Genomic DNA, 227,116 nt, shown 5'->3' on the forward strand with positions numbered 1-227,116 from the left:
CTCGTCCGTCTCGGCGTCTCCGGCGCCGTCGTCCGTGGCCGGCCGCGCGGCGTCCTCGGGGATCGCGACGACCGTGGCGTCCGCGGTCGAGACGCCGTAGACCGTGCCGTCCGTGCCCACCGCGAGGTGGGCGCCGGCGCCGAGGGAGGCCAGCGCCGGGCCCTCCTCGAGGGCGCCGACGGCGGTGGTGGGGGCGGCGCGCAGGGTGCCCGTGCCGACGTCGAGCAGGGCGACCACGCCCCCGCCCAGGGCGACCTGCCGCTGCGCGGGGAGCGGCACGCCCCCGGTGACCGAGACGGTGGCGGGGTCGAGGCGCTGGAGCAGGCCCGCGCCGTGGTCGACGACGAAGACGTCCGCGCCCTCCTGGAGGACGTCGAGGTCGGCGCTCGTGGCGGTGACCGACCCGTCGAGCTGCTGCACGGGGTAGTTGACCCGGCCCACGCGCAGCTCGGTGGAGCTGGTGACCCACACGCCGCCGTCGTTGAGGTCGACGTCCGCCGCGGCGACGCCGTCGTAGAGGAGACCGGCGACGGCGACCGCGGCGGTCACCAGGGAGAGGACGACGGCGCTGAGGGTGCGGCGACGGCGGTCGGCGCCGCGGGCCGTGCGGGCAGCGCGCGACGACGCGGCCGGCTCCCCGCGCCGGCGCCCACGCGCCCCCCGACCTGGCACTCCTCGCTCCCCACGGAACTTCGCGGCCGCCGGTGGGCGGCCTCGCTGAGGCCCGCAGGGGCCACGGCGATGCTAGCGCACGGTCCCCGTCCGATTCGGGCCGGCTCAGTCCTCCGCGACCTCCCGGGCGGCGGCCAGCAGCGGGAGCTGCTCGGGGACGACGAGCCGCGAGGCGACCGCGTGCTCCACCAGCCGGGCGCGGCGGTTGACGGCGAGCTTGCCCGGTCCGCCGCGCAGCCCGCGCACGCCGTAGCGGTGCAGCTTGTCGCAGACGTTGTCGAGCTTGCGGTTGAAGCGGGTGAGCGTCCAGCCGAGCCGCTCGGCGGCCACCGCGGACGTCGGGATGGTGGCGGTGCTCCCCCGGCCGCTGAGCACCGGCTCCGCCAGCGCGAGCACGAGCAGGAGCTGCGCCTCGGTCAGCGACACCGGCCCGATGGTCGTCTCGCCCGCCTCCGGCTCGTCGGCCGGCCGGGTGGGCAGGTACGCCGGCTCGTCGTTGACCAGGGTCAGCTCGTACGTCGTCGGCCCGGCGGTGAACAGCACCGTGGTGCGCGCGTACACGACCGGCAGGCGGGCGCCGGGGGCCAGCCAGGCCTGCGTGTTGCCCTCCGGGTCGGCGACGGTGGCGGACAGCCGCGTGCCGACGTTCTCCAGCCACCACAGGTCGTCGTGCCTGCTGACTTCGAGGAACCGCCGGTGCAGGTACGGGTTGTCGTCGATCTCCAGGACGCCCTCGCGACCGATCACGAACGGCTCCTCGCCGGAGAGGGGGAACCACTCGCCGCAGAACTCCAGCTGCATCCCCATGTCCGCCTCCTCTCCTCGCAGAAGTTCTTGCTAGGGACTACCACGACCGGCTCCCCCCGCGCCGTCACCCGCCCGGCGTGTCCGGCGGGGTGGGGCGTGTGCCACCCTCGACGCAGGCCGTGGCCGGCTCGGTCGAGGTCGTGCCGTCGGGCATCAGGACCTTCACGGCGAGGCAGACCTGGCCCGGCGCGTCGACGGTCACCGAGTGCTCGTCCGCGGAGTGCACCTGCGGATCGGCGCCCGGCTCGGTGCGCTGCCAGACGTAGGCGACTTTCCCCAGCCCTGGCGGCGGCGCCCACGTGAAGGTCACCTGCGCGCCGGTGCGGGTGCCGGTCAGCGCCTGCGGCGCCGCCACCCGCTCGGGGATGGGGATCCCGGTGCCGGCCGACGGCGTCGCCCCCGCGGGCGGCTCGCCGCGCAGCACCCCGGCGCCCAGCGCCACGGCGGCCCCCGCGACGAGCACGGCCGCCGCGCCCAGCGCCGTCGCGGCGCGGCGCGCGGTGCGCCGGGGCGCCAGGTGGGAGCCGCGGGACGCGTTCCCGGCCGGGCCATCGGCCAGGCCCTCGCCCGCCGCGGCGGCGCCGCCGGCGCCGGGCACGCCCGCGGGTGCCACGTCCGACGCCGGGACCTCGACGAGCCCGCGCACGGCCGTGCGGGTGCGGCCCTCGGCGTCGACGGGGGCGTGCGCCCCGCCCATCCACGACGTGTCGGGCACGTCGACGTCGGTCACCGGCAGGTGGAGCTCCTGCTCCACCACCTGCAGCGCGCGCCCCAGGTCCAGCGCGGTCGCGTGACGCCGGGCCGGGTTCTTGGCCATGCCGCGCGCCAGCACGGCCTCCAGCGAGGGCGGCACGTCCGCGCGGTCGAGCGGCGGGACGGGGTCGCGCCGGATGCGGGTGATGTGGTCCAGGCGCGAGCTCGGCCCGCCCGGGAGCGTGAACGGCGCGCGGCCGGCGAGGAGCGTGTAGACGGTCGCGGCGAGGGAGTAGACGTCACCCGCGACGCCCTCCGCCGGCCGGCCGTCGACCGCCTCGGGCGGCGCCCACGGCACGGACACGCCCGCCGTCTCCTCGCGCGTGGCGCCGATGAGCCCGGCGATGCCGAAGTCCGCCAGGGCGGGCCGGCCGTACTCGTTGGTGAGGATGTTGGACGGCTTGATGTCGCGGTGCGCGATGCCCGCGCGGTGGGCCGTCTCGACGGCGCCGGCGAGCCGCACGCCGATGCTCAGCGCCTCCGGGACGCCGAGCGGCCGGGTGCGGATGCGCTCGGCGAGGTTGGGGAGCGGGCAGTACTGCATCACCAGGTACGGGCGGCCGTCCGGGGCCCGGCCCGCCTGGTACACCGCCACGATCGAGGCGTGCGAGGAGAGCCGGGCCATGAGGTCGGCCTCCCCGACGAGCTGCTCCCCGGCCTGCTCACGGATGGCGTCGACGGTGAGCACCTTCACCGCGACCTGCCGGCGCGGCATGTGCTGGGTGTAGAGGTAGACGTCGGCGAAACCGCCCGAGCCGAGCAGGCGCTCGTAGGTGTAGCCGTCGAGCTCCGGGGGCCGGGACGGCGCCCTGCGGGGGCTCATGCCTCCTCGCCGGCGACGGTGATCCGGACGCCCGCGCCCAGCTCGATGACCCCGCCCGGCGGCACGGGCACCCCGGTGCCCGGGCGGAGCCGCACGGGTTGCTGGCCGGGCAGGTGCAGCAGGGTGCCGTTCGTCGAGCTCATGTCCGTCACCACCACGTGCCGCCCCGCGGGCCGCACCTCGGCGTGGGTGCCGGAGACGTCCTTACCGGGGCTGGGCACGCGCACGAGGCGCGGGACGGCGTCGCCGCCGAAGCGGCCCGCCTCGGGTGCCCGGCCCAGGAGCACCGGACCGGTCACGGGGACGCGCTCGCCGCCCGGCAGCACCAGCACCGGCACGGGCTCGGCGGCGGCCGGCCGCGGCTCGTACCGGGGTCCCGCGACCCGCGGCTCCCCGGCGGTGGTGGTTCCCGCCCTCGGCACCGCGGAGATCACGGCCGGCGCGGGGGCCGTGTGCCGCCCCGGCGGACGGGCGGGTGCCGGGACCGGCCCTTCGGCGCCCGTCGCGGGCTGGTCGTCCTCGTCGGGGTCGTAGGTGTCCTCCAGCCCCGCCCGCGCGGGCCCCTGGCCGCGCCCGAGCGCCGCGGCCAGGGCGGGCGAGCGGAGCAGCGTGAGCTCGACGTCGTCGTCCGCCGCCGGTCCGGCGAGGCGCAGCCCCGCGTGCCGCCCGTCACCGGCGCGGCCCCGCAGCGCCGCCGCGCCGACGACGCCGCCGACGAGCGGGAGCCACTCCCCCTCCGTGCCCGGCGCCCCGCGGAGGCGGAAACCGTCCTCGCCGGGCAGCACCTCCTCGCGCCACGTGGCGTAGCCGGTGCCGCTGATCTCCCGCGTGCCGACGACGGCGGCGGCGTCCCCGCGCACCAGCACGCTCAGGCCCTCCGGGTGCGCCTCGACCATCGCGAAGGCGGGCAGGGAGCGGATGCCACCGCGGGCGAGGTGCTCGACCCACCCGGCCAGGCGCCCGCCGGCGCGGGCGATCTCCCAGAGCTCGCGGGCCACCCGGGCGCCGATCGCGGGGTGCAGCAGCGCCACGGAGCCGTCGCTGACCAGGGCGACCCAGGCGCCGGGCCGGTACTCGTGCATCACGCCCCCGCCGGCGCCGTCCCGCCGCCGGACGGCGCCGTCGTCTCGGCCGCCTCCTGCCCGTCGGAGTCGACGACGACGACCGTGACGTTGTCGTTCGCGCCGCCGTCCGTGGCGCGGCGGACCAGCGCCTGGGCCGCCTCGGCCGGGTCGCCCACGGTGCCGAGGACCTCGGCGATCTGCTCGTCGTCGAGCTCACCCACGAGCCCGTCGGTGCACAGCAGCAGCCGCTCCTCCGGCAGCACCCGCAGCATCCAGAAGTCGACCTCGACGTCCGTGCCGGTGCCGATCGCGCGGGTGATGACGTTGCGGCGGGGGTGGGTGCGGGCCGCGGCGCGGGAGAGCGTGCCGGCGTCGACCATCTCCTGGACCAGCGAGTGGTCGACGCTCACCTGGCGCAGCTCGCCGTCCGCGTAGCGGTACACGCGCGAGTCGCCCACGTTGAGGACCAGCCAGTAGGCCTCGCCGTGCTGGACGGTCCGGACCACGCCCGCGACCGTCGTGCCGGCGACCGCCTCGGGGTCGCCCAGCCCCCGGGAGGCCGCCTCGGCGGCCATGGTCTCGCGGATCCGGGTGCCGGCGGCGGAGAGCGCGGCCTCGACGTCGGCCGCGTCGATCTCGCCGCCCCGCTCGGCCAGCTCGCGCAAGGCCTCCACGACGGTGGCGCTGGCCATCTCGCCCCGGGCGTGCCCGCCCATGCCGTCGGCGACGACGAACACCGGGGGCTGCGCGAGCGCGGCGTCCTCGTTCGCGCTGCGCCGGCCGCCCGTGTCGGTGGCCAGGCCCCACTGGGTCACCATCTGATTCCTTCCGCCTCTGCTGCCCCTAGCGTGCCACGTGCGTGCCCTGCGGGCGCGATCCGTCCGTAGCGCCGTCCCCGCTAGAGGACGGCCGGGTAGACGCCCCAGTACGCGGCGTTGACGAGCAGGATGACGCTTCCCGCGACGACGCACCCGAGCGTCGCCCAGCCCATCCGGCCCATCGGCGCGCTCCCGCGCTGCGCCCGGTGCTGGCGCCACCCCGCGGTCACCGTCACGACCAGCATCCCGGCCGCCAGCACCCCGCCCAGCTGCACGACGATCCAGCCGCCGTTCACGAGCAGGTCGTTGGTGCGGTAGTTCAGCGCGAGGTCGGCGACGCCGACGATGTAGGCGAGGTAGAACACCCACACGGCGAGCGTCGACAGCCCGAGCCCGGCCGCGTACCGGCCCAGCGGCGGCACCAGCGTGCTGGGTGCCCGGCCCCGCAGCCGGGGCACCTGGCCGGCGGCCCACAGCACGGGGGCGAGCACGAGCAGCCCGACGCCGACGAGGAAGGCGATGACGATCATGTCACCGGTGGCGTACCAGCGCGGGTTGTCGACGGGGTCGGCGCGGAAGACCTGGACCGGCTCGTCGCCGGCGACGCGCGGCGGCGCCGTCGCCGTCTCGGGCAGGCCGGAGGTCCAGCGGGCGACGTCGTCGGTGAAGTTCCCGGCCAGCTCGCCGTCGATCCGGATGCCGTGGTTGGCGCCCTCGTAGTAGCGGAGCGTGTACTGGTCGTTGCCCGCCTCCTCCAGGTCGGCGAGGAGCTGCTCCGCGCCCTGCACGACCGGCATGGAGTAGTCGCCGGTGCCGTAGACCATGAGGACCGGCTGGGTCATCCGCTGCTGGTACGGCGAGACGTCGAAGTCGAAGTACTCGAACCCGCCGCCCGGGAACTGCCCGCCCACCAGGCGCGGGATGGCGCGCAGCACCCGCTCCGGCACACCGACCTCCCGCAGGTAGGAGTCCGCGGCGAAGGCACCCTGCTCGCGGATGGGCACCACCGGCGCCGAGACGAGGACGACGAAGGCGACCTCCTCCTCCGTCGCGGCGGCGACCGGCGCGGACATCGCGCCCTCGCTCTCGCCGTACACGCCGACCCGGCCGGGATCGACGCCCGGCCAGCCCTGGAGCACCTCGAAGGAGTCGAGGTAGTCCTCGGCCATGCCGACGTAGTCGCGGTCCCGGGTGGTGTAGGTGTCGGCGCGCTTGTCCGGCACCATCGTCACGACCCCGGCGCTGGCTAGGTCGGTAGTGATGTCGGCGAAGTTCTCGTGGGTCGCCGTGCCGGCTCCGTGCATGAAGAGCATGCCGGGACGGTCGCCGCCCGCCCCGACCGGGGAGGCGATGGTGGCCCTGATCGTGACGTCGTCGTCGACCTGGACGTCCACGACCTCGTGGGCGACCTCGAAGGTGCCGACGGGCGGGGTGACGGCGTCCGAGCCGATCGTGGTGTCCGGCGTCTGCGGCACGATGGTGTGCCCCAGCGGCTGCGGGTTCCAGCCCGGCCCGGCCACGGACCCGACGAGGCCCAGGAGCAGCACGACCACGATCGTGGCGGCCAGCCTCCTGTATCTCACCCGGACAGGTTAGTTGGTGGCCTGCTCCGCCCTCCGGCGCCCCACGGTGGCGCCGCCCACACGCCGGCCGCCTGCCCCTCCTCTCGCCGCGAGATGTCAGGTTCTCCGCGAGAGCTCACGGACGGCCCCGTCCGTCCGTGAGAGCTTACGGGCGGGCCCTGGTCGCTGACATCTCGAGGAAAGATGACATCTCGCCGCTTGGGGGGCGGCGGGAGCGGCGTCAGAAGCCGAGGCGCTGGAGGAGCTTGGGGTCGCGCTGCCAGTCCTTGGCCACCCGCACGTGGAGGTCGAGGTAGACCCGCGCGCCGAGCAGCGCCTCGATGCTCCTGCGGGCCTGGGTGCCGACCTCGCGCAGCCGGGCGCCGCCCTTGCCGATGACGATCGCCTTCTGCGAGGGCCGCTCGACGTAGAGGTTCACGTGCACGTCGAGCATGGGCGGGCGCTGGTCGCCCTTCTCCCGCGGGCGCTCCAGGATCTCCTCGACGACGACCGCCAGGGAGTGCGGGAGCTCGTCGCGGACGCCCTCCAGCGCCGCCTCGCGCACGAGCTCGGCGATCATGACGTTCTCCGGCTCGTCGGTGAGCTCGCCGGTGGGGTACAGCGGTGGGGACACCGGCATGCGGGCCATCAGCAGGCCGGTCAGGACGTCGACCTGCTCGTCCCGGACGGCGGAGACCGGCACGATCTCGGCCCACTCCCCCAGCTCCTGGACGGCGAGGAGCTGGGCGGCCAGCTGCTCGCGGCCCACCTTGTCCGCCTTGGTGACGGCGACGATCACCGGGGTGCGCTGCTGGACCAGCTCGCGGGCGATGAACCGGTCACCCGGCCCGGCCTTCTCGTCGGCCGGCACGCAGAACACGATGACGTCGACCTCGGCGAGGGTCTCGCGGACGAGGTCGTTGAGGCGCTGGCCGAGCAGCGTGCGCGGGCGGTGCAGGCCGGGGGTGTCGACGAGCACGAGCTGCCCGTCGGGGCGGTGGACGACGCCGCGGACGGTGTGCCGGGTCGTCTGGGGCCGGCCGGACGTGATCGCGACCTTCTGCCCCACCAGGGCGTTGGTCAGGGTCGACTTGCCGGCGTTGGGCCGGCCGACCAGGCATGCGAACCCGGCGCGGAAGTCCGCGGGCCACTCCTCCGCCCTGATCAGCTCGGGTTCCAGCGCGTTGGGGCCGGCCATCAGCTCGTCGTCGGAGGGAAAGCTCACCGGTGCACCTGCGCTTCGTCGTCATCCAGCTCGGACTGTTCCTCGTCCTCCACGGCGGGCTCGCGGGAGGCAAGGATGGTGGACAGGCGCCGGCGGCGGCCCTCGGCCCGCTCGGCCACCAGGTGCAGGCCGAGCACGTCGACCTCGGCGCCGGGCAGCGGCACCTTGCCCAGCGCCTTGGCCAGCAGGCCGCCCGCGGAGTCGACGTCGTCGTCGTCGATCTCCAGCCCGAACAGCTCGCCGAGCTCGTCGATGGGCATCCGGGCGGGCACCCGCACCGTGCCGTCGCCGAGGTCCTCGACCTCCGGCACGGCGCGGTCGTGCTCGTCCCCGATCTCGCCGACGAGCTCCTCGAGCAGGTCCTCGATGGTGACCAGGCCGGCGATGCCGCCGTACTCGTCCACGACCATCGCGATGTGCACGCTGTCGGCCTGCATCTCGCGGAGCAGGTCGTCCACGAGCTTGGTCTCGGGCACGAAGGTGGGCTCGCGCATGACGTCCGCGACGGTCAGCCCGCCGGCGTCGTTGCGGCGGTGGACCCGGCGCATGACGTCCTTGAGGTACAGCACGCCGCGCAGGTCGTCGGTGGACTCCCCGACCACCGGGACGCGGGAGTACCCGGACCGGGTGAAGAGGGTGATGGCACGGCCGAGCGGCTCGTCGGCGTCGATGGTGACCATGTCGGTGCGCGGCACCATCACCTCGCGCACCAGCGTCCGGCCCAGCTCGAAGACGGACTGGAGCAGCTCGCGCTCCTCCTCCTCGATCTGGTCGGACTCGCTGACGCGGTCGACCATGTCGCGCAGGTCCTCCTCGCGCGCCTGGAGCGTCTCGGCGTCGGTGCGGGCCGAGCGCGGGACGACGGCGTGGACCACCCGGTCCACGGCGGCGCCGACCACGGTCAGCAGCTTCATCAGCGGCGCGAGCCGCAGCAGCACCTGGGTGGGCCGGCGCCGGCCCAGGCGGCGCGGGCTCACCTGCACGACGACGGCGAGCAGCAGCGCGGTGGCGGCGACGGCGACCAGCAGCACCTGCCACCAGCGCGGCAGCAGGTCGGCCGCGAGCAGCGTGACCCCGACGGCGGCCGTCATCTCGGCGAGGACGCGCACGAAGGCGGCGGCGCCCAGGGCGGTGCGGCGACGGTCCACGAGGTACGCGACCGCGTCGGCGTGCTTCCGGCCGGCGCCCTGCAGGTCGCCCACGGCGGCGCGGGTCACCCGCGCCAGCGCCGTCTCGCCCGCGCTGAGCACGGCGCCGAGGGCGACGCCGAGCACCGCGAGCAGCGCCATCCAGACCTCGGGGACCTGGTCGATCATCCCGTCCATGCGGGGTCCCTCAGCGCCCGGCCAGGAAGGTGAGGAGGAGGCGGCGCTGCAGGCCGAACATCTCCTTCTCCTCCTCCGGCTCGGCGTGGTCGTAGCCGAGCAGGTGCAGGATGCCGTGCGTCGTCAGCAGGAGCAGCTCCTCGACGGTGGAGTGGCCGGCGTCGCGGGCCTGCTGGGCCGCGACCTCCGGGCACAGCACGATGTCCCCGAGGGTGCCGGGCTGGGGCTCCTCGTCGGCCCGGCCGGGGCGCAGCTCGTCCATCGGGAACGACAGCACGTCGGTCGGCCCCGGCTCGTCCATCCACCGCTCGTGCAGCTCCGACATGACGTCGGAGGTGACGAACAGGATGGACAGCTCGGCCTGCGGGTGGACCCGCATCTCCTCGAGCACGTACCGGGCCAGCGCGGCGAACTCCTCGCCGTCGACCTCGTACCCGGACTCGTTGTTGATCTCGGTGCTCATCGCACCCCTCCCCGGCGCTCGCGCCGCTCGCCCGCGCGCCGCAGCTCGGCGTCACGCACGCCGACCGTGGCGTCCCAACGCTCGTACGCGTCGATGATCTCCCCCACCAGACGGTGGCGGACGACATCGGCGCTGGTGAGGCGGCAGAACGTGACGTCGTCGATGTCGGCGAGGATCTCCTGGACCACCCGCAGCCCCGAGCGGGTGCCGGTGGGCAGGTCGACCTGGGTGACGTCACCGGTGACGACCACGTGGGAGTTGAACCCGAGCCGGGTGAGGAACATCTTCATCTGCTCGGGCGAGGTGTTCTGCGCCTCGTCGAGGATGATGAAGGCGTCGTTGAGCGTGCGGCCGCGCATGTACGCCAGCGGCGCGACCTCGATCGTGCCGGCGGCCATCAGCTTGGGGATGGACTCCGGGTCGAGCATGTCGTACAGCGCGTCGTACAGCGGGCGCAGGTACGGATCGATCTTGTCGCTGAGCGTGCCCGGCAGGTAGCCCAGCCGCTCGCCGGCCTCGACGGCGGGGCGGGTGAGCACGATGCGGTTCACCTGCTTGGCCTGCAGGGCCCCGACCGCCTTGGCCATCGCCAGGTAGGTCTTGCCGGTGCCCGCGGGCCCGATGCCGAAGACGACGGTCGAGGAGTCGATGGCGTCGACGTAGCGCTTCTGGCCGACGGTCTTGGGACGGATGGTCCGCCCCCGGGTCGACAGGATGTTGGTGGTCAGGACCTCGGCGGGCCGCTCGGCCGTCTGGGCGGTCAGCATCCCGATCGCGCGCTGGACGGCGTCGGCGCTCAGCGGCTGCCCCGAGGTGGCCACGAGGGCCAGCTCGTCGACGAGGCGCTCCGCGAGCGAGACGTCCCCGCCGGGACCGGTCAGCGTGAGGACGTTGCCACGGACGTGGATGTCCACGTTGGGGAAGCCACCCTCGATGGCCCGCAGCACCTCGTCCCGCTGGCCGAGGAGGGCGACCATCGGCACGTCCTCGGGGACGGAGACCTGGTGCTGGACGTGGCCGGGGTGGACGCCGCCGGCCGATGGGGGGTTCTGCGACATAGGGACGGGCTCGGAGCCCTCGTCTCTCCTCCAAGTCGGGTCGCGCGGCTGCTGCCACGCCACGTTCAGGATAAACGCCCGGGCCGTCGGGCCCCACCCGAGGGGACGGACGACCGGGACACATCTCGCTCGGGCGGTGAGGTGCCCGCGCGACGAGCCGGGCGGCTCACCCCCAGCGGCCGAGCCGCTGCGCCAGGACGGCGATGGCGGCGGGGCCCGCCGTCGACGTCCGCAGCACGTGCGGGCCGACCAGCACCGTCTGCGCGCCCGCCTCCTCGAGCGCGGCGACCTCCGCGTCCGTGATGCCGCCCTCGGGGCCGACGACGATCGCGACCCCGACCGGGAAGGAGGCGTCGCCGTCGTGGCGGGCATCGCCCGCCGGCGCCACCTCTCCTGGGAGCCTTGCGGCGGAGAGCGGCACGCTCGACCGCTCGTGCAGGACCAGCACCGCGCCGCCGCCGGCGACGATCCGCTCCGCCAGGGCGGCCAGCTGGCCGGAGCTCACGAGCTCGCGGACCTCCGGCACCCACGCCCGCCGGGACTGCTTGGCGGCGGCGAGGGCGACCGCCGCCCACCGCTCGCGCCCGCGCCCGACCTTGGCCCCGCTCCACACGGAGACGGACCGGTTGGCCTGCCACGGCACGACGGCGTCGACGCCCAGCTCGGTGGCCGTCTCCACGGCCTGCTCGTCGCGCCCGCCCTTGGCGAGCGCCTGGACGAGCACGAGGCGCACCGGCGGCGCCGGCTCGCGCATCACCGACCCGACCTGGACGCTGAGCGCCTCCTTGGCCGCACCGGTGATCGTGCCCTGCACGCGCAGCCCCGCGCCGTCGACGAGCTCGACCTCCTCGCCCACCCGCATGCGGCGCACCGTGGCGGCGTGCCGGGCCTCGTTGCCGGTCAGCGTCACGACGGCGCCGGGGCGGGCGGCGCCCAGCAGACCGGGGGCGTGGAAGACCGCCGTGGTCATCTGCCGGCGAGCTTGTCGCGCAGCTTGGAGAACATGCCCGACCCGCTGGCGGCCAGGCGCGGCTCGGGCTGCTCCTCGCCGCGCAGCGCGGCGAGCTCGGCCAGGAGCTCGCGCTGACGCTCGTCGAGCCGGGTGGGCACCTGGACGTCGAGGTGGACGTGGAGGTCGCCGCGCCCGCCGCGGTTGAGGTGGCCCACGCCGAGGTCGCGCAGGGTGACGACCTGCTCGGGCTGCGTGCCGGGCTCGACGTCGATCTCGCGGACGCCGTCGAGGGTCTCCAGCTGGAGCACGGTGCCCAGGGCCGCCGCCGTCATCGGGATGGACATCGTGCAGTGCAGGTCGTCGCCGCGACGGACGAACGCGGGGTGCGGCTTCTCGCGGATCTCGATGTACAGGTCGCCCGCGGGGCCGCCGCCGGGGCCGACCTCGCCCTGGCCGGACATGCGGATCCGGGTGCCGGAGTCCACCCCGGCGGGCACCTCGACCCGGATGGTGCGGCGGGTGCGCACTCGGCCCTCGCCGGCGCAGTCGGTGCAGGGCTCGGGGATGATCGTGCCGTGGCCGCCGCAGGCGCTGCAGGCGGTCGTGGACATGACCTGCCCCAGGAAGGAGCGGGTCACGCGCTGGACGGAGCCGCGGCCGTGGCAGACCTCGCAGGTGCGGGGGCTGGTGCCGGGCCGGCAGCAGGTGCCGTTGCAGGTGGGGCAGATGACGGCGGTGTCGACCTGGAGCTCGCGGGTGGCGCCGAACACGGCCTCGCCGAGGTCGATGTCCAGGCGCACGAGGGCGTCCTGGCCGCGGCGGCCGCGGGGCACCGGGCCGCGCGGCGCGCCGGCGGCGGCGCCGAAGAACGTCTCGAAGATGTCCTGGAAGCCGAAACCGGCGCCCGCGCCGGCGCCGGTGAAGGCCTGCTCGCCGCCCATGTCGTACATCTGGCGCTTCTCCGGGTTGGAGAGCACCTCGTAGGCTCGCGTGACGTCCTTGAACTTCTCCTCGGCGTCGGGGCCGGCGACGTCCGGGTGCAGCTTGCGCGCGAGCTTGCGGTAGGCCTTCTTGATCTCCTCCTGGCTCGCCTGGCGGGAGACACCCAGGACCTCGTAGTAGTCGTTCACCACGTCACTCTCTGCTGGGGGACTGTCTGTGAATAGTGCCCGGACGTCGGCGCGACGCCAGGCCGTGCGGCACGGGGGTGGTCACCCGGGTGGAGGCCGGCGCTCATCCGGCGAGGATCCGGGAGAGATAGCGGGCCACGGCGCGCACCGCCGCCATGGTCCCCGGGTAGTCCATGCGCGTCGGGCCGAGGATGCCCAGGCGGGCGACGCCCTCGGACGCGTCCTCACCACCGTAGGCGCTCGCCACGATCGACGCCTCCACGAGGCCCTCGTGGTGGTTCTCGGCGCCGATGCGCACCGCCACGGTGTCCTCCTCCATCTCGGAGAACAGCCGCAGGAGCACCACCTGCTCCTCCAGCGCCTCCAGGACGGGGCCGATGGTGCGGGTGAAGTCGACGTCGGAGCGCGCCAGGTTGGCCGTGCCGGCCATGACGATGCGCTCCTCGGACTCCATCCGGAGCGTGTCGAGGACCTGGTCGCTCACCGCCTCGACCAGCGCGCGCTGCTCGGGAGCGAACTGCTCTGGCAGCGCGGCCAGCGGGCCCTTGATCGCCTCGAGCCGGCGGCCGACGCAGGCGACGTTGAGCCGCGCGCGCAGCTCGGCCACCACGCCGGGGTCGACCTCCTGCGCCGTCTCCACGACGCGCTGCTCGACGCGGCCGGCGTCGGTGATGATGACGACGAGCAGGCGCTGGGGGCTCAGCGGGACGAGCTCGAGGTGGCGCAGCGCGGACCGGGTCAGGGACGGGTACTGCACGACCGCGACCTGGTGGGTGAGGTGGGCGAGGAGCCGGACGGTGCGCTCCACGACGTCGTCGAGGTCGACGGCCTCGTCCAGCAGGTTCTGGATCGCGCGGCGCTCGGCAACGGACAGCGGCTTGAGCGTGGAGATCTGGTCGACGAACGCCCGGTAGCCCTTGTCCGTGGGCACCCGGCCGGCGGAGGTGTGGGGCTGGGCGATGTAGCCGAGCTCCTCCAGGGCCGCCATGTCGTTGCGGATGGTTGCGGGCGAGACGCCCAGGGAGTGGCGCTCGACGAGCATGCGGGACCCCACCGGCTCTCGCGTGCCGACGTAGTCCTGCACGATCGCGCGCAGCACTTCCAGTCGCCGTTCCTCGCTCATCGCTCCTCCTCCCTTGTACGCGCGCCGGGTGCCGCCGTCCGTGGCGGGCGCCCGCCGCGCGGCGCCGTCACCCGGCGCCGTCACCGGGCGAGGGCCCGGCGTGTCAGCACTCGGACACCCTGAGTGCTAATCCTACGCGCCACGCCCGCCCGATGACCCGTGGTGGTGACCACAGGCGCCTAACCTGCCCGGGTGAGCGACCGCTACGGATCCGACGTCCTTGCCTCCGACCCGCACCGCGCGGGCGCCTACGCGCACCGCCCGACCACGACCGACGCCCCCGCCGAGAAGGGGCTCGTGGTCGAGGAGGTCGACACCGGCTGGGTCGGCGCGGTGGTGCGGGTGGAGAAGTCGGGCGGCATGCACGTCGTGGTGCTGGAGGACCGCAAGGGCCGCACGCGGACCTTTCCGCTCGGCGCCGGGTTCTGGGTGGACGGCAAGCCGGTGCGGCTCGTGCCGCCCGCCGCGGCGCCGGCCGCGCCGCGGGGCCCGGTGACGGCGGGTGGGCGGCGGCTGACGGCGTCGGGCTCGATCGCCGTGGAGCAGCAGCGCGCCCGCGTGGCGCGCGCCTCCCGCATCTACGTGGAGGGTCGCCACGACGCCGAGCTCGTGGAGAAGGTCTGGGGCGACGACCTGCGCGTCGAGGGCGTCGTCGTCGAGCTGCTCGACGGCGTGGACAACCTCGAGGCCGTCCTGCGGGACTTCCGGCCGGGGCCGCGGCGGCGCGCCGGCGTGCTCGTGGACCACCTCGTGCCCGGGTCGAAGGAGTCCCGCATCGCCGCGAAGGTGACGTCCGGTGCCGCCGGCCGGCACGTGCTGGTGCTCGGGCACCCGTACGTCGACGTCTGGCAGGCGGTGCGGCCGGAGCGCGTGGGGCTGAAGGCCTGGCCCGAGGTGCCCCGCGGGACCGACATCAAGCACGGCACCCTGGCGGCGCTGGGCTGGCCGCACGCCGACCAGGCGGACGTCGCCCAGGGCTGGAAGCGCATCCTGGGCACCGTCCGGTCCTACAAGGACCTCTCCCCCGCCCTGCTCGGGCGCATGGAGGAGCTCATCGACTTCGTCACGGCGGTGCCCGAGTAGGGGAAGGGGCCGCACCGGGCGCGTCTGCCCGGCGGCGGGCCCGCGCGGGCGGTGCTCAGGCCGTCAGTGCGCGCACGACCGCGTCGGCGAGCAGCCTGCCCTTCAGCGTCAGCACGATGCGGCCGTGGCGGGCGGCCGCGAAGTCGATCAGGCCCTGGCCGATGAGGTCGGCGACGGCGGAGCGGTACCGCGCCGGCACCGCGCCGGTGCCGGGCGCCAGATCGAGTCCCTCGGCGAGCCGCACCCCGAGCATGATCCGCTCGAGCTCGCGGGTGCCGTCGTCGAGCACCTCTCGGCCGACGGCCGGGCTGTGCCCCTGCTCCAGGCGCAGCGCGTAGGCCCGCGGGTGCTTGACGTTCCACCAGCGCACCCCCCCGACGTGGCTGTGCGCGCCGGGCCCGACGCCCCACCAGTCCTGCTCGCGCCAGTAGGACAGGTTGTGCCGGCTGGCGTGGCGGGGCGTCCCCCCGGCGGGTGCGCTGGCGGGCGCCTCGTCGTCGTCGAGGCGGGCGAAGTTGCTCACCTCGTACCAGCGCAGCCCGGCCGCGGTGAGGACCTCGTCGGCGAGCTCGTACTTGGCCGCCGCGTCGTCGTCGTCCGGCATCGGCAGCATGCCGCGGCGCACCTGGGCTCCCATCTTCGTGCCGGGCTCGACGACGAGCGCGTAGGCGGAGACGTGGTCCGGCTCGAGCGCCACCGCGGCGTCCAGGCTCGTGCGCCAGTCGTCCAGGGACTCCCCCGGCGTGCCGTAGATGAGGTCCACCGAGACGTCCAGCCCGGCCTGGCGGGCCCAGGCGACGACGTCGGGCAGGCGGGCCGGGTCGTGCGTCCGGTCCAGCGTGGCCAGGACCGACGGGACCGCCGACTGCATCCCGAAGGAGACGCGGGTGAACCCGGCCTCCGCCAGCTCTGCCAGCGACGCGGCGTCCACGGAGTCCGGGTTCGCCTCCGTGGTGACCTCGGCGCCCGGCGCGAGCCCCCAGGCGCGCCGGACGCCGTCGAGCATCCGCGCGAGGTCGGCGACCGGCAGCATCGTGGGGGTGCCGCCCCCGACGAACACCGTGGAGACCTGCCGCTGGGGCATGCCGGCCGCCGCGAGGGCCGGGTCCGCGAGCACCCCTGCCGCGAGGTCGATCTCCCGCAGCGCGGTGTCCGCGTACGCGGCGGCGCTGGCGCCGCCGCCCAGCTCGGCGTTCGTGTAGGTGTTGAAGTCGCAGTAGCCGCACCGCACGCGGCAGAAGGGGACGTGCAGGTACACCCCGAGGGCGCGCGCCGCGGCGCCGGCGGCGACGGACTCGGGCAGTGCGCCGCTGTCGGGCGGCGTCTCGCCGTCGGGGAGCGCGGGCATGCCCCTATCCTCTCCCAACGTGAGCGCCCCACACGACGCCCCCGGGGCGCACGAGCGCGTCGCCGCCGTGAGGCTGGACACCCCGGAGACCTCCGGCACGTCGGTGCACCCCCTCGACGGCACCGATGCCCGAACGCTCTCGCGCCGTGCGGCCGTGGTCGCCGTCCGCCCGCTGCCGGAGCAGGAGCGGTACTCCTCGCGGGCCGAGCTGACCCTGCCGGCCGCCGACTCGGACCCGCACCGCACCCCGTTCGCCGTGGAGCACGACGGCGTGCCGGTCGGCTTCGGGGTCATCGACGCCGTCGGTTACCTCGCCGACCTCACGGACGAGCCGCGTGGCGCGGCGCTCCTACGTGCCTTCTACATCGGCGCAGCCCACCAGTCGCGCGGGCTCGGGCGCGCAGCGGTGCGCGTCCTGCCACCCCTGGTGCGCGAGGTGGTGCCGGCGGCACGTCGGCTGTTCCTCACGGTCAACGAGGCGAACCCGGCGGCGATCCGCGCATACGGGGCGGGAGGCTTCACGGACGTCGGGCGGTACCTCGGAGGGAGCGCCGGGCCCCAGCGGGTCATGGTCGTCGAGATCTGAGATCCGAACCACGCGGATGGTGACGGTGATGCGGCCCCGCAGCCGCCGTCTCTCCCGCCTTTTGACCGGTGGGCACTGCCAGCAGTCGCCGGCCGTGCCCACCGGTCAGAAGGGTGGGGGGTCGTCGGGGTGGTCGAGGTTGGTGATGGTGCCGCCCGGGTTGCGGCGGTAGCGGTGGCCGGAGGGGGTGGTGAAGTCGAAGACGCCGGGGCGGGGCTGGGTGACCTTGAGGGCGCCGAGGGTCTTGAGGAGGTGGTCGCGGGCGCAGAGGTGGCCGAGGTTGTGGTGGGCGGTGGTGCCGCCGTGGGCCCAGGGCGTGGTGTGGTCGAGCTGGCAGGCGTGGGCGGGCACGGAGCAGGTGGGGTTGACGCAGGTGCGGTCGTGGGCCTGGAGGTGGCGGACGAGGTCGGCGGGTGGGCGGTAGGTGGTGCGGCCGACGTCCAGGACGGCGCCGGTGAGCGGGTCGGTGACCAGGCGGCGCCAGGTGCCGCCGGCGGCCAGGGCGCGGGCGACGTCGGGGGTGATGGGGCCGTAGCCGGCGAGCTCGGCGACGTCGTCGTCGGGCTGGTCGAAGAGGTCGGCGGGGTCGCCCGGCGGTGAGGCGCCCGGCGGGGCGGCGCCGGGCGGGGCGGCGCCGGGGACGCTGTCGCCGGATCCGGAGACGGTCGGCGGGTCGGGTGGTGGCATGGCGACCGAGAGCGGGACGGTGACCCGGATCTGGGCGTGCGTGGCGGACAGGCGCATGGCGGGCGGGAGGGGGATGCCGGCCGGGGTTTCCGGGGGGCCGGCGGGGCACGGCGCCGTCCGGCGTGCCTGCCGGCGCAAGAGCGCGGCCCGCCGGGCGGCGCGCCCGCGGTGCCCCGGCTCGGGTGACCGGGCCCGGTGCCCGCGGCGGCGGGCCGGGTGCCCGCGGCGGGCCGGGTGCCCGGGGCGTGGGGCCCGGGCGGCGGGGCCGGGGCCGGGGGGACCCGCCGGGGTCGTGGCGGGCGGGGTGCCGGCCCAGCCGGTGGTCAGGGCGTGGGCGGCGAGGGTGGCCAGGGTGTCGAAGCGCAGCTGGTCCAGGGTGCGGGGGTCGCCGTCGGCCTTCGCGGCGCGGGCGCCGGCCTCGGCGGCCAGGTCCAGGGCGATGAGGTCGGGGGCGGGGCCGACCAGGCGCATGGCGGCCTGCCCGTCGGGCAGCGGGCGCAGGCGCTCGGCGCGGCGGGCGGCGCGGGCGGCACCGACGCGGGCGGCGCCGGCGTGGGCGTCGGCCGCGAGCAGGGCCCGGGTCAGGTCCCGCACCAGCTGGGGTTGGGTGCGCAGGGCCGCGCCGGGCAGGACCGCGGCCTGCACCGCCCAGGCGGTCGGGCCGGCGTGGCCGTGCAGGGTGGTCACGATGGTGTGGGCCTTGCGCGCGTCGATCCACCCGCTCTCCAGCGCCTCGGCGGTGGGGGCGAGCGCCCCGCCGAAGGCCCGGCCCAGCGCGATGGTGCGCCGGGCCTCGGCGCAGGTGACGCCCAGGCGCAGGGCGATCTCCTCCGCGGCGGCGCTGACCGTGCGGGCCCGCCCGGTGGGCAGCACCTGGGTGGCGGTCATCGCCGGGCGGGCGGCCACCGCGGCGGCGGTGCGGGCGGTGCGGGCCGCGGCCCAGGACTCCAGGCGCTTGTAGCCGGCCAGGACCTCCACCGCGACGTAGTCGTCCACCGCGCCCAGGTCGACGCCCTCCAGGACCCGGGCCAGCTCCGGGCCCGGGGCCAGCTCGCGCAGCGCCGCCACCGCGGCCCGGTCCGCCCCGGGTGGGCCGTCGACGTGGAAGAACACCGCCACGTCCCGCGCCAGCGGCGCGACGTCCCGCTCGACCAGCTCGCTGCTGCGGGCATTGCCCGGATGCACCCGGCAGCACCCCAGCGTGCAGTGCAGGCACGCCCCCGCGGCGTCCGCGTCCCCGCCCCGGGCCTCGCCGTCCGCCTCCCTCGACATGCGTAGAACATATGTTCGACCACCGACATTCGAGGGGTGGTGTGCACGGGCACGGCGGGCGGGCCTGGCGAGGCGCACAAGCCTCCACTGGAGCCGCACGAATTCTGCTCGGGCGTGTCTCTAGCCTTGACCCAGATGGCGATGGAGCTCGTAGCCGGGAGCCGGCACGAGCGCCGGCCCTCAGGCCGCGGCCACCTGCGGCTCGCGCCACCCAATCCGCTCGAGGCAGCTGCGGACGTAGGCGTCGGAGCTGCGCAGCTGGGAGGTCACCTTCTCCAGCGACCAGCCGTGGGTGCCGTGGCACTTCAGGCTCGCGGCCCCCTCGTACCCCACCCGCTGGAGCGTGCCGAGCGGGACCGCGTGGTCCAGGGTGCCGTCGGGGCGCGGGAGCTGGTTCTCGCCCGGGCCGAAGTTCAGCCCGTCGACGCCGCGGCGGTACGCGCGGTCGACGTCCCAGATGTAGTAGTAGAAGAGCCGCTTGCGCTCGGCGAGAAACGTGATGGCCTCGCTGATCGTCTCGTTCATCACCCACAGGTGGGGCGGCGCCAGGCACACGCCGAGGTTGGGGTGGTCGATGTCGGTCACCAGCCGCTTGATCTGGGCCAGGGTGTCGACCCCCTCGGCCCACCGGCGTTCCTCGTTCGCGCCGGACTCGAAGTCCTCGCTGAAGGGCACGGTCAGGTGGTTCTCGACGGCGATGCGCACCCCCAGCCGCTCACCCGCCTCCACGAGCGGCGGGAGGAAGGTGGAGACGAAGTCGGTGTAGTTGGCCTCGCAGTCGAAGATGACGGTGTCGATGCCGAGATCGTGCGCAAGCTGGATGCGCTCTAGCATCTCCTGCTGGTTCTTGCCGTACATTGTCAGCCCGCACGGCTTCATGCCGTGTCCGTCGAGGACCTGGAGCATCTTGTGCGGGTCGTCCCCGGGGTTGACGTGCCGGGCGAGCGGCGCGGCGGAGGTCCACAGGTTCACCTCCTTGAACCCGAGACCGGCGAGCTCGGCGACGGCCGTCTCAAAGGGGTAGTCGTGGTACGGCAGGATCTCGGCGGTGTAGCGGAACATCGGGCGCCTCCTGGTGGATTCGTGGGGATGGGTGGGGCGCGGCCCGCCGCGCACGGCGTCGCTGCGGGTCATCAGGCGCCGTCCGGCCAGACGAAGACGGCCTTCTCCGTCTCGCGCCGGTCGAACATGGCGAAGGCGTTCTCGGCGTCGTCCAGGGGGAACGTGTGCGTCACGAGCTGTTCCACGGGCACGCGCCGGGAGAGGACGAACCGCGTGATCTCGTTCCACTCGTACAGCGGGAAGTACCAGCCGCCGACGACGGTGAGCAGCTTGCGGATGATCTGGTCGCTCGGATTGATCTGGGTGGCGCGGGACTCGCCCACGAAGGCCACGGCGCCGCGCTTGGCCGCCGAGTCGAGCGCGGCGTTCTGCGCGGGCGGGGCGCCGGTGCAGTCGACCGCAACGTCGGCGCCGCGGCCGCCGGTGGCGTCGCGGACGGCGGCCACGGGGTCGGTCTCGGCGGGGTTCACGGTGGTGTCGGCGCCCAGGCGCCGCGCCAGCTCCAGGCGCTCGGGCAGGATGTCCACCGCGATGACGTCGGCGCCAAACCCCTTGGCCACGAGCACCGCGGCCGCCCCCATCGGTCCGAGGCCGAAGACGGCGATGGTGCGCCCGCCCCGGACGCCTAGGACCTTCTGGGTGTGGTACTGCGATCCCACCATGTCGGTCATGACGGCGCCGGCCACGAAAGACATCTCATCCGGCAGCGGCAGGGCATTGGCCGCCGGTACGACGAAGTAGTCCGCGTCACCGCCATCGACGTCGAAGCCCAGGCAGCGCCACGTAGTGCACAGCATCATGTACCCGGCCCGACAGTACTCGCACCGCCCACAGCCGATGGGCAGGTAGGCCGCCACACGGTCACCGATGGCCATGCCCTCCACTGCAGGACCGACGTCGGCGATCATGCCCGCCGGTTCGTGGCCCGGCACGATGAGTCCCTTGCCGGCCGCCTCTCCGCCGACGATCGCTGACGTACCGGTGTACAGGCCCATGTCGCTGCGGCAGATCGCGGACGCCCGGGTCTTGACGAGTACCTCGTCCTCGCCCGGTACGGGTACATCGCGCTCAACGATGTCGACCCGGCGCTCCCCAGGCAGCAGTACGGCTTTCATGGCACCTACTCCTCGCGCGGATCAGGCTTCTCTGTTTCTCTGTGGCGGATGACGGATGACTACGGGGTCGACGGTGGCCGCGGCACCCCGCGGCGACGCCAGGAGACGAAGGTTGATCGCTAGCTCCATCAGCTGATCCAGACGCGTACGTTGGCGGCCAGCCCGACCAGGATCGCCGCCAGCGGCCCGATCGCCACGCGCATCACCCGCGTCCCTGACACCTCGTTGAGCAACCAGAAGCCGCCAACGACGAACAGTCCGACGCCCGGCCACATGGCGTTTGCGGTGATGAAACCTCCGACCAAGAGCGCGATCTCCGATACGAGCAGCAACCCGTCTCGGATCGCCGCGCCCGCGCCGTGGAGGCCCGGGTAGCGGGACATCAGTCGCTCGAAGCGGCCGACGCCCCACAGCTCCGCCCACATGCCCGCGGCGCCGGCGACGGCCGCTGCGGGTGCGAAGGGAATCAGGAGACCGAGGGCGAGCACGCCATCGGGCATCCCGGCGGACGTGTACGCGCGGCTGGCGAGCGCTGTGTACGTCACAAGCGGAACGAAACCAATCCAGGAGTAGAGACCGATCAGCGCCGCCTCGAGCGGATGGCCCAGACCGACCAGCATCACCGACGCCGGCTCGCCGGCCAGCCAGAAGAGCGATGTGCCCACCGCGAGCAGCGCACCGATGACCATCAGGGGCAGCGTCCCGCGCCGGACCTCCTGTCTGCCGGCCGCGAGTGGTTCTGGCAGCGGCGGCGGCTCGTCCACCCGCTGGCGGGTGGCGAGGATGATGTGGACGACGGCGCCGATCCCGAACGCCACTGCCGGGGCCGCCTCGAGGTCGGTCACGGCGGCGGCCACGTATGCAGCCGTGGTGACGGCGCCGACGACCAGCCCGCCGCGACGAACTCCGAACTGCGAGGCTGCGGCGACGACGGGAATCAGCGGCATCATCGCAAGCAGCGGCCGCCCGATCTCGATGAGTTCCGAGTCGATCGGCCGTGGCAGGTTGCCAAAGATCCAATGTGCACCGGAGACCGCACACGAGGCTGCAGCGCCCCACAGCAGGCCGGCTCCCACCACGAGGGGAGCCTTGCGCAGTCTGATACCGATCCAGTCGGCGGGGAGGCCGAGGAGGTGCTTCCCCATGACGCCGGTCGCCAGGCTTGTGGGGATGGCGTAGTGATAGACGAAGCCGGCCGACATGTCCCACGTCGTCCGAGCCGCCTCTGGCCGCTCCTGCCGCCCCTCGGCGACGTCGCGGACGAACGGCCTCACACCGTCGTGGAAGGCTGAGTAGCCCCGGTGCGTCGCCAGCGCGGCGAGCGCCGTGATGCCGCCGAAGAGGAGCGGCCGCCAGGGGATTTTCATCAGGGCACCATCTTCGCCGGCGCCTGGGTCACTGCCTGTCTGGGGACGCCGACAGCGCTTGGACCAACGTCGGGATCGCGGTGTCGACGTGGCTGAGCGCGAGCCCGAAGACCTTCTTGCCGGACGCGACTGCTTCGCGGATCTCCTCGCCCGTCGGTTGTTTGCTGGGCGTCGAGAGCTGCGCGCACGAGCCAGCGCCCAGCAAGGCCATGGGGATGGCAAGGGCGCCCCCTGCACCGCTCTGGCAGACGCCGATTGCGACGTCCGCCTGGCCGGCACGGACGTCGTTCGCGGCTTGGAAGTCGGACAGCGCCTCCACAACGCTGCCGGGAGGGGCAACGGAACGAATCAGACCCACGACCCGCTCACGGCCCATCCCGTAGGTAACGAAACGCATGGCTAGCCCTTCCGTTGTTGTAACCGTCCCCCCGCCACCTCGTCCAGACCGAGGTCGGCGTTCAGTTTGAGCAGCTTGCCCGTCCCCCTGCCCGCGACCTCGACGAGCGTCTCCGTCGCGTAGCGGAGGCCGAACCGGTAGTAGTGACGCGGGTCGCACCCGGCGATGTACGCCAGCAGGGGCTGGATGGTCCACGTGTGCGAGACGATCGCGATCGTCTCGCCGAGGTGCTCCTGGACGATCCTGTGGAATGCGCGGAGCACGCGTTCATGCACGCCGAGGATGCTCTCGCCACCCGGAAAGACCAGGTCCGCCGGATGGTGGAACCCCTCGTGCGGGAACTCCTCCTTGAACGTCACCTCCAGCCAGGGCAGGTACCGGACGTCACCGCGCTCGTGAACAGCGGCGAGCGTCATGCCCTCGAAGTCGCCCAGCGCGATCTCCTGCAGCGCCTCATCCACAACCGGCTCCAGGCGGTGCGGCTCCGCCACGTGGGCCGCGGTCTCAACCGCCCTCGTCAGTCCCGACGTGTACACGGCGGCGAGCGCGACATCTCGGAGCCTCTCCGCCGCCCGTTTCGCCTGTTCGTGACCGCGCGCTGTCAGACCGATTGGATGGTGGCTCCAGACCTGGCCACCGTCCTCGACGACCATCGACTGTCCGTGACGGATGAGGTAGACGCGGCAGGCATCCTCAGGCGCCGGTTCGACGGGGCAGTCGCCCCAGTTCAGCAGGTGCAGCACGCCGCGCCAGTCCTCCCCGACCTCGGCCAGGCTGAACGAGCCCGGCATGAGCACCAAGCACTCCGGGTCAGCGCCGGTGACATGGCCGATCAGCGCCCGGAGGGTCTGACGTGGCCCGGTCAAGGCAACCGTCCTGTCTCGGAGCATGACGGCCAGATCGCCGACGGCCTCGGCCGCGTCGACCGGGTTCGGCGGTACGGCGATGACCGCGTCGGGAGGGGTGTCGGCGAGCGGTGCCGGCAGCCCCCCGTCGCCGTCGGGCACGAACAGGATCCGGCAGGGCCGGGCGCCGGTGGGCTGGGGCTCGACGGTCATCGCTACACCGGCGCCCGCTCGGCCCGGCCGAGTCGCTGCTGCTCGTAGATCGACGCGATGACCGCCTGGGTACGACGCGCCGAGCGCCCGTCGCAGGCGGGTGGTCGGCCCTCGCGCACCGCCGCGGCGAAGTCGGCCAGGACCGCGATGTGGCCACGCCCGTACGGGGCCTTCGTCGGGAAAGCCGGATCATCCAGCAGGCCCTCGAACTCGTGCGTCTCCCGCCGCCCGTCGATTCGTCGCACCTCCAGCCGGGAGCTGTCCGTGAGCCACGCGGTCGCCTCGGTCCCGGCGATGCAGAGCCGGGACTCGAAGTCGACGGAGGACGCCAGCGTGGCGGCGATGGTCCCGAGGGCGCCGCTCTCGAACTTCAGCACTGCCGCGCCGGTGTCCTCGACCTCCGTGCCCATCGTCAGCGTCGCGACATACCCACGTGCGTCCGAGACCGCGCCCATCAGCCAGAGCAGGAGGTCGATCGTGTGGACGCCGAAGTTCGCCAGCGTCCCGCCGCCTGCGCCCTGGACCGATCCTCGCCAGGCGAAGTAGGCGGCATCCGAGGGTGCCTTGTGGTATTGGAAGATCGCCGTCCCGAGTACGAGGTCACCGAGCTCACCCGCCTCGATCAACCGCCGGAGGATGACGGAGTTGTCGTTGAAGCGGTGCTGGAAGACGACGCCGAGCTGGACACCGGCCGCGTCACATGCCTCGATCATGCGGTCGGCGTCCTGCAGCGTCGTCGCGAGCGGCTTCTCGCACAGCACGTGCACCCCCCGCTGCGCAAGATCGACGCACACGTCCGCATGCATCGAGTGGGGCAGGCACAGCGAGACCGCCTCGGCCCCTGCGTCGACGAGCTCCTGGTAGTCGGTGAAGCCGGGCAGGCCCCACTGCTCCACGGCTGCCCGGAGATGTTCCTTGTCGATGTCGGCGAAGCCGACGAGCTCCACGCCCTCGACGAGGCGCGCCGCCTGGACGTGGTTCCGGTAAATCCGGCCGCACCCGACGATTCCGAGCTTCATCGCTCTACGCCCCGCACGACTCGGTGATCGCCTGCTTGGTGATCCTGATCATCTCATCGACCTCGTCCTCCGTCGCAATGAAGGACGGGAACAGGGTGATGATGTCGCCGATCTCGAAGCCTCCGGACTGTGCGACGACGTCGCGGGCGGAGCGGAGCATGAACTTTTCCTTCATCGCCGCCGCGACAACGCCCCGGCCGATGCCGGCTTCGGCGGGGAACGGCTTCCGCGTCGCCTTGTCCTCCACGAGCTCGATGCCGATGAGGAAGCCCTTCCCACGGACGTCGCCGACATGGGGATGCTCCGCCCCGAACTCGCGGAAGGCGCTGAGCATCTTGTCGCCCAGCCGCGCCACGTTCTCGACGAGCCGGTCCCGGGCAAGGATGTCCAGAACGGCGAGGCCGGCGGCGCACGCGCCCGCATGACCGGAGTAGGTGTGCCCGTGGACCTTGGCCTGGCCGGCCGCACCGTCGTCGACCAGGACCTCCATCAGGCTCTGGGAGACGATCGCGGCGCCGAGCGGCACGTAGCCGCCCGTGATGCCCTTCGAGGCGGTGACGATGTCCGGCACGACGTCGTAGTGCTCGCAGCCGAAGTAACGGCCGGTGCGGCCGAAGCCGATAAACACCTCGTCGTCGAGCCACACGATGTCGTACTGGTCGCAGATCTCGCGGAGCCTCTTGAGGTAGCTGGCGGGCGGCGGCAGGATCAGGCCGGCCGGGATCGACTCGGCGAAGATCGCCCCGACGGTCTCCGGTCCCTGACGCAGGATCTCGTCCTCGATCGCCTGCGCGCAAGAGGCCGCGTACTCCTCGACGCTCTGCCCCTCCGGCCGGCGGTAGGTGTAGCAGGTCGGAACCTCCACGAAGCCAGGGACGAGCGGCTGGAACCAGTCGCGGTAGTCCGGGCTGGCGGAAGCGCTGGCGGCGATGAGCGAGACACCGTGGAAGCCAGTCGTCCGATAGATGACCTTGCTCTTCTCCGGCTGGCCCTTCTTCTTGTGGTAGGCCTTGATGATCTGCGCCGCCGTCTCGACAGCCTCGCTGCCGGACGATGTGAAGAACGAGGTCGCCAGGTCACCGGGAGCAACCTCGGCGATCCGACGCGCCAGCTCGATCGCCGGCTCGTTGAGGTACGTCCGCACGGACGCGTAATGGAGCTTGGAAAGCTGCTGTGCAACGGCGTCCGCGACCTCCTGCTGCCCGTAGCCGATCGTCGCGGCCGCCGAGCCGCCCCCGAGCCCGTCGAGGTACGTGTTGCCATCGATGTCAGTGATGCGGATCCCGCTGCCGCTGACCGCGATCGGGCCCTGCGCCTTTCGCGTCGCCGTGATCGGAGTGCCGTGCCTCCACAGGTACCTCACGGCGTCGTCGACGAGGTCTTCCTTGCTGCGTCCTTGCATGGCCGAGAGCGTCATGTTGCCCCTCCGTCAGGTCCCATGTCATCATAACGTTACTACAACTGGCGGGACGGGGGTACCCGTGGTGGTTGGCACCGCACCTGAGACCCATCCCCTGCGCGCACCGACGCTCGGCGAGGCGCGGGAGACCCAGTTCCGCCTCATGGAGTGCGTGTGCGCGCACTTCGACGGGGCCCAGCTCCTCCAGGCGGACTACGGCAACGTCCCCGGCCTGGGCCGGCCGCGGACCACCGCGCGCGTCGAGGCGGTACTCGCGGACTTCTTCGGCGCCTCTGCCTGCGTGCTGGTGCAGGGCTCGGGAACGGGCGCGATCCGCTCCATGCTCGCCGCGGCACTGAGGCCGACCGAGAAGCTGGTCGTCCATGCGGGCGCCCCGTACGCGACGACGCGCACGTCCTTCTCCGCGATGAGTCTCGACCTCGTCGAGGTCGACTACAACGAGCCCTCCGACCTCGACGCCCTGCTCGACGGCTTGCGCGGAGTCGGCTGGGCGTACGTCCAACATCCGCGGCACGACATCGAGGACTCCTACGACCCCGGAGCGGTGATCCGACGGCTGCGCGCGGCCGGCCTGCGCGTGCTGACCGACGACAACTACACCGTCTTCAAGGTGCCGCGGACCGGCGTGGAGCTGGGCGCCGACGCGACCGCCTTCTCGCTGTTCAAGATGCTCGGCCCGGAGGGCGTCGGCTGCGTCGTCGGCGCGGAAGACATCGTCGACCGCATCCACGAGGACAACTACTCCGGCGGCGGGCAGGTGCAAGGACCACAGGCCCTGGACGGGTTGCGCTCCCTCGTGCTGGCACCGGTGCTGTGGGCCGTCCAAGCCGAAGTGGTCGACGAGGTGGCCAACCGCCTGAGCTCCGGAGAGGTGCCGGGCATCGCGACGGCGAAGGTGGTCAACGCACAGGACCGAATGATCCTCGTCCTGACCGAGGAGCCGATCGCGCAGCGTGTGGTTGAGCTGAGCCGGCAGTTCGGCGGCCAGAACTACCCCGTGGGCGCGAACTCGCGCTACGAGATCGCGCCGTTCATCTACCGGCTCTCGGGCGCCAACCTCGAGTCCCGGCCCGAGCTCGCCGACTACGCGGTCCGCGTCAACCCGGTCCGCGCCGGCAGCGACCTCGTGATCTCGATCCTGCGGCGCAGCATCGAGGCGGCAAAGAAATGACCGCGCCGAATCCGCCGGCAGAGTACGCGGCCGCGATCGAGCGGACAGCCGTCCGTGAGCACATCACGGTGGCGCAGGCAGCCGCCGAGCAGCACCGCCTGGTGGATGCCATCCAGCAGATACTCGGCTCCGACGAGATCTTCACCGAGGACTACGGCCAGGAGCGCTCCCTCGCGACCGGTGCGTTCGGCAGCGGTGGGCGACCAGTCGCGACGGCGAAGGTGGAGTCGGCGCTGGCGCGTTACTTCGGCACAGGCGACGCCGTCCTGGTGCCGGGCGCCGGCACCGGCGCGATCCGGGGGGTGCTCAGCTCCGTACCGCCGCGCGGGCGCGTCGTTGTGCACAGTGCGCTCCCGTACAAAACGACCGCGGCGGCGCTCGAGCGAATGGCGCTCGAGACGGTGCCGGTCGACTTCAACGACCTCGGCGCTGTGCGCTCGGCAGTTCAGCACGGCCTGGTGGACGCGCTCTACGTCCAGCACGTTCCGCACCAGCTCGGCGACGTCTACGAGCTCGCCGACGTCATCGCGGTCGGGCGCGAGAGTGGCGGTGACGGCTTGCTCGTGCTCGTCGACGACAACTACGCGGCCATGCGCTCGCCGAGAATCGGTGTGCAGTGCGGCGCGGACGGTTCCGCTCTGTCGCTGTTCAAGCTGCTGGCGCGCAGCAACATCGGCTGCGTCCTGGGAAGCGGGCGTGTGACGTCCGCCGTCCGGCGGGACCTGTCCTCCGCCGGCTCACAGGTGCAGGGCGCGGACGCGATGGACGCGCTTCGCTCGCTCGTCTACGCGCCCGTGGCGCTGGCGCTGCAGAACGCCGTGGTCGTCGAGGCAGCGGCCGAGATCAATCGGCTGGCGGGCGCGGGCCAGCTGCCGTACGTGCGGTGCGCGATCCCGTCACAGCTGGCCATGCGGGCCATCGGCCTCGTCTTCGACGCGCCGATCGCGGAACCGTTCCTCCGCTCTGCTTGGCGGAACGGGTCACCGAGTCGGTCCGTCGGCGAGGAGGCTCGCTACGATGTGGTGCCGCTCTTCACCTACCTCGCGGGCACGTTCCTCAAGAGCGCACCGGGGATCGAGCGCTACGTCGTGCGAATCAACCCCTTGCGCGGAGGCACGGAGACGATCGTCCGGGTGCTCGAGGCGGCCCTGGAGGACGCGAAGCTGCGGGCAGATGCGGCGGCGGCGTCGGTCTAGCCCCACGCCGTCACTTCGCTCGCCCGCCGCCGCGCTGGCGCATCTTCAGCGCACACAGGTGCAATGCCAGGTAGGCGATCTCGCTGTCCGGCACCGCGCGCCCCAGGCGCTCGCCGCAGCGCCCGAGGACCCGGTGAGCGAACTCGTTCTCGCGTGGGCACCCGGCGAGCTCATCGGTCACGACGGACACCGTTGTCGTCACGGGCTCGCCACGGTCGAGGCGGCCGAGTGCCATCGCCAGGTGGGTCACCAGCTGAGCGCCGTGCTCCTCGTCCAGCTCAAGCTCGAACTCGCGCTCGATGTCATCCACGACGTCCTCGGTCAGCCGCCGGGCGGGAGACGTGATCTGCCCGGCCCCTTCGAGCAGGTCCAGCCTGGCGGTGAAGGCGGCTGCAGCGCTCATGGGCCCTCCGCACGCAGTTCTGGGCGGACAGCCGGGGTGGACTTGACGCGGCGCCCGGCGCCATACTTCGTGACATTATGACAATTCATCCGCCACTCCAGGCAGTCCGACGCGATTCCCCGGTGCCGTACTACGAGCAGCTCAAGCGGCTCATCGCCGGGCAGATCGAAAGTGGGATGTACGGACCCGGCGACATGCTGCCCGCCGAGTGGGAGCTGTGCAACACCTACCAGGTCTCCCGCACGGTGGTGCGCCAGGCCCTCGGCGAACTGGTCAACGAGGGCCAGCTCTACCGGCAGCGCGGCAAGGGCACGTTCGTCGCCGCCCGACCCTCGCGCGAACAATTCATCGAGAGCACCGTCGGCTACTTCGAGGACCTGCCGAGCGGCGGAGACACCGTCCATCGCAAGGTGCTCGCCATCCGGCTCGCGGAGCCACCACAGAAGGTGGCCGACGCACTGAGCCTGGCGCCGGGCACGCAATGCGTCGAGGTCGAGCGGCTGCGCTACGTCGACGGCGACATCCACTCGTACACGAAGCACTACCTGCCGACAGCGCTGCATCCCGATCTGCTAGCGGCACTCCGCGACTTCGACCTGGAGTCCCAGTCGCTCTACACCTTCCTCGAGGAGGTCTGCGGGATCCGTATCCGTTCCGGCCATCGGACGCTCGAAGCGGCCGCGACCTCGCCACGAGTAGCGAGACTGCTCGAAACGTCCCCCGGCGCCCCCGTGCTCCACATCCGCGGGCTCGGCCGCGACGTCACCGAACAGCCGGTAGAGCTGTTCGACGCGTGGCACCGCAGCGATCGAACGCAAGTAGACATCGAGGTCGCCGGCCCGACGCGCTCCGCCAGCGTGGTCAGCCCCTGACCGCGATGTGTGCCCCCGGCCGGCTTCCACGTCACCGGGGTCGACCTCAAGGCGGGCCCGTGGTGGAGTCGCCGGCATGTTGCCGCCATCGCGGAGCAACTCCGGGTCTGAGTCCGCCCGCTGTCCTTGCAGGCTGCAGCGCGCACCGTAGGTAGCTGGTTCGTGCGCCCACAGCGGCGCGTGAGGTCTCGGCGCCGGGCGTCGATCGGCGGGGGTGCGGTTCCACGTCGCTCGTCACGCCGATCCGTTGCTCGATGTCGGCTGCGGCCACCGATGCCACCCGGAGACTGCACCACCGAGGTCGTCACCAAATCGCTGCCTACTTGACGGCGCCGAACGTCAGGCCGGAGACGATCCGGCGCCGCATGACGAAGGTGAGGACGAGTATGGGCGCCGTGATGACCGTTGCTGCAGCGGTGAGGTTCCCCCACTGGGTCCCGAACATTCCGGTGAACTCCTGCACACCCACGGGCGCCGTTCTGGCTGCCGCCCGCGTCAGCGAGAGGGCGAACAGGAACTCATTCCAGGAAAGGATCGCCGAGAGGATGGCGACCGTGGCCACGGCCGGCGCGAGAAGCGGCAACAGAACGCTGCGCAGGATGCGCCAGCGGGAGGCGCCGTCCACCAGCGCCGCCTCTTGGAGCTCGAACGGTATCTGGAGGATCGAACTGCGCAAGATCCACACGGCGATCGGGAGGTTGAAGGCGGCGTACGGAACGATGAGCACCGGGTACTTGTCGATCACGCCGAGCTTCCCGGCGTAAACGAAGATGGGGATCACCGCCACGATTGGCGGAAACATGTAGGTGGAGAGAATCCACGACGACAGACGCTTGCGTGGCCGGAAATGCCGCATCGACAACGCGTAGGCCGCGGGAACGGCGAGCGCGATGGTCAACAAAGTAGAACCGGTCGTCACCGCCAGACTGTTGAAGAGCAGCCGATCATAGCCGATGGAGGTGCCGCCACCTCCCCAGATGATCTGTTGGTAGTGCTCGAACGTCGGCGTGAAAATCCACGTGGGCGGGAGGCTCTTGACGATGCCTTCCGGCTTGAGGGACGTGGCCACCATGAATACCAGCGGCACGAGTGCGCAGAGAATCCACAGCCACACCATTCCACGGCCGATGGTGCGCGTGACAATACCGCCATTCCGGCCTTTGGTCAGCGACATTATGCCTCCTCAGGTTCGGCGTTGCGGCCGACCGCCCGCATGAGCGCAGGAGTGAGCAGGAGCAACACGATCAGGAGGAGAACGGCCATCGCGGAGGCAGCCCCGATCTGGAAGCTTTGCAGCGCAATTCGGTAGATGCCGAGGTTGATGATCTCGGTGGACGTACCCGGGCCCCCATTGGTCAGCACCTTGAACGAGTCGAACGTCTTGAACGCCTGGATGGTCCGCAAGACGACGGCGATGGCGATGAACGGCGTCAGTTGCGGCAATACGACGTTCCAGAACGTCTGCCACCGGTTCGCCCCGTCGATCGCCGCCGCCTCGAGGGGCTCTGGCGGAATGGTCTGCAGCCCGGCGATGAGGATGAGAGCGACGAACGGAGTCCACTGCCAGACATCCAGGCCGATGAGGGCCACCCAGGCTGTTCTGGAATGACTGAGCCACTCGATGTTTCCTGGCAGCCCGATGCTGCCGAAGTAATAATTGATCCATCCGTAGTTGGGATTGAGCAGCTCCTTGAATATCAATGCGGACACGACAGGCGTCACGGCGAACGGAAGGAGAAGCAAGGTGGTGCCGACCGTGCTGGCTCGGGTGCGTGCCGAGAGCGCTAGGGCGAACACCAGCCCGAGTACCAGTTCCAGCGCCACCACTATCCCGACGAACACGAGGGTGACCAGGATGCTGTGGCGTATCCCGGGGGCGCTCAGCACGTCGCGGTAGTTGTCGAGACCGACCCAGCCGCCACCGGTACCCAGGAGCACCTCGTTACGGAAGCTGGCCCTCAGGATGTAGATGGCCGGGACGACGGTCATGATGAGAAGCACGACCATCAAGGGGGCCATGAGGACCCAAGCGCTCAGTTGGCTGGGGCCCTTGCGTCGTGCCGCCTGGGGGGCTGCCGGCGGTCCGTCGCGAACCGGCCGCACGCCCGTGCGCGTGGGCTGGCCAAGCTGAGGACGCACCCGACCGGGGACACCAACATTCATTTCTGCCCTCCCAACAGGGTGCGGACGTCACGGCTGATCAGGGCGTGGGCACCTCATAACCGGCCTGCTCGAGCAACCGGCTCACCTCCGCCGCGGCCTCGTCCAGCGCGACGCGAGGCGTGGCCGCTTCCGTCGCGGCGCGGTTGACTCCAACTGCGATGGCGTGGCTGATCTCGGTGTAGTTGGTCAGCCGCGGGCGGCCCACTCCCACCTCGAGAGATTCGCCCAGGGCGGCGTAGAAGTTGTCCTCACCGCCTTCTTGGCTGAGTGAGTCGTACACAGAGGTACGGGTGGGGTGGAGCTGGTTCTCGGTCATGGCGAGCTGTTGCTCGCTCGCGGTGAGCCACTTGATCGCGCTGTACGCGCATTCCTTGTGCTCAGAGTTCTTGTTGATCGACAGCATCCAGGTGCCGAAGTGTGGCCCTCGGTCGACACCCTCCGGGGCGATCGCGTACGCGATCTCGCCCTCGACGTCGGGGTTGAGCGCGAGAGAGTGGTAGTTGAAGCTCATCGCCGTGAGGCCGCTGTCGAAGGTGGATGCGGCCTCGTCCCATGACGCGGCCGTGGTCCCTGGCGGAACGACCTTCTTCTCCGCGATCAGGTCGACGTAGTAGCTGAGCGCCTGCTCGCCCTCGGGCCCGGCAAAGTCGATCGAGAAGTCCTCCCCGATCAGCCGGCCGTTACCTCCGAAGGCGGCCAGCAGGGTTTTGAAGTCGTCGGTGGCCCAGTCGCCGACACCCGCCATCATCGTGGTGCCGTAGAGGTTCTCGCCCGGACGCGTGAAGAACTCCGCGACCTCCGTGAACTCGTCCCAGGTCTGTGGCACCGTGAGTTCGCGGCCATACCTTGCCTGGAAGTCCGCCTGCTCCTGGGGATCGTCGAACATGTCCTTGCGATATGCCATGACGAAGGCATTCGCCTGGATCGGCAGCCCGTAGACGTCGAACCCCTCGCCGGTGATCGCGTCGATGGCGGGCTCGGCCGTCAGGTCGGGGTACTGAGCGACCGTATCTTCGGGATCGTAGACGGCGGTGTCGTAGAGGACCTTGGGGATGAAGTCACCAAGCTCCGCCGACTCCTCATTGAGATCTGGGTTCGTCAGGTACTGCGACAGCGGCTCGAGCGAGTCGACCAACGGCGGCGCATAGGAGACGTCGACGATGAAGATGTCGTAGTAGGGGCTTTGGGAGGCAGCTTCGGAGAACACCTTCGGTTGCAGCGACTCGAAGGGCTGCGTCTCCATCTCCAGCTCCACCCCGAACTCCTCGCGGAACTGGGGCAGCAATTCCTGGACCGCGGCGGCATTGGCCTCCGCCGTGGCGTAGAGCATCCGCACGGGCTGCTGACACTGCGCACCCCCGGTTGCTTCTGTCTCGGCGTTGTCCTCCTCGACCCCGGGGGTGCAGGCGGCGAGACCGACACCGAGCGCGCTGAGGGTGACGGTGACCGCGAGGGAGAGCCGGCGGGATCTGCGATCGATGAGCATCTTTACTCCTAGGGGCCGGTTGGGCGGTGGGACGCGACAGGGCAGTTCAGGAGACGATGAGGGGGCGAAGGGTGCGGTGGGCGATCTGGAGCCCGGTGCGTACGCGGTCCTCGTCGCCGCCCCAGACGGGGTCCTCGTGCTCGACCGAGAGCACCCCGTCGAACCCGCCCTCGTAGAGAGTGTCGATCAGGCGCCGCCAGTCGACCTCGCCGAGGCCCGGCACGCGGTAGCGCCACCAGCCGACGTCCCACGGGTCCTCGCGGACGACCGCCTTGCCGGGATAGCCGTACCGGTTGCGCCGGTCGGGGAAGGTCTCGATGTCCTTGGCCTGGGCGTGGGCGACGTGGTCGACGTAGGGGCGCAGCGCCTCGATCGGATCGATGCCCATCCACACCAGGTGGGAGGGGTCGAAGTTGAGGTACAGGCCCAGTGAGAACATCCACTCCCACAGCTCCGGGGAGTAGGCGAGGTTGCCGGGGTAACCGTCCGGATGCCAGCCTTCCATCACGCAGTTCTCGATGATGATCTTCACCCCGAGCTCGCCGGCGCGCTCCACGAGCGGGGCGAACACCGTCTCGGCGGCGCACAGATTTTCGGCCACGGTCTGGCCGGGGTGCCGTCCGACGAAGGTGCCGACCGTGGGGCATTCCAGGGCGGCGGCCGCCTCCAGACAGGCCAGCACGTGGTCGTTGATGGCCTGCCGCTCCTCGGGGTCGGGATGGAGGTTGTTGTCGTAGAAGCTCAGGCTCGATGCTGTCAGCCCGTGCCTGTCCATCAGCGCCCGCACACTCTCAGCACCGGCTCGGTTGAAGCTCTCGGCCTTCAGGTGCGTGGCGGTGAACGGACGGTCCCCGAGATCAGGCCACGCGGCGATCTCGAGCGCCTCGAAGCCGTTCTGGCCTGCCCAGGTGGCGATCTCCTCCAGGCTGCGCCCGGGGAGGCACGCCGTCAGGAATCCCAGCTTCATCGCGGTACCTTCACCCAGGTGCGGTTGGCGGCGGAATCCAGCACGGCGTGCGTGAGGACGGCGGCGCGCAGGCCGTCGGCGAAGGTCGGCAGCCCGTCGGCTGCCTCGCCACGGACCGCGGCGTAGACGTCCCGCACAAAGCTGTTGAAGGCGTCCTGGTAGCCCTGCGGGTGTCCAGCCGGGAGGGAAGTGTGCCGCGCGGCGTCGGGCGACGCGGCGTCAGTGCCCCGAGTGACCAGGGCAGTCGACGTCCTGGAGCCGAGCCATAGCGATTCCGGCAATTCCTGGTCGAATGCCATGGAGCTGTTCGCTCCGTCGATGGAGAACCAGAGGCGGTTCTTGCGCCCGGGTGTCACCTGACTCGCCACGAGGCAGCCCAGGGCCCCCCGGTCGGTCTCGAACAAGAGCGTCACGGCGTCCTCGGTGCCGACGGCGGCCCGGCCGCCCCGCTCCGGAACGGCGATGAGCGTCCGGGCGGTCAGTGCGACGATCCGCTCGCCGGTGACGAACTCGACGAGGTCGCACCAGTGGACGCCGATGTCGGCGAAGGCGCGGCTGGCGCCGCCGAGGCGGGTGTCGACCCGCCAGTTGTCGTCGCTGGCGGTGGACAGCCAGTCCTGCAGGTACGAACCGTGGATGAGGTGCACCGGACCGGCCTCGCCGGCGCGCACCCGGCTCCGCGCCTCACGAACGGTCGGGTAGAACCGGTAGACGAAGGGGATGGCGGTCACCAGGCCGTCGGTCTGCTCGGCCAGCGCCCGGGCGTCATCAACCGTGGTCGCCAAGGGTTTCTCGCAGACGACGTGCTTGCCGGCAGCGAGGGCCCGCTCGGCGATCTCCGCGTGGAGGTGGTTCGGCGTGCACACATGTACGACGTCGACGTCCTCAGCCGTGACGAGCTCGGCTACGTTCGTGACGCCCCGGCCCGCGCCCAGCTCGGCCGCGGCCGTGGCCGCCCTTTCCGGCGCGGACGCGGTCACGGCGGTCAAGACACCGCCGGCGGCCCGGACCGCCTGGGCGTGCACCCTGCCCATGAACCCCGCTCCTACGAGGCCGGACCGCACCGGCGGCGCGGCCGTGCGACCGCCCGCCGTGGGCCTCCAAGGCGTCCCGGGCGTGACACCTTCGTCGTGCATGAAGCGAACTTAAGCACGCGCCATGCACAAGTCAACATCTGTAGTGTAGAACGATGACGAGCAGCGGCAGAGTGCGGCACTATGGCACCGTGCCTGGCAGTAACGGCAGGTGGACGGAGGACCAGCTCGACTCGATGGTGCGGGTCCTCGAGCTCGTGCGCGCCGGGACGGCCCGGACGCGCCCGGAGATCGCACGGGTCTCGGGGCTGGGGCGGACTGTCGTCACCCAGCGCGTCGAGCAGCTGATCCGCGCCGGCCTCCTGCGGGACGGCTCGCTGGCACCCTCAACCGGGGGGCGTGCCGCCCGCCGGCTGGAGCTCAACGCAGAGGTGGGCTACGTCCTTGTGGGGGAGCTCGGCGCGACCAGCATCGACGTAGGCCTCTCCGATCTGGCCGGGAACCTGCTCGCCCAGGAGCAGGAGACGGCCGACGTGGCGGATGGGCCCGAGCCGGTGCTCTCCCGGGTGCACGAGTTGTTCTCGGAGCTGCTGGAACGCACAAGGATCGCTCGGGACGCCGTGTGGGGTGTGGGGCTGGGGCTTCCCGGGCCGGTCGAGTTCGCGTCGGGCCGGCCGGTCTCCCCGCCCATCATGCCCGGCTGGGACGGGTTCGACGTGCGCGGGTTCTTCGCGGGACTGGGATACGCCGCCCCGGTCTGGGTCGACAACGACGTCAACGTGATGGCCCTCGGCGAACTGCGTGGCGGGCTTGCCATGGGCGAGAGGGACGTCGTGTACGTCAAGATCGGCAGCGGCATCGGGGCCGGTCTGGTCTCGCAGGGCCGCCTGCACCGTGGCGCCCAGGGCGGCGCGGGGGACATCGGCCACACCGCGGTAGTCTCCGACGCCCATATCGTCTGCCGCTGCGGGAAGGTCGGCTGCCTCGAGGCGGTAGCCGGCGGGCAGGCCATCGCTCGCGACGGCCGGTCGGCCGCCGAGGACGGTAGCAGCCCGCGCCTGGCCAAGTCACTCGCGGAGCGCGGAAAGATCCGCTCGGAGGACGTCGCCGAGGCCGCCGCGTTCGGTGACCGGGTGGCGATCGAGCTGCTGGCGCGGTCGGCGGTCACGGTTGGTGAGGTGCTGGCGCGCATCGTCAACTTCTTCAATCCGTCGCTGATCCTTCTCGGCGGGGGGGTGACATCCGTGGGCGACGGGTACCTGGCCCAGATCCGGCAGACCGTGCTGAGCCGGTCGCTCCCGCTGGCGACGCGGGAACTCCACATCATGCGTTCCCTCGCCGGCGATCAGGCGGGACTGCGAGGGGCCGCCTACATGGTCGTCGACGAGCTTCTCTCGCCGGAGCGTCTGCTGTCCTGGATCAATGAGGGCTCCCCTGCCGGGCGGCCCGAGCTGGTGGAGGGCCCACTGGGGCGTGTCTCCTGAACTGGCCGCGGTCGCCCTGAAATGCTCGAGCGTGTCGCGATCTGCAGTGCTGACCGATGCTCAGTGGGAGTTGATCGAGCCGATGGTGCCGCCCTCGCTGGGCCGGCGGGGCCGGCCCTTCCGCGACCACCGCCCGGTCGTGGAGGGCATCCTCTACCGGTACAGGGCCGGGATCCCCTGGCGAGACCTGCCCGAGCGGTTCAGGCCGTGGCAGACGGTGTGGAAGCGGCACCGCTTCAGCGCGGACGGCACCGGGACAAGATCCACACGACTCTGCCGGCCGCGGACGACGCCGGTGCGGGCGCTGGCCGACAAGGCCTACTCCTCCCGGGTCAACCGGGAGCTGCTGCGCCGGCGCGGCATCCAGGCCGTCATCCCCGAACGCTGCGACCGTGTCGCCGACCGCAAGCGCCGCGCCTCCACGGGCGGCCGGCCGGTCACCTGCGACACCGAGGCCTTCGAGACCTGGCGGTCCGCACCTTCCCGACACAGGGATCGCGTCCGGGGTGCTACACAGACGGCCTCGCGGCCGCGCGATCGACGTGATCGCGGAGGTACTCGGCCATGCCCCACTCCGAGGCGTCCTCGTGCGACGTGAGCGCGCGGGCGTCGTCAGGGTCGTTCGCGCTGAACCACCGGCTCACGGTCACGCCGTGCCCGGGCCGGTGCACGACCGTGATCTCGCTCCCCGGGGCGACGAACCCGCCGACGAGCACGCGCAGGTAGGCGCCCGTGCGGCCGTGGGCCGTGAACCGCTTGACCCAGCGGTCCTGCTTGAGCCAGCGCCCGAAGGTCGAGCAGGGCGTCCGGGGCCCGGTGACCTCGACCTCGAGCTCGTCGCCGATGCGCCAGCGCTCCCCGATCTCGGCGTCGTCGACAGCTATGCCGCTGCTGCGCAGATTCTCGCCGAAGCGACCCGGAGGCACCGGCTCGCGCAGCTCCGCCGCCCAGTACTCGGCCTCGGCCTCGTCGAAGACGTAGAGCGCCTTCTCCGGGCCGCCGTGATGCTTGCGATCGGCCTGGACGTCGCCCCGGAGGCCGTAGGGCCCCACGCGCACCGGCCCGCTCACCGGCCGCTTGTCGATGGCGGTGACGCCGACCGCTCCCGAGTCACCGTGCAGCTCGGCCACCCGGCACACGTGCGTCACCACCGCCACGCCCTACCTCCACCTTCGAACGTACCCGAGCAGCTGGTCCCGCCCGGCTGAGCAAGGTCGTGCCTGGCGCTGAAGGCACTGCGGCCCTTCACGAGACCCTGGTCCCCGCGGTGCGCCGCGCCGACCGGACTGCCAGAACGGGAGCGCGCGTCCCGCAGCTCCCTGCTCGGCCGAGCCTAGAGGCACGGTGCGCTCCGCCGCCGTCACTTCTTGCCGGTCGGCGCGTCGGAGGTCAGCGCGGCGATGAACGCCTCCTGCGGGACCTCCACGCGCCCGATGTTCTTCATGCGCTTCTTGCCCTCCTTCTGCTTCTCGAGCAGCTTGCGCTTGCGGGTGATGTCACCGCCGTAGCACTTGGCGAGCATGTCCTTGCGCAGCGCGCGGATGGTCTCGCGGGCGATGACACGCGAGCCGATCGCGGCCTGGATCGGCACCTCGAACTGCTGGCGCGGGATGAGCTCCTTGAGCTTGCCCGCCATCGTCACGCCGTAGCTGTACGCCTTGTCCTTGTGCACGATGGCGGAGAAGGCGTCCACCTGCTCGTGGTTGAGCAGGATGTCGACCTTCACGAGGTCGGCCTCCTGGTCGCCGTCCGGCTCGTAGTCGAGCGACGCGTACCCACGCGTGCGGGACTTGAGCTGGTCGAAGTAGTCGCCGACGATCTCGGCCAGCGGCAGCGTGTAGCGGATCTCGACGCGCTCCTCGGAGAGGTAGTCCATGCCGCGAAGCGCGCCCCGCCTGCCCTGGCTGAGCTCCATGATCGCGCCGATGAACTCCGAGGGCGCGAGGATCGTCGCGCGCACGACGGGCTCGCGGATGGTGGAGATCTTCCCCTCGGGGAACTCGCTCGGGTTGGTCACCTTGACGGTGGCGCCGTCCTCGGTGGTGACGTCGTAGGAGACGTTCGGCGCCGTCGCGATGAGGTCGAGGTTGAACTCGCGCTCGAGCCGCTCGCGCACGATCTCCAGGTGGAGCAGGCCGAGGAACCCGCACCGGAAGCCGAAGCCGAGGGCCACGGACGTCTCCGGCTCGTAGACGAGCGCGGCGTCGTTGAGCTTGAGCTTGTCCAGCGCGTCGCGCAGCACCGGGTAGTCCGAGCCGTCGATCGGGTACAGGCCCGAGAACACCATGGGCTTGGGGTCGCGGTACCCGCCGAGGGCCTCGGCCGCCGGCTTCGACATGTTCGTGACCGTGTCGCCGACGCGCGACTGGCGCACGTCCTTCACGCCCGTGATGAGGTAGCCCACCTCGCCGACGCCCAGGCCCTCCGACGGCAGGGGCTCGGGCGAGATGACACCGATCTCGAGCAGCTCGTGGGTGGCGCGCGTGCTCATCATCTGGATGCGCTCGCGCGGGGAGAGCTTGCCGTCGATGACGCGGACGTAGGTGACGACGCCGCGGTAGGTGTCGTAGACCGAGTCGAAGATCATGGCCCGGGACGGCGCGTCGGCGTTCCCGACCGGGGCCGGGATGTCGGCGACGATGCGGTCGAGGAGCTCGGTGACGCCCTCACCCGTCTTGCCGGAGACCTTCATGCAGTCCGCCGGGTCCCCGCCGATGAGCCCCGCGAGCTCCTCGGCGTACTTCTCCGGCTGGGCGGCGGGCAGGTCGATCTTGTTCAGCACCGGGATGATCGTGAGGTCGTTCTCCAGGGCCATGTACAGGTTGGCCAGCGTCTGTGCCTCGATGCCCTGCGCGGCGTCCACCAGCAGGATGGCGCCCTCGCACGCCGCCAGGGAGCGGTTGACCTCGTAGGAGAAGTCGACGTGCCCCGGCGTGTCGATCATGTTCAGCGCGAACGCCTGCTCCCCCACCTGCCAGGGCATGCGCACGGCCTGGGACTTGATGGTGATGCCCCGCTCGCGCTCGATGTCCATCCGGTCGAGGTACTGGGCCCGCATGTCCCGGGCCTGGACGACGCCCGTGAGCTGCAGCATCCGGTCGGCCAGCGTGGACTTGCCGTGGTCGATGTGGGCGATGATGCAGAAGTTGCGCAGCAGCCCCGGCGGAGTCGCCGCCGGGCTGATCTGCGCGGCCAGGGCCGGGCTCGGGATGGGTGACACAGCTACCTCTACGCGCGGTGCGCGCCGGGCGCGCACGGTCGGACAGAACTCCGCCCCATCGTCCCACGTCGACGCCGGCGCGCGGACCCGGGCCAGCTCACGGCGACGGCGGGGCAGCCGATCGCGTCCCACGGCGTCGCGCGTGTTCGCCCGTGGCGAGGCCGCCGCCCGCTGCCCCTCGCGCCGTGCGAGCCTGGTGGGCATGACGGCGGCCGGCGATGTGCTCAACCAGGTGGTGCCCGTCCTCGTGCGGCTCGCGCGGCGTCCCGGGGGCCTGCTCCTGACCGCCGCCGCCCTCGGCGTCGGCGTCCTGGCGCTCCTCGGTGCCGTCTACACCCTCGCCGGCGACGGCGGCTCCTGGTTCCCGCTCGTGCTGGCGGGTGTGCTCGCCGTGCCCGTGCTCGTGCTGGCGGTCCGGCGCGAGCGGCTGCAGGCGCGCACGCAAGGCCTCGCACTGCGGCCCACGGTGGTGGGCACCCGCGACGTCGTGGTCGCCGGCGCCGCACCGAACCCGGTGCAGGAGGAGCTCGAGGCCATCAACGGCGCACTGGTGGAGAGCTCCATCCGGACCGCGCGGTTCCTGCCGCGCGTAGAGGCCGCACAGCGTGCCGCGGTGCGCGCCGCCGGGGGCACCGTCAACGCGCCCTACCTCAAGGACGACCTCCGGGTCACGCTCGTGGCGCTGGTGGGCACCGTGGCGGCGGTGCCGGTCTCCGCCGTGGCGTCCGTCGTCACGGCGGTGCTGCTGCTCGTCGGCTGACTCCCGCCCCGTCAGGGCCGAAGGCCCGTCCCGTACATCTCCCGAGGCGCGCCTCATGCCCTCCAACCAGCTCCCCACGCGCGCGACGGCGCGCGCCTCAGCCGACGATCGTGATGAGCACCTCCACCCGCTGGCTCGCGGCCCCGCCGCCGGAGTAGACCCCGCGCAGCGGCGTGACGTCGCCGTACTCCCGCCCGCGCGCCACCACCACATGGTTCGGGCCCACCTCGATGCCGTTGGTCGGGTCGTAGCCAAACCACTCCCCGGACCAGAACTCCACCCAGGCGTGCGACTGGCCCACCGCCGGCCGCCCGGGCTCGGCGCCCGCCAGGGGGTGCAGGTACCCCGAGACGTACCTGGCGGGGATGCCCAGGCTCCGCAGCGCGCCGACGGCGAGGTGGGCGATGTCCTGGCACACCCCCTTGCGGGTCTGCCAGGCCTCGGCCGCGCGCGTGTGCACGCCGGTCACCCCGTGCACGTACCCCATCTGGTCGCGCAGGCCGTCGCACACCGCGGTCGCCGCCTGGTGCACGTCCAGCCCGCGCGCCTGCTCGTGGGCGAGCTCCACCAGCGTCGGGTCCGGCGCGGTCGTCGCGGTGGGCATGAGGAGCTCGCTCATCCGGTCCTCCAGCGCCGGCGCCCGCAGCGCCGACCAGTCGCACCCGACCACCCGCTGCGGGGCGTCGTCGCGCTCCACCCGCGCGTCCGCGACGACGGTGAGGGACTCGTGCGGCGTGATGACCTCGAGCATGTCGACACGGGTGCCCCAGTAGTCGCGGTACTCCCCGTGCCAGCTCAGCGGGGTGACCTCGAGGCTGGACTCCAGGACCCGCTGACCGGCCAGCGCGGCGGGGCGGAGCCGGGTCTCGTTGTAGGAGGCGTGCACGGGCCGCGAGTAGGCGAAGGAGGTGCTGTGGCGCACGTGCAGGGTCGTCACGGCCGCTCCCCCACCCAGTCGGTCGGCTCGCCGAGGAAGTACCGGGCGCGGACGGCGTCGGAGGCGCGCGAGCAGGCCACCTTGACCGTCTCCATCTCGCCGAGCAGGTTCGTCTGCAGCTGGGCCATCGGCAGGTACTCCAGGTGCGAGCGGGCCCGTCCGAGGATGCGCGCGGCGTCCTCCTGGACCCCGGGCGTGGCCTGCGGGCCCTCGATCGCGGCCAGGCACCGCTCCGCCCGGTCGAGCGCGTGGACCACCGAGCGCGGCAGGTGGCGGTCGACCAGCAGGAACTGGGCCGCCTGCGCGTCGCCGATGCGCCCGCGGTAGGTGTGGAGGAAGGCCTCGTACGCGCCGCACGAGCGCAGCAGCGTCCCCCACGTGGGCCCCCCTGCGACGGCGCGGGAGGCCACCAGCCGCGCCGTCATGTCGGCGCGCTCGACGGAGCGGCCCAGCACGAGGAACTGCCAGGTGTGGTCCCGGCCGGTGGCGGAGTCGACGACGCCGGCCACGACGGCGGCCCGCTCCCGCACCCAGTGGAGGTAGTCGTGGGCGCGGCGCCCGCGCGTCATCGCGGGGAGCGTGTTCCAGGTGGTGCTGAGGCACTCCCACAGCTCGGTGGAGATCACCTCGCGCGCCCGGCCGGCGGCCTCGCGGGCGGCGCCGAGCGCGCCGGCGACCGAGGCCGGCGCCGCCCGGTCGTAGGCGAGCCGGTCGAGCACGTACCGCCGGCCGACCGTCCCGTCCGCGGGCCCGGGCAGGTCCATGATCGCCAGCAGCGACCGGCAGGCCGTCTCCTCCTCCACCCGGGGGTCCTCCAGCAGCAGCTGCAGGTGCACGTCGAGGAGGCGGGCGGTGCCGTCGGCGCGCTCGACGTACCGGCCGATCGAGAACAGCGACTCGGCGATGCGGCTGAGCATCACGCCACCCCCTTCGCCGCGCGGCGCGCCCCGACCTGCTGCTCGCGCGGCGCTGCCGCCGTCGTCGTGGCCGTCCCTCGGCACGCCCGCGACGACGGGCCGCTCCGCGGCCGGCGTCGCGGCGGCGTCGGGCGCGCCCCGGTGGCCCGGGGCCCGCCGCTCGCCGAGCACCCAGGTGTCCTTCGACCCGCCGCCCCGCGATGAGCTGACGACGAGCTGGCCCTCCCGCAGCGCCACCCGGGTCAGCCCGCCTGGGAGCACCCAGACCTTCTCGCCGTCGTTCACGGCGAAGGCGCGCAGGTCCACGTGCCGCGGCCGGACCTTGTCCCCGGCCAGCGTCGGCAGGGTGGACAGCTGGACCACCGGCTGGGCGATCCAGCCGCGCGGGTCGCGGCGCAGGCGCCGCCGGACGGCGTCGAGCTCGTCGCGGCTCGCGGCCGGGCCGATGACGATGCCCGTGCCGCCCGAGCCGTCCACCGGCTTGACCACCAGCTCCTCGAGCCGGTCGCACACCTCCTCCAGTGCCGCCGGCTCCCCGAGGCGCCAGGTGTCGACGTTCTCCAGGATCGGCTCCTCGCCCAGGTAGTACCGGATGAGGTCGGGCACGTACGTGTAGACCAGCTTGTCGTCCGCGACGCCGTTGCCCACGGCGTTGGCGAGGGTGACGTTGCCGGCGCGCGCCACCCCGAGCAGTCCCGGACAGCCGAGCAGGGAGTCGGGCCGGAGCACCACCGGGTCGATGAAGTCGTCGTCGACGCGGCGGTAGACGACGTCGACGCGCCGGCGGCCCGCGGTGGTGCGCATGTAGACGCGGCCGCCGGCCACGAAGAGGTCGCGCCCCTCGACGAGCTCGACGCCCATGAGCCGCGCGAGCAGCGAGTGCTCGTGGTAGGCCGAGCTGTGCACGCCGGGCGTCAGGACGACGACGACGGGGTCGTCCACGCCCTCCGGCGCGCTCGCCCTCAGGGCGTGCAGCAGCCGCTGCGGGTGGTCCGCGACGGGGCGCACCGCCAGGCTCGCGATGAGCTCGGGGAAGGACTGCGCCAGGGCGCGGCGGTTGGACAGCACGTGGCTCACCCCGGAGGGCACGCGCACGTTGTCGTCGAGCACCCGCCAGCGGTCCGCGCCGTCCCGGACGACGTCGATGCCGGCGACGTGCACGCGCACCCCGTTCGGCGGGAGGATGCCGCGGGCGGCCCGGGTGAAGCGGGCGGAGGAGACGACGACGGCGCGCGGCAGCACTCCGTCGGCCACCACCCGCTGGCGACCGTAGACGTCGTCGAGCAGGGCCTCCAGCGCCCGCACCCGCTGCGCCACGCCGGGCGCCAGGGCGCCCCACTCCCTTGCGGTGATGACCCGCGGGACGATGTCGAGCGGGAAGGGCCGCACCTCGCCCGCGACGTCGACGCCCTGCGCCAGGGAGGACCGTCTCAGGGACTCCGCGCGGGAGCGCAGCTCGCCGGTGGTCAGGGCGTCGAGCTCCGCGTGCACGTGGTTGTAGGGCGGCCGGATGCCGTCCGGACCCACGACCTCGTCCCACGCCGCCCCGGTGGGGTACCTCTCGAAGAGGTCGCTCATGCACCGGACACTACCGCCGGGCATGTTGCGCGCTCGTGCCGAGCGGCGGGAGCGGCCGGGCGGTTAGGTTGCCGCCATGAACCCCACCCTCCGCCGTGCCCTCCGTCTCGCCGGCCGTGCCGCGTCGACGGTCCTCACCCGCGCCGCTGCCGAGCGACGCGCCGGGGGCCGCCGAGGCCGCGACGACGGCGCGCGCCTGCCCGCCCCCGACGCCGGCACGCGGCACCGGCCGGCGCAGGACGCGGGCCCGCGTGGGGCGACCTACCCCACCGCCAGCCGGGGCGTGCGGCAGGTCGAGGCCGCTTCCCGGGACACCGTCGAGTACGACGTCGCCCGGCTCGGGCTGCCGGAGCTGAGCTACGCCCCGCAAGGCGACGACCAGCCGGACCCGGGCGAGGTCGTGTGGACCTGGGTGCCCTACGAGGACGATCCAGACCAGGGCAAGGACCGTCCGGTCCTGGTGCTCGCGCGCGAGGGCGCCGGGCTCGTCGTCGCCCAGATGACGTCCAAGGACCACGACCGGGACGCCACCGACGAGGCGCGGTGGGGACGGCGGTGGGTCGACGTCGGTTCGGGCGGGTGGGACGCCCGCGGCCGGGAGAGCGAGGTCCGCGTCGACCGGCTGCTCTGGGTGGACCCCGAGGCCGTCCGGCGGCAGGGCGCGGCCCTCGACGCCCGCCGCTTCGACGAGGTCGCCGCGGCGCTGCGCGAGCTCTACCGCTGAGCCGTCCGGCGGACGACGCGACGGGTGCTCCGCGGCCGGTGCCGCAGGCCTGCGAGCGGATCACGGGCGCCAATGGGACGCCGGTCACCCGCGGCGGCCTCGCCCGGCCGCCGACCGGCTGGTATCGTGCCTGCTTGGGTTGCCGCCCGGTCGGCGGCGGCCCGGCCACCGACCAACCACGAGGTACCCCCACGCCCCAGTCCCGGTCGCGGCACATCCCTCAACGACCGTAGACAGATCGCTTCGGCGAACGCAGAGAGAGTCCATACGTGGCGAACATCAAGTCCCAGATCAAGCGCATCCGCACCAACGAGCGCGCGCGCCTGCGCAACAAGGCCGTGAAGTCCGAGCTCAAGACGCACGTGCGTCGGGTTCGCGAGGCCGTCGTGGCCGGTGACAAGGACGCGGCGACGGAGGCCCTGAAGGTCGCCGGCCGCAAGCTCGACAAGGCCGCGAGCAAGGGCGTCATCCACGCCAACCAGGCCGCGAACCGCAAGTCCAAGCTGGCCAAGCAGGTCGGCGGCCTCTGAGCCTGACCGGCCGCGCGGCCGCCGGGCCGTGAGCCAGCACCGATGGCGCCGCACCCTCCGGGGTGCGGCGCCATCGTCGTTCCACCGGACGGCGGCCCTCGCCGCGCGTCCGGCACGCGCGGCACCACCGCCCCGTCACGGGACGGCGCTCCGGGCCGCGGCGATCGCCTCGTCGTAGTGACCGAGCAGCGCGTCCCCCAGCGCGGTCCACGACCGCGGCAGCACCCGCCGTCGCCCGGCCTCGCCCATGCGCGCACGCATCGCCGGGTCCGCGACGAGTGCCCTGACGGCGCCGGCCATGGCGGCGTCGTCCTCCGGGGCGTACAGGTACCCGGTCTCGCCGGAGGCGACCACGTCCAGCGGTCCGCCGGCCGCGGGGGCCACGACCGGCAGGCCGCTGGCCATGGCCTCCTGCAGCGTCTGGCCGAAGGTCTCCGTGGTGCCGGTGTGGACGAAGACGTCCAGAGCGGCGTACGCGCGGGCGAGCGCCTCGCCGTCGAGCCTGCCGAGCATCCGCGCGCCCGTGCCCGCGAGGGCCCGCTCCAGCCCGGGCCGGGAGGGCCCGTCGCCAACCACGACGAGCCGGACCCGCTGCAGCCGCGCCAGGGCGGCCAGGCGCTCCACCCGCTTCTCCTGGGCGACCCGGCCCACGTACCCCACCAGCACCGTGCCCGCCGGCGCTCCCTCCAGCAGCCGCGCGCGCAGGGCGGCTCCCTCGGCCGACGCGCGGTGCCGGGGGTGGAAGGTCCGCGCGTCGACGCCCCGGCCCCACCAGCGGGCGCGCTCGATGCCGTGGGCGTCGAGGTCTGCGAGCGTCGCCGTCGACGGCGCGAGCGTGATGTCGGCGCACGAGTGGACGTACCGCAGCCACCGCCAGATCCCCGGTGCGGTGGCGGTGAGGCCGTGGCGCCGGGCGAAGCCGGCCACGTCGGTCTGGAAGACGGCCACCGTGGGGAGCGCGCGCCGCCGGGCGAGGATGAGGGCCTGGGCGCCGAGGCCGAACGGCGACGCGGCGTGCACGACGTCGGGGCGGAAGCCGTCGAGGGCGCGCGACACCGCGGCGGCGGGGATGCCGGCGCGGAAGCCGCGGTAGGTGACGGCGGGCACCGCGACCACCGGGAACCCCGCGTAGGCGCGGGGCGCCGGGGCGGGGCACACGATCACCGCCGCGTGCCCGCCCTCCCCGAGATGGTCGAGGACCCGCAGGACGGAGGTGGTCACACCGTTGGCGGAGGGCAGGAAGGACTCGGTCACGACCGCGACGCGCACAGGGCCACCGTGGCTGCCACCGGTGACCGTCCGGTTACCGGTCCGGGTGGGTCACGCGGCGGCGAGATGAACGGTCGGCGCACGCCTGCGGCTGGGCCCGCCCGGCCGCTGTCACTGCTGCAGCGCGAGGCCCTTCCGCTCCTTCAGCAGCAGCGCCGCGCCCGCGGCGATGACGAAGGCGCCGGCGAAGACGGTGAAGATCAGCCAGATGTCGCCCGCGCGGGCCAGCACCGGGACCGCGAGGGGCGCGAGGATCGAGGCGATGCGCCCGAAGCCGGCGGCCCAGCCGGCGCCGGTGCCGCGCACCGCCGTCGGGTACATCTCCGGGGTCACGGCGTAGAGGGCGCCCCAGGCGCCCAGGCAGAAGAAGGACAGCAGGCAGCCGGCCGTGATCACCCCGGCCGGGGTGCTCGCGACGGCGAAGAGCAGCGCCGCCACGGCCGAGCCCACGAGGAAGGTCGCGAGCGTGGGCCGGCGTCCCCACCGCTCGATGAGGTAGGCGGCCGCGGCGTAGCCCGGCAGCTGCGCCGTGGTGATGATGACGGTGTAGCCGAAGGACCTGACCATGCTCATCCCGTCGGCCACGAGCAGGGTGGGCAGCCACGTGAAGGCGCCGTAGTAGGCGAAGTTCACGAAGAACCACACCAGCCACAGGCCCAGGGTCCGCGTGCGCAGCGCCGGCGCCCACAGCGTCCGGAAGCCGCGCAGCCCGGACGGCGCGGCCGCGGCGGTCCCCAGCGGCGCCGCCTCGGGGGTGACGACGGGGACGCCCGCCGGCGTGGCGGGCACCTCCGTCATGGTCGCGGCCCGGCCGGTCTGCGCGGCGACCGCGGGTTCCACGGCGCCCGGGGTGACGGGCCGGCCCGCGTCCTGGCGGAACAGCGGCGCCGAGCGCTCGAAGGCGCTCACCGCCCGCTCCGCCTCGTCGTGCCGGCCGCGGGACTCCAGGAACCGCACGGACTCGGGGATGGAACGGCGCACGTACAGCGCGTAGAGCGCCGGCACGGCGCCCAGCGCCAGGGCCCAGCGCCACCCGTCGTCGCTGCCGGCGACGACGAAGTACCCGATGAGCGCCGCCAGCAGCCAGCCCACCGCCCAGAACGCCTCGAGGATGACGACGAGGCGCCCGCGCACCTTTGTCGGCGCGTACTCGCTGACCAGCGTCGACGCCACGGGCAGCTCGGAGCCGAGCCCGAGCCCGACGACGAAGCGCAGCACCAGCAGCGCCGCGACCGACGTGGCCAGGGCGGAGGCGCCGGTCGCGAGGCCGTAGACGAGCAGCGTGACGGCGAAGACGTTGCGGCGGCCGATCCGGTCGGCGAGCAGGCCACCGAGGCTGGCACCCACCGCCATGCCGACGAAGCCGATGGACCCGATCAGGCTCAGCGTGGTGCTGTCCAGCCCCCACTGCACCGCCAGGGCGGCCATGACGAAGGAGATGAGGCCGACGTCCATCGCGTCCAGCGCCCAGCCGACGCCGGAGCCGACCAGCAGGCGGCCGTGCTCGCGCGTGAGCGGCAGCCGGTCCAACCGTGCGGTGCGGCCGGGGGCGGGCGCCTGCGCGCCGGGACGTGTCTCCTCGGGCACCTGGCCCACCTCTTTCATCAGAAACCGTAGGCCGCGGGGACCACCCGGAACCGTTCGATCACGCCGCCGAGGGTAGCGCCGTGACACTTGCCGACGTCGCGCCCGCCCACGCCGACACCCGACGAATGGCCAGGTGTGACGCTTCTCGCACTCGCCCCCGCGGGGAATGGGCGGGCGGATGCATGCATTGTCATCGACGTCCGGCGGCCCTGACCGTCGGTGAAGAGCAGTCACGACCAAGGAGAACCATGACCAAGATCGCCATCGTCACCGGCAGCGTGCGACCCGGCCGTCAGAGCCTGAACGTCGCCAACTGGGTGAGGTCCATCGCCGACCAGCGCACCGACGCCGAGTTCGAGGTCGTCGACATCGCCGACTTCAACCTCCCGGTGTGGCAGGAGGCCACCCCGCCGGCGTGGGGTCCCGCCGCGTCCGCCGAGGGCCAGGCCTGGTCGGCGAAGATGGCCGAGTTCGACGGCTTCGTCTTCGTCGTCTCCGAGTACAACCACTCCATCACCGGCGCCCTGAAGAACGCGCTGGACTACCTCGCCACGGAGGTGAACAACAAGGCCGCCGGGTTCGTCTCCTACGGCTCCGCCGGCGGCGCCCGCGCCGTCGAGCACCTGCGCGGCATCCTCTCCGAGATGCAGGTCGCCCACGTGCGCAACGCCGTGCTGCTGTCGCTGTTCACCGACTTCGAGAACTTCTCGGTCTTCACCCCCACGGAGCCCTCCACCGGCTCGGTGCAGCCGATGCTCGACCAGCTCGTCACCTGGACCAAGGCCATGGAGGCCGTGCGCGCGGGCCAGTTCGCGCCCGCGTCCGTCACCGCCTGATCCCGGCGCGACCCGGGGCGGGCCGGCGGCACTCACGGGTGCCGCCGGCCCGCTTCTGCATACGCGTGCGGCCGTCTGCTCCGCCGGGTGCGGCGGCGTCAGTGCCGGTGTGCGGCCGCCACACGCAGCACAGCGCGCTCGACGGCGAACACGGGGTCGCGGCCGGCGCCCTTGACCTCGGCGTCGGCAGCCGCGACGGCCGTGATCGCCTGCGCCAGCCCCTCCGGCGTCCAGCCCGCCAGGTCACGCCTCGCCCGGTCCACCTGCCACGGCGCCAGCCCCAGGTCGCCCACGGACACGCCCGCCCGGCCGCGCGTCGCGGCGACCTTGGCGAGCGTCCGCAGCTTGGCCGCCAGCGCCGCGACGACCGGCACCGGGCCCGTTCCGGTGGCGACGGCGTGGCGCAGCAGCGCCACCGCCTCGCCCGCGTGGCCGGCGATGGCGGCGTCGGCCACCCGGAAGCCGGTCGCCTCGACCCGGCCGCCGTAGTAGCGGAGCACCACCTCCGCGGTGACCGCACCGGTCGTGTCCGCGAGGAGCTGGCTGGTGGCGGCGCCCAGCTCGCGCAGGTCCGCGCCGACCGCCTCGACGAGCGCCTGCACGGCGTCGGCGTCGACCTTGCGGCGCGCGCGCCGGAAGTCCGCCCGCACGAAGTCCGCCTTGTCGCCGTCGCGCTTGATGGTCTCGCACGCGACGACGGGGAACCCCGCCGCGCCGATCGCGTCGAGCAGCTTCTTGCCGCGCTGCCCGCCGTTGTGCCGGACGACCAGCCAGACGTCGTCGGGGGCGGATCTCAGGTAGGCCAGGGCGTCGTCGAGGAACGCGTCCGTCATTGCCTCGGCGCCCTCGACCACCAGGCACCGCTGCTCGCCGAACAAAGAGGGGCTCGCCACCGACTCCAGCACGCCGCGCTCGTACGCGGCGGCCTCCAGCCGGGTGATCTCGACGTTCGCGTCCCGCTCCCGCGCCTGCTCCAGCAGCCGGTCGACCGCCCGGTCGGCGAGCAGCGACTCCGGGCCCCTCACCAGCACCACAGGCGCCAGCTCCACCTGGTCCCACGAGAGTCCGGGGGCGGCGGGCTGCTTGCGGCGGGAGGGAGGCACAGCCCTAGGGTGCCACGTGGCGCCGACACGCTGTGCGAGCCGGTGACCGGGTACGTCGTCCGGCGGCTACGGCGGGCAGCCCGAGACCGCCGCCAGGCCGTCGCCGTCGGGCACCACCGCGATGGCGCCGCACAGGTCCGTGCGCAGCACCACCGCCCCGGTGCTCTCGTAGAGGTGCAGGGCGCTCGGCGCCGGGTGCCCGTAGTCGTTGTCCGACCCCACGCTCACCACGGCCAGGCGCGGGCGGAGCCAGGCCGCGAGGGCCGGATCCTGCCGCGCGGACCCGTGGTGCGCGACGGCCACCACGTCGGCCGGGTCGGGGGCCCGGGCGCGCAGGCGAGCGAGCAGGCCCGCCTGGCCGGCGTGCTCGAGGTCGCCGGGCACGAGGACGTCCAGCCCCGGCGCCCGCAGCCGGAGGGCCAGGGAGAGGTCGTTGACGCCGTCGGGTCCCGGGAGCGCACGCACGCCGGCGGCCGGCGGCCACAGCACCTCCCACGCGATCGTGCCGGCGGTGCCCGCGGCCGTGCCGCCGTCGGCCACGGGCCTCGCGGTGGGCACGCCCTCGAGCTGCCGCAGCACGGCGGCCACGGTCTGCGCCGGCTCCGGGCCGGGGCCCAGCAGCACGCGGTCCACCGCCACGGCGGCGAGGACGTCGCCGAGACCGCCGACGTGGTCGGCGTGGGCGTGGGTGAGCACGAGGAGCTCGAGGCGCTCCACCCCGGCGGCGCGCAGGCAGCCCGCGGCCGCACCGCCCGCCGGGCCGACGTCGACCATCACCGCGGCGCCCTCGCCGGAGCGGACGAGGAACGCGCCGCCCTGCCCGACGTCGCACTGCAGGGCGAGCCACCCGCGCGGCGGCCAGCCGTCGGGCAGCCAGGAGGTCACCCACCGGGGGCCCGGCAGCAGGAGGACGGCCGCGACGGCGGCCAGGGGCACCACCGCCCGCCACCCGAGCCGGCGCGGGCCGGCCCGGGCCAGGAGCGCCACCACGACCGCCGAGACGACGACCAGGGCGAGGGCACCGGTCGCGCCGGGCGGCCAGGGCAGCTGCGCGCCGGGCAGCCGTGCCAGCGTGCGGGCGACCGTCGCGATCCACCACGTGCAGCCCGACGCCAGCACGGCAAGGGCGTGCGCCCCGCCTGGCCAGGCCGGCGCGAGCAGCGTCGCGGCCACGCCCAGCACCGTCGCGGGCGGCACGGCCGGCGCGGCGAGCAGGTTCGCGGGCACGGCGTACGGGCTCAGTGCCGGGCTGAGCAGCACGACCACCGGCCCGCACATCGCCTGCGCGGCCGCCGGTATCGCCACGGCGGTGGCGAGCCACCGCGGCAGCAGGTGAGAGAGCCACCGTGCCCAGGGCCGCGCGAGCAGCACCAGCCCCGCCGTCGCCAGCACCGACAGCGCGAACCCGTACGACCGCGCGAGCCACGGGTCGGCCACCACGAGCGCCACGACGGCGGCGCACAGCCCCGGCAGGGCGCGGGCGGGCCGGCCGAGCAGGAGCGCGGCCAGCACGACGGCGCCCATCGCGGCGGCGCGGAGCACGCTCGCCTCGGGGCGCACCAGGGTCACGAACGCCACGAGTGCCAGCGCCGCGCCCGCGGAGCGCCACCGCCGGGGCGCCCACGCCAGCGCCCCGAGCACGGCACCGAGCACGATGGCGACGTGGGCGCCGGAGACGGCGGTGAGGTGGGTCAGGGACGTCGCCCGCATGTCCGCGGCGAGGTCCGGGGGCAGGGCGCGGTCGTCGCCGACGGCGATGCCGGGCACGAGCCCGCGCGCCTGGGGCGAGAGGTCGGCGGTGACCGCGCCGAGGGCGCCACGGAGCCGGTTCACCGCCGTCAGGGGCCAGCGGGCGCCGCCGGCCGGGCGGGGCGGGTCCGCGGTGACGGCGAGGGCCGCCGCGGCGTCGCCCGGCTCTGTGGCCACGAGCGTGGCTCTCAGGCGCACGCGCTCCCCCAGCCGGACCCCGGACCACCCGTCCGGGCCGACCACCACCACGGACGTCCGGGCACGCGCCACCTGACCGCGCCCGCGGACCTCCTCGACCGTCAGCTCCAGGCGCTGGCGGGGCGCCGCCTCCCACTCCCGCGGCGCGACCGGCCGCGGCTCGGTGGCCACCCGGCCGGTCAGGACCGCGCTGGCGCCCAGCTCCGTCAGCTCGGCCAGCAGCCCGCTCTCGCGCTCGTGCACCCGGGGGGCCGCGCTCAGCAGCACGGCGAGGAGCACGGCCGCCGCCAGCAGGACCGTGGCCGGGCCGGCGGGGGCACCGCGGTGGCGGGGCGCGAGCGGGCCCTGCCGCGGCCCGCGCCGCCAGGTTCCGGCGCCGCCGCGCCGCAGGAGCCCCGCGGCGAGGGCGGCGATCCCCGCCGTCGCGAGCCCCGCCGCAAGCAGCAGCTCCGCAGCGGGGCGCGTGACCGCGAGGGAGGCGCCGGACCACGCGGTCAGCGCCGCGGGCACCAGCCTCAGGTCCAGGGGCGGCGGCCGCGGCGCCCGGGACCTGCTCGCCCCGTCGCCGCTCACACCGCCACCAGGGGGCGCAGCCGCTCCATCGTGGCGGGGCCGATCCCCGGCACGGCGTCGAGGTCGTCCACCGTCGTGAAGGGGCCGTTGAGCTCGCGCCACTGGAGGATCCGCTCGGCGATGGCCGGTCCGACGCCGGGAAGGCCGTCGAGGTCCGCGGCGGTGGCCGTGTTGAGGTTCACCGGCGCGCCGCCGGCCGGTGCGCCGGAACCGCCACCGGTCCCGCCGTCGCTCGCCGCTGCGCCGGGACCTCCGCCCGCGGGGCCGGCCGGGCCCGCCCCGGCCTGCGAGCCGGGCAGCTGCTCGCCCACCCGCGGCAGGTACACCTGCTCGCCGTCCACGAGCAGCCGGGCCAGGTTGACGGCGGCGAGCTCCGCCTCGGGCGTGGCGCCGCCGGCGGCGTCCACCGCCTCGCCCACCCGGGCGCCCGCGGCCAGCTCGACGACGCCCGGCCTGGCGACGGCGCCGGCCACGTGCACGACGACGACGCCGGGCGTGGCCGACCCTGCCCCCGCCGACGGGGCCGTGCCTGCCGCGGGCGCCGGCTCCGCCGGTCCCTGCTCGCCGGGCCCGGCCGGCTGGGCCCTGCCCTCGTCCCCGGCCTCCGACACGGTCGTGTCCGGGCCGGGCAGGGGCTGCGCCGGCGGCGGCGCGCCGACCAAGGCCCACACGCCGAGCCCCGCGCCCAGGGCGACCACGCCCGCGCCGGCGGCCAGGGCGGCCCGGGCGCTCGGCGCCCAGCGTCGGCGCACCGGTCCGGGGCCGTCGTCCTCCGGGGAGATCTCCAGGTGCCCCGCCGTCGCCGTGTAGGCGGCGCGCGTCAGCGCCCGCAGCCGATCATTCCGCCGGGACTCCACCCGCCGGAACGTACGGCGCGGCACGGACCCGGAGGGGGCGCCGTCGCCGCCGGGTGTGGACGCGGGCGCGTCACCCGCTGCGCTGTGGACCCTCCGCGGGCGCGACCACCACGCCGAGCACGCCGGGTCCGACGTGCGCGCCGACGACCGCCGTCAGCTCGCTGCGCAGCGTCTCGGCCACGATCGCGCCGGTGCCGGCCAGCTCCGCCGCGAGCTGCTCCTGCAGCTCCACCGCCGCCTCGGCGGCGCCGAAGTGGTGCACGGCCAGGCGCACCCGCACGGCAGGCGGGTGGGGCACGCGGGCGCCCGGCCCGCCGGCTGCCTGCGCGGCCCTGGCGACCACCCGGCGGCGGGCCCGGGCCAGCCCGCGCACCGTCTCCACCACGACGATGCGGCCGTCCGCCATGCCCAGGACCGGGCGGATGCCGAGCGCGGTGCCGATCTTCGCGGTCCCCGCGCCGACGCGGCCGCCGCGCTGGAGGAACGTGAGGTCGGGGACGACGAAGAGGACGGTGGTCTTCGCCGCGGTCTCCCGGGCCACCGCCACCACCTGCTCGGCGCGGCGCCCCGCCGCGGCGGCCTCCGCGGCCGCGACCGCCGCCAGCCCGGTCCCGCCCGCCACCGTGCGCGAGTCGATGACGTGGACGCGCACGCCCTCGGTCGCGAGGCGGGCCGCCGCCTGCCGGGCGCCGGAGACGGTGCCGGACAGGTCCCCGGACAGGTGGATGCTCACGACCTCGCGACGGCCCCGCGCGGCGGCGCGCATGGCGTCGGCGAGCTCCGCGGCGGAGGGCTGGGAGGTGCTGACCTCCGCACCGGCCGCCATCCGCTCGGCGAGGGCCGCGCTGCCGGCGGCGTCGTCCCCGCGCTGGACGCCGTCGACGACGACGTGCAGCGGCACCACCGTGATGCCGTAGGCCCGGGCCACGTCGTCGGGCAGGCTCGCGGTCGAGTCGGTGACGACGGCGACGTCCGGATCCATGTCCTCACCCTAGGTCCCTGCCCGTGGGGCCCCGCACCGGGGCGGCGAGGTAGCGCCGAAATAGCCTGCGTGGTCGTCTGGTTGCAGTCTTCGATGCCCGCCCTCGACGTGCCGCTCTCGCTGCTCGACCGCTCCCGCACCCGTGCCGGCGAGCCCGACGCCCTCGCGGTGCGGGCGACGGTGGAGCGCGCCCGGCGCGCCGAGGAGCTCGGCTACCACCGCTTCTGGGTCGCGGAGCACCACGCCGTGCCGGGCATCGCCAGCGGCAGCCCCGCCGTCCTGGCCGCGGCCGTGGCCGCCCGGACGGAGCGCATCCGGGTCGGGTCCGGCGGGGTGATGCTGCCCAACCACGCCCCGCTCGTCGTCGCCGAGCAGTTCGCGGTGCTGGAGAGCCTCCATCCGGGTCGCATCGACCTCGGGCTCGGCCGTTCGCTCGGGTTCAGCGCCCCGGTGCGCGAGGCGCTCGGCGTGACGGAGTCGGACCCGGAGGACTTCCTGGGCGACGTGGCCGCGGTGCGCGCGTTCCTCGGGGGCCGCGGGCCGGTCACCGCGCGACCCGCCGTCGCCTCTCCCCCGCCGGTGTTCGTCCTCGCCAGCGGCAAGGGGCTGCGCCTGGCGGCCCGGGCCGGCCTGCCCGTGGTGGTGGGTGGGCCCGTCCTGGCGTTCCCCGCGGCGCTGGAGCGCTACCGGGCGGAGTTCACGGCCGGCGACGGCGCCCGCCCGTACGTCATCGCGAGCGTCAACGTCATGGTCGCCGGGTCCCGGGCGCGTGCGGCGGAGCTGCTGCTCCCCGACGCCTGGGCGATGGCCGCCTCGCGCGCCACCGGGGCCTTCCCGCCGCTGGAGCCGGCCGCGGCGGTGCGGGAGCGCGCCCTGACCGCCAAGCAGCGCGAGAGCGTGGCGGCGTTCTACGACCAGGCGGTGCACGGCACACCGGTGGAGGTGGCCGAGGAGCTCGCGGCGCTGGTCCGGCGCACGAGTGCCGACGAGGTCATGGTGACCACCTCGACGTTCGACCGCGGCGAGCTGGAGCGGGCCGACGCGGCCGTCGCCCAGCTGTTCGGGAGTTGAGCCCTCAGGCCTGGCCCTCCGGGCGGCGGTAGACGATGTCGCTGACGAGCTGGCGCGCCTGGCCCGGCGCGAGCACCACGGCGTCGGCGGAGTCGGGGCGGTTGAAGGCGTCGGCCATGGTCTGGCACGGCTCGACGGCGACGGACGCGCGGGCTCCGCGGACGAGCGCGTCGCCGGTGAACACGTGCACGACCGTGGCCTGCACAGGCTCCTGCTCCACGGTCAGGCTCTCGCCGGTGCGCGTCGAGCGCAGCACCGTCGCGACGACGCCGCCGTCGTCGGGCACCAGGTGGGTGAAGGCGTCGTCAAGCCGCGTCCCGCCCAGCGGCGCGTAGCGCACGGGCGCCGCGACGCCCGCGTAGGCCTGCTCGCCGGGCAGCGGGATGAGCGAGAAGTCGGTGAGCACGCGGGAGCGGGCCGGGATCTCGAGCACGAGGTCGTCGATGGTCTCGTGGCCGGGCAGGCGCAGGTACGGGTGCCAGCCCAGGGCCACGGGCGCCGGCGCTTCACCGGTGTTGACGGCGACGAGCTCGAGCCCGAGGCGCGACTCGCCCTCCGAGCCGAGGCCCAGGGAGTACGTCGCGGTGACCTCGAGCGAGAACGGGTAGCCCGGGTACGTGTCCGGGTCGATGGTGGCCGTCAGCCGCAGCATGCGGTCGCTGTCGGAGAAGGTGGCCGCCGCCCGCCTCCACCGCGCCTGCGTCAGCAGCCCGTGCAGGGCCTCGTCCCGCCCGGTGGCCGCGGGCTCGAGGCGGTGCTCCGCCCCGTCGAAGGAGTAGCTGGCACCCCGGACCCGGTTCGTCCACGGCGCCAGCACGGCGCCGCGGTAGCCGTCCTGGGCGCTCAGCTCGGCGGCGGAGAGGTAGCCGTCCACGAGGTCGACCGGCGTGCCGTCGGCGCCGGGCGCCTGCCACGACAGCAGCGTGGCGCCGCGCTCCGCGACCTCCAGCCGGGCCCCGTCGGGATGGGTCAGCACCCATGTCGGCTCGCCGTCGAGGTCGCCGCGCTGGACGCTCGCGCGCTTCTGGTCGGAGGCAGTCTCCATCGGGTCGCTCCTGGGTCGCCGGTCGGTACTGCCCCTACTGTCCCCCATCGCGCGCGCTCCGGCTTGCGCGTCCACCCGGCGGTCGGGCGGGCTCTCGCGGCCCGGAAGGGGGCGCAGGCGCCCCGCCGCCGTGCGGACGGCGGGGCGCCCGGGCGCCGCTACCTCGCGGGCACGATGTTGACCAGCTTCGGCACCCGCACGATCACCGTGCGCACGCCCTTGTCCCCCAGCGTCCGCAGGACGGCGGCGGAGTCCAGGGCCAGCGCCTTGAGGTCGTCCTCGCCGATGGAGGCGGGCACCTCGAGACGGTCGCGGACCTTGCCCGCCACCTGGACCACGCAGGTCACGGTGTCCTCCACCAGCAGGGCGGGGTCCGCCGTCGGGAACGGCTCGTGCGCGAGGGACTCGGGGTGCCCCAGGCGCGACCACAGCTCCTCGGCGATGTGCGGGGCGACGGGCGCCAGCATCAGCACCAGCGGCTCGACCGCCTCGCGCGGCACGGCGTCGAGCGAGGTGAGGTGGTTGTTGAGCACGATCATCTTGGCGATGGCGGTGTTGACACGCATCGCGGACATCTCGGTCTCGACGTCGGCGATCGTGCGGGCCACCAGGCGGCGGGTCGCCTCGTCGGCCGGGGCGTCGACCACGGTGGTGGCGCCGGTGCGCTCGTCGACGACGTTGCGCCACAGCCGCTGCAGGAACCGCTGCGAGCCGACGACGGCGCGGGTGTCCCACGGCCGGGAGACGTCGAGCGGGCCCATGGACATCTCGTAGACGCGGAAGGTGTCGGCCCCGTAGCTCTCGTACATCTCGTCCGGGGTGACGATGTTCTTCAGCGACTTGCCCATCTTCCCGTACTCGCGGAAGACCTCCTCGCCGTTCCAGGTGTAGGTGGGCTCCCCTGAAGCACTGCCCGCGCCGTCCGTGACTTCCTCGACCTCCTCGGCGGGCACGTACTGCCCGCGGCCGTCCGCGTAGGCGTAGGCCTGGATGTAGCCCTGGTTGAACAGCTTGTGGAACGGCTCGGAGCTGGAGATGTACCCCAGGTCGAACAGCACCTTGTGCCAGAACCGCGCGTAGAGCAGGTGCAGCACGGCGTGCTCGACGCCGCCGACGTACAGGTCGGCGCCGCCGGAGACGTTGGCGGGCACCTCGGTGCCGTCAGACGCCGTCGTGGCCGGGCGCGGGCCCATCCAGTACTGCTCGTTCTCGGGGTCGACCACGGCCCGGTCGTTGTGCGGGTCGAGGTAGCGCAGCTCGTACCAGGACGACCCGGCCCAGTTGGGCATGGTGTTGGTGTCGCGGAAGTAGGTCTGCACGCCGTCGCCCAGGTCCAGCTCGACCCTCACCCACTCGGGCACCCGGCCCAGCGGCGGCTCCGGGGAGGACTCGGCGTCGTCGGCGTCGAAGGTGCGCGGCGAGTAGTCCGGCACCTCGGGCAGGTCCACCGGCAGCATGGACTCCGGCAGGGCGTGCACGCGGCCCTCGGCGTCGTAGACGACGGGGAACGGCTCGCCCCAGTACCGCTGGCGGGAGAACAACCAGTCCCGCAGCCGGTAGGTGGTCGCGCCGCGGCCGATGCCCTCGGCCTCCAGCCAGGCGATCATCCTCGCCTTGGCCTCGGCGACGCCCAGGCCGTTCAGCGACAGCCCCTCGCTCGCCGAGTTGATCACGACGCCGTCGCCGGTGTACGCGCCGCCGGCGAAGCCCTCGGGCGCCTGGACGGTGTGGATCACCGGCAGCTCGTACTTGGTGGCGAACTCGAAGTCACGCTCGTCGCCGCCGGGGACGGCCATGATGGCGCCGGTGCCGTAGCCCATGAGCACGTAGTCGGCGACGAACAGCGGCACGGCGGTCCCGTTGACCGGGTTGGTGGCGTAGATGCCGGTGAACACGCCCGTCTTGGTGCGCTCGGCGTCCTGGCGCTCCGCGTCGGTCTTGGCGGCGGCGGCCCGCTGGTAGGCGTGGACGGCCTCGGCCGGGGTGGATGCCCCGCCGGTCCACGCGTCCTTGGTGCCCTCGGGCCACGCGGCGGGGATCGCGCCGTCCGCCAGCAGCGGGTGCTCCGGCGAGACCACCATGAACGTCGCCCCGAAGAGCGTGTCGGGCCGGGTGGTGAAGACCGTGAGCGGCTCCGCCACCCCGGGCACGCGGAAGTCGACGTGCGCGCCGGTGGAGCGGCCGATCCAGTTGCGCTGCATCGAACGGACCTTCTCGGGCCAGTCGATGGTGTCCAGGTCGTCGACCAGGCGGTCGGCGTAGGCGGTGATCCGCAGCATCCACTGGCGCAGGTTGCGCTTGAAGACGGGGAAGTTGCCGCGCTCGGACCGGCCGTCCGCGGTGACCTCCTCGTTCGCCAGCACCGTACCCAGGCCCGGGCACCAGTTCACCGGTGCCTCGGAGATGTAGGCCAGGCGGTGGTCGTCGATGACCCGGCGCCGGTCGTCGGCGCCGAGCTCGGCCCACGGGCGCCCGTCCGGGGTGGGGCGGGTGCCCGCGGCGAGCTCGGCCTCCAGCTCGGCGATGGGCCGGGCCCTGCCGCGCCCGCCGTCGGCGCGGACGGCGTCGGCGTCGTAGAAGGAGTTGAAGATCCGCAGGAAGATCCACTGCGTCCACTTCACGAACTCCGGGTCCGTGGTGGCGAAGGTGCGGCGGGAGTCGTGCGCCAGGCCCAGGCGGCGCAGCTGGGCGCGCATGTTGGCGATGTTCTCCTCGGTGGTGACCCGAGGGTGCTGGCCGGTCTGGACGGCGTACTGCTCGGCGGGCAGGCCGAAGGCGTCGTAGCCGAGGGCGTGCAGGACGTTCTTGCCCTTCATCCGTTGGTACCGGCCGACGACGTCGGTGGCGATGTAGCCCAGCGGGTGCCCGACGTGCAGGCCCTTGCCCGAGGGGTAGGGGAACATGTCGAGCAGGTAGAACTTCTCGGCCGGGACGTCCTCCCCGGCCAGGTCGCCGGTGGGGTTGGGCGCGAAGAACGTGCCCCGCTCCTCCCAGCGCTGCTGCCAGGCGCTCTCGATCTCGTTGGCCAGGGCCGCCGTGTACCGGTAGCCGGTCGCCTCGCCGGCGGTCGCCGGCTCCGCGGTGGTGGTGGCGTCGTCGTGCGTGCTCATTGGTTCCTCGCCTAAGGGGGTGCTGGGGGGCTCCTGACATGAGAAAACCTCCCGCGCAGGGAGGTGAGCCGCGCTGGTGCGGCGCCCGGTCAACAGGGGCGCCCGCTGGGGTCAGCGCGGCTGGGTAAGGAGCACCGCGGCCGTCATGCGGTACAGGCTATCGCAGCGGCCGGTGGCCCCGGCCCGCCGCCGGGCGGACGGCGGGCACACCCGCCGTCCGCCCGGCGCACCGGCCGTACCGCTCCGCCGTCAGCGCCGCGACGCGCGGACCCGCGGCCGCCGGTGCGCCTCGTCCCCGCGCAGCCGGACGCGCGCCCGCAGCCGCAGCGTCACGCCGCCGAGGAGCGCGGAGAGGACCGAGCCGATGATGACCGCGAACTTCGCGGCATCCCCCTCCGCCGACGCGCCGAACGACAGGTCGGCGATGAGCAGGGAGACCGTGAAACCGATGCCCGCCAGCATCGCGACGCCCAGCAGGTCCGCCAGGTCCACCCCGTTGCCGAGCCGTAGCCGCGTGGTCTTCACGAGGATCGCGACGCCGCCCCAGATCCCGAGCGGCTTGCCCAGCACGAGGCCCGCCATCACGCCGACCGCGATGGGGTCACCGAGCACCTCGCCGAAGCCGCCGGAGTCGACGACCGACACGCCTGCGGCGAAGAGTGCGAAGACCGGCAGCACGAGACCTGCCGACAGCGGCTGGACCCGCTCGACGAACCGGTGCGTCATGGCCTCGCGCTCGCCGCGCACCACGCGCGCCGGGACGGTCATGCCCATGAGGACACCTGCGACCGTCGCATGAACGCCCGACGCGTGCATGAGCACCCACGCCACGACGCCCAGGGGGACCAGGATCCACCACCGGGCCACGCGGCGCTGAACCAGCAGCCCGAAGACGGCGATGACGGCGAGCGCCCCGACCAGCGGGAGCAGGCGGATCTCCTCGGTGTAGAACAGCGCGATCACGGTGATCGCCAGGAGGTCGTCGACGACGGCCAGGGTCATCAGGAACACGCGCAGCGCGGGCGGGAGGCCCCGGCCGAAGATGCCGAGCAGGGCCAGGGCGAAGGCGATGTCGGTGGCCGTCGGTATTGCCCAGCCCCGGGTGGCGCCGGAGTCGGTGGCCAGCTGGACGGCGGTGTAGAGCACCGCTGGCCCCACCATGCCGAGAACGGCGGCGATCATCGGCAGCAGCGCCTCGTTGAGCTTGCGCAGCGAGCCGGTGACGAACTCCGTCTTCAGCTCCAGCCCCACGACGAAGAAGAAGATCGCCAGGAGGCCGTCCGCCGCCCACGCCGAGACCGGCAGGTCGAGGTGGAGCGCGGAAGGGCCTATCACGGTCCCCGCGAGGGCGTGGTAGCTGTCGCGCCACGGGGAGTTGGCCCACACCAGCGCTACGACGGCCGCCACGAGCAGCAGCAGCCCGGAGAACCGCTCGTCCTGCAGCCGGATGGCCAGCCGGCGGCGGGGATGCGTGGTGGGGACGTGGTGGTGCTCGCGAGACGGGGTCACGGGAGGCCCTTCCGGGGTCGGCGACATTGTTGCCGACCAGACTTCCCGGCGCACCGGGGCACGACGGTACGGGATGAGACGTCCGCCCGGCGCCTGGCGTCCGGAGTACGGACGGCCACTCGCTCGTGATGCCGAGCCCGTTCAGGGGCGGTAGGTGCGCAGCTTCGTCGTCAGCGCCATGAGGGTGCGGAGCTCGTCCTCGTCCAGGGCTCCCCCGACGTACCTCCCGATGCTGCGCACGTGCTGGCGCCCCACCTGCCGCTGCAGCTCCAGCCCCTCGCCGGTGAGGGTGACGACGACGCCGCGCGCGTCGTCGGGCGCGGGCTCCCGGCTGACCAGGCCGCGCTGCTCGAGGCGGTCCACCATCCGGCTCAGGCTCGGCTGGCTCATGAAGACCTGCTCGTTGAGCTCGCGCAGGCGCAGCCGGCGGCCCTCGGCGAGGCTCAGGGTGAAGAGGACGTCGTACTCGCGCGGACGCAGCGGCGCGAAGTCGCCGTCGCGCTCGAACCGGCGCATCAGGCTCACCTGGGCGCGGAACAGCGACTCCCACGCCTCGGCCGCCAGGCGCGTGCTGGGCTGCCGCGCGGTCTCCTGGGTCACGTCGCCTCCCGGCTCCTATGCGTTCGCATCATCGTAGGGCCGCGCACCGGCGGGCCTGCGTGGCCGCCGGCGGCGCGGCGCGGTCGCCCGAGCCCGGTTCGGGGAACCTGCGCGCCGCTCCCGAGGTGCGCGGATGGGATGGCGGAGCTGACATCTCCCCCGAATCCGCCACATCTCGGGGAGGAGATGACATCTCGCCGGAGGGGTGGGGGCGGGACGACGACGCCGGGCCCGGTGCCGCGGGTGCGGCACCGGGCCCGGCGCTTCCGATCGCCTACGGCGCGATCAGACCCATCTGGGTGGGCAGCCACAGGGACACCTGCGGCACGAAGACCACCACGAACAGGCCGATCACCAGGGCGACGAGGAACGGCAGCAGCTTGGAGATCACGGGCTCGATCCTCAGTCCAGCCACCCGGGCGCCGACGAAGAGCACGTTGCCCACCGGCGGCGTGATGACGCCCACGCACAGGTTGTACACGATCATCGTGCCGAAGTGGATCGGGCTGATCCCGAACTCTGCGGCGATCGGCAGGAAGATCGGCGTGAAGATCAGGATGGCAGGGGTCGGGTCCATGAAGGTGCCCACCACCAGCAGGATGATCATCATCAGGATGAGGATGATCGTCGGGTTGTCCGTGATACCCAGCATCAGGTCGGAGATGATGTCGGGGATCCGCGCGAACGACATGACCCACGACAGGATCGACGACACGCCGACGAGGAGCATGACGATCGCCGTCGTGCGCGCCGCGTCGAGCAGGATGCCCGGCAGGTCCCGCACCTTGATGTTCCGGTACAGGAACCCGAGGACCAGGCAGTAGACGACGGCGATGGCGGCCGACTCGGTAGCGGTGAAGACCCCCGTGAGGATGCCCCCGATGACGATGACGATCATGAGGAGCGACGGCACCGCGAGCCACAGCACCTTCAGGGTCTGGACGAGGGTCGGACGCTCCCTGGACTTCAGCTCCGGGTGCCGGCGCGAGTAGGCGAACACGATCACCATGCACGCCAGCGCCCAGACCAGGCCCGGCCCCAACCCGGCCATGAACAGGGCCGCGATCGACGTGCTCGACACGAGCGAGTACACGATGAACGTGTTGCTCGGCGGGATGAGCATGCCGGCCGGGGCCGAGGCGACGTTGACGGCGGCGGAGAACTTCGGGTCGTAGCCGTCCTGCTTCATGCGTGGCGTCATCACGGTGCCGACCGCGGCCGCCGCGGCGACGGCCGCACCGGACACGGCGCCGAACATGGCGTTCGCGACCACGTTCGTCTGCGCCAGCGAGGCCGGCATCCGACCGACGAGCACCTTGGCGGCGTCGATGAGACGCCCGGCGATGCCGCCGTTGTTCATGAGGACGCCGGCGAGGACGAAGAACGGGATCGCCAGCAGGGTGAACGAGTTGATGCCGGTGAACATGCGCTGCGAGCTCGTGAGCACGGCTCCCTCGAACCCGAGCAGCGCGACGGCCGCGAAGGCGGAGGAGAGCCCGATCGCGACGGCGATCGGCACGCTCAGCACGATCATGACGGCGATGCCGACGAGCAGGATGAGCCCTGCGAGGCTTGCGGGATCCATCTCTGCTCCTAGATCGCTTCGTCAATCTCGGCGTCGGCCTCTACCACGTCTTCCTCGCGGCGCAGGACGGCAAAGATGTGGTAGATCGCGTAGAACGCGATGAGCACACCGGTGATCGGCATGACCATGTACATCGGGCCGATCGTGGTGGGGAGCGCCGTGAGGTTCTGGCCCCACGCGCCCATCGCGGCCCGCCAGCCGCCCCAGACCAGCACGATCACGGCGAAGGCGATGATCAGGAGCTGGACCAGGACGGACATCGCACGCTGGACCCCGCCCGGCAGCTTGCGGACCACGAAGTCCACCGCGATGTGCCCGCGCTCGGAGAAGACCAACGCGGCGGCGAAGAACCCGAGCCACACGAAGGTGTAGCGCGCGAGCTCCTCGGACCACGTGCTGGGGTCACGCAGAACCTGGCGGCTGAAGACCTGCCAGACCACGTCGATCACCAGCACCGCGAAGAGGAGCACCGAGGCCCCGGCGAGGAGCTTGTCGAGAACCTTCTTCACTGCGTGCACGGGTCACCTCCTTTCCTGGGACGGCTGGCGGACGGCATCACTTGGCGGCTGCGGCGCGTGCGGCGTCGTAGAGCGCCTGCTGCGACTCGTTGGAGATGAACTGGTCGGCGAGGGGCTCGAGGACCGCGTCGAAGGCCTCCTCGTCGACCTCGGTGAACGTCGCACCGCCGGCCTCGGCCTGGGCGATGGCATCCTCGGTCGCCGTGGTCCAGAGCTCCGTGTGCTCCTCGTGCGCCGCCGTCCACTCCTCGTCGAAGACGGCGCGGTCCTCCTCGGACATGCCCGAGAGCAGGTCCGAGTTGATGATCAGGTAGTCCAGGCCGACCAGGTGGTTGGTGTAGGACCAGTGCGGGGCGACCTCGTAGTGCTTCTGCGTCCAGTACGAGACCTCGTTGTTCTCCGCCGCGTCGACGACGCCGGACTGCAGGCCCGTGTACAGCTCGCCGAAAGCCATCGGGGTGGCGGAGGCGCCCATCGCCTCGGCCATCGCGATGTGCAGGTCGGACTCCTGCACCCGCAGCTTCTTGCCCGCCAGGTCGTCGGGGCTCTCCACCGGCCCGAAGGTGGTGTAGACGCTGCGTGCCCCCTGGGTGAAGCCACCGAGGACCGTGAGGTTGTTGCTCTCCTCGAGGGAGGAGTACAGGTCGCCGACGATCTCCTCGTCGTGGATGACGCTCATCTGGTGCTCGACGTCGTCGAAGACCTTCGGGAGGTTGAAGACCAGGAAGTCCTCGTTGAGGTTCTCGAGCTGGGTGCCGGAGACGATCGCCATGTCGACGGTGCCGTCCGAGACGAGCTGCAGGGCCTCCTGCTGGGCGCCCAGGGTCTCGTTCGGGTAGACGTCGATGCTCCACCGGCCCTCGGTGGCCTGCTCGAGGCGCTGGCCGAAGTTGTCCAGGGCGATGAACGAGGGGTGCTCCTCGGTCTGGTTGAGGGCCAGCCGCAGGGCCTGGCCGCCCTCGGCGGGCGCCGCGGCGTCGCCGTCGCCGCTGTCGCCCTCGGCGTTGCCGCCACCACCGCAGGCGGCGAGGGTCAGCGCCGTCGCCGTGGCGAGCGCCAGCATGGAGAGGGACTTGGTGCGCTTCATGGGAATTCCTGTTCTGCTCATCGGTGAGCTTGTCATCACTCGCGGGTGGTCGTTCATCCCGTGAGGGTCCGGGCTTCGTGGCCGCCGCCGGCCCGCGCACTGCGGCTGACCGTCGTCGTTCACGCGGGGGGGTCGGACGCCGGCCGGCAAACAGGCCGGACGGCGTCGTGAAGTAGGACACCCCGATTCATCCACACCCGGATATGACGCGGCAAACAGTTGCCACTCGTTGCTTCCGTACGTATGTACCGGTTCGGTAACGGCCCGATCGGCCCGAGGACGCCCGCGTCCCCGGCACGTACGACGAGGACCGGGGCGCCGGCGATCCGGCGCCCCGGTCCTCGGGGTCGTGCGTGACAGCGGGCCCAGGCGGGCCGTGGCGTCAGGCCTTCTCGGCAGCGCCCTCCAGCGCGAGGATCTCCTCCGCCTTGGCGGCGACGGCGGCCACCAGCTCGTCGTCGGGCAGCAGGTCGCCGGCGAGCGTCTCGAGGAGCCTGCGGGTCGCCTCCTCCACGGAGCCCTGCGCGGCGGCGACGACGTCGCCCTGACGGGCGTCCTTCACCGGCGCGCCGTGGCCCTGCAGGTGCAGCACCCACGCGGCCAGCGCCCGGACGGGGCCGTCGGGCAGGCGGCCGGCCTCCCGCTCCAGGCGCAGCGCCGGGAGGATCCGCACCGGGATCTTCTGGGACCCGTCCGCCGCGATCTGCGCGAGGAGGTGGCGTACCCGCGGGTTGGAGAACCGGTCGACAAGCGCGGTCCGGTAGGCCGCCACGTCCTCGGCGGGCACCTGGAGGTGCGCACCGGCGACGTCCCACCAGTCCTCGACCCAGCCGCGCACCGTCGGGTCGGCGATGGCGTCGGCCACCGTCTCGTGACCCACGATCGTGGCGGCGTAGGCCATGAGGGAGTGCGAGCCGTTGAGCATCCACAGCTTGCGCTGCTCGAACGGGGAGACGTCGTCGACGATGGTGACGCCGGCCTCTTCCCAGGCGGGTCGCCCGGCCGGGAACTCGCCCGAGACGACCCACTCGCTGAACGGCTCGGTCGGCACCGGGGAGGCGTCCTCGTAGCCCTCGGCCTCGGCGACCGCCGCGCGTTCGGCGTCGGTGGTGGCCGGGGTGATCCGGTCGACCATCGAGGTGGCCCAGGAGACGTTCTCGTCCATCCAGGACCGCAGGGTCGGGTCGACCTGGTCGGCCATCTCCTCGACGACGGCCCGGAAGGTCGGGCCGTTGTCGGGCAGGTTGTCGCAGGGCAGCACCGTCAGGCCACCGGCGCCGGCCTCGCGGCGGGCGAGGAAGCCGCCGACGAGCCTGCCGGGCGTGGTCCGCGCCGCGGACGTCGGGTCGGCCTTGAGGTCCTCGATGTCGGCGGCGACGTCGGGGTGACCGACGGCCAGGTGGCCGTCGGGGCCGCGCATGTACCCGGCCTCGGTGACCGTCGAGGTGATGATCGCCGTCTGGGAGGAGCGCAGGTAGCCCAGGAACGCCTCGGTGTCGCCGGCCGCGTGGACGGCGGAGAGCGAGCTGATCACCTCGAAGGCGTCGCTCTCGGCGTTGCGGGTGATCAGCGTGTACAGGCCGTCCTGCGGGGCGAGGGCCTCCGCGGTGTCGGGTCGGCGCCCCGTGAAGGCGGCGATCCCCCACTCGGCCGCGTCGGGCGCGTGCTCGGTGTACCAGGCCTGGTGCGCCCGGGTGAAGTTGCCGACGCCGAGGTGCACGATGCGCACCGGCGCAGCGGGGCGCCCGCGGTCGGCCCGGGAGAGGCGGGGCAGGGTCGTGGTGGTCACAGCTTGAAGGCCTTCCTGGGCTGGGTGACGACGAAGTCGTGCGCGGCGTCGAGCGCCTCGTCCATGGTCAGCCGGTTCTCGCCGACGAGCTCGGCGAGGTACCCGGCGTCGAGCCGGCGGCTCATGTCGTGGCGCGCGGGGATCGACAGGAAGGCGCGGGTGTCGTCGATGAACCCGGAGGTGCGGCCGAAGCCGGCGCCGGAGCCGGTGATGGCGCGGCGGTAGCGCCGGATGGCGTCCGGCTCGTCGATGAACCACCACGGGGCGCCGACGTAGACCGACGGGTAGAAGCCGGCCAGGGGCGCCAGCTCGCGGGAGTACACCGTCTCGTCGATGGTGAAGAGCACCAGCTGGAAGTTGGGGTGCGTCCCGAAGGCGGACAGCATCGGCTGGAGCGCGCGGGTGAACTCCACGCTCATCGGGATGTCGCCGCCGACGTCGGCGCCGTACTTCTCGAAGCTCTCGGTGTGGTGGTTGCGGTACACGGCCGGGTGCAGGGTCATGACGAGGCCGTCCTCGGACGCCATGCGCGCCTGCTGGAACATGAAGTCCCGGCGCAGCGTGTCGCCCTCCTCCGGCGTGATCTCGCCGTTGCGGGCCTTGGCGTAGAGGCGCTCGGCCTCGGCGTCGTCGAGCTTCTCGGCCCGGGCGTCGCGGTGGGAGTGGTCGGAGGAGACCGCGCCGTGCTCCTTGAAGAACGCGCGGCGGTTCTCCATGGCCGCGACCCAGCCGGCATAGGTGCCGGTGTCGACGCCGGAGACCTCGCCCAGCCTGTCCACGAGCCCGTTCCAGGCCGCCGTGGCGGGCTCGAGGTACTTGTCCGGGCGGAACGTGGGGGCCACCTTGCCCTCCCACGTGCTGTCGGCGACGAGCTTCTCGTGGAAGCGCAGGTCGTCCGCCGGGTCGTCCGTGGTCGCGATGAACTCGATGCCGAACTGCTTGTACAGGGCGCGGGGCCGGAACTCGGGCCTGGCGATCGCCTCGGCGATCTGGTCGTAGATGGCGTCGGCGGTGTGCGCCGAGGGCGCCTGGGTGATGCCGAAGATGTCGGCGAGCTCGGACTCGAACCAGAACTTCACCGGGGTGCCCCGGTACGCCTTCCAGTTGGCGCAGAGCAGGCGGAAGGCGTTGCGCTTCTGCTCGTCGCCGAACTCCTTCTGCCCGACGCCCAGGTCGGCGAGCGAGACGCCGTTGGCGTGCAGCAGGCGGTTCACGTAGTGGTCCGGCGTGATCAGCAGCGACGTCGGGTCCTCGAAGGGGACGTCGTCGGCGAGCCACTGGGCCGGCACGTGACCGTGCGGGGAGATGATCGGCAGGTCCTTGACCGAGTCGTAGATCTCGCGCGCCACCTTGCGCAGGCCGGGCTCGGCGGGGAGCAGGCGATCGGGATGGACGGACAGCGCGTCCTGGGTAGTCGTGGGCATGCGTCCATCGTCGGCGCGGGCGGAGGCGTGCGCCAATCTGTTGCAGGCAGTTGCCGACGGCCCGCCGCGGCGTCGGCTCAGCGCGCGGGCAGGCCGGAGTCGGCCGGGCGCACCCGGCTCGTCAGGTGGTCGGGGGCCGGACCGGTGCTGAGGCGCTCGACCAGCTTCACCGGGACGACGACGGGCGGCCCGCCACGGGGGTGCGCGCCCTTGATCTGGGCGACGACGTTACGCACAGCGGCGGCGCCGAGCGCCCGGCGCGGGGTCGCCACGGTGGTGAGCGGCGGCGTGATGAGGTCGGCGGCGAAGATGTTGTCGTAGCCGACCACCGAGACGTCCTCCGGCACCTGCACCCCGTGCGAGGTGAGGTAGCGGATGAAGCCGATGGCGACGAGGTCGTTGTAGGCGATGACACCGGTGGTGGGGGCCTGCAGCCACGCCTTCGCGCCGGTGACGCCGCCGGCCACGGTCGGCGAGAGCGGGCCCAGCCGGCGGACGTGGACGGCCAGCTCCAGCGAGGCCTCCCGCAGCCCGCGCCAGCGCATGCCGTCCGCCCACGAGGCCTCGGGCCCCGCCAGGTAGGTCACCGGGTCGTGGCCCAGCTCCCCGAGGTGCTCCAGGGCCCGGCGCACACCGCGCGCGTTGTCGGGGACCACCGACGGGATCTCCCGGACCGCCCGGTTGAGCGCCACCATGGGCTTCTGCTTGGCGACCATCCGGATCGCCGCGTCCGACATCCGCGAGGTGCCCAGCACGATGCCGTCGACGATGGGCAGCGCGCGTTCGAGGGCCTCGCGCTCGCGCTTGTCGGACTCGCGCGAGTCGACCAGCAGGACGGTGTAGCCGGCCTCCGCGGCCTCGTCCTGCACGCCGTTGATGATCTCGAAGTACACCGGGTTGGTGATGTCCGGGACCACGAGCGCGAGCAGGCTGCTGTGGGTGGTGGCCAGCGCCCGCGCCATCGGGTTGGTCCGGTATCCGAGGTCGGCCGCCACCTGCCGGATGCGCGCCGCGGTCTCGGAGTTGACCCGGCCGGGCCGGGAGAACGTCCGCGACACCGTGGAGGGGGCGACCCCGGCCGCCTGGGCGACGTCGTAGATGGTCGGCGAGCCGCGTCGCCGGCGGAGGTCTCCGGCATCGGCGTCGGGCACGTCTCCAACGCCGGCCACGGGGCCGTCTGCGTCGCCCACCGGCGCGCACCTCCTCGGATCTGCCCGCCGGGCGGCGGTGGCAAGAAGTGGCATCCGCTTGCCAGACGCCGAGGTCCAGAGTAACCGCTCGCTCCCCCGCGACCGGCACGGGCAACCGGCGGCAACCGGTCTGCAACACATGGCAACGGTTTTGCCGCCGTCCTCGGCCGGTGACTCAATGGACTCACCATTTCGTCCATTGGTGGCTGCGTCCACCACCCGCCGCGTCGTGGGCCCCCAGGTTGTCCGCCGGCGCTGAGGAGCCAGACATGACAACCATGAGCACCACCGCCGCGCCGTCGGCGGCCTCTCAGCCCTCCGGGCCGCACCTGTCGAGGAAGACCATCATCGGCTACGGCGCCGGGGACCTCGGGTGCAACATCGCCTTCCAGATGACCGGGCTCTTCCTCCTGGTCTTCTACACGGACGTGGCCGGCATCGACCCGGCCCACGCCGGCAGCATCTTCCTCTTCGTCAAGATCTGGGACGCCTTCGCCGACCTCTTCGCCGGCCGGATGGTCGACCGCACCATGACCCGGTGGGGCAAGTTCCGCCCCTTCCTGCTCTGGTACTCCGTGCCGCTCCTGGCCTCGAACCTGCTGTGCTTCTGGATCCCGGTCGACGACTACACGCTCAAGATCGTGTGGGCCGTGAGCTCCTACGCCCTCATGGGGCTGCTCTACTCGATGGTCAACATCCCCTACGGCTCCCTCGCCGGCGCGATGAGCCAGGACCCGGTCGACCGCTCCCGCCTCGCCTCGGCCCGCATGGTCGGCTCCGGCACCGCCATCCTGCTGCTCTCGGTCCTCCTCGCCCCGCAGATCAAGGCGGCCGAGGACCTCGCCACCACGTTCCTCGTCGTCGCGATCATCTTCCTGGTCATCGGCACCGCGATGTTCGCCTTCACCTTCCTCACCGCGAAGGAGACCGTCTACCGCGAGGTGGAGAAGGTCTCCCTCAAGGACACCATCGCCACGGTGCGGCAGAACAAGCCACTGATGCGCCTGTGCGCCTCGTCCTTCTTCTACCTCACCGCGCAGAACGTTGTCGGCGCCCTGGCCATCTACATCGCCAACGACGCCCTCGCCCGGTACGCCGGCGCCGGCAACTGGCTCGCCTCTGTCGTGACGATCATCACCACCGGCGCGGTCCTCTACGTCGGCCCGTTCGGTCCGACCGTGACCCGCAAGCTCGGCAAGAAGCACGGCTTCATGACCGCCTGCGTGGTGGCCATCGCGGGCGGCATCATCTTCGGCCTGGCCAACAGCCTGCTCCTCAGCCTCTTCGGCCTGTTCCTCGTCGGCCTCGGCATGGCTCTCCTGAACACCATGACCTGGGCGCTGGAGGCCGACACCGTCGAGTACGGCGAGTACAAGACCGGCATCCGCACCGAGGGCGCCACGTACTCCGCGTTCTCCTTCGTCCGCAAGGTCGGCCAGGCCGTCGGCGCGGCCCTCGGTTCCTACGCCCTGGCGTTCATCGGCTACAACGGTGCCGAGGATGTCCAGCCGCAGTCCGTGCTGGACGGCATGGAGACCGCCGTCGCCGTCCTGCCCACCGTGCTCTTCGCCATCGCCTTCCTGATCATGTGGCGCTACCCGCTCACCGAGGCGCGCTTCCGCGAGATCATGGCCGGCATCCAGGCCAACCGCGCCAAGCGGCACCTGGAGCTCCACCCCGAGCTCGCCGCCACCGCCGGCACGGCGCCCGAGACGGACGAGAACCTTCCTGACCAGCGCTGAGCCGGCCTGACGCCCCCGCCCTGGTGACCGGGGCGGGGGCGCCTCGCGTCGGCCGCCCGCGCGCGCCGCCCACCCCCGGTCCTTCCCGCACGAGACCCAGCACACCGCACGAAAGGGACACGCATGCTCCGCCCCCAGGACTCCCCCACCCGCGAACGACGCTCGCTGGCCGGTCTGTGGCGCTTCCGCGCCGACGCCGACGGCACCGGCCGCCAGGCGCGCTGGTTCGCCGCGCCGCTGGCGGAGGCGATCGACATGCCCGTCCCGGCCAGCTACAACGACATCGTCCCGGGCCGCGAGCTGCACGACCACGTGGGTGACGTCTGGTACCAGACCACGGCGCGGGTGCCCCGCGGCTGGGCGGACCAGCGGGTGGTCCTGCGGTTCGACGCCGCCACCCACCACGCCACCGTCTGGGCGAACGACACCGAGGTCATGAGCCACTCCGGCGGCTACACGCCGTTCGAGGCGGACGTCACCGGGCTGGTCTCGCCAGGCGAGGAGGTGCGCGTCACCGCGGTCGTGGACAACACGCTGACGTGGGAGACCATCCCGCCGGGCATCGTGGAGGACACCCCCCACGGCAAGCGCCAGAAGTACATGCACGACTTCTTCAACTACGCCGGCCTGCACCGCCCGGTCTGGCTCTACGCCACCCCCGCCACGTACGTCGAGGACATCACCGTCGTCACCGGCGTCGACGGCGACCCCACGACGCCGGGCGTCACCGGCACCGTGCGCTACGACGTGGTGGTCGGCGGGGCCGACGCCGGCGCGCAGGTCCGGGTGCGCCTGCTGGACGCCGACGGCGGCGAGGTGGCGAGCGGCACCGGCGCCTCGGGCGAGCTGCGGGTGCCCGACGCGCACCTGTGGCAGCCGGGCGAGGGCTACCAGTACGACCTCGTCGTCGAGGTGCTCGACGGCGACGCGGTGGTGGACAGCTACCTGCAGAAGGTCGGCGTGCGCACCGTCGAGGTGCGCGGCACCGACTTCCTCATCAACGGCGTGCCGTTCTACTTCCGCGGCTTCGGCATGCACGAGGACCACAACACGCGCGGCAAGGGCCACGACGACGCCGAGATGGTCCACGACTTCGAGCTGCTGCGCTGGATCGGGGCCAACTCCTTCCGCACCTCGCACTACCCGTACTCCGAAGAGTTCATGGACTACGCCGACGCGCACGGCGTCGTCGTGATCGACGAGACGGCCGCCGTGGGCATGAACGCCGCGGTGGCGCAGGTGCTCGGCACGCGGATCGACAAGGTGTTCTCGCCCGAGGCGGTCAGCCACAAGACGCGCGAGGCGCACGCCGCGGCGATCCGGGAGCTGATCCAGCGGGACAAGAACCGCCCCGCCGTCGTGCTGTGGTCCATCTCGAACGAGCCGGAGTCGCACACCCCGGAGTCCGAGGAGTACTTCCAGCCGCTGTTCGAGCTCGCCCGCGAGCTCGACCCGCACCGCCCCGTCGGCTTCGTGAACGTCATGTACTCCAAGGCCGACGTCGACCTGCTGGTCAAGTACAGCGACGTCATCATGATCAACCGCTACTACGGCTGGTACGCCAGCTCCGGCGACCTCGCCGCGGCCGAGGCGGCGCTCGAGGACGAGCTGGCGCAGTGGGAGGCCCACGGCAAGCCGATCCTCATGACCGAGTACGGCGCGGACACCGTCGCGGGCCTGCACGACCTCACCGGGGCCATGTGGTCCGAAGAGTACCAGGGCGAGCTGCTCGACATGTACCACCGGGTCTTCGAACGCCACGCGGCGATGTCCGGCGAGCACGTGTGGAACTTCGCCGACTTCGCCACCTCGCGCGGCATCGTGCGCGTGGACGGCAACAAGAAGGGTGCCTTCACCCGCGACCGCCGGCCCAAGGCCGCGGCGCACCTGCTGCGCCGCCGCTGGACCGCCGCCGGCTGACGCGCGCGCCACGCGGGTCGGCCGGTGCGGGACCTCCCGTGCCGGCCGGCCCGCGCTACGCGGACCGTGCGGCCCATCCGCCGCCGGCCGCACGACGTAGGGTGACCGAGACAGAGAGGACGAGACGTGTCAGCACGGTTCGACAAGCTCAGCGGCGAGACGCTCAGGCTCGCCGACGCCGTCGGCACGGAGCTGGCCGGAGCGGCCCCGCTCGGGGTCGCCTACTCCGGCGGCGTCGACTCGGCGCTGCTGCTGGCGCTGGCGGTGCGCACGCTGGGCGCGCAGGACGTCGTCGCGCTGCTGGGCGTCTCCCCCTCCCTGGCCCGCTCCGAGCGCGCCCTGGCGCACTCCACCGCGGAGTTCATCGGGGCACGTGTGGTGGAGATCGAGACCCACGAGGGCGAGAACCCCGACTACGTCCGCAACGGCGTGGACCGCTGCTTCTTCTGCAAGGACGAGCTCTTCACCCGCATCTCCGACGACCTGGTCGCCGCGCACGGCCTGGCCGCCGTCGCGTACGGCGAGAACGCCGACGACGCCCGCCGCCCCGACCGGCCCGGCTCCCAGGCGGCCACCAACCACCGGGTGCTGAGGCCGCTGTCCGTGGCCGGCCTGACGAAGAAGCAGGTCCGCGAGGTCGCGCGGGCCATCGAGCTGCCGGTCGCCGACAAGCCCGCCGCGCCCTGCCTGGCCTCCCGCATCCCGCACGGCCAGGAGGTCACCGCCGAGAAGCTGCGGCAGATCGAGCGCGCCGAGGAGGTGCTGCGCGAGCTCGGGTTCTCCGACGGCCGTGTGCGCCATCACGGCGACATCGCCCGGATCGAGCTGCCCAGGGCCGAGATCCCCCGCGCGGCCGAGGAGGACGTCCGCACCGCCCTCGAGGAGGGCATCGGCGCCGCCGGCTTCCGGTACGTCGTCGTGGACCTGCGCGGCATCCAGTCCGGGGCCTTCACCCTGCCCCTGCTGCAGGTGGCCAGCCGTGGCTGAGTACCGCACCGACCCGGTCGTCGCCACGGCGGACGGCGCGGTCGGCGGCGACGCCGAGACCACCGTCGACGGCGTCGCCACGCTCGACCACGACCGCGTGCGCCGGCGCGGCTACCCCGAGGCCGTCTTCTGCGAGGGCAAGTCCCCCGCCCAGCTGCGCGCGATCGCCACGGCCCTCCTCGAGCGGGGTGACGGCGCCGCCACCCTGTTCACGCGGGCCGACCACGAGCGCGCCACTGCGATCCTGCGGGTGCTCACCGACGCGCGCCACGAGCCGGAGGCGCGGCTCCTCGCCTGGCCGGCGGAGCCGCCCGAGCCCACGGGCGGCCTGGTGGTGGTGGCCTGCGCGGGCACCTCGGACCTGCCCGTGGCCCGCGAGGCGGAGCTCACCGCCCGCTACCTGGGACGGCCCACCGAGCTCGTCGTCGACGTCGGCATCGCCGGGCTCCACCGGATCCTCGCGCGCGTGGACACGCTGCGCCGGGCCGCGGCCATCGTCGTCGTCGCGGGGATGGACGGCGCGCTGCCGGGCGTGGTGGCCGGCCTGGTGTCCGCCCCCGTCGTGGCGGTGCCCACCTCCGTGGGTTACGGCGCCAGCTTCCAGGGCCTCTCCGCGCTGCTGACGATGCTGAACTCCTGCGCCCCCGGCGTCGGCGTGGTCAACATCGACAACGGGTACGGCGGCGGCCACCTGGCGGCGCAGATCGCGGCGCCCCGGCGCTGACCCGCACCGGCCGGCGCGGGAGAAGTGCCAGGATGAGCCGCATGAGCACCGTGTTCACCAGGATCATCGACGGCGAGCTGCCGGGCCGGTTCGTGTGGGCGGACGACACCTGCGTCGTCTTCTCCACGATCGCCCCCATCACCGACGGGCACATGCTCGTGGTCCCGCGCGAGGAGCTCGTGCAGTACACGGAGGCGCCCGACGACGTCCTGTCGCACCTCGCGCTCGTGGCGAAGGAGGTGGGCCGCGCCCAGCAGGCGGCCTACGGTTCCCCCCGCGCGGCGGTGCTGGTCGCGGGCTTCGAGGTCGACCACCTGCACCTGCACGTGCTGCCGGCGTGGGACGAGGCCTCCCTGCGGTTCGACAACGCGCGGCACGACCTGCCCGCCGAGGAGCTGGACGCCGCGGCGGAGAAGGTGCGCCAGGCGCTGCGCGACGCCGGGCACGGCGACCGCGTCCCCGCCGAGCTGGGCTCCCCGGCGCTCGCCTGAGACGGCCTCGCCTGAGACGGCACTGAGCCGGCTCAGCCGCCGGACGGCGCTGCGTCCTGACCCAGAGGTCCGCCGTCCGCCTCCGCGCCGTCGGGCCCCACGCCGTCGGGCGCTCCACCGTCCGTCCCGTTGGGCACCGCGCCGTCCGGCACGCCTGCCGCGCCGTCCGGCACCGGCATCGGCACCCACGGGCCGAGCTTCACCGACGCGTCGGTCCCCACCCGGATGCGGCGCAGGTCCATCGGCCTCCCCGTGGTGCGGTCCACCCGGACGACGGTGAGCTCGGCGTCCGCCGACAGCGGACCCACGGTGGCCCGGCCCTCCGCGCCGCCGCCGGTGGAGCTGCTGACGTACCGCACGCCCTGCCCGAGCACCTCGGGGCCCTCCGTGCGGTGCCAGTGGCCGGAGAGCTGCAGCCGGGCGCAGCCGGCGTCGAGCGCGGGCTGCCCCACGCGGGGGTTGTGCACCAGGAGCAGGTCGACCCCGTCGTCGGTGGCGCACGCGACCTCGGCCATGCGCCGCGCCAGCTCGGGGATGGTCTCGCCCCGTTCCGGGCGCGTGCCGCCCGCCCCCACCGCGGTCAGGGTCGGGTCGGTCTCCCCGAGGATCCGCACCCCGGCGACCTCGACGACCTCGCCAGCGAGCACCGTCCAGCCCGCCTCGCGCTCCTGCCCGGCCGTCGTCTCGGAGTCGTGGTTGCCGGTGGCCACGACCACCGGGACGTCGTCCGGCACCGCGTTCGCGAACGCGTTGACGCAGTAGGACTCCACCGAGGTCCCGCTCATGACCGTGTCGCCGGCGTCGAGCAGCGCCGCCGCGCCGGACTGCTCCAGAGCCGCCGCCACCACGCGGGCCATGCCGACGTTGCAGTGCAGGTCCGAGACGAGAAGGAGGGTCACCGGGTCGGGCGCGGTCTCCCCGTCGCCGTCGCCGGCCTCGGTGGCGGACGGGGCCGCCGCCACCCCGTCGCCCGCCGCCACGCCGGGCTGCTCGGCCTCGTCGTGCGTGTCGCCGTCGGTGCTCTCGCCGGCGCCGTCCGTGGCCCCTCCCGCCTCCTCGGCCGGTGCGGGCCCGCGCGGCTGGGGGTCGGCCTCGAACGCCGCGACCACGTTGTCCGCCGCCCGGTCGTAGAACCTCTCGTTGCTGAGGTACGCCTCCTTCACCACCGGACCGTACGCGGCCACCACGTCCGCCAGCCGGCCGGTGATCCGGGCGCCCTCGAGCGGGGTGCCCTCCAGCACGGCGGGGCTGCTGCCGGCGGGGCTGTGCTGGCGCGCGGCGGGCACGACGACGGCGGCGATGACGCTGACCGCCACCGCCCCGCACAGCGCGGCCACGCCCGGCCGGGCGAGGGCCGCCTTGACCTCGTCGCGCAGCCGCCCGCGGGAGGCGAGCCGCGCGGCGGCCAGCAGCACGAGCATCGCGGACCAGGCCACCGCGGTGCGGCCGAGTGCGTCGCCCACCAGGCCACGGACGGCGTCGGCGACGGCGGCCTCCGGGGCGCTGAGGAGGTGGCCGTAGGACTGCACGTCGGCCATGAGCCCCGGCAGGGGGCTCGAGCCGCCCGCAAGGTCGCTGGGGATCTCCTCCACCACCACGGCCACGCCCAGCGGCCACGGCAGCGGGGAGTCGATGATGACCGCGCCGAGCGGGCCGAGCTGGACGCTCACCTGGCGGTCGAGGGTGACGTGGTAGTCGGCCTTGTGCGGGCCCAGCGAGGAGTGGGTCGAGGCGGTCGAGACGCCGAGCGATGCCGCGAGCAGGCCGGTGACGAGCAGCGTCGCGGCGGTGCGCAGGGCACGCCGGGTGGCCGTCGTCTGCCGGTGCCACCACTCCCAGCGCCGTCGGCCGCTCCGCTTCCCGTCCATCCCCGCCATTGTGGCCGCTCCCCCGGCCCGTCCGCCGCCCGGCGCGGCGCTGACGGCCAGCGCGGCCTGCCCGGCGTGCACGTGAAGTCCGTGGCCTTCATCCTTGAGCCGGGCGCCCCGCCGGGCGCCCGTGCCGGCAGGAGGTGACCATTGGGCCAGGACGTCCGAGCGAGGAGCTACACCCGCGCCGACCACACCCAGTACCGCCGGGCGGTGCAGCGGTGCCTCGACGCGCTGGAACGGATGCTCTCCGAGGGGTTGTTCGTCGAGGACGAGTGGCGCACCGGCCTGGAGATCGAGCTCAACCTCGTCGACCCGGAGCTGCGGCCCGCCATGAACAACGCCGAGGTGCTCGCGCACATCGACGACTGGCGCTACCAGACCGAGCTCGGCCGGTTCAACATCGAGCTGAACGTCGAGCCGCGCCGCATCGACGGACAGTCGCTGCTCCAGCTCGAGAGCGCGCTGCGCAAGAACCTCAACCGGGCACGCGACCGCGCCGGCGACGTCGGCTCCGACATCGTGATGATCGGGATGCTGCCCACGCTGCCCCCGCCGAGCCCGGGGCGCTCGTGGTTCTCGGACAACGCCCGCTACCGCATGCTCGACGAGGCGGTGCTCACCGCGAGGCGCGAGGACGTCACCCTGGACATCCCGGGGCCCGAGCGGCTCCGGCTGTCCACCGACACCATCGCGGTGGAGGCGGCGTGCACCTCCGTGCAGCTGCACCTGCAGGTCCGGCCCACGAGCTTCGCCCGGTACTGGAACGCCGCCCAGGTGCTCGCCGGGCCGCAGCTGGCGCTGGGCGCGAACTCGCCCTACCTCTTCGGCCACCGGCTCATGGCCGAGACCCGCACCGAGCTGTTCCTGCAGGCCACCGACACCCGCCCGCCGGAGCTGCGCAACCAGGGTGTGCGGCCGCTGGTGCCGTTCGGCGACCGGTGGATCAACTCCATCTTCGACCTCTTCGAGGAGAACGTCCGCTACTACCCGGCCCTGCTGCCGGAGGTCGGCGAGGAGGACCCGCTCGCCGTCCTCGACGCCGGCGGCACGCCCGAGCTCGCCGAGCTGCGCCTGCACAACGGCACCATCTACCGGTGGAACCGCCCGATCTACGACGTCTCGGACGGGCGGCCGCACCTGCGGGTGGAGAACCGCGTGCTGCCCTCCGGCCCGACCGTCGTCGACATCCTCGCCAACGCCGCCTTCTTCTACGGCGCGGCGGTGGAGATGGTGAGCGACCCGAGGCCCGTCTGGTCGCGGATGAGCTTCGAGGCGGCGCGCGAGAACTTCCGGGCCGGCGCCCGCCACGGGGCGCAGGCGCGCCTGTACTGGCCCGGCGCGGGCCAGGTGGACTGGGACGAGCTCGTGCTGCGGGTCCTCCTGCCACTGGCGCAGCAGGGCCTGGAGCGCCTGGGGGTGTCGGCCGAGGCCGTCGACCGGTACCTCGGGATCGTCGAGGCGCGCGCGAAGCAGCGGGTCAACGGCGCGAGCTGGCAGGTGGCCGCCACCGAGGCCTTCGAGGCGCGGGGCATGGACCGCACCGCGGCGCTGACGGAGATGCTGCGCGAGTACATGCGCGGGATGAACGCCAACGAGCCGGTGCACACCTGGCCGGTGCCCTAGCCGCCGGCGCCGCCACCCGCCTGCGGGAGCAGCCCAAGCTGGCCGAGCATCTCCAGCTGGTCGAAGTACATGCGGTGCGTCGTGATCACGCCGCCCTCGACGGTGGCCACGTCGCACTCCCGCACCCGGACGCTGCGGCCGGTCGGCTCGGCGGTCTCGCCGCCGGGCAGGGGCAGCGGCCCCGTGTGAGTGCCGGTGATGTATCCCTCGTCGATCGCGACGTCACCGGCCTCGTGCTTGGCCAGGTACTCGTAGTCGGCGTCCGACAACGGCCCCGCCAGACTCCTGAGGTACTCCGCGATGGCGCGGCGGCCCCGGACCTCCCCCTGGTCGGGCGTCACGAGGACCGCGTCCTCCGCGTAGCACGCCGCGACCGCGTCCTCGTCCTCGCGCAGCGCCGCCTGGGTCATCCGGTCCATGACCTCGCGTGCCTGTCCCATCGTCCGCTCCTCGCATGTCGATGCGCCGTCGTCCCATTGAACCGCCGGCGTGCGCGCGGGGTCGAGCCCCTCGAACCGGCCACGTGGGCGTGCAGGGCCGTGCCGCGGGAGCGAAGGCAGCAGTATGGGCGCATGACAAAAGACGACGCAGTCCCTCCACCTCCCCGCCGCGGTGGGAGCATCGCCGTCGTCGGCGGCCGCGTGCTGCCCATCGCGGGCGAGCCGCTCGGCCGCGGCACCGTGCTGGTGCTGGACGGCGTCATCGAGGCCGTGGGCGCCGACGTCCGCGTGCCCGACGGCGTGCCGGTGCTCGACGCCTCCGGCCGGTGGGTGCTGCCCGGCTTCGTCGAGGCGCACGCCCACCTCGGCGTGCTGGAGGAGGGCGAGGGCTGGGCGGGGGACGACGTCAACGAGATGACCGGCCCCAACGCCGCGGCGGTGCGCGCCCTCGACGCCATCAACATCGAGGACGAGGGCTTTCGCGACGCGCTGGAGGGCGGGGTGACCTCCGCCGTCGTCAAGCCCGGGTCCGGCAACCCCATCGGCGGGCAGACGGTGGCCCTCAAGACCTGGGGCGGGCGCACCGTGGACGAGCAGGTCATCAGGGCCGCGGTCTCCGTGAAGTCCGCGCTCGGTGAGAACCCCAAGCGGGTCTACGGCGACCGCAAGGAGCTGCCTTCCACGCGCCTGGGGGTGGCGCGGGTGCTCCGGGAGGCGTTCGTGCAGGCCCGCAACTACGCCGAGGCACGGGCGCACGCGGCCGCGGAGGGCAAGCCGTTCGAGCGCGACCTCGCCCGGGAGACCCTCGCACGGGTCCTCGACGGCGAGCTGATCTGGGACCAGCACACCCACCGCCACGACGACATCGCCACCGCGATCCGGCTCGCCGAGGAGTTCGGGTACCGGCTCGTGGTCAACCACGGCACCGACGGCGCGCGGATCGCCGACGTGCTGGCCGAGAAGCGGGTGCCGGTGATCTTCGGGCCGATGATCAGCAACCGCTCCAAGGTCGAGCTCCGCGACCGCGCCATCGCCAACCTCGCCCGCCTGGCGCGGGCGGGCGTGGAGGTGGCCATCACGACCGACCACCCGGTGGTGCCGGTGAACTTCCTGGTCCACCAGGCGTCCTTCGCCGTGAAGGAGGGCCTCGACCGGGACGTCGCGCTGCGGGCGCTGACCGTCAACCCGGCCCGCATCCTCGGGCTCGACGACCGCGTGGGCGCGCTCGCGCCCGGGCTCGACGGGGACGTCGTCGTCTGGTCGGGCGACCCGCTCGACGTCTACTCCCGTGCGGAGCACGTCATCATCGACGGCCGCGAGGTCTACTCCTACGCCGGCGGGGTGCGCGAGCGCATGGAGCGGTTCGAGGACTGACCGCCGCCACGGTGCCCCGGGGGGCGGCACAGCGGCGCGGCCGTCGCGGCACGCGCTTGCCGGAAGTTGCCGGGAACGGCCCCACGGGCTTGCCCCCGGGGTGCGCCCGGGGGCAGTGTCGTGCTCATGACCGAAACCACGACCGTTCCCCCCGGGCTGGCCGAGCAGGCCGCGACGATCGGCGGCCCCGAAGTGGTGCTTACCGACCAGCAGGTGCACGACCACATCGTCGCCGCGCTCGCCGGGATGGACCTCGACGGCAAGAGCATCGCCCTCGTCGTCCCCGACGGCACCCGCTCCGTGCCGATGCCCGGCCTGCTGCGCCCGGTGCACGAGGCGCTCCGGGGCCGTGCCACCAAGGTGACGGTCGTCGTCGCGCTCGGCACCCACGCCGCCATGAGCGAGGAGGCGATGGGCCGCTTCCTCGGCTTCGAGCCGGGCCGGAGCGAGGAGACCTACCCCGGCTGGACGTTCGTCAACCACGAGTGGTGGAAGAAGGAGACCTTCGCCGACCTGGGGGTCATCCCCGCCGAGGAGGTCGCCCGCTACTCAAGCGGCCGGCTCACCGACCGGCCCATGCACGTCATCGTCAACCGGCTGGTCGTGGAGAACGACGTCGCCCTGGTCGTCGGCCCCGTGCTGCCGCACGAGGTGGTGGGCATCTCCGGCGGCAACAAGTACTTCTTCCCCGGCCTCTCCGGCCACGACGTCATCGACATGTCCCACTGGGTCGGCGCCCTGATCTCCTCCTTCGAGATGATCGGCACCAAGGGCATCACCCCGGTGCGGGCACTCATCAACGCCGCCGCGGACCGGATCCCGTCGGAGAAGCTGTGCGTCTCCGTGGTGACGGAGGCGGGCACCGACCGGCTGCACTCGGTCAGCGTCGGGACCACCGAGACCGCTTGGGCCGCCGCGGCCGGGATCGCCGCCGCCAGCCACATCACCTACCTCGACAAGCCGGTCAAGCGGGTCCTGTCCATCCTGCCGACCATGTACGAGGACATCTGGACCGGGGCGAAGGGCTTCTACAAGCTCGAGCCGGTGGTCGCCGAGGGCGGCGAGGTCATCCTCTACGCGCCGCACATCACCGAGATCTCCACCATGCACCCCGGCCTGCTGAAGATCGGGTACCACAACCGCGACTACTACGTGAAGCAGTGGGAGAAGTTCAAGGACCACCCCTGGGGCGAGCTCGCGCACTCCACGCACCTGCGCGGCATGGGCACCTACGACGCCGAGACCGGCGAGGAGCGCAACCGGGTCACGGTCACCCTCGCCACCTCCATCCCGCGCGAGCAGGTCGAGGCGGTCAACCTCAAGTGGATGGACCCGGCTGACGTGGACATCGCGGCCATGGAGGCGGACCCCGACACGTTCGTGGTGCACAACGCCGGCGAGGTGCTCTACCGCCTGAAGGACCAGGCCTGAACGCCGGGCGGGCGGCCTGGCTCGACGTGAGCGCCGGGGTAGCCGGGGACATGCTCCTCGGCGCCCTGGTGGACGCGGGCGCCGACCTCGGCGAGATCCAGGCCGCCGTCGACGCCGTGGTGCCGGGGTCCGTGCGGCTCACCCGCGCCGAGGCGGTGCGGGGCGGGCAGCGGGCCACCAAGGTCGAGGTCGAGATGCTCGTCGCCGACCCGCCGCACCGGCGGTGGACGGACGTGCGCGAGATGCTCCGGCAGGCCCCGCTCCACGAGACGACCCGGGAGCGGGCGCTCGCCACGTTCGCCCGGCTGGCCGCGGCGGAGGGGCACGTGCACGGCGTCAGCCCGGAGGACGTGCACTTCCACGAGGTGGGTGCCCTGGACTCGATCGCGGACGTCGTCGGCGTGTGCGAGGCGCTGCGGCTGCTCGGGATCGGGCGCGTCACGGCGACGGCGATCGCGCTCGGCGAGGGCCGGGTGCGCGTGGCGCACGGGGACATCCCGGTGCCCGTGCCCGCCGTGGCCCAGCTCGCGCTCGGGTGGCCGGTGCTGTCGGGCGCCCTGCCGGCCGGGGGGCGCGGGCACGACCACGGGCATGAGCACGCGCACCCGCACGCGCACGACGGCGACCACAGCCACCCGCCCGCCGGCGGGCCCGCCCACCCGCACGCGCACGACGGCGACGTCCACCCGCACGACCACGGGCACGACCACCCGCACGACCACGGCACGGGCGCGCCGCGGCAGGTCGGCGAGCTCGCCACCCCCACGGGCGTGGCGCTGGTGCGCACCCTCGCCGCGGCGAGCGGACCGCTGCCGCCGATGACTCCCGTGGCGGTGGGCGTCGGGGCGGGCACCAAGGACCTGCCCGGCCGCCCGAACGTCGTGCGCGTCGTCGTCGGGGAGACCACCGCGGCCCACGCCGCGCCCACGCCGGGCGCGGAGGAGGCGGCGGAGGCGCTCGACGTGGTGCAGGTCGAGGCGAACGTCGACGACCTCGACCCCCGCCTCTGGCCGGGCGTGCTCACCGGGCTGCTCGACGCCGGCGGGCTGGACGCCTGGCTCTCCCCCATCCTCATGAAGAAGGGCCGCCCGGCGCACACGGTGCACGTGCTGTGCGTCCCGGGAGAGGTCGACGCCGTCGCGGGGGCGCTGTTCGAGCACACCTCCACCATCGGGGTGCGCGTGCACGCCCCCCTGCGCCGGCGGGTGCTGCGCCGCGGCTGGCGCGTGGTCGACGTGGCCGGCCGGCGCGTGCGGATCAAGGTCGCGCACGACGGCGAGGTGGTGCACCAGGCGACGCCGGAGTTCGACGACGTCGCCGCCGCGGCGGCGGCGCTGGGACGCCCGGCACGCCTGGTGCTCGACGAGGCCCGGAGGGCGGCCGACGAGGCGGGGCTGCGCGCCGGCGCCCGGGTCCCCGAGGATCTCGACGCCTAGACTGGTTGAAGGTTGTACTGATACGAGGGGGATGCATGAGCAGCGCACCGGAGGCCACCGACTTGCCCGCCGTGGCGGCGGACGAGCACCCCGAGCACAACGAGGGCGGGCGGTACACGGCGCCGGGCAAGGAGTTCACCCGCGACACCCGGTACATCACCACCCGCATCACGGCCGACGGGCGCGACGGCTACCCGGTGGAGGCCGGCCGCTACCGGCTCGTCGCCGCCCGGGCGTGCCCCTGGGCGAACCGCACGCTGATCGTGCGGCGCCTCCTGGGGCTCGAGGACGCCATCTCCGTCGGGCTGCCCGGGCCCACGCACGACGCCCGGTCGTGGACGTTCGACCTCGACCCGGACGGCAAGGACCCGGTGCTGGGCATCCACCGGCTCCAGGAGGCCTACTTCAAGCGCTTCCCCGACTACCCCCGCGGCATCACCGTGCCGGCCGTCGTCGACGTGACCACTGGCGCCGTCGTCACCAACGACTTCGCGCAGATCACGCTCGACCTCTCCACGGAGTGGAGGGCCTTCCACCGCGAGGGCGCCCCGGACCTGTACCCCGAGCACCTGCGGGAGGAGATCGACGCCGTCAACCGGCGCGTCTTCGCCCAGGTGAACAACGGGGTCTACCGGTGCGGGTTCGCCGGGTCGCCGGAGGCGTACGAGCGCGCCTACACGACGCTCTTCCGTGCGCTCGACTGGCTCGAGGAGCGGCTGACGCACCAGCGCTACCTCGTCGGCGACACCATCACCGAGGCCGACGTGCGGCTGTTCACCACGCTCGTGCGCTTCGACGCCGTCTACCACGGGCACTTCAAGTGCAACCGGAACAAGCTCAGCGAGATGCCGGCGCTGTGGGCCTACGCCCGGGACCTGTTCCAGACCCCCGGGTTCGGGGACACCGTGGACTTCGAGCAGATCAAGCAGCACTACTACGTCGTCCACAAGGACATCAACCCCACGCAGATCGTGCCCAAGGGCCCGGACCTCTCGGGGTGGCTGACGCCGCACGGCCGGGAGGAGCTGGGCGGGCGGCCCTTCGGCGACGGGACGGCCCCCGGCCCGGTGCGTCCCGGCGAGGAGGTCGACCCGGCGCACACCGCCGCCGCGATGCGGGGCTGAGGCCCTACTGGTAGCTGACGAAGCTCGGCGTGGGCTGGACCTGCATGGTCTGCTCCGGGCTGAGCATCGGCACGTCCTCGTCGTAGAAGTTCTTCCAGCCCCACCAGCGGATGTTCGGCGCGTTGGCGTGCAGCGTGCCCCAGGTCCCCTGCTTCGCCGGCTGGGAGCCCTGGCCGTCGGCGTGGACCACCACGGCGAGCTCCGAGCGGGACTGGTCGACGTCGTTGACGCCGGGGATCATCCGGACCTGGAACTGGTGCAGCACGAGGACCTTCTGCGGGAGGTTGTTGGTGCGCACCAGGTCGGCGAGCCAGGTCACCACCTGGTTCACCTCCTCGACGCCGACCTGCCCGATCTGGCGCAGGTGCACCTGGTCGGGGGCGAGGCGCCACTCCGGGTCCAGGGCCAGGCCGACGTTCGGCAGGCGCAGCAGCTCCTCGTAGCGCTTGGCCTGGGTGAGGAAGTCCGTCCGGCCCGGCTGGAGGTCCAGCACGACGTACTGACCGCTGCGCTGGGCGAGCTCTACCAGCGGCCGCAGCTCCTCCACCGGGCGCTCGTTGGAGTAGTTCCCGTCCGGGCCGGGTCCGGCGGTGGCGACGGAGGCGATGATCTCCAGCGCCGGCACCACGGTGGTGTCCGTGAGCGCGTCGTAGGGGGCCGCGTGGGCCCGGGCGCGCTCGACCGTGGCCGCGGCGTCCTGCTCGCCGAGCACGCCCAGCGCGGGCGTCCCCGGGGTGCCGTAGAGCGCGACGTACATCTTGCCGGGCAGGGCCAGCTGCCCGCCGCCGGGCAGCTCCACCCCGGTGGCGGCCGTCGCGGTGCGCCAGGCCAGCGTCGAGGCCTCGCCGAACGCCGTGCCGAGGCCGACGACGACGGCCGGGGCGTTGGCTGCCGTGGCCTGGACCGTCTCGCTGCTGGCCCGGGGATCCCCGGTGGGCACGACCTGGACGGTGGCGCCCGCGGTGCGGGCGTTGGCCACGGCGGCCGCCTGGGCCGGGTCGCCCGTGGTCATGACGACGACGCCGTCGGCGGCCGGCTCGGGCAGCGTGGTCTCGGGCAGCTCGGCCGGCGGGTCTGCCTCGGTCGGCCCCTCGTCGTCCCCCCGGTCCTCCGCCGGTGCGTCCGACGCCGGCTCGGCGTTCTGGCCGGGCGCGACGGACCCGCCGTCCGCCGGGGCGGGAGGGGCCGGCGCGAGGAGCACGGGCCGGCGCGGGTCGAGGCCCGCGACGGCGGCCACCTCTCCCCCGGCCGGGACGGGCTCCGCGGTGGGCAGGCCGGTGCCGAGCAGCTCCGCCAGGGCGCCGTCGTCCTGGGGCGCGGTGACCGTCGTGACGTCGGCCGCGGTCGGCACGTCCGCCGCGCCGACCGTGAGCACGGCCTCGGCGTCAAGCCGGGCCAGCTCGGCCTCGACCGCAGCGTCGTCGCCGTCGAGCAGGACGGGCACGCCCAGGGCGCTGGCGGCCGAGGCTGCGCGCAGCACCGTCTCGCCGGTGGTGAGGACGACGACGGGGGCGGCGGCGAAGAAGGCCTGGCTGGTCTGGGCCGCGAGCGTCGCGGCGTCGTCGGTGGCCAGCACCGCCGGCGCCCCGGGCGCGAGCAGCTCGCTCGCCCGCGGCGGGGGCTCGGGGGACCCGGCCGCGTCGGGGCCGGCTTCGGTCGGCGTGCAGCCGGCGAGCACCATCGCCGAGGTCAGGGTAAGCAGAGCGGCACGACGGCGCACGAACGATCCTTCCGGGGTTGGGGGGTCGAGCAGTCACGGTACGTGGTCACCGCCGTCGGCGCACCAGAACGGCCGGGTCCCGGCGGCTGGGGCGGCGGAGGTCAGCGGATGACGGCCCGCACGTTGAGCAGCGTGGTGGGGTCCGGCGGGTGACCCCGCCGGGCGGCCGCGGCGAGGGACCAGCAAGCCCAGGTCGCGCCGCCGACCCCGTCCGCGGGCCCCCGCGCGGCGGCGCACCGCGCGAGCACGGTGAGCCCGAGCCAGGCGGAGGCCTCGCGGGACTCCGCCCAGGGCGCCATGCCCCTGGGGTCGTCGGTACGTGCCCGGGCCGCCACCTGGGCGAGGTCCTGCATGTCCAGGGCCAGCTCCAGCTGCGCCGCCTGCCCGGCCTGGCCGGCCACCGTGCCCGCCCCGATGTGGTCCAGGGCGTTCCCGCACGACTCCAGCACCCGCGCGACGTGGGCGCGCACCATCGGCATCGCGCTGCCCCGCGCGAGCAGGAGCAGCACCGCCACGGCCACGGCCAGGCCGATCAGCGTGTCCAGCAGCCGCTCGGTGACGATGGCGGCGATGTCGCCGTCGCCGCCCGCGGTGGCGATCGTCAGGGCTAGCGGCGTGATCAGGGAGACGGCGACGGCGTAGTTGCGGGGGATCGCCAGCTCGATGGCGCCCTGCAGGAGCGTCAGCATGGCGACGGTGGCCCACTGGCCCAGCTGGGCGAGGCTGACGCCCGCGAAGAAGCCGAGGCCCACCACCGTGCCCACGAGCCGGTTGCGCGCCCGCGCGAGCGACCGGCGCCGGTCGAGCCCCTGGTACAGCACCAGGGCGGCGACCATCATCGCCCAGTACATGTGGTCGGTGCCGATGGCCAGGGCGATCGCTCCCGCCACGGCGATGCCGAGCGCGACCCGGCCGGCGGCGTCGAGCGCCACGGTGGGCCGGCGCAGGCCCCGGGCGAGCAGCCGGCGGGTGGTGGGCGGGCCGAGCGGGCCCTCGGCCGGGTCGGCGGCGAGGTCGGGGTCGGGCGAGGTGCCGGGCAGCATGTGCGTGGCGTAGGCGTGGTGCGCGGCGCGCAGCTGCGCCACGCGGGCGGCGGCGCCGGGCCGCCGCGAGGTCGTGTCCCCGGCGTCCCACAGCACGCCCCACGCGCCGTGCAGGACGGCGCCCGCCTCGTTGGACAGCCGCGGCGCGTCCGGGGAGTACTTGTCCGCGGCGAGGAACCGGTCGACGGCGGCGCGCGCGCCGGCCACCGCCCGGTGCTGGGGGCCCGCCGGGGCCAGCAGCAGGTCGGCCATGGCGATCGGCACGGCGCAGGCCGCCCCGATCGCCGTCGCCGCGACCATGAGCGCGGGCGAGACGGTCCCCTGGGCCGGGATGAACCCCGCGACCCCGGCGACCATGACGAAGAAGAACGCGCCGGGCGGGCCGACGCGCACCGCCTGCGAGGCGAAGGTGGCCGCCGCCCCGATGAGGGTGAGCAGCGCGATGGCCGCCCAGCCGATGCCCGCCGTGAAGGCGCCCGCCGCGGAGCAGGCCACGAAGCTCAGTGCGACCACCACGAGCATCCGCGCCCGGTACCGCAGCGGCCGGCCCGCGCCGTAGAGGACCGTGAACGCGCCGGTGCTGGCCATGAGGCCGAGGTCGTGCTGGCCGGCGGCGGTCAGGGCCGCGAGCGGGATCCCCATCGCGGCGCTGGCCCGGGCCGCGGTGCGCCAGGCGAGCGTCCGGACCGACCTGCGCATCGCGGTCAGGTCGGTCACGTACGCGCTCCTTCTCGGTGGGGTTCCCCGACAGGCTATCCAGCGGGAGCGCGGCCGGCGTGGTGGCCGCGACGTGGTGCTGGCCACGCCGCGGCGCGGGCGCGCCGCGGGCGCGCGGCGGGAGGGTTGCAACTGCACCGCGCGGGAAGGTTCCGGCCGGGTGCCGGGTTGCACGGGACAGAGCGGCGCACACGCGGCGCCCGGACGCGAGGGAGGACCATGCCGGACTACGGCCACGAGGTGAAGGCGGGGGTCTTCCTCACGCCGTCCTCGCGGAGCCCCCGGGAGGTCGTGAACCTGGCCCGGCTGGCGGAGCAGGTGGGCCTGGACCTCCTCGCCCTCCAGGACCACCCGTACCAGCCGGCCTTCCTCGACACCTGGACGCTGCTGTCCTACCTGGGGGCCGCCACCGAGCGCATCACCCTGGCGCCCGATGTCGCGAGCCTGCCGCTGCGGCAGCCGGCCGTGCTCGCGCGGTCCGTGGCCAGCCTGGACCTGCTCACCGGCGGCCGGGTGGAGCTGGGCCTGGGCGCCGGGGCGTTCTGGGACGCCATCGCCGCGATGGGCGGCCCGCGCCGCGGTCCGGGCGAGGCCGTCGACGCGCTGGAGCAGGCCATCGACATCATCCGGGAGCTGTGGGACCCGACCAGGCGGCTGGTGCGGGCGGGCGGTGACGTCTACCGCCTCGACGGCGCCAAGCCCGGCCCCGCCCCGGCGCACGGCGTCGAGATATGGCTCGGTGCCGCGAAGCCCCGCATGCTCCGGCTGACCGGGCGCCTCGCCGACGGCTGGCTGCCGAGCTCGGGCTGGATGCCGCCCGAGCGGTTCGCCGCCGCGAACGCCGTCATCGACGGCGCCGCCGAGGCCGCGGGACGCTCCCCCGCCGCCGTCCGCCGGCTCTACAACATCACCGGCACGTTCAGCGCGAGCCCGGGGTTCCTGCACGGCACGCCGTCGACGTGGGTGGACCAGCTCGGGGACCTCGCGCTGGAGCACGGCGTCAGCACGTTCATCCTCGTCTCGGACGAGCCCGAGATGATCCGGCGCTTCGCCGGGGACGTCGCCCCCGGCCTGCGCGAGCTGGTCGCCGCCGAGCGCGGCGCGGTGCGCACGGAGGCACGATGAGCGCGCCGGAGCGGGCCACCACCACGCTCGCCCCCGAGGACCTCGGGCTGCCCCGGGGCACCGGGCTCGGCGAGCGGGCGACGGTCGTGCAGGTCTCCAGCGCGTTCTGCGCCCCCTGCCGGGCGGCGCGCACCGTGGCGGCGCGGGTGGCCCAGACGACCGAGGGCGTGCGGCTCGTGGAGGTGGACGTCGCCGGGCACGAGAACCTCGCGGCGGCCCTGCGCATCGTGCGCACGCCGACGGTGCTCGTGCTCGACGGCGCCGGGAAGGTGCGCCACCGGCTGGAGGGCGTGCCGCGGCTGGCGTGGCTGCGGAAGGCCGTGCGCGAGCTCTGAGGGCGCTCCGCCGTCAGGCGCGGGTGACGGCCAGGCCGGCGACGATGCCCTCGACGAGCTCCGCGGTCTCCTGCCAGTCCTTCACGGCGCGGGTGCGCAGGCCCAGGCGGACCACCGGGTAGTCGTTGCCGGCCGGGTCGAGCCGGTCGCCGACGAAGAGCATGTCGGGAAGCGCGATGCCGGTCTGCTCGGCCAGGCGCTCCATGCCGTAGGCCTTGTCCACCCCGGCGCGGGTGATGTCCACCGAGGTCGACCCGCCCGAGCGGACCTCCAGGTCCGGCAGCAGGGCGGCGACGGCGTCGCGCAGGCGGGCCTTCTTCTCGCCCGTGGGGTCCCACGCCTTCTTGGCCGCCAGCGGGGCCTGCTGGCCCAGCGCGGAGAAGGTGATCTGGGAGCCGCGGTCCTCGAGGATCTCGCCCCAGGTCCGCTCCTCCCACAGGCCCAGGCGCCGCGCCTCGCCCTCCACCGCGGCCAGGGCGCCGACGCGCTCGGCGTCGGTGAGGTCGTGCGCGTAGACCTGGCCCCACTCCGTGCCGTCGTGGCGCAGGTAGCGCGTGCCGCAGGTGGGCATCAGGTGCAGGCGGGTAAGCTGCTCCGGCCCGGCGGGCAGGTGCGCGAGGACCTGGTCGCGGAACTGGCCGAAGTGGCCGCCGGAGATGATGCACACCGGCACCGACTCCAGCAGGGCCGTCAGCGCCGCGCCCATCCGGGCGGGCATCGGGGACTTCGACGGGGCGAGGGTGTCGTCCAGGTCGAAGGCGATCAGTCGCGGGTGGTCCGTCACGTCGGTCTGGCTCCTCCTCGGCGGCGCCCGGCACGGTCCCGGGCGGACGGCACGCGGGCGCGCACGTCAGAGGCGATTATGCATGCTGCCGCTCCGATGGTGCCGCCTTACGGTGCCCGCCCCGGCCGGCGCGGCCGCGCCGGGCACGGCTCCGGGGCGCTGGGGGGCGCCGCCGGCGGCGGCGGATCACCGGGCCCCTGGCACGGCGCCTGTGCACAATGGCGACCATGACTGTGCCACGACTCACGCTCAACGACGGCCGCTCGCTACCCGCGATCGGCCTCGGCACCTACCCGATGGACGACGACGAGGCCACGGTGGCGGTGGCCGAGGCGATCCGCATCGGCTACCGGCTGATCGACACCGCCGCCAAGTACGGCAACGAGGTGGGCGTGGGCCGGGGCGTCGCCGAGTCCGGCGTGCCCCGTGAGGAGATCCAGGTCGCCAGCAAGGTGCGCGGCAGCGACCAGGGCTACGACGAGACCCTGCGCGCTTTCGAGAAGACCCGTGCCGACCTGGGGCTGGAGTACCTCGACCTGTACCTGATCCACTGGCCGCTGCCGCGCCTGGACAGGTACGTCGAGTCGTGGAAGGCGCTCGTGCGGCTGCGCGAGGACGGGCTGGTCCGCTCGATCGGCGTCTCGAACTTCACGCCCGACCACCTCGACCGGGTGACCGCCGAGACCGGCGTGACGCCGGCGGTGAACCAGATCGAGATGCACCCGGTGTTCCCGCAGGAGGCGCTGCGGGGTGCCAACGCCGAGCGGGGCGTGCTGACGCAGTCCTACACGCCGCTCGGGCGGGGCCGGCTGCTGGACGCGCCGGCGGTCGTGGAGGCGGCCGGGTTCCACGGCGTGACGCCCGCGCAGGTGGTGCTGCGGTGGCACCACCAGCTCGGCGTCCTGCCCATCCCGAAGTCATCGGACCCAGCTCGCCAACGGGAGAACTTCGACATCTTCCGTTTCAACCTGCGCGAGTGGGAGATCGAGCGGATCAGCGCGCTGGCGGGCAGCCGGTACGGCGGCGACCCGGACACGCACGAGGAGTTCTGACGCGCTCTCACCCCGCCCCACCCCCACCGCGCCCGCGCCCGCGCCCGAGCCCGAGCCCGAGCCCGAGCCATCATCTTTTCCCTCAGATGTCGGCTTCTCCCCCAGATGTCGACGCCGCGCGTGCGGCCGTCCCGGCGGCCGGCTCCCGGGAGTAAATGACATCTCGCGGAGAAGTTGACGTCTCGCGAGGGGGTCGGGGGCGGGGGCGGGGTGTCAGCTCGTGCCGTAGTGGCGCGCGAGGCGGGCGAAGCCCTCGTCGAGGCTGACGACGGGGCGCCACCGGAGCATCTCGCGGGTGCGGCGCAGGTCGAACCAGTGCGCCGTCGACAGCTGCTCGGCGAGGAACCGGGTCATCGGCGGCTCGTCCTCACCCGGGCGCACCGCCCAGACCGCCTCGATCGCGGCGCCGGCCGCCCGCGCGAGGCGGCCGGGCACCGACCAGCGCGGCGCGGGCACCCCGCCCGCGGCGCACATGGCGGCCAGCAGCTCGTACACCGGTCGCGGCTCGCCGTTCGTCACCACGAAGGCCTCGCCGTGCGCGTGCTCGGCCCGGTCGAGGGCTGCGACGATCGCGCTGACGGCGTTGTCGACGTACGTGGTGTCGATGAGCGCCGCCCCGGCGTCCAGGCGGGGCAGCCGCCCGGCGCGTGCACGGTCCACCACCCGCTGCACCAGCTGCGTGTCCCCCGGGCCCCACACGATGTGCGGTCGCACGGCCAGGACGGCGAAGCCCGGGGCGTCCGCGGCGAGGGCGAGGAGCTCCGCGGCGGCCTTGGTCCGCGCGTAGCTGCCGCGGGCCAGGTCGGGCTGGGCGCGGCCGGCCCCCTCGCCCACGATGGAGGTGCCGGTGTGCGCCACGGAGGGGGAGGAGACGAACACGAACCGTCGCGCGCCGGCGGCGCGGGCGGCGTCGAGCAGGATGCGGGTGCCGCCGACGTTGGTGCGCTCGAACTCGGCCGGCGCCCCGGCGAAGGAGACCTTCGCCGCCAGGTGGACGACGGCGTCCTGGCCCGCCGTGGCCGCGGCGACGACGGCTGCGTCCTCGACGGAGCCGCGCACGTCCCGGGCCCCGGACACGCCGGAGGGGCGGCGCTGCAGGGTGGTGACCTCGTCGCCACGGGCGCTGAGCGCCGCCGCCACCTCGCGGCCCAGCATCCCGCTCGCACCCGTCACGAGGACCTTCACGGGTTGGTCACCCGCTCCCCCGCCAGCACGCCCGAGGCCCACGCGGCCAGGCGGGCCCGCTCGACCTTGGAGTTGTGCCGCACGTCGGTGGGCACCTTCGGCACGCGGAGCACGGCGGCGACCGGGACGTCGACGGCGGCGCGGACGGCGCGGGCCAGCCCGGCGGGAGCCAGGGCCGCCTTCCGGCGGGCGCCTGGGTCCACCGCGGCGTCGGTCTCGACCACCACGACGACCTGCTGCGCCCCCACGGGTCCCACCCCGACCGCGGCCGCGCGGGTGACCCCGCGGATGCCGAGGACGTCGTTCTCGATCTGCACCGGGGTCACCACGCCCTGCGGCGTGACGATGACGTGCGTGAGCCGGCCCTCGACCCACAACCGCCCGGCGGCGTCGAGGTGGCCGACGTCGCCCGTGCGGTGCCAGCCGGGCCAGGTGGCCGAGTGGTCCTGGGTGGCCCAGAGCTGGTCGTAGCGGTCCTTGAGGTTGGGCGCCGTCACGACCACCTCGCCCGTCACGCCGGGGGCGTCGGTGGGATCTCCGGTCGCCCGGCCGGCGTCGTCGAGCGGGGCGATCCGCACCTGGGCACCGGGCACGGGCGTCCCGACGCAGCTGCCGCCCCCCGCCCCCGTGACGGTGCCCGCCGCGGCGTCGGCCTCGGCGGCGAGGATCTCCTCGAGGGAGACGTCCGTGAGGGGCAGGGCCTCGGTCATGCCGTAGGGGGTGTGCAGCTCGGCGGCGGGCATGATCTCGCGGGCCTGCGCCAGCCGCTCGGACGAGATCGGGGCCCCCGCCGACAGGAACAGCCGCACCCGGGCGAGGGCGTCGCGCTGCTCCGGGCTGAGGCCCGGCGCGGTGCGGACCGCGTTGGCCAGCGCGGACGGCGAGGCGAAGACGGCGTAGGCGTCGATCGCCGCGGCGGCGTCGGCCAGGGCCGCCGCCGTCAGCGTGGCCGGCGCGGTGACGTCCATGTCCGGCGTGGCGCTCGTGGCGCCGAGCGCGGTGCCGAGCAGCGCGAAGGGCGCGAACCCGGCGACGAAGCTGCGCTCGGGCGAGAGCCCGTAGGTGTCGGCGACGACGTCGCGCATGCCGGCCAGCCGGCGGTGCGTGTACACCACGCCCTTGGCGGGCCCGGTGGAGCCGGAGGTGAACAGGATGGCGGCGTCGGAGTCCGGGTCCGGCTCGGGCGGAAGCGCGGTGCCCGCGGCCTCGAGCTCGGCGCCGCGGGCGAGCAGCTCCCGCACGCTGCCGAAGATCCGGATGGTGCGGCGGCGGCTGTGGGCGGTGCGCGGCGGGGTGTAGCCGACGTCGTGCCCGGAGGGCACGGCGACGAACTTCCGGCCCGGCCAGCCAAGGGCCCGGGCGGCGACCAGCGCCTTCTCGATGCCGATGATGTGGTCGGGGGCCGCGCCCTTCACGGCGCGGGTCAGCCCTTTGATCCCCAGGCCGGCGTCGGCGAGCACGACCGTGGCCCCGAGCCGCAGGCACGCGAACAGCGCGGTGGTCAGGTCCACCCCGGGCGGCACGAGCAGGCTGACCCGGTGACCGGGCCGCACGCCGGAGTCGGCCAGGCCCAGGGCGAGGTGGTGCACCCGGGACGCCAGCTCCGCCCAGCTCAGCTCCGAGCGCCCGGAGGCGCTGAGGGCCACGACCGCGGCCCGCGGGGAGCCGGACTGCTCGAGCAGCGCCGCGTACAGCGGCCGGTAAGGGTGGGGGGCGGTGGGCGGCGCGGGCAGGGCGGCGGGCCCGGCCGGCGCCCCGGCCGCGGCGGCGGGCGAGCCGATGCCGCGGCGCTCGAGCCAGCGCACGACCGTGCCGGCGACGTCGGCGTCCTCCAGGAGCAGGTGGCCGGCGCCCTCGAACCGGTGCACGTCCGCGTGCGGCAGCCGGGTGATGAGGTCGCGCAGGTAGCGCTCGTAGAAGACCGGGTCCCGCGGGCCCCACAGCAGCAGCGCGGGCACGCCCACGCGGGCCAGGCCGGTCGCGATGCGCTCGAGCTCGGCGTGGCTGGGGTGGTGCGCGTCGACGGGGATGTCCTCGACGAAGAACCCGATCCCCCGGCGCCGGTCGGCGGAGCGGTACGGCGCCCGGTAGGCGGCCCGCACGTCCGGCGGCAGCGGGGGGCGCGCCAGGGACAGCGTGACGTCGAGGAAGGCCGGGGTGAGCGTGGTCGCGGGGTCGTGCACGGTCGCGTGGCGCGCCAGGCGGAGCAGGTACGGCACCCGCTTGCCGGACGGCTGGTGCACGCCCGTGTTCGTCAGCACGACGCCGGCGAGCTCGCGCAGGTGGTCGACGGCCCAGCCGGCCGACACCACACCGCCCCAGTCGTGCCCCACGGTGACCACGGGCAGCCCGTCCCAGGCGGGCCCGGACAGGCCGAGCGCGTCGGTGAGGGCGCCGAGCTGGGCCACCCGGTCGGCGAGGCGGTAGGGGGTGCCGGTGCGCTCGGAGAAGCCCATCTCGAGCTGGTCGACGGCGACGACCCGCCAGCCCGCCGCCGCGCCGGCCGCGAGGACCGAGCGGAAGAGGTAGGACCAGGTGGGGTTGCCGTGCACGCACAGCACGGTGCCGCGCGGCGCGCGGTCCAGGGAGGCGGCGTTGTCCAGGTAGTGCCAGCGGTGGCCGCCCACCTCCGCCTCGTGGGACCAGGCCGGGTCGACCCCGGGGGCGTCGACGACCGCGGCGGTCACCAGGCCAGCTCCAGCAGCGCGGTGTTCAGGCCGGAGCCCACGCCGAGGCACATCACCCGGTCGCCGGCCGTCAGCGACTCCGCCTGCTCGGAGAGCGTCATGGCGATGGAGGCGGGGCCGACGTTGCCCCACCGGTCGAACGTCACCGGGACGGCGCCCGGGTCGAGCGCCATGGCGTCGACGATGGCCTTGGTGTACGGCGTGGAGATCTGGTGGGTGACGTACCGGTCCAGCCCCGACCAGTGCCAACCGTCCCGCTCGGCCTCGTGCCAGGCGTCGGTGACGAGCGCCAGGCCGTGCCTGAGCAGGTTCTTGGTGTCGGTGGTCATCTTGCCGAAGGAGCCCACGCACAGCCGGTTGTGCTCGGTGCCGGCGCGGGAGACGCCGCCGAGGATGCGGTGGCCGTCGGGCCGCTCGGAGGCGCGCCCGACCACGACGGCGGCGGCGCCGTCGCCGAGGGTGAGGGAGGCGAACTGGTCCTGGTAGTCGCGCCGGGTGGCGTCCGGCTCGAGGAGCCGGGAGAGGGTGTCCTCCTGGGTCGGGCGGACGTCCTCGCCGTTGACGATGACCGCGTACTCGACCTGCCCGGCCTCGATCATGGTGGCGGCCAGCTGCAGCCCGTTGACGAAGCCGACGCAGGCGTTGGTGACGTCGAAGTTGAGCGCGGAGGACGGCAGCCCCATCCGGTCGTGCACCCGGACGGCGACCGAGGGCTCGAGCGTGCGCCGCGAGACGGAGGTGTTCACCAGCAGCCCCACCTGGGACGGGTCCACGCCGGCCTCGGCCAGCGCCTTGCTGCCCGCCTCGGCGGCCATGTCCTCGAACTCGGTGCCGGGCGCCCACCAGCGGCGCTCCCGCACGCCGGAGACGCGCTCAAGGAGGTTGTCAGGCAGCCGCAGCCGCTTGCGGGCGGGGGCGAGACGCTCCTCGAACTCCGCGGACGTCACCACCACCGGGGCCTCGATGTGGGAGAGACCCACGACTGCGCTGTCGCGGTACCGGAAGCTCGCGTTGCCCTTGTTCGCCACCTGCCAAGGTTAAGGACCGGTCGGGCGCCTCCGCATGCGCATGCGCGGCGCGATACCGGCCACCGCGGGCCGCGGGCGCGCCGGCGAACCGTTTGCGGAGCGGCCACGAGCCGCGCGGTGCCGGGCGGGCGCCGCTCCGCGCTGGCGTGCCGCCGGCCGGGGGCGTGTGAGCAACGCCTCGCCGGGCGACGCGCCCGGGCGCGGTGCTCAGCGCCGCAGCGTCAGCACCCGGAACACCGTCTCCACGGCGGCCTGCAGGTTCGCGGGCCCGTCCGCGAGCGCCGTGGGCAGGTCGGTGACCGAGCGCACGATGGGCACCAGGGCGGCGAAGCCGTAGTCGTAGAGGACCTCCGCCCCCTCCCCGATCCGACCGGCGAACGCGATGACGGGCACCCCGTGGCGACTCGCGGCCTGCGCGACGCCGAACGGCGTCTTGCCGCGCACCGTCTGGGCGTCCACGCAGCCCTCGCCGGTGAGGACCAGGTCCGCCCCGGTCATCCGGTCCTCGAGCCGGGCGGCCCGCATGACGACGTCGACGCCGCGGGCCATGGTGGACTCGAAGAACGCCAGGAAGGCGGCGCCCAGGCCCCCGGCGGCGCCGGCCCCTGGCCGCGCGGCGACGTCCCGCCCGGTGGCGCGGGCGATCGCCGCCGCCCACACGCCCAGCGCGCCGTCCAGCAGGGGCACCGCGTCCGGCGTGGCGCCCTTCTGCGGCCCGAACACGGCGCTGGCGCCCTGCGGGCCGAGGAGCGGGTTGGTCACGTCGGAGGCGATCTCCACCGTCAGCTCCCGCACCCGCGGGTCGAGCCCGCTCAGGTCGAGGGTGGCCAGGCGAGCCAGCGGCCCGGCCCCCGGCGGCAGCTCCGCGCCGCCCGCGTCGCGCAGCGAGGCGCCGAGCGCCTGCATCATGCCCGCGCCGCCGTCGTTCGTGACCGAGCCGCCGAGGCCGACGACGAGCCGGCGGGCGCCCCGGTCGAGCGCGTCGCGCACCAGCTCGCCGAGCCCGGCGCTGGAGGCCCGCAGCGGGTCGCGGTCGGCGGGGGCGACCAGGTCGATGCCCACCGCGGCGGCCACCTCCACGATGGCGAGCGCCTGGGCCGGGACGAACCCGTAGCGGGCACGGACCGGGCGGCCGAGCGGGTCGTGGACGTCCGCCGCGACGAGCTCCCCGCCCGTCGCCGCCACCAGCGCGGCGGTGGTGCCCTCCCCGCCGTCGGCCATGGGGACGCCCACGCAGTGCGCGTCGGGGACGACGGCGCGCACCCCGCGCTCCATCGCCTCGACCGCCTGGTGGGCGGTCATGGACTCCTTGAAGGAGTCGGGCGCGAGGACGATCTTCAAAGCCGGGCCCCTTCCCACGACGGGGCGTCGCGGGCAGCGGCGCCGCCCACACCCTATGGCGGCGCCGTGACGCGGGACCCGCTACAGCGCGCGGTGCGGCTCGTCCTCCTCGCCGCCGAGCAGCGTCCCGACGTCCTCGCTCTCGTCCAGGGGGTGCCGGACGAGGAAGACGATGGAGAGGACCAGGCCGCCCCAGACGACCAGGATGGCGACGATGAGCATGACGATCGCTACGGGGGTCATCGGTTCGCCTCCGGCTCGGTCGTGCCCGCCCGCAGCGGTGTGCCGGCGGCGGCGGGCAGCGGCTCAGGGGTGAAGTCGTCGACCGGCCGGCGCCACGGGATCAGCGCGAAGACCACCGACAGGACCACCGAGGCGCCCACCACGCCCCAGCCGACCCCGTTGACGAAGCTCCACGGGTAGCCGCTGTAGGGCTGTTCGAAGAGCCCGAGCACGGTGGAGACGAGCATCCACAGCAGTACCACCGGGACCACGACGCCCACGAGCACCCGCCACCACAGGCCCAGCCGGGCGGTGGAGACGGCGTTGAGGTGGGCCTGCAGCTCGGGCAGCTTGCGCGCCCCGTACGTCACCAGCAGGCACATGACGATGGCGGACGTCACGACGCCCACCTCGTTGATGTACTTGTCGGCGGTGTCCAGCAGCGCCAGCGACGAGGTGGTGGAGTACAGGGCGAGGGAGATCAGGGCGCACAGCCCACCGATGTAGATCGCGGCCTGCACCCGGGTGAGGTTGAACTTCTCCTGGAACGCGGCCGAGATGACCTGCAGGATCGAGATCAGCGAGGTGAACCCCGCCAGGGTCAGCGAGGTGAAGAAAAGTAGCCCGAAGATGGGCCCGCCCGGCATGAGCGAGATGATCTGCGGGAAGGTGACGAAGCTCAGCGAGACACCCGTGAGGTTCTCGACCTGCCCCACGCCGACCCCCTGCTGGGCGGCCATGAAGCCGAGCGTGGCGAACACGCCGATGCCGGCGAGGATCTCGAACGAGGAGTTCGCGAAGGCGGCCACGTACGACGTCGGCACCAGGTTGGCCCGCCGGCGCAGGTAGCTGGAGTAGGTGAGCATGATCCCGAAGGCGACCGACAGCGAGAAGAAGATCTGGCTGTAGGCGGCGATCCACACCTGCGGGTTGGCGAGCGCCGCCCAGTTCGGGGTGAAGAAGGCGTTGAGGCCCTCCGCGGCGCCCTCGAGGAACAGGGCGCGCACCACCAGGATCATGAACAGGACCACCAGCATCGGCAGGAACACCTTGTTGGCGCGCTCGAGCCCGCCCTGCACGCCGAGCGCCAGGATCAGCAGGGTCACCACCCACAGGACGAGCATGGGCCAGAAGATGCCGCCCACGAAGTCGGTGCTGAACCCTGGGCCGGTGTACCCGAGCAGGTCCTCCATCAAGAAGGTGCCGGGGTCCGAGCCCCAGGCCTCGGTGACGGAGAAGCCGACGTAGCGGATCGCCCAGACGACGATCACCGTGTAGTACGTCGCGATGATGAACGCGATCGCCACCTGGAACCAGCCCAGGGCCTCGAACCGCCGCCCGAGGCGCCGGAAGGTCGCCGGGGCGGACCCGCGGTACCGGTGGCCGAGGGCATAGTCGAGGAGCAGCACCGGGATGCCCGCGGTGAGCAGGGCGGTGAGGTACGGGATGAGGAACGCGCCGCCGCCGTTCTCGTAGGCGACGCCCGGGAACCGCCAGATGTTGCCGAGGCCGACGGCGGAGCCGATCGCCGCCAGGAGGAACCCCAGCTGGCCGGACCACTGCTCCCGGTCGACGTGCGGAGCCTTTGGTGAGGTCATGGTCGCCACCTTCGTGCCAGGTGGTTCCCGTCGCAATCGGTGGGACGGGGTCGGGCACGGGACCGCGGGGATCGCCCCGGTCCGCGCTCCCAGTATCCACACCGTGGAGAGGCGTGGCACGGCGGCGCAGGATCCGTCCCCCAGATCGCGGCCCGCCAGGCTCCAGCCCCTCGGCCGCGGCGCCGAGCTGGCCACCCGGCGGCTCTGGAGCTCATCACCGCCGGGGCTCTCTGCCGCGTCTTTCCGGCGTTTTTCGTCCCCATCTCGGTGCCGGTGACCCGTTGCACCCGCATGTGATGTAGCCCACACTCATCAGTACTCCGGTACCCAACGGCAGTCGAGGTGAGGTCAATGCGCAGCAACGAGACAGACTTCCTCCCGGTCCTCGGCCGGGGCAAGCACCGGAGCCCGCGTCGCGGCGCGTGCTTCATGGAGATGGCCTCGGTACTCGCCGGCGAGCGGTGGAGCGACCACCCCGCGTGCACGCACCCGCTGCTCGCGCACCTCGCCCGGCTGGTCAACGACTTCACCTCCGACCGCAGCCGCCAGCGCCTCGCCCAGCTCATCCCGTCCGTCATCGGCCTGAAGAGCTCGGACCCGCGCTGGGACCACGAGATCGCGCTGCTCGTCGCCACCCGCGCGCTGCCGTACGCGTCGGCGCTGCGGCGCCCGACGGTGGCCGTGGGGATCCTCTCGTGCGAGCGGCTGCTCGCCCAGAGCGAGGGCCGGCCGCTCGGCTCCCTGCGCCCGTCCAGCCAGGAGGCGCTCGACCAGGACCCGGCGGCTGCCGGCTGGGCCATGCAGTTCGCCCGGCAGATGGGTTCCGAGCACATCACCCGCCACCCGGGGCCGGCCATCCTGGAGTACGCCGTCCCCGCGATCGCGCACTCGCGCGGTGCGGACGCCGACCTGATCCTCCACGACCTCCTCGTCTCGGCGATCGAGCTGTGCCAGGAGCTCACGAAGGCGGAGACGGCGGTCGAGCAGGCGCCGGAGGCGAGCCCCCTAGCACGCTGACGCGGTCGGCGCGACCGGCATCCCGACCGGGCCCTGCCCGGGCGTCCGAGCGGCGTCCGGGCAGGGCCCGGTCGTGCGCCGTCCCGGGGCCGTGCGAGCATGTACGGCGCCTGGCCCGGCGCGGGCCGGCACACCGCACCGAGCGCCGCCGGCCACCGCACAGCGGCGCGCCCGGCCCAGCCGAAGGAGCCTCATGGCCACCCCGCACATCGCCGCCGAGAAGGGCGACTTCGCCCCCGCCGTCCTCATGCCGGGCGACCCCCGGCGCGCCGAGCGCATCGCCGCCCTGCTGATGCCGGACGCCCGGAAGGTCTCGGACGTGCGGGGCATCGGCGCCTACACCGGCACCGTGGACGGCAAGCCGCTCAGCGTCATGGCCTCCGGGATGGGCATGCCGTCCCTCGGCATCTACGCCAACGAGCTGTACTCCCAGTACGACGTCCAGCGCATCATCCGGGTGGGGACCGCCGGCGGTCTCGCGCACAAGGTGAAGGTGGGAGACGTCGTCATCGCGCTGGGGGCGCACACCGACTCCGCGATGAACACGACCCGCATCCCCGGCATCCACTTCTCGGCGGTCGCGTCCTACCCGCTGGTGGCGGCCGCCGTGGCCGCGGCCGGTGACGCGGCGGACGTCCACGTGGCGCCGGTGGTCTCCCGGGACCACTTCTACGGCAACCCCGCGGAGCAGATCCGGGCGCTGGCGGACTACGGCACGCTCGCCGTCGAGATGGAGGCCGCGGGCCTGTACGGCATCGCCGCCCAGTACGACCGCGAGGCGCTGGCCGTCCTGACGATCTCGGACCACCTGCTGGACCCCTCCCGCGACATGAGCGCCGAGGACCGGGAGAGCAACTTCCAGCGGGCGCTCGGGCTCGCCGTCGCCGCCGCGCACTGCTGACGGCCGGCCAGGCCCCCTCCCGGCCCGTTCAGTCCGGCCGTCCCGGCGCGGGCTCGAGAACGAGAACCGGGATAGCGGGCGCTGCGCTCCTGGTGGCGGGCGTAGGTCGGGAACGCCGCGACCGCGCGCTGCCACCAGCGCTCGCGCTCCGGGCCGTGCACGTCCCGCGCCGCAACCCGTGGTGACGACACCACGGAGCGGCACACCCCAAGTCAGCTACAGGCGTCGGGCGCACCCGTTGCGCCGCCTCCTGCCGTGCCGCAGACTGGTGTGACGTCAAGCACGTCGCCCAGTGCCGAGGCCGGTGAGACCGCGATGATGACAAACGACCAGCCGGACATGCTCCCGATGCTCTCGCGAGGGAAGCACCGGAACCCCCGCCGCGGCGCCTGCTTCATGGAGCTCGCGTCGTTCCTCGCAGGCGAGCGGTGGAGCGACCGCCCCGCCTGCACCCATCCGCTGCTCGCGCACCTGGCCCGCCTGGTCAACGACTGCACGTCCGACCGGGCGCGCCCGCAGCTGGCGCCGCTGATCCCGTCCGTGATCGGTCTGACCAGCAAGGACCCACGCTGGAACCACGAGATCGCACTGCTCGCGGCCACCACGGCACTGCCGATCGTGGCGGAGGAGACCCAGCGGGCGCTCGCCGTCGGGGTGCTCAGCGTGGACAGGATGCTCGCGGAGTCCGACGGTCGCCCGGCCGGCACCCTGCGCGCGACCACGGAGGCCGCGCTCACCGAGGTGCCGCTGGCCGCGCGCTGGGCGCGCGACTTCATCGCCCACGGCGTGATCGGGCCCGTCCGCTACCACCCCGGTCCGGTGATCCTGGACTTCGCCGTCCCCGGTATCGCCACGGCCTGCGTGCGGGACGCCGACGACCGCCTGCGCGGGCTGCTCACGGCGGCCATCGCCCTGTGCGAGCGCCTGGCGGCCGAGGACCGGCGCGACGCCACGCCGGCCGAGAAGGCCACGCTCCGCCCGGAGCACTGGGTCGGCGTGGTGTCTCCCGCTACCGTGCGCTAGCACTCAGGGCGACGGAGGGCAGGCGTGCGCGCCTGCCCTCCGGCACGTCCGGGCCTGCCCTTGGCACGTCCGGACCCGGATCCCGCTAGTCCGCCAGGCGCGCTCCGAGGCCATCCCTCGTGCCTTCGCGGCCGTGTGAGGGCGGCCGAAAATTTGTCGTCGAATGTCGGACTGTTGTGCGCGTGACTCAACTTCCCCGCCGGTACCCTCCTGAGCAAGCCGTCAAGGAAGGGGCTGGAACCATGACGCAGCAGCAGCAGACCCCCGCGCCCGAGCAGCCTCCCGTGCGGCGGGGTCCGGGTCGTCCGCGGCATGCGGACACCGAGGCACGCGCCTACCGGGCGGTGCTCGAGCTGTTCGGCCAGAAGGGCTGGTCCGGTCTGAGTCTCGACGGCGTGGCGACGCATGCCGGGATCGGCAAGTCGTCGATCTACCTGAGATGGAAGGACAAGCGCGACCTCCTCATGGACGCCCTCCATGACCTCGAGGCGCACCTGGCGGTGCCGGACGACGAGAACATGAGCCTGCGGGACTACCTGGTGGCGCACGCCAAGGCGCGGGGCGAGCTCTACCTCGGCGAGCACGGCCGGGCGCTGTCGCACCTGTACTCGGCGGCGCAGGCGAACCCGGTGGAGTTCGCCGAGATCCGCCAGCAGAACATCAGCCGCGGCGTGCTCAGCCTGCACGGCCGGATCGAGAAGGCCGTCCAGGACGGCGAGCTCCCCAAGGACACGCCGGTCTTCCACCTGCTCGACGCCATCGAGGGCGCCGTGCTCGTGCACGTGCTGTTCAGCTGGCCCAAGGAGAAGGACACCATCCGCGCCGGGCTCGAGGACTACGTCAACACACTCGTCGACATCCAGCTGCGGGGCATCGGAGCGATGGCCTGACCGTGTGCCGCGGCGACCTCTCGCCGCGGCACCGGCACGCGGCCGTGGCGCACTGGCCACGGCCGCAGGTGAGTGCGCCGGCCGTGACACACGAGCCACGGCCGGGCACGCGACCATGGCCCGGGTCAGTAGGCCGCGCGCGTCCACAGGTGGGTCACCGCGTAGGCGCGGAAGGGGCGCCACGCCTCCGCCCGCCCGGTCGCCGCCGCGGAGGCGAGGCCACCGAGCGCGCGCCGCAGCACCAGGTCCGTGGCGGGGAACGCGTCGCGGTCGCCGAGGGCGCGCAGCGCCAGATAGTCGGCCGTCCACGCCCCGATGCCCGGCAGCGCCAGCAGCCGGTGGCGCACGGCCGTGGCGTCCTCGTCGGGAGTGAGGCGCAGGCCGTCGGCGCAGGCGGCGGCGAGGGCGCCCAGCGTGCGGGCGCGGGCCCCGGTGATCCCCACCGCCGCCCGCAGGTCCTCGGGGTCGGCGGCGGCCAGGGTCGCGGGCCGGGGAAAGGCGAGGAGGCCCTGGCCCGCCGGCGCTCCGAAGGCGGCGACGAGCCGGCCCGCGAAGGTGCGCGCCGCGGCCAGGGAGACCTGCTGGCCGAGCACGGTGACCGCGGCGGCCTCGAAGCCGTCGACGTGGCCCAGGACGCGCAGCCCGGGGTTGCGCTCGAGGAGCGGTCGAAGCAGCGGGTCGGCCGCGAGGACGCCGGCGATCTCACCGAGCTCGGCGTCGAGGTCCAGCCACCGGCGCACGAGCCGGACCACCGCACCCTCCGCCGCCGGGTGCGGCAGGTCGAGCTCGGCGTCCACCCGGTCGGCGCCGAGGCACACCGTGACGACCGCGGTCCCGCAGGCCGTGGGCACCGTCCTGCTGTGCCGGGCGGCGCCCGGGGCCGACCGCTCGGCGCCCGGCAGGGCGTGGGCGGCCATGGCGGCGAGCACGGGGGCGACGGCGAAGGGCGGGCTCAGCGGCAGGGGCACGGTCCGCCTGGCCCGGCCACCTTGCCCCGTCACAGCGGCGTGCCGTCGGGCGCCCACAGGCCGGAGCTGCCGCGCCGGTGGGAACCGACCAGATGGGTGTCGATCAACCCGATCGCCTCCATGAGGGCGAACATGGTGGTCGGACCGACGAAGGCGAAGCCGCGCCGGCGCAGCTCCTTGGACAGGGCCACGGACTCCGGGCTGGACGCCGGGACGTCGCTCAGCGCGCGAGGGGCGGGCGTGACCGCCGGGCGGTAGGACCACACGAGCGCGTCCAGCCCGCCGTCCTGGCGCAGCGCCACCGTGGCCCGGGCGTTGGTGACCGTCGCGCGGATCTTGGCGGCGTTGCGGATGATTCGGGCGTCGCCGAGGAGCCGCTTCACATCGGCCTCGGTGAACGCCGCCACCGCGTCGGGTGCGAAGCCGTGGAACACCTCCCGAAAGGCCGGCCGCTTGCGCAGGACGGTCGCCCACGACAGCCCGGCCTGGAACGCCTCCAGGCTGATCCGCTCGAAGATGCCCTGCTCCCCACGCACGGGCACGCCCCACTCGGTGTCGTAGTACTCGCGCAGCAGCGGGTCCGCGGCCGCCCACGCCGGTCGCGCGAGCCCGTCCCCGCCCGTCACGAGGTCTGCGGTGGCGGCGTCCTGCGGAGGTGTCATGGCACCACTCTCCCAGGCGGCACCCACACGCCGTCGCACCGCTGGGGAGCGGCGCCGCGGGCCCTGGTGCCCGTACCCATGCGGTGAATCGTGGCGACTCAGGCGGCCACGACGCCCTCGAGCGCGAGCAGCTGCTTCTTCGTCGCCAGCCCGCCAAGGTAGCCGCCGAGCGAGCCGTCCGAGCGCAGGACGCGGTGGCACGGCACCACGACCGGCAGCGGGTTGGTGGCGCACGCCGTCCCGACCGCTCGCACGGCGCGGGGCCGCCCGGCGGCGGCGGCCACCTGCGTGTAGCTGGCGGTGCGCCCGTACGGGATGTCGGGCAGGTGGCTGAGCACCTCCCGCCGGAAGCCGCCGGCCAGCCGCAGGTCGACGGGGAGGTCGAACGCCCGGCGGCGGCCGGCCAGGTACTCCTCGATCTGCCGGGCGGCGTCGTCCAAGCGCGCCGGGGCGCGCAGCACCCGGGGGCTCACCAGGGCCGCCAGCCGCTCGAGCACCGCGTCGTGCCCCTCGCTCTCGAACGCCACCCGGACCAGTCCTCCACCGGTGGCGGCGAGGAGCAGCGACCCCAGGGGGGTGTCGAGGGTCCGGTAGGCGACGTCCAGCGCGCCGGCGGCGTCCGCGTCGGCGACGAGCCGGGCGTGCAGCCGCTCGAGGTCGTCCGGCTCCACGTCGGCGAGCGGGCGCAGCGGGTCGGTGGTGGTCATCTGGCGCCTCCCAGCGTCGATCGCAGCTGCTTCATGCCGTCCGCGGCCGCCCGGCGGGCCGCCGCCTCGGTGCCGCCCAGCAGCCCGGCGACGTCCGCGTACGGCAGCCCGACGAGGTGGTGGTAGGCGATCGCCTCCCGCTGGCGGACGGTCAGGCCGCGCAGCGCCCTCCAGAGCTCCTCCTCCGGCTCCGCGGGGTTGCCCTCGCCGGTGGACCGCTCGGGCAGCTCCGCCACCGGGACGGCGCGGCGCAGCCGCGCCCGGTGCAGGTCGATGGCCTTGCGCCTGGCGATCGTGACCAGCCAGGCCTCGACGTTCGCCCCCGCCTCCAGGCGGGGGTAGGCCCGCAGCGCCGCCAGGAACGTCTCGGACCAGGCGTCCTCAGCGTCCGCCGGGCCCAGGACGGCCCGGCACACGCGCAGCACGGCGGCGCCGTGCTCCTGCACGACCTGCTCGAACGGCTTCACACCAGGCAGACGCCCCGGCGGCCCGGAACGTGAGGTGCGGGCCGTGGCCGGGCGCCGGGGCAGCTCACCACGGCCACCTCGGGTCCCTCCCCCGCCCACCGGGCGGCTGAAGTTGATCGCTAATCCGAAAGGCTCCGGATCGTTGGAACTGTGCGGCTCCGGTCCGAGTGTATGGCGCCCATGCCCCCTACGTGCCACTACGGGTTGACGCCGACGTCTCCCGGTGCCGGACTCCGACGCTGGCTCCGCTCAAACCCATTGTCGGGAGTCGGTACAGAGCACCTCGCAACTGACGCACCGTGCGGTTTCGCCGCCCAGACGCTCCAGAACGTACCACCCCGCCTACCCTGCGTTGTGTCAGACAGGGCTTCCCGCTGCTGATCGGCGGCATGGTGGCCCACCGCATCACGCTGTTACCGACACGCGGCCGGGCCGTCACGCGGCTCTTCCAAGCGCAGTTGACCGCAAGGTGGCTGCGCTCACGCGTGGTAGTCCTCGTCGGTGACGTGCTCGAGCCAGGTCGTAGTGGTGGCGGTTCTTCGGCCGTGTCCAGCATGGCCACGTGCTCCATGAAGGAGTCGGGATTGGCGGGGCCACAAACGCCGCCGCCGTCTTGGCGGACCGGGGGCCTACCTGACCGAGGCCGGCGACATCGTCCTGCTCGGCCTACCAGGCACCGGCAAGACCCACCTGGCCACCGCACTGGGCATCACCGCCGCCGAGCACGGCACCCGCGTGCTGTTCGACACCGCCACCGGCTGGGTCACCCGCCCGGGGCCCGCCGACGGCGACTGGCATGCTGTCGCGCATGATCACGAGCGCTGCCCCACGCGTGCACGACACGGCGCTGAACGGGCTGCTGCCGGCGGCGGGGGTCTCGCTGTCCGCGTTCCTCCTGTTCGCTCTGCAGCTCGCCGGGTGGGGCCACGCGCTGCTCGTTGTCAGCCTGTTCGGGGCGTGGGCTGTCTCACGTGAGCTGGTCAAGGATCTCGCGCTGGTCGGGATCGGCATCGCGATCGTCTCGACGACCTCGGTCGAGGCGGACGTCAGCTGGGACAGGTTCTTCACGATCGGCACGGTGCTCCTGTTCGCCGTTGGAGTGCCATACGTCGTGGACCGGTTCGTGTACCGGCGCGACGCCATCCGGTTCCCGTGGCGCACCGGCCAGCGGTGGACCCGGCTCGAGAAGGGCTACCTCGTCGCCGTCCCGGTGCTCGGGTGGCTGATCCTGCCGTACTACTTCATCACCTCAGGCGCGTACCTGAACTGGCCGCACATCACCGACCGGAGCGAGCTCGCCCGGTTCTTCGTGGGCGTCAACTTCGTGGGCACGTGGGACGAGCTGTTCTTCATCTGCACGTGCTTTGCGCTGCTGCGCCGACACTTCGAGGTGTGGCGGGCGAACGTGCTTCAGGCCGTCATCTTCGTCTCGTTCCTGTGGGAGCTCGGCTACCGCGAGTGGGGCCCGTTCCTCACCGCGCCGTTCGCGCTCCTGCAGGGGTGGATCTTCTCGAGGACCGGCTCCCTGACATACGTGCTGATCGTGCACCTGCTATTCGACGTCGTCGTCTTCCTCGCGATCGTGCACGCCCACAACCCCGGTGCGCTACCGATCTTCCTCGTCTGACCAGCGGCAGACGGCGTCAGAGACGAGTCTGCTGGCCGTCGCAGGATCGGCCGGGACGCGGTGGATCCAGCTGTCGAAGACGATTGAAAAGTAGGCCATGAACCTGCCCGCCGAAACTGACCCGCTTTTCGACTATCACTGACACTGCCCACCAGGTTTCGGCGGTTCTCTTATGGCCGCTGAGAGCTAAGCTTGTGCGGTCTTAGCCTTCTGGACACATATTCTAATAGTTGATCGTCTAGTTCAGCTGTCACCGGATCGTTGGAATTGCGCCAGTTCTGACCCGTGGTCCGAGGGTTAGCGCCCTTTACGTGCCACTTCGGAACCGCAAGTTCACCGGCCCCCTGCATTTGCGGCTCCCAACGTTACCGAGGTTGTTCCACACCCAGTACCCGCCCGCCCCCGCCACTTGTACTCCATGGTGCGCGTTCCCTGTTTGGAGTCTCGACCGCTCCAGTAGCGGCCCGCCCAACGTAGGCCCCCTCGGTGGCCTCACACGAGGTGAGCGGCGGCAGTTGATCGACTCCCGGGACCGGCGGGCTGTGTTACTCCGACTTCGCGATCGACCATCCGGCGTTGTTGTCCGCCTTTACCGTGATCAGGGCCGTGCCGCTCGGGAGGGCGTACTCACCGGTCCCCGGGGCGCCGTACTCCATCGCCACGTTCGTCGAGCCACGCGAGGTAATGGCATCCACAACGAAGTTGAACTCGCCCTCGAACGTCGCGGTGATCGGCGTCAGACCGTCGGCCACGTTTTCGGCGACCCAGAAGACATCGTCACCGTTGCCCGTGTGAGGCGCCGTCCCGTCCCAGGTCGGCATCGTGTCGATGTGCTTGGTCGTCAGTGTCCACGGCCCGGTTGCGCTGACCTGCAGCGCGACGGGCGCCCAACCCATCAGTGCGTGCGCGGTGTAGTCGGTGCCTCCGAGGATGACGGTGCCGCGTTCGTTGCCCTGCTCATCCACGGCGGTGACGATGAACTGCTGGTCCCCGCCGGAGTGTTCGCCGTACAGCACCCAGTCCTCGGCGGGGGCCTCCTTGAGCATGACCAGCTTGACCCCCTCCCCGTTGTACGTGCTGCCCTCGGGCGGCGCGGTCGGCACGGGCGAGGGCTTCGGCGTGGCGGTCGGCTCCGACGCCGCGGCAGTCGTCGCGGCACTCGTCTTAGGCGCCGCTCGGTCGTCGGCCGGGTCGGGGGCGCAGCCGGCCAGGACCAGAGATGCGCCGGGCGAGCGTCGCCAGGAGGGAGGCCTTGCGCACGGCGCACCTCTCAGCAGAGATATCGGACCCAAACCTGACGATACGCGTCTCGCGGGCCTCGAGGGGGCCGATCAGCCATGACGCCCACCTTGGTGCGGCCAACCCACGCTCGCACCCCACCTTCCACAGGCGCTCGATCGGTCGGCGGCGCCGGTGACGGCCCGCTCCACCGATCGTCCGGCGATCCCCGGGCACATACGCTCCGCTGTTGCGGACGCTCGCGCTCGGGTTAACCTGCGGGAGGGCAGAACCTGAGAGCCGGGGCCACAGCGGTGTCGGAGCCCGGGTCGCGGAGCAGAGGGGCGGACCGAGATGCGTGCACGCAGCCCCGCCCGCGCGCGCAAAGAGGCGGCCGCCGTCGCGGTCGGCCTGATGATTGGCCTCGGCCTGGCCGCGGCCATCTCGACCGGCATCGTGCCGGTGCCGTGGGCCGACCGTGCGGCTCCAGCCGAGGCTTCCGAGGAGCGCGTGGGCGAGCCACGGCACCCCCCGGAGGCGGACAGGCAGGAACCGGCGTCGCCGGCCGTGCCGGAGCCGTCCACGCCGGCCTCAGCGGAGACCGGCCCGGCCGAGGAGCCAGTTCCGGCAAGGCCCGGGACCGGGGAGTCCGAGACCACCGGCCCCGCACTCGTACCGTCCCCGGCGCAGCCCCCCTCCACCACGGCGGGCGCGCAGGGCCCTGCGCCAACCAGCAGTACCGGACCCTCGGCCCCAGCACAGGACGCCGGAGCGGGCAAGGCCCAGCCCGAAGCGCCCGGTGCCCCGGGCGTCGGCGACCCGACGCCGACCGCGAGCCCCAGCCCCAGCCCGACCGAAGCGCGTACCGCGACCGGTGCGCAGGGATCCGAGGGCGATGGCGGAGTGGACCAGGATGACCGGCCCAGCTTGCCCCTGTTCTGGTGGCTGGCCGGATAGGCACGCGCGTCGTCCTTCGCCAACCCAGTTCCGGACGCCGTCGGGGAATACCCAGTGAGTGCGGACCTGGCGGCACCACCTCCCGACCAGCTCGGCGAGCTGCTCGCCGCCGACCTGCTCCCCGAGGACGACGTCGCGGCGCTGGGCGAGGTGTCGCAGCCCTTCGCCAGACGCCGATGCCTCCGCCCCGCCGGCCGACCCCGCCGCGAACTCTCCGGCGGACGGTGAGCTGCCGTAGGGTCGCCGCAGGTGGTCAGTGGGGGATGACGCGCGTCAGGCGCCAGCCTCGCCGGCCCCGGCCTCGCCGAGGAATCTCCCGGAGCGACGAAGCCTGGATAGCTGCATGCTCGACGGTGGCGACAGTTCGCTCGAGCTCATTGACGTTGGGTGCGCTGACCGTGACGAGCCCGGTCGCCCAGGAGGATGCCGTGCCGGTTGCTGAGGTCGGATTCTTGCTGGAGGACATCGGCGTATTCGGCGGTCTGTGCGGCGTCTTCGATCTGTCCCATATTTTAAGGACGCGGGTCGACCGGCTCTCTGACTCCAAGCCGGTGCATCGCGAGGCTGTAAACCGTCGTCGCCAAGTTGTGGGTCGAGTTCGAGCCCGCCACCAACCTGCGGATCTGCGCCATGGTCCCAGTGTGGAGCTCGGCCCACTCATCGACAGTCAGGACGGCGCCGGCGACATGCGCCGTTCGCGGTCGAATCGCGATGACTCCGGCGATCGAGCCAAGGAAGACGAGGCCCGCACCGATGACCCTCGCCGACCAACTGGTGGCGCATCGGACGGCAGTGCTGAGGCCTGTCGCCGCTGACGAGAATCGCAAGCCGGACGCCGTCGAGCCTTGCTGCGCGACCTCCCCGGCCCGCGGGCCGTTGCCCCTGTTGTGTGCGTCTCCGGCGTCGCGCTGGCACAGCTCCTCGTCGGGCTACGGGTCGGTCGCGAGCGGTCGCTCCACGACGCCTCACGCGTTCGCACAGCCGCCGGCGCTCGCCCCGATCTGCCCGGTTCGCCACAGTTGGTACCCGACCTCGCGCCTGCTGCTGCGCACGAACGAGGACTTGGCCCGCGACCCTGGCGCCCCCGTCGACGCCCGGCGTACCGTCGGAAGCGCGACGAATCTCTGGTCAACGACGAAGGTGGGCGAACAGCGATGAGCAGCATGATGGCGGACATGATGAAGTCCATGCCGATGCCGTCGATGACGGGCATGGACATGGACATGTCGAGGATGCAGGGCTGCATGGAGGCATGCTCGGCGGCGGCGATGGCGGCGACGATGTGTGCCGACGCCGACAGCGGCGAGAACATGGGGCGTTGTGCCTCCATGTGTATGAACACCGCCGACGTCGCGACGGCGATGATGCGCATGATGATGCGCCCCGGCGGCTATGACACGAAGGTCATGACGTCGACGATGACGGCCTGCATGGCCATGGGCGAGGCATGCGCGGCGGAGTGCGAGAGCCACGCCGAGATGTCCGAGCACTGCCGGATCTGCGCCTCGGCGTGCCGGGCCATGGTCGACGCGTGCTCGACGCTGATGTCCGGGATGAAGAGCTAGCTCGCCTCGTCGACCCCGACCAGGGGCCGCGCCGAGTACCAGGTGCCTCCGACCGCAACCACCTCGGCCACGGGATGGACCGCGACGGGCTCGCCTACCTCGGGCGCGGCCCCCGTCATCACCGTGCCCTCGGAACCGTCCAGCAGGACGATGGTCAGCGCGCCCGGCCGCTGCGACAGGACGAAGCCGTCACGCCATGCGCTCGGCGAGGCGTTGGCGACGACTTCTTGGATGGGCAGGACGTCAAAAAGGCTGCGATTGTTCACGTCGGTTCCTTCGGCGTACACACAGGCGGGTTTGGGTCCGACGCCGAAGGCTGGCTGCCGCCAGGGGAATGCGGTGTCGGAATGTGCCACCGCATCTCCGGTGGGGTTCACGCGCCACGGTCCAGGCGAGACTGCCTGCGGGCGCGCTCCTCAGGACTGCGGCTGGGTCAGCGACACATTCGACACAGGCGCCGGCGGGTCGACAGCACGTCGCCAGAACCCGCGGTGCGCGGGCTCGCTTGCACTGGCCGGGCCGGGAACATGTGGACGAGTCTGCGAGAGGGGTCCGGAACGTGTCAACGCGTCTCTCACATGCCGGACGCCGGTGTCGCGCGGGCTTACACGAGGCGGCTGACCGCTCGGGTCCGATGCGCTCGATCGTGACGGTGCCCGATCGGTAGCCCAGGGTGAAGAGCGCGCCCGGACCGACGGGGCGGGTGCTAAGCCACGCATCGAGGGCCCGGATGGGGTCGGTCCGGCGGTGCTGGCCGCCGGCGACACCGACGAGCTACCCGTGGCCGTCCTGGTCGGTCTTGGGGCGGCGCACGGCTACGAGGACGCCGGTGGGCTTAAGAATGATGTCGGCCAGGTCGAGGGCAGAGAGCTCGCCGGGACGCAGCGCGGAGGCGTAGCCGAGCAGGATGACGGCGCAGTCCCGGGCGCCGATCGCGGTGGTCGGATCGATGGTGGACACGAGCCGGTCGAGCTCGGCGACGGTGAGCGGGTGGGCCTCGCGGCGCGGTGCGGTGCCCATGATCCGGCGCAGTCCGCGGCGGATCCGGTCGCATGACGACGCCTGAGGTCGGGTCGGGTAGGCCTTCCTGATGGTGCCGTGGGCACTGGGAGGCGTGGTGCCGCGGATGCGGTGTCGCCGCGCTGTTGGCGGCCCCCGAGGCCCTGGCCGCCCACCTGGCCGAGCGTGTCGAGTCCGGGGTGTGCTTCGGAACCCTCGACGGGGCCTGCTCCGCGATCGCCCACGGCACCATCATGTGCCGCCAGGCGGAGGCGTAGGTGCTGCGGGTGGAGGCGGCGGGCTCGGCGTCGATGGCCGCGGCCATCCGATCGGGCGTCGCCAGCGGTCAGCCCGCCGGGGCCGACAGCCGACGGGCGCTGTCGACGTCGCCGGAGCAGGTGCGGTGGTTCGTCATGGACCATGCCGTCGGGCCGGCGCCCACTCGCTTGTCGAGGTGCTCTCGCAGGCGCTCGATCATGAGCGGCGGGACGGCCATCGAGCGAATGCCCTTCTCCGACTTTGGATCGGTGAGATCGCCCGTGGACCCGTTCTTCTGCCGGCGCACGCACAGCGTCGCCGCGGTTCGCTCGTGATCCCAGACGATGTCCCGCCGCTGGAGGCCCAGCACCTCCCCGCGCCGGAGCTGGCACCACGCGGCAAGCAACACCGCGATGCTCCACGGCTGCGGAACGGCCGCATACAGCTCGTCGACCTGGCCCGGTGTCGCCACGTCGTCCTCGGGCGTGTGGACCTGGTCGTGGCGAACGGACTTCCGGGCCGGCGTCGCCACGTCGGGCATCTTCGCAAGGATGCCGTCGCGCACCGCTGCCCGCAGGATCATCTTCAGCACATCGATGGCGTCTCCGGCGACACCGTTGTGCTTCGCGTTCGGCCGGAGCCGGGAAGGCAGGGCAACGAGGCCCCTGGCCAGGTCGCGAACCCGTTCGGCGTCGATGTCCCGTACCTTCACGTCGCCGAGGGGCTCGAGCAGGTAGCTCTTGACCCGGCCCTTGTACATCATGACGGTTCCGGGCGTACGCATCCTGCCGCCCTTGCCCGGCTCACTCGCGACCCGCTCCAGCCACTGCTCGGAGTACTCCCGGAAGGTGACATCCCGCATTGCAGCGGCCTCTGCCTCGTCCCGGCGCCGGCGCGCCGCCACCGCCGGCGGCTCCCACTCCCCCTTGCTGATGGACGCGTTCGTTCGGTTGAGCCACACGCGGGCGTCCCCCTTGGTGAGGAACGTGAGCGGCTTGTCGTCCTCGGTCCGCGCCGAGTACGGCTTGCCGTCCGGTCCGGTGTAGCGGGCCTGCCACCGTCTGGAGGGCAGCCTCCTCAGACTCCCCCAAGCTTCCCGACGCTGCCGCGCCGCCGCCGTCTCACCCATCTCCGTACCTCCTGGCTCGTGCCCGTCGTGCCATCCCCGTGCCATAGCGGATGGCCTTCTCGGGCCTCTCATGTCCCTAGGTGTCCACGACTCCCCAAGACATGAAGAGGCCCGGATCCGCGCAATTCCGCGGATCCGGGCCTCTGAGCAGGTTCGACGGCCGGTGACGGCCGACGGACCTACTAGAAGTTGATCATGTGCCCGGCGAGCCCGTGGAAGGACTCCTGCAGCGCCTCGCTCAGCGTGGGGTGGGTGTGGACGTTGCGGGCGAGCTCGGCGGCGGTGAGGTCCCACTTCTGCGCGAGGGTGAGCTCGGGCAGCAGCTCGGAGACGTCCGGGCCGATGAGGTGGCCGCCGAGCAGCTCGCCGTACCGCGCGTCGGCGACGAGCTTGACGAACCCGGAGGGGTCGCCCACGCCGTGCGCCTTGCCGTTGGCGGTGAACGGAAACTTCGCAACCTTGACGTCGTAGCCCTCGTCGCGGGCCTGCTCCTCGGTGAGGCCGAAGCTCGCCACCTGCGGCTGGCAGAACGTCGCCCGGGGCATCATCCGGTAGTCGCCGAGCACCATCGTCTCCGCGCCGGCGATCGTCTCGGCCGCGACGACGCCCTGCGCCTCGGCGACGTGCGCCAGCTGGAGCTTGGCGGTGACGTCCCCGATGGCGTAGATGTGGCCGACCGAGGTGCGCATGTAGTCGTCGATGCCGATGGCGCCGCGCTCGGTCACCTGGACGCCGGTGTTCTCGAGGCCGTAGCCCTTCACCCGCGGGACCCAGCCGATGGAGACCATCACCCGGTCGGCCTTGAGCTCGCCGGAGCCGCCCTTGGCGTCGGTGTAGGTCACGCGGACGGAGTCGCCGTCGTCGGCGATGGTCTCGACCTTCGTCGAGGTGAGGATGTTGACGCCGAGCTTCTTGTACGACTTGGTGATCTCCTTGGAGACCTCGACGTCCTCGTTCGGCAGGGCGCGGTCGAGGAACTCGACGATCGTGACGTCCACGCCGTAGTTGCGCAGCACGTAGGCGAACTCCATGCCGATGGCGCCGGCCCCGACGATGACCATCGAGCCCGGCAGCTCCCGGTCGAGGATCTGGCGCTCGTAGGTCACGACGTTGTCGCTGAGCTCGACGCCGGGCAGCATCCGCACCTCGGCGCCGACGGCGATGATCGCGTTGCCGAAGGTGATCGTCTCGGTCTCGCCCGAGCCGAGCGTCACGCGCAGGGTGTGGTCGTCCGTGAACTCACCGCGGCCGTCGTACTCGGTGATCTTGTTCTTCTTCATGAGGAAGTGCACGCCCTTGACGCGCCCGTCGGCGACCGTCCGGCTGCGGTCGAACGCCGCGCCGTAGTCGAACGTCGCCTCCCCGGAGATCCCGAAGGTCTTCGCCTCCTTCGTGAAGATGTGGGCGAGCTCGGCGTTTCGCAGCAGCGCCTTCGACGGGATGCAACCCACGTTCAGGCACACGCCGCCCCAGTACTTCTCCTCGACGACGGCCACGTTCAGGCCGAGCTGGGCGGCGCGGATGGCGGCGACGTACCCGCCCGGTCCCGCGCCGAGGACGACAACGTCATGGTGTGCGCTCACCCGACGCACCTTAGGGCGCGGCGCGGCGCCGTGCACGTCCTTCCACAGCGCGGGCCCGCCCGCCGGCGGAAAGCGCTGGGCAGCGGCGCCCGGCCGTGGTTGGCTCGTGGGCGTGAGCGCCGACCCTTCCGCGCACCGCACGGTGGAGGTCGTGTGGCGGGAGGAGTCCGCGACGCTCGTCGCCGCCCTGAGCCGGATCGTGCGGGACGTGCCCCTCGCCGAGGACCTGGCCCAGGACGCGCTCGTCGCAGCGCTGGAGCAGTGGCCGCGCGACGGCGTCCCCCGCAACGCCGGGGCCTGGCTGATGGCCACGGCGAAGCACCGCGCGGTCGACCGGATCCGCCGCGAGCGGAACCTGCGGGCCAAGTACGCCCAGCTCGCCCGGGACCTGGAGACGGCGCAGCGCGACGGGACCGAGGACCTCGACGCCGCGCTCGACGACCACGTCGGCGACGACGTGCTCCGGCTGATCTTCATCGCCTGCCACCCGGTGCTCCCCACCGCGGCGCGGGTGGCCCTCACCCTGCGCATGGTCGGGGGACTGACCACCCGCGAGATCGCGCACGCGTACCTCGTGCCCGAGGCGACCGTCGCGCAGCGCATCGTCCGGGCCAAGCGCGCGCTCGGCGCCGCGGCCGTGCCCTTCGAGCTGCCCGCGCCCGAGGACCTCGCCGACCGCCTGGGCTCGGTGCTGGAGGTCGTCTACCTCGTCTTCAACGAGGGCTACGCCGCCACCGAGGGCCCCACGTGGACCCGGCCGGAGCTGTGCGAGGAGGCGCTGCGGCTCGGACGCCTGCTGGCCCGGCTCGCGCCCGCCGAGCCGGAGGTGCACGGGCTCGTGGCCCTCATGGCGATCCAGGCCTCCCGGACAGGGGCGCGCAGCGGGCCCGGCGGCGAGCCGGTGCTGCTGCTCGACCAGGACCGTTCGCGGTGGGACCGGGAGCTGGTCGCCGCCGGGCTGGCCTCGCTGGCGCGCGCCGAGGTTCTGCTGCTGGCCGAGCGGGCGGCGCGCGGGCCGTACGTGCTGCAGGCCGCGATCGCGGCGTGCCACGCCCGGGCCCGTACGGCCGGGGAGACGGACTGGGCGCGAATCGCGGCCCTGTACGAGGAGTTGCACCGGCTGCACCCCTCCCCCGTCGTCGAGCTCAACCGCGCGGTGGCGGTGTCCATGGCGGAGGGCCCGGACCGGGGCCTGGCGATCGTGGACGACCTGGCGGGGACGCCGGCGCTGGCGCGCTACCACCTGCTGCCGAGTGTGCGGGGCGACCTGCTCGCGCGGCTGGGCCGGCACGCGGAGGCTCGGGCCGAGTTCGCCCGCGCCGCGGAGCTGACGCAGAACGAGCGTGAGCGGGCGCTGCTCATGGCGCGGGCGGCGGCGAGCGAGCGGGCCGCCGGGCAGGCGTGAGGGCGGAGACTCAGGCGCGGCTCAGCAGGCCCGCGGCGAGCACCGGCCGGGGCCCGGCGGCCGGGCCGAGCGTGTCCTGCACCTGCTCCACCGCCGCGCGCAGCCGCGCGCTCTCCTCCTCGTCCAGCGCGCCCAGCACGCTGTCCAGCAGCCGCACCTGCAGCGCCTCGGCCTGCTGCAGCGCCACGGTGCCCGAGGCCGTCACGTGCACCAGCGTCGGCTCCGAGGACGCGCCGGCCTGCGGGTGGTGGTGCCGCGCGAGCAGCCCGCGCCCGACGAGCCAGTCGACCGTCGCCTCGGCCGCCGCATCCACCTGCCCGGTCCGGCGTGCGACCTCCCGGTGGTGCGTCGCGCCGCCGGCGACCGCCGTGAGGGTCTGCAGCTCGCCGTGACGCAGCCCGGTGAGCCGCTCGATCGTGCGGAACACCTGCTGCTGCGACCGGGTCACCCCGGCGACGTCCTCGACTGCGTGCAGGGTCCGGGCCAGCCGCGCGGTCGGCTCCGTGCGGCGTACCGCCGAGCGCAGCCGCCGGGCGCCGGCGTCGGTGCCGAGCACGTCGAGGATGTCGTGATGCGGGGGGTCGGGCTCTCTCACGGCGTTCACGACCTGACCAACGACCGCGCGGCCCACCCGGTTCCGTGCGCGTACCCTCCGGATCGTCCGGCCGCCCCCGCGCGCCCGGGCCGCGCAGGCCAGGACGACCCCGTGCGTGGCACGTACGCGAAGGGCTGGGACGGCCTCGCCCTCGCCCTGGTCACCGGGGACTGATCAGGGGGCCCGCACCAGGCCGACGCCGCGGTCGGCGACGTCCGTGCCAGGCGCGATCGCCCCGACGTCGGCACCCGCCAGCATCCGGGCCGTCACCGTTGCCGCCGTGCCCGGCAGCGGCGAGGCGAGCACGTCCTCCCACCACAGCGCGGCCACCCCGGCCACGTGGGGCGCGGCCATGCTGGTCCCGCTCATCGCGACGAGCCCGCCACCGGTCCGTGCCGAGAGCACGTCCACGCCGGGCGCGGCGACCTGAGGGAAGGTGTTGGAGAAGGGGGCGACCCGCAGGCCGTCCGGCCCCTGCCCGAGGGCACCGACCGAGACGACGCCGTCGGCGGCGGCCGGCAGCGAGACGCCGATCTCGTACTCCGGGCGCACCTCGCGGCGGCTCTCGTTGCCCGCCGCCGCGACGACGACAGTGCCGGGGCCGAAGGCAGCCTGGCTGCGCACCAGCTCCATGATCGCGTCGAACATGCGCAGGTTGGCCCGGTAGGCCTCCAGCGCGGAGGAGGTCGCGAGGTCCGCGGGCCAACCGTCCGCGACGAGCCCGGCGACCAGCCCGGGGAAGTCGAAGCCGAGCGACATGGACACCACGTGCGCCCCCTCGCGCAGCGCCCACTGCAGCCCGTGGAAGAGCATGTTGGAGTCCCCGGCGCCGTCGTCCCCCAGGACCTTGCCGATGAGGGCCCTGCGGACGCCGGGCGCCACGCCGATCCGGGCGCCCTCGACGTCCCTGCCGAGCACGGTCCCCGCGCAGTGGGTGCCGTGCCCCTGCACGTCGCCGTCGCCGGAGCCGGAGAAGTCCTGCTGCACGAGCTCGACGCCGGCGAACGCGGGGTGGGCAGCGTCGATGCCGGTGTCGAGCACCGCGACCGTCACCCCGGCCCCGGTGCGGGCGGAGACGTCGGCGCCCACCGCACGCACGCCCCAGGCGGGACCCGCCACGACGGGCGCCTCCGCCGTCGTGACCGGGAAGACCAGCGTGGTCGGCATGACCGGCGCGAAGGCCCGCACCGAGGGGTCGCGCGCCACCTCGCCCAGCTCGGCCCGGCTCAGCTGGGCGACGTCGACCTGCGGCGCCGCCAGGTCGTCCACCGCGAGCGTGCGGGGCCCCGGCGTCACCGGCCGGGCCAGCGGCCCCGCGGACGGGTGGTCCCCCGTCTCGCGCAAGATGCAGTACGTCGTGTGCACGGCTCCCCCCTTCGCTGCGCAGCCAACCACGCCGCGGTGACATCGCGCGTCCGGAGCTGCGGCGCGTCGCGCGATGCGCCCGTGCCGGAGGTGGGCGGGCGGGCACCTCGGTCCTCGCCGCGGCGGCCGGCCCGGCACCTCGGGAACCGTCCCGCACCACGAGGGCCCGTGCCACGATCGGGGCCATGCCCAGCTGGGAGGAGCTCACCGCGGACATGCGCCGGCACCGTCGAGCGGGTGCACCGCGAGGTCGCCCTACGCGGTGGCGCGCGTCTTCGCCGCGGGCTTCGTCCTGCGGCACGGTCTGGAGCTGGCCATCCACCTGCTCCGCGACGTCGGCGAGCACCCGCGCCCCCTACCATCGGGCCACGCGCCGTACCGTCCAGCGAGGGGCACCCGTGAGCGAACAGATCAACCCGCCCGCCCGGCTGCTCATGGGCCCTGGACCCATCAACGCCGACCCGCGCGTGCTCCGCGCCATGTCCGCGCAGCTGGTGGGCCAGTACGACCCCGCGATGACCGGCTACATGAACGAGACGATGGAGCTCTACCGCGCGGTCTTCCGCACCCGCAACGAGGCCACCGTGCTGGTGGACGGGACGGCGCGTGCGGGCACCGAGGCGGCCCTTGTGTCCCTGCTCGAGCCGGGCGACCGCGTGCTGGTGCCGGTCTTCGGCCGCTTCGGCCACCTGCTCACCGAGATCGCCGAGCGGTGCGGCGCCGAGGTCCGCACCATCGACGTGCCCTGGGGCGAGGTGTTCGACCCCGAGCAGGTCGAGCGCGCCGTCGTCGCTCACGCGCCGAAGCTGCTCGCCGTCGTGCACGGCGACACCTCCACCACCGTGGCGCAGCCGCTGGCCGGGCTCGGGGAGATCTGCCGCCGCCACGGCGTGCTCTTCTACACCGACGCCACCGCGACCCTGGGCGGGAACACGTTCCTCGCGGACGCCTGGGGCCTCGACGCCGCCACCGCGGGGCTGCAGAAGTGCCTGGCGGGCCCCTCCGGCAGCTCCCCCGTGACCCTGTCGGACCGGGCGGTGGAGGCCGTCACGGCCCGCAAGAGCATCGAGGCCGGCATCCGCGAGGACGACGAGCCCGTGCGCGCCAACCGCGTGAGGTCCAACTACTTCGACCTGGGCATGATCCTGGACTACTGGGGCGAGCGGCGGCTCAACCACCACACCGAGGCCACGTCCATGCTCTACGGCGCCCGGGAGTGCGCGCGGATCCTGCTGCAGGAGGGAGTCGACGACGCCGTCGAGCGGCACCGGCTGCACGGCGAGGCGCTGGCCGCCGGGCTGCAGGGGCTCGGGCTGACGCTGTTCGGGGACCAGCGCCACCGCATGAACAACGTCGTGGGGGTGGAGATCCCCGACGGCGTGGACGGCGAGGGGGTGCGCACGGCGCTGCTGGGCGACTACGGCGTCGAGATCGGCACCTCGTTCGGGCCGCTGCGGGGGCGCATCTGGCGGGTGGGCGCGATGGGCTACAACGCCCGCAAGGACGCCGTGCTGACGACGCTGGCCGCGCTGGAGCAGGTGCTGCGGCAGGCGGGGCACCGCGTGGTGGCGGGCGGCGGGGTCGGTGCCGCCCAGGAGCGTTACCAGGAGGCCGCGCCGTGAGCTCCGCGGGGACCCTTGCCGAGGCGCTGGAAGTCCTCGCGCGCTGCGACGAGCTGGCCCGGTGCTCGGCCCGGCCGGACGCGGTCGAGCGGGTGCACCTGAGCCCCGAGCACGCCGCCGCCAACCGCGTCGTCGCCGGCTGGATGCGCGAGGCCGGGCTGCGCGCGTGGCAGGACGCCGCCGGCAACGTGTGCGGGCGGCTCGAGGGCGCGGAGCCCGGGCTGCCGGCGGTGGTGCTCGGCTCGCACCTGGACACCGTGCCGGACGCCGGGCGCTACGACGGCGTGCTCGGCGTCCTGCTCGCGGTCGCCGTCGCCGCCCGGGTGCGCACGGCGGGGCGGGCGCTGCCGTTCGCGCTGGAGGTGGTCGGCTTCAGCGAGGAGGAGGGCACCCGGTTCGGCACCGCCCTCCTCGGCTCGCGCGCCTTCGCGGGCAGCTGGCGGCAGGAGTGGTGGGACCTCGCGGACCCGGAGGGCACCACGCTCGGGGAGGCGTTCGCCGCGTTCGGGCTGGACCCCGCGCGGGTCGGCGAGGCGGCCCGCCGCCCCGAGGACCTGGTCGGCTACCTCGAGGCGCACATCGAGCAGGGCCCGTCCCTGGAGGACGCGGGCCGGCCCCTCGGCGTGGTCAGCTCCATCGCCGGCGCGCGCCGCTGGCACCTCACGGTCACCGGCCGCGCCGGCCACGCCGGGGCCGCGCCCTACGAGCGGCGCCGCGACGCCCTGGTCGGGGCGGCCGAGCTGGTCGTGGAGGTCGAGCGCCTGGGCCGGGCCACGGGCTGCGTCGCCACGGTGGGCCGGCTGCAGGCGTACCCCGGCGGGGTGAACGTCATCCCCGGCCGGGTCGAGCTGAGCCTGGACCTCCGCGCCGAGCGCGACGCCGACCGGGACCGGCTCTGGGAGGAGATCTCCGCCGCCGCCGTCGCGATCACGAGCCGGCGGGGCCTGACCCTCACGGCCGGGGAGATCCACCGTGCGGACGCCACCGAGTGCGCCCCGCCGCTGCGTGAGGCGGTCGCCGCCGGGATCCGCGCCACCGGCGACGCCGTCCCCCTCACCCTGTGGAGCCGGGCGGGGCACGACGGCATGGCCGTCGCGGACGTCACCGGGGTGGCGATGCTGTTCGTCCGCTGCGCCGGCGGCGTGAGCCACCATCCCGACGAGTCCGTCACCGCCGACGACGTCGCCGCCGCGCTCGACGCGTACGAGGCCGCGGTGCTGGCGCTCGCCGCCCGGGAACGCCCCCGTCCGCCCGGGCCGACGAGGGGCGCCGTGCGCCGCGCCTCCCCCGCCAGGCTGCGGGCGGAGCTCGCCGCCTGCCTCAACGTGCCGCGCTGGGTGGACGAGGTGGCCGCCGGCGCGCCGTACGGGTCCCGCGAGGACCTGCTCGCGGCCGCCCGCACGGCGGCCGACCCGCTGACGCCCGCCGAGGTCGAGCGGGCCCTCGCCGACCACCCGCGCATCGGCGAGCGCCCGTCCGGGGACGGCACTGCGCAGCGCTTCTCGCGCCGCGAGCAGGCCGCCGCCGACGCGGAGGACCCGGTGCTGGCGATGGCGATCGCCGCCGGCAACCGCGAGTACGAGGAGCGCTTCGGCAGGATCTTCCTCATCCGCGCGGCGGGGCGCTCTCGGGCGGAGATCCTGCACGAGCTGAACCGGCGGCTCATGCTGGGCGATGCCGAGGACCTGGCCGTCGTGGGTGAGCAGCTGCGCGAGATCGCGCTGCTGCGGATCGCCGCGCTGTGGGAGCAGGAGGAGGAGCGATGAGCCACGTGACCACGCACGTGCTGGACGGGGCCCTGGGCCGGCCCGCCGAGCAGGTCGCCGTCCGCCTGGAGCACCGGTCCGAGGAGGGCTGGGACCTCGTGGCCGAGGGGGTGACCGACGAGGACGGCCGGATCGGCGCCCTCGGCCCGGACCACCTCCCCGAGGGGGTCTACCGGCTCGTGTTCGACACCGACCGCTACTTCGGCGCCACCGGTCAGGTGGGCTTCTACCCGGACGTCGCGGTGAGCTTCGTGCTCGCCGACACCGCCGCCCACTACCACGTCCCGCTCCTGCTCAGCCCCTTCGCCTACTCCACCTACCGCGGCAGCTGAGGGGCCGGCGCTCACGCCTCCGGCTGCCGCACCACGGTCGCCTCGATGAGGCCGTAGGGCCGGTCCGCGGCGTGGAACACCTCGCCGGGGTTGTCCAGGCCGAACGGCCGGAGGTCCACCAGGAAGTGGTGCCTGTTGGGCGCCCGCAGGGAGATCCGGGTGACCGCGTCGAACTCCTCGAGCACCGCCCTGCCCATGTGCCACAGGGTCTGCTGCAGCGCCAGCGAGTGCACGGTGGCGAACTCGCGGAGCAGCACCGCCTTGATGCCCCGGTACGCGCGGCCCCAGTCCACGTCCGTGGAGCCGAAGCGCCAGGTGGCCGCGAGCGACGTCGCCAGGACGCGGTCGTCCGTCTCCGGCAGGGTGGTGTAGCGGTCCCTGAGGAAGCCCCGGAACTGCGAGCCGGTGCTCTTGAGGATCACGAGGTCCTTGAGCCCGCCGTGGACCTCGGTCCGCATCTCGCCGGCGACCAGCTCGGCCGTCACCGCCGCGGTGCGCACCTCCTCCCCGGAGCGCACCCAGGTGTGGTCGTGCTCGGCGCCGTCGACGACCACCCGGCTCCACCCGTACTGCTCGATCTCCACCGTGGCCGAGGTGACGAACTCGACGTCGGCCACGAAGTGACGGGCGAGGGCGAGGCCGTACGTCTCGACGGAGGCGATGCCGTGCTCCTTCGCGTAGGCGAAGGCGGTGTTCTTCTGGGTGTCCGTGGGCAGCACCTTCGCCTGGTCCCCGACCACGTGGGCGTCGGCGAAGTCGCCACGCAGCGCGGTGGTGACGTTGAGGTCGACGATCTCGTGGCGCGGGGTGTCGCGCACGATGCGCACCACCCGGGTCTCGGCCTTGCCGTACTGCGAGCTGCCCAGTGCGATCGCCATGACGGAATGCTGGCAGCCGGCCGTGCCGATGTCGTCCCGGGTGCCAGGTGTCCCTTCAGCCGGCGGCGGCCCTGGCTGCCCGGTCCGGGAGCAGCATCCGCCCCCGGTCCGGTCCTCCCGGCGCGCCCGAGACGACCGCGCCACGCAGCCAGGTGGTACGCACGGCGCCGCGCAGGCGGACGCCGTCGTACGCGCTGACCTTGTTGCGGTGGTGCAGCGCCGCGGCGTCCACGACGACCTCTTCCTCGGGAGCGAACGCCACGAGGTCCGCGTCCGCGCCGACGGCGATCGCCCCCTTGCCGGACAGGCCGGCCAGACCCGCGGTGGCGGTGGACATCCAGCCGGCCACCTTCTCCAGCGCGATGTTGCGCCGGCGCGCCTCGGTCCACGCCGCCGGCAGGCTCACCTGGAGCCCGGCGACACCGCCCCACGCGGCGGAGAAGTCGCCGTCGCCGGCGTGCTTGAGCTCGGCGGTGCTGGGCGAGTGGTCGGAGACGACGGCGTCGATGGTGCCGTCGAGCAGGCCGCGCCACAGCGCGTCCTGGTTGGGCCGGTCGCGGATGGGCGGGCAGCACTTGAACTCGGTGGCGCCGTCGGGGATGTCCTCCTGCGCGAAGAGGAGGTAGTGCGGGCAGGTCTCGGCCGTGATGCCCAACCCCTCGTCCTTGGCCGCGCCGATGAGCGGCAGCGCCGCGGCGGCGGAGAGGTGGACGATGTGGGCCCGCCCGCCGTGGCGGCGCAGCCCCTCGATGACGTGGCGGACGGCCGTGGTCTCGGCCGTGACCGGGCGGGTGTCGACGAAGCTGCGGTAGCTGCGCCCGGGCTCGGCGGCGTGCACGGCCAGCACGGCGGGGTCCTCGGCGTGGACGAGGAGGAGGCCGTCGAGCTCGGCGAGCTCGCGCTGGGCGGCCCACAGCTCCTCGGTGCCCAGGTGGCCGAACTCCGGCACGCCGGAGGGCGCCAGGAAGCACTTGAACCCGAGGACGCCGGCCCCGCACAGCTCCCGCAGGAGGCCGAGGTTCTCGGGCACCGCGCCGCCCCAGAAGCCGACGTCGACGCGCAGCCGGCCCGCGGCGGCCCGTCGCTTCGCCGCGAGCGCCTCCGGGGAGACGGTCGGTGGCACGCTGTTCAGGGGCATGTCCACCAGGGTGGTCACGCCGCCCGCGGCGGCCGCGCGCGTGGCGGTGGCGAAGCCCTCCCACTCGGTGCGCCCGGGCTCGTCGACGTGGACGTGCGTGTCGACCAGGCCGGGCAGGAGCACCTGCTCCGGCGGCAGGCGCACCTCCTCGCGCGCGGGCAGGGCGGCGTCGGCGTCGGCCACGGCCGCGATGCGCCCGCACCGGACGGCCACGGCCGCCGGCCGGAGCGCGCCGGCGAGCAGCACGGCCCGGGAGCGGACGACGAGGTCGAAGGTCGCGTGGTCCTGAGGCACGTCGGTTGCGGCCCCCTCAGCGGCGCGCGCGCGCCGCCGGGCGGGGGGTCTCGTCGCGGCGCAGCTCCGCGACCGCCCGGAGCTTCTCGAGATCCAGGTCCGCCGCGTGCGCCACCGCGAGCCGGGCCGGGGTGAGCGTCCGGAGGCTGGCGGGCAGGGGGCCGCCCTCGAGGACGGCCGCCTCGCCGAGCACGGCACCGGGGCCCACCTCGGCGAGCTCCTCGTCCCCGGCCTCCACGGAGACCACCCCGTCGAGCACGAGGTAGATGTCCCCGCCCGGGTCGCCCTGGTGCGCCACCAACGAGCCGGCCGGCACGGCGCGCACCTCGGGGACGTGCCCGGCCCGCATGATCCCCTCGGAGAGCTGGCGCTCGACGGCGTGCTCCACCGCGCCGAGCACGGCTTCGGAATCCTGCTCTCCCCAGGGCGTGCGGGCGCCGAACGAGTGCGCCATCCAGCCCTCCTGGTCCGTCAGGCCGCTCTTGAGGGTCAGCACCCCGTCCGGCCCGTAGACCCAGTGGCGCGGGAAGCAGCTCGCCGACGGCATGGCGACGACGGTCGTGCCGTCCGAGCGCAGCGTGAGCGCGAGGGTCGTCCACACGATCGGCGCCTGCCAGAGGACGTGGTGGGCCCGCGCAGCGGGGCGGGGCAGCGGCACGCCGGAGCGCCCGCCCACGGTCTGCGTGAAGTGCGCCAGCCCGGTCTCGAGCACGGGCTCGTCCTGGAGCACGGGGAGCGCGTACCCGCCGAACGTCGCGCCCGCCGACGCCACGCGCACGGTGGTGGACCCCATCACCGCCCCGGACCCCTCGCCGTAGCCGTACGCCGTCGGCGTGCCGTCGTCGGCGAACTCCGCCCACGCGGTCAGGAGGTTGGCGAAGCGGAAGCGGTCGTCCGCCCGCAGCTGCTGCACGGCGTCCAGGCTCGGCAGCGCGTCCAGCGGCGGCTCGTCGTAGTGCACGAGCCCGACGTCGAAGCCCCGGCGCATCCAGCCCGAGACCGACTCCGACGGGATCCACGACAGGGACACCATGTGCGACTCGACCCTCATCGCCGCCTCCGGGGCTAGATGGTGGACGCCATTCAACACGACGCCCCAGGACCGCGACAGTCCCAGACGCCGCCCCACCCGGTCCGCGGCAGCCGCCGCCCCCGCGCGGGCGCCGGCGCCGCCCCCGCTACGCCGCGCCGTCCTCCTCGAGCGTCTCCTCGATCATCCGCGGGGACGCGTGGATGCACACCATCCGCAGCGCCTCCTCGCCCACCGCCCGGAACATGTGCGGCGTCGGTGGCAGCACGGTGACGATGTCGCCCGGGCCCGCCTCGGCCCGCTCCTCGCCGAGGGTGATGGCCGCGCGGCCGGAGATCACCACCCACGTCTCCGTGTACGGGTGGCGGTGCAGGGCCGGGCCCTCTCCCGGGTCGCTGTCGACCAGGTAGAAGGAGACGCCGGCCCCGTACGGCTCGCCCTCGAAGCGTGCCGTCCGCGTGCCCTCCTGCAGGAAGTCCCTCGCGTGCGCGACGGTGTACATCTGGCCCTCCTCGGTCGGTGTCGCCCTCAGCGTCCGCCGTGCGTGCGGGCGGGACAAGGCGGGCGGGCCCGGCGCGGGCTCCCTGCGGGGCCCACGCTGCTACCTTGGTCCGCGATTTACGTCGTTGTGAGTCCGGCCACACGTTTGGGGGATGTGTCGATGTCGTCTGATCCTGAGTCTCACCTGCCCGCGCACCACTCACCGCTGCCGGAGCTGTCCGGGACGCTTCCTGCGCCGCGCACGGCGGCCACACCCGAGGAGTTCGCGGCGGTGCAGGCCTCGGAGGACTTCACGAGGCTGCGCAGCAGCTTCCGGGCGTTCGCCTTCCCGATGACGGCGGCGTTCCTGGTCTGGTACTTCCTGTACGTCCTGCTCTCCACCTACGCCGAGGACCTCATGTCCACGCCGGTCGTGGGCAACCTCAACCTGGGCCTGATCTTCGGCCTCGCCCAGTTCGCCAGCACCTTCCTCATCACGTGGCTGTACGTGCGCCACGCCAACCGCAAGCTGGACCCGATCGCGGCGAAGCTCCGCACCGAGCTGGAGGGAGAGGCCTGATGGACGTCGGGAACCCGTACCTGAACATCGCGATCTTCCTCGCGTTCGTCGTCGTCACCCTCGTCATCGTGGTGCGGGTCTCCCGCACGACGACGTCGGTCGGCGACTTCTACCACGGTGGCCGCGCCTTCACCGGCCGGCAGAACGGCATCGCCATCGCGGGCGACTACCTCTCCGCGGCGTCCTTCCTGGGCATCGCCGGCGCCGTGGCCATCTACGGCTACGACGGGCTGCTGTACTCCATCGGCTTCCTCGTCGCGTGGCTGGTCGCACTGCTGCTCGTGGCGGAGCCGCTACGCAACACCGGCAAGTACACGATGGCCGACGTGCTGAGCTTCCGGATGCAGCAGCGTCCGGTGCGCACCGCCGCCGCGATCTCCACCATGGCGGTGTCCTTCTTCTACCTGCTCGCCCAGATGGCGGGCGCGGGCGGCCTGGTGGCGCTGCTCCTCGGCATCGACAGCCCGGTCGGGCAGGGGCTCGTGATCGCCGTCGTCGGCGCGCTGATGATCGTCTACGTGCTCGTGGGCGGCATGAAGGGCACCACCTGGGTGCAGATCATCAAGGCCGTGCTGCTCATCCTCGGCGCCGGTCTGATGACCCTGTGGGTGCTGGCCCTCAACGGGCTGAACCTTTCCAACGTCCTCGGCGAGGCGGTGGCCGTGCACCCGGAGGGCGACCGGATCCTCGAGCCGATGCTCCAGTACGGCGCCTCCGACGCCTCGAAGCTGGGCTTCGTCTCCCTGGCCATCGCGCTGGTCTTCGGCGCCGCGGGCCTGCCGCACGTGCTGATGCGGTTCTACACGGTCCCGACGGCCAAGGAGGCACGCCGCTCGGTGACGTGGGCGATCGTCCTGATCGGCGCGTTCTACCTGTTCACGCTGATCCTCGGCTTCGGCGCGGCGTACGTGGTGGGCGCGGACGCGATCCTCGCCGCCCCGGGCGGGGCCAACTCGGCGGCGCCGGCGCTGGCCTTCGAGCTGGGTGGCACCATCCTGCTCGGCATCATCGCGGCGGTCGCCTTCGCCACCATCCTCGCGGTGGTGGCCGGGCTCACGATCACCGCGTCCGCGTCCTTCGCGCACGACGTCTACAACGGCGTCCTCAAGCACGGGCGGGCGGACCCGGCCAAGGAGGTCAAGGTCGCGCGGCGCACCGCGGTGACGATCGGCGCCATCTCGATCGTCGGCGGCGTGCTCGCGAACGGGCAGAACATCGCCTTCCTGGTCTCGCTCGCCTTCGCCATCGCGGCCAGCGCGAACCTGCCCTCGATCCTGTACTCGCTGTACTGGAAGCGGTTCAACACCCGCGGGTCGGTGTGGAGCATCTACGGCGGGCTCATCAGCGCGCTGGTGCTCATCGTCTTCTCGCCCGTCGTCTCCGGCTCCGAGACGGCGATGATCCCGGGCGCGGACTTCGCCTGGTTCCCGCTGTCCAACCCCGCGCTCGTGTCCGTGCCGCTGGGCTTCTTCCTCGGCTGGCTCGGCTCCGTCACCTCCAAGGAGCACGACGCGGCGAAGCAGGCCGAGATGGAGGTCCGCTCGATGACCGGGGCCGGCGCCGAGAAGGCGGTGGCGCACTAGGGCGTGTCTCTTAATGCCTTGAGCCAGATGGTGATCGCTCGCAGGACGACGCCGCCGCGGTAGGTCAGCGCGAGCTTGTCGTAGCGGGTGGCCAGGGCGCGCCACTGCTTGAAGACGTTGAAGGAGCGTTCGACGACGTTGCGCCGCTTGTAGGCCTCTTCGTCGTAGGTGACGGGCCGGCCGCCCTTGGACCCGCGACGTTTGCGGTTGGCGATCTGGTCGGAGCGTTCGGGGATGACGGCCTGGATGCCGCGCCGGCGCAGCAGCGCCCGGTTCGCCCTGGAGGAGTAGGCCTTGTCGGCCAGGGCCCGCACCGGCGTGGTCCGGGCCCGCCCAGGACCCAGCCTGGGCACTCTCACAGAGTTCATCAGGTGCTCGAACATTGGCGAGTCCCCGCCCTGCCCTGGCCCGAGCACCATCACCAGCGGGCGCATGTTGCCGTCGCAGACGTGGTGGATCTTCGTGCTCAGTCCGCCGCGGGAGCGGCCGATGGCGTGGTCAAGCGGCTCCTCGCCGGGTTTCATGTAATTCGACAGCTCCCCCTGTGTCCCTCGGGAGGTTCGTGGCGTGCTGGTGGGCACGGTTGATCGTGGAGTCCACCGACACCTCCCAGTTGACCAGTCCCGCCGCATCCGCCTGCGCGAGCAGGGCGGTGAGGATCTTGTCCCAGGTCCCGTCGCCGCTGAAGCGGCGGTGCCGCTTCCACACCGTCTGCCACGGGCCGAAGCACTCGGGCAGGTCCCGCCAAGCGATCCCGGTGCGGTAGCGGTAGACGATGCCCTCCACCACCGCGCGGTGGTCCCGGAACCGCCGTCCCCGACGGCCCTCCGAGGACGGCATCAACGGCTCGATCAACTCCCACTGGGCATCCGTCAGCACGGCATAACGTGACACCACCGCAGCGTTTCAGTCCACCGGCCCCACTATTGGGAGACACGCCCTAGCCGCCGCGATCACCGGGTCTGGTCGGGACGCCGAGCGCGCATGCTGCACCGTGCGCGCTCGGCGTCTCGGTGCTCTCCGGGCGTTCCGACGCGGCCTGCGGGACAGCGTCCCGGTCGGCTCACTCCCCCTCGGGCAGGTCCTCGCCGTCCCCCTCGGCCGGTTCCGTGGCAGGCGCCTCCGGCAGCTCCCGATCGATGAGCGCCTGCAGGGACTCCCTCAGCAGCACCGACATCTCGGTGATCCCCGTGAGGACGGACGCCTGCTTCACCAGATCGCCGTCCAGCGTGACGGTGATGCGCACGAGAGCCCTCCAGGTGCGGGAAGCCGGCCAGGTCGGGTTCGCCACGGTACGCCCGGACCGGTGCTCCCGCATCGCTGACGGCGGCTCCGGCGCCCTGCGGACGTGACTCGATCAGGCGGCCTCCCGCTGCTGGAGCACCTCACCGGGCCGAACCGCACCCCGACCACCGCCCGGCTGATCCTGTTCGGCGAGGCCAGCCACGACGCCTCGCTCCGGGCGGCGCTCACCCGCGCACGGACCGCCATGGACCCGACCGTGGCCGTGGCGCTCGCGCACCTCGGGGCGCGGGACCCGGTGACCGCCGCCCAGGCCGTCATCGCCTGCTTCGAGGGGCTGCTCCTCCGCCGCATCGGCCGGCACGAGACCGACCCGCGCCCGCTCTTCGGCCTCGTGGTCCGCGGCGCCCTGGCCTGACGGGCGACGCGCTCCCCGTCCCGTCCTCGGCCGGGGCACGGCGACCGGAATGCCGCGCGCGAAGTGGTTGTTGATGGTCCAGGACTTCCTGCCCGGCGCGCGGCTCGTGAAGTCGCTCAACCACATCGGCTACCACGAGCTCGAGACGGACCACTCCCCCGCGGGCACGCCCGGTCGCCGGGCGCTGGCCGTGGCCGGCGACGACGACGCCGCTCGCGCCGCGGTCACGGGCCTGGTCGAGCGGCTGGGCTACGACGCGGTGGACGCCGGGCCGCTCGCCGCCGGTGCCGCTCTGGAGCCGGGCACCGAGATCTTCAACGGCCGGCACGACGGCGCCGCGCTGGAGGCCCTCCTCGAGGCCGCCCGCGCCGGCGTGCAGCCGGCCATCTGACGACGAAGGAGAGAACGACCGCCTTGCCGGACTACGGCCACGACCTGCTCCTCGGGTCCTTCCTCACCCCCGCCAACGCCGACCCCCAGGAGGTCGTGCGCCTCGCCGAGGCGTCCGAGCGGGCGGGGCTGCACCTGGTGACGTTCCAGGACCACCCGTACCAGCCGGGCTTCCTCGACACGTGGACCCTGCTCAGCTACGTCGCCGCCCGCACCGAACGGGTCCGGCTCTCGGCGAACGTGCTCAACCTGCCGCTACGCCCGCCCGCCGTCCTCGCCCGCGCGGCCGCGAGCCTGGACCTGCTCAGCGGCGGCCGGCTCGAGCTCGGCCTCGGCGCCGGCGCGTTCTGGGACGCCATCGAGGCGATGGGCGGACGCCGCCTGACGCCGGGCCAGGCCGTCGACGCCCTCGGCGAGGCCATCGACGTCATCCGCGGCACGTGGGACGCGGGCAACCTCACCCCGCTGCGGGTGGACGGGCGGTACTACCGGGTCGACGGCGCCGAGCGCGGGCCCGCCCCGGCGCACGACGTCGGCATCTGGCTCGGCGCCTACCGGCCGCGGATGCTGCGCCTGACCGGACGCAAGGCGGACGGCTGGCTGCCCTCCCTCGGGTACGTGAAGTCCCTCGCCGAGCTCGCCGACGGCAACGCCGTCATCGACGAGGCCGCGGAGCGGGCCGGCCGTGAGCCCGCCGCCATCCGCCGCCTGCTCAACGTCAGCGGCCGGTTCGGCGCTCCGAGCGGCCAGCTGCCGGCCGGCCCGCCGGAGCAGTGGGTCGAGCAGCTCGCCCTGCTCACGCTCGAGCACGGCTTCTCCGGGTACATCCTGGGCGCCGACGACGAGCGCGTGCTGCGCCGCTTCGGCGAGGAGGTCGGGCCCGCGCTGCGCGAGCTCGTCGCCGCCGAGCGGCGCTCCGGCGGCGAGGGGCAGACGTCCCGGACGGTGCCGCTCACCGCGCCCGGTCGCGGGGGTGGCCTCCGCCGTCCCAGTCCCGCCCGCGCCGACGCCGCCCTGAGCCCGGGGATCGCCTACCACGCCGTGCCGGCGCGCCTGGCCGGAAAGACCATATCGCCACGGGACGCCGGGTACGACGACGTCCGCTCGACCTACATGGCGGTGGGCCACCCGGGGCTGGTGGTCATGGCCGAGGACGCCGACGACGTCGCCGCCGCCGTGACCTTCGCGCGCACCCAGGACGTGCCGCTCTCGATCCGCTCGGGCGGCCACGGCATCGCCGGACCTCCACGAACGACGGCGGCATCCTGCTCGACCTCTCACGGCTGGACGACCTCGAGGTGCTGGACCCCGCCACGCGGCGCTTCCGGGTCGGCCCCGGCGCCACGTGGGGCCACGTGGCCGAGAAGCTCGGTGCCCGCGGCTGGGCGATGACCTCGGGCAACTACGGCGACGTGGGCGTCGGCGGTCTCGCCACCGCCGGCGGCATCGGGTACCTGGCCCGGGCGCACGGTGTGACGGTCGACCACGTCGTCGCGGCCGAGCTCGTGCTCGCCGACGGCAGCAAGGTGCGCACCGACGCGGCGACGGAGCCGGACCTGTTCTGGGCGGTACGCGGCGCCGGGTCGAGCATCGGCGTGGCGACGGCGCTGGAGCTCGAGGCGCTGGAGGTGGGCAACGTCGTCGTCGGGACCTTCACCTACGACGCCACCGACGCCGCCGGGTTCCTGCTCCGCTGGTCGCGCTACCTCGCCGCGGCGCCGCGCCGGCTGACGAGCTTCCCGTTCGTCGGTGCCGCCCGGCGCGGGCAGGGCCCCGTCGCCCAGGCCATCAACGTCTGGGCGGACGACGACGTCGACGCCGCCGTGGCGGCGCTGGAGCCGATGCTGGGCCTCGCGCCGGTCGTGGACCAGCGGGCCCAGCTGGTGCCCTACGGCGCGCTCGTGCCGCCCGGGGACAGCCGGCACGTCGGTCAGCAGACGACGAGGATCCGCAGCGGCTTCGTCCCGCACACCACCGAGGAGGACGCCGCGGCACTGGCGCGGCTGCTCGCCGACCCCGCCGTGCAGGTGCTCGAGGTCCGCTCGATGGGCGGGGCGGTGGCCGACGTCGACCCGGCCGCCACCGCGTTCGCGCACCGGCGCCAGGAGGTCTTCGTCAGCGCCTGGGGCACGCCCGGCGCCGCGGAGCGCTTCGACGCCGCGTGGTCGGCGTTCGCGCCGCACACCTCGGGGCTGTACGCCGTCTACACCTCCGACCTGCGGCCGGAGCGGGTGCACGACGCCTACCCGGGCGCGACCTACGACCGGCTCGCCGAGATCAAGCGGCGGGTCGACCCGGGCAACCTCTTCGCCCGGGGGCTGATCGTGGCCCCGGCCGGATCGGAGGCCGGGCGGGGCTGACTCAGCCGCGCCCGGGCGCGGCGTCCTCCTCGCCGGCCTCGTCGTCGTCGCCGAGCTGCTCGGCGACGACGTCGGGCTCCTCGCCCCCGATGCCGAAACCGGGCGCCGCGTCCGGCGCGCCCTGACCGAGGTCGGCGGCGGGCACGGAGTCGCGGTCGGGGTGGAGGTTGGGCTGGAACGGCTGCGCCATCGACATGTCACCTGCCTACCAGAGCGGCCCGGACGGCGCGCGGGGAGCGGGCGTCACGCACCACGGACGCCGGCGCGGTCACGCCGCCCTGGCGCGGAGACCTCCCACCCGGCGTCCGCGCGGCGATACTGAGGGTGGGAAGGAGCCTTCCATGCGGTGGTCCGAGCTGGTCGAGTACTGCCTGGCCAAGCCGGGCGCCTGGCCCGACGAGCCGTGGGACGACGGCGTCGTCGCCAAGGTCGGGCCGAAGATCTTCGCGTTCCTGGGCACGGAGGGCTCCCGCGCGCTCGGGGTGAAGGCCGGCGCCAGCCGCGAGGAGGCGGACGAGTGGCTGCTGCGCTACCCGGACGACGCCGAGGTCATGGCCTACATCGGCCGCTCCGGGTGGAACAGCCTGCGCATCGACGGCGCCATCCCCGACGAGGAGCTGCTCGAGGCCGTCGACGACTCCTACGACGCGGTGGTGCGCAGGCTACCGCGCAAGGACCGTCCCGCCGTCGCGGGCTGAGGACCGAACCGCTCGTCCCGCGCCGCTCCGCCCCGGCTCAGAAGAGCGCGACCCGCGGCACGCGCGGGAAGATGTCGTCCAGGTCGGCGAGGTCCTGCGCCGTGGGCGTCCAGCTCACCGCCGCGGCGTTCTCCCGGACCTGCTCGGGCCGGGTGGCTCCGGCGATGACGGACGCGACGGCGGGCTGCGCGGCCAGCCACGAGAGCGCCACCTCGACCTCGCTCAGGGCCCGCTCGTGCGCGAAGGCGCTGAAGCGGCGCAGCTGCTCGAAGTCGGCCTCCTCCAGCAGGTACTGGCGCGAGTGCGTGAGGCGGCTGCCCTCCGGCGCAGCACCTCGCGCGTACTTCCCCGTGAGCAGGCCGTTCGCGAGCGGGAAGTACGGCACCAGCCCCAGGCCGAAGTGCTCCACCGCCGGGACGACCTCCAGCTCCGCGCGCCGGTCGAGGAGGTTGTAGTGGTTCTGCGCGGAGACGAACGGTGCGTACCCGCCGGCCCTGGCCACGTGGTGGGCGTCGGCGATCTGCCAGCCGGTGAGGTTGGAGTGGCCGATGTAGCGCACCTTGCCCGCCGTGACCAGGTCGTCGAGCGCGTCGAGCGTCTCCTCGACCGGGGTGAGCGGGTCCGGCGTGTGGTACTGGTACAGGTCGATCCAGTCCGTGCCCAGCCGGCGGAGCGACGACTCGACGGCGGTGACGATGTACCGCCGGGACCCGCGGGCGCCGTGGTCGGGCCCGTTGGCGCCCTTCATGTCCATGCCGAACTTCGTGGCGACGACGACGTCCTCGCGCCGGCTGCCGAGCGCCCGGCCCAGGAGCTCCTCGCTCAGGCCCGGCGTGCGGCCGTAGCTGTCGGCGGTGTCGAACAGGGTGATCCCGGCGTCCAGGGCCGCGTGCACCACGGCGGCGGCACCCTCGGCCGACTCGCTGGCGGTACCGGCGCGCCCGAGGTTGTTGCACCCCAGGCCGACGACGGAGACGGTCAGGCCCGAGCGGCCGAGGCGGTTGTGCTTCATGCCCCGACAGTAGGCAGACCGGCCCCAGCCCGCGCGGGTGCCCCGCCAGGCGCGTCGCCGTGACCACGCCCGGCAGCACGCCCGGGTCGCACCGCGGGCGGCGCCGGGCCCCACCCGGGGCTGCCCGCCGGACTCGACGAACCCGCAGGCTCAGCGCCCTGCGGGGTCCTGCGCGAGGGTCCGGCCCCGGGCGGCGTGCACGTACCGCGCGTGCTCGTCGAAGACCTCGTCGTTGGACGACAGCGTGGCCCCCGGCACGGTCGGGGACACGAAGGTCGGGACGGTCACGCCGCGTCCGGCGAGGACCGCCGCGGTGCGGCAGATGATCTCGTGGCTCACGACGGCCGCGACGACGGTGGAGGACCCGCCGACCGGGCGGTCCCAGCCGTCCACCCGGACGATGGCGTCCTCCACGGGCACCCCGGTGTCGACCATGACGTCGGCGACGTCCGCGAGGCGCTTGCCCGTCGAGTGCGACGTAGGCCGTGCCAGGCTCGCGGCCGACGTCACGGCGACGACGAACAGCCCCCGCTCCTTGGCGTACAGGGCGGCGTCGATCCCCGCGGCGTTGAGCCCGCTGTGCGAGTAGACCACCAGCACGTCCCCGGCTGCCAGCGGCTCGTGGTCGAGGAACTTGTCGATGTACTTCTCCGTGCGCTCCAGCCAGAGCAGCTCCCGCACCCCGCCGGGGCCGAGCACGTTGTGCCACATCAGCCTGGGGTCGTTCAGCGGGTACAGGCCCACGAAGCTGCCGTAGCGGGGGAAGGCCTCCAGCGTCGGGATCACCGAGTGGCCGCTGCCGAACAAGTGGATCAGCCCCTTGGCCTGGAGGGTGTCCGCGCACTGGCGGGCCACCCGCTCCAGCGCCTCGTCCTGCGAGCTCGCGAGCTCCTCGAGCAGGTGGACCAGACGGGTGGTGTACGAGCGCGTGGGCATGAGCGACCTCTCTCAGGGATTGCGCAGGGCGAGCCGGATCTCGTAGCTGTCACCACGGATGACGCTCGACGTGTGCTCGAAGGCGCCACGACCGTCGTACGTCACGCGCGTGACGCTGAAGGCGTGGCTTCCGCGCGGGACCTCGAGCAGCGGGGCGAGGGAGGACGGCACGCCGAGCACGCGGAAGACCTCGACCGCCTCGACCGGCACGACTGCGTAATGGGTGGCCAGCACCTCGTACAGCGAGCCGTCCTCCCGCACCCGTCCGGGCAGACCGGGGAACAGCTCGGCGACCAGCAGGCTGGTCTGCACGGCGATTGGCCGGCCGTCCGCCGTCCGGACACGCCGCAACCGGAACAGCTCCGTGCCCGGCTCACGCTCCATCGCCGCGGCGACGTCGGCGGAGGCGGCCACCGTGTCGACGCCGAGGACGTGGGCCCCCGGCCGCTTGCCGAGGGCGCCGAGCTCCTGGGAGAAGGAGGAGACGGACCTGGCCGTGGCCGTCAGCCGGTGGTCCCGGACGAACGTGCCCCGGCCGCGCGCCCGGCTGAGCAGACCACGCCGGACGAGCCGGGCGAGGGCCTGCCGCACCGTGACCCGGCTGACGCCGTAGGCGACGCACAGCTCCTGCTCGGTGGGGATGCGCCGGCCCGGCTCCCACTCGCCGGAGGTGATGCGCCGCAGCAGCAGCTCCTCCACCTGCACGTACAGGGGGACCATGGATGCGGTGTCGACGCCCTGGGTCACACCCGCCGACGTGCTCACAGCAGGACCCCCGGCGCCCTCACAGCAGCACCTCCGGCGCGAGCGCCACGTGGAGGGCGCCGACCACCCCGGCGTGCGGCCCGCACGCCGCCGCCAGCACGGGCACCTCACGGCCCGCCGGGGATGCGGCGGCGCGGTGCGCCCGGGCGAGCGGGGCGGCCAGGACGTCCATGGCTGCACTGATCCCACCCGCGACGACGACCACCTCGGGGTCGAGCACGCTGGCCAGCGCGGCAGTTCCGCGCCCGAGCAGCGTGGCGTACCGGTCGGTGATCGTTCGCGCGGCGCCGTCACCGCCGCGGACGGCCTCGAGCAGGCCCGCGGCACCCCCCCACGGCTGCCCCATCTGCTCGAGCGCGAGCCCGGAGGCCACCTGCTCCCAGCCGCCGTGGTCCCGGTCCGGCAGGGCCCCGTTCATGGGCAGCCAGCCGAACGAGCCCGCGCAGCCGCGGACGCCGCGGACCAACCGCCGGTTGATGAGCACGGCCCCGCCGATGCCCGTGCCGACCGCGACGAGGACCGCGGAGGAGCGTCCGGCGACGACGCCCTCCCGCACCTCCGCGACCAGCGTGGCCTGGGCGTCGTTGAGGAGGACGCACGACCCGCCCAGCCGGTCGGCGACGGCGCCGGCCAGCGGGAAGCCGTCGAGAAAGGGCAGCTGGGGCACCCATCCCGGCACCTCCGCGCCCGTCCATCCCGGCAGCCCTACCGCGGTCGCGGCGGACGGCCGGCCGTCGCCGACCTCGCGCACCAGGGCGGCGACCGCGTCCACGAGGGCCTCCGCGGTGCGGGGCACGGGCACCTCGCGCACCGCCGTGCGCCGCCCGCCGTCGTCCTGGCCGACCACGCGCAGGCGGGTGCCGCCCACGTCCACCCCGACTGCCAGCGGCATCACTTCACCCCTGTCCGAGCGATGCCCTGGACGAACACCCGCTGGGCGAGCAGGAAAACCACCAGCGTGGGCAGGCTCGCCACCAGCGCGCCGGCCATCACGACGTTCTGGTAGCCCACGCTCATCGTGTAGGAGAGCAGGCGGGACAGCGTGAGCACCACCGGGTACTTGGCCTCGGACTGCAGGATCGACAACGGCCACAGGAAGTTGTTCCAGTAGTACACGACCGTGAAGACGAGCAGGGTGACGACGGCGGGCCGCAGCAGCGGGGCGACGACGCGCACGAGGATGCGCGGCTCGCTGGCGCCGTCGATGCGGGCCGCGTCGATGAGCTCGTCGGGGACGTCCGCGATGAATTGCCGCATGAGGAAGATCCCGAAGGCGTTGACGAGCCATGGCAGCATCACGCCGGCGTAGGAGTCGGACAGGCCCATGCTCGAGACCAGGTGGTACAGCGGCACCAGGGTGATGATGGGCGGCAGGAACATCGTCGCGATCACTGCCCAGAAGATCGCGTCACGCCCGGCGAAGCGGTACTTGGCGAAGACGTACCCGGCCATGGTGGACGTCACGAGCACGGACAGGCTGCACACCCCGGTGATCAGCACGCTGTTGAGGATGGACCGGCCGAAGGGCACGTCCGTGAACACGGTGGCGTAGGCGTCGAGGGTCGCCTGCTGGGGGAACCACGTGGGAGGGATGCTGCCGAACTCCTGGGGCGTCTTCAGCGTGGAGATCACCAGCCAGTACAGCGGTGCGAACTGCACGGCCGCGGCCAGGACGAGCACGGCGTACAGCCCCACGCGCCCGGGGGTCAGCCGGTGCGCCCGGCGGTCCGCGCGCGGCCGGGCGGGCTGCGGCGGCGGGACCGCGACACCCACCGGCGGGGGCAAGGCGGTCATGCCCGCCTCCGGACCGCACCGAGGATCCCGGCCACCGCGGCGAGCAGGACCAGCAGGCTGAACGCCATGGCGCTGGCCTCGCCCGCCAGGCCGTTCTGGAAGGCGGTGCGCTGGATGTCGAAGGACAGGACGTTCGTGGCGTCCACCGGGCCGCCCTGGGTGAGCAGGTACACCGGGTCGAAGACCTGGATGGAGTTGATGACCGCCATGAGCAGCACGAAGACGAGCGCCCCGCGCAGCAGCGGGACGGTGATGCTCACCGTCTGCCGGACCGGCCCGGCGCCGTCGATCCGCGCGGCCTCGTAGACCTCCTCCGGGATCTGGGTCAGCCCCGCCACGAGGAGCACGACGTAGTACCCGAGCATCTGCCAGACGTTGAAGATGACCAGCGAGTACAGCGCCGCGTCGGGGTTGGACAGCCACCCGGGAGAGTCGACGCCCACCAGCGCGAGGAGGTTGTCGAGAGGGCCGTAGCCGGGGGCGTAGACGTTCGACCAGATGATGACGATCGCGACGGTGGGTACGACGTAGGTGGCGAAGAGCAGGACCCGGACCACTCCCCGGCCGCGCAGCTGCGGGAAGTACAGCAGCAGCGCCAGCAGGAGCGCCAGGGGGATGGTGACGGCGGCGCTGAGGCCGACGTAGACCACGGTGTTGCGCACCGCGGCCATGTGCGTGGAGCTCGCGACGACGGCACGGTAGTTGTCGAGCCCGACGAACTCCATGTCGGTGATGGGTGTGAACATCGACCACCGGTGCAGGCTGATCCAGAGGGTCAGCACCATGGGCAGGACGACGAACGCCGCGATCAGCACGAGCGCGGGGCTGAGGAAGCCGGCCGCGGCGAGCCGGTACTTCTTCGTCGGTGCCTGCACCGCCGGGGCCGGGTGCGGCGCCCGGGCACGGCGCGTGCCGCGCCCGGGCGCGTCGAGCGTCGTCGCCATGGCGTCAGCCGCCGAGCGCGGCATCCACCTCCGCGGTGGCCGCGTCCATCGCCTGCTGGGCGGACTCCCGGCCGAAAACCAGCGCCTCGACGTGCCTCTGCACCGCCTGGCTCGCCGCGTCGCCGCCGATGACGGTGGGGAACGGCGTCGCGTTCGGCAGCTGGTCGACGTACGTCTGCAGGAACGGGTCGGACAGCGTGTCCTCGTGAGCGTCCAGGTCCGACTGGCGGCTGGGCAGGATGCCCATGCCGATCAGGATGTCGCCCATGGCCGAGGACCCCTCCTCCCCGGAGTCGGGACCGTTGAGGTAGGTGAGAAACTTCCACGCCGCCTCCTGGGCGGCGTCGTCGGCGTTGCCGTTGACCATGGTGAGCCACGAGTAGGAGATCGACGAGGACTGCGTGCCGTCGGGCCCGACGGGGACCGGCGCGGTCGCCACGTCGGCGTAGGCGTCGCCCATCGCCTCCTTCAGGGAGGCCTGCCACCAGTTCGCCATGATGATCATGCCCGTCTTGCCGTTCGCGAAGTTGTCCAGGTACGGGCCCGTGGTGTTGGCGTTGGCCGCGGACATGTCGGGGTTGATCGACCCGTCCGCGAGCATGCGCTCGTAGAGCTGCGCGACCGCGACCACCTTGGCGTCGGTCAGGGCGGCCCTGCCCTGGTCGTCCAGGAGGTACCCACCGTTGGAGGCTGCCAGGGAGAGGAACGGGTGCACCGCGCCCGACGCCCAGTTGGTGATGACACCGAAGCCCTGCTGCCCGGCCGCCTCGTCCGTCAGCGCCATGGCGTGCGAGGCGAGCTCGTCGAAGGTCGTCGGAGGGCCGTCCAGGCCCGCCTCCTCGAAGAGGCGGGTGTTGTAGTTCAGCGCGTACAGGTCGATCTCGTTGGGGAACCCGTACACCTGGCCGTCACTGCTGGAGGCGCTGACGACGTTTTCCGGCCAGTTCGCGGTGACGTCCTGCGCCACGTCGTCGGGGGCCGGCGCGGCGACGCCGTCGCGGACCAGCTCGGGCAGCCAGGCGTCGTAGATGCTCGCGACCGTGGGACCTCCCGGCGAGCCGGCCTGCGTGCGCAGCGTGCTGAGCAGGTTGGCGAACGGCACCGCCTGGACGGTCACGGTGATGTCCGGCTCCTCCTCGTTGAAGGCCTCGGCGGCCGCCTCGAGCTCGCGGACCTGGTCCGGGCCCCAGTGGGTGAGGAAGCGGATCTCCTGCCCCGCGCCGCCCTCGGCGGCGTCGGGGGAGGTCTCCGCGCCCTCGTCACCGCCCGCCCCGCACGCCGCGAGCAGCACAGCGACGCCCGCGGCAGCCGCGAGGGCTCGGCGCCGGCGCGGGTGAACATTGAGCTTCATCGATCTCTCCTTCCAGCGGCCCGCCGCAGGCACCGTCGCCTCCGCGGCTCGCTCGGAAATATGTTGTAACAAATTTCCGGCACAGGGAAGAGCCCTCCGCGGCCACCCCTCCCCTTCGTCGGCGGCCGCACCTCGCCTTCGTCGGCGGCCGCGGACCGCCCACGACGGGCCGCGGCGGCGTCGCATCGTCAGCCGTGGCGCCCGAAGAGCCTGGCGAGGCGCTGGTCGGCGAGCTGCAGCACGAGCCACGGCGAGAACGTGAACGGCGCGGCCCGCACGGCGGTGAGCAGGTCCTGCGGCGACACCCACCGGTACTCGGCCACCTCGTCGGGCTCGGCCGCGAGCTCGCCGTCGAAGCGGGCGGCGTAGACGGGGCAGATCTCGTTCTCCACGACGCCGGAGGCGTCGACCGCCCGATACCGGAACTCGGGCAGGACGACGGCGGGGTGGGTGACGTCGATGCCCAGCTCGAACCGGCCCCGGCGCGCGAGCGCGTCCTCGACCCGCTCCCCGGGGGCCGGGTGCCCGCAGAAGCTGTTCGTCCACACCCCGGGCCAGGTGAGCTTGGTCAGGGCGCGCCGGGTGACGAGGACACGCCCGGCCCGGTCGAACACGTGGCACGAGAACGCCTGGTGCAGCGGCGTGTCGGCGCCGTGCACCAAGGCCTTGTCCGCCGTCCCCACCGGTCGGCCGGCGTCGTCGAGGAGGACGACCTCCTCCCGGGCGGCCGTGCCGGTAGCGGCGAGCGACGGTGCGAAGTCGTCCGGTTCCAGGTCGGTCATGCGGGCGGTCCCTCCGTCGGCGCGCGGGATCTCGGCGCCCGCCCTGGGAGCCTATCGCCGGTCTCCGCCGCCTCACCGGGCACCTTGCCGCCCGTCGTGCTGGGCGCGCACCGGTGTGCGTGCCCGTGCCGCCGGGCCGTCACCGCCCGGCCTCCTGCTCGGCCGCGGCGCGCAGCCCGTCGAGCGCGGTGCGCCAGTTGGCCCGGGAGTGCTCGGCCGCCGCCGGGGTGGGGTTGTTGTCCTGCGTCAGGTCACCCGCGTGCCGCCGTCGGTCTCCTGGAGGGCGAAGGTGAGCTCGTGGTAGTTCTCCGGCACGTCGGCCTGACCGGACAGCGGGCTGAAGTGGCTGTAGCGCAGCGGCCGCGGCTCCTCCACCTGAAGGATCTCGCCGAGGTCCACGAACGCCCGGCCCTCCCACGTCCCCGCGAAGGTGATGGGCTGCCGGGGGAAGTCGCTGCTGACGGTGGCGCCCAGCATGTACCGGCCGGCCAGCTCGGAGGTGACCAGCGCCCGCCACACCGCCGACGGCGGCGCCGCGATCTCGACCGTGGCGGTGGAGACGAAGCCCTTCATGGCCGGCCCTCCCATGCGTGGCTGCGGCGCAGGGTACGCCCGCCCGGCACACGCGAAAAGTCCTGTCCGCCGGGAAGGGGCACGCGTAGCGTCTCCTCCCGTGACATACGCCATCGAGGCCGTAGGTCTCGCCAAGCGGTACGGCACCGTCGTCGCCCTGGACGACTTCGGCCTGCAGGTGCCCGCCGGCACCGTCCTCGGGCTCCTCGGACCCAACGGCGCGGGCAAGACGACGTGCATCCGGATCTTCACCACGCTCCTGCGCGCCGACGCCGGCCGCGCCACAGTCGCCGGGGCGGACGTGCTCACCCAGCCGGGCACCGTCCGCGAGCGCATCGGCGTCTCCGGGCAGTACGCCGCCGTCGACGAGTACCTCACGGGCTTCGAGAACCTCGACATGATCGGGCAGCTGTACCACCTGCCGCGCCACCGCAGCCGGGAGCGGGCCCGGGAGCTGCTCGGCCAGTTCCGGCTCGAGGACGCCGCCGACCGGCCCGCCAGGACCTACTCCGGCGGCATGCGCCGCCGGCTCGACCTCGCCGGCGCGCTGGTCGCCGACCCGCCCGTGCTGTTCCTGGACGAGCCCACCACCGGCCTGGACCCGCGCTCCCGGCTGGAGATGTGGGAGATCATCCAGACGCTTGTCACCGGCGGCAGCACGGTGCTGCTGACCACCCAGTACCTCGACGAGGCCGACCAGCTGGCCGACGAGATCGTCGTCGTCGACCGCGGGCGCGCGATCGCCCGCGGCACCGCCGACCACCTCAAGGCCGAGGTCGGCGGCGAGCGACTGGAGGTCACCGTCTCCGACGCCGGTCAGCTGGGCGCGGCGCGCGAGCTGCTGGCGCCGCTGGCCGTCGGCGCCCCGAGCACCGACGAGCGCGTGCGGCTGCTGGCGGTGCCCGTCTCCGGCGGCACCGCCCCCCTGGTCGAGGCCCTGCACCGCCTCGACGCCGCCCGCATCCCGGTGGACGACATCGGCATCCGCCGGCCCACGCTGGACGACGTCTTCCTCACCCTCACCGGCCACGCAGCCGAGGAGCAGCCCGCCGAGCAGGGAGCCGGCGCGGCGGCCGGTGACGGCATGAGCCGACGCTCCCGGAGGGAGACGGCATGAGCCTGCGCAACGCCGTCCACGACGGCCAGGTGGTCGCCCGGCGGAACCTCATCAAGATCAAGCGGGTGCCGGACCTGCTCGTCTTCACCACCATCCAGCCGATCATGTTCGTGCTGCTCTTCGCGTACGTCTTCGGCGGGGCCATCGGGCAGGAGGACGGCGGGGCGGCCTACCGGGAGTTCCTCATCGCCGGCATCTTCGCCCAGACGGTCGTCTTCGGCGCCACCATCACCGGCGCGGGGCTGGCCGACGACATCAAGAAGGGCATCATCGACCGGTTCCGGTCGCTGCCGATGTCCGGCTCCGCGGTGCTGGTGGGGCGGACCCTCTCCGACGTCGTCAACAACGTCCTGGTGCTGGTGGTCATGGGCCTGACCGGGCTGGTCGTGGGCTGGCGCATCCGCACCTCGGTGCCGGAGGCGCTGCTCGCCGTCGTGCTCCTGCTCGTCTTCGCCTACGCCATCTCCTGGATCATGGCGTGGATCGGCATGCTGGTGCCCACGCCGGAGGTCGTGAACAACGCGGCGTTCATCGTCATCTTCCCGCTGACGTTCATCGCGAACACGTTCGTGCCGCTGGACACCCTGCCCGGGCCGCTGCAGACGTTCGCGGAGTGGAACCCCGTCTCGGCGGTGACCCAGGCGGCCCGCGACCTGTTCGGCAACCCGGACCCCAACCCGCTGGCGCCGGCGCCCACGTCGTGGGCGCTGCAGAACCCCGAGCTGTACACGGTGCTGTGGGCCGGGGTGATCCTGGCGGTGTTCGTGCCCCTGGCGACCTGGCAGTACCAGCGCTCGACCAGCCGCTGACGACGCGGCCGCGCCCTTCCGTCCCCGCGGCCGGTGAGGTGGCGCCGCCCGCCTCGCCGCCGCCACCGCCCAGGAGCACACTGTGCGCATGAGATGGTCGACGGCGCTCATCCCACTGGCCGGCGTCGCAGGCGTGGCGGCACACGACCTGCTGCAGAAGCGCCGGACCCTCCTGCGCAACTTCCCTGTCATCGGGCACGTCCGGTACGCCATCGAGGCCGTCGGCCCGGAGCTGCGGCAGTACGTCGTCGCCGGCAACGACGAGGAACGTCCCTTCAGCCGGGACCAGCGCCGGTGGATCTACGCCTCCGCCAAGGGCGAGAACAACTACTTCGGCTTCGGCACGGACAACGACGTCGAGCGCTCCGACGGCTACCCCATCATCAAGCACCGCACCTTCTCCGCCGTCGCGCCGACGTCGCACCCCAAGGCCGGGGAGGACGTGAGCCTGCCCTGCGCAAAGGTGCTCGGCGGCGCCCGGGGCCGGGCCCAGGCGTTCCGGCCCCGCTCGGTCGTCAACGTCTCCGCCATGAGCTACGGCTCCCTCTCGGGGCCGGCTGTCGAGGCGCTGAACAAGGGGGCGGCGCTGACCGGCGCGCTCCACAACACCGGTGAGGGCGGGCTCTCCCCGCACCACCGCCACGGCGGTGAGCTGATCTTCCAGATCGGCACCGCGTACTTCGGCTGCCGCGACGAGGACGGCGCGTTCGACCTCGTGCGACTGAAGGACCTGGTGGAGTCCGCGCCCGTGCGGGCGCTCGAGGTCAAGCTCAGCCAGGGCGCCAAGCCAGGCCTGGGCGGGGTGCTCCCGGCGGCGAAGGTCTCCCCCGAGATCGCGAAGATCCGCGGCATCAGCGAGGGCCAGGACTGCATCAGCCCGTCCCGGCACGCCGAGTTCTCCGACGTCGACAGCATGCTCGACTGGGTGGAGTTGCTCGCCGCGGAGACCGGACTGCCGGTGGGGATCAAGTCCGCGGTCGGCGACATGGCGTTCTGGGACGAGCTGGCGGCCCACATGGCCGGCGACGGCCGAGGCGTCGACTTCATCACCATCGACGGCGGGGAGGGCGGCACCGGCGCCGCGCCCATGACCTTCACCGACTCGGTGTCGCTGCCCTTCCGGGTGGCGTTCCCGCGGGTGTACTCGGTCTTCGCCGAGGCCGGCCTGACCGACGACGTCGTCTTCATGGGAGCGGGCAAGCTCGGCCTGGTCGACAACGCCATCGTCGCGTTCGCGATGGGGTGCGACCTCGTCAACGTCGCCCGGGAGGCGATGCTGGCGATCGGGTGCGTCCAGGCGCAGAAGTGCCACACGGACCGCTGCCCTGTGGGCGTGGCCACGCAGAACCCGTGGCTCGCGCACGGCCTCGACCCCACGCTGAAGTCCACCCGGCTCGCGGGCTACATCCGCACCTTCAACCGGGACCTGCTCAAGGTCGCCGAGTCCTGCGGGGTCCTCCACCCGGGCCTCATCGACGTCGACGACGTCGAGCTGCTGGCCGGCAACCAGTACGGCCGCCCGCTGCGCGAGGTGGTGGGCTACGCGCCGGGCTGGGGCCAGCCCTCGGAACGGCTGCGGGCGGAGCTCACGGCCATCATGGCGCCGGCCGCGCCCACCGGGGGCAGCGCCCCCGAGTCGGAGACGGCGCACGGCTGAAGCGGACCCGGCAGCCGGCGGCGACGCCGGGCCGGCCCCGTGCCTGCCCCGGTGCTCGGGGTGCCGCGCGGGTCCCTCAGGCGACGCGGACCTCCACCCTGTGCCAACCCGTCGCGCCGTCGGGCGCCGTGCCGCGCCGCTCCCCGGTCTGCACCCCGCCGTCCCGGTCGGTCGCCCGGACCTCGAGCACGTGCTCACCCGGAGTGGCGGTCCAGCGGTAGAACCACTGGCGCCAGGCGTCGACGTGCACGTCCGTGGCCAGCTCGGCCGGGCGCCACCGGCCGCCGTCCACCCGCACCTCCACCGCGGCGATGCCGGTGTGCTGGGCCCAGGCGACGCCCGCGACGACCACCTCCCCCGCCCGCACCTCCCGGCGCCGCGGCACGTCGATGCGCGAGGACGTCTTCACCGGGCCGCGCGCGGACCAGCCGCGCTCGGTCCAGTAGGCGGTCTCGTCGGTGAACCGGGTGACCCGCAGCTCCGTGACCCACTTGGTGGCCGAGACGTAGCCGTACAGCCCCGGCACCACCAGCCGCACCGGGTAGCCGTGCTCGGCCGGCAGCTGGGTGCCGTTCATGCCGACGGCGAGCAGCGCGTTGCGGTCGTCGGTGAGCACCTCCAGCGGGGTGGAGGCGGTGAAGCCGTCGACGCTGCGGGAGAGCACCATGTCGGCGCCCGGCAGCGGCCGCGCGCGGGCGAGCACCTCCCGGACCGGCAGGCCCAGCCATCGGGCGTTGCCGGCCAGGTCGCCCCCGACCGGGTTGGAGACGCAGCACAGCGTGACCCACGCCTCGGTCAGGGGCGCGGCCAGGAGCTCGTCGAGGGTCAGGGTGGTCTCCCGCTCGACCAGCCCGACGACGCGCAGGCGCCACGTGGCCGGGTCCACGCGGGGCACGACGAAGGCGGTGTCGATGCGGTAGAACTCCGCGTTCGGCGTCCGGAACGGGGTCAGGCCGTCGACGGTGGGGTCCGGTGGGGCCGGCGGCGCGCGGGTCGCCGGGGCCGGGAGCGCGAGGCGGGCGACGGGGGCGGTGCCGCCGAGGAGACGGGACACCGACGCCGCGGCCAGCGCGGCCGCCGTGAGGGCGACGGCGCCGCCGAGGAGGCCGCGCCGGCTCACCGCGCGGCCACCGGGCGCCTCCTGCCGGGCCGCGGGGACATCCGCCGCGGCTCGTGGCGTCAGCGCGACCAGCGCGGCCGCCCCGACCAGCGCTGAGACCGCCACGGGCCACGCGGCCGCGGGTCCGCCGTCGGGCCGGGACACGGCGGCCAGGGCCGCGACGGCACCGAGGAGGACGACGGCGACGCCGCCGGACCAGCCCCGGCGGCGCTCCTCCAGGCCGGCGGCGGCCGCGAGGGCCAGCACGACGAGCGCGATGCCGACGCCGAGGGCGAGCTTGTCCGAGGTCCCGAACAGCCCGATCGCCAGGTCCTTGAGCCAGGGCGGGGTCAGGTCGATGAACGCCTCGGCCACGGCCTCGACCGGGCCGGGGCCGCTCCGGGCGATCCGCGTCAGGAGCTCGGCGAGCGCCACGGCCCCGGCGACGACGGCGACGCCCGTCCCCACCGCCCCGCCGCGCCCTGGCGCTGCCATGCGGTCAACGGTACGCAGGGCCACCCACGCGCACGAGGCCCGCCCGGCTACTCCTGGACGATCGGGCCGCCACGCTCCTCGAGCATGTCGCTCAGCACGTCGAGCTCGGCATCCTGGCTCCGGACGATCATCTCGGCCAGGTGCCGGACCGCCTCGGTGTCCGCCTCCCGGACCGCGTACCCGGCCATCTCGATCCCGCCCACGTGGTGCGGGATCATCAGCTGGAGGTAGAGCCGTTCCGCGTCGGTGCCGGAGGCCGCGGCGAGCTGGTTGAGCTCGGCCTGCGTCGCCATGCCGGGCATGCTGCCGTCGTCGCCGGACCCCTGGTGCCCGGTGTGGTCGCTCATCCACGCCATGCGCGGCGCGGTGGAGGACTTCGGGAGTCCCCATATCTCCAGCCAGCCGAACATCTGGCCAAGCTGGTGCTGCTGGGCCAGCGCGATGTCGAGGGCGAGCTGGCGCACGTCCGGGTCGTCCGTGCGATCGCGGACCAGCACCGACATCTCCACCGCCTGGGCGTGGTGGGCGCCCATGTCGCGGGCGAAGCCGGCGTCGACCGAGCTCTCAGACGGCGTGGCCGGCGCGGAACCCATGCGCGAGCCGGCGACCAGCCCGAGCACCGCCGCCAGGGCGAGGAGCAGCACCACGCCCGCGACGAGCAGCGGCCGGGCGGCGGCGCCGCGCGATGTCGCGCCCGGCGCGACCTCGCCGGACGAGCGGACCTCGCCGGACGAGCGGGCCCCGCCGGGCGCGACCCCGCCCGATCCGGCCTCGCCCCGGGTGGCGGCGTCCGGCGAGGCCATCGGCTGACGGCCGCTGGGATCCGCCGGGCCGGTCATGCGACGGGGGTGCCTGTCCCGCCGGAGCAGGGGGCGCCCGGCTCGGGCGTCTGCTCGCCCTGGATGTACTTCTCCATGAAGGCGGCCAGGCGCTCGTCCTCGGGGTCGTCGAGCTGGAGCTGGACGCCCCAGCCACTGAGCACGATGGGCGACGGCAGCCCCTCGTACGGGCTGAGCAGGGCGTAGCCCTCGCCCTCGGCGGCGTCGCGCAGCACCGTGAGCTGCTCGGCGGGGAGCTCGGGGTCGTAGGTGATCCACACGGCGCCGTGCTCCAGCGAGTGCACGGCGTTCTCGTTCGCGACCGGCTGGTCGTAGATGCCGCAGTTCTGCCACACGGCGTTGTGGTCCCCACCGACCGGCGGCGTCTGGGCGTAGTCGACGGTGCCCTCGACGTGCTCGGCGGAGAGGTCCGCGAACTCCTCCACGCCCTCGATGGGCGCGTTCGCGGCGGCCTCGATCTCCCGCCGTTCCTGCGCCTGGTTCGTTAACGGCACGGCGACCGCCGCGGCGAGGCCCAGGACGACGACGCCCGTGCCGCCGTAGATCAGCCGCTTGCGCCGCTTGTCCTTGCGCTCCTGCTCGGCGCGCATGGCGGCCACCCTCGCGGCGCGCTCCTGCGCCTGCTGCTTGCGGTTGCTCACGTGACTCCCCGCACGATTGCTGGTTCAAGTATCCCGGCCACCATAACCGACCGGTCGGCGGCCCAGGCAGGACCGCTCGGCGCGGCGGCGACCAACGCCGTCGGCGCGCAACTCTACGCCCGGAATAGCGGCCCGGGCGGAGGGTTGCGCCGATCGGCAGCGCGGCACACGGGGAGGACTGACATGGCACAGCGGCTCGAGCTCGGGCTGGACACGTTCGGCGACGTGACCTTCGGCGCGGACGGGACGCCGCTGTCCCACCCGGTGGTCATCCGCAACGTCGTCGACCAGGCGGTGCTGGCGGACGAGGTGGGCCTGGACTTCATCGGGATCGGCGAGCACCACCGGCCTGACTTCGCCGTCTCGGCGCCCGACGTCGTCCTGGCCGCCATCGCCGGCCGGACCAGGAGCATCCACCTGGGCTCCGCCGTCACCGTGCTCAGCTCCGACGACCCGGTGCGCGTGTACCAGCGCTTCGCCACGCTGGACGCGGTCTCGGACGGCCGGGCGGAGGTGATCCTCGGGCGGGGATCCTTCATCGAGTCGTTCCCGCTCTTCGGCTACGACCTCGAGGACTACGAGCTCCTCTTCGAGGAGAAACTCGACCTGTTCGCGCGGCTGCGCACCGAGGGTGCCGTGACCTGGTCCGGCCGGACCCGTCCGCCGCTGCACGACCAGAAGGTCTACCCGTACACCGCTGCCGGTGCGCTGCGCACCTGGGTCGGCGTGGGCGGCAGCCCGCAGTCCGTGGTCCGCGCCGCCCGGCACGGTCTGCCCCTCATGCTGGCGATCATCGGCGGCGAGCCGGCCCGTTTCCGCCCGTTCGTCGACCTCTACCACCGGGCCCTGGACCAGCTCGGCAAGGACGCCCAGCCGGTCGGCGCCCACTCCCCCGGCCATGTCGCCGACACCGACGAGCAGGCGCGGGACGAGCTGTGGCCGCACTACGCCGCGATGCAGGAGCGCATCGGGCGCGAGCGCGGCTGGCCGCCGCCCAGCCGCGCGCGGTTCGAGGCGGAGGCCGGGCCGGAGGGCGCCATCTTCGTCGGCTCGCCGGAGACGGTGGCCGCCAAGATCGCGTCGGCGGTGCGCACGCTGGGGCTCTCGCGGTTCGACCTGAAGTACAGCAACGGCACGATGCCGCACGAGGCGCTGCTGCGCAGCATCGAGCTGTACGGCACCAGGGTCGCGCCCCGGGTGCGTGAGCTGCTGGCGGCCCAGCAGGAGCCGTCCACGCCGAGGTAGGCCGGAAGCTCAGCCGGCGACGTCCACGCCGAGGTAGGCCAGCTGCGAGCGGACGATCGAGCGGCACGCCCAGAGCCGGCGACCCTCCACCGGCCCGTAGACGGCGCGGACGACGGCGTCGACGTCCCGGGTGCCGGCGTCGAGGAGGCGCCCGATCTCGGCGAGCCGCTGCAGGCGGTGCTCCCGCGCCTCGGTGAGCGCGGCGGCCGGGTCGCTCAGCACGGGCCCGTGACCCGGGCCGACGCGGCGCAAGCCCTCCCGGGCCGTGAGGTCGAGCAGACGGTCCAGGCTGCTGAGATAGGCACGGAGGTCGCCCTCGGGCCACGGCACGATGGTGGAGCCGCGGCCGAGCAGCGTGTCGCCGGTCAGCAGCAGGCGGTCCTGCGGCACGTGCAGGCAGACGGAGTCCGCCGTGTGACCGGGCGTGGCGGCCACGCGCACGCGCAGGCCGTCGACCTCGACCCGCTCGCCGTCCTCCAGCGCGGGCCCGTGCCCGCCGCCGCGCACCGGGGCGCCGGTCAGCTCGGCGAGGCGGGCGGCCGACTCGGCGTGGTCGAGGTGGTGGTGGGTGAGGAGGATGACGGCGACGCCGCCGTCGCCCGCCTCGAGCAGGACCCGGTCGAGGTGTTCCCCGTCGAGCGGGCCGGGGTCAACCACGACGGCCCGCGCGGCGCCGGGCTCGCGCAGCACCCACGTGTTGGTCCCGTCCAGGGTCATGACCCCCGCGTTGGGGCCGAGCACGCACGCGGCCCGCGGCGAGACCCGCCCGCCGGCCCACACCTCTGGCGCCGATGTCATCCGACCTCCCTCGCTCCTGGCCGAACAGTAGCGGCCGGGCGGCGCGGTGGGGGACGCCGCCCGACGACGCGGGTGGGAGGCACGACGGCGGCCGTCCCCGGGTGCGGGGACGGCCGCCGTTCGGCGTCGCCCGCGGCAGGTCGTGCCGCGGCCGAGGCCGGTCGGCGGTGACATGTCGGGGACGAGATGACATGTCGGGGAGAGATGACATGTCGGGGAGAGATGACATGTCGGGGAAGAGATGACATGTCGCGGGGGCACGGGATTGGGGTCAGCTCCAGTCGATGCTGAAGTACTGGGTCTCCTGGAACTCGCGGATGCCCTCGCGGGCGCCCTCGCGGCCGAGGCCGGACTGCTTGACGCCGCCGAAGGGGGTGGCCGGGTCCGACACGGTGCCCCGGTTGACGCCGACCATGCCGGCCTCGATCTTCTCGGCGGTCTGCAGGGCCCACTTCAGGTCGCGGGAGTACACGTACGCCGCGAGCCCGAACTCGGTGCCGTTGACCAGGCCCAGCAGCTCGGCGTCGTCGCGCCAGGTGACGATCGGCGCTACGGGTCCGAAGATCTCGGTGCGCAGGATCTCGGCGTCGGCGGGCACGTCGCGCAGGACGGTGGGGGCGTAGAAGTACCCGGTAAGGCCGGCGGGCAGCTGGGCGCGGTGGCTGACGCGGGCCCCGGCGGCGACGGCGGCGTCGACGACCCGCGTGACGCCGTCGAGCGCCCTGGCGGAGACGAGCGGGCCGATCTCGGTCCCCTCCGCGAACGCCGGGCCCACCTTGAGCGCGGCGACGGCGGATCCGAACTTCTCGGTGAACTCCTCCACGACGTCCTCGTGGACGTAGAGGCGGTTGGCGGCGGTGCAGGCCTGCCCGCCGTTGCGCAGCTTGGCGATCATGGCGCCGGCGACGGCGGCGTCGACGTCCGCGTCCGCCGCGACCACGAACGGGGCGTTGCCGCCGAGCTCCATGGAGGCGTTGATCACGCGGTCGGCGGCCTGCCTGAGCAGGACCCGGCCGACCGGGGTGGAGCCCGTGAAGGAGATCTTGCGGACCCGGGGGTCCTCGAGCCAGGCGGTGACCACGGCGGCGGAGTCGGTGGTCGGCACGACGTTGACGACGCCGTCGGGCACGCCGGCCTCGGCGAGGATCCTGGCCACGGCGAGGGCGGTGAGCGGGGTCTCACCGGCCGGCTTGAGCACGACCGTGCAGCCTGCGGCCAGCGCTGGGGCGATCTTGCGGGTGGCCATGGCGGCGGGAAAGTTCCACGGGGTGACCAGCGCGGCGACACCCACCGGCTTGTGGGTCACCACGGTGCGGGTGCCGCCGGCCGGGGACGAGCCGAACTCGCCCTCGGTGCGCACGGCCTCCTCGGCGAACCAGCGGAAGAACTCGGCGGCGTACGTCACCTCGGTGCGCGCGTCGGCGAGGGACTTGCCGTTCTCCCACGACATCAGCGCGGCGAGCTGCTCGGTGCCGGCGATCATGAGCGCGAACGCGCGGCGCAGCACCTCCGAGCGCTCGCGCGGGGCGGTGGCGGCCCAGCCGGGCAGGGCGCGGGCGGCGGCGTCCACGGCGGCGACGGCGTCGGGCACCTGGCCGTCGGCGACGTCGGTGATCTCCGAACCGGTCGCCGGGTCGAGCACGGCGAAGGTGGCGCCGGCCTGCGCCGCGGAGCCGCGGCCGTCGATCCACACGCCCTGGCGGGGCGCGAGGGCGTCGACGTAGCCGCGCAGGTCGGTGCTCGCCGCGGCGGGGGTCAGGGTGCTGCTCATTCCGGTCCTCCTGGGTCCGCGCGGCGGCCGGGCATCGGCCGCCGCGCGTGCTGGGGCCCCGGCCGGATGGCCGGGCGGGCGGTCTCGGGCGGCGGGGTCGGCCGAGGGGTGGCGGGCCCGGGCGGCGACGCGCCCGAGACGGTCACGGGTACAGGCCGCGCTGGGTGTGGGCGGACGCCACGCGCTCGACCGCCATGGCGGTGGCCGCCGTGCGGAGCGACAGCTCGCGCTGGGTTGCGTAGTCGCTGACCGCCTCCCAGGCGCCGAGCATGCGCTGCTTGAGCCGGGCCTCCACCTCGGGCTCGGTCCACCAGTAGGCCTGGTTGGCCTGGACCCACTCGAAGTAGCTGACGACGACGCCGCCGGCGTTGGCCAGGATGTCCGGCACCACGAGGACGTCATTGCCGGCCATGATCGCGTCGGCGTCCGGCGTCGTGGGTCCGTTGGCGCCCTCGACGACGACCTTGGCGCGGACCCGCGGGGCGTTGTCGCGCGTCAGCACGCCCTCGACGGCGGCGGGGACCAGCAGGTCCACGTCGAGCTCGAGCAGCTCCGCGCCGTCCAGCTCGTCGCCGCCGGCGAAGCCGACCACGGAGCCGGTGGCGTCCACGTGCGCCTCGAGCGCCGGAACGTCCAGCCCGGAGGGGCTGGCCACCGCCCCGTACTGGTCCGACACGGCCGTGACCGTCACGCCGGCCTCGGCGAGGAACCGGGCGGCGCCGCGGCCGACCTTGCCGAAGCCCTGCACGGCCGCGGTCGTCGTCGCCGGCTTCAGGCCGCGCGACTCCAGCGCCGCGAGGGCCACGTCCACCACGCCGCGCGAGGTCGAGCTGGCCCGGCCGAGCGACCCGCCGAGCGAGACCGGCTTGCCGGTGACGACGCCGAGCACGGTGTGGCCGCGGTTGACGGAGTAGGTGTCCATCATCCAGGCCATGGTCTGCTCGTCGGTGCCGATGTCCGGGGCGGGGATGTCGCGCTCCGGGCCGATGACCGGGAGGATCTCGGAGGTGAACCGGCGGGTGACGCGCTCGAGCTCGGCCTGCGAGTAGCTGCGCGGGTCGATGCGCACCCCGCCCTTGGCGCCGCCGTAGGGCACGTCGAGCAGGGCGCACTTCCAGGTCATCCACATCGCCAGCGCGCGGACCTCGTCGAGGTCCACGTTCGGGCTGTAGCGGATGCCGCCTTTGGCGGGGCCGCGGGAGAAGTTGTGCTGGACGCGGTGGCCGATGAACAGGTCCTGGCTGCCGTCGTCGCGGCGCAGCGGGATGGAGACCGTCACCTCCCGCCGCGGGGTGGCGAGCATGCGGTGCAGGCCCTCGGGCAGGCCCAGCACGCCCGCGGCCTCGGCGAGCTGGGCGCGGGCGTCGGCCAGCGGGGTGGCGGACGTCGCCGTCGAGTCGGTCGTCACGGTGGTCACTTGATCACCTCGAAGGCACGGTCCAGCACGTCGAGGCCCTCGGCGAGGAGCTCCTCGGGGATGGACAGGGGCGGGAGGAGGCGCAGCACGTTGCCGTAGGTGCCGCAGGTCAGGACGATCACGCCCTCGGATTGGGCGGCGCCCGCCACGGCCTTGGCCAGCGCGGCGTCGGGCTCCTGCGTGGCCGGGTCGACCAGCTCGAGGGCGATCATCGCGCCGCGGCCGCGGACCTCGCCCACGCGGGCGTCCCGCTGCTGCAGGGCGCCGAGCCGGCCGGTCACGAGCTCGCCGATGGCCGTGGCGCGCTCGATCAGGTTCTCCTGCTCGATCGTCTCCAGGGTGGCCAGCGCGGCGGCGCAGGCGAGCGGGTTGCCGCCGTAGGTGCCGCCGAGGCCGCCGGCGTGGGCGGCGTCCATGATCTCGGCGCGGCCGGTGACGGCGGAGAGCGGCAGGCCGCCGGCGACGCCCTTCGCCGTGGTGACCAGGTCCGGCACGATGCCCTCGTGGTCGCTGGCGTACCAGGCTCCGGTGCGCGCGATCCCGCTCTGCACCTCGTCGGCGATGAAGACGACGTCGTTCGCGCGCGCCCACTCGACCAGCGCGGGCAGGAAGCCCTCGGCGGGGACGATGAAGCCGCCCTCGCCCTGGATCGGCTCGATGACGATGGCGGCGAGGTTCTCCGCGCCGACCTGCTTCTCGATGGCCGAGATGGCGCGCTCGGCGGCCGCGGCGCCGGAGAGCCCGTCGCGGTAGGGGTAGGACAGCGGCGCCCGGTAGACCTCGGGGGCGAACGGGCCGAAGCCGGACTTGTACGGCTGGTTCTTGGCCGTGAGGGCCATGGTGAGGTTGGTGCGGCCGTGGTAGGCGTGGTCGAACGCGACGACGGCGTTCTTCCTGGTGTACGCGCGGGCGATCTTGATCGCGTTCTCCACGGCCTCGGCGCCGGAGCTGAACAGCGCGGTGCGCTTCTCGTGGTCGCCGGGGGTCAGGGCGTTGAGCCGCTCGGCCACGGCCACGTAGCCCTCGTAGGGGGTGACCATGAAGCAGGTGTGGGTGAACGCGGCCAGCTGCGCGCTCACGGCCTCCACCAGGCGCGGGGCGGCGTTGCCCACGGTGGTCACGGCGATGCCCGAGCCGAGGTCGATGAGGGAGTTGCCGTCGACGTCGACGACGACGCCGCCGCCGGCCGCGGCCGCGAAGACGGGCATCGTGGTGCTCACGCCGCCGGCGACCGAGCCGCGCCGGCGCTCGGCGAGCTCGCGGGAGCGGGGCCCCGGGATCTCCGTGACCAGGCGGCGCTCCTGCGCCAGGGCGGGGCCGCCGACGGCGGCGGGGGTGAGGAGAGACATGTGCGGCTCCTGGACGGCGACCCGCGCCCGGGCGGGCGTGGTGCTGCTCACGCTAGGGGCCGGGGTGCCGCCGTTGAAACGGCATACCTGCACAATCTGAACCGCGTCGTTGTGCAAGAGTGTCGTCCATGGTGGCGGTGAGGGACGTCCTGGCCCTGCCCGCGCTGGCGCTGCGCGGCCTGCACGTGCCCCGGCCGGGCGAGCCGGTCCGGTGGGTGGCGACGAGCGAGCTCGCCGACCCCAGCCCCTTCCTCGAGGGCGGGGAGGTGCTGCTGACCACGGGCCTCGGCGCCCGCGGGTGGGACGCCGAGTGGGACGCGTACGTGGCCCGGGTGGCCGCCGTCGGGGTCGCGGCCGTGGGGCTGGGCACCGGGCTGACGCACCCCGAGGTCCCGGCCGGGCTCCTGCGTGCCTGCCGGGCGCGCGAGGTCAACCTGTTCGAGGTGCCCCGGCGCACCACCTTCGTGGCCATCAGCCGGCTCACCGCCAGCCTGCTCCACGAGCGGGAGGAGGCGGCCGCCCGCCGGGCCGTGACCATGCAGCGCGAGCTCACCGAGGCGGCGGCCCGCCGGGGCGACCCGGCCGCCGTCCTGCGCACGCTGGCGGGGCACCTGGGCGGCGGCGCCGCCGTGCTGACGGCCGACGGCGAGCCCGCGGGCGCCCCCATGGGCGCCGCTCCCCCGGCCGGCCTCGACCTGGCCGCGGAGGTCGCGCGGATCCGGCCGCAGGGGCTGCGGGCGTCCGCCACGGTGGGGCACGGCTCGCACACGTGCCTCATCCAGCCCGTCGGCCTGACCGCCCGCCCCGAGAGCTACCTGGCGGTGTGGGCCCCGCACGCCCTCGACGACGGCCAGCGCAGCGCCGTCACCACCGCCGTGGCGCTGCTGGGCCTGGACGCCGAGCGGCGCCACGACCGGCGCGCGACCGACCGGCGCATCCGCGCCCGCGCGCTCGAGCTGCTGCTCGGCGGGGACGGGCGCACCGCCGCCGTCGTGCTGGCCGCGGCCGAGGACCGCCCCGGCCCGGCCGCGCTGCCGGCGCTGGTGCGGGTGGCCGAGGCGTCCGGGCCGGTGGACCTCCTCGACGACGCGCTCGCCGCTCTCGAGGGGCCCGGCGACGCCGTGCTGCTCGCCGCGCGCACCGGGGTGACGCTGCGGCTGGCCGACGCTCCCGCCCGCGTCGAGCGCGCGGCCGCGCGCCTGGCGGCGCTGGGGCTGCGGGCGGGGGTCGGCGCCGCGGTCGGCCTCGACGACGGCGGACGGGGCGCGACCACCGCCGGGTACGCCCTGGCGCAGACCACCGAGGCGCTCCCGCTGGTGCTGTGGGACGACCTGGTCGACGACGGCGTGCTGGCGCTGGTCGGTGACGACGCGGCCGCCGCGTTCGCGGACTCCTTCCTCGCTCCGCTGGCCGACCGGCCGGACCTGCTCACCACGCTGCGCTCGTTCCTGCGCCACCACGGCTCGCGCGGGCGGGTGGCAGCCGAGCTCGCGGTGCACCGCAACACGGTGCGCCACCGGGTGGCGGAGATCGAGGAGGCGCTGGGCCGCTCCCTCGACGACCCGGCCGCGCGCGTCAACGCGTGGGTGGCCCTCCAGGCGGACGCGGCACGCCGCCTGGAGGGCTGACGCTCCCCCGGCCCACCGGCGCATCCCCTCCGCGACATGTCATCTTCTCCGCCACATCTCGCCACAGCGGGCCGGGTCTCGGGGAGAAGATGACATCTCGCGGGGTGAGGGGATCAGAGCGCGCGGGCGAGGCTGCGGCGCAGCAGCCAGGCGCCCAGCACCAGCAGCGCCGCCCCCATGGCGGCCAGCACGCCGAGCTGCGGCAGGATCTCGGCGAAGGACCCGTCGTGGCGCTGGATCTCGGCGAACGCCTCGTACGCCCAGGCGTGCGGGGTGACGTGCGCGACCGTCCGCAGCGTGTCGGGGAAGATCTCCAGCGGCATCATGCAGCCGCCCAGCGCGGCGAGGATGAGCCCGGCCCCCACGCCCACGCCGCTCGCCGCGCCGTCGTTGTCCATCACCGAGCCGATCACCATCGCCGAGGCGGCGGAGACGGCGGCGAACAGCGCCAGGATGACGACCGCGAGGGCGATGTTCCCCCACCGCACGCCGAACAGCAGGGACGTGCCGGCCATGATGTAGGCGCCCTGGAACCCGGCGATGACGAACCGGCCGAGCGCCTGCCCGCCGATCACCTGCGCGGTGGACACCGGCGCGCTGAGGGCCCGTGAGACGACGCCGTGGCGGCGCGCCTGGATGAGGGTCGCCGAGCCGGTCAGCGACGTGAGGAAGACGAACAGCAGCGTCATCGTGGTGGCGCCGAGGTCGAACTGGCCGAGACCCGAGAACTCCTGCGCGACCTCGTCGACGTCGGTGACCTCCACCTGCGGCGCCGTCACGGACCCCGCCGCGTCCGCCAGCGCGGCGCGTGCCTGCTCCTCCGTCAGGCCGGCGGCCACGAGCGCGGCCACCTGGCCCTCCGCGGCCGCCACGGCCTGCACGGCAACGCGCACGTGCTGCACGGTGGCCGGTGCGTTCGCCCCGGTGCCGGCGATGACCTGCACCTGCGCGGGCTCGCCCTCGGTGTAGGCCCGGGCGGCGTCGTCGGGCACGAGCAGGCCGACGTCGGTGCGCCCGCGCGCCAGCTGCTCCCGCACGTCCTCCGGACTCAGCAGGGTGACGTCGACGCCGTCGTCCTCCAGCGCCCGCACCAGCTCGGCGCGCAGCCCGGAGTCGGCGCCGCCCACGGCCGCGCGGCCCTGGGAGCCGTCGCCGCCGAACTGGGAGCCGATGAGCACCACCAGCAGCAGGGGGAAGATCAGGACGAAGAAGATGTTGGACCGGTCGCGCAGGAACCGCCGCAGCTCGACGCCCGCGAACGTGACGATCGCCCTCACGCGGCGGCCCCCCGGTCCGGCAGGAGCCGGGACAGCGCCCAGCACACCACCGCGAAGCCCAGCATGATGACGACGGGCACGCCGATGTCGGTCAGGCCGCCCCCCGCCGAGGTGATACCGAGGCCGCGGATGAACGCCGCGACGGGGTTGAGGTCCAGCAGCTGCGCGGCCAGGCCGGAGCCGGAGACCGGGAAGAAGGCCCCGCCGGCCACGCCCAGGACGACGGCCAGGATCGACTGCAGGATGTTCGCCTGCTCGGCGGTCCGCGCCAGCCGGGCGATGACGAACATCAGCGACGTCGCCGCCGCGACGACGCACACGATGAGCGCCGCGACCGCCACCGGCGAGCCGAAGCTCTCGCCGAAGAACGCCCCGCCGGCCGTCAGCAGCACCGCGGTCGCGACCACGCCGAGGACGAAGCTGACCAGCGCCTTGGCCGCGACGATGCTGCCGCGCCGCAGCGGCATGGACAGCAGCCGCGCCATCGTGCCCTGGTCCCGCTCGGCGACCAGGGCGAGCACCCCGAAGCCGACGGTGAAGAGCAGGAAGAGGCCGGCCTGTCCCGCCACCAGCGCGCCGGAGGAGGACAGCTGCTCGCGCGAGGCCTCGCCCTCGACGACGGTGAGCGCACCCGTGGGCGTCGCGGCCTGCTCGGCGACCACGCCCAGCCGCTGCGGCGCCAGCCCGGCCGCCGCCCCCGCCCGCGCCGCGACGGCGCCGGCGGTGAGCTGGTCGAGGACGCCCTGGACGACCGAGACGAGCACGTCGGTCTCGACCCCGGCACCGTCCCCCTCGACGAGGCGGACGGTGGCCGGCTGCCCGGCGGTCGCCGCGTCGCCGAAGCCGGCGGGGACGACCATCCCGAGTGCCGCCTCGCCGCTGCGCGCCAGCTCCGTGACCTCGCCCTCGGGCACACGCTCGACGGTGACGTCCAGGCCCGGCACGCCGGTGAGCGAGTCCACCAGGACTGCGGCGACCGGGTCGTCGGCCGGGACGGAGGCGGCGACGGTGACCGGGTCCAGCTCGACGTCCTCGGCGCCGCCGAAGGCGAGGTTGAAGACGAACATCAGCCCCAGCGGGACGACGATCGCGAAGATGAGGACCGACTTGTCGCGGACCCGCTGGCGCAGGTCCGAGGCGGTCATGGTGAGGATCTGGCGCATGTCAGTCGCGCAGCGCCTTCCCGGTGAGCTGCAGGAAGACCGACTCGAGGTCCGGGCGGGTGATCTCGACGTCGCTCAGGGACATGCCCGCGGAGGTGGCGCCGGTGACCACGGCGGCGACGGCGGTGGGCGCGTCGTGCACGGTCAGGGTGAGCGTGCGCCGGTCCACGTCCACGCGCTCCACGGCGGGCAGCCCCTGCAGCGCCGTCGCGGCGGCGGCGGTGTCGCCCGCCCCGGTGAGCCGGATGTGGTCGAGCCCCCCGGTCAGGCGGATCAGCTCGTCGCGCGTGCCCTCGGCCTGGAGCCGGCCGGAGTCCACGATCGCGATGCGGTCGCAGAGGCGCTCGGCCTCCTCCATGTAGTGCGTGGTGTACAGGACAGCCATGCCCTCGACCGACAGCGCCTCGACGGACTCCAGGATGGCGTTGCGGGACTGCGGGTCCACGCCGACGGTGGGCTCGTCCAGGATGAGCAGCGTCGGCTGGTGCAGCAGGCCCACGCCGATGTTGAGGCGGCGCTTCATCCCGCCCGAGTACTCCTTGGTGGCGTCCTTGGCGCGGTCCGCCAGGCCGATCAGCTCGAGCACCTCGTCGATGCGCCGGGCGAGGTCCTTGCCGGTCATGCCCTGGAGCCTCCCGAAGAACGCGAGGTTCTCCCGACCGGTGAGCTCGGGATAGATCGCGAGGTCCTGGGGAACCAGGCCGATCCGCCGCTTGACCGCGATGGCGTCGGGCCGCATGGTCTCGCCCGCGACGGTCACGGTGCCGGCGCCGGGTGCGAGCAGGCCGGCGATCATGCTGATGGTGGTCGTCTTGCCCGCGCCGTTCGGCCCCAGGAGGCCGTAGGTCTCCCCCGGTGCGATGCGGAAGGAGATGCCGTCGACGGCGGTGAGGTCCCCGAACCGGCGCACCAGGCCCTCGGCGACGAGGACGTCCGCGGCCGACGCCGACGGGTCATGCAGGTGGGTCACGCTGGCATGCTCCCACCGACCACGGGTCGACGACCCGAATCACACACCCCACGACCGGTTCGTTATCGGGCGTCCATCGCACGTTCACCCGCGGTGACGCCTGCGCCGGAGTCGGTGGCGGCCCGGGTCCGCCTGTGGCGGGCGCACCACGGCCGGACCGGGAGCCTGACTCCGCCCAGAATGGCCTGATGTACCGTTTCGTCCGCGAACGGCACATCAGGCCATTCTCCGCGGGAGACCTCCCCGTCCACAGCCGCCGCCCGTGCCCCGGATCCACACCCGCTGGCGCCGCGCGTGGGTGGCAGGCGCTTGGCTGCGGCCAAGGAGGCGATCATGTCGCGAGAGACCCTGGAAACCCTGAACACGAGCACGCTGATCGGCCACACCGCCCACCGGGGCACGGCCTGGCACTACCGCGCCGAGCTGCAGGGCGAGGAGCCGAACCACTACCCCGGTGCCATCCCCGTCGACGACGTCGCCCGCCGTCTCTTCGGCTGGCGTGCGGAGTCCCGGGCGATCGCCGTCGAGCGGCCGGCGGACCCCCGCAAGATGACCCACCTCAGCCCCGAGGGCGCCCCCATGCGGTGGCAGCGCGTGCCCGGGCGGCAGGGCATCGTCCGCTCCGACCGCGCGGACGGCGCGGTGCTGGGGGTGTTCACCGACGCCTACGTGCCCCACCAGTACGCCGAGTACCTGCTCACGTCGCTGGGCAACATCCTCGACGACGACCTGTCGATCAGCTCGGCCGGGCTGCTGCGCGGCGGAGCGATCGCGTGGGTGGAGGTCAGCGTGCCCGAGTCCGTGACCACGCCCGAGGGGGTGGAGTTCCGGCCCAACCTGCTCGCCACCACCACCCTCGACGGCTCCCTGAGCACCACCTACAAGCGCACCGTGACCGACGTGGTGTGCGACAACACGAGAGACGCCGCGCTGCGCGAGCGGGGGCAGGATCTGAAGATCCGCCACGCGCGCAGCTCGCACCTGCGGCTGGACGATGCGCGCCGCGCGCTGGCCATGGTGCACACGACGGCGGACGCGTTCGCGGCGGAGGTGGCGCGGCTGTGCCGCATCGACGTCGACAGGGCCACGTGGGGCCGGTTCCTCGACTCCTGGGTGCCCATGACCGACCTGCGGGGCGCGCCGCTGGGCAAGCGGGCGACCGCCCTGGCGGAGAAGAAGCGGCAGGCGCTGGCGGGGCTGTACGCGCACGACAAGCGGGTGGCGCCGTGGGGCGGGACGGCGCACGCCGTGCTCCAGGCCGTCAACACCTACGAGCACCACGCGAGCCCGGCGCGGAGCTCGCGGGCGCAGCGCAACATGCTCCGCACGGTGACCGGCGGCTACGCGGCCCTGGACAAGGCGGTGTGGCGCAGCCTGGAGCGGGTCCTGGCCGCCGTGTGAGGGACGGGCGCACGACGGCGGGCGCGCCTGGCCCATCATGGGCGCATGGACACCCGTGCCGTGCAGGGCCAGCTCCGCCGCTTCACCGACGAGCGCGACTGGCAGCAGTTCCACACCCCGCGCAACCTCATGCTGGCGCTGGTGGGCGAGGTGGGCGAGCTCGCCGAGGTGATGCAGTGGCGCACCGACGCCGAGCTGCTCGCGCTGGCCCGGGAGCCCGCCGGGCGGGAGGCCCTCGAGGACGAGATCGCCGACGTGCTGACGTACCTGCTCCAGCTCGCCGAGGCGCTGGGGGTCGACCTCGACGCGGCGGTGGCCGCCAAGCTGGAGAAGAACGCCAGGAAGTACCCCGCCGTGCTCGCCCGCGGCTCCAACGCCAAGTACACCGAGCTGCGCCGGCCGCCCCGGTAGCCGGAGCCGCGGCTCACCGCCTCGTCCGCCGCGCAGCGCGCCTCGGCGTGCCGGGCGCGGCGGCACGGCAGAATGTCCGGGTCCGGCCGCGCCCGCGGCCCCGAGCCCGGAGACCTTGCCCCCTTGGACATCGCCGAGATCCTGATCCTGCTCGTGGCCGGCACGGCCGCCGGGACCATCAACACCGTCGTGGGCTCCGGGTCCCTCGTGACGTTCCCGGCCCTGCTGGCCCTGGGCTACCCGCCGGTGCTCGCGAACGTGACCAACAACCTCGGGGTGCTGCCGGGCAGCGTCAGCGGCTCGGTCGCCTACCGTGCCGAGCTGCGGGGCTACTGGCGCACGGCGCTGCCGCTGGCGCTGGCGGCCGCCGTCGGCGGCGCCGCCGGCGCCGTCCTCCTGCTGCTCCTGCCGGCGGAGGTCTTCGACGGCATCGTGCCCTCGCTGATCATCCTGGCGCTCGTCCTCGTGGTCGCCGGGCCCCGCATCAAGCGCTGGAGCGCCGAGCGGCGCGCCCGGCGCGGCGCGAGCCGCGTGGTCAGCCCCGGGCTGCTGACGGCCACCGGGCTGACCGGCGTCTACGGCGGCTACTTCGGCGCCGCCCAGGGCGTCCTCCTCATCTCGATCCTGTCCATCGCCCTGCCCGGCAGCCTGCACAAGGCGAACGCGGTCAAGAACGTCCTGGGCGCGGCCGCCAACGGTGCCGCAGCAGTCGTGTTCGTGACCGTCAGCGAGGTCGCGTGGCCGGCGGCCGGCGTCATCGCGCTCGGCGCCATCCTCGGCGGGCAGGTCGGCGGCCGGGCGGGGCGGCGCATCCCCGAGCTCGTCTACCGCGCCATCATCGTGGTCATCGGCCTCGTGGCGGTCGTGAGCTTCCTGGTCTCCTGACGGCACGACCGCCAGGAGGGCTGGAGGCAGCTCGGCGACCGCGTGCGTGCCGCGCCGTCTCCCGGGGGCGCGGGTCCGCGTGAGGACCTGACCCGTCACGGCATGTGCTCGTAGGCCGGCAGGGTCAGGAAGTCGGCGTACTCGTCGGCGACGGCCACCTCGAGGAACACCCTGCGGGCCTCCTCGTACGCTCCGGCGTCGCCGGGAAGCTTGGCGATCTCCTCCTCGACGATCCGGTCGATGAGCTCACGGGTGACCGTGTGGCCGGTGTCGGCGAGGGTGACGTCGTTGTGCAACCACTGCCACACCTGCGAGCGGGAGATCTCCGCCGTCGCGGCGTCCTCCATGAGGTTGAAGATCGCCACGGCGCCCTGGCCACGGAGCCAGGCGGCGAGGTACTGGATCCCCACGGAGATGTTGTTGCGCAGGCCCGCCTCGGTCACCTCCCCGGGGGTGGAGGCGACGTCGAGGAGCTGGGCGGCGGTGACGTGGACGTCCTCGCGGAGCCTGTCGAGCTGGTTGGGCCGGTCCCCCAGCACGCCCGTGAAGACCTCGTTGCACAGCTCGACCATGCCGGGGTGGGCCACCCACGAGCCGTCGAAGCCGTCCCCTGCCTCGCGCTCCTTGTCGGCACGGACCTTGGCGAACGCGGCGGCGTTGACCTCCGGGTCCTTGCTGGGGATGAAGGCCGCCATCCCGCCGATGGCGTGGGCGCCCCGCTTGTGGCAGGTGCGCACGAGCAGCTCGGTGTAGCCGCGCATGAACGGCACGGTCATCGTCACGGCGTTGCGGTCGGGCAGCAGGAACTCCCTGCCCCGGGTGCGGAAGCACTTGATGACCGAGAACATGAAGTCCCACCGGCCCGCGTTGAGCCCGGCGGAGTGCTCACGCAGCTCGTACAGGATCTCCTCCATCTCGAAGGCTGCGGGGTACGTCTCGATCAGCACCGTGGCCCGGATGGTGCCGCGCGGGATGCCGAGGAACTCCTGCGCGAGGAGGAAGGCGTCGTTCCACAGCCGCGCCTCCAGGTGCGACTCCATCTTGGGCAGGTAGAAGTACGGACCCAGGCCCTTCTCCAGCTGCCGCCGCCCGGCGGTGGCCAGGTACAGGGCGAAGTCCACCAGCGACCCGGAGGTCCGCTCACCGTCGACGAGGATGTGCTTCTCGGGCAGGTGCCAGCCGCGCGGGCGCACGACGATGGTGGAAAGCTCCTCGTCGGGCTTGAGGGCGTAGGTCTTGCCGGTCTCGGCGGTGAAGTCGATGGCACGGTTGATCGCGTCGAGCAGGTTGAGCTGGCCACCCACGACGGATTCCCAGCGCGGGGTGTTGGCGTCCTCGAAGTCGGCCAGCCACACCTTCGCGCCCGAGTTCAGGGCGTTGACGGTCATCTTGCGGTCGGTGGGGCCGGTGATCTCCACCCGCCGGTCCACCAGCCCCGGCGCCGGCGGCGCCACCCGCCAGCCGTCGTCGTCACGGATGGGCGCCGTCTGGGGCAGGAAGTCCAGCGTCGCCCCGTCGGCCAGCGCCGCCACCCGTCGGCGACGCGCCTCCAACAGCTCCAGGCGCCGCCCACCGAGCTCTCGGTGCAACCGGGCGATGAGTTCCAGCGCCTCCGGCGTGAGGATCTCCTCGTACCGGTCCAGCACCGGTCCGGTGATCTCGAGTCCCTCAGGCGTACTCACCTGCGCCTCATGCTTCATCGATGCCATCCGTTTCTCCTCCTTCATCGCGTCGCTGTATTGCCACATCAGGCCCGACCGGCGGCGTCGACCAGGACACGAGTGAAGCTGTATTGCCACATCAGGCCCGACCGGCGGCGTCGACCAGGACACGAGTGAACAGGTCCCGGTCACCGAGTGGCCCCGACTTCAGAAGGAGCCACACGGGCTGCGGCTCCTCCGCGCGCACCCACGCCACCCCTGGGGACACCGACTTTCCGATCGTCACGCGGCTGATGCCGCACCGCTCCACCACCGCGCCGGAGGTCTCTCCGCCCGCGACCACCAGCTTTCGCACGCCGAACCCGACGAGGCCGGCGGCGACGTCTGCCAACGCATCCTCGACGAGCCGTGCCGCTCTCTCGCGCCCCAGGGCCTCCTGCTGCTGACGGACGATGTAGGGCGGCGCCGTCGCGCTGATCGCCACCGGGCCGCTGGGAAGGTTCGCGCGGGCGAACTCGAGCGCCTCTGCCACGACCGCGCGGCCGTCGGCGACCATGGTGGGGAGGAAATGGAAGGCCGGTCGGTGATGCTCGAACCGGCGCACCTGCTCCTGCGTCGCCTCGGTGCAGCTCCCGGACAGGACCACACCCACGAGGTCGCCGTCGGGAGCGGCGGCCGGAACGTCTGGGTGGTCCACGGCGCCCATGAGCCCGGCGGCGAGTCCCGCGGCTCCGGTGACGAGATCGTGCCCTCGCGCGAGCGCGCCGAGCGTGTCCAGCTCGGACACGTCGAGTGCGTCGGCCACGACGTAGTCCACGCCCTGCTCGTGCAGCGCCCGAAGCGCCCGGGCCGCCGCCTCGGTCCCCCGGGAGACGTGCTGCCACGGCAGGAGCCCGACGCGCCTGCCGCTCTGCCGGCCGAGCAGCCGTACGACGTTGGCGTCCCGCTTCGGTGTGAGGGGATGCCGGCCTTCCGACGCCTCCGACATCAGCCGGTCACCGACGAACAGGTACCCCTGGTAGACGGTGCGGTCGTAGGCCGGCACCGCGGGGCAGACGAGCACCGGATGGTCACCCGCCACACCGTCCGCGCGCAGATGCTCGGTGACCGTGTCCATGACCGGACCGATGTTGCCCACATCGGTGGAGTCGAAGGTCGAGCTGTACTTCAGGTACAGCTGCGCGGCGCCCTGCTCACGCAGCCACCGGGCCGCCTCCAGGGACTGGCGCACCGCCACGGCCGCCTCGGCCGAGCGGCTCTTGAGAGCGACAACGAGCACGTCCACCGAGGGCGGAGGCGTCTTCCCGCGCGGCGGCCCGAAGTACAGCTCCACCGCATGGCCCAGCTCCCGGAGCACGCTGCCGACGTCGATGGCCCCGGTGTAGTCGTCGGCCACGATGCCGAGCGGCGACCTGGTCCGAACGCTGGTCTCCGCCATGGCCGCCCTCCGCGCGTCACTCAGGCCCGTGCCGGCGCGCTCGACGTCACTGGCGTTCCGGCTCCCGGCCGAGCTCCTCGACCGCCGCGGTGATGGGCTCCCGGTCGACGAGTGCGTTGACGTCCGGCGGGTCCCCCTCGCGCAGGGTCCCCATCGCCGCCATGCGGTCCAGGGTGTACTGCAGCCGGTCCTCCTCGAGCCCCTCGTTGACCGGGAACGCCTGGACCTCGTTCATGTAGACCTCGTAGGCCTCGCTGATGATGCCCTCGTCGAAGCCCGTCGCGGTGGCGATGAGGGGGACGACGGCGTCCTTGTCCTCGTACATGGTCCGGTGCGCCCGCGTGATGGCCTGGACGAAGCCCTGGGCGACCTCCGAGTTCTGCTCCAGCCAGTCGGCCGGGACGAAGTACGCGCCGTAGAAGTAGTCGGGCTCGACCTCGTAGAGGTTCACGAGGCTGTGCAGGCTCGGGTCCTCCTGCTGGGCCTGGATGGCCTGCTCGGGATGCAGGACCGCCGAGGAGATCTGCCCCTGCACCAGCGCGGAGACGTAGGCGTTGGCGTTGGTTGAGACGTACTGCACGTCGTCGGGCGTCAGGCCGCCGCTCTCCAGCACCATCCGGGTCATCACCTCGCGGAACGCGCCGATCTCCTGGATGCCCAACGGCCGCCCGCGCAGGTCCTCGACGGCCTGGACGTCCTCGGGCACGACCATCTCCACCTCGAGCCGGTCGGTGTAACCGCCGATCACGCGAATGTCCCCACCGCCGGCGAAGGCGTTGATGACTGGCTCGATACTTGCGCCTCCGACCTCGAAGTCTCCACCGACCACCCCGGTCGTCACCGAGGAGCCAGACCGCAGGTTCGAGATGTCGATGGAGATCCCTTCCTCCTCGAAGTACCCCATCTCGTCGGCGATGACGACGTCGGCGTTGGCAAAGCTCGTCGCCGAGGTCGGCAGCGCCAGCCGGAGGGTGGTGGTGCCGCCATCCTCGGCTGCGGGGCCGCCACCACCGTCGGCTTCCTGCTGGCCGCCGCATGCGGCCAGCGCCACGCAGGCCGCGACGACGCCGGCACCGATCCGGGCTCTTCCACGTGCTGGGAGGGCGTTCATGTCAAGCACCTCACTTCGGAGCTTCACCGGCCTGTCCGGACGGACAGGTACGGCTGGGGGGCGATCACTGGTCCCGCCGCCACGGCGCCAGAACCTTCTCGACGGCGCCGAGGGCCGCCGTCAGGACGACGCCGATGAGCGAGAGGATGACGATCGGGACGAAGACCCGTGCCGTCTGGAACGTGTTGGAGTTCGTGACGATGAGGTTGCCGAGGCCGGAGATGGCGGTGAAGAACTCCGCCACGATCACGCCCACCAGACCACGCCCGATGGCGAGACGGACGCCCGTGAAGATGTACGGCAACGCGGCCGGCAGGAGTAGGTCCACCCACACGCGCCGTTCGCTCGAGCAGAACGACCGGGTCACCTCGAGCAGCTCCGGGGAGACCTCCTCCACACCGCGCATCGTGTTGATGATGACGGGGAAGAAGACGAAGAAGGTGACGACGAAGATCTTGGCCTGGTCCCCGAACCCGAACCACAGCACGATGACGGGGATCAGGGCGACGGCGGGGAGCGCGTAGAGAGCGTTGACCGGGATGTCGATGATCTGCTTGACCGTCTCGCTGCGGCCGGCGAGCAGGCCGACGGCGATCCCGACGACGACTCCGATGGCCGACCCGATCGCCAGTACGACCACCGTGTCGATCAGGGCGGAGATCAGCGTCCCGTCCCGGATCATGTCGACGAACGCCTGCGCGATCGCCGTCGGGTAGGTGAAGACGATCGGGTTGACGTTGCGCCCGTACAGCTCCCAGGCGACAAGGATGACCAGGAGGGACGCGTACCGGATGAACCGCTTCTGCCCCTTGGTCTGCGTGCCCAGGGTCAGCCGTCGCCGCGCCTTGATCTCCCGGTCGGGAGGCACCTGTGCGAGCGGGTCCTGTGCTGCCTGTGGTTGAGAGTGAGCAGTCATGTCGTTCGTCCTGTTTGAAGGCTGTCCCACAGCTGGTTACGCAGCGGGAGATACGCGGGATGACTTCGGACACCGGCGAGGTTTCGTGGTCGCTCGATCGGGACCCGGGTGTCCAGCACCACGTGGGCGGGCGGCCCGCCGAGCACGATGATGCGATCGGACATGATGATCGCTTCGTCCAGGTCGTGCGTGACGAGGATCGCCGTCCTGGTCTCGCGCTCGATGATCCCGAGGACCTCACGCTGCATGACCTCGCGCGTGATGGCGTCGACGGCGCTCAGCGGCTCGTCGAGGAGCAGCAGCTCCGGCTCCAGGCACAGTGCCCGAGCGATGCCCACACGCTGCTTCATGCCGCCGGAGAGCTGATAGGGGTACTTGGTCCGCGCGTCCTGCAGGTTCATGATCTGGAGGAGCTGGTCGATCCTGCCGTGCTCGTCCCTGCGCCCCTGAACCTCGAGCCCGTAGCGGATGTTCTCCTCGACCGTCTTCCACGGGAAGAGCCCGAAGTGCTGGAACACCATGGCGACGCGGGGCTCCGGGGTCCGCAACGGTGCGTCGTGGAGCCGCATCCGCCTGACTCGTGCCTGCGGCAGCAGACCGCCGATCGCCCGGAGCAACGTCGTCTTGCCGCACCCGGACGTGCCGACGATGCTCACGAACTCGTCGTTGTCGATGTTCAGCGAGAGGCCGTCGATGATGACGTTCTGCCGGAACTGCACGTGGACGTCTTGCACTTCGAGACTGTAGGCCAAGGTTCTCTCCCGCTTCGTGCGCCTGGGCGGACCCCGCTGTCCGTGCTGTAGGAACCGTTTTCTGTAGCCGTTTACATCAAGGTACTCGTGCGTGATGCTGGGTTGTCAAGAGGTCCCTCGGCATCAACGAAGAGGTGAGGCGGCCATGGTGACTCTCAGCCCTGGCTACACGATCACGCTGCGTGTCGACGTGCCCGCCTCGCAGCTGGCCACGAGCACCGTGGTCGCCGCCGTGGCGATCGCCGAGGTCGTCAGCACCGAGGAGCCCAACGCCGCCTTCGTCATCCCCGGCGTGTTCGACCGCCGCGTCGCCGAGGCGGTGGCCCCGGCCGTGCGGACAGAGGCCGAGCGGCACTGGCTGAGCGCGCCGGCGAGCAAGAGGTGAAGCTGTGATCGTCCACCTGCACCCCACCACCTCCGGCGCGGTCGCCGCGAAGCTGGTGGCGTTGCGAGCGGAGGAAGGCGTGGCGGCACTGGGCCGCGTGCTCACCCTCATCATCCAGACGCAGGACGACGCCACCGCCGAGACGGCCATCACCGCGGCGAACGCGGCGGCACGGCAGCACCCGTGCCGCGTCATCGCCGTCGTCCCCGGGGCGGCGACGGCCGAGCCGGGCATGTCCGCCGAGGTCCGGGTGGGGTCCGACGCCGGGGCCAGCGAGGTCGTCCTGCTCCGCCCGACGGGCGCGGCTGGCCGCGACGTCGGAACGCTGGTCAATCCGCTCCTGCTCCCGGACGCTCCGACCGTGGCCTGGTGGCCCGGGGAGCCTCCCGCAGTGCCGGCACAGGACCCGGTCGGTACACTCGCCCGGCGGCGCATCACCGATGCGCTGGCCACCGCAGACCCTCCGGCCACCATCCGCCGGCTCCGCCTCGGCTACTCCCCGGGCGACACGGACCTGTCCTGGGCGCGCAGCACGCCATGGCGAGGGCGGCTCGCGGCGGCGTTGGACGAGCCACCCTTCGAGCCCGTGGTCGCCGCCACGGTGGCCGGAGAACGACGACGGCCGTCGGTGAGCCTGCTCGCCGGCTGGCTGGCCGACCGGCTGACGTGCCCGGTGACGATCCGCGCCGTTCCGTCCGGGCTGATCACGGAGGTGTGGCTGGAGCGTCCGAGCAGCACGATCGTCCTGCGCCGCGAGCCGAACACCCAGGTGGCCAGGCTGTCCCGCACCGGCGCCGCGGACCAGTTCGTGAGCCTCCCGGTCCGGTCCCTCGAGCAGTGCCTGATGGAGGAGCTCCGCTTCCTGGACCCGGACACCACCTACGGCGACGCCCTGACCAGTGGCTTGGCGGCGGTCAGGGATGCCGAGCCATGAACCTCGCCCGATTCCGAGCGACCTCAGCCTTGACACGTCCGACGCCCCGGGCCTACGTTGTCGGTCATAGAAAACCTTTACAGAGAAGGGTTACCGCGGTGCCAGCAACGATCCGTGACGTGGCCGCTGCGGCAGGGGTGTCGGTGGCTACCGTCTCCCGGGTCACGACGGACGGGGGATACCCGGTCGGCGCCCAGACCAGGGCGAGGGTCCTGGCCGCCATCGAGGAGCTGAACTACCGCCCCAACGCGCTCGCCGGCGGGCTGCACCAGAAGAACAGCCGGCTCATCGGCGTGATCGCGCCGGACATGTCGAACCCCTACTACCCCGAGGTCACCAGAGGAATCGAGGACGTCGCCAACGAGCACGGCTATCAGGTTCTGCTCTGCAGCACCGACCGCGACCCTGGCAAGGCACGGTCCTACATCGACGCCCTGCTCAAGAAGCGTGTCGCCGGGCTGGCGATCATCGGAGGGGGGAACGAGGTGAGCCTCGAGCACCGGGACGTCGCCTCCTACGGCGCGTCGGCCGTCTACATCGGGCGCCCGTCGAGCAGGTTCTCCACCGTCCGGGCGGAGAACACCCGGGCGGCGGTGGAGATGACGGAGCATCTCATCTCGCTCGGGCACCGCACCATCGCCTTCATCGCCGGGAACAAGGACTCATCAGCCACGACAGCGCGCCAGCGCGGCTGGCACCGCGCGATGACCGCACACGGGCTGGCCGCCGGACCAGCGCTCGCCGAGTCCGGCGGCTACACCGAGAAGGGTGGGTACGACGCCGCCAGCGCGCTGATGAGGCGGGAGGAGAAGCCGACCGCCGTCTTCGCGGCGAACGACCGTATGGCGATCGGGGCGATGGCCGCCCTGGCGGACATGGGGCTGCGCATCCCGGCCGACGTCGCCGTCGTCGGCTTCGACGACATCCCGATGTCGGCCTACGTCAGGCCCGCGCTCACCAGCGTGTCGGTCTCCGCCCGGAAGATGGGCTACGAAGCCATGCGGCTCCTGCTCCGGGACGGAGCCCCCGACGCACGCCCGAAACACGTCCGGGTCAAGACACACCTCGTGATCCGGGACAGCTGCGGCGGCAGCAACCAACCCGCCACGCATCAAGTGATCTGAGTCAACGACGACACACCCCCGAGGAGAAGGCCATGAGCAGCGCCAAGGACTACGTGAAGAACGACGCCACCCGTGCGCGGAAGCACAACATGCTCGGCATGTCGTTCGCGGAGGTGCAGGAGCGGCTGGCCGAGCCGAACCAGGACGTCGTCCTGGTCCCGATGGGCAGCACCGAGAAGCACGGCGCACACATCCCGCTGGGAACCGACAGCTACGTCACGATGGAGGTCGTCGAACGAGCCGCGCAGAACGTGGACGTCCTTTTCACGCCGCTGGAGCCGTTCGGCTACTCGCCGCACCACATGGGGCGCAACGAGGAGGGGGCGGGGACCATCACCCTGCAGGCCGAGACCTATCGCCGCGTCCTGCACGACGTGGCCCGCAGCCTCATCTTCCACGGCGTCAAGAAGATCATCTTCGTCAGCCACCACGGCTCCAACACCAAGCCGATCGACGAGGTGATGCGCCAGCTGCGGTACAAGACCGGGGCGTACATCTCCTTCTACAAGACGCCCACCGAGCGCGAGGCGAACGTCGTCCAGGACCTCTTCGAGAACCCGCCCGAGGAGACGCCCGGGTGGCACTCCAGCGAGCTGGAGACCTCCTGCCTCATGGCGACCGGCGACGGCCTGGTCGACATGGAGCGGGCCGTCGAGGACCGCGCCCACGCGCCTGCCTACATGGGTGCCTCGTTCTCCAAGATCGACGGCACAGGCACCGTGAAGTACAAGAACTCCGAGAACATCTGGGTGCCCATGGAGCACCACGAGTACTCCGACACCGCCACCATCGGCAACCCCTTCCGGGCAACTCCGGAGAAGGGGCTTGCCATGTTCGACCGGATGGCCGAGCACCTCGGCGGGTACGTCGAGGAGGTGCGGCAGTTCGAGGTCTCGGTGACGTACAGCGACTACCCCGAGCGTGCCTGACCCATAAGCCAGGAGCGGAGGCGTCCCATGAGCAACGATGCTGCTGCCGTGCTGAAGGCCGTGGACCCGTACGCGCTGCGACTGCTCCGCGAGGAGCTGGTCTCGATCTCCAGACGGGGCTACGAGCGCGGTCTCGTGGCCGGAGTGAGCGGGAACAACAGCCTCCGGATCCCCGGCACGGACCTGGTGCTCATCAAGACCACGGGGTGTTGCCAGGGGGACATGGACACGGCGGACACCGTCGTGCTGACCATGGACGGAGACGTCCTCGAGCCGGGGAAGGCGCCCTCCAAGGAGTGGCGGTGGCACACCGCCATCTACCGGGTCCGGCCGGACGTCGGTGCGGTGGTCCACCTCCACCCGCCGTACTCGGTGGCCTTCGCCGTCGCCAACCAGGTCCCGAAGATCGTTCACTCGGCCGCCAGAGGCCACGTGAGGCGGATCGAGATGGTCGACCTCCTCCCGGCCGGGTCGCCCGAGCTCGCTGAGGTCATCACGGCCATGTTCTCGGACGGCGACCTCCGGGTGGCCCTCATGCGCGAGCACGGGACGATCTCCGTCGGCCCCGACCTGCGCACCGCCTACTTCAGGACCGAGTACCTGGAGGACAACGCCAAGGTGGCGATCCTGGCGGCGCAGATCGACGCCATCTCGCCCGAGAGGCACATCCGCCTGGCGGAGGACCTCGCACCGTTCGCGGAGGACGCCTGATGACGACCGGGCCGACGATCGCCGTCCTGGCCACGATGGACACCAAGAGCGAGGAGGCGAGATTCCTCACCGAACGCATCACGCGGGAGGGTGGCAAGGCCCTCGTCGTCGACATCGGGCTGGGCGGTGAGAGCTACGACTTCGCGTCCATCACCGCTGCCGAGGTGGCTGCGGTCGTCGGGCGCGACGTCGGCCGGCTGCGCGGGGGCCCCCGGGACGAGGCCATGGCGTCGATGGGGCAAGGGGCGGCCACCTACCTGCGCCGGTGGTACGACGCCGGCATGCTCGACGGCGTCATCGCGGTCGGGGGCAACCAGGGCACCGCCATCGCCTCGATCGCGATGCGGGAGCTCCCGTTCGGCCCGGCCAAGCTCATCGTCTCCACGGTGGCGTCGGGAAACGTCCGCAGCTACGTGATGGACAGCGACATCGCGATGCAGTTCTCGGTGGCCGACCTCCTCGGCGGGCCGAACGTCATCACCACGTCCATCCTGGACAGGTGCGCGGCAGGCATCGTCGCCATGGGCCGAGCAAGCCGGCGCGAGCGGGCCATGGCCCCGGGTGACGTCGTCGCGGTGACGGCCTTCGGCAACACCGAGAAGGCCGTCGTCCGTGCCATCGAGGAGATCCGGGCGAACGGTCTGCACACCGTGCCGTTCCACGCCTCAGGGGCGTGTGGGTCGGCGATGGAGCGGCTCGTCGAGGACCGGCGGATCAACGCGGTGCTCGACCTCACGGTCCACGAGGTGCTGGGTGAGCTGCACCCGGACGACATCTATGCCCCCGTGCGCCCGGGCCGGCTCACCGCGGCGGGGCGAGCGGGAGTACCGCAGGTCGTCGTGCCCGGCGGCCTGGAATACCTCTGCTTCGGCGGGGTGGCGACCATCCCCCCGAGGTATCGCGGTCGGCCGACCCACGTCCACAACCCGTACAACACCAACGTCCGGACCACGGCGGCGGAGCTCGAGGCTGTGGGAGCACTCATTGCCGAGCGCCTCAACGCCGCCACGGGCCCCGTGGCGGTGCTGATACCGCTGCTGGGCTGGTCGCACGTCGGGAGCCCCGGAGGAGTGCTGCACGACCCACAGGCGAACGACGCCCTCGTCCGCACGCTCAGGGCCAGACTCCGCGACGACATCCCCCTGCGCTGCTACGACCTCGCCATCAACGACGAGGAGTTCGCGGTCACCGCGGCGCACACGCTGCTGGACATGATGGCCCGCTCACCGGAAACACTTCACTCCGCCTAGCACTCAACCGAGGTAACCATGACAACGACGTCCACCAACCAGGCAGCCCAGAGCGCCGGCGAGATCCCGGCACGCATGCGCGCCGCCGTGCTGTTCGGACCGCGGGACATGCGCGTGGTCGAGAAGGACGTCCCGATGCCCGGCCCCGACGAGGTCCTCGTCAAGGTCGCGATGTGCGGGATGTGCGGGACCGACCTGAAGATCTACGACGGCCACTTCCCCCAGACGCCCCCGTACGGGGAGTACACCCCCGGGCACGAGTGGACGGGCACCGTGGTGGCCTGCGGGGAGACCGTCGACGAGCTCTCCCCCGGCGACCGGGTGTGCATCGAGGCGCACCACGGCTGCGGCCGGTGCGACAACTGCATCGTCGGGCTGTACACCGCGTGCCTGAACTACGGCAACCGCAGGAAGGGCCACCGGGCGAGCGGGATGACGACCGACGGCGGGTTCGCCGAGTACGCGCTCCACAACGTCGCGTCGCTGTACCGGATGCCGGAGAACGTCTCCTTCAAGGACGCGGTGCTCATCACGACGGCGGGCACGGGCCTCTACGGGCTCGACGCCACCGGCGGGTACATCGCCGGGGACGACGTCGTCGTCTTCGGCCCCGGCCCGGTTGGCCTGATGACGGTGCAGGCGTGCAAGCAGCTCGGCGCCCGACGGGTCGTCCTGGTCGGCACGCGCCCCAGCCGTCTGGAGATGGGGCGCCGGCTGGGAGCGGACCACGTCGTCAACTCGCGCGAGGCCGACCCGGTCGAGACCGTCCGGGGGCTCACCGGCGGCGGCGCCGACCTGGTCATCGAGACCTCCGGGTCCACCGCGACGCCGCAGCAGTGCGTCGAGGTGGTCAGGCGGGGCGGGAAGATCCTGTTCGTCGCGTTCTACCCGGAGCCGGTCACGTTCGACCTCAGCGCGGTCGTCCGCAACGACGTGACCATGTACACCACCCGTGGCGAGGGCGGGAACAACGTCAAGCGGGCCGTCGCGCTCGCGGAGATGGGACGGCTCCGTGGCGAGGAGCTCGTCACCCACGAGTTCCCGCTGGAGGACATCGCCGAGGCGCTGCGGGTCGTCCGGGAGCGCGAGGGGGACCCGCTCAAGGCCGTCATCCGGTTCTGAGCACCGCGTCGTCAGCCGCGCCCCCGCGCGGGCTCGGCGGTCAGCGGGTCCTCCGGCCAGGCATGCCTGGGGTACCGACCGCGCAGCTCGGCGCGGACCTGGGGGTAGCCGGTACGCCAGAACGACTCCAGGTCCGCCGTCACCGCGGCGGGCCGGCGGGCCGGGGAGAGCAGGTGCACCAGGAGGGGCACACGCCCGTCGGCGAGGGCGGGAACCTGCCGCCAGCCGAAGACCTCCTGGATGCGCACGGCCAGCACGGGCTGCTCGCCGCCGTAGTCCACGCGCACCCGGGCGCCGCCGGGCACCTCGACGCGCTCGGGAGCGAGCTGGTCGAGGCGGCCGGCCTCCGGCCAGGGCAGCAGGCGGCGCAGCGACGTGAGCACGTCGATGCGGCTCACCGCGGCCGAGCGCACCCGGGCGAGGTCGGGGCCGAGCCAGGCGTCCAGGCGGGCGAGGAGCGCCTCGTCGGAGACGTCGGGCCACGGCTCGCCCAGCGCGCGGTGGAGGAACGCCAGCCGGCGGCGCAGCCCCCGCGCGCCGTCGGACCACCGCAGGACCTCGAGGCCGTCGCGGGCCAGGCCCTCGCGGACGGCGGCGACCACCAGCTCCGGCGGCGGGTCGGGGATCGGCGCGGCCGACAGCTCGATCGCGCCGAGGAAGGTCGTCCGGCGCGCGACCACGGTGCCGCCGGCCCAGGTGACCTCCGACCGCTCGCCGAGCAGCGCCGGCGCCGCCCAGGCGGCGAGGTCGGCGTCGAGCGGGGCGCCGGCGCGGACGGTCGCGTCGCGCCGCCCGGCGCCGCGGTCCGCGTCGGCCACCGCGAGCCACTCCAGCCCCGCCAGCGCGGACCCGGCGGGCAGGGCGGCCCCGGTGCCCGAGGCCATCAGGTAGGCGCTCCCGCCCGGCCGGCGCCTCGCGATGCGGTGCGGGTTGGCCAGCGCCACCACCGCCCCGACGGCGAGGTCGTCGCTCAGCTCCTCCGACCCTCGCGCGCCGGCCAGCGCGTGGCGCAGCCGCCGCGCCTGCGCCTGCCACGCGGCGGCGCCCGGACCGCCCCGGCGCAGGTCACGCAGTGCCGCCACCAGGTCGCCGCCGGCGGGCCGCACGTCCTCGGACAGCATCGCGACGACGTCCGCGGCGCGGCGGGGCCCCACCAGGTCCGCCGCGTCCAGCAGGGCGCGGGCGAGCCGGGGGTCGGTGCCGATGCCGGCCATGGTCCGTCCGCGCGGCGTGACCGCGCCGCCGCCGTCGACGGCCCCGAGGGCGCGCAGGGTGTCGCGGGCGGCGGCCATCGCGGCGGCGGGCGGCGCGTCGAGCAGCGCGAGGTCGCCGCCGTCCGGGCTGCCCCAGCAGGCGAGCTCGAGGGCGAAGGCGGTCAGGTCGGCCGTCGCGATCTCGGGCAGCGGGTGGTCCCGCAGGCGCGCGTGGTCGGCCTGGGTCCAGCACCGGTAGACGGCGCCGGGCCCCTCGCGGCCGGCCCGCCCGGCGCGCTGGTCGGCGGCGGCGCGACTCACGGAGACGGTGACCAGGCCGGCGAGGCCCCGCCGGTGGTCGGTGCGCGGCTCGCGGGAGAACCCGGCGTCCACCACGACCCGCACGCCCGGGACGGTCAGGGAGGACTCGGCGACCGCGGTGGAGACCACCACCCGCCGTCGCGGCCCGGGCGTCAGCGCCAGGTCCTGCTCGCGGTGCGACAGGCGCCCGTGCAGCGGGCGGACGTCGACATCCTCCGCGCCGAGCCGGCGCGCGACCTGGTTCACCTCCGCCGCGCCGGGCAGGAAGACCAGGACGTCGCCGTCCCGCTCGTGCAACGCCCGGCGCACGGTCGCGGCCACGTGGTCGAGGAAGCCGGGGGTCACGCCGCGTTCGTCGGTGCGGGCGACGCGCCCCGGCGGCGGGCACCACACCTCCTCGACGGGGTGCAGCACCCCGGCGACGTCGACGACCGGAGCCGGCCGACCCGCGGAGAGCAGGGCGGCGGTGCGCTCGGCCTCGACCGTGGCGGACATCGCCACCACCGGGAGGTCCTCGCGCAGGTTGGTCCGGACGTCCACCAGCAGGGCCAGGGCGAGGTCGGCGTCCAGGTGGCGCTCGTGGACCTCGTCGAGGACGACGGCGCCCACGCCGGGGAGCTCGGGGTCGCGCTGCAGCCGGCGCAGCAGCACCCCGGTGGTAACCATCTCGATCCGCGTGGCGGGGCCGGCGCGCCGCTCCCCGCGCACCGCGTACCCGGCCGTCTCCCCCACCGGCTCGCCGAGGAGCTGCGCGAGCCGCCGCGCCGCGGCCCGGGCGGCGAGGCGCCGCGGCTGGGTGACGACCACGGTGCCCTCCGCCCCGGCGGCGAGGGCGGGCGGCACGAGCGTCGTCTTGCCGGTGCCCGGCGGCGCCTGGACGACCGCGACGCCACGGGCGCGGACGGCGCCGGCGAGCTCGGGCAGGGCGCCGCGCACCGGCAGCTCGGGCGGGTGGGCGAGGAGCCTGGAGATCGGGTCGTTCGCCACGGGTCGAGTCTGCCCCACCCGCGGCGCTTCCCGCGCCCGGCCCCGCGCCGGGCGACTCCTCGCCGGGCGCCCCTCTCCCCCGCGCCGGCGCCTTCTGCGCACTAACGTGGCGCCATGAATTCCCTGCTCGACCTGCCCAAGGCGGAGCTGCACCTGCACGTCGAGGGCACGCTCGAGCCGGAGATGGCCTTCGCGCTGGCCGAGCGCAACGGCGTGCAGCTGCCGTTCGCCGGCGTCGAGGACCTGCGGAGCCGCTACGCCTTCACCGACCTGCAGTCCTTCCTGGACCTGTACTACGCGTGCATGTCCGTGCTGCGCACGCGGCAGGACTTCGAGGACCTCGCCACCGCCTACCTCGACCGCGCCCACGCGCAGGGCGTGCGGCACGTGGAGATGTTCGTGGACCCGCAGGTGCACCTGCGGGGCGGCGTCGCCCTCGAGGACGTCCTGGACGGCCTCCTCGCCGCGCTGCGGCGGGCGGGCGACCGGTACGGGATGACCGGCGGCCTCATCCCGTGCTTCCTGCGCGACCTGCCGGCCACGGACGCGATGGACACGCTGGAGCGGCTGGCGCCGCGGGCGGCCGAGCTGCTCGGCGTCGGCCTCGACTCCGCCGAGGTGGGCCACCCGGCGGCACCCTTCGCCGAGGTCTTCGCCAGGGCACGGAGCCTCGGCCTGCACCTCGTCGCGCACGCCGGCGAGGAGGGCCCGCCCGCCTACGTGCGCGAGGCGCTGGACCTGCTCGGGGTGGAACGGGTCGACCACGGCGTCCGCGTGCTCGAGGACCCCGAGCTGGTCGCCCGGCTCCGCGCGGAGCAGGTGCCGCTGACCGTGTGCCCGCTGTCCAACGTGCGCCTGGGCGGCGTCGCGTCGATGGGGCGCCACCCGCTGCCGCGCATGCTCGACGCCGGCCTGCTGGTGACGGTCAACTCCGACGACCCGGCGTACTTCGGCGGGTACGTGGGCGACAACTTCACCGCCCTGCGGGAGACGTTCGGCTTCGACGCCGGCGCGCTGGCGGACCTGGCCGCGAACTCGGTGCGGGCCTCCTTCGCGCCCGAGTCACGCAAGGCGGAGCTCCAGGCGCAGATCGAAGCGTGGCGCGAGGCGGCCGGCTCCTAGCGGCCGAACGTCTCGTAGTACTCCCAGGAGGCGGGCACCGGGAAGGCGCGCACGCGGGTCCCGACCGGGTCGAAGCCGCCGCCGATGAGCGGGCTGAGTCCCATGACGAGCTGCGGAGGCCGGGCGGCTCGGCGCCGCCCGGCCTCCCGCTCCCCCACCCGCACGGGCGTCAGGGCTCGATGGTGACCTTGATGGCCTCCCCCCGCGCCACGATGCCGAGGGCCTCGGGCACGCCGTCGAGGGGCAGCCGGTGGGTGATGAGGTCGGCCACGGGCACCGCGCCCGAGGCGATGAGCTCCAGCGCCTGGCGGTTGTGCGCCGGGCTGGACCCGTTCACCCCGACGATCGTCAGCTCCCGGTAGTGCACCGCGTTGGCGTCGACCGTGATGTTGGGGTTGTCCTTCGGCAGCCCACCGAAGAGGCTCAGCCGGCCCCGTCGCGCCAGCATCTTCAGCCCCTGCTCCTGCGCTCTGCCGGACGCCGCCGCGGTGATGACGACGTCGGCGCCGCGCCCGTCCGTGGCGTCCAGCACCGCCTGGACCGGGTCGACGTCCCCGGAGGCGATGGCGACGTCGGGGTGGACGAGCTCGGCGGCCTCGTTCAGCCGCTCGGCGTTGAGGTCCATGAGGATGACCTTGGACGCGCCGCGCGAGCGGGCCAGCCGCACGTGCAGGCACCCGATCGGCCCCGAGCCCACGACCACGACGGCGTCGCCCTCGCCCACGCGGGCGAGCTCCTGCCCGTTGAGGACGCAGGCGAGCGGCTCGGTCACGGACGCCTCCGCGAACGACAGCCCCTCCGGGATGCGGTTGAGCCCGTCGACCCTGACCACCTCGTTGGGCACGATCATGTACTCGGCGAACCCGCCCGGGAACTGGTACCCCATGGACAGCTGGTTGCGGCAGACCGCCGGGTAGCCGGCCCGGCACTCCCCGCAGGTGCCGTCCGGGATCGCGGCGATCACCTGCACCCGGTCGCCGGCCTTCCAGCCGTCGGCACCCGCGCCCACGTCGACCACCTCCCCGGCGATCTCGTGACCGGTGACCTGCGGCGGGGTCATGTTGGGGTGGCCGTTCTTGTAGATCTTCACGTCGGTGCCGCACATGGAGCAGGCCCTGACGCGGATCTTGACCTCGCCGTCGGCCGCCTGCGGCTCCGGCGCGTCCTCCAGCCGGATGTCCCCGGGGGCGTAGAACTTGGCGACTCTCACTCTTCCTCCTCCTCGTCGTCGGAGAACAGCCGGTAGACCTGCTCGGCCGTGGTGGCGCCGCGCAGGGCCGCGACCCGGTCGGGGTCGACCAGGATGGTGGCGAGGCGCTGCAGGAGCTTGACGTGCCCCTTGCCCTTCGCCGCGATGCCGACGGCGACGGTCACCTGCTGCCCGCCCCAGTCCACCCCGTCGGGGAAGCGCAGCACGCACAGGGCGTCGTTCTTCACGACGTCCTTGGCGGCGAGGGTGCCGTGCGGGATGGCGACGCCCTCCCCCATGTAGGTGGAGACGGACTGCTCGCGCTCGAGCATGGCGTCGACGTAGGACTCCTCCACCGCGCCGATCTCCACCAGGGCCCGGCCGGCCCGGCGGATCGCGTCGTCGCGGTCGGCGGCGTTCTCCTCGAGGCGGATGGCGTCCTCGGCGAGGAGCGCGGTCAGCGGCGCGGTCTGCTCGGTCATCTCAGACCTCGACCGTCTCGCCGTTCTGGATGGCCTTGACGACCTTGGCGATGACCGGGTCGCCCAGGAACATCTGGAAGGGCACGACCGGGATGTTCGGCACCGTGTGCTGGGCGCGCTCCGCGAGCCCGGCCTGGGTGACGACGACGTCCGCGTCGGTGGGGATCTGGGCGACGGGCGAGTGCTCGACCAGGACGCCCTGCTTCTTGAGCTGCTTCTTCAGCGTGGAGGCGAGCATGACGCTCGACCCCATGCCGGCGTCGCAGGCGATGATGAGCTTCTTGACGCTCGAGCCGTCGATGGTGGTCACGGGGAGCTCCTTCGGTCAGTCAGGCGGTGGCGGTGCGGCGGGAGAAGCGCTTGTTGCTCTTGGTCTTCGCCTGCGCCTCCTCGAGCTCCATCTCGGTGGCCTCCTTCCGGCCGAAGCCGAGGAGCACGGCGCCGACGACGAAGGAGACGACCGCCGCGACGAGGATGCCCAGGAGGATCCACACCAGGTCGCCCGGCGGCGAGACGAGGATGTAGGCGAAGATGCTGCCCGGGGATGCCGGGGCACGCAGACCCACGTCGAAGATGGTGAAGACGAGGATGCCCGAGGCCCCGCCGCAGATCGCCGCGAGGACGAGGATCGGCTTCATCAGCACGTAGGGGAAGTAGATCTCGTGGATGCCGCCGAGGAAGTGCACGACCATGGCGGCCGGCACGGTGGGGCGGACGGCCCGCGGGCCGAAGAGCAGCATGGCGGTGAGGACGCCCAGGCCCGGGCCGGGGTTGGACTCGAGCATGAACAGGATGGACTTGCCGGTCTCGGCCGCCTGGTCGGCGCCGAGCGGGGTCAGCACGCCGTGGTTGATGGCGTTGTTGAGGAACAGCACCTTGGCCGGCTCGATGATGATCGACACCAGCGGCAGCAGCCCGGCGGTGACGAGCCAGCCGACGGCGGAGGCGAACACATCGGTCAGCCAGACCACCGCCGGGCCGAGCAGCCACAGGCCCACGAGAGCCATGGCGGCGCCAACGATGCCGGCGGTGAAGTTCTCCACGAGCATCTCGAAGCCGGCCTTGAGGCGGTCCTCGGTGAGGCGGTCGACCTGCTTGAGGACGAACGCCGTGACGGGGCCGATGATCAGGGCGCCCAGGAACTGCGGACTGAGGGCGTCCCAGGTCTCCACGTTGCCGTACGCGATGGGCGAGAGGATCACGCCCATGGTGGCCACGGCCCCGACGACGGCGCCGCGCTGGCCGTGCACGATGCGCCCGCCGGTGTACCCGATCAGGACCGGCAGCAGGAAGATGATGATCGGGCCGACGACCGCGGAGGAGGCGTCGGCGAAGCCGACGGTCTCCCCCTCGCCGATCGAGCCCGTGAGCCGGGCGATCTGGTTGACCCAGCCGTCCGGGATGAACAGGGCGGTGATGAGGCCCCAGGCGATGAAGGCGCCGATGTTCGGCATGATCATGCCGGCCAGGAACGCGCCGCCCCGCTGGATGCGGGCGCGGACGCCGGTTCCGGTTGCTGCGGGTGCGTAGGCAGACATCTCGGGCCTACTCCTTCGTGAGTACGGGATGGGCACGCACGGCCGTCGACGGCGGATCCTCCGCGGCGCGGAGCGGCACCGGCGTCTCCGGCAGGTGGGCGGCGCCCGGGCGGGCGGCGCCGGGAAGGGGTGCCGCGGCGGCACTCCAGGCGGGGACGCCGCGGAGGGCGCCCGGGGATCGAGCACGCCCGCGGGGGCGCGGGCGGGGACGCTCGGGTCTGCCGAGGGGCGGCCGGCCGTTCACGCCAGCACCATCCTCGGTCCGGCGCGCTCGACCTCCGCGGCGAGGTCGGGGTCGAGCGCGTCGTCGGTGATGATCGTGTCCACCACCGCCAGCGACGCGAAGACGGCGAAGTCCTCGCGGCCGAACTTGGTGTGGTCGGCGAGCACCACGGTGCGCCGGGCGGAGCCGATGAGGGCCCGCTTGACGGTGGCCTCGGCCCGGTCCGGCGTCGTCAGCCCCCGCTCGACGCTGATGCCGTTGGTGCCCATGAACGCCACGTCGGCGAAGACGTCCTGCAGCTGCCGGGTGGTCCAGTCGCCCACCGCCGCGAGGGTGCGCGGCCGGACGTACCCGCCGAGCAGGTGCAGGTGGACGTTGCGCCGGGTGGCCAGCATGGCCGCGAGCGGGATGGAGTGCGTGACGACCGTCAGCTCACGGTCGGTGGGAAGCACCTCGGCCAGCCGGGCGGTGGTGGTGCCGGCGTCGATGATGACGGACCCGCCCTCGGGCAGCTCGTCCAGGGCGGCCAGCGCGATGCGGCGCTTCTCGGCGGTGGCACGGCCCTCGCGGTTGGCGACGTCGGGCTCCATGCTCAGCCGCTCCACCGGGATGGCGCCGCCGTGCACCCGGCGGAGCACGCCGCGCCGCTCGAGCGCGGTGAGGTCGCGCCGCACGGTCTCGGGGGTGACGGCGAAGGTCTTGGCGAGCCCGCTCACGTCAACCCGGCCATGCGTGCGGGCCGCCTGAAGGATCTGCTGGTGTCGCTCCGGTGCGTACATGAGGGACCTCTTCGTCCGGGTGTTGCGTTGCGTTGATTCAAGTCCGGTTGTGTTGGAGTGTCAAGAGGTTCGACGACAACTGTCGCCCCGGTCTGGCGAGCCACGTTCCACCCGCGCCAGGCCAAACCCTGGGGCGCGAGACGTCAACTTCTCCCCGAGACGTCAACTGCTCCCCGAAACGTCAGTTGTGCGCGAGGGGTCCCGTCACGCGCGCTCCGCCGGGAGCAGCCGCCCCTCGTCGGGCAGTGACTTCTCGAGGAGAAGTTGACGTCTCGGCGCAGGGGGGCGCGCGCCTACGCCCGGCGCGTCCAGGCCAGCAGGTCGTCCGCCGGCATCGTGTTGACGATGCGTTCCTTCGCGAGCCCCCGCGACTGCGCCCGGGCGCAGCCGTGGTCCAGGAAGTCCAGCTGGCCGGGAGCGTGGGCGTCGGTGTCGATGGAGAAGCGGCAGCCCATGTCGTCGGCAAGCTCGAGGAGCCGGGTCGGCGGGTCGCGGCGCTCGGGCCGGGAGTTGATCTCCACCGCCACGTCGAAGCGGCGGCACGCCTCGAACACCATCTCGGCGTCGAACCGGGACTCCTCCCGCGTGCCGCGCCCGCCGGTGATGAGCCGGCCGGTGCAGTGCCCGAGGACGTCGACCCGCGGGTTCGCGACGGCGCGGGCCATCCGCCCGGTCATCTCCGCGGGCTCCATCCGCAGCTTGGAGTGGACCGAGGCCACGACGACGTCCAGCTCGGCGAGGAGGTCGTCGTCCTGGTCCAGGGTGCCGTCCTCGAGGATGTCGACCTCGATGCCCGTGAGGATCCGGAACGGCGCGAGCTCGGAGTTCAGGCGTGCGACGACGTCGAGCTGTTCGCGCAGACGGTCGGTGCTGAGGCCCCGGGCGACGGTGAGCCGCGGCGAGTGGTCGGTGAGCCCGAGGTAGTCGTGCCCGGCGTCGATCGCGGCGCGCACCATGTCCTCGATCGGGGTGGTGCCGTCGGACCACTCCGAGTGCGCGTGCAGGTCGCCGCGCAGCCACGCCCGGACCTCCTCGCCGCCCTCCACGAGCGGGAACCGCGCCTCGGCCTCGAGCTGCGCGAGGTAGTCCGGGAGCTGCCCGGCCGCGGCCTGCACCGCGACGGCGGCCGTCTTGGGCCCGACGTCGGGCAGCTTGGTCAGCGTCCCGGCGGCGATGCGCTGCTCCAGCTCCCCGTCGGGCAGCTCGGCGAGCCGGCGGGCCGCGCGGCGAAACGCCCGGAAGCGGTGCGGCTCGGCCAGGCCGCGCTCGAGGAGGTACGCCACGCGGTTGAGCGCCGAGACCGGGTCCACGGGGCCGAGGCTAACGGCGCCGCAGGGCCGCCGCCCGGTCAACCGGGCGCGCGCGGTCAGCCGTCCGCGCCTGCCGGCACCCGGCACGTCCAGGCGTGCGGGAGCACCCGCCAGGAGCGGCTCGTGTGGGGCCCGCTGACCTCGCCGTCGGCGTTGATGCGAAAGGCGTTGCGCTCGTCGAGCGCCTCGACGGTCACCTCCCGGCCCCGCACGGCGGTCACGTCGCGGCGGCCCAGGTGCCGTTCGCGTCGCAGGGCGAGCGCGTACCCGGCGCGCGCGAGCGGACCGGTCGCCGTGGAGAGCACCACGTCCGCCAGGCCGTCCGACGGCGAGGCCTCCGGTGTGACCCGGGTGCCGCCACCGATGGAGGAGCCGAGACCCACCGTCACCATCAGGACGCGCTGCGCGCCGTCGTGGAGCACCCTCCCGTCCACGGTCACGCGCAGCCTCCAGCCCGTCGCCGCCACCCCGGCGCGGACGGCGCCGAGCGCGTACCCGGCCGTGCCCAGCAGGCCCTTCACGTCCTCGGCGCGCGCCGTCGCCTCGGCCCCCACACCGGCGTGGACGACGTTGACCACCACGGTCCTGTTGTCACCGCGCAGCAGGTCGAGGGGACGCGCAGGTCCGTCCAGGGCCATGCGCGCGGCGGCGACGGGGTCGAGCGGGATCCGCAGCGCGCGGGCGAGGTCGTTGCCGGTGCCCAGCGGGACGACGGCCACCGGGCCGACCGAGCCGAGCAGGTCCAGCTCGGCCAGGGCCTGCAGGCAGGCGTGGACCGACCCGTCGCCACCGAGGACGGCGACCTCCTTGCCACCCGACCGCGCCAGCGCGGCGCGCAGGTCGAGCGGCCCCTCTGGCACGACCACCTCGACGTCCGCGCCGGTGCGCAGCTCGGCCACCGCGGCGGTGACGGCCTCGTCCTCGGCCGAGCCCGCAGCCGCGTTGGCCAGGACCAGCATGGCGCGTGTCATGGTCCCAGTGTGGCGGCACCCGTCCGGATCGGCGCGCGCTGCTGACCAGGACGCACATCGCGCCGCCTCCCCTCCCGCGCCGCCCCCAGCCTCCGCCCCGACGACGCACCCGCGCGCCTGGACGCCGCCGCGGGGCCCGGTCCACGATGGGGCACACCGCCGGCGTCCCGGCCCGACCACCGGGCCGCCGCCCGTCCGCCGCGGCCGGCCGAAGGAGCGCAACCATGGCCATCTCCCTGCGCGCCGTGGCCCAGGTGGCCGGCGCCGGCGACGTCCGCGAGCGGCTGCGCGTGATCCGGGACGGCCAGGCCGCCCTGCGCGTCGCCACCGTGCACGCGGGGCTGAGCACCGGGGTCCTCGAGGCGCTGCGCACCCGGCGGACCACCGAGGAGCTCGCCGCCGCACTCGGGGCGACCGACCTGCCGCTGCTGGAGTCCTTCCTCCGTGCCCTGGCCGTGAACGGCCTCGTCGTCACCACGCCGTCCGGCCACGTGCTCACCCGCCGGGGCCGGGCCGTCCTCGGCGACGACGTCGTCCGGGCCGGGTACGAGGCCTTCGGCGGCTTCCACACCGACCTGTACCGCGACCTGCCGGCCCAGCTGGCCGGCGGGCCGGGGCGCCGCGACGTCGAGGAGCGCGGCGACGTGATCGCCCGCCTGTCCCGGGCGATGGAACCGCTGGTCAGGGATGCCCTCGCCGCCCAGGTGCGCGCCGTCGCGCCGCGCCGCGTGCTGGACGTCGGCTGCGGGGAGGGCAGCCTGCTCGCCCACATGCTCGCCGTCGCGCCCGGCGCGACCGGGATCGGCGCCGAGCTGGACGACGGCGCCGCCACCCGCGCCGAGGAGCGGCTCGCCGCGCCGGGCCTCGCGAGGCGGGCGACCGTCTTCCGCGGTGACGTCCGCAGGCTCCTGGCCGCGCCAGAGGCGCTGCGAGGGCCCGTGGACCTCGTCCTGCTCGCCAACGTCCTCTACTACGTGCCCCCGGCGGACCGGGCCGAATTCCTGGGGAGCCTGGCCGCGGAGCTCGCGCCCGGCGGGCGCATCGTGATCATCTCGACGATGGCCGAGCCATCGGCGTTCAGCCGGCACTTCGCGCTGCTGCTGCAGGCCCAGGCGGGCCGCATGCAGCTGCCCACGCCCGCCGAGGTCGAGGGCGTGCTCCGGGGCCTCGGCCTCGAGGTCGTCACCAGCCGGCGGGTCGTCCCCGGCGCCCCCCTCCACCTGGTGGCCGCGCGCCGCCCCGCCTGAGCATGCACCGCATCCGGTCGGCGCCGGCGGAGCCCTCGCCTGACTGCACGGGCGCCCTCAGGCGGGCAGGTGCGTACGCGCCGCCATCCGCGGGCCGCGCCGCGGCCGGCGCACGCCGGCCAGCTCCACCAGCCGCTGCACCCGGTAGCGGTGGCCGCGGAACGGCTCGAGCAGCTCGGCGACGGCGTCGTCGTCGAGCAGCTCGCCGCTCAGCGCCCAGCCGATGTCCTTGACGACGTGGTAGTCCCCGAAGCTGACCGCGTCCGGGTCCCCGTGCGCGCGGGCACGCACCTCCGCGCTCGTCCACACGCCGATGCCGGGGACGGACCGCAGGCGGCGGTCGGCCTCGGGGTGCGGGAGGGACAGGGTCCGTTCCAGCGCGGGCGCGAGCCGCGCCGCGCGCGCCACCGTGCCCGAGCGCGCCGGCGAGACGGGCAGGCGCAGCCACTCCCCCGACGGGATGCGCGCCAGGTCCGCCGGTGCGGGCTGGACCCAGAGCCGCAGGTCGGCCCCGGGGCCGGGCGCCCGCTCGCCGAAGCGGTGGACCAGGTGCCGGAAGCCGGCGAAGGCCTCCTGCCCCGTCACCTTCTGCTCGATGACGGCCGGGACGAGGGACTCCATGACCAGCCCGGTGGCGGGCACCCGCCAGTGCGGGTGCAGCGCGTGCAGGCGGGCCACCACCGGGTCCCGCTGGGCGGGGAAGCCGGCGGGGTCGTCGTCGGCGCCGAGCATGCCGGGCACCGCCCCGACCGCCCACTGCGCCCCGGCGCCCCAGGCGGCGAGGAGGACCTCGCCGTCGCGCGGGCGGCTGACGAGGCGCAGGCTCGCGGTGCCCTCCGGCGTGCGGATGCCCCGCCAGACGGCACCGTCGGGCTCCCGGCGGAAGGTGGGGTCGCCGCGCCCGTGGCGGAGCACGCCGAGCACCTGATCGACCGGACAGGGCCACCCCGGCCGCCACGCGCGCTCCAATCCCGGCACCCGCCCAGCGTACGAGGCCCCGCCGACGCCGACGGCCCGGCGAGCCCCCGCCGACGGAAGCCCGCGCCGACGCCGACGGCGGCTGCCACAATCGCCACGTGCTGCTCGCCCAGCTCGTCGAGACCTCCGCCGCGGTGACGGCCACGCGCTCCCGCCTGCAGAAGCGCGCCCTGCTCGCCGCCGCCCTGCGGGCCGCCGACCCGGCCGAGGTCGAGGTCGTCGCCTCCTACCTCTCCGGCCGGCCCCGGCAGCGCCGCACCGGCATCGGGTGGCGCTCGCTCGCCGAGCTGCCGCCGCCCGCCACGACCCCGACGCTCACCCCCGCGGCGGTCGACGAGGCGCTGGATGAGCTGGGCGCCCTGGCGGGCTCCGGCTCGCAGGCGGCGCGGGCCGCGGCCGTGGCGGCGCTGTTCGGCGCCGCCACGGCTCCCGAGCAGCAGTTCCTCGGCGGCCTGGTCCTGGGCGAGCTGCGGCAGGGGGCCCTGGACGCCCTGCTGCTCGACGCGATCGCCGAGGCCGCGGGCGTGCCCCTGGACGCGGTGCGCCGGGCGGCGATGTTCAGCGCGCTGTCCGGGCCCATCGCGCAGGCGGCGCTCACCGGGGGCGTGGAGGCCCTCACCGCGTTCCGGCTGGAGGTCGGGCGGCCGGTGCGCCCGATGCTCGCCGCCGCGGCGCCGGACGTCGCCGCGGCGCTGGAGAAGACCGGCCCCGCGGTGGCCGCGGACGGCAAGATCGACGGCATCCGGGTGCAGGTCCACCGGGCCGGCGACGACGTCGCCGTGTTCACGCGCTCCCTGGACGACATCACCGACCGGGTCCCCGAGGTGGTCGAGGCCGCCCGCGAGCTCGCCGTCGACGCCGTGGTCCTCGACGGGGAGGCCATCGCGCTGGGCCCGGACGGGCGCCCGCGCCCGTTCCAGGAGACCGGATCACGGACGCTGAGCCGCGACGGGGCGGCGCTGCGCGCCGAGGTGCCGCTCACCGTGTACTTCTTCGACCTGCTGCACCTGGACGGCCGCGACCTCATCGACTCCCCCGCCACCGACCGCTTCGCCGCCCTCGCCGAGGTGGTGCCGGAGCGGTCCGTCGTGCCGCGGCGGCTGACCGCCGCGGCGGACGAGGTCCAGGAGTTCTTCGCGGAGATGCTCGCGCGCGGCCACGAGGGCCTGGTACTCAAGAACCTCCAGGCACCCTACGACGCCGGCCGCCGCGGCTCCGCGTGGGTGAAGGTCAAGCCGCGCCACACCCTGGACCTGGTCGTCCTCGCCGTCGAGTGGGGCAGCGGCCGGCGGCAGGGGTGGCTGTCCAACATCCACCTCGGCGCCCGGGACGGCGACGACTTCGTCATGCTCGGCAAGACGTTCAAGGGGATGACCGACGAGATGCTCGCGTGGCAGACGCAGCGGTTCCTCGAGCTCGAGACCGGGCGGCACGGGCACGTGGTGACCCTGCGGCCCGAGCAGGTGGTCGAGGTGGCCTTCGACGGCATCCAGCGCTCGCCGCGGTACCCGGGCGGGATGGCGCTGCGCTTCGCGCGGGTGCTGCGCTACCGCGACGACAAGACGGCGGCCGAGGCCGACACCGTCGACACGGTCCGGGCGCTCACGCAGGGCTGACCGGCGGGTGCCGGATGTCGACGAGCTCGCCCTCCGTGCCGGCGTCGTCCAGCTCGAACACGGTCACGCGGCCCTCGTTCGGGACCACGTAGAGCGTGCGGGCCAGGAGCAGCAGACCGTCACCGAACGTGACGGGGGAGTCCCCGTCGTCGCCCGGGTCCCCGTTGAGGTCGTCGGGATCGGTGAGCTCCGTCTCGGTGGCCAACCCGTCACGCTCGACCCTGGAACAGCTTGCCCTGGTTCGACTGCGCGACGAGCAGGGCGTCGCGGTCGGGCGTCCGCTCGATGCCGTTGCGTTGATCCCGGTCGCTCACGATCACCTGCCGTTCCGGCCCACAGGCCGGCCGAGCCCGTGCGAACGGCGTCCACCGCAGGCGCCATGTCGCCCGCCGACAGCCCCCTGAACTGGGGGCACGCCGGGGTCGTGCGGCCCACGGCGGACGCGCCCACGCGCTCAGCCGCCGCCCACCAGCTCCTCGACGCCGCCCACGACCGGGACCTCCGTGTCCGGACGCGCGCCGTCCCGCACCGGCCGCTCCCCCAGCGGCGCCGCCAGCCGCACCGTCCCGTACATGCGCACGTCATGCCGGGCGCAGGCAAAGCCCCACCGGGTGCCGTGCCGGGCGACGGTGAAGGCCGAGACGACGACGGCGTCGTCGTCCTCGTCGACCTCGAGGTGGTGCGGGTCGCCGCACCCGGGCGCCCCGCCGACGTACCGGACGACGAGATCGTGGCCAGCGACGGCCACGGCCTCGACGGGGGCCGAGCGGACGCGGTCGAAGCCGACCAGCACCGCGTAGATCCCCACCCCCACCAGGACGAGCACGATCCCCGCCACGAGCCACAGCGTCATGGCGCGCACGCGGTCCCGCGCCGCCGCGGGGAGGTCAGCCATGGCAGCAGCCTGGCCGGCCCGGCGCGGGGGCGCCAACGTCCGCGCGGCTCAGGCCGTCGCGGGGCGCCCGCCGAGGTAGAGGTCGCTGAGCTTCGGGTCGGCGAGCAGCTCGCGGGCCGGTCCGGTGGCGAAGACCCGGCCGAGATCTAGCACGCAACCGATGTCGGCCATCTCCAGCGCCCGGCGCGCGTTCTGCTCGACGAGCAGCACCGCGACCCCGGCGTCGCGCATGCGGGCGACCTGCTCGAACACAGTCGTCGTGCGCTTGGGGTCCAGCCCCATCGACGGCTCGTCGAGCAGCACGACGTCGGGGGTCACCATCAGCGCCCGGGCGAACTCCACCTGCTTCTGCTGCCCGCCCGACAGCAGTCCCGCCACTGTCGACCACTTCTCCGCGACCACCGGGAACACGCTCCTCACGAACTCAGCCCGCTCGGCGAGCGAGGACTGGTCGCGGACGGTGTACCCGCCGAGCATGACGTTCTCCTCGACCGTCATCTCCGGGAAGACGCTGTGCCCCTGCAGCACGTGGGAGAGGCCCTCGCGCAGCAGCGCCTGGGGGCCCCGGCCGGTGACGTCCTCCCCTCCGAGCAGGATGGCCCCGGCCCGCGGCTTGAGCAGGCCGCTGGCCACCTTCAGGACGGTGGACTTGCCGGCCCCGTTCGGCCCGACCAGGCAGACCACGGTGCCGCGGGGCACGCTGACCGACAGCCCGCGCAGCACCAGGGCGGCCTTGCCGTACCCGGCCTCGACGTCGCGCAGCTCGAGGATCACGTCAGACGCCAAGGTAGGCCTCCAGCACTCGGGGGTCGGACTGGATCACGTCCGGGGTGCCGGTCGCGATGGGGGTGCCCCGGTCGAACACGACGATGTGGTCGCACAGCCTCATGATTAGGTCCATGTTGTGCTCGACGATGAGGAAGGTCTTGCCCTCCTCGTTGAGCTCGCGGATGAGGACGGCGATGCGTTCGATCAACGAGGGGTTCACCCCGCCGGCGGGCTCGTCCAGCATGACGAACGGCGGGTCGGGCATGAGGGTCGAGCCGAGCTCGAGGAGCTTCTGCTGGCCGTAGGAGATGTCGCGGGCCTCGGAGCTCTCGAGGTGCTCGATGCCTACCCGCGCGAGCATCTCCCGCGCCCGCTGCACCGTCTGCGGCGACCTGCTCCCGCCGAGGTACTCCCCCAGCGAGTGCGGCTGGACGGCGACCAGCATGTTCTCGAGCACGGTCATGCGCGGGAAGGTGCGGCACAGCTGGAAGCTGCGTCCCAGCCCGGCGCGGGCGATCCGGTGGGGCGCCCACCGGGTCACGTCCTGGCCGTGCAGGTAGACCTTCCCGGAGTCCGGCCGGATCATGCCGGTCACGCAGTTGAAGAACGTGGTCTTGCCCGAGCCGTTGGGCCCGATCAGGCCGTTGATCTTGCCGTCGAGGAACGTCACGGTGGCGCCGTCGACGGCGCGGACTCCGCCGAAGGACTTCGTCAGGCCCTCGGTACGGAGCACGGTGGTGGTGGGGGCGCTCTCGCGCGTCTCCTCGGCCACGCTCATCGGCGGGACTCCTTCCGGTCTCGCTGGGCGCGGCGGTCCTGCTGGGCCCGGAGCTCCTCGGCCGACAGCTCGCGGATCGAGATGGCCTGGGGCCGGAACCTGTTGAGCAGCTGCTGGGCACCGGTGAGGACACCGTCGGGCAGGAACATGACCACCGCGGCGAGCAGCAGGCCCGTGGCGACGAGGTGGAACTGCGTCTCGCCGTAGTTCAGGACGAAGTACTCCAGCGCCACCCCGACCACGACCGCGCCGATGAGCGGGCCGAACAGGAACCGGGTACCGCCGAGGAGCGCCATGAGCACGATCTGGGAGCTGAGGACGACGTCGAACTGGAAGATCGGGTCCAGGTCGCCGAACCACAGCCCGTACAGCCCGCCGGCCAGGGCGACCAGCACCGCGGACACGACGAACCCGACCAGCTTCAGCGAGCCGGTGGGGATGCCGAGCGACTCGGCCTTGTCCTCGTCCTCGCGCACGGCCTTCAGCCCCGCCCCGAAGCGTGACCGGTCGATCAGCGCCCACGTCAGCAGGGTGAGCGCGAGCAGGCCGAGGAAGATGAAGTAGAAGACCTGATGGTGCTGCGGGCGCAGCAGGTCGGGGAACGGCCGCGGCACCACGAGCCCGTCCGAGCCGCCCGTGACGGTGTGCCAGCTCTGGAACACCAGCTGCAGCACGAGCACCAGGGCGATCGTCACGATGACGAACGAGGCGCCCCGCACGCGCAGGGCCGCGAAGCCGACGGGCAGGGCGAGGAGCGCGGTGCCGGCCGCGGCGACGACCAGCGCGACGAAGCTGGGCAGCCCGGCGTCGATGACGAGCAGCGCCGTGCCATAGGCGCCGAGCCCGAAGAAGGCGGTGTGACCGAGCGAGATGTAGCCGGTGAAGCCGCCCATGACGTTCCACCCGGTCGCGAAGACCGCGTAGTTCAGGACGACGATGCCGGCACTGAGCATGTAGGGGTTGGGCGCGAGGAACGGCCAGACCGCCAGCACCGCCACGACGACGGCGATGGTGATCGCGTCGCGGCGCCGGCTGGTGCCGCCGCCGCCCATGGCGAGCGACCGGCGGGTGCGCGGGCGGGTCTCAGAAACGCTGGGCAAGGCGACCTCCGAAGAATCCCTCGGGCCTGACCATCAGGGTGGCGAACAGAGCCAGGTAGAAGATGGTCTGCGCCCAGGTGGGCCCGACCGGGATCTCGAGCAGCACCCGCAGGACGCCGAGCAGCAGGGCCGCGATGGCTGCACCAGGGATGCTCCCCAGCCCGCCGACCACGATGATCGCCATCAGCGGGCCGATCCAGTGCCAGTGCAACGAGGGGTAGATCGTCGCCTGGAGCGACAGCGCGGCGCCGCCCACAGCGGCCGTGGCGAGCCCCAGGCCGAACCCGAAGCCGGCCGTCCGGCCGGTGTCTATCCCGACCAGCTGCGCGGCCTCGCGGTGCTGGATGGTCGCGCGCAGGGCGCGGCCGAACCGCGTCTTCTTCAGGATCAGGTACAGGCTCGCCAGGCTCACCGCGGCGAGGGCGAAGGAGATGATCTGCACCACCGGGATCTGAGCGCCGAGGAACTCCACGCTCGAGGCACCGTAGGGCAGGTTGATCCGCCGCTGCGTGCCCGTGAACGCCAGACCCAGCAGCCCCTCGATGACCAGGGCGATCGCGAAGGTGAGGAGCACCGACATCATCGTCATGGTGGCCGGCCGGAGCCTGGACAGCAGGATGCGCTGCATGAGGTACCCGATGGCGAAGAACAGCGGCACCGTGCCGATGAGCGACAGCATCGGGTCCAGGTCGGTGAGCGTCGCGAACCGCCAGGCGACGTAGGCCGAGAGGATGATGAAGGCCGAGTGGGCCAGCATCACCACGCGCATGATCCCGAAGTACAGGGTCAGCCCCGCTGCCAGGAGGGCGTAGAGCCCTCCCAGCAGGACGCCGAGGATCAGGCTCTGGAAGAGCAGAGTCCCCGAGACCACGGACTCACCACTCCGGCTTGGGGTGGACGAGCTCGGCCTCGGCGACGTCCTCGGGCAGCACGATCGTGATCTCGCCGTTGATGTACTGCTGGATCAGGTGGGCGCCGTTGGGCCGGCCCGCCTCGTCCCAGCCGAGGGTACCGACGACGGTGTCGACCTCGTTCTCGTGGAGCCAGTCGATGAGCTGCTGCTGGCAGTCGCCCTGCTCGGCGCACCCGACGGCCTCGACCGCGGCGGCCACGACCTGGCCGGTGGTGTAGGCGTTGGCCTCGTCCTCGCCCGGGGGCGTGCCGTGCAGCTCGATGTTGGCGGCGACGAACTCCTCGTTGGTGGGGTACGGCGCGTCCACCGCGTAGCCGGTCGGGGAGATGATGCCGTCGACGGCGCCGCCGATGGCCTCGACGAACTCGGGGTTGGTCGGCGCCGTCGTGAAGGCCGCCATGCGCGGCTGGTAGTTCAGCTGCCGCAGCGCCAGGATCAGGTTCACGGCGTCCTGGTACTGGGTGCCGCCGATCATGATGTCGGCGTTTGCGTCGGCGATCTGTGCGGCGACGGCGCTGAAGTCAGTCGCGTTGGGCGGGTAGACCTCGTCGACGACGATCTCCACGCCGAGCTCGGCGAGCCCGTCGCGCAGGCCGTACGCCGTGCCCTGCGCAAAGGGGTCGTCCATGGCGGCGACGGCGGCCGTCTTCGGGCGCTGGTCCTCGGGCATGGCCGCGATGTGCTCGACCAGGTAGTCGTAGTGGTCGGGCGCGATGGCGGGCGCCGCGTAGAAGATGTTCTCGAAGCCGCTCTCGAACACCTCGGCGGCCGCGGCCGCCGGCTCGACGAACAGCATCCCGTACTCGGAGGCCACGCGGGACGCGGGTACGACGAGCCGGGTGGAGAACGGCCCGAACAGCAGGTCGACCTGGTCCTGGGCGATCAGCGACTCGTAGTCCGAGACCACGCGGCCCGCGTCGGAGGCGTCGTCGAGGATCTTCAGCTCCACCGGGCGCCCGAGGAGCCCACCGCCGTCGTTGACGACCTTCGCCCACGTCTCGTACCCGCGCTGCACGCCCTTGCCGGGCTCCGCGAAGTCGCCGGTGAGCGGCAGCGAGACGCCGATGACGATCGGGTCCTCCTCGCCTCCGCCACCGTTCCCGCCGGCGTCACCGCCGTCGCCTGCGCCGCCACCGCAGGCGGCCAGCGTGAGGGCCGAGCCTGTGGCCAGGGCGACGATCCTGGTCAACGTCCTTGTCGACATCCGAGCCTCCTCGTTCAGAAGGGGCGCTGCGAAAGCGCTTTCCGCAGCGTAGGGGCATGGCGCCTCGGCACACAAGGGGTAACGAGGACCAACGTCGTGCGCGCCGGGATAGCGCTTACTGCTAGGTTCTGCCTACAGTCCGGCGCGTAGCCCGAAGGGACGGCGCCGCCGCCTTGTCAGGGCGTGCGCCGGAACAACCGATCGGGAGCCGCCATGATTGACCCCGTCCGTCAGAGCCGGGCACGACGACGCTTCCCGTGCCTCCACGCGGGGGCGCGGCCATGAGCTCGGCCGAGCGCGACGGCGCCGTGCCGACCGAGGCGCCCGAACGACCCGACGGTGTCACATCCAGCCAGACCGCCGCTGGCGGACGCAGCCCCGGGCGCTCGCGTTCCCGGCGCCCCGCCGCCCGCGGGTCTGTCACGCTGTCGGACGTCGCCCGCGAGGCCGGCGTCTCGCTGGCGACCGCCTCCCGCGCCATCAACGGCAGCTCGAACCGAGCGGTGGGCGAGGAGCTGCGCCAACGGGTGCATGCCGCCGCGGATCGCCTGGGCTACTCACCCGACGCCAACGCCCAGGCCATGGCGCGCGGGCAGACCGCCACCATCGGGCTGATCGTGCATGACATCGCTGACCCCTACTTTTCCGCCATCGCGGCCGGGGTGACGGAGGCCGCCGAGGAGGCGGGCATGGTCGTCACGCTGGCCAACACCAACCATGACGCCGCGCGCGAGCTCGACTACGTGCGCACCCTGCAGAACCAGCGCGACCGGGCGATCATCCTCATCGGCGCCCGGCGCGACGACGAGGAGGCGAACCGCCGCCTCCGGGAGGCGCTCGACGCCTACCGGGCGCGCGGCGGCACCGTCGCCATGGTCAGCCAGCCGATTCTCGGCGTCGACACCGTGCACGTCGACAACACCGGCGGCGCCGCGGCTCTGGCCCGGGCGCTGCACGGGCTCGGGTACCGGCGCTTCGCCGTGCTCGCGGGCCCGCTCGACAACCTCACGGCGCGCGAGCGCGTCACGGGCTTCGTCGGTGCCCTCGCCGAGCGCGGGGCCGAAGTGCCGTCCACCGCGATCGTGCCGAGCGCTTTCACGCGCGACGGCGGTCACGCCGCCATGCGCGAGCTGCTCAGCCGGGACGTCGCCACCGAGGTGGTCTTCGCCGTCACCGATGTCATGGCCCTGGGTGCGATGACCGCCGCACGGGAGGTCGGCGTGGACATCCCGGGGCAGCTCGGGCTCGCCGGCTTCGACGACATCAGCACGCTCCGTGACGTCACGCCCCCGCTCACCACCGTCCGCATCCCGCTGCGGGAGACGGGTCGCCAGGTCACCGCCCTGGCACTCGAGCCGCCGGCCGTGGGCGCCAGGGAGATCACCGTCCCGGGCGAGGTGGTCCTGCGCGCTTCGACGCCCGGACCCGCGCCGGGCTGACCTGCCGCTGCGAGAGCCGGCCCACGCTCCGCCCGGACTCTTGACACCGGCCGTCGATGCGCCTAACTTCCCGGAAAGCGCATTCCCCACTGGGTACCGCACCACCGACTGCCTCGACGGAGAGAGCACATGACCACACGCACCCTGCGCATCGCGATGAACGGCGTGACCGGCCGGATGGGCTACCGCCAGCACCTGGTGCGCTCGATCCTGCCCATCCGCGAAGCCGGCGGCGTCGAGCTGCCTGATGGCTCGCGGGTCCAGGTCGAGCCCATCCTGCTGGGCCGGAACGAGGCCAAGCTGCGCGAGCTCGCCGAGCAGCACGGCATCCAGGAGTGGAGCACGGACGCCGACGCGGTGATCGCCGACCCCGGCGTCGACATCTACTTCGACGCTCAGGTCACCTCCCGGCGCGTGGCCGCGCTCACCGCGGCGATGCGGGCCGGCAAGCACGTCTACACCGAGAAGCCGACCGCGGAGACCACGGAGGAGGCCGTGGCGCTCGCCCGTCTGGGTGAGGAGACCGGCGTCACCGCGGGCGTGGTGCACGACAAGCTCTACCTGCCCGGCCTGGTCAAGCTCCGCCGCCTGGTGGACGAGGGCTTCTTCGGCCGGATCCTCTCCCTGCGCGGGGAGTTCGGCTACTGGGTCTTCGAGGGCGACAGCCAGGCCGCCCAGCGGCCCTCGTGGAACTACCGCAAGGAGGACGGCGGGGGCATCACCACCGACATGTTCTGTCACTGGAACTACGTGCTCGAGGGCATCATCGGCACGGTGGACGCGGTCACGGCCAAGGCGGTGACGCACATCCCGACCCGCTGGGACGAGCAGGGCCGGCCCTACGTCGCCACGGCCGACGACGCCGCGTACGGGATCTTCGAGCTCACCACGCCCGCCGGCGACGCGGTCATCGCGCAGATCAACTCGTCGTGGACGGTGCGCGTCCACCGTGACGAGCTCGTCGAGTTCCAGGTGGACGGCACGCACGGCTCTGCTGTCGCCGGCCTGCGCCGGTGCGTCGCCCAGCAGCGCGCCCACACCCCGAAGCCGGTGTGGAACCCCGACCTGCCGGTCACCGAGGCGTTCCGCGACCAGTGGCTCGAGGTCCCGGCGAACGCCGACCTCGACAACGGCTTCAAGCTGCAGTGGGAGGAGTTCCTGCGCGACGTCGTCGCCGGCCGCCAGCACCGCTTCGGCCTGCTCTCGGCCGCCCGGGGCGTGCAGCTGGCCGAGCTGGGAGTGCGCTCGTCGGCCGAGGGCCGCCGCGTGGCGGTGCCGCCGATCACGCTCGGCGCCGGCGCCGGCGCCTCCGCCCCCGTCGCGGAGCGCGCCCGGTGAGCGCGGCACCGGCGACCTCCCCGTCGGTCGCGCTGCCCCGGCCGGACGGCACGCTCGTCCCCCACCGCCTCGGCGCGCCCGGCGCGTGGACCCGGCCCTCCGCCGCGCTGGCCGCGCGCACCGCGTACGCCGCCGCGCACGTCGTGCCGCGCGCGACGGCGGACAACACTCCCGGGCGGCCCGCGGAGCTGGACTGGGACGCCACCCTGGCCTTCCGCCACCACCTGTGGTCCTACGGCCTGGGCGTGGCCGAGGCCATGGACACCGCCCAGCGAGGGATGGGCCTGGACTGGCCGGCGGCCGCCGAGCTCATCCGCCGCTCCAGCGCCGAGGCGCGCGCGGCGGGCGGGGCGATCGCCTGCGGCGCCGGCACCGACCACCTCGACGGCCCCGCCGTCGCCGCCCTGGCCGCGGGTGACCACGGTGCCGCGCTGGCCACCGTCACGGACGCCTACCGCGAGCAGCTCGCCACCGTGACGGGCGCCGGGGCGCGGCCCATCCTCATGGCGTCCCGCGCGCTGGCCGCCACCGCCCGCGGCCCCGAGGACTACCTCACCGTCTACGACTCACTGCTGGCGGAGTCAGGCGAGCCGGTGATCCTGCACTGGCTGGGCGAGTCGTTCGACCCCGCCCTTGCCGGCTACTGGGGGGCCGCCGACCCGCACGCCGCCGCCGCAACCGTCCTCGAGCTGCTCCGGCGGCACGCGGCCAAGGTCGACGGCATCAAGGTCTCGCTGCTCGACGCCGACTTCGAGATCTGGCTTCGCGCGCAGCTGCCCGGCGGCGTGCGGATGTACACCGGTGACGACTACAACTACCCCGACCTGGTCGTCGGCGACGATGCGGGCCACTCCGACGCACTCCTGGGCATCTTCGCCGCGATCGGCCCGGCGGCGTCGACCGCGCTCCAGGCCCTCGACGGCGGCGACCGCGCCGCGGCCCACGCGATCCTCGCCTCGACGCAGGCGCTCGGCCGTCACGTCTTCGCGCCGCCGACGTACTACTACAAGACCGGCGTCGCGTTTCTCGCCTGGCTCAACTGCCACCAGCCCGGTTTCCAGATGGTCGGCGGGCTCCACTCCGGCCGCTCCGTGCCCCACCTGGTCACGCTGTTCGAGCTGGCCGACGCGGCGGGGCTGCTGCTCGACCCCGAGCTCGCCGCCCGCCGCATGTCCCACTTCCTCGCCGTCGCCGGCGTGAGTTGAGAGGGTCACCATGACTTCCACCGACGCCACGACCACGCGGGCCGCCGGCGGCGTCCCGGACCTCTCCCGGCTGTCGCTGAACACCGCCACCACGAAGGCGTGGACGCTCCAGCAGGCCGTCGAGGGCGCGGCGCGGGCCGGCCTCCCGGCGCTCGGCCTGTGGCGCGACCGGGTTGCCGAGGCCGGCCTGCAGCGCTCCGCCCGGCTCGTGCGCGAGGCGGGGCTGCGGGTCTCCTCGCTCTGCCGCGGCGGGTTCCTGACGGCCGCTGACGACGACGGGAAGCGTGCCGCCGTCGAGGACAACAAGGCGGCCATCGTCGAGGCCGCCACCCTGGGCACCCGCGAGCTCATCATGGTCGTCGGCGGGCTGCCTGCCGCCACCGCCCCCGGCGGGCCGGCGCGGCGCGCCGGGGACAAGGACCTCGTGGCCGCGCGCGGGCGGGTGGCGGACCGCGTCGGCGAGCTGGTGCCCTTCGCCGCCGAGCACGGCGTGCGCCTGGTGCTCGAGGCCCTCCACCCCATCTTCGCCGCCGACCGCGCGGTGCTCTCCACGCTGGGCCAGTGCCTGGACCTGGCCGAGCCCTTCCCGCCGGAGACGGTCGGCGTCGTGGTCGACACCTACCACGTGTGGTGGGACCCGGCGCTGGCCGCCCAGGTGGCCCGGGCGGGCGCCCAGGGGCGGCTGGCGTCGTACCAGGTGTGCGACTGGATCTTGCCGCTGGCCGCCGACCCGTTGCTCTCGCGCGGCTACATGGGCGACGGCTACATCGACTTCCCCACCATCACCGCGTGGGTGAGCGAGACGGGCTACACCGGGGACGTCGAGGTGGAGATCTTCAACCAGGAGATCTGGGACACCCCAGGGGACGAGGTGGTCGCCACCGTGGCGGCGCGCTACGCGGAGCTGGTGCAGCCGTCCCTCTGAGGGGCGCGCCTCCCGAAATCTCCACCAGAACGACCGGGCGCATTTGCGGGAACAACTCCGGGAGCCTCGCCCGGCCTGATCACGGCAGGCCGTTCCCCCGTCCTGACGACGCCCGGGTCGCCGGCCACATGGTCACGGCCGCCGCGTCGTCGGCGTCGCGCAGCACCCGCAGCACGTTCCCGCCCACCAGCGCCGCGAGCTCCGAGGCCGCCCAGCCCCGTTCCGCGAGCGCCGCCAGCAGGCGGGGATAGCCCGAGACGTCCTCGAGCCCCTCGGGCAGGCGGTCGACGCCGTCGTAGTCCCCGCCCAGCCCGATGTGGGCGAGACCGGCGACCTCCCGGGCGTGCTCGACGTGGGCGACGACGTCGTCGATGAGCACCCGCGGACGCGGATGCTCCGCCTCCCAGGCGGCCAGCCGCCGGCGCCAGGCGCGCTCCGGATCCTCGTCGGCGTTCTCGGCGGCGGTCGCGGCCGGGTCCTCCCCCGGGTGCGGCGCGCGCGGCCAGTGCCACCCGGGCTCGCCGAGCGCGAGCCGCGCCTCCTCCTGCCAGCGGGCGTACGCCGGCGAGAGGAACGTCGGCACGAACGTCACCTGCAGCACCCCGCCGTTGCCGGCGAGCCGCGCCAGCACGGCGTCGGAGACGTTGCGGGGGTGGTCGCACACCGCCCGGCAGGAGGAGTGCGAGAAGATCACCGGCGCCCGGGCGACGTCCAGGGCGGCGTGCTGGGTGGTCTCGGCGGTGTGGGAGAGGTCGACCAGCATCCCGACGCGGTTCATCTCCGCCACGACCGCGCGGCCGGTGTCGCTGAGCCCGCCGACCGCCGGCACGTCGGTGGCCGAGTCCGCCCAGGCGACGTTGTCGTTGTGGGTCAGCGTCATGTACCGCACGCCGAGCCGCGCCAGCACCCGCAGCACGCCGAGCGAGCCGCCGATCGAGTGGCCGCCCTCGGCGCCGAGCAGGGAGGCGATGCGCCCGGCGTGGAAGGCGGACAGCACGTCGTCGGCCGTGCAAGCGAGGGCGAACGTGCCCGGATAGGCGGCGATGAGCCGGTGCACGGCGTCGACCTGCTCGAGCGTGCCGAGCACCGCCTCCGCGCCCGTGCGGGTTGCCGGCACGAAGACCGACCAGAACTGGGCGCCCACCCGGCCGGCGCGCAGCCGCGGGATGTCGGTGTGCAGCGCCGGCCGGGGCCCGTCCAGGCCGTCGACGGCGTACCCGGCGGTGGTCCGCAGGGCGTAGGCGAGGTCGTTGTGCCCGTCGACCAGCGGCGTGGTCGCGAGAACCGCGTCGACGAGCGCGGCGGTGGAGACCATGCGCCCCATCCTTCCGCCCGCCGCGGCCGTGCACCGGCGCAAGACCCGGCGGCCCGGGTGCCGGGTGGTCGTTCAGGGGGCTCCGAGCGGCGTCAGGGAGTGGTCCGGCGCCGCCGGGGCGGGCCCGGGGACCGGCCGGCCGGCCACCCAGACGGCGTCGATGTCGGCCGGCGTCCCGAGGGTGAAGATCTTGGCCAGGGCATCGGTGGCGTCCTTGGCGTGGCGCAGGGCGACGTCGAGGGTGCTGCCGGGGTGGGGCCTGACCCGCACGGCGTCGAACTCCTTCCCCGCGCCGAGGTCCCCGACCCGGTCGGCGAGGCCGAGGGCCTGGGCCCCCGACCGGGTGGCCAGGTGGAGCAGGTCCGCGGCGGTGAGCAGGGCTCCGCCGTCCCCGAGGAGCTGCTGGACGAAGTAGGCGTGCAGCCCCTCCTTGAGCATCGAGAACCCCGTGCCGGCCCCGACGTCGGAGCCCAGGCCCACCCGGACGCCGGCGTCGTGGTGGGCACTCAGCGGGAAGAGACCGGAGCCCAGCGCGGAGTTCGACGAGGGGCAGTGCGCGACCCCGGCGCGCGCTGCGCCGAGCACCGTCAGCTCGGCGGGGGTCGGGTGGACGTCGTGGGCGAAGACGGAGCGCGAGGTGACGAGGCCGTGCCGGTCGTAGGTGTCGAGGTAGTCCCGGGCGCCGGGGAAGAGCCGGCGCACCTCGGCGATCTCGGCGGTGCTCTCGTTGAGGTGGGAGGTGAACCAGATGTCGTCGCCGGCCGCGAGCAGCTCGGCGCAGGCCTCCAGCATCGGCTCCGAGGCGGACAGGGAGAACCGCGGCGTGACGGCGTAGCGCAGCCGCCCCCGGCCGTGCCAGCGGCCGATCAGCGCCCGGCCGTGGACGACGGCCTCCTCCGGGGTGGTCAGCAGCTCCTCGCGCAGGATGCGGTCGCTGACCACGAGCCCGGCGGTGATGCGCAGGCCGACCGCCTGGGCCTGTGTGAACAGCGCGTCGACCGCCAGGGGGAAGTGCGAGCCGAACACCAGCGCCGTCGTCGTGCCGGCGCGGACGAGGCCGTCGAGGAAGTCGCGGGCCACGGCGTGCGCGTAGGCGGGGTCGGCCAGGCGGGCCTCCTCGGGGAGGGCGCACTCGCGCAGCCAGTCGAGCAGGGGCATGCCGAGCCCGCCGATGACCCGTACCTGCGGGAAGTGCGCGTGGGTGTCCACGAACCCCGGGAGCAGGATCCCGTCGCGCAGGTCCACGACCTCCTCGGCGGGGTGGGCGGCGCGGGCGGTGGCGAAGCCGGTGCGCGCCGCGACGACGCCGTCGCGCACGAGAAGGCCGCAGTCCTCCTCGGCGACGAGCCGGGCCGGCGCGAGGAGGTCGCCGGAGGTGTCGAGGACCGTGGCGCGGTAGAGGGTCATCGGCGGGCCCCGGCGGTCGCGCTGCGGGCCCGGCTGCTAGGGACGGGGGCTCCCTCGAAGGCCTGCAGCAGCGCGGCGGCCACGCTGACCGCGATGGCGGCCGGTTCCTTGCCCCCGATCCCGGGCAGCCCGATGGGGCAGGAGATGCGGTCCACGGCGGCGTCGGCGTGCCCGGCCTCGCGCAGCCGCTTCCGGAACCGCGCCCACTTGGCTCTCGAGCCGATGAGGCCGACCGAGCCGAGGTCGTCCCGGCGCAGGGCCGCGTCGCAGAGCACGAGGTCCTCGGCGTGGTCGTGGGTCATGACGAGCACGTGCGCGCCGGGGGCGAGCCCGCGCAGCACCACCTCCGGCGCCGGGGCGTGGTGCAGGTGGACCGTGGCGCGGCCGCCGTCGAGGTCGGCCAGGCGCGCGGCGTCGAGCTGCTCGGCCCGGCTGTCCACCAGGTGCAGGTCCACGGGCAGGCGGGAGAGGATCCGGCCGAGCTCCTGCCCCACGTGCCCGACGCCGAAGACGGCGACCGTGGGCCGGGCGCGCAGCGGCTCGAGCAGGACCGAGACCTCCCCGCCGCAGCACTGGCGGCCGTGCCGGTTGTCGGCGTGCTCGTTGAGGGCCGTCTCGAGCCACTCCGGCTCTCTCACGCCGGCGGCCAGCATCGCGCGGGCGCGGTCCACCGCCGTCGCCTCGAGGTTGCCGCCGCCGATGCTGTCCCACGTGGCGTCGGCGGTCACGACCATCTTCGCCCCCGCCTCGCGGGGCGCGTGACCGCGCACGCGGGTGAGGGTGACGAGGACGCCGGGCCGCCCCTCGGCGCGCAGCAGCTGGACCGCCCCGAGCCAGTCCACGTCAGCTCGATCCCCGGTCCGCCGCGGCACCGCCCAGGGCGCCGCCCGTGGCCGCGGCGGAGGGGGCGCCGCCGCCCGTGGCCGCGTTGGCGGAGGCGCCGGCGGCGGCCCGGTCACGGGTGGCGCCCGGTCCGGCCAGGCCGTCGGTGGCGGGCACCGGTGCGCGCCGCGCCGCCTCCACCGCCCAGTACACGGCCTCGGGGGTCGCCGGGCTGGCCAGCTCGACGGAACGGCCCGCCGGTCCGAACGCGGCGGCGGCCTGCCGCAGCGCCTCGCGGATGCTGAACGCGAGCATGAGCGGCGGCTCGCCGACCGCCTTCGAGCCGTAGACGACGCCGGACTCGGTGGCCCGCTCGAACAGGTGGACGTGGAACTCCTCGGGCATCTCGGAGAAGCTGGGCAGCTTGTAGGTGCTGGCGGCCTGGGTGGCCAGCCGGCCGCGGTTCGGGCCGTCGGAGAGGTCCCAGCGCAGCTCCTCCAGGGTCAGCCAGCCGGTGCCCTGGACGAACCCGCCCTCGATCTGCCCCAGGTCGATGAGCGGGGAGAGCGAGTCGCCGACGTCGTGGACGATGTCGGTGCGCACGAACCGGTAGGCCCCGGTGAAGCCGTCCACCTCCACCTCCGAGACCGCCGCCCCGTAGGAGAAGTACTTGAACGGCTCGCCCTGCATGCGTGTGCTGTCCCAGTGCAGCCCCTCGGTGCGGTAGTACCCCGCCGCCCACAGCTGCACCCGCTCGGCGTAGGCGGCCCGCACCAGGTCGGCGAAGTCGATGACCGCGTCGTGGAAGCCGAGGCCGGTGACCTTGCCGTCGGCGAAGCGCACGTCGGCCGGGTGGATGCCGAGCTTGCGGGAGGCGACCTCGGCCAGGCGCGCGCGGATCTGGTCGCAGGCGTTCTTCACGGCCCCGCCGTTGAGGTCCGCGCCCGAGCTGGCCGCCGTCGCGGAGGTGTTGGGCACCTTGTCCGTCCGTGTGGGCGCCAGCCGGACGTGCTGCAGCGGCACGCCGAGGGCGGTGGCGGCGACCTGGCGCATCTTGGTGTGCAGGCCCTGGCCCATCTCGGTGCCGCCGTGGTTGATGAGCACGGAGCCGTCCCTGTAGACGTGGACGAGCGCCCCGGCCTGGTTGAACGCGGTGAAGTTGAAGGAGATGCCGAACTTCACAGGCGTCAGGGCCAGGCCCCGCTTGAGGTGCGGGTGCGCGGCGTTGAACTCGGCGACCTGACGGCGGCGCCGCTCGAAGTCGGACCGGCGCAGCACCTCGTCCCAGATGGCGTGCAGCCGCTCCGCGTGCCGGACGACCTGGCCGTAGGGCGTGCTCTGGCCGGGCGCGTAGAGGTTCCGGCGGCGCAGCTCGGTCGGGTCGACGCCGAGCAGCGGGGCGCAGCGGCCCAGGATGTCCTCCAGCACGAGCATGCCCTGCGGGCCGCCGAAGCCGCGGAACGCCGTCTGGGAGGTCTTGTGGGTCCTGGCGATGCGGCCGTGGACCTCGATGTGCGGGACGTGGTAGGCGTTGTCGACGTGACACAGCGCCCGGGCCAGGACCGGCTCGGACAGGTCCAGGCTCCACCCGCCGTCGCTGGTGAGGGTGGCCCGAAGGGCCAGGAGCCGGCCGGCGTCGTCGAACCCCACCTCCCAGGACGCGTGGAACGGATGGCGCTTGCCGGTCATGGTGATGTCCTGCGTGCGGTTCAGCCGCAGCCGCACCGGCCGGCCCGTGAGCACCGCGCCCAGCGCGGCGACGGCGGCGAGGCCGTGCGGCTGCATCTCCTTGCCGCCGAAGCCCCCGCCCATCCGCAGGCACTGCACGGTCACCTCGTGGCTGTGCAGGCCCAGCACGTGCGCGACGATCTCCTGGGTCTCGGACGGGTGCTGGGTGCTGGACTGGACGAAGACCTGTCCGCTCTCGTCCACGTGCGCCAGCGAGGCGTGCGTCTCCAGGTAGAAGTGCTCCTGCCCGCCGATCTCCAGCTCGCCCGAGAAGCGGTGCGGGGCCCGGGCCAGCGCCGCGGCGGCGTCGCCGCGGGCGACGGTGCGCGCGGCGCCCTGGAAGCTCTCCGCCGCGATCGCCTCCGCGAGGGTGAGCACCGCGGGCAGCGGCTCGTAGTCGACCTCGACCGCCTCCGCTCCCAGCCGCGCCGCCTCGAGGGTCTCCCCGAGCACCCAGCACACCGCGTGCCCGTGGTACATCACCTCGCCGGGGAAGAGCGGCTCGTCGTTCTTGACGCCCGCGTCGTTGACCCCGGGCACGTCCGCGGCCGTGAGGACGCGCACGACCCCGGGCACGGCCAGCGCCGGCGCGGTGCGCAGGGCGGTGATCCGGGCGTGCGCGTGCGGCGCCTGCACCGGCCAGGCGTGCAGCACGCCGGGCGCGCGGCCGAGGAGGTCGTCGGTGTACAGGGCGGTCCCCGTGACGTGCAGCGCGGCGCTCTCGTGGGCGACCGCCACGCCCACGACCGGGTTCACGGGCCGGTCGGCGAGCGCGCTCACCGGGCCGCCTCCAGGACCTCGGAGGGCTGCGTCCCCTCGTAGAACCGCAGCGCCGACTGCTCGAGCATGGCCGTGCGGTAGCGGGCGCTGGCCCGGTGGTCGTCCAGCGGGGTGCCCTCGCGGGCCAGCGCCGCCGCGGCGGCGAGGGCTGTCTCGCGGACCCACGGCCGGCCGAGCAGCTCCGCCTCGGTGGCACGGGCGCGGATGGGGGTGGCGGCGACGCCGCCCAGGCCGATCCGGGCCGAGGTCACCCGTCCGTCGTCGATCTGGAGGGCGAAGGCGACGGCGACGCTCGAGATGTCGTCGAAACGCCGCTTGGCGATCTTGTGGAACGCCGTCGTCCCGGCCAGCGGCAGCGGGATGCGCACCGCGCGGATGATCTCGCCGGCCCGGCGCACCGTCCGGCGGTAGCCGGTGAAGTACTCCGAGAGCGGGACCTCCCGCTCGCCGTCCCGCGAGGCGAGCACGACCGCGGCGTCCAGGGCCAGCAGGACGGGGGCGGCGTCGCCGATGGGCGAGGCGGTGCCGAGGTTGCCGCCGAGGGTCGCGGCGTTGCGGATGAGGCGGGAGGCGAACTGCGGGAAGAGCTCGTCGAGGAGCGGGACGCGGCCGGCCAGCGCGCGCTCGATCTCCGAGAAGGTCAGGGCCGCGCCGATCTCGACCCGCCCGGGACCCGTCTCCAGCCCGCGCAGCGGCGCCAGCCGATCGACGGCCAGGGCGAGCGGTGGGCGGGCGTGCCGGATGTTGCGCTCGACGCCCGCGTCCGTGGCCCCCGCGAGGAGCACGGCGTCCGGGTGCTCCGCGAGCCGGTCGAACAGCTCCTGGAGGGTCACCGGGCGGGCGAACTCCGCGCCGTCCGCGACGGCGGCGGTGCGGCGGGCGGCCGGCGCCGGGCGCTCCTGGCGGCGGGCCAGCGGGTCGGCCCCTGCGGGGACGCCCAGGGCGTAGGCGGCGTCGCGGATGGGGCGGTAGCCCGTGCAGCGGCACAGGTTGCCGCTCAGGGCGTGCAGGTCGAAGCCGTTCGGCCCGGTCTCGTGGTCGGCGGCGTGCTCGGGCCCGGAGACGGCAGTCCCGGTCTCCGGTGGGTCGGCCGGCGCGGCGGCGCGCTCCGGGCGGTAGTACTCGGCGGCCATCGCGCACACGAAGCCGGGGGTGCAGTACCCGCACTGGGAGCCGCCGCGGGAGGCCATCTCGCGCTGGACCGGGTGGAGGTCCTCGACGGCACCCGCGCCAGGGGCGGTGCCGAGGCCCTCGGCGGTGACGATCTCCTGGCCGTCGAACGCCAGGGCGGGCGGGAGGCAGGCGTTCACCGCCGTCCACCGCGACCGCCCGTCGCCGTCGGGGCGCGCGACCAGCACGGCGCACGCGCCGCACTCCCCCTCCGCGCACCCTTCCTTGGCCCCGGTCAGGCCGTGGCCTCGCAGCCAGTCCAGCAGGCTCGTGTGCGGCCCGGCGCCGGCGCCCGTCAGCACCTTGCCGTTGACCGTGGCCTCGATCCGTTGCTCCACGACGCTCCCTCGTGCTCCGGCCCGCCGGTCGTCGGTGCCCGGACGGGCAAGGCCGCTCAAGAGTGCATGGTTGGAGCTCATACGCCCCGGCGCGGCTGGTTATCCATGCGAACAACAGCGCCGTGTGCTGCACAACGTTGTGACGCACAACATACTCCGCGGCCGGACCGAAGTCCCCGATGCGGAAGGGGTCTTTGGTTAATGGGTCAGGTTCCGGGCTCTGCCCCCTGGCCCGTCGGCCCGGCTGCTGGCCCGTCGGCCCGGCTGCTGGCCCGTCGGCCCGGAGGCGAGCTGCTGCACTCCCCTGAAACGGGGCCGCGCGGCGGCGAGATCAGCCCGGCCGCGAGCTGAGCCGCCCGGGCGAACTCGCAGGTAGAGCCCAGCGTCCCTGCAGGTGGCGCCGACAGGCTCGGGGTGCGGACGAACCCCGGGCTGCCGCACCCGGACGACGAACGGAGCAGCCATGCGCAAGATCACCAGCCTCGCGGCGGCCACGGCTCTGGCCCTGACCGGCATCGGGCTCACCCTGCCCGCGAGCGCCGAGACCGCCTCCGAGGACGCGGCCGGGACCGGCCAGTCCCTCCTCGCCGATCGGCTCGAACGGATCCGGGACGCGCTCACGGAGCTGGTCGACGGCGGCACGCTCACCGAGGACCAGGCGGACGCGGTGGCCGAGACGCTGAACGACTCGGAGGCGCTGGGCCCGTACGGCGGGCCCGGCGTGCACGGCGGGGGCCTCGACCTGGACGCGGCGGCCGACGCCCTGGGGCTGAGCGCCGAGGACCTGCGCTCCCAGCTCGAGGCGGGCGGCACCCTCGCCGACGTCGCCGAGGCGCAGGGCGTCGACGTCGCCGCGCTCGTCGACGCGCTCGTCCAGGCCGCGACCGACCGCCTGGACGCGGCGGTGGCCGACGGCGGCCTCACGCAGGAGCAGGCCGACGAGCGGAAGGCGGGCCTGGAGAACCGGATCACCACCGCGGTCGAGCAGGGGCTGCCCGCCGGTGGCAGGCACCACGGGATGCACGGGCGGGGCACCCCGCCCGACGGGTCCGACGACGACACCACCACCGGGTCCGACGACGGCACCACCACCGGGTCCGACGACGGCACCACCACCGGGTCCGACGACGGCACCACCACCGGGTCCGACGACGGCACCGGTACGACCGGCACGGTGGTGACGTCGTACCTCTCGGCCTGATCGGAAGGCGCGCCTCCCGCCCCGGGTGACCCCGGACAGCCAGCTCGGAGCGCGAGGTCACGGGTTTCCGGCGAGGTAGTGCCGAACTAGGCACTACCTCGCCGGAAAATTCCGACGTCAGGGTGCCTTCCGGCGGGCGGTGCACCGAGAACCTCCGGTCCCTCCCTCAGCGCGCACCCCCCACCAAGCTCGCCGGTCATCCAAACGGGGACGCCCCCACGCGAGGTGCCGCGCGTGCTCGGGCGTCCGCTTGCGCGGCGCCGCGACCGCGATCACAGTCCCGTGCAAAGGCATCGTCCGCGCACCGGAGGGGCTGAGGTCATGACCGGTTCCGTGGCCGTCACGCAGCCGGGCCTGAAGCGGGTCATCGGCCCGACGCTGCTGTTGCTGTTCGTCGTCGGCGACATCCTCGGCACGGGCGTCTACGCCCTCACGGGCGCCGTCGCCGGCGAGGTGGGCGGCGCGGGGTGGGCCGCCATCGTGCTGGCGTTCGTCGTCGCGACGCTCACCGCGTTCTCCTACCTCGAGCTCGTCACCAAGTACCCCCAGGCCGCCGGCGCCGCGCTGTACACGCACAAGGCGTTCGGCATCCACATCGTCACCTTTCTGGTCACCTTCGCGGTGCTCAGCTCGGGCATCACCTCGGCGTCGACGGCGTCGAAGTTTCTGGCGGAGAACTTCATCGTGGGGTTCGGGCTGGACCGGGGCCAGGGCGCCGTCACCGCCATCGCCATGACATTCGTGGTGCTACTGGCGCTGATCAACCTCCGGGGCGTCTCGGAGAGCCTGAAGTTCAACGTGGTGCTCGCGCTCGTGGAGCTCGCCGGGCTGCTCATCGTCATCCTCATCGGGTTCTTCGCGATGTCGCAGGGCAACGTCGACCTCGGCCGCGCCATGGTGTTCGAGACGTCCGAGGACAAGAGCGTGTTCCTCGCGCTGACCTCCGCCACGGCCCTGGCGTTCTTTTCGATGGTCGGGTTCGAGGACTCGGTCAACATGGCGGAGGAGACCAAGGATCCCATCGGCACGTTCCCCCGCGTGATGCTGACCGGCCTGGGCATCACGGCGTTCATCTACGTCCTGGTGTCGATCACCGCCGTGGCCGTCGTCCCGGTCGGTGAGCTGTCGGAGAGCGCGACGCCGCTGCTGGAGGTGGTCCGCACCGGCGCCCCCGGGGTGCCCGTCGACGTGGTCTACCCGTTCCTGTCCATGTTCGCCGTCGCCAACACCGCGCTGATCAACATGATGATGGCCAGCCGGCTGCTGTACGGGATGGCCACCCACGAGGTGCTTCCACCGGTGCTCGGCCGGGTGCTGCCGCACCGGCGCTCGCCGTGGACGTCGATCATCTTCACGACGCTCATCGCCATGGCCCTCATCTACACCGTCACCAACGTCATGGGGGCGGAGACGGTCGCCGCCCTGGGCGGCACCACGGCGCTGCTGCTGCTGGGCGTGTTCACCGTCGTCAACATCGCCTGCATCGTGCTGCGCCGCCGGCCGATGGACCACGAGCACTTCCGTGCACCGACCGTCACGCCGTTCCTCGGCGCCCTGACCTGCGCCTATCTCGTGGGTCCGTGGGCCCAGGACCCCATCGAGTACCAGATCGCCGGCGGCATGCTCGCCCTCGGCGTGGTCCTGTGGGTGCTGACCATGCTGTGGCACCGCAGCCGGGGCGAGGCCGCGCACCGGCCCATCCCGCCGGACCAGGGCGAGCCGGTGGGCTGACGGCCACGCCGACGCCCACCGGGTGGCTGACCGTCACCGATCGGGGCCGCGACCTGGTGCTCACGCGCTCCTTCGCCGCCGCCGCCGGCGACGTCTGGGCCGGCCTGACCGACTGCGAACGCCCGCAAAAGTGCCCCAAGCGAGGGGCGGCGCGTCCCTCAGCCCCCGTAAGGGCGCGTGATGATCTCCAGGTTGTGCCCGTCGGGGTCGCACCAGTACAGGCCCCGCCCGCCGTCGTTGGTATTGATCTCGCCGGGGCGGCGATGGTACGGGTCCGCCCAGTAGGTCAGCCCGCGCGCGACGATCCTGCCCAGGATCGCGTCGAAGTCCTCCTCGCTGACCAGGAACGCGTAGTGCTGGGCCTGAATCTCACCCGGGGCCTCGGCAAAGTCCAGGGAGACGTCGTTGGCCACCCGAACGATGGTGAAGGGCCCGTAGGTGGTCGGCCGGGGCAGCGCGAGGATCTCCGCGAGGAACTCCGCCGAGGCGTGCCGGTCGCGCGCGTGGACGATGGTGTGGTTCAGCAGGACGGCCAACGTTCACTCCCTCCCGGCGGCGGTCCAAGTGTGCGCTCATGGAGGCGGGTCCGGAAGGTGCTCCGCCATCCGGCCAGACGTCGCGGCACCCGTACCGACAGCTTCCGCACCGGTCCGGGTCCGGCGCGCGTCGTGGGCCTCCCGCCACTGGAGTTACGCGCAGGGCGCTAAGTGGCGAAACAGTGGGTTCGAGTCGAGCCAGCGGGGTCAACTCGAGCCAGCGGGGTCAACTCGAGCCAGCGGGGTCAACTCGAGCCAGCGGGGTCAAGTCGAGCCAGCGGGGTCAACTCGAGCCAGCGGGGTCAAGTCGAGCCAGCGGGGTCAAGTCGAGCCAGCGGGGTCAAGTCGAGCCAGTGGGGATCTCCCCGCTGGCTCGACTCAGAATCCCTGTCTCGCTGCCCAAACCCACTGCCTCAACGCCTCAAACCAAGCCACTGCGTCGCGGCATGAATCCACTACCTCGGCGCACGAACCCACTACCTCGTGGGCTTCCCCTCTTATCGTGGAGGCATCGCCCCCAAGGAGGAACGGCGATGGAGACGCGGCGGAGGTTCGACCGGGAGTTCAAGGAGGGCGCGGTGCGGATCGTCCGGGAGACCGGCAAGCCGATCGCGCAGGTCGCACGGGAGCTGGGCATCAACGACGGCACGCTGGGGAACTGGGTCGAGCTCGACCGGCGGGCGCGCGAGGGCGGGGACGGCACGCTGGAGGAGAGCGAGCGCGCCGAGCTGCGCCGGCTGCGCAAGGAGAACGCCGAGCTGGCGATGGAGCGTGATGTGCTCAAGCGCTCGGTCGCCCTCTGGGTCAAGGAAGCGATGGGGCACTGAGCCTGGCTGCCTTCATCGCCGCCCAGAGGGCAGTGCACCACGTCCCGTACGCGGTGTCCTGCCGCGCCCTGGGGGTCTCCCCGGCCTGGTTCTACAAGTGGGTCGGCGGGGAGGTCTCGGTGCGGCGTAAGCGCCGGGCGGCGCTGGCCGCCCAGGTCGCCTATCTCTTCGCCCGGCACCACGGCACCTACGGCTCCCCGCGGATCACCGCGGACCTGCGTGCGGCCGGCTGGCGGGTCTCGGTGAACACCGTCGCGGCGCTGATGGCCGAGCAGCACCTGGCCGCCCGGCCCAAGCGCCGACGCCGCGGCACCACGCGGGCCGACCGGCGCGCCCGCAAGGCCCCCGACGCCCTGGGCCGCGACTTCGCCCCGCCGCCGATACCCGATCAGCGCTGGTGCGGGGACCTGACCGAGCTGCCCACCGACGAGGGCAGGTTCTACCTCGCCGCGGTGCTGGACCTGCACTCGCGCCGCTGCGTCGGCTTCGCGATGGACGCCCACCACGACGCCCCGCTGGCCCGGGCGGCCCTGTGCGTGGCGATCGCGAGCCGCGGCGGGTCCGTGGCCGGCGTGGTCTTCCACTCCGACCAGGGCGGGGAGTACACCGGGGAGATCTTCGCCCGGGCCTGCCGCAGCGCCGGCGTGACCCAGTCGATGGGCCGCACCGGCTCCGCGCTGGACAACGCGGTCAGCGAGAGCTTCAACAGCACCGTCGAGTTCGAGCTGCTGCGCCGGCACCACTTCGCCACCCGCGAGCAGGCGCGCCGCGTGACCGCCGGATGGATCGATGAGTACAACACCACCCGCCGGCACTCCACCGACGCCATGCTCAGCCCCGTCGAGTACGAACGCTCCCTCGCCACCGGCCAGGGCCACCGGGACAAGCTCGCGGCATGAACCGCACCGCACAAGCAGGCGGAGGCGGCTGCGCCGCCCGATCTCATCCGGCGCACCGCCCGCGCGGCCCAGGGTGGCGGTGCCGCCCCTCCGGCCTCAAGGGTCGCTGCGCGATCGCTGCGCGACGGCCTCCGGCCGCCCTTGACCCCGGAGCCTCTGCGACCCCGCCCGCGAGCCAGGACGCGGACAGGACGCCCACTAATCAGGTCTCCACGGTTCCAGGGGATTGCCACCTCGGCGCACAGAACTTCCCTCGCGGCGGCACGAACCCACCTACCTCGGCGCACCAACCCACTGCGCCTGCGCCGATCGGGCGACTGGGCGCCTGGTGTCTACGCGGGGTCCTCCACGCGCCCCGTGACGGCTCGCCGATGCCCGAAAGCCCGACCCACTCAGCACTTGGAGGGCCCCGGCCACGGCCCTCTCTCGCCGAACAACGCCGGCTCTCAGGCGCGCGAGCCCACCCGCTCCGGCTCGGCCGCCGCCGCGGCGCGGCGCGGGACCAGCACGATCATGGCCAGGCCGACGAGGGCCGGGAGCAGGAAGGCGTAGAAGTTCCACTCGAAGCCGAGGTCGGACTCCATGATCAGGCCCACCATCAGCGGAGCGACGACCGCACCGACGCGGCCCACGCCGAGCGTGATCCCGACGGCGGTGCCCCGCACCCGGGCCGGGAAGTACGCCGCGGCGTAGCCGTTGACGAGGATCTGCGTGCCGATCGAGCCGAGGCCCGCGACCGCGACGAAGAGGTAGAGCAGCGCGGCCGGCGGCTGGAGGCTGAGCGAGACCAGCGTCAGCGCGGCGGCGACGAAGCACAGGCTCACTGCCACCTTCGAGCCGACGCGGTCAGCGAGCACGGCGGCGCCGACGCTCCCCACGATCGCGCCGAGGTTGAGCACGAGCAGGAAGCTGATCGAGGACCCCAGCGGGTAGCCCGCGCTGCGCATGATCTGGGGGAGCCAGGTGTTCAGGCCGTAGACCAGCAGCAGCCCGGCGAAGGACGCCACCGAGAACAGCACGAGCGGCCCGCGGTTTCCGGCCCGGAGCAGGAAGCGCACGGCGTGGGAGCCGCGCGGCTCGCCCGCGGGCGCGCTCGTCTCCGGCTCGACGCCGTAGCGGTGCGCCAGCTCCTCGGCCTCACGCACGCGCCCCTTCGCGGCGAGGAAGCTCATCGACTCGGGCAGGAGCAGGTAGACGAGCGGCACGAGGACGACCGCGGGCGCGGCGCCGATCCACAGCAGGACCCGGAAGCCGTGGTCCTGCAGGAGCGCGAGGGCGGCGAGGGCGGCGAAGACGCCGCCGAAGGAGTACCCCACGAACATCATGGCGTTGTAGAACTGCTGCTTGCCCCGCGGCGCATACTCCACCGTCAGCGCGATCGCGGTGGGCATGACGCCGCCGAGGCCGATGCCCGCGATCAACCGGAACAGGCCGAAGAGCTCCGGCGTGGGCGCCAGCGCGGTCGCCGCGGTGGCGGCGCTGAACCAGACGATGCTGGCGATGATGATCTTCCGGCGGCCGAAGATGTCGGTCAGCGCGCCCACGCCCAGGGCGCCGACGAGCATGCCGAAGGTGGCGTAGCTGCCGATGAGGCCCACGTCGGTCGGCGTCAGATCCCAGTCGGGGTGCTCCAGCAGGGCCGGCACCATGGCGCCGTAGATCATGAGGTCGTAGCCGTCGAGCACGATGGCGAAGAACGCCAGCGCGACGACGACCAGGCCCCGGCGGCTGCCGGCGCTCGGCGCGGAAGGTGTGGACATCGTTGTCTCCTGAGGGGTTCGGGGCTCTTGGCGGTCCCGGCGTCTCGGCCGCCCGCCGGAAGGTCCCGGAGCGGCTGGTGCCTCGAGGTGCCGTGCCGCACCTCACAAGCGGTAATGTGTACGGCAGGTGTGTGACGGTCGTCAAGCATCTGTTTCATGACAGGGCGGTACCCTGTGCCCGCGCCGCCGGAGGGAGCAGCCATGAAGCCGCGCTCGATCGTCTTCGACCTGTTCGGGGACTACCTCCGCTACCGCGGCGGCGAGGCCCGGCTGCGCGACCTCATCACCCTGCTGGAGCGCTTCGGCGTGGGTGCGAGCACGGCCCGCGTCGTCATGGCCAGGCTGCGCAAGGAGGGCTGGTTCGACACCCGCCCGGGCGCGGACGGCCGCGAGGTCGTCTACGCGCTGAACGAGCGCAGCTGGCGGATGCTCGACGAGGGCCGCGAGCGGATCTTCGCCCGCCCGAAGGCCGGCTGGGACGGGTGGTGGCACATGGCCATCTACTACGTCCCAGAGGCGGAGCGCAGCGTGCGCGAGGAGCTGCGCAAGGAGCTGGCCTGGCTGGGCTTCGGGCCGCTCGCGGCCGGGACGTGGGTCTCCCCGCACGACCGGCTGGCCCAGGTGGAGGAGAAGTTCCAGGGCGAGCGCGCGGTGCGGCTGGACGTGCTGCGCGCGCGGTCGAAGGGCCTGCCCGCCGACCGGGACATGGCCGAGCGGTGCTGGGACCTGGCCTCGCTCAACGCCGACTACGTCGCCTTCCTCGAGCGCTACCGCGCCCAGATGCCGCGGTTCCGCTCGGGCCGGATGACGCCCGACGAGGCGCTGGTGGCCCACACCGAGCTCATCCACGAGTACCGCAAGTTTCCCTTCCGGGACCCGAACCTGCCCGTCGAGCTGCAGCCGGCGCGGTGGCGCGGCGGCGACGCGTACGAGATGTTCGTCGAGGCCCGTGACGCCCTCCACCCCCAGGCGGACCGGGCGGTCGACGAGGTCACAGGGACGGCGGCCGGCTCTCCCGCCGGCACTTCCGTGTCGAACGCTTGACGCCCGTCCCCGATATGACACACACTGACGGCGGGTCACGGTCCGTGGCCGCACAAGGACGTGACGCGTAGGAGATCCCATGTCGCTCGCAGTGGCCTGCATCGGAGGCGGTCCCGGAGGGTTGTTCGCCGCGACGCTGCTCAAGCAGCAGCTCCCGGACGCGGAGGTCACCGTCTTCGAGCGCAACCGCGCCGACGACACCTACGGCTTCGGCGTCGTCTTCTCCGACGCCACGCTGGCCAAGATCAACGACGCCGACCCGGTGCTGATCGAGGCGCTGCGCGAGCACGGCACCCACTGGGACACCATCGAGGTCCGCCTCAAGGGCGAGCGGATCCCGGTGGGCGGCAACGGGATGGCCGCCATCTCCCGCAAGACGCTGCTGTCCCTGCTGCAGGCCCGCGCCGCCGCGCAGGGCGTCGAGCTGCGCTTCGAGGCCGAGGCGGACGTCGACGACCTGCGCGACCGCTACGACCTGGTGGTCGCGGCCGACGGGGCCAACTCCCGCACCCGCGAGCGGTTCGCCGAGGCGTTCCGACCCTCGGTGGTACAGGCGAGCGCGAAGTTCATCTGGTTCGGGACGTCGTACATGTTCGACGGGCTCACGTTCGTCCACAAGGAGGGCCCGCACGGCGTCTTCGCCGTCCACGGCTACCCCATCTCCGCGGACGTCAGCACGTTCATCGTCGAGACCGACGAGGAGACCTGGCGCCGTGCGGGCCTGGACTCCTTCGACGTCACCCAGCCGCCCGGCCCCAGCGACGAGAAGACCCGCCGCTACCTCGAGGAGCTCTTCACCGAGGAGATCGACGGCCAGCCGCTGCTGGTCAACAACTCCCGCTGGGGCAACTTCCGCACCCGGCGGGCCGGCTCCTGGCACGCCGGCAACGTCGCGCTGCTCGGCGACGCCGCGCACACCGCCCACTTCTCGGTGGGCTCGGGCACGAAGATGGCCATGGAGGACGCCATCGAGCTGGCCCGCGCGGTCGCCGCGCACGACAAGCTCGAGGACGCCCTGGCTTCCTACGAGGCCGCCGCCCGGCCCTCGGTGGAGCGGATCCAGGGCGCGGCGCGGCCCAGCCTGTCCTGGTGGGAGCACTTCGGCCGCTACCACGGCGCCTTCGACCCCACCCAGTTCGCCTTCCACTTCATGAGCCGCAGCATCGGCCGGGCCAAGCTCGCCCGCCGCGACCCGGACTTCGTCGCCGCCGTGGACGCCGCCTGGCGCGAGGCGCACGGCCGCGACCCGGTCGACACCCCGCTCGACCTGGGCAGGCTGACCTTCCCGCGCCGCACCGCCCACATCGTCGAGCGCGGCGGCCGCCGCTACGTGGCCGACCCCGCCCGGGACGACGTCGCCCTGCCGCTGCGTGAGCCCGCCGCGCGGCGCGACGACGCCGTGCCCGAGGGACGCAGCACCGGCGGCCCGGACGCCCCCTGGGGTCTGTGGATCACCGCCCCCGAGACCGAGGAGGGCCTCCCGGCCGCGGCCCGCGCCGCCCTCGCCGGCGGGGAACGCCCCGCGCTGGTGGCCGTGCACGGCGGCACCCCGCTGACCCGGGTGCTCCTCGCCGAGGAGGCCCGCCTGGCAGCCGGCCTGCCGGTGGCGCTGGTGGAGGAGGAGGCGGACGACGACCGCGTCGCCACGCTCGTGCTGTCCGGCCGGGCAGACCTCGTCGCCGCACCGGCGGGCGGCAGCGATGTCTGACCTCGGCTCGCTCTTCGCCCCCCGCGGCGTCGCCGTCGTCGGGGCCTCCCGCTCGGGCGGCAAGCTCGGCGCCGTCATGGCCCGGTCGCTGCGCGCCTTCGACGGCCCGCTCGGGCTGGTCAACTCGCGCAACCCCGACCCCGCCGCCGGGCTGCACCCCACGGTCGCCGACGCCGCCCGCGCCCTGGGTTCGCCCCTGGACCTGGCGGTGCTGTGCGTGCCCGCGGCGGCGTGCGCGGCCGCCGTCGAGGACGCCGCCTCCGCCGGCGCCGGGGCCGCCCTGGTGTGTGCCGGCGGCTTCGCCGAGTCCGGCGAGCAGGGCGCGGCCTACCAGCGCGACCTCCTCGCCGCCGCCCGGCGCACCGGGGTGCGCCTGCTCGGCCCCAACACCTCCGGCTTCCTCTCCCCCGCCCAGCGCCTGACGGCCAGCTTCGTGCCCAGCGCGGCGGACGTGCCCCCGGGCGGTGTCGCCGTCGTCGCCGCCAGCGGCGGGATCAACCACGCCCTCGCCTTCCTGGTGGCCGAGGCCGGCCTCGGGGTGAGCCTGGCGGTGGGCCTCGGCAACGCCACCGACGTCACCGCCCCCGACGTGCTGGAGTACCTCCGCGACGACCCCGCCACCCGCGTGGTCGCGCTGCACCTGGAGTCGGTCGCCGACGGGCGGCGCCTGTTCGAGTCCGTGCGTGCCCTCACCGCCACGGTGCCGGTGGTCGCCCTCGTGGTCGGCCGCAACGACGTCGCCGAGTTCGCCCAGTCGCACACCGGGGCGCTGGCCACCTCCTGGCGCACCACCCGGGCGGTGCTGCGCCAGGCCGGCGCGGTGCTGGTCGACGACGAGCGGGACCTGGTCGACGCCGTCACCGCCCTGTCCCAGACCCGGCTCGCGCCCGCCGTCGACCCGGGCGTCGGCATCGTCACCGCCCAGGCGGGGCCCGGCCTGATGCTGCTGGACCAGCTCCGCGGGCACGGCGTCTCCCTGCCGGAGCTGACGCCGGACACCGTCGCCCGGCTCGACGGCCTGCTCCCGCCCATGACCTTCCAGCGCAACCCTGTCGACACCGGCCGGCCCGGCGAGTCGTTCGCCCCGGTGCTCCGCGCCGTCGCCGCCGACCCTGGCGTCGACGCCGTCGCCACCTACGCCCTCACCGAGCCGGACAGCATCGACCTCGTCGGCGCCGTCACCGCCGCGGCCGCCGACACCGCGGCGCCCATGCTCGTCGGCGTCGGCGGCGCCCCCGAGGAGGTGCGGCAGATCCGCCGGGGCCTGCACGCGGCCGGCATCCCGGCCTACGGCGGCCCCACCGCGCTGGCCACCGGGGTGGCGGCGCTGGTCGAGGAGGCGCGGTTGCGCATGCGCGGCGACGGCGGAGCCGACGACGCGGGACCGACCACCGGCGACGGGGCGCCCGCCGGCCTCGACGTCGCCGTCCGCCTGGCCGCCGCCACCGGACCGGACGGTTGGGACGAGGACCGCGCCAAGGCGCTGATCGAGGCCCTCGGCTTCGGCACCGTGCCGCGCCGCGCGTGCGCCGACGCCGACGAGGCCCACGCCGCCCTGGACGAGCTGGGCGGGCCGGTCGCGGTGAAGATCCTCGACGCCGCCGTCCTGCACAAGACCGAGATCGGCGGCGTGCACCTCGGTGTGCGCACCCACGCCGAGCTCGACGCCGCTCTCGCCGCCCTGCGCGCGGTGGGCGCCGAGCAGGTCCTCGTGGAGGCCATGGCGCCGTCCGGCGTCGACCTGATCGTCGGCGCCCGCCGCGACCCGGTGTTCGGCCCCGTGGTGCTGCTCGGCCTGGGCGGCACCGTCGCGGAGGCGCTTGCCGACGTCTCCCTGCGCCTCGCCCCGCTCTCCGCCGCCGAGTCCGCCACCATGCCGGACGACCTCGCCGGCCGGGCCCTGCTCGACGGCTGGCGCGGCGCGCCGACCGTGGACCGCCCGGCCCTGGGCCGGCTGCTCGGCGCCCTCGGCGCCCTCCTCCTGCGCGCCCCGCACCTCGCGGACGTGGAGATCAACCCCCTGCGGGTCACCGCACAGGGCATGCTCGCCCTCGACGCCGTCGTCACCACGAAGGAGCTGTGATGGTCCGCCCCATCGCCGAAGGACTCGTCCCCTGGCCCGCCGAGCTCGCCGAGCGCTACACCGCCGCCGGGTACTGGGAGGGTCGCTCGCTCGGCCACCACCTGTGGGCCGGCGCCGACCTCCATCCCGACGACGTCGCAGTCGTCGACGGCGACACCCGGCTGACGTACGCCGACCTGACCGCCCGCGCGGACGCGGCCGCCTCCCGGCTGCGCGAGCTGGGCGTCAGCGCCGGGGACCGGATCGTCGTCCAGCTGCCCAACGGCTGGGAGTTCGTGGTACTCACGCTGGCGTGCCTGCGCGCGGGGATCGTGCCCGTCATGGCGCTGCCCGGGCACCGCCGGCACGAGATGTCCTACTTCGTCGAGCACGCCGAGGCCGTCGCCGTGGCCGTGCCGGGTTTGCTGCGCGACTTCGACCACCAGCGGCTGGCGTTCGACCTCGCCGCCGAGCACGAGGTACTCCAGCACGTGCTCGTGGCCGCCGACGACGTCGCCGACGGCGCCGTCGACCTGCGGCAGCTGTGCGCGCCCGCGGCGGACCCGGCGGCCGAGCGCGCCCGGTGGGACGCCGAGGAGCCGGCCGGCCGCGACGTGGCGCTGTTCCTGCTCTCCGGCGGCACCACCGGCATCCCCAAGCTCATCCCCCGCTCCCACGAGGACTACGCCTACAACGCCAAGCAGTCCGCGAAGGTGTGCGCCTTCGACTCCGGCACCGTCTACCTCGTGGCCATCCCGGTGACGCACAACTTCCCGCTCGCCTGCCCCGGGCTGCTGGGCACCCTCCTGGTTGGTGGCCGCGTCGTCATGCTCCCCAGCCCGGAGCCGACGCGGGCGTTCGAGTGGATCGCGCGGGAGCGGGTCACGCACACCGCGGTCGTCCCCGCCGTGGCCAAGCGGTGGCTGGACCACCAGGCCGAGAACCCCTCGGACCAGCTGGTGTCGCTGAAGGTGCTGCAGGTGGGCGGCTCCCGGCTGGCCGACGAGGTCGCGCGCCGCGTGCCCGGCACGCTCGGCTGCACCCTGCAGCAGGTCTTCGGCATGGCCGAGGGACTGCTGAACTACACGCGCCTGGACGACCCGGAGGAGGTCGTCTTCACCACCCAGGGCCGGCCCATGTCCCCCGCGGACGAGGTCCTCCTCGTCGACGAGCACGACGAGCCCGTCCCCCCGGGCACGCCCGGCTCGCTGATCACGCAGGGCCCGTACACGCTGCGCGGGTACTACCGCGCCGAGGAGCAGAACGCCCGTGCCTTCACCAAGGACGGCTGGTACCGCTCCGGGGACGTCTGCCGCATGGACCCCCACGGCAACCTCGTCGTCGAGGGGCGCGACAAGGACATGATCAACCGCGGCGGGGAGAAGATCTCCGCCGAGGAGGTCGAGAACCTGCTCTACCAGCTGCCCGCCGTGCGGCTCGTCGCCGCCGTCGCCATGCCCGACGAGACCCTGGGCGAGCGGGTGTGCGTCTACGTCGTCCCGCACGACGGCGCCACGCTCACGCTCGAGGAGGTCCACGCCGCCATGGCCGAGACCGGCGTCGCCCGCTACAAGTACCCGGACAAGCTGGTGCTCACGGACGAGCTGCCCACCACCAAGGTCGGCAAGATCAACAAGAAGGCGCTGCGCTCGGACATCGCCGAACGGCTGGCGGCCGGGCTGCTCCAGCGGTGACGGCGGGACCGCGGCGGCGCTGACGGCGGGACCGCGGCGGCGGTGACGGCGGGACCGCGGCGGCGGTGACGGCGGGGCCGGCGGGCCGCCGGGCGCCCGAGGCAGTGCGGCTCAATGCCAGGGCGCCGGCTGCTCCCCTCACGGCAGCACGTGCCGCAGCGCCGTCTCGAGCGTGGGGTGGCGGAAGCGGTAGCCCGATGCCTCCAGCTTCCGCGAGGACACGCGCTGGCTGGCGTACGCGAGCTCGCGGGCGCCCTGCTCGCCCACCACCAGCCGTGGGCCGAACCTGGGCACGGGCAGCAGGGCGGGCCGGTGCAGCACCCGGCCCAGGGTGCGCGCGTACTCGGCGCCGAGCACCGGTGCCGGGCCGACGGCGTTGAGCGGGCCGGTGAGCGCCTCGGTGAGCGCGGCGTGCGCGTACGCGGAGATGGCGTCGTCGACGGAGATCCAGCTGACCCACTGCTCGCAGTCGAGCGGCCCGCCGAGGCCGACGGCGTACAGCGGCAGGAAGCGGGCGAGCGCCCCCTCGGCGGGGGTCTGCACGATGCCGGTGCGGGTCGAGACGACCCGGACACCGGCGTCCGCGGCGGGCGCCGTCGCCCCCTCCCAGGCGCGGCACACCTCGGCGAGGAACCCGTCGCCGGAGGGGGCGTCCTCGGGCAGCGGCGCGGGATCGTCGCCCACGTGGGGACGGGCGCCGTAGTAGTTGATGCCCGAGGCGCACAGGAACGCCCGCGGTCGTCCGTCCTCGGCGAGCACCGCGAGGGAGCGGGCGAGCAGCCCCGTCGTCTCCACCCGGCTGGTGAGGATCTCCCGCTTGGCCTGGTCGGTGAAGTGGCCGCCGATGAAGCGGCCGGCGAGGTTCACGACGACGTCGACGTCGCGCAGGGACTCGGGGTCGAGCCGTCCGCGGGCGGGGTCCCAGGAGATCTCGTCAGGGCCGCGGGACTCGCGGCGGACGAGGCGCACGACCCGGTGGCCGCCGCCGGTGAGCAGGGCGCACAGCTGGCGGCCGATGAGCCCGGACGCGCCGGCGACGGCGACCGTGCGGGTGCCGGCCGCGGCGTGGGCGGCGTGGAAGTCCAGGTCGCCGCGCAGCTGGTCGTCGCGGTAGGCGAAGATGCGCCGGAGGGCGGGCAGCATGGCGCGCGCGCCGGCCTCCGTCGCGCCGCCGGGCAGCCGCCCCTCGCCCGGCACGGCGAAGTCGACGTGGTCGGTCATGACCGTGCCGCCGGCCGGGGCGTCCTCGAACCGGTGAGTGTGCACCCAGCGGCGAAGGGGTCCGCGCACCATGGTGTCCCGGAACGCGCTCGGCGGGTCGTACGCGTCGTGGCGGGCGGTCCAGTCCAGCTCGGGACGGCGCAGACGCTGCGGGACGAGGCCCGGCCAGGGCACCGACCTGGCCGCCGCGCCGAGCCCGGCGCCGAGCACGCCGGGCGGCCCGATGCCCAGCTTGGCCACCGAGCCGTCGCGGATGCCGTCGCTGGGCTCGGCGAGCACGGTCCCGCCGAACGGCGGGTTCAGCCGCACCAGCGCGCCGGGCCGCTCGAACCAGGCGAAGACCTGCTCCCGCGGGTACGGCAGGAGGGTCCGGTGCTCGAAGACGGCCACCGCGTCATCGTGCGGCATGCGCCGCGGGGGCGCACGCGCGGTACTGCGGGGATGGCCACCGGGCTCCCGCCTCCACCGGCCCGGGGGCGGATGATCGTCACGTGAGGCCACGGCCGTGGTGCTGATGCACGCCACCCCGCTCGTCGGCAGGGCCGCCGACCTCAGCGTCGTCGCCGACGTGCTCGACCGCGCCCAGGCGGGGCACAGCGCGGTCCTGGTCCTCTCGGGCGAGCCCGGGATCGGCAAGTCGCGGCTGGCCGAGGAGGCGGCCGCCCGGGCGTTGGCGCGGAACTTCGGCGTCCTGGTGGCGCGGGCGTCCCCCTGCACGCCGACCTGCACTACGGGGCGCTCGTCACCCTGCTGCGTCCCCTCGTCCGCGAGGGGCCGGCCGCCAAGCGCACCGCGCTGCTGGAGGGGCTGACCGACCTCGGCGGGCTGTTCGGCGACCTGGGCGTCCTGCTTGAGCCGCTCGGTCACGCCGGGCTCGAGCGGACGCGGATGCTCGAGGCGGTGCGCGAGCTCCTCGCACGGGCAGGCCGCCGTCAGCCCCTGCTGCTCGTGCTCGACGACGCCCAGTGGGCCGACGCCCCGTCGCTCGGAGCCCTGGCGTACTGCGCGGGCGGGCTGGGCGCCACCCGCGTGGCCGTGCTCGTCACCCGGCGCACCGGCGAGGGCGGGAGCCGGCTCGAGGACTTCCTGCTCGCGCTGCGCCGGGTCGCGCCGTGCGTCGAGCACGACGTGGCGCCCCTCGACGCGGTGGGCGTCCGCGACCTCGCCGGTGCCCTCCTCGCGGACGACGACCCGCCCGAGGCGCTCGTCGAGCTGCTGGTCGACCGTACGCGGGGCGTCCCGCTGTTCGTCCGCGGCGTCGTCGGCGCGCTCGCGCGGCACGGTCACCTCACCCGCAGCGGGGGCCGCTGGGTGCTGGGGCCGGTTGACGCCGTCGAGCTGCCCCGCGAGATCCGCGAGCTCGTCGCGGCCCGGCTCGCGCTCCTCGGCGAGGCGGGCCGCGCGGTCCTCGACGGCATCGCGGTCGCCGGCGGAACCGCCCGCCACGACGTGCTCGCCGGCGTCGTCCGCCCCGTCGACATGCTGGGCGGCATCGGGACCCTCCTCGACGCCGGGCTGCTGGTGGAGGATGTCGACGGCCCCGCCCTGACGTACCGCCTCGCGCACCCGCTCATCACGGAGGTGGCGCACGCGGCGCTGCCGGAGGCCCGGCGCCGCGAGCTCCACGCGCGGTTCGCACGGGTCCTGCGCGACCGCGGGGACGTCCAGCTGCAGGCTCACCACGTGAGCGGCGCCCGTGACCTCGTCGACCCCGACGAGGCGCTCGCCGTGCTCCGGCGGGCGCTCGACGACGCGCTCGCGAGCAAGGCGGGCGCGGCCGCCGCCGGTTATGCGGACGCCGCCCTGGCGCTCGCCGACCGCCTGGGGCGGACGGACGTGGCCGTCCGGCTGCGCGAGCAGCGGGCTGAGGGCTGCGAGCTCGCCGGTTGGCCCGACGAGGCGCGCCGCGCGTGGGCGGAGGCGGCGGTCGCCTCGCGCGCCGCCGGGCGGGTCCTCGACGCCGGGCGTCAGCTGCGCCGCCTCGCGTTGCTGGAGTGGGACGCGGGGCTCTTCGACCAGGCCGCCGCGCACGTCGACGAGGCCGAGGCCGTGCTGGCGCACCTCGCTCCCGGCGACGAGCACGTGGCCGTGCTGGCGGCGCGCACGATGTTCACCCAACGGGGCGGTGGCGACGTCGAGCCCGTCGCAGCTGCCCTGGAAGAGCTCGCCGTGCGCACCGGCTCGGCCGCCGGGCGCGTGCAGGCGGCGCTCGCCCGCGCGAGCCCGGCACTGCAGCAGCGCAGCCTGCTCGAGGCCCGGACCGAGATCGACACTGTCGTCGAGATCGCCCGGTCGGCGCGGTTGTCAGTCCTGTGGCTGGAGGCGACGCGGGCGCAGGCCTCCATGGAGCTCGAGTGGGGCAACCATCGCCGGACCCTCGCCATCGCGGCGGAGGGCATGGCCACGGCACGTCGGCTGCGGCTGCCGACGATGGAGATCGCGCATCTGGAAGCAGCCGCGCTGGCCGGGGTCCAGGCCGGGCGGTGGGACGGCGCGATGGCTGAGGCGACCAGCTGCTCCAGCTCGCGCACCGCTTCGGCAGCGCCCGCGGGAAGGCCTACGCGCTGACGACCCGCGGGCTGGTGCAGCTCTACCGGGGCCAGGAGGACGCCGCGCTCGCCTGCGTGGACGAGGTTCGGGCCGTGTACGGGCGGGCCGGTGAGGGCGACCGGCACGTGTTCAGCAGCGACTCCCAGCTGCGGCGCCTCGCCGTCCTCGTCCAGCCGATGGTGGCGGCCACGGCGGCCGGCGTCGCGTTCACCACCGACCCGCTCACCGGCGACCCGGACGTCACCGTGGTCGAGGCCGTCTCCGGGGTCGGCGAGAGCCTCGTCTCCGGCGCCCGGACGCCCGAGGTCTGGGAGGTGCGCGGGGATCGCGCCACGCGCCGCTCGGGTGCCGGCGGGGAGGTGCTCGCAGCCGACGCCGCGGCCGCGGTCGCCGCCCTGGCCCGCGGGGCCGCGCACGAGCTCGGCGGCCCGCAGGACGTCGAGTGGGCCCTCGAGAACGGTGGGGTCCGCCTGCTCCAGGCCCGCCCGATCACCACCCTCGCCGGGCGGCCGGTCACACCCGTACCGATCCCGGTGGAGGTGCCGCCGGGATACTGGGAGAGGGACGCCGAGCACGCGCCCGTGCCGGACACGCCGTTCAACAAGGCGCTCTTCGCGTCGATCACCCCGGCGCGCGCCGGATGTGCACCGAGCTCGGCCTCCTGTTCGAAAGCCTCGAGCTGCGGGACATCGGCGGGTGGAAGTACGCCCGCATCGTCCCCCCGGGCGACAAGACGCCCCCACCCGTCCCGCCGTGGCTGACCTGGGCGCTGTTCCGTCTGGTGCCGACGCTGCGACGCCGGGTCCGGGCCAGTGCGCGGGCGCTGCGCGACGACGTGCCGGGCAGCCTCCTGCGTCGGTGGGACGCGGAGTGGCGCGAGTCGATGGCGGCCCGCATCGCCGAGCTGCGCGACGTTGACCTGCGCGCGGCGTCCGACGACGAGCTGGTGCGGCGCCTGCAGGCGGCGCGCGAGCTGCTTCGCGACGGCGTCGGCATCCACTTCCGGCTCCACGGTGCCCTGGCGATGGCGCTGGGCGAGCTGGCACTGACCTGCCGGGAGCTGCTCGGCTGGCAGGACGCCCAGGTGCTCGACCTGCTCGCCGGCACGTCGACGACGTCCACCGAGCCGAGCCGGGCGCTCAGCCGCCTGGCCCACCTGCACGGCACGGACGGGTTCGACGAGGCGTTCGCCGAGTTCCAGCGCACCCACGGGTGCCGGGCGCTCCGGATGGAGGTCGCGGGACCGAACCTCGACGAGCGGCCGGACCTGATCCACTCCCTCATCGCCGACCAGCGCGCCCGCGGGTTTGACTTGGCCCCGACCACCGCGGCGCTCGGGCGTCGCCGCGCCGCGACGGCGGAGCTGGCACGGGCGCGGCTCGATCCCGGGGCGCGGCCCCGGTTCGACCGTCTCCTGGCTCGCGCGGTGACGGCCTACCCGGTGCGGGAGGACAACGAGTACTACAACGCCAGCGCGCCGCTGGCGCTGTGCCGCCGCGCCGCGCTGGAGCTGGGCCGCCGCCTCGCCACCCGCGGGCAGCTCGGTGCCGTCGACGACGTGTTCTTCCTCCATCCTGACGAGGCGGTCGACGCGCTGCGCGACGGCGGCGCCCGCCGCGGGATGGTGGTCCGTCGCCGCGGCGAGCGTGCGTGGGCGCTGGCGCACCCGGGCCCGCGGTCGTACGGCACGCCGCCCCCGCCGCCTCCCGTGCAGGTCCTGCCGGCGCCGGCCCGGCGGAGCACCGAGGCCTTCCTGTGGAGCATCACCGGCATCCTCGGCGATGTCGATGCCGTCGGCCGCGAAGGTCCCGGCCTCGTCACCGGCGTCGGCGCCTCGGCCGGCACCGCCCGGGTCGTCCTCGACGAGTCCGAGTTCGGCAAGATCCGGGCCGGCGACGTGCTGGTATGCCCGGCGACGTCGCCTGTGTGGTCGGTCCTCTTCCCCAGCATCGGCGCGCTCGTGACCAACTCGGGTGGGACGCTGTCCCACCCCGCGATCATCGCCCGCGAGTACGGGATCCCGGCAGTCGTCGACACCAAGGTCGCGACGACGGCGCTGCGGGACGGACAGCTGGTCACCGTCGACGGCGACTCGGGGGTCGTCCACGTCGTGCGATGACCACGGATGTCCTTAAGCAAGGGGGCAGCGCTACGGGGTCCACACCTCAGGGCGTCCCGGCGTTGGCGCGGGGCGCGCCGGAGCCACCGGCTGTCGCAGCCGCCCCCCGCCGTGGACCCCGTCGAGGAGCATGCCCGACGAGGCCGAGCCGTAACGCTCGGATAACGGCACCGGTGGTAATCCTGCGGCCACAGACAATGCGAGCTCCCAAGAATCGAGCTCCGCTCGGATCTGAGGACTCAGCCAGCGCGGGGCTATCGACGCCGGCACACAGGAGAAGCCATGGACGCCACCCTCTCCGGTTCGGTCGAGAAGTTCACCGCCGACCCCGCCGCCGGCCAGGTCTCCCCGAAGGCCACCG

205 protein-coding genes and 1 pseudogene (2 of these 206 running past the window's edge) are annotated in these 227,116 nt (G+C 73.7%); 80 read left to right on the top strand and 126 right to left on the bottom strand.

Translation table 11 applies throughout. The features are described from left to right. The 13 genes from ACF0H8_RS13235 to hrcA all read right to left on the bottom strand — a co-directional run. Window positions 1-672, bottom strand: the beginning of a protein-coding gene (locus ACF0H8_RS13235; RefSeq protein ID WP_395289366.1) for an Ig-like domain-containing protein. 5,484 nt of this gene lie to the left of the window's left edge; the window shows 672 of its 6,156 coding nt (coding positions 1-672); its start codon is at window positions 670-672; its stop codon lies beyond the left edge, outside the window. 105 nt (window positions 673-777) lie between these two features. After that, complete coding sequence (locus tag ACF0H8_RS13240) at window positions 778-1,473, bottom strand: hypothetical protein (protein ID WP_395290887.1); 696 nt, start codon at window positions 1,471-1,473, stop codon at window positions 778-780. A gap of 70 nt (window positions 1,474-1,543) precedes the next feature. Further along, window positions 1,544-3,055, bottom strand: a complete 1,512-nt coding sequence (locus ACF0H8_RS13245; protein ID WP_395289367.1) for a serine/threonine-protein kinase — start codon at window positions 3,053-3,055, stop codon at window positions 1,544-1,546. Then, window positions 3,052-4,137, bottom strand: a complete 1,086-nt coding sequence (locus ACF0H8_RS13250; RefSeq protein WP_395289368.1) for an FHA domain-containing protein — start codon at window positions 4,135-4,137, stop codon at window positions 3,052-3,054. The genes ACF0H8_RS13245 and ACF0H8_RS13250 overlap by 4 nt, the downstream gene beginning before the upstream one ends. Continuing rightward, entirely contained in the window at window positions 4,137-4,937 is an 801-nt protein-coding gene (locus ACF0H8_RS13255) for a PP2C family protein-serine/threonine phosphatase (RefSeq protein ID WP_395289369.1), read from the bottom strand. Before ACF0H8_RS13255 ends, ACF0H8_RS13250 begins: the two co-directional genes overlap by 1 nt. 80 nt (window positions 4,938-5,017) lie before the next feature. Beyond that, window positions 5,018-6,520, bottom strand: a complete 1,503-nt coding sequence (locus ACF0H8_RS13260; RefSeq protein WP_395289370.1) for an alpha/beta hydrolase family protein — start codon at window positions 6,518-6,520, stop codon at window positions 5,018-5,020. A 220-nt stretch (window positions 6,521-6,740) separates the two neighbouring features. After that, a complete protein-coding gene (gene era / locus ACF0H8_RS13265) occupies window positions 6,741-7,697 on the bottom strand; it encodes a GTPase Era (RefSeq protein ID WP_395290888.1) in 957 nt (318 codons plus the stop codon). Between the two features lie 23 nt (window positions 7,698-7,720). Further along, window positions 7,721-9,049: a hemolysin family protein gene (locus tag ACF0H8_RS13270; RefSeq protein WP_395289371.1), complete on the bottom strand. Its 1,329-nt coding sequence runs from the start codon at window positions 9,047-9,049 to the stop codon at window positions 7,721-7,723. A 10-nt stretch (window positions 9,050-9,059) separates the two neighbouring features. Next, entirely contained in the window at window positions 9,060-9,512 is a 453-nt protein-coding gene (ybeY, locus tag ACF0H8_RS13275) for an rRNA maturation RNase YbeY (protein WP_395289372.1), read from the bottom strand. Continuing rightward, complete coding sequence (locus ACF0H8_RS13280; protein WP_395289373.1) at window positions 9,509-10,570, bottom strand: PhoH family protein; 1,062 nt, start codon at window positions 10,568-10,570, stop codon at window positions 9,509-9,511. Before ACF0H8_RS13280 ends, ybeY begins: the two co-directional genes overlap by 4 nt. Before the next feature lie 166 nt (window positions 10,571-10,736). Continuing rightward, window positions 10,737-11,540, bottom strand: coding sequence for a 16S rRNA (uracil(1498)-N(3))-methyltransferase (locus ACF0H8_RS13285; RefSeq protein ID WP_395289374.1), 804 nt, complete (start codon window positions 11,538-11,540; stop codon window positions 10,737-10,739). Further along, a complete protein-coding gene (gene dnaJ, locus ACF0H8_RS13290; protein ID WP_395289375.1) occupies window positions 11,537-12,652 on the bottom strand; it encodes a molecular chaperone DnaJ in 1,116 nt (371 codons plus the stop codon). The genes ACF0H8_RS13285 and dnaJ overlap by 4 nt, the downstream gene beginning before the upstream one ends. A gap of 103 nt (window positions 12,653-12,755) precedes the next feature. Then, window positions 12,756-13,775, bottom strand: coding sequence for a heat-inducible transcriptional repressor HrcA (gene hrcA, locus ACF0H8_RS13295; protein WP_395289376.1), 1,020 nt, complete (start codon window positions 13,773-13,775; stop codon window positions 12,756-12,758). A gap of 192 nt (window positions 13,776-13,967) precedes the next feature. Between hrcA and ACF0H8_RS13300 the strand changes: the two genes are divergently transcribed. Beyond that, on the top strand, window positions 13,968-14,858 hold the full coding sequence (locus tag ACF0H8_RS13300; protein WP_395289377.1) for a DUF3097 domain-containing protein: 891 nt from the start codon (window positions 13,968-13,970) through the stop codon (window positions 14,856-14,858). A gap of 55 nt (window positions 14,859-14,913) precedes the next feature. On the opposite strand, the gene hemW is transcribed toward ACF0H8_RS13300, so the two are convergent. Then, window positions 14,914-16,206 (bottom strand): radical SAM family heme chaperone HemW, encoded by a 1,293-nt coding sequence (gene hemW / locus ACF0H8_RS13305; protein ID WP_395289378.1) that lies wholly within the window; start codon window positions 16,204-16,206, stop codon window positions 14,914-14,916. Between the two features lie 19 nt (window positions 16,207-16,225). On the opposite strand from hemW, the gene ACF0H8_RS13310 reads away from it, so the two are divergent. Next, entirely contained in the window at window positions 16,226-16,792 is a 567-nt protein-coding gene (locus ACF0H8_RS13310; RefSeq protein WP_395289379.1) for a GNAT family N-acetyltransferase, read from the top strand. Window positions 16,793-16,897: 105 nt separating this feature from the next. Here the strand turns inward: ACF0H8_RS13310 and ACF0H8_RS13315 are convergent, their stop codons facing one another. The 8 genes from ACF0H8_RS13315 to ACF0H8_RS13350 form a co-directional block, all read right to left on the bottom strand. After that, entirely contained in the window at window positions 16,898-18,751 is a 1,854-nt protein-coding gene (locus tag ACF0H8_RS13315; RefSeq protein WP_395289380.1) for an HNH endonuclease signature motif containing protein, read from the bottom strand. 180 nt (window positions 18,752-18,931) lie between these two features. Continuing rightward, window positions 18,932-19,813: a sugar phosphate isomerase/epimerase family protein gene (locus ACF0H8_RS13320; protein WP_395289381.1), complete on the bottom strand. Its 882-nt coding sequence runs from the start codon at window positions 19,811-19,813 to the stop codon at window positions 18,932-18,934. Window positions 19,814-19,884: 71 nt separating this feature from the next. Then, window positions 19,885-20,928 carry a zinc-binding dehydrogenase gene (locus ACF0H8_RS13325; protein WP_395289382.1) on the bottom strand — a complete coding sequence of 348 codons (1,044 nt, stop codon included), beginning with the start codon at window positions 20,926-20,928 and terminating at the stop codon, window positions 19,885-19,887. Between the two features lie 128 nt (window positions 20,929-21,056). Further along, the gene (locus tag ACF0H8_RS13330; protein ID WP_395289383.1) at window positions 21,057-22,295 is read right to left on the bottom strand and encodes a YhfT family protein; all 1,239 of its coding nucleotides are present in this window, start codon (window positions 22,293-22,295) and stop codon (window positions 21,057-21,059) included. 28 nt (window positions 22,296-22,323) lie between these two features. Then, entirely contained in the window at window positions 22,324-22,692 is a 369-nt protein-coding gene (locus ACF0H8_RS13335) for a DUF2620 family protein (protein WP_395289384.1), read from the bottom strand. 2 nt (window positions 22,693-22,694) lie between these two features. Next, window positions 22,695-23,699: a histidine phosphatase family protein gene (locus tag ACF0H8_RS13340; RefSeq protein WP_395289385.1), complete on the bottom strand. Its 1,005-nt coding sequence runs from the start codon at window positions 23,697-23,699 to the stop codon at window positions 22,695-22,697. Between the two features lie 53 nt (window positions 23,700-23,752). After that, complete coding sequence (locus tag ACF0H8_RS13345) at window positions 23,753-24,769, bottom strand: Gfo/Idh/MocA family protein (protein WP_395289386.1); 1,017 nt, start codon at window positions 24,767-24,769, stop codon at window positions 23,753-23,755. Between the two features lie 4 nt (window positions 24,770-24,773). Then, window positions 24,774-26,186 (bottom strand): aspartate aminotransferase family protein, encoded by a 1,413-nt coding sequence (locus tag ACF0H8_RS13350; protein WP_395289387.1) that lies wholly within the window; start codon window positions 26,184-26,186, stop codon window positions 24,774-24,776. A 64-nt stretch (window positions 26,187-26,250) separates the two neighbouring features. Between ACF0H8_RS13350 and ACF0H8_RS13355 the strand changes: the two genes are divergently transcribed. Together ACF0H8_RS13355 and ACF0H8_RS13360 are read left to right on the top strand one after the other, a co-directional pair. After that, on the top strand, window positions 26,251-27,360 hold the full coding sequence (locus ACF0H8_RS13355) for an aminotransferase class V-fold PLP-dependent enzyme (protein WP_395289388.1): 1,110 nt from the start codon (window positions 26,251-26,253) through the stop codon (window positions 27,358-27,360). Continuing rightward, entirely contained in the window at window positions 27,357-28,556 is a 1,200-nt protein-coding gene (locus ACF0H8_RS13360) for a hypothetical protein (RefSeq protein ID WP_395289389.1), read from the top strand. The genes ACF0H8_RS13355 and ACF0H8_RS13360 overlap by 4 nt, the downstream gene beginning before the upstream one ends. Before the next feature lie 10 nt (window positions 28,557-28,566). Here the strand turns inward: ACF0H8_RS13360 and ACF0H8_RS13365 are convergent, their stop codons facing one another. Then, window positions 28,567-28,959, bottom strand: coding sequence for a PRD domain-containing protein (locus ACF0H8_RS13365; protein ID WP_395289390.1), 393 nt, complete (start codon window positions 28,957-28,959; stop codon window positions 28,567-28,569). A gap of 122 nt (window positions 28,960-29,081) precedes the next feature. On the opposite strand from ACF0H8_RS13365, the gene ACF0H8_RS13370 reads away from it, so the two are divergent. After that, window positions 29,082-29,831: a GntR family transcriptional regulator gene (locus ACF0H8_RS13370; protein WP_395289391.1), complete on the top strand. Its 750-nt coding sequence runs from the start codon at window positions 29,082-29,084 to the stop codon at window positions 29,829-29,831. Between the two features lie 319 nt (window positions 29,832-30,150). On the opposite strand, the gene ACF0H8_RS13375 is transcribed toward ACF0H8_RS13370, so the two are convergent. The 5 genes from ACF0H8_RS13375 to ACF0H8_RS13395 all read right to left on the bottom strand — a co-directional run bounded on the left by ACF0H8_RS13375 (window position 30,151) and on the right by ACF0H8_RS13395 (window position 35,583). Then, window positions 30,151-31,005 carry a carbohydrate ABC transporter permease gene (locus ACF0H8_RS13375; RefSeq protein WP_395289392.1) on the bottom strand — a complete coding sequence of 285 codons (855 nt, stop codon included), beginning with the start codon at window positions 31,003-31,005 and terminating at the stop codon, window positions 30,151-30,153. After that, the gene (locus ACF0H8_RS13380) at window positions 31,005-31,820 is read right to left on the bottom strand and encodes a carbohydrate ABC transporter permease (RefSeq protein WP_395289393.1); all 816 of its coding nucleotides are present in this window, start codon (window positions 31,818-31,820) and stop codon (window positions 31,005-31,007) included. The genes ACF0H8_RS13375 and ACF0H8_RS13380 overlap by 1 nt, the downstream gene beginning before the upstream one ends. A gap of 211 nt (window positions 31,821-32,031) precedes the next feature. Further along, window positions 32,032-33,480, bottom strand: coding sequence for an ABC transporter substrate-binding protein (locus tag ACF0H8_RS13385; protein WP_395289394.1), 1,449 nt, complete (start codon window positions 33,478-33,480; stop codon window positions 32,032-32,034). Window positions 33,481-33,526: 46 nt separating this feature from the next. Then, window positions 33,527-34,447, bottom strand: a complete 921-nt coding sequence (locus ACF0H8_RS13390; protein ID WP_395289395.1) for a sugar phosphate isomerase/epimerase family protein — start codon at window positions 34,445-34,447, stop codon at window positions 33,527-33,529. Next, entirely contained in the window at window positions 34,444-35,583 is a 1,140-nt protein-coding gene (locus ACF0H8_RS13395; protein WP_395289396.1) for a Gfo/Idh/MocA family protein, read from the bottom strand. The genes ACF0H8_RS13390 and ACF0H8_RS13395 overlap by 4 nt, the downstream gene beginning before the upstream one ends. An 89-nt stretch (window positions 35,584-35,672) precedes the next feature. On the opposite strand from ACF0H8_RS13395, the gene ACF0H8_RS13400 reads away from it, so the two are divergent. Together ACF0H8_RS13400 and ACF0H8_RS13405 are read left to right on the top strand one after the other, a co-directional pair. After that, on the top strand, window positions 35,673-36,965 hold the full coding sequence (locus tag ACF0H8_RS13400; protein WP_395289397.1) for an ROK family protein: 1,293 nt from the start codon (window positions 35,673-35,675) through the stop codon (window positions 36,963-36,965). Window positions 36,966-37,047: 82 nt separating this feature from the next. Further along, window positions 37,048-37,563 carry a transposase gene (locus ACF0H8_RS13405; protein ID WP_395290889.1) on the top strand — a complete coding sequence of 172 codons (516 nt, stop codon included), beginning with the start codon at window positions 37,048-37,050 and terminating at the stop codon, window positions 37,561-37,563. Here ACF0H8_RS13405 and ACF0H8_RS13410 read toward each other — a convergent pair. Together ACF0H8_RS13410 and lepA are read right to left on the bottom strand one after the other, a co-directional pair. Further along, complete coding sequence (locus ACF0H8_RS13410) at window positions 37,475-38,122, bottom strand: MOSC domain-containing protein (RefSeq protein ID WP_395289398.1); 648 nt, start codon at window positions 38,120-38,122, stop codon at window positions 37,475-37,477. The genes ACF0H8_RS13405 and ACF0H8_RS13410 overlap by 89 nt on opposite strands. 203 nt (window positions 38,123-38,325) lie before the next feature. After that, window positions 38,326-40,185: a translation elongation factor 4 gene (gene lepA / locus ACF0H8_RS13415; RefSeq protein WP_395289399.1), complete on the bottom strand. Its 1,860-nt coding sequence runs from the start codon at window positions 40,183-40,185 to the stop codon at window positions 38,326-38,328. Between the two features lie 202 nt (window positions 40,186-40,387). On the opposite strand from lepA, the gene ACF0H8_RS13420 reads away from it, so the two are divergent. After that, window positions 40,388-40,945 (top strand): hypothetical protein, encoded by a 558-nt coding sequence (locus ACF0H8_RS13420; protein WP_395289400.1) that lies wholly within the window; start codon window positions 40,388-40,390, stop codon window positions 40,943-40,945. 97 nt (window positions 40,946-41,042) lie between these two features. Here the strand turns inward: ACF0H8_RS13420 and ACF0H8_RS13425 are convergent, their stop codons facing one another. After that, window positions 41,043-41,882 carry a transglutaminase N-terminal domain-containing protein gene (locus ACF0H8_RS13425; protein ID WP_395289401.1) on the bottom strand — a complete coding sequence of 280 codons (840 nt, stop codon included), beginning with the start codon at window positions 41,880-41,882 and terminating at the stop codon, window positions 41,043-41,045. Further along, complete coding sequence (locus ACF0H8_RS13430) at window positions 41,879-44,377, bottom strand: circularly permuted type 2 ATP-grasp protein (RefSeq protein WP_395289402.1); 2,499 nt, start codon at window positions 44,375-44,377, stop codon at window positions 41,879-41,881. Before ACF0H8_RS13430 ends, ACF0H8_RS13425 begins: the two co-directional genes overlap by 4 nt. A 76-nt stretch (window positions 44,378-44,453) precedes the next feature. On the opposite strand from ACF0H8_RS13430, the gene ACF0H8_RS13435 reads away from it, so the two are divergent. Together ACF0H8_RS13435 and rpsT are read left to right on the top strand one after the other, a co-directional pair. Further along, window positions 44,454-45,101 carry a type II toxin-antitoxin system PemK/MazF family toxin gene (locus ACF0H8_RS13435; protein WP_395289403.1) on the top strand — a complete coding sequence of 216 codons (648 nt, stop codon included), beginning with the start codon at window positions 44,454-44,456 and terminating at the stop codon, window positions 45,099-45,101. A gap of 269 nt (window positions 45,102-45,370) precedes the next feature. After that, on the top strand, window positions 45,371-45,631 hold the full coding sequence (gene rpsT / locus ACF0H8_RS13440) for a 30S ribosomal protein S20 (RefSeq protein ID WP_395289404.1): 261 nt from the start codon (window positions 45,371-45,373) through the stop codon (window positions 45,629-45,631). Between the two features lie 135 nt (window positions 45,632-45,766). On the opposite strand, the gene ACF0H8_RS13445 is transcribed toward rpsT, so the two are convergent. After that, a complete protein-coding gene (locus ACF0H8_RS13445; protein WP_395289405.1) occupies window positions 45,767-46,900 on the bottom strand; it encodes a glycosyltransferase family 4 protein in 1,134 nt (377 codons plus the stop codon). Window positions 46,901-47,011: 111 nt separating this feature from the next. Beyond that, window positions 47,012-48,487, bottom strand: coding sequence for an MFS transporter (locus ACF0H8_RS13450; protein WP_395289406.1), 1,476 nt, complete (start codon window positions 48,485-48,487; stop codon window positions 47,012-47,014). 248 nt (window positions 48,488-48,735) lie between these two features. Here ACF0H8_RS13450 and ACF0H8_RS13455 point away from each other — a divergent pair, with 248 nt between their 5' ends. Continuing rightward, the gene (locus ACF0H8_RS13455) at window positions 48,736-49,323 is read left to right on the top strand and encodes an NADPH-dependent FMN reductase (protein WP_395289407.1); all 588 of its coding nucleotides are present in this window, start codon (window positions 48,736-48,738) and stop codon (window positions 49,321-49,323) included. Between the two features lie 98 nt (window positions 49,324-49,421). Here the strand turns inward: ACF0H8_RS13455 and holA are convergent, their stop codons facing one another. From holA to ACF0H8_RS13475, 4 genes are all read right to left on the bottom strand, one after another. Then, window positions 49,422-50,426, bottom strand: coding sequence for a DNA polymerase III subunit delta (holA, locus tag ACF0H8_RS13460; protein WP_395289408.1), 1,005 nt, complete (start codon window positions 50,424-50,426; stop codon window positions 49,422-49,424). A gap of 66 nt (window positions 50,427-50,492) precedes the next feature. Continuing rightward, a complete protein-coding gene (locus ACF0H8_RS13465) occupies window positions 50,493-52,946 on the bottom strand; it encodes a ComEC/Rec2 family competence protein (RefSeq protein ID WP_395289409.1) in 2,454 nt (817 codons plus the stop codon). After that, window positions 52,943-53,803, bottom strand: a complete 861-nt coding sequence (locus ACF0H8_RS13470) for a helix-hairpin-helix domain-containing protein (RefSeq protein ID WP_395289410.1) — start codon at window positions 53,801-53,803, stop codon at window positions 52,943-52,945. The genes ACF0H8_RS13465 and ACF0H8_RS13470 overlap by 4 nt, the downstream gene beginning before the upstream one ends. 70 nt (window positions 53,804-53,873) lie before the next feature. Then, window positions 53,874-54,785, bottom strand: coding sequence for a DegV family protein (locus tag ACF0H8_RS13475; RefSeq protein WP_395289411.1), 912 nt, complete (start codon window positions 54,783-54,785; stop codon window positions 53,874-53,876). Window positions 54,786-54,878: 93 nt separating this feature from the next. Between ACF0H8_RS13475 and ACF0H8_RS13480 the strand changes: the two genes are divergently transcribed. Then, window positions 54,879-55,856: an MsnO8 family LLM class oxidoreductase gene (locus tag ACF0H8_RS13480; protein WP_395289412.1), complete on the top strand. Its 978-nt coding sequence runs from the start codon at window positions 54,879-54,881 to the stop codon at window positions 55,854-55,856. Window positions 55,857-55,860: 4 nt separating this feature from the next. Here ACF0H8_RS13480 and ACF0H8_RS13485 read toward each other — a convergent pair whose 3' ends face one another. The 10 genes from ACF0H8_RS13485 to ACF0H8_RS13530 all read right to left on the bottom strand — a co-directional run bounded on the left by ACF0H8_RS13485 (window position 55,861) and on the right by ACF0H8_RS13530 (window position 69,713). Then, window positions 55,861-56,901 carry an aldose 1-epimerase gene (locus ACF0H8_RS13485; RefSeq protein ID WP_395289413.1) on the bottom strand — a complete coding sequence of 347 codons (1,041 nt, stop codon included), beginning with the start codon at window positions 56,899-56,901 and terminating at the stop codon, window positions 55,861-55,863. Between the two features lie 158 nt (window positions 56,902-57,059). Continuing rightward, window positions 57,060-60,011, bottom strand: coding sequence for a leucine--tRNA ligase (gene leuS, locus ACF0H8_RS13490; protein ID WP_395289414.1), 2,952 nt, complete (start codon window positions 60,009-60,011; stop codon window positions 57,060-57,062). 249 nt (window positions 60,012-60,260) lie between these two features. Further along, a complete protein-coding gene (gene nhaA / locus ACF0H8_RS13495; RefSeq protein WP_395289415.1) occupies window positions 60,261-61,520 on the bottom strand; it encodes a Na+/H+ antiporter NhaA in 1,260 nt (419 codons plus the stop codon). A 141-nt stretch (window positions 61,521-61,661) separates the two neighbouring features. Beyond that, entirely contained in the window at window positions 61,662-62,120 is a 459-nt protein-coding gene (locus ACF0H8_RS13500) for a MarR family winged helix-turn-helix transcriptional regulator (protein ID WP_395289416.1), read from the bottom strand. 274 nt (window positions 62,121-62,394) lie between these two features. Then, window positions 62,395-63,705, bottom strand: a complete 1,311-nt coding sequence (locus tag ACF0H8_RS13505; RefSeq protein ID WP_395289417.1) for a TRAP transporter large permease — start codon at window positions 63,703-63,705, stop codon at window positions 62,395-62,397. An 8-nt stretch (window positions 63,706-63,713) separates the two neighbouring features. Beyond that, entirely contained in the window at window positions 63,714-64,223 is a 510-nt protein-coding gene (locus tag ACF0H8_RS13510) for a TRAP transporter small permease (protein WP_395289418.1), read from the bottom strand. A gap of 37 nt (window positions 64,224-64,260) precedes the next feature. Further along, a complete protein-coding gene (locus ACF0H8_RS13515; RefSeq protein WP_395289419.1) occupies window positions 64,261-65,310 on the bottom strand; it encodes a TRAP transporter substrate-binding protein in 1,050 nt (349 codons plus the stop codon). 382 nt (window positions 65,311-65,692) lie between these two features. Then, the gene (locus tag ACF0H8_RS13520) at window positions 65,693-67,099 is read right to left on the bottom strand and encodes a mannitol dehydrogenase family protein (protein ID WP_395289420.1); all 1,407 of its coding nucleotides are present in this window, start codon (window positions 67,097-67,099) and stop codon (window positions 65,693-65,695) included. Then, window positions 67,096-68,523 carry a glucuronate isomerase gene (uxaC, locus tag ACF0H8_RS13525; RefSeq protein WP_395289421.1) on the bottom strand — a complete coding sequence of 476 codons (1,428 nt, stop codon included), beginning with the start codon at window positions 68,521-68,523 and terminating at the stop codon, window positions 67,096-67,098. Before uxaC ends, ACF0H8_RS13520 begins: the two co-directional genes overlap by 4 nt. 77 nt (window positions 68,524-68,600) lie before the next feature. Continuing rightward, window positions 68,601-69,713, bottom strand: coding sequence for a LacI family DNA-binding transcriptional regulator (locus ACF0H8_RS13530; protein WP_395289422.1), 1,113 nt, complete (start codon window positions 69,711-69,713; stop codon window positions 68,601-68,603). 269 nt (window positions 69,714-69,982) lie between these two features. Here ACF0H8_RS13530 and ACF0H8_RS13535 point away from each other — a divergent pair, with 269 nt between their 5' ends. The 5 genes from ACF0H8_RS13535 to ACF0H8_RS13555 all read left to right on the top strand — a co-directional run bounded on the left by ACF0H8_RS13535 (window position 69,983) and on the right by ACF0H8_RS13555 (window position 75,577). Continuing rightward, the gene (locus ACF0H8_RS13535) at window positions 69,983-71,455 is read left to right on the top strand and encodes a glycoside-pentoside-hexuronide (GPH):cation symporter (RefSeq protein WP_395289423.1); all 1,473 of its coding nucleotides are present in this window, start codon (window positions 69,983-69,985) and stop codon (window positions 71,453-71,455) included. Window positions 71,456-71,578: 123 nt separating this feature from the next. Next, window positions 71,579-73,375 carry a beta-glucuronidase gene (uidA, locus tag ACF0H8_RS13540; protein ID WP_395289424.1) on the top strand — a complete coding sequence of 599 codons (1,797 nt, stop codon included), beginning with the start codon at window positions 71,579-71,581 and terminating at the stop codon, window positions 73,373-73,375. A gap of 126 nt (window positions 73,376-73,501) precedes the next feature. Next, the gene (larE, locus tag ACF0H8_RS13545; RefSeq protein ID WP_395289425.1) at window positions 73,502-74,362 is read left to right on the top strand and encodes an ATP-dependent sacrificial sulfur transferase LarE; all 861 of its coding nucleotides are present in this window, start codon (window positions 73,502-73,504) and stop codon (window positions 74,360-74,362) included. Then, window positions 74,355-75,086: a nickel pincer cofactor biosynthesis protein LarB gene (gene larB, locus ACF0H8_RS13550; protein ID WP_395289426.1), complete on the top strand. Its 732-nt coding sequence runs from the start codon at window positions 74,355-74,357 to the stop codon at window positions 75,084-75,086. Before larE ends, larB begins: the two co-directional genes overlap by 8 nt. Window positions 75,087-75,127: 41 nt before the next feature. Further along, window positions 75,128-75,577 carry an HIT family protein gene (locus ACF0H8_RS13555; protein ID WP_395289427.1) on the top strand — a complete coding sequence of 150 codons (450 nt, stop codon included), beginning with the start codon at window positions 75,128-75,130 and terminating at the stop codon, window positions 75,575-75,577. A 32-nt stretch (window positions 75,578-75,609) separates the two neighbouring features. Here ACF0H8_RS13555 and ACF0H8_RS13560 read toward each other — a convergent pair whose 3' ends face one another. After that, window positions 75,610-77,445, bottom strand: coding sequence for a metallophosphoesterase (locus tag ACF0H8_RS13560; RefSeq protein WP_395289428.1), 1,836 nt, complete (start codon window positions 77,443-77,445; stop codon window positions 75,610-75,612). Between the two features lie 150 nt (window positions 77,446-77,595). On the opposite strand from ACF0H8_RS13560, the gene ACF0H8_RS13565 reads away from it, so the two are divergent. After that, complete coding sequence (locus ACF0H8_RS13565) at window positions 77,596-79,071, top strand: glutamate--cysteine ligase (protein ID WP_395289429.1); 1,476 nt, start codon at window positions 77,596-77,598, stop codon at window positions 79,069-79,071. On the opposite strand, the gene ACF0H8_RS13570 is transcribed toward ACF0H8_RS13565, so the two are convergent. Continuing rightward, entirely contained in the window at window positions 79,068-79,511 is a 444-nt protein-coding gene (locus tag ACF0H8_RS13570; protein WP_395289430.1) for an ester cyclase, read from the bottom strand. The genes ACF0H8_RS13565 and ACF0H8_RS13570 overlap by 4 nt on opposite strands. A gap of 132 nt (window positions 79,512-79,643) precedes the next feature. On the opposite strand from ACF0H8_RS13570, the gene ACF0H8_RS13575 reads away from it, so the two are divergent. The 4 genes from ACF0H8_RS13575 (at window position 79,644) to ACF0H8_RS13590 (ending at window position 84,876) form a co-directional block, all read left to right on the top strand. Then, a complete protein-coding gene (locus ACF0H8_RS13575) occupies window positions 79,644-80,885 on the top strand; it encodes an amidohydrolase (RefSeq protein WP_395289431.1) in 1,242 nt (413 codons plus the stop codon). Window positions 80,886-81,011: 126 nt separating this feature from the next. After that, window positions 81,012-82,316, top strand: coding sequence for a lactate racemase domain-containing protein (locus tag ACF0H8_RS13580; protein ID WP_395289432.1), 1,305 nt, complete (start codon window positions 81,012-81,014; stop codon window positions 82,314-82,316). A 26-nt stretch (window positions 82,317-82,342) separates the two neighbouring features. Beyond that, window positions 82,343-83,752: a nickel insertion protein gene (gene larC, locus ACF0H8_RS13585; protein WP_395289433.1), complete on the top strand. Its 1,410-nt coding sequence runs from the start codon at window positions 82,343-82,345 to the stop codon at window positions 83,750-83,752. Between the two features lie 35 nt (window positions 83,753-83,787). Beyond that, the gene (locus ACF0H8_RS13590) at window positions 83,788-84,876 is read left to right on the top strand and encodes a glutathione S-transferase family protein (RefSeq protein WP_395289434.1); all 1,089 of its coding nucleotides are present in this window, start codon (window positions 83,788-83,790) and stop codon (window positions 84,874-84,876) included. Window positions 84,877-84,880: 4 nt separating this feature from the next. Here the strand turns inward: ACF0H8_RS13590 and ACF0H8_RS13595 are convergent, their stop codons facing one another. Continuing rightward, window positions 84,881-86,596, bottom strand: a complete 1,716-nt coding sequence (locus tag ACF0H8_RS13595; RefSeq protein WP_395289435.1) for a hypothetical protein — start codon at window positions 86,594-86,596, stop codon at window positions 84,881-84,883. Between the two features lie 101 nt (window positions 86,597-86,697). After that, window positions 86,698-88,356, bottom strand: a complete 1,659-nt coding sequence (locus ACF0H8_RS13600; RefSeq protein WP_395289436.1) for an FUSC family protein — start codon at window positions 88,354-88,356, stop codon at window positions 86,698-86,700. A gap of 219 nt (window positions 88,357-88,575) precedes the next feature. On the opposite strand from ACF0H8_RS13600, the gene ACF0H8_RS13605 reads away from it, so the two are divergent. Further along, the gene (locus ACF0H8_RS13605; protein ID WP_395289437.1) at window positions 88,576-89,481 is read left to right on the top strand and encodes an LLM class flavin-dependent oxidoreductase; all 906 of its coding nucleotides are present in this window, start codon (window positions 88,576-88,578) and stop codon (window positions 89,479-89,481) included. Then, window positions 89,478-89,816, top strand: coding sequence for a TlpA family protein disulfide reductase (locus tag ACF0H8_RS13610; protein WP_395289438.1), 339 nt, complete (start codon window positions 89,478-89,480; stop codon window positions 89,814-89,816). The genes ACF0H8_RS13605 and ACF0H8_RS13610 overlap by 4 nt, the downstream gene beginning before the upstream one ends. A 13-nt stretch (window positions 89,817-89,829) precedes the next feature. On the opposite strand, the gene ACF0H8_RS13615 is transcribed toward ACF0H8_RS13610, so the two are convergent. Beyond that, on the bottom strand, window positions 89,830-90,600 hold the full coding sequence (locus ACF0H8_RS13615; protein ID WP_395289439.1) for an HAD-IIB family hydrolase: 771 nt from the start codon (window positions 90,598-90,600) through the stop codon (window positions 89,830-89,832). Window positions 90,601-90,827: 227 nt separating this feature from the next. On the opposite strand from ACF0H8_RS13615, the gene ACF0H8_RS13620 reads away from it, so the two are divergent. Continuing rightward, the gene (locus ACF0H8_RS13620) at window positions 90,828-91,652 is read left to right on the top strand and encodes an aldo/keto reductase (RefSeq protein WP_395289440.1); all 825 of its coding nucleotides are present in this window, start codon (window positions 90,828-90,830) and stop codon (window positions 91,650-91,652) included. A 213-nt stretch (window positions 91,653-91,865) separates the two neighbouring features. Here the strand turns inward: ACF0H8_RS13620 and ACF0H8_RS13625 are convergent, their stop codons facing one another. From ACF0H8_RS13625 to ACF0H8_RS13650, 6 genes are all read right to left on the bottom strand, one after another. After that, window positions 91,866-92,837 (bottom strand): NAD-dependent epimerase/dehydratase family protein, encoded by a 972-nt coding sequence (locus ACF0H8_RS13625; protein WP_395289441.1) that lies wholly within the window; start codon window positions 92,835-92,837, stop codon window positions 91,866-91,868. After that, on the bottom strand, window positions 92,834-95,527 hold the full coding sequence (locus ACF0H8_RS13630) for an alpha/beta fold hydrolase (RefSeq protein ID WP_395290890.1): 2,694 nt from the start codon (window positions 95,525-95,527) through the stop codon (window positions 92,834-92,836). Before ACF0H8_RS13630 ends, ACF0H8_RS13625 begins: the two co-directional genes overlap by 4 nt. Further along, the gene (locus ACF0H8_RS13635; protein WP_395289442.1) at window positions 95,521-96,552 is read right to left on the bottom strand and encodes a 3-oxoacyl-ACP synthase III; all 1,032 of its coding nucleotides are present in this window, start codon (window positions 96,550-96,552) and stop codon (window positions 95,521-95,523) included. The genes ACF0H8_RS13630 and ACF0H8_RS13635 overlap by 7 nt, the downstream gene beginning before the upstream one ends. Window positions 96,553-96,759: 207 nt before the next feature. Continuing rightward, window positions 96,760-97,893: a glycerate kinase gene (locus ACF0H8_RS13640; protein WP_395289443.1), complete on the bottom strand. Its 1,134-nt coding sequence runs from the start codon at window positions 97,891-97,893 to the stop codon at window positions 96,760-96,762. Between the two features lie 81 nt (window positions 97,894-97,974). Continuing rightward, a complete protein-coding gene (locus tag ACF0H8_RS13645) occupies window positions 97,975-98,136 on the bottom strand; it encodes a methionine/alanine import family NSS transporter small subunit (protein WP_395289444.1) in 162 nt (53 codons plus the stop codon). Next, on the bottom strand, window positions 98,133-99,713 hold the full coding sequence (locus ACF0H8_RS13650) for a sodium-dependent transporter (RefSeq protein ID WP_395289445.1): 1,581 nt from the start codon (window positions 99,711-99,713) through the stop codon (window positions 98,133-98,135). Before ACF0H8_RS13650 ends, ACF0H8_RS13645 begins: the two co-directional genes overlap by 4 nt. A 351-nt stretch (window positions 99,714-100,064) precedes the next feature. On the opposite strand from ACF0H8_RS13650, the gene ACF0H8_RS13655 reads away from it, so the two are divergent. The 4 genes from ACF0H8_RS13655 (at window position 100,065) to ACF0H8_RS13670 (ending at window position 103,544) form a co-directional block, all read left to right on the top strand. Beyond that, window positions 100,065-100,730: a hypothetical protein gene (locus tag ACF0H8_RS13655; RefSeq protein WP_395289446.1), complete on the top strand. Its 666-nt coding sequence runs from the start codon at window positions 100,065-100,067 to the stop codon at window positions 100,728-100,730. 193 nt (window positions 100,731-100,923) lie between these two features. Next, window positions 100,924-101,631, top strand: coding sequence for a purine-nucleoside phosphorylase (gene deoD, locus ACF0H8_RS13660; protein WP_395289447.1), 708 nt, complete (start codon window positions 100,924-100,926; stop codon window positions 101,629-101,631). Window positions 101,632-101,949: 318 nt separating this feature from the next. After that, a complete protein-coding gene (locus ACF0H8_RS13665; RefSeq protein ID WP_395289448.1) occupies window positions 101,950-102,654 on the top strand; it encodes a hypothetical protein in 705 nt (234 codons plus the stop codon). 242 nt (window positions 102,655-102,896) lie between these two features. Beyond that, window positions 102,897-103,544, top strand: a complete 648-nt coding sequence (locus ACF0H8_RS13670) for a TetR/AcrR family transcriptional regulator (protein ID WP_395289449.1) — start codon at window positions 102,897-102,899, stop codon at window positions 103,542-103,544. Window positions 103,545-103,669: 125 nt separating this feature from the next. Here ACF0H8_RS13670 and ACF0H8_RS13675 read toward each other — a convergent pair whose 3' ends face one another. The 4 genes from ACF0H8_RS13675 to ACF0H8_RS13690 form a co-directional block, all read right to left on the bottom strand. After that, entirely contained in the window at window positions 103,670-104,512 is an 843-nt protein-coding gene (locus ACF0H8_RS13675; RefSeq protein WP_395289450.1) for a DNA-3-methyladenine glycosylase family protein, read from the bottom strand. A 29-nt stretch (window positions 104,513-104,541) separates the two neighbouring features. Then, window positions 104,542-105,174, bottom strand: a complete 633-nt coding sequence (locus ACF0H8_RS13680; RefSeq protein ID WP_395289451.1) for a DNA-3-methyladenine glycosylase I — start codon at window positions 105,172-105,174, stop codon at window positions 104,542-104,544. A gap of 98 nt (window positions 105,175-105,272) precedes the next feature. Further along, window positions 105,273-105,881: a methylated-DNA--[protein]-cysteine S-methyltransferase gene (locus ACF0H8_RS13685; RefSeq protein ID WP_395289452.1), complete on the bottom strand. Its 609-nt coding sequence runs from the start codon at window positions 105,879-105,881 to the stop codon at window positions 105,273-105,275. After that, window positions 105,878-106,348, bottom strand: coding sequence for an RNA polymerase sigma factor (locus ACF0H8_RS13690; protein ID WP_395289453.1), 471 nt, complete (start codon window positions 106,346-106,348; stop codon window positions 105,878-105,880). Before ACF0H8_RS13690 ends, ACF0H8_RS13685 begins: the two co-directional genes overlap by 4 nt. 657 nt (window positions 106,349-107,005) lie before the next feature. Here ACF0H8_RS13690 and ACF0H8_RS13695 point away from each other — a divergent pair. After that, on the top strand, window positions 107,006-107,323 hold the full coding sequence (locus ACF0H8_RS13695) for an ATP-binding protein (protein ID WP_395290891.1): 318 nt from the start codon (window positions 107,006-107,008) through the stop codon (window positions 107,321-107,323). After that, the gene (locus ACF0H8_RS13700) at window positions 107,229-107,975 is read left to right on the top strand and encodes a CPBP family intramembrane glutamic endopeptidase (protein WP_395290892.1); all 747 of its coding nucleotides are present in this window, start codon (window positions 107,229-107,231) and stop codon (window positions 107,973-107,975) included. The genes ACF0H8_RS13695 and ACF0H8_RS13700 overlap by 95 nt, the downstream gene beginning before the upstream one ends. A 545-nt stretch (window positions 107,976-108,520) precedes the next feature. On the opposite strand, the gene ACF0H8_RS13705 is transcribed toward ACF0H8_RS13700, so the two are convergent. Further along, entirely contained in the window at window positions 108,521-109,078 is a 558-nt protein-coding gene (locus ACF0H8_RS13705; RefSeq protein ID WP_395289454.1) for a hypothetical protein, read from the bottom strand. Between the two features lie 1,126 nt (window positions 109,079-110,204). Between ACF0H8_RS13705 and ACF0H8_RS13710 the strand changes: the two genes are divergently transcribed. After that, complete coding sequence (locus ACF0H8_RS13710; RefSeq protein WP_395289455.1) at window positions 110,205-110,378, top strand: hypothetical protein; 174 nt, start codon at window positions 110,205-110,207, stop codon at window positions 110,376-110,378. A 97-nt stretch (window positions 110,379-110,475) separates the two neighbouring features. On the opposite strand, the pseudogene ACF0H8_RS13715 reads toward ACF0H8_RS13710, so the two are convergent. Then, window positions 110,476-110,659, bottom strand: a pseudogene (locus ACF0H8_RS13715) (PrgI family protein); the annotation flags it as partial. 645 nt (window positions 110,660-111,304) lie between these two features. On the opposite strand from ACF0H8_RS13715, the gene ACF0H8_RS13720 reads away from it, so the two are divergent. Beyond that, on the top strand, window positions 111,305-111,715 hold the full coding sequence (locus ACF0H8_RS13720) for an aldehyde dehydrogenase (protein ID WP_395289456.1): 411 nt from the start codon (window positions 111,305-111,307) through the stop codon (window positions 111,713-111,715). Here ACF0H8_RS13720 and ACF0H8_RS13725 read toward each other — a convergent pair. Both ACF0H8_RS13725 and ACF0H8_RS13730 read right to left on the bottom strand, forming a co-directional pair. Further along, window positions 111,712-111,981, bottom strand: a complete 270-nt coding sequence (locus ACF0H8_RS13725; RefSeq protein ID WP_395289457.1) for a nuclease — start codon at window positions 111,979-111,981, stop codon at window positions 111,712-111,714. The two genes, ACF0H8_RS13720 and ACF0H8_RS13725, sit on opposite strands and share 4 nt — an antisense overlap. A 508-nt stretch (window positions 111,982-112,489) precedes the next feature. After that, window positions 112,490-112,735 carry a hypothetical protein gene (locus tag ACF0H8_RS13730; RefSeq protein WP_395289458.1) on the bottom strand — a complete coding sequence of 82 codons (246 nt, stop codon included), beginning with the start codon at window positions 112,733-112,735 and terminating at the stop codon, window positions 112,490-112,492. Between the two features lie 125 nt (window positions 112,736-112,860). Between ACF0H8_RS13730 and ACF0H8_RS13735 the strand changes: the two genes are divergently transcribed. Then, window positions 112,861-112,992, top strand: coding sequence for a hypothetical protein (locus ACF0H8_RS13735; RefSeq protein ID WP_395289459.1), 132 nt, complete (start codon window positions 112,861-112,863; stop codon window positions 112,990-112,992). Window positions 112,993-113,060: 68 nt separating this feature from the next. On the opposite strand, the gene ACF0H8_RS13740 is transcribed toward ACF0H8_RS13735, so the two are convergent. Both ACF0H8_RS13740 and lpdA read right to left on the bottom strand, forming a co-directional pair. Next, window positions 113,061-113,876 carry a hypothetical protein gene (locus ACF0H8_RS13740; RefSeq protein WP_395289460.1) on the bottom strand — a complete coding sequence of 272 codons (816 nt, stop codon included), beginning with the start codon at window positions 113,874-113,876 and terminating at the stop codon, window positions 113,061-113,063. A 407-nt stretch (window positions 113,877-114,283) separates the two neighbouring features. Then, complete coding sequence (gene lpdA / locus ACF0H8_RS13745) at window positions 114,284-115,684, bottom strand: dihydrolipoyl dehydrogenase (protein WP_395289461.1); 1,401 nt, start codon at window positions 115,682-115,684, stop codon at window positions 114,284-114,286. A 112-nt stretch (window positions 115,685-115,796) separates the two neighbouring features. On the opposite strand from lpdA, the gene ACF0H8_RS13750 reads away from it, so the two are divergent. Further along, entirely contained in the window at window positions 115,797-117,089 is a 1,293-nt protein-coding gene (locus tag ACF0H8_RS13750) for an RNA polymerase sigma factor (RefSeq protein ID WP_395289462.1), read from the top strand. Window positions 117,090-117,099: 10 nt separating this feature from the next. Here the strand turns inward: ACF0H8_RS13750 and ACF0H8_RS13755 are convergent, their stop codons facing one another. Both ACF0H8_RS13755 and ACF0H8_RS13760 read right to left on the bottom strand, forming a co-directional pair. After that, on the bottom strand, window positions 117,100-117,693 hold the full coding sequence (locus ACF0H8_RS13755) for a hypothetical protein (RefSeq protein ID WP_395289463.1): 594 nt from the start codon (window positions 117,691-117,693) through the stop codon (window positions 117,100-117,102). Window positions 117,694-117,858: 165 nt separating this feature from the next. Beyond that, a complete protein-coding gene (locus tag ACF0H8_RS13760; RefSeq protein WP_395289464.1) occupies window positions 117,859-119,049 on the bottom strand; it encodes a S8 family peptidase in 1,191 nt (396 codons plus the stop codon). Between the two features lie 398 nt (window positions 119,050-119,447). Here ACF0H8_RS13760 and ACF0H8_RS13765 point away from each other — a divergent pair, with 398 nt between their 5' ends. From ACF0H8_RS13765 to uraH, 3 genes are read left to right on the top strand one after another with little or no spacing between them, the layout of a single operon-like run. After that, window positions 119,448-120,671 carry a pyridoxal-phosphate-dependent aminotransferase family protein gene (locus ACF0H8_RS13765; RefSeq protein WP_395289465.1) on the top strand — a complete coding sequence of 408 codons (1,224 nt, stop codon included), beginning with the start codon at window positions 119,448-119,450 and terminating at the stop codon, window positions 120,669-120,671. After that, window positions 120,668-122,437: an allantoate amidohydrolase gene (locus tag ACF0H8_RS13770; protein ID WP_395289466.1), complete on the top strand. Its 1,770-nt coding sequence runs from the start codon at window positions 120,668-120,670 to the stop codon at window positions 122,435-122,437. Before ACF0H8_RS13765 ends, ACF0H8_RS13770 begins: the two co-directional genes overlap by 4 nt. Further along, window positions 122,434-122,769 (top strand): hydroxyisourate hydrolase, encoded by a 336-nt coding sequence (uraH, locus tag ACF0H8_RS13775; protein ID WP_395289467.1) that lies wholly within the window; start codon window positions 122,434-122,436, stop codon window positions 122,767-122,769. Before ACF0H8_RS13770 ends, uraH begins: the two co-directional genes overlap by 4 nt. An 11-nt stretch (window positions 122,770-122,780) precedes the next feature. Here uraH and pucL read toward each other — a convergent pair whose 3' ends face one another. From pucL to ACF0H8_RS13795, 4 genes are all read right to left on the bottom strand, one after another. Continuing rightward, complete coding sequence (pucL, locus tag ACF0H8_RS13780) at window positions 122,781-123,647, bottom strand: factor-independent urate hydroxylase (protein WP_395289468.1); 867 nt, start codon at window positions 123,645-123,647, stop codon at window positions 122,781-122,783. A gap of 55 nt (window positions 123,648-123,702) precedes the next feature. After that, window positions 123,703-125,079: an allantoinase AllB gene (allB, locus tag ACF0H8_RS13785; RefSeq protein ID WP_395289469.1), complete on the bottom strand. Its 1,377-nt coding sequence runs from the start codon at window positions 125,077-125,079 to the stop codon at window positions 123,703-123,705. A gap of 16 nt (window positions 125,080-125,095) precedes the next feature. After that, a complete protein-coding gene (locus ACF0H8_RS13790; RefSeq protein ID WP_395289470.1) occupies window positions 125,096-126,130 on the bottom strand; it encodes a cyclic nucleotide-binding domain-containing protein in 1,035 nt (344 codons plus the stop codon). A gap of 127 nt (window positions 126,131-126,257) precedes the next feature. Then, window positions 126,258-126,611, bottom strand: coding sequence for a cupin domain-containing protein (locus tag ACF0H8_RS13795; protein ID WP_395289471.1), 354 nt, complete (start codon window positions 126,609-126,611; stop codon window positions 126,258-126,260). Window positions 126,612-126,770: 159 nt separating this feature from the next. Here ACF0H8_RS13795 and ACF0H8_RS13800 point away from each other — a divergent pair, with 159 nt between their 5' ends. Next, entirely contained in the window at window positions 126,771-127,169 is a 399-nt protein-coding gene (locus ACF0H8_RS13800; RefSeq protein ID WP_395289472.1) for a DUF485 domain-containing protein, read from the top strand. Next, window positions 127,169-128,752 carry a cation acetate symporter gene (locus ACF0H8_RS13805; RefSeq protein ID WP_395289473.1) on the top strand — a complete coding sequence of 528 codons (1,584 nt, stop codon included), beginning with the start codon at window positions 127,169-127,171 and terminating at the stop codon, window positions 128,750-128,752. The genes ACF0H8_RS13800 and ACF0H8_RS13805 overlap by 1 nt, the downstream gene beginning before the upstream one ends. On the opposite strand, the gene ACF0H8_RS13810 is transcribed toward ACF0H8_RS13805, so the two are convergent. Both ACF0H8_RS13810 and ACF0H8_RS13815 read right to left on the bottom strand, forming a co-directional pair. Beyond that, window positions 128,749-129,646 (bottom strand): IS5 family transposase gene (locus ACF0H8_RS13810; RefSeq protein WP_395290874.1). Its coding sequence is split into 2 segments (ribosomal slippage): window positions 128,749-129,309 and window positions 129,311-129,646, totalling 897 coding nucleotides; the frame shifts between segments, so codons are not numbered across the junction. The genes ACF0H8_RS13805 and ACF0H8_RS13810 overlap by 4 nt on opposite strands. Before the next feature lie 169 nt (window positions 129,647-129,815). Further along, window positions 129,816-129,998: a type II toxin-antitoxin system VapB family antitoxin gene (locus ACF0H8_RS13815; RefSeq protein ID WP_395289474.1), complete on the bottom strand. Its 183-nt coding sequence runs from the start codon at window positions 129,996-129,998 to the stop codon at window positions 129,816-129,818. Window positions 129,999-130,100: 102 nt separating this feature from the next. Between ACF0H8_RS13815 and ACF0H8_RS13820 the strand changes: the two genes are divergently transcribed. Genes ACF0H8_RS13820 through ACF0H8_RS13835 form a run of 4 tightly spaced genes read left to right on the top strand, consistent with a single transcriptional unit; the run spans window position 130,101 to window position 133,162 of the window. Further along, entirely contained in the window at window positions 130,101-130,412 is a 312-nt protein-coding gene (locus ACF0H8_RS13820; RefSeq protein WP_395289475.1) for a hypothetical protein, read from the top strand. A 49-nt stretch (window positions 130,413-130,461) separates the two neighbouring features. Continuing rightward, window positions 130,462-130,803 (top strand): hypothetical protein, encoded by a 342-nt coding sequence (locus ACF0H8_RS13825; RefSeq protein ID WP_395289476.1) that lies wholly within the window; start codon window positions 130,462-130,464, stop codon window positions 130,801-130,803. Window positions 130,804-130,826: 23 nt separating this feature from the next. Further along, the gene (locus ACF0H8_RS13830; protein WP_395289477.1) at window positions 130,827-132,194 is read left to right on the top strand and encodes an LLM class flavin-dependent oxidoreductase; all 1,368 of its coding nucleotides are present in this window, start codon (window positions 130,827-130,829) and stop codon (window positions 132,192-132,194) included. Continuing rightward, window positions 132,101-133,162, top strand: a complete 1,062-nt coding sequence (locus ACF0H8_RS13835; RefSeq protein WP_395289478.1) for an FAD-binding oxidoreductase — start codon at window positions 132,101-132,103, stop codon at window positions 133,160-133,162. Before ACF0H8_RS13830 ends, ACF0H8_RS13835 begins: the two co-directional genes overlap by 94 nt. 1 nt (window position 133,163) lies before the next feature. On the opposite strand, the gene ACF0H8_RS13840 is transcribed toward ACF0H8_RS13835, so the two are convergent. Further along, entirely contained in the window at window positions 133,164-133,358 is a 195-nt protein-coding gene (locus ACF0H8_RS13840) for a hypothetical protein (RefSeq protein ID WP_395289479.1), read from the bottom strand. Window positions 133,359-133,503: 145 nt separating this feature from the next. Between ACF0H8_RS13840 and ACF0H8_RS13845 the strand changes: the two genes are divergently transcribed. Beyond that, a complete protein-coding gene (locus tag ACF0H8_RS13845; RefSeq protein WP_395289480.1) occupies window positions 133,504-133,860 on the top strand; it encodes an MmcQ/YjbR family DNA-binding protein in 357 nt (118 codons plus the stop codon). A gap of 37 nt (window positions 133,861-133,897) precedes the next feature. Here the strand turns inward: ACF0H8_RS13845 and ACF0H8_RS13850 are convergent, their stop codons facing one another. From ACF0H8_RS13850 to ACF0H8_RS13890, 9 genes are all read right to left on the bottom strand, one after another. Beyond that, window positions 133,898-134,872: an aldo/keto reductase gene (locus tag ACF0H8_RS13850; protein WP_395289481.1), complete on the bottom strand. Its 975-nt coding sequence runs from the start codon at window positions 134,870-134,872 to the stop codon at window positions 133,898-133,900. Between the two features lie 150 nt (window positions 134,873-135,022). Beyond that, the gene (locus ACF0H8_RS13855; RefSeq protein WP_395289482.1) at window positions 135,023-135,808 is read right to left on the bottom strand and encodes a sugar isomerase domain-containing protein; all 786 of its coding nucleotides are present in this window, start codon (window positions 135,806-135,808) and stop codon (window positions 135,023-135,025) included. Between the two features lie 12 nt (window positions 135,809-135,820). Then, window positions 135,821-136,573: a GntR family transcriptional regulator gene (locus ACF0H8_RS13860; protein ID WP_395289483.1), complete on the bottom strand. Its 753-nt coding sequence runs from the start codon at window positions 136,571-136,573 to the stop codon at window positions 135,821-135,823. A gap of 19 nt (window positions 136,574-136,592) precedes the next feature. Further along, window positions 136,593-137,465, bottom strand: coding sequence for an ROK family protein (locus ACF0H8_RS13865; protein WP_395289484.1), 873 nt, complete (start codon window positions 137,463-137,465; stop codon window positions 136,593-136,595). Further along, the gene (locus ACF0H8_RS13870; protein ID WP_395289485.1) at window positions 137,465-138,367 is read right to left on the bottom strand and encodes a carbohydrate ABC transporter permease; all 903 of its coding nucleotides are present in this window, start codon (window positions 138,365-138,367) and stop codon (window positions 137,465-137,467) included. The genes ACF0H8_RS13865 and ACF0H8_RS13870 overlap by 1 nt, the downstream gene beginning before the upstream one ends. Next, window positions 138,364-139,311, bottom strand: coding sequence for a carbohydrate ABC transporter permease (locus ACF0H8_RS13875; RefSeq protein ID WP_395289486.1), 948 nt, complete (start codon window positions 139,309-139,311; stop codon window positions 138,364-138,366). Before ACF0H8_RS13875 ends, ACF0H8_RS13870 begins: the two co-directional genes overlap by 4 nt. 4 nt (window positions 139,312-139,315) lie before the next feature. Further along, the gene (locus tag ACF0H8_RS13880) at window positions 139,316-140,662 is read right to left on the bottom strand and encodes an extracellular solute-binding protein (RefSeq protein ID WP_395289487.1); all 1,347 of its coding nucleotides are present in this window, start codon (window positions 140,660-140,662) and stop codon (window positions 139,316-139,318) included. A gap of 188 nt (window positions 140,663-140,850) precedes the next feature. Then, a complete protein-coding gene (gene idi / locus ACF0H8_RS13885) occupies window positions 140,851-141,444 on the bottom strand; it encodes an isopentenyl-diphosphate Delta-isomerase (protein ID WP_395289488.1) in 594 nt (197 codons plus the stop codon). 246 nt (window positions 141,445-141,690) lie between these two features. After that, window positions 141,691-142,017 (bottom strand): SRPBCC domain-containing protein, encoded by a 327-nt coding sequence (locus tag ACF0H8_RS13890; protein WP_395289489.1) that lies wholly within the window; start codon window positions 142,015-142,017, stop codon window positions 141,691-141,693. A gap of 100 nt (window positions 142,018-142,117) precedes the next feature. Between ACF0H8_RS13890 and ACF0H8_RS13895 the strand changes: the two genes are divergently transcribed. The 3 genes from ACF0H8_RS13895 to ACF0H8_RS13905 all read left to right on the top strand — a co-directional run bounded on the left by ACF0H8_RS13895 (window position 142,118) and on the right by ACF0H8_RS13905 (window position 145,600). Then, window positions 142,118-143,134: an ATP-binding cassette domain-containing protein gene (locus ACF0H8_RS13895; protein ID WP_395289490.1), complete on the top strand. Its 1,017-nt coding sequence runs from the start codon at window positions 142,118-142,120 to the stop codon at window positions 143,132-143,134. Continuing rightward, complete coding sequence (locus ACF0H8_RS13900) at window positions 143,131-143,943, top strand: ABC transporter permease (RefSeq protein WP_395289491.1); 813 nt, start codon at window positions 143,131-143,133, stop codon at window positions 143,941-143,943. The genes ACF0H8_RS13895 and ACF0H8_RS13900 overlap by 4 nt, the downstream gene beginning before the upstream one ends. Before the next feature lie 88 nt (window positions 143,944-144,031). After that, on the top strand, window positions 144,032-145,600 hold the full coding sequence (locus ACF0H8_RS13905; protein WP_395289492.1) for a glutamate synthase-related protein: 1,569 nt from the start codon (window positions 144,032-144,034) through the stop codon (window positions 145,598-145,600). A 76-nt stretch (window positions 145,601-145,676) separates the two neighbouring features. Here the strand turns inward: ACF0H8_RS13905 and ACF0H8_RS13910 are convergent, their stop codons facing one another. From ACF0H8_RS13910 to ACF0H8_RS13920, 3 genes are read right to left on the bottom strand one after another with little or no spacing between them, the layout of a single operon-like run. Then, window positions 145,677-147,194 carry a molybdopterin-dependent oxidoreductase gene (locus tag ACF0H8_RS13910; protein WP_395289493.1) on the bottom strand — a complete coding sequence of 506 codons (1,518 nt, stop codon included), beginning with the start codon at window positions 147,192-147,194 and terminating at the stop codon, window positions 145,677-145,679. Window positions 147,195-147,241: 47 nt separating this feature from the next. Beyond that, a complete protein-coding gene (locus tag ACF0H8_RS13915; RefSeq protein WP_395289494.1) occupies window positions 147,242-148,033 on the bottom strand; it encodes a DUF305 domain-containing protein in 792 nt (263 codons plus the stop codon). Continuing rightward, window positions 148,030-148,674 (bottom strand): DUF3105 domain-containing protein, encoded by a 645-nt coding sequence (locus tag ACF0H8_RS13920; protein WP_395289495.1) that lies wholly within the window; start codon window positions 148,672-148,674, stop codon window positions 148,030-148,032. The genes ACF0H8_RS13915 and ACF0H8_RS13920 overlap by 4 nt, the downstream gene beginning before the upstream one ends. Before the next feature lie 183 nt (window positions 148,675-148,857). On the opposite strand from ACF0H8_RS13920, the gene ACF0H8_RS13925 reads away from it, so the two are divergent. Then, complete coding sequence (locus ACF0H8_RS13925) at window positions 148,858-149,919, top strand: LLM class flavin-dependent oxidoreductase (RefSeq protein WP_395289496.1); 1,062 nt, start codon at window positions 148,858-148,860, stop codon at window positions 149,917-149,919. A gap of 9 nt (window positions 149,920-149,928) precedes the next feature. On the opposite strand, the gene ACF0H8_RS13930 is transcribed toward ACF0H8_RS13925, so the two are convergent. The 4 genes from ACF0H8_RS13930 to gabT all read right to left on the bottom strand — a co-directional run bounded on the left by ACF0H8_RS13930 (window position 149,929) and on the right by gabT (window position 155,254). Then, window positions 149,929-150,717 (bottom strand): MBL fold metallo-hydrolase, encoded by a 789-nt coding sequence (locus ACF0H8_RS13930; protein WP_395289497.1) that lies wholly within the window; start codon window positions 150,715-150,717, stop codon window positions 149,929-149,931. A gap of 271 nt (window positions 150,718-150,988) precedes the next feature. Then, a complete protein-coding gene (locus tag ACF0H8_RS13935) occupies window positions 150,989-152,488 on the bottom strand; it encodes an aldehyde dehydrogenase family protein (protein WP_395289498.1) in 1,500 nt (499 codons plus the stop codon). 142 nt (window positions 152,489-152,630) lie between these two features. Beyond that, entirely contained in the window at window positions 152,631-153,905 is a 1,275-nt protein-coding gene (locus ACF0H8_RS13940) for a Glu/Leu/Phe/Val dehydrogenase (protein WP_395289499.1), read from the bottom strand. Beyond that, on the bottom strand, window positions 153,902-155,254 hold the full coding sequence (gene gabT, locus ACF0H8_RS13945; RefSeq protein WP_395290893.1) for a 4-aminobutyrate--2-oxoglutarate transaminase: 1,353 nt from the start codon (window positions 155,252-155,254) through the stop codon (window positions 153,902-153,904). Before gabT ends, ACF0H8_RS13940 begins: the two co-directional genes overlap by 4 nt. A gap of 128 nt (window positions 155,255-155,382) precedes the next feature. Between gabT and ACF0H8_RS13950 the strand changes: the two genes are divergently transcribed. Then, window positions 155,383-156,882 (top strand): PucR family transcriptional regulator ligand-binding domain-containing protein, encoded by a 1,500-nt coding sequence (locus ACF0H8_RS13950; RefSeq protein ID WP_395289500.1) that lies wholly within the window; start codon window positions 155,383-155,385, stop codon window positions 156,880-156,882. Window positions 156,883-156,995: 113 nt separating this feature from the next. Here the strand turns inward: ACF0H8_RS13950 and ACF0H8_RS13955 are convergent, their stop codons facing one another. Genes ACF0H8_RS13955 through ACF0H8_RS13965 form a run of 3 tightly spaced genes read right to left on the bottom strand, consistent with a single transcriptional unit; the run spans window position 156,996 to window position 160,292 of the window. Then, window positions 156,996-158,159, bottom strand: coding sequence for an ABC transporter permease (locus ACF0H8_RS13955; RefSeq protein ID WP_395289501.1), 1,164 nt, complete (start codon window positions 158,157-158,159; stop codon window positions 156,996-156,998). Beyond that, entirely contained in the window at window positions 158,156-159,322 is a 1,167-nt protein-coding gene (locus ACF0H8_RS13960; protein WP_395289502.1) for an ABC transporter permease, read from the bottom strand. Before ACF0H8_RS13960 ends, ACF0H8_RS13955 begins: the two co-directional genes overlap by 4 nt. A gap of 1 nt (window position 159,323) precedes the next feature. Beyond that, window positions 159,324-160,292 (bottom strand): ABC transporter ATP-binding protein, encoded by a 969-nt coding sequence (locus ACF0H8_RS13965; protein WP_395289503.1) that lies wholly within the window; start codon window positions 160,290-160,292, stop codon window positions 159,324-159,326. A gap of 333 nt (window positions 160,293-160,625) precedes the next feature. Between ACF0H8_RS13965 and ACF0H8_RS13970 the strand changes: the two genes are divergently transcribed. The 3 genes from ACF0H8_RS13970 (at window position 160,626) to ACF0H8_RS13980 (ending at window position 162,989) form a co-directional block, all read left to right on the top strand. After that, on the top strand, window positions 160,626-161,693 hold the full coding sequence (locus tag ACF0H8_RS13970) for a DUF932 domain-containing protein (RefSeq protein WP_395289504.1): 1,068 nt from the start codon (window positions 160,626-160,628) through the stop codon (window positions 161,691-161,693). A 45-nt stretch (window positions 161,694-161,738) separates the two neighbouring features. Then, a complete protein-coding gene (locus ACF0H8_RS13975) occupies window positions 161,739-162,104 on the top strand; it encodes a nucleotide pyrophosphohydrolase (RefSeq protein ID WP_395289505.1) in 366 nt (121 codons plus the stop codon). Window positions 162,105-162,227: 123 nt separating this feature from the next. Beyond that, a complete protein-coding gene (locus tag ACF0H8_RS13980; protein ID WP_395289506.1) occupies window positions 162,228-162,989 on the top strand; it encodes a sulfite exporter TauE/SafE family protein in 762 nt (253 codons plus the stop codon). Window positions 162,990-163,084: 95 nt separating this feature from the next. On the opposite strand, the gene aceB is transcribed toward ACF0H8_RS13980, so the two are convergent. The 5 genes from aceB to ACF0H8_RS14005 form a co-directional block, all read right to left on the bottom strand. Further along, the gene (gene aceB / locus ACF0H8_RS13985; RefSeq protein WP_395289507.1) at window positions 163,085-164,698 is read right to left on the bottom strand and encodes a malate synthase A; all 1,614 of its coding nucleotides are present in this window, start codon (window positions 164,696-164,698) and stop codon (window positions 163,085-163,087) included. 91 nt (window positions 164,699-164,789) lie between these two features. Continuing rightward, window positions 164,790-166,088, bottom strand: a complete 1,299-nt coding sequence (gene otnK, locus ACF0H8_RS13990) for a 3-oxo-tetronate kinase (RefSeq protein WP_395289508.1) — start codon at window positions 166,086-166,088, stop codon at window positions 164,790-164,792. A 46-nt stretch (window positions 166,089-166,134) separates the two neighbouring features. Next, on the bottom strand, window positions 166,135-167,199 hold the full coding sequence (locus tag ACF0H8_RS13995) for an ABC transporter substrate-binding protein (RefSeq protein ID WP_395289509.1): 1,065 nt from the start codon (window positions 167,197-167,199) through the stop codon (window positions 166,135-166,137). A 64-nt stretch (window positions 167,200-167,263) separates the two neighbouring features. Further along, window positions 167,264-168,115, bottom strand: coding sequence for an ABC transporter permease (locus ACF0H8_RS14000; protein ID WP_395289510.1), 852 nt, complete (start codon window positions 168,113-168,115; stop codon window positions 167,264-167,266). Next, the gene (locus ACF0H8_RS14005; RefSeq protein ID WP_395289511.1) at window positions 168,112-168,849 is read right to left on the bottom strand and encodes an ABC transporter ATP-binding protein; all 738 of its coding nucleotides are present in this window, start codon (window positions 168,847-168,849) and stop codon (window positions 168,112-168,114) included. Before ACF0H8_RS14005 ends, ACF0H8_RS14000 begins: the two co-directional genes overlap by 4 nt. Before the next feature lie 163 nt (window positions 168,850-169,012). Here ACF0H8_RS14005 and ACF0H8_RS14010 point away from each other — a divergent pair, with 163 nt between their 5' ends. From ACF0H8_RS14010 to ACF0H8_RS14040, 7 genes are read left to right on the top strand one after another with little or no spacing between them, the layout of a single operon-like run. After that, window positions 169,013-169,252: a hypothetical protein gene (locus ACF0H8_RS14010; RefSeq protein ID WP_395289512.1), complete on the top strand. Its 240-nt coding sequence runs from the start codon at window positions 169,013-169,015 to the stop codon at window positions 169,250-169,252. Between the two features lie 4 nt (window positions 169,253-169,256). Beyond that, window positions 169,257-170,186 (top strand): glucose-6-phosphate dehydrogenase assembly protein OpcA, encoded by a 930-nt coding sequence (locus ACF0H8_RS14015; RefSeq protein WP_395289513.1) that lies wholly within the window; start codon window positions 169,257-169,259, stop codon window positions 170,184-170,186. After that, entirely contained in the window at window positions 170,183-171,310 is a 1,128-nt protein-coding gene (locus tag ACF0H8_RS14020; protein ID WP_395289514.1) for a LacI family DNA-binding transcriptional regulator, read from the top strand. Before ACF0H8_RS14015 ends, ACF0H8_RS14020 begins: the two co-directional genes overlap by 4 nt. Before the next feature lie 32 nt (window positions 171,311-171,342). Next, window positions 171,343-172,239, top strand: coding sequence for a creatininase family protein (locus tag ACF0H8_RS14025; protein WP_395289515.1), 897 nt, complete (start codon window positions 171,343-171,345; stop codon window positions 172,237-172,239). Window positions 172,240-172,266: 27 nt separating this feature from the next. After that, a complete protein-coding gene (locus ACF0H8_RS14030) occupies window positions 172,267-172,950 on the top strand; it encodes a class II aldolase/adducin family protein (protein ID WP_395289516.1) in 684 nt (227 codons plus the stop codon). Beyond that, window positions 172,950-174,200, top strand: a complete 1,251-nt coding sequence (locus ACF0H8_RS14035; RefSeq protein WP_395289517.1) for a Tm-1-like ATP-binding domain-containing protein — start codon at window positions 172,950-172,952, stop codon at window positions 174,198-174,200. The genes ACF0H8_RS14030 and ACF0H8_RS14035 overlap by 1 nt, the downstream gene beginning before the upstream one ends. A gap of 18 nt (window positions 174,201-174,218) precedes the next feature. Further along, complete coding sequence (locus ACF0H8_RS14040; RefSeq protein ID WP_395289518.1) at window positions 174,219-175,322, top strand: zinc-binding dehydrogenase; 1,104 nt, start codon at window positions 174,219-174,221, stop codon at window positions 175,320-175,322. An 11-nt stretch (window positions 175,323-175,333) separates the two neighbouring features. Here the strand turns inward: ACF0H8_RS14040 and hrpB are convergent, their stop codons facing one another. Further along, window positions 175,334-177,823 (bottom strand): ATP-dependent helicase HrpB, encoded by a 2,490-nt coding sequence (gene hrpB, locus ACF0H8_RS14045; protein ID WP_395289519.1) that lies wholly within the window; start codon window positions 177,821-177,823, stop codon window positions 175,334-175,336. Window positions 177,824-177,937: 114 nt separating this feature from the next. On the opposite strand from hrpB, the gene ACF0H8_RS14050 reads away from it, so the two are divergent. Further along, entirely contained in the window at window positions 177,938-178,945 is a 1,008-nt protein-coding gene (locus ACF0H8_RS14050; RefSeq protein WP_395289520.1) for an adenosine deaminase, read from the top strand. A 169-nt stretch (window positions 178,946-179,114) separates the two neighbouring features. Here ACF0H8_RS14050 and ACF0H8_RS14055 read toward each other — a convergent pair whose 3' ends face one another. The 7 genes from ACF0H8_RS14055 to ACF0H8_RS14085 all read right to left on the bottom strand — a co-directional run bounded on the left by ACF0H8_RS14055 (window position 179,115) and on the right by ACF0H8_RS14085 (window position 185,437). After that, entirely contained in the window at window positions 179,115-180,155 is a 1,041-nt protein-coding gene (locus tag ACF0H8_RS14055) for a zinc-dependent dehydrogenase (RefSeq protein WP_395289521.1), read from the bottom strand. Beyond that, the gene (locus ACF0H8_RS14060) at window positions 180,152-180,616 is read right to left on the bottom strand and encodes a PTS sugar transporter subunit IIA (protein WP_395289522.1); all 465 of its coding nucleotides are present in this window, start codon (window positions 180,614-180,616) and stop codon (window positions 180,152-180,154) included. The genes ACF0H8_RS14055 and ACF0H8_RS14060 overlap by 4 nt, the downstream gene beginning before the upstream one ends. Window position 180,617: 1 nt before the next feature. Then, window positions 180,618-180,926 (bottom strand): PTS lactose transporter subunit IIB, encoded by a 309-nt coding sequence (locus tag ACF0H8_RS14065; RefSeq protein WP_395289523.1) that lies wholly within the window; start codon window positions 180,924-180,926, stop codon window positions 180,618-180,620. 19 nt (window positions 180,927-180,945) lie between these two features. After that, a complete protein-coding gene (locus tag ACF0H8_RS14070) occupies window positions 180,946-182,154 on the bottom strand; it encodes a PTS transporter subunit EIIC (RefSeq protein ID WP_395289524.1) in 1,209 nt (402 codons plus the stop codon). A 240-nt stretch (window positions 182,155-182,394) separates the two neighbouring features. Further along, window positions 182,395-183,156 carry a DeoR/GlpR family DNA-binding transcription regulator gene (locus tag ACF0H8_RS14075; RefSeq protein WP_395289525.1) on the bottom strand — a complete coding sequence of 254 codons (762 nt, stop codon included), beginning with the start codon at window positions 183,154-183,156 and terminating at the stop codon, window positions 182,395-182,397. Window positions 183,157-183,449: 293 nt separating this feature from the next. Next, the gene (locus tag ACF0H8_RS14080) at window positions 183,450-184,466 is read right to left on the bottom strand and encodes a PHP domain-containing protein (protein ID WP_395289526.1); all 1,017 of its coding nucleotides are present in this window, start codon (window positions 184,464-184,466) and stop codon (window positions 183,450-183,452) included. Window positions 184,467-184,522: 56 nt separating this feature from the next. After that, window positions 184,523-185,437, bottom strand: a complete 915-nt coding sequence (locus tag ACF0H8_RS14085) for a diacylglycerol/lipid kinase family protein (protein WP_395289527.1) — start codon at window positions 185,435-185,437, stop codon at window positions 184,523-184,525. A 224-nt stretch (window positions 185,438-185,661) separates the two neighbouring features. Between ACF0H8_RS14085 and ACF0H8_RS14090 the strand changes: the two genes are divergently transcribed. Then, window positions 185,662-186,684, top strand: a complete 1,023-nt coding sequence (locus tag ACF0H8_RS14090) for an SAM-dependent methyltransferase (RefSeq protein ID WP_395289528.1) — start codon at window positions 185,662-185,664, stop codon at window positions 186,682-186,684. Between the two features lie 57 nt (window positions 186,685-186,741). Here the strand turns inward: ACF0H8_RS14090 and ACF0H8_RS14095 are convergent, their stop codons facing one another. Further along, complete coding sequence (locus tag ACF0H8_RS14095; protein ID WP_395289529.1) at window positions 186,742-187,599, bottom strand: DNA-3-methyladenine glycosylase family protein; 858 nt, start codon at window positions 187,597-187,599, stop codon at window positions 186,742-186,744. Window positions 187,600-187,760: 161 nt separating this feature from the next. Between ACF0H8_RS14095 and ACF0H8_RS14100 the strand changes: the two genes are divergently transcribed. Beyond that, on the top strand, window positions 187,761-189,278 hold the full coding sequence (locus ACF0H8_RS14100) for an ATP-dependent DNA ligase (protein WP_395289530.1): 1,518 nt from the start codon (window positions 187,761-187,763) through the stop codon (window positions 189,276-189,278). On the opposite strand, the gene ACF0H8_RS14105 is transcribed toward ACF0H8_RS14100, so the two are convergent. From ACF0H8_RS14105 to ACF0H8_RS14135, 7 genes are all read right to left on the bottom strand, one after another. Further along, window positions 189,265-189,483, bottom strand: a complete 219-nt coding sequence (locus ACF0H8_RS14105; RefSeq protein WP_395289531.1) for a hypothetical protein — start codon at window positions 189,481-189,483, stop codon at window positions 189,265-189,267. The two genes, ACF0H8_RS14100 and ACF0H8_RS14105, sit on opposite strands and share 14 nt — an antisense overlap. Before the next feature lie 249 nt (window positions 189,484-189,732). Next, window positions 189,733-190,173 (bottom strand): hypothetical protein, encoded by a 441-nt coding sequence (locus ACF0H8_RS14110; protein ID WP_395289532.1) that lies wholly within the window; start codon window positions 190,171-190,173, stop codon window positions 189,733-189,735. Window positions 190,174-190,221: 48 nt separating this feature from the next. Next, complete coding sequence (locus tag ACF0H8_RS14115; protein WP_395289533.1) at window positions 190,222-190,959, bottom strand: ABC transporter ATP-binding protein; 738 nt, start codon at window positions 190,957-190,959, stop codon at window positions 190,222-190,224. After that, on the bottom strand, window positions 190,949-191,719 hold the full coding sequence (locus tag ACF0H8_RS14120) for an ABC transporter ATP-binding protein (protein ID WP_395289534.1): 771 nt from the start codon (window positions 191,717-191,719) through the stop codon (window positions 190,949-190,951). Before ACF0H8_RS14120 ends, ACF0H8_RS14115 begins: the two co-directional genes overlap by 11 nt. Then, entirely contained in the window at window positions 191,716-192,819 is a 1,104-nt protein-coding gene (locus tag ACF0H8_RS14125) for a branched-chain amino acid ABC transporter permease (protein WP_395289535.1), read from the bottom strand. Before ACF0H8_RS14125 ends, ACF0H8_RS14120 begins: the two co-directional genes overlap by 4 nt. Then, a complete protein-coding gene (locus tag ACF0H8_RS14130; RefSeq protein ID WP_395289536.1) occupies window positions 192,803-193,690 on the bottom strand; it encodes a branched-chain amino acid ABC transporter permease in 888 nt (295 codons plus the stop codon). The genes ACF0H8_RS14125 and ACF0H8_RS14130 overlap by 17 nt, the downstream gene beginning before the upstream one ends. 4 nt (window positions 193,691-193,694) lie before the next feature. Beyond that, the gene (locus tag ACF0H8_RS14135) at window positions 193,695-194,936 is read right to left on the bottom strand and encodes an amino acid ABC transporter substrate-binding protein (protein WP_395289537.1); all 1,242 of its coding nucleotides are present in this window, start codon (window positions 194,934-194,936) and stop codon (window positions 193,695-193,697) included. Window positions 194,937-195,217: 281 nt separating this feature from the next. Here ACF0H8_RS14135 and ACF0H8_RS14140 point away from each other — a divergent pair, with 281 nt between their 5' ends. The 4 genes from ACF0H8_RS14140 (at window position 195,218) to ACF0H8_RS14155 (ending at window position 199,843) form a co-directional block, all read left to right on the top strand. Next, window positions 195,218-196,375, top strand: a complete 1,158-nt coding sequence (locus ACF0H8_RS14140) for a LacI family DNA-binding transcriptional regulator (RefSeq protein ID WP_395289538.1) — start codon at window positions 195,218-195,220, stop codon at window positions 196,373-196,375. Between the two features lie 129 nt (window positions 196,376-196,504). Beyond that, on the top strand, window positions 196,505-197,713 hold the full coding sequence (locus ACF0H8_RS14145) for a Gfo/Idh/MocA family protein (protein WP_395289539.1): 1,209 nt from the start codon (window positions 196,505-196,507) through the stop codon (window positions 197,711-197,713). Next, window positions 197,710-198,918, top strand: a complete 1,209-nt coding sequence (locus ACF0H8_RS14150) for a dihydrodipicolinate synthase family protein (RefSeq protein ID WP_395289540.1) — start codon at window positions 197,710-197,712, stop codon at window positions 198,916-198,918. Before ACF0H8_RS14145 ends, ACF0H8_RS14150 begins: the two co-directional genes overlap by 4 nt. Window positions 198,919-198,928: 10 nt before the next feature. Beyond that, window positions 198,929-199,843 carry a sugar phosphate isomerase/epimerase family protein gene (locus ACF0H8_RS14155; RefSeq protein ID WP_395289541.1) on the top strand — a complete coding sequence of 305 codons (915 nt, stop codon included), beginning with the start codon at window positions 198,929-198,931 and terminating at the stop codon, window positions 199,841-199,843. A 79-nt stretch (window positions 199,844-199,922) separates the two neighbouring features. Here ACF0H8_RS14155 and ACF0H8_RS14160 read toward each other — a convergent pair whose 3' ends face one another. The 5 genes from ACF0H8_RS14160 to ACF0H8_RS14180 all read right to left on the bottom strand — a co-directional run bounded on the left by ACF0H8_RS14160 (window position 199,923) and on the right by ACF0H8_RS14180 (window position 207,403). Next, window positions 199,923-201,158 carry a dipeptidase gene (locus ACF0H8_RS14160; RefSeq protein ID WP_395289542.1) on the bottom strand — a complete coding sequence of 412 codons (1,236 nt, stop codon included), beginning with the start codon at window positions 201,156-201,158 and terminating at the stop codon, window positions 199,923-199,925. 72 nt (window positions 201,159-201,230) lie between these two features. After that, the gene (gene guaD / locus ACF0H8_RS14165; protein ID WP_395289543.1) at window positions 201,231-202,565 is read right to left on the bottom strand and encodes a guanine deaminase; all 1,335 of its coding nucleotides are present in this window, start codon (window positions 202,563-202,565) and stop codon (window positions 201,231-201,233) included. After that, on the bottom strand, window positions 202,562-203,407 hold the full coding sequence (gene xdhC / locus ACF0H8_RS14170) for a xanthine dehydrogenase accessory protein XdhC (RefSeq protein WP_395289544.1): 846 nt from the start codon (window positions 203,405-203,407) through the stop codon (window positions 202,562-202,564). The genes guaD and xdhC overlap by 4 nt, the downstream gene beginning before the upstream one ends. A gap of 1 nt (window position 203,408) precedes the next feature. Beyond that, window positions 203,409-205,895, bottom strand: a complete 2,487-nt coding sequence (xdhB, locus tag ACF0H8_RS14175) for a xanthine dehydrogenase molybdopterin binding subunit (protein ID WP_395289545.1) — start codon at window positions 205,893-205,895, stop codon at window positions 203,409-203,411. After that, complete coding sequence (locus tag ACF0H8_RS14180) at window positions 205,892-207,403, bottom strand: xanthine dehydrogenase small subunit (RefSeq protein WP_395289546.1); 1,512 nt, start codon at window positions 207,401-207,403, stop codon at window positions 205,892-205,894. The genes xdhB and ACF0H8_RS14180 overlap by 4 nt, the downstream gene beginning before the upstream one ends. Window positions 207,404-207,866: 463 nt before the next feature. On the opposite strand from ACF0H8_RS14180, the gene ACF0H8_RS14185 reads away from it, so the two are divergent. Both ACF0H8_RS14185 and ACF0H8_RS14190 read left to right on the top strand, forming a co-directional pair. Beyond that, entirely contained in the window at window positions 207,867-208,604 is a 738-nt protein-coding gene (locus ACF0H8_RS14185; RefSeq protein WP_395289547.1) for a hypothetical protein, read from the top strand. 321 nt (window positions 208,605-208,925) lie between these two features. Continuing rightward, window positions 208,926-210,335 (top strand): APC family permease, encoded by a 1,410-nt coding sequence (locus tag ACF0H8_RS14190; protein ID WP_395289548.1) that lies wholly within the window; start codon window positions 208,926-208,928, stop codon window positions 210,333-210,335. Between the two features lie 158 nt (window positions 210,336-210,493). Here ACF0H8_RS14190 and ACF0H8_RS14195 read toward each other — a convergent pair whose 3' ends face one another. Beyond that, window positions 210,494-210,871 (bottom strand): VOC family protein, encoded by a 378-nt coding sequence (locus tag ACF0H8_RS14195; protein ID WP_395289549.1) that lies wholly within the window; start codon window positions 210,869-210,871, stop codon window positions 210,494-210,496. Window positions 210,872-211,404: 533 nt separating this feature from the next. On the opposite strand from ACF0H8_RS14195, the gene ACF0H8_RS14200 reads away from it, so the two are divergent. Together ACF0H8_RS14200 and ACF0H8_RS14205 are read left to right on the top strand one after the other, a co-directional pair. Continuing rightward, the gene (locus ACF0H8_RS14200) at window positions 211,405-211,698 is read left to right on the top strand and encodes a transposase (RefSeq protein WP_395288084.1); all 294 of its coding nucleotides are present in this window, start codon (window positions 211,405-211,407) and stop codon (window positions 211,696-211,698) included. Window positions 211,699-211,712: 14 nt separating this feature from the next. Beyond that, a complete protein-coding gene (locus ACF0H8_RS14205) occupies window positions 211,713-212,597 on the top strand; it encodes an IS3 family transposase (RefSeq protein WP_395290894.1) in 885 nt (294 codons plus the stop codon). 446 nt (window positions 212,598-213,043) lie between these two features. Here the strand turns inward: ACF0H8_RS14205 and ACF0H8_RS14210 are convergent, their stop codons facing one another. Continuing rightward, a complete protein-coding gene (locus tag ACF0H8_RS14210; protein ID WP_395289550.1) occupies window positions 213,044-214,357 on the bottom strand; it encodes an MFS transporter in 1,314 nt (437 codons plus the stop codon). Window positions 214,358-214,558: 201 nt separating this feature from the next. Between ACF0H8_RS14210 and ACF0H8_RS14215 the strand changes: the two genes are divergently transcribed. The 4 genes from ACF0H8_RS14215 to ACF0H8_RS14230 all read left to right on the top strand — a co-directional run bounded on the left by ACF0H8_RS14215 (window position 214,559) and on the right by ACF0H8_RS14230 (window position 220,865). Next, window positions 214,559-215,401, top strand: coding sequence for a PaaX family transcriptional regulator C-terminal domain-containing protein (locus ACF0H8_RS14215; protein WP_395289551.1), 843 nt, complete (start codon window positions 214,559-214,561; stop codon window positions 215,399-215,401). Window positions 215,402-215,480: 79 nt separating this feature from the next. Further along, window positions 215,481-217,109 (top strand): FAD-dependent monooxygenase, encoded by a 1,629-nt coding sequence (locus ACF0H8_RS14220; RefSeq protein ID WP_395289552.1) that lies wholly within the window; start codon window positions 215,481-215,483, stop codon window positions 217,107-217,109. After that, window positions 217,102-219,192 carry an acetate--CoA ligase family protein gene (locus ACF0H8_RS14225; RefSeq protein ID WP_395289553.1) on the top strand — a complete coding sequence of 697 codons (2,091 nt, stop codon included), beginning with the start codon at window positions 217,102-217,104 and terminating at the stop codon, window positions 219,190-219,192. Before ACF0H8_RS14220 ends, ACF0H8_RS14225 begins: the two co-directional genes overlap by 8 nt. After that, a complete protein-coding gene (locus tag ACF0H8_RS14230; RefSeq protein WP_395289554.1) occupies window positions 219,192-220,865 on the top strand; it encodes a (2,3-dihydroxybenzoyl)adenylate synthase in 1,674 nt (557 codons plus the stop codon). The genes ACF0H8_RS14225 and ACF0H8_RS14230 overlap by 1 nt, the downstream gene beginning before the upstream one ends. A gap of 138 nt (window positions 220,866-221,003) precedes the next feature. On the opposite strand, the gene ACF0H8_RS14235 is transcribed toward ACF0H8_RS14230, so the two are convergent. Next, on the bottom strand, window positions 221,004-222,476 hold the full coding sequence (locus ACF0H8_RS14235) for a TIGR01777 family oxidoreductase (protein ID WP_395289555.1): 1,473 nt from the start codon (window positions 222,474-222,476) through the stop codon (window positions 221,004-221,006). A gap of 124 nt (window positions 222,477-222,600) precedes the next feature. Between ACF0H8_RS14235 and ACF0H8_RS14240 the strand changes: the two genes are divergently transcribed. The 5 genes from ACF0H8_RS14240 to ACF0H8_RS14260 all read left to right on the top strand — a co-directional run. Then, a complete protein-coding gene (locus ACF0H8_RS14240; protein ID WP_395290895.1) occupies window positions 222,601-222,897 on the top strand; it encodes a BREX system ATP-binding domain-containing protein in 297 nt (98 codons plus the stop codon). After that, the gene (locus ACF0H8_RS14245; RefSeq protein WP_395290896.1) at window positions 222,837-224,654 is read left to right on the top strand and encodes an ATP-binding protein; all 1,818 of its coding nucleotides are present in this window, start codon (window positions 222,837-222,839) and stop codon (window positions 224,652-224,654) included. Before ACF0H8_RS14240 ends, ACF0H8_RS14245 begins: the two co-directional genes overlap by 61 nt. A 14-nt stretch (window positions 224,655-224,668) precedes the next feature. Next, window positions 224,669-225,397: a PEP/pyruvate-binding domain-containing protein gene (locus ACF0H8_RS14250; protein WP_395289556.1), complete on the top strand. Its 729-nt coding sequence runs from the start codon at window positions 224,669-224,671 to the stop codon at window positions 225,395-225,397. Between the two features lie 860 nt (window positions 225,398-226,257). Further along, complete coding sequence (locus ACF0H8_RS14255) at window positions 226,258-226,755, top strand: PEP-utilizing enzyme (RefSeq protein ID WP_395290897.1); 498 nt, start codon at window positions 226,258-226,260, stop codon at window positions 226,753-226,755. Between the two features lie 282 nt (window positions 226,756-227,037). After that, window positions 227,038-227,116 carry the beginning of an OsmC family protein gene (locus ACF0H8_RS14260; protein WP_395289557.1) on the top strand. 308 nt of this gene lie beyond the right edge of the window, so only the first 79 of its 387 coding nucleotides appear in the window; it begins with the start codon at window positions 227,038-227,040; its stop codon lies off the right edge, out of view.

Origin of the sequence: Georgenia sp. AZ-5 (assembly GCF_043952095.1) — a bacterium.
In the GTDB taxonomy this organism is placed as follows: Bacteria; Actinomycetota; Actinomycetes; order Actinomycetales; family Actinomycetaceae; genus Georgenia.

What these genes read in the sequence shown, in the direction of transcription:
- ACF0H8_RS13960 (WP_395289502.1), bottom strand. Translation starts at nt 159,322, where the DNA reads ATGCGCCAGATCCTCACCATGACCGCCTCGGACCTGCGCCAGCGGGTC.
- ACF0H8_RS13350 (WP_395289387.1), bottom strand. Translation starts at nt 26,186, where the DNA reads ATGACGCTCTCGGCCATGCAAGGACGCAGCAAGGAAGACCTCGTCGAC.
- ACF0H8_RS14090 (WP_395289528.1), top strand. Translation starts at nt 185,662, where the DNA reads ATGGCCATCTCCCTGCGCGCCGTGGCCCAGGTGGCCGGCGCCGGCGAC.
- ACF0H8_RS13480 (WP_395289412.1), top strand. Translation starts at nt 54,879, where the DNA reads ATGCCCGCCCTCGACGTGCCGCTCTCGCTGCTCGACCGCTCCCGCACC.
- ACF0H8_RS14040 (WP_395289518.1), top strand. Translation starts at nt 174,219, where the DNA reads ATGACAACGACGTCCACCAACCAGGCAGCCCAGAGCGCCGGCGAGATC.
- uxaC (WP_395289421.1), bottom strand. Translation starts at nt 68,523, where the DNA reads ATGCCCACGACTACCCAGGACGCGCTGTCCGTCCATCCCGATCGCCTG.
- ACF0H8_RS14255 (WP_395290897.1), top strand. Translation starts at nt 226,258, where the DNA reads ATGGTGGTCCGTCGCCGCGGCGAGCGTGCGTGGGCGCTGGCGCACCCG.
- ACF0H8_RS13795 (WP_395289471.1), bottom strand. Translation starts at nt 126,611, where the DNA reads ATGTACACCGTCGCGCACGCGAGGGACTTCCTGCAGGAGGGCACGCGG.
- ACF0H8_RS14185 (WP_395289547.1), top strand. Translation starts at nt 207,867, where the DNA reads ATGCGCAAGATCACCAGCCTCGCGGCGGCCACGGCTCTGGCCCTGACC.
- ACF0H8_RS13270 (WP_395289371.1), bottom strand. Translation starts at nt 9,049, where the DNA reads ATGGACGGGATGATCGACCAGGTCCCCGAGGTCTGGATGGCGCTGCTC.
- ACF0H8_RS13905 (WP_395289492.1), top strand. Translation starts at nt 144,032, where the DNA reads ATGAGATGGTCGACGGCGCTCATCCCACTGGCCGGCGTCGCAGGCGTG.
- ACF0H8_RS14110 (WP_395289532.1), bottom strand. Translation starts at nt 190,173, where the DNA reads ATGGCTGACCTCCCCGCGGCGGCGCGGGACCGCGTGCGCGCCATGACG.
- ACF0H8_RS13365 (WP_395289390.1), bottom strand. Translation starts at nt 28,959, where the DNA reads ATGAGCGCTGCAGCCGCCTTCACCGCCAGGCTGGACCTGCTCGAAGGG.
- ACF0H8_RS14160 (WP_395289542.1), bottom strand. Translation starts at nt 201,158, where the DNA reads ATGGTCTCCACCGCCGCGCTCGTCGACGCGGTTCTCGCGACCACGCCG.
- ACF0H8_RS14070 (WP_395289524.1), bottom strand. Translation starts at nt 182,154, where the DNA reads ATGTCTGCCTACGCACCCGCAGCAACCGGAACCGGCGTCCGCGCCCGC.
- ACF0H8_RS13430 (WP_395289402.1), bottom strand. Translation starts at nt 44,377, where the DNA reads ATGAGCGACCTCTTCGAGAGGTACCCCACCGGGGCGGCGTGGGACGAG.
- ACF0H8_RS13925 (WP_395289496.1), top strand. Translation starts at nt 148,858, where the DNA reads ATGGCACAGCGGCTCGAGCTCGGGCTGGACACGTTCGGCGACGTGACC.
- guaD (WP_395289543.1), bottom strand. Translation starts at nt 202,565, where the DNA reads ATGACCCTCTACCGCGCCACGGTCCTCGACACCTCCGGCGACCTCCTC.
- ACF0H8_RS14220 (WP_395289552.1), top strand. Translation starts at nt 215,481, where the DNA reads ATGTCGCTCGCAGTGGCCTGCATCGGAGGCGGTCCCGGAGGGTTGTTC.
- deoD (WP_395289447.1), top strand. Translation starts at nt 100,924, where the DNA reads ATGGCCACCCCGCACATCGCCGCCGAGAAGGGCGACTTCGCCCCCGCC.
- ACF0H8_RS13390 (WP_395289395.1), bottom strand. Translation starts at nt 34,447, where the DNA reads ATGAAGCTGGGATTCCTGACGGCGTGCCTCCCCGGGCGCAGCCTGGAG.
- ACF0H8_RS14025 (WP_395289515.1), top strand. Translation starts at nt 171,343, where the DNA reads ATGAGCAGCGCCAAGGACTACGTGAAGAACGACGCCACCCGTGCGCGG.
- hemW (WP_395289378.1), bottom strand. Translation starts at nt 16,206, where the DNA reads ATGCCCGCGCTCCCCGACGGCGAGACGCCGCCCGACAGCGGCGCACTG.
- ACF0H8_RS13995 (WP_395289509.1), bottom strand. Translation starts at nt 167,199, where the DNA reads ATGAACGCCCTCCCAGCACGTGGAAGAGCCCGGATCGGTGCCGGCGTC.
- ACF0H8_RS13475 (WP_395289411.1), bottom strand. Translation starts at nt 54,785, where the DNA reads ATGGATCCGGACGTCGCCGTCGTCACCGACTCGACCGCGAGCCTGCCC.
- ACF0H8_RS13345 (WP_395289386.1), bottom strand. Translation starts at nt 24,769, where the DNA reads ATGAAGCTCGGAATCGTCGGGTGCGGCCGGATTTACCGGAACCACGTC.
- ACF0H8_RS13870 (WP_395289485.1), bottom strand. Translation starts at nt 138,367, where the DNA reads ATGACCGCCTTGCCCCCGCCGGTGGGTGTCGCGGTCCCGCCGCCGCAG.
- ACF0H8_RS13620 (WP_395289440.1), top strand. Translation starts at nt 90,828, where the DNA reads ATGACTGTGCCACGACTCACGCTCAACGACGGCCGCTCGCTACCCGCG.
- ACF0H8_RS13680 (WP_395289451.1), bottom strand. Translation starts at nt 105,174, where the DNA reads ATGACACCTCCGCAGGACGCCGCCACCGCAGACCTCGTGACGGGCGGG.
- uidA (WP_395289424.1), top strand. Translation starts at nt 71,579, where the DNA reads ATGCTCCGCCCCCAGGACTCCCCCACCCGCGAACGACGCTCGCTGGCC.
- ACF0H8_RS13850 (WP_395289481.1), bottom strand. Translation starts at nt 134,872, where the DNA reads ATGAAGCACAACCGCCTCGGCCGCTCGGGCCTGACCGTCTCCGTCGTC.
- ACF0H8_RS13245 (WP_395289367.1), bottom strand. Translation starts at nt 3,055, where the DNA reads ATGAGCCCCCGCAGGGCGCCGTCCCGGCCCCCGGAGCTCGACGGCTAC.
- ACF0H8_RS14215 (WP_395289551.1), top strand. Translation starts at nt 214,559, where the DNA reads ATGAAGCCGCGCTCGATCGTCTTCGACCTGTTCGGGGACTACCTCCGC.
- ACF0H8_RS13950 (WP_395289500.1), top strand. Translation starts at nt 155,383, where the DNA reads ATGGTGGCGGTGAGGGACGTCCTGGCCCTGCCCGCGCTGGCGCTGCGC.
- ACF0H8_RS13790 (WP_395289470.1), bottom strand. Translation starts at nt 126,130, where the DNA reads ATGAGGGTCGAGTCGCACATGGTGTCCCTGTCGTGGATCCCGTCGGAG.
- ACF0H8_RS14155 (WP_395289541.1), top strand. Translation starts at nt 198,929, where the DNA reads ATGACTTCCACCGACGCCACGACCACGCGGGCCGCCGGCGGCGTCCCG.
- ACF0H8_RS13880 (WP_395289487.1), bottom strand. Translation starts at nt 140,662, where the DNA reads ATGAAGCTCAATGTTCACCCGCGCCGGCGCCGAGCCCTCGCGGCTGCC.
- ACF0H8_RS13840 (WP_395289479.1), bottom strand. Translation starts at nt 133,358, where the DNA reads ATGTCGATGGCGCAGCCGTTCCAGCCCAACCTCCACCCCGACCGCGAC.
- ACF0H8_RS13805 (WP_395289473.1), top strand. Translation starts at nt 127,169, where the DNA reads ATGGACGTCGGGAACCCGTACCTGAACATCGCGATCTTCCTCGCGTTC.
- ACF0H8_RS13380 (WP_395289393.1), bottom strand. Translation starts at nt 31,820, where the DNA reads ATGACCGTCGTCCCGGCCATCTACATCCTGAGGGCCAGCTTCCGTAAC.
- aceB (WP_395289507.1), bottom strand. Translation starts at nt 164,698, where the DNA reads ATGGCATCGATGAAGCATGAGGCGCAGGTGAGTACGCCTGAGGGACTC.
- ACF0H8_RS13505 (WP_395289417.1), bottom strand. Translation starts at nt 63,705, where the DNA reads ATGGATCCCGCAAGCCTCGCAGGGCTCATCCTGCTCGTCGGCATCGCC.
- ACF0H8_RS13910 (WP_395289493.1), bottom strand. Translation starts at nt 147,194, where the DNA reads ATGGCAGCGCCAGGGCGCGGCGGGGCGGTGGGGACGGGCGTCGCCGTC.
- ACF0H8_RS13730 (WP_395289458.1), bottom strand. Translation starts at nt 112,735, where the DNA reads ATGGGCACCGCACCGCGCCGCGAGGCCCACCCGCTCACCGTCGCCGAG.
- ACF0H8_RS14145 (WP_395289539.1), top strand. Translation starts at nt 196,505, where the DNA reads ATGACCACACGCACCCTGCGCATCGCGATGAACGGCGTGACCGGCCGG.
- ACF0H8_RS13360 (WP_395289389.1), top strand. Translation starts at nt 27,357, where the DNA reads ATGACCGCGCCGAATCCGCCGGCAGAGTACGCGGCCGCGATCGAGCGG.
- ACF0H8_RS13875 (WP_395289486.1), bottom strand. Translation starts at nt 139,311, where the DNA reads ATGGCGACGACGCTCGACGCGCCCGGGCGCGGCACGCGCCGTGCCCGG.
- ACF0H8_RS13915 (WP_395289494.1), bottom strand. Translation starts at nt 148,033, where the DNA reads ATGACCGGCCCGGCGGATCCCAGCGGCCGTCAGCCGATGGCCTCGCCG.
- ACF0H8_RS13485 (WP_395289413.1), bottom strand. Translation starts at nt 56,901, where the DNA reads ATGGAGACTGCCTCCGACCAGAAGCGCGCGAGCGTCCAGCGCGGCGAC.
- ACF0H8_RS13935 (WP_395289498.1), bottom strand. Translation starts at nt 152,488, where the DNA reads ATGAGCAGCACCCTGACCCCCGCCGCGGCGAGCACCGACCTGCGCGGC.
- ACF0H8_RS13285 (WP_395289374.1), bottom strand. Translation starts at nt 11,540, where the DNA reads ATGACCACGGCGGTCTTCCACGCCCCCGGTCTGCTGGGCGCCGCCCGC.
- ACF0H8_RS13855 (WP_395289482.1), bottom strand. Translation starts at nt 135,808, where the DNA reads ATGCCCACGCGCTCGTACACCACCCGTCTGGTCCACCTGCTCGAGGAG.
- ACF0H8_RS13560 (WP_395289428.1), bottom strand. Translation starts at nt 77,445, where the DNA reads ATGGACGGGAAGCGGAGCGGCCGACGGCGCTGGGAGTGGTGGCACCGG.
- ACF0H8_RS13555 (WP_395289427.1), top strand. Translation starts at nt 75,128, where the DNA reads ATGAGCACCGTGTTCACCAGGATCATCGACGGCGAGCTGCCGGGCCGG.
- ACF0H8_RS13280 (WP_395289373.1), bottom strand. Translation starts at nt 10,570, where the DNA reads ATGTCGCAGAACCCCCCATCGGCCGGCGGCGTCCACCCCGGCCACGTC.
- ACF0H8_RS14240 (WP_395290895.1), top strand. Translation starts at nt 222,601, where the DNA reads ATGCACGCCACCCCGCTCGTCGGCAGGGCCGCCGACCTCAGCGTCGTC.
- ACF0H8_RS13575 (WP_395289431.1), top strand. Translation starts at nt 79,644, where the DNA reads ATGACAAAAGACGACGCAGTCCCTCCACCTCCCCGCCGCGGTGGGAGC.
- uraH (WP_395289467.1), top strand. Translation starts at nt 122,434, where the DNA reads ATGAGCCACGTGACCACGCACGTGCTGGACGGGGCCCTGGGCCGGCCC.
- ACF0H8_RS13325 (WP_395289382.1), bottom strand. Translation starts at nt 20,928, where the DNA reads ATGAAAGCCGTACTGCTGCCTGGGGAGCGCCGGGTCGACATCGTTGAG.
- ACF0H8_RS14135 (WP_395289537.1), bottom strand. Translation starts at nt 194,936, where the DNA reads ATGTCGACAAGGACGTTGACCAGGATCGTCGCCCTGGCCACAGGCTCG.
- era (WP_395290888.1), bottom strand. Translation starts at nt 7,697, where the DNA reads ATGGCCGGCCCCAACGCGCTGGAACCCGAGCTGATCAGGGCGGAGGAG.
- ACF0H8_RS13570 (WP_395289430.1), bottom strand. Translation starts at nt 79,511, where the DNA reads ATGGGACAGGCACGCGAGGTCATGGACCGGATGACCCAGGCGGCGCTG.
- ACF0H8_RS14060 (WP_395289522.1), bottom strand. Translation starts at nt 180,616, where the DNA reads ATGACCGAGCAGACCGCGCCGCTGACCGCGCTCCTCGCCGAGGACGCC.
- ACF0H8_RS14210 (WP_395289550.1), bottom strand. Translation starts at nt 214,357, where the DNA reads ATGTCCACACCTTCCGCGCCGAGCGCCGGCAGCCGCCGGGGCCTGGTC.
- ACF0H8_RS13250 (WP_395289368.1), bottom strand. Translation starts at nt 4,137, where the DNA reads ATGCACGAGTACCGGCCCGGCGCCTGGGTCGCCCTGGTCAGCGACGGC.
- ACF0H8_RS13865 (WP_395289484.1), bottom strand. Translation starts at nt 137,465, where the DNA reads ATGCCGCTGGCAGTCGGGGTGGACGTGGGCGGCACCCGCCTGCGCGTG.
- ACF0H8_RS13605 (WP_395289437.1), top strand. Translation starts at nt 88,576, where the DNA reads ATGCCGGACTACGGCCACGAGGTGAAGGCGGGGGTCTTCCTCACGCCG.
- ACF0H8_RS13930 (WP_395289497.1), bottom strand. Translation starts at nt 150,717, where the DNA reads ATGACATCGGCGCCAGAGGTGTGGGCCGGCGGGCGGGTCTCGCCGCGG.
- ACF0H8_RS14035 (WP_395289517.1), top strand. Translation starts at nt 172,950, where the DNA reads ATGACGACCGGGCCGACGATCGCCGTCCTGGCCACGATGGACACCAAG.
- ACF0H8_RS13375 (WP_395289392.1), bottom strand. Translation starts at nt 31,005, where the DNA reads ATGTCGCTGACCAAAGGCCGGAATGGCGGTATTGTCACGCGCACCATC.
- ACF0H8_RS13975 (WP_395289505.1), top strand. Translation starts at nt 161,739, where the DNA reads ATGGACACCCGTGCCGTGCAGGGCCAGCTCCGCCGCTTCACCGACGAG.
- ACF0H8_RS14120 (WP_395289534.1), bottom strand. Translation starts at nt 191,719, where the DNA reads ATGAGCGTGGCCGAGGAGACGCGCGAGAGCGCCCCCACCACCACCGTG.
- ACF0H8_RS14140 (WP_395289538.1), top strand. Translation starts at nt 195,218, where the DNA reads ATGAGCTCGGCCGAGCGCGACGGCGCCGTGCCGACCGAGGCGCCCGAA.
- ACF0H8_RS14075 (WP_395289525.1), bottom strand. Translation starts at nt 183,156, where the DNA reads ATGTACGCACCGGAGCGACACCAGCAGATCCTTCAGGCGGCCCGCACG.
- ACF0H8_RS13665 (WP_395289448.1), top strand. Translation starts at nt 101,950, where the DNA reads ATGACAAACGACCAGCCGGACATGCTCCCGATGCTCTCGCGAGGGAAG.
- idi (WP_395289488.1), bottom strand. Translation starts at nt 141,444, where the DNA reads ATGACCGACCTGGAACCGGACGACTTCGCACCGTCGCTCGCCGCTACC.
- otnK (WP_395289508.1), bottom strand. Translation starts at nt 166,088, where the DNA reads ATGGCGGAGACCAGCGTTCGGACCAGGTCGCCGCTCGGCATCGTGGCC.
- ACF0H8_RS13385 (WP_395289394.1), bottom strand. Translation starts at nt 33,480, where the DNA reads ATGCTCATCGATCGCAGATCCCGCCGGCTCTCCCTCGCGGTCACCGTC.
- ACF0H8_RS13890 (WP_395289489.1), bottom strand. Translation starts at nt 142,017, where the DNA reads ATGAAGGGCTTCGTCTCCACCGCCACGGTCGAGATCGCGGCGCCGCCG.
- ACF0H8_RS13405 (WP_395290889.1), top strand. Translation starts at nt 37,048, where the DNA reads ATGGTGCCGCCCTCGCTGGGCCGGCGGGGCCGGCCCTTCCGCGACCAC.
- ACF0H8_RS13315 (WP_395289380.1), bottom strand. Translation starts at nt 18,751, where the DNA reads ATGTCGAGGGAGGCGGACGGCGAGGCCCGGGGCGGGGACGCGGACGCC.
- ACF0H8_RS13320 (WP_395289381.1), bottom strand. Translation starts at nt 19,813, where the DNA reads ATGTTCCGCTACACCGCCGAGATCCTGCCGTACCACGACTACCCCTTT.
- ACF0H8_RS13800 (WP_395289472.1), top strand. Translation starts at nt 126,771, where the DNA reads ATGTCGTCTGATCCTGAGTCTCACCTGCCCGCGCACCACTCACCGCTG.
- ACF0H8_RS14230 (WP_395289554.1), top strand. Translation starts at nt 219,192, where the DNA reads ATGGTCCGCCCCATCGCCGAAGGACTCGTCCCCTGGCCCGCCGAGCTC.
- ACF0H8_RS14000 (WP_395289510.1), bottom strand. Translation starts at nt 168,115, where the DNA reads ATGACTGCTCACTCTCAACCACAGGCAGCACAGGACCCGCTCGCACAG.
- ACF0H8_RS13645 (WP_395289444.1), bottom strand. Translation starts at nt 98,136, where the DNA reads ATGACCCCCGTAGCGATCGTCATGCTCATCGTCGCCATCCTGGTCGTC.
- gabT (WP_395290893.1), bottom strand. Translation starts at nt 155,254, where the DNA reads ATGTCTCTCCTCACCCCCGCCGCCGTCGGCGGCCCCGCCCTGGCGCAG.
- ACF0H8_RS13590 (WP_395289434.1), top strand. Translation starts at nt 83,788, where the DNA reads ATGAGCAGCGCACCGGAGGCCACCGACTTGCCCGCCGTGGCGGCGGAC.
- ACF0H8_RS13720 (WP_395289456.1), top strand. Translation starts at nt 111,305, where the DNA reads ATGAGCAGCATGATGGCGGACATGATGAAGTCCATGCCGATGCCGTCG.
- ACF0H8_RS13420 (WP_395289400.1), top strand. Translation starts at nt 40,388, where the DNA reads ATGACGGCGGCCGGCGATGTGCTCAACCAGGTGGTGCCCGTCCTCGTG.
- ACF0H8_RS13240 (WP_395290887.1), bottom strand. Translation starts at nt 1,473, where the DNA reads ATGCAGCTGGAGTTCTGCGGCGAGTGGTTCCCCCTCTCCGGCGAGGAG.
- ACF0H8_RS14190 (WP_395289548.1), top strand. Translation starts at nt 208,926, where the DNA reads ATGACCGGTTCCGTGGCCGTCACGCAGCCGGGCCTGAAGCGGGTCATC.
- ACF0H8_RS13970 (WP_395289504.1), top strand. Translation starts at nt 160,626, where the DNA reads ATGTCGCGAGAGACCCTGGAAACCCTGAACACGAGCACGCTGATCGGC.
- ybeY (WP_395289372.1), bottom strand. Translation starts at nt 9,512, where the DNA reads ATGAGCACCGAGATCAACAACGAGTCCGGGTACGAGGTCGACGGCGAG.
- ACF0H8_RS14050 (WP_395289520.1), top strand. Translation starts at nt 177,938, where the DNA reads ATGAATTCCCTGCTCGACCTGCCCAAGGCGGAGCTGCACCTGCACGTC.
- ACF0H8_RS13455 (WP_395289407.1), top strand. Translation starts at nt 48,736, where the DNA reads ATGACCAAGATCGCCATCGTCACCGGCAGCGTGCGACCCGGCCGTCAG.
- ACF0H8_RS13435 (WP_395289403.1), top strand. Translation starts at nt 44,454, where the DNA reads ATGAACCCCACCCTCCGCCGTGCCCTCCGTCTCGCCGGCCGTGCCGCG.
- ACF0H8_RS13650 (WP_395289445.1), bottom strand. Translation starts at nt 99,713, where the DNA reads ATGACCTCACCAAAGGCTCCGCACGTCGACCGGGAGCAGTGGTCCGGC.
- ACF0H8_RS13255 (WP_395289369.1), bottom strand. Translation starts at nt 4,937, where the DNA reads ATGGTGACCCAGTGGGGCCTGGCCACCGACACGGGCGGCCGGCGCAGC.
- hrcA (WP_395289376.1), bottom strand. Translation starts at nt 13,775, where the DNA reads ATGAGCGAGGAACGGCGACTGGAAGTGCTGCGCGCGATCGTGCAGGAC.
- ACF0H8_RS14010 (WP_395289512.1), top strand. Translation starts at nt 169,013, where the DNA reads ATGGTGACTCTCAGCCCTGGCTACACGATCACGCTGCGTGTCGACGTG.
- ACF0H8_RS13580 (WP_395289432.1), top strand. Translation starts at nt 81,012, where the DNA reads ATGACCGAAACCACGACCGTTCCCCCCGGGCTGGCCGAGCAGGCCGCG.
- ACF0H8_RS13335 (WP_395289384.1), bottom strand. Translation starts at nt 22,692, where the DNA reads ATGCGTTTCGTTACCTACGGGATGGGCCGTGAGCGGGTCGTGGGTCTG.
- ACF0H8_RS13515 (WP_395289419.1), bottom strand. Translation starts at nt 65,310, where the DNA reads ATGAAGCGCACCAAGTCCCTCTCCATGCTGGCGCTCGCCACGGCGACG.
- leuS (WP_395289414.1), bottom strand. Translation starts at nt 60,011, where the DNA reads ATGAGCACGCACGACGACGCCACCACCACCGCGGAGCCGGCGACCGCC.
- ACF0H8_RS13610 (WP_395289438.1), top strand. Translation starts at nt 89,478, where the DNA reads ATGAGCGCGCCGGAGCGGGCCACCACCACGCTCGCCCCCGAGGACCTC.
- ACF0H8_RS13685 (WP_395289452.1), bottom strand. Translation starts at nt 105,881, where the DNA reads ATGACCACCACCGACCCGCTGCGCCCGCTCGCCGACGTGGAGCCGGAC.
- ACF0H8_RS13655 (WP_395289446.1), top strand. Translation starts at nt 100,065, where the DNA reads ATGCGCAGCAACGAGACAGACTTCCTCCCGGTCCTCGGCCGGGGCAAG.
- ACF0H8_RS14020 (WP_395289514.1), top strand. Translation starts at nt 170,183, where the DNA reads ATGAACCTCGCCCGATTCCGAGCGACCTCAGCCTTGACACGTCCGACG.
- ACF0H8_RS13670 (WP_395289449.1), top strand. Translation starts at nt 102,897, where the DNA reads ATGACGCAGCAGCAGCAGACCCCCGCGCCCGAGCAGCCTCCCGTGCGG.
- ACF0H8_RS13900 (WP_395289491.1), top strand. Translation starts at nt 143,131, where the DNA reads ATGAGCCTGCGCAACGCCGTCCACGACGGCCAGGTGGTCGCCCGGCGG.
- ACF0H8_RS13395 (WP_395289396.1), bottom strand. Translation starts at nt 35,583, where the DNA reads ATGCACGACGAAGGTGTCACGCCCGGGACGCCTTGGAGGCCCACGGCG.
- ACF0H8_RS14030 (WP_395289516.1), top strand. Translation starts at nt 172,267, where the DNA reads ATGAGCAACGATGCTGCTGCCGTGCTGAAGGCCGTGGACCCGTACGCG.
- ACF0H8_RS13845 (WP_395289480.1), top strand. Translation starts at nt 133,504, where the DNA reads ATGCGGTGGTCCGAGCTGGTCGAGTACTGCCTGGCCAAGCCGGGCGCC.
- ACF0H8_RS14085 (WP_395289527.1), bottom strand. Translation starts at nt 185,437, where the DNA reads ATGACACGCGCCATGCTGGTCCTGGCCAACGCGGCTGCGGGCTCGGCC.
- ACF0H8_RS13535 (WP_395289423.1), top strand. Translation starts at nt 69,983, where the DNA reads ATGACAACCATGAGCACCACCGCCGCGCCGTCGGCGGCCTCTCAGCCC.
- ACF0H8_RS13330 (WP_395289383.1), bottom strand. Translation starts at nt 22,295, where the DNA reads ATGAAAATCCCCTGGCGGCCGCTCCTCTTCGGCGGCATCACGGCGCTC.
- ACF0H8_RS14200 (WP_395288084.1), top strand. Translation starts at nt 211,405, where the DNA reads ATGGAGACGCGGCGGAGGTTCGACCGGGAGTTCAAGGAGGGCGCGGTG.
- ACF0H8_RS14225 (WP_395289553.1), top strand. Translation starts at nt 217,102, where the DNA reads ATGTCTGACCTCGGCTCGCTCTTCGCCCCCCGCGGCGTCGCCGTCGTC.
- pucL (WP_395289468.1), bottom strand. Translation starts at nt 123,647, where the DNA reads ATGGCGATCGCACTGGGCAGCTCGCAGTACGGCAAGGCCGAGACCCGG.
- ACF0H8_RS13825 (WP_395289476.1), top strand. Translation starts at nt 130,462, where the DNA reads ATGCCGCGCGCGAAGTGGTTGTTGATGGTCCAGGACTTCCTGCCCGGC.